Genomic DNA, 185,786 nt, shown 5'->3' with positions numbered 1-185,786 from the left:
ATGATCTGCTCTTCCGTGAATCGTGAGGGGCGCATCGTCCGTCTCCTTGATCGACGGACTCTACTCAAATCTGGAGGAAGATCAGGGTCTCAGGTCAGAGGTATTGAGCCCGTTTTCGGGCAGAGCCGAGGCCTGCATAAAAACTGAGGTATTGAGCCTATTTTTCGGCGCGGCCGGTGACCCACAAATTTTGAGGTATTGAGCAGGTTTTTCCGTCTGGGAACGGCGCGCCGTCATCCGTCCAAGTTGGACGCCGCGACCCACGATCTGAATGACGCCGGCCATTTTCCGGCCATATGAAAACGAGGAGGACGGCTCTGCCCGCTCCCCGTTCTGCTCCCGCATTTTCGAAAGGCGGACCGCTGTCTTCCTCCTTTATTGTCAGCGGGGTGAGCTTGTGTGTTCTACACCCGAGATCACAATAGTGGAGTAACTGGAGATCCTCGCCTTGATCCGAGCCGCTTTCCTCATCGGGATTACGTTGGCAAGCTGCCTCCCCGCGCGCGCTAGTACCAACGAATTAGAATCGGCTGTCTTCCGTTCGATCGTCTTCGGCTCGACCCTCTATTCGGTCGAGCAGCGCCGCACTCTGGGCGCCGCATTGACCGCCTACTGGTCTCACTTTCGGGGCCGCATTCCAAGGCTCAGCCCAAGGGAACAAGATTGGGCGAAGGGCGAGTTGGGCGCACCGGACCTCGATCGGGTCAACAAATTCATGGCAACGCGAGAGGGCGGCCTCTACATGGCATATGACCAAGTGGCTCGATGTCATGGCGCCGCGACTTCTGTCGTGGCCGCTATCGGCACGAACAAAACAGATGAAGCATTGGCATGGCTAAGCATGCTGAGGTGTTACCGCTACGCTGGCGACATCCGAGTCTACCTGCACCGGGGCGGGTTGATCGCTCAGCCCCGCGACGACCTGGAATTTAAGATGGAGGCAGCCGGCGTGATCCAGACAGCGCTTATCGGTATGGTAGAGTCAGTACTGTTAAGCGCATCATGACATATTTGCCGACCTTACAGCTTCGGTCGGACCGGATCGCCGAGATCCCCAGCGCCGTTGGGGTTTCGCCGGCCGCGCCAACCATTGATTTCAATCGAAGCAGTGAACCGCAAGCCATTCATCTTCTGTCATGGGGCGGCGCTGCTCGTGAGGGTCGCGAGGCTCGTCCTCGGGCGGATAGTCGAGCACGAGATATTCGACGCCCTGTCGATTTTTGACGCGCTCCAGCGCCGCGATGCGCCGATCCAGTTCACGGCTCATGCGGCAAGCGCCTGCTCGCCAGGACGAACGATGACGCGGACGATATGGAATGCGTCGGGGTCGGATGCCTCAATCGCTGCCAGTCGTTCCGGCCGCTCGGCAGGAGCGCAGTTCAGTACGTGATGCAGAATGCGCCGTTGGTACAGTTTGCCACCCGCCGCACGCTCCAACTTCGCCAATCGCTCGTTCAGCCGCATTTACGCCGCTCCCTGAATTGCTGGCCTATAGCCGGCGGGCCAATTGACCCGGATGATGGGTTCACGCGCTGAGATGCGCCCTTCAGCAAACGCCCGCGCGCACTCGGCTTCATTCTCCTCCACCGTCCCGCAGAGGATCAGGCAGCGCAGAGGGACGCGCGACCGCAGCGCTGCCTCCAGCCGATCGAGTCGGCGGGCGAGAGCGTTGGTCATGTGTCCGCCCTCAAGGCTGCTGTAATCGCGGCCTGCCCGGAACGCCATGCGTCCTCGTTCCATCGGAGCCGAGCGCGAACTGCCGCCATGGCCTCGGGGGATGCCCTGAGCCGGGCGAGGTCGGCGGCCACTACTGCGTCTCGGGCCTCTTTGGCAACATGCTCGACGACCGGCCGGCGCCGTTCCTCAAGCTTGATGATCCGAGCCATTAGGTTGCTCATAGGCCCTCCATGAAGAACGCGCGCACAGCAGCAGGCTCGGGCGGCACGAAGTAGGGGGACGGTTCATTGCCCTCGCCAAGGAGATGAGCGCTCACTTCCGATATGAGCGCGCTCGTCTCCTCGGGATTCGCGGCCGCCCAATCCGCCACCTCCCGGCGCTCTAACTCGTGGTCGAAAGCGGGCCGGCACCGCCCCTCCAATTTGACGATGCGTGCAAGGATGGCGCTGCTCATTGCGACGCCTCGGGTTCGTCGAGGAGATCCAGACATTCCTCATGCGAAAGGCCGCATAACTCGACACGCTCCAGCGGCGCATGCGGGTCGTCGGAATCCGACCACATGATGAAGGTGCTGGCTCGCGCGTCCCGCGCCTGCTCCAATCGATCGATGCGCGCCGATATCTGTCTGGTCATGGCCGGCCGCCCTCCAGAGCCTCAAGGCGCTGATGCAGGTTTGTCACCTCGATCGCCTTGGCATGCGCATCGACCAGCTTGCCCAGCTCGGCCGCTTCCGATGGCGTCAGTTCTCCGCCGGCAACCGCCTCCATGATGGCTTGCGTCGCCTTCGGGAGGTCGCTGACAGTCTCGATCTTCGGAAGGTCGAAAGTCACCGCCCGGTCACGGCGCACAGGGGCGATGCGATCCATGCAAAGGCGCAGCGCCGTGATGTCGCCCGCCATCGCCAGACTGATGGCTTTCTTCGTCAGCTTTTCGGCCTCGCCCTCCAGCAGCTCCTCGATGGCGAGCGTCGTCTTGTGGCGTGTTCCTTTCGCCTTGCCGGCCGGATTGCCGGACTGCCCTGGCTTGAACCGATTTCCCTGCTTTGCGCCTGCATTTTCAGGCTCGCTCATGTCAGCCCCCTAAGCATCACCCACGCGATCAGCGCGAAGCTCGCCAATATGGCGGCGGCCTGTCCCCTTGCGAGCGTCGTCTGGAAGAGGCACCTTGAGATCACGAATCCTTTGAGCGCGGGTCGATGCAAGGCGAGCGTCCCGAGTATCCCGAAACCAAGCGAGCGCGGTGGAAGGCGATAGCGTGCTTCGTCCTTGCGATTTTCAGCCCTTACCTTGCTTCCGCCTTTGGTGATCCAGGCGCTGGCCCATACGCCTTTGCCGTCTTCGCCATCGCAGCGGCCTTTTACGCTCTCACGATCGAGACCGACCGGCTTCATCGGCGCATCGATGCCTTGCGTGACAACGACTGAATGTCGCGCCATCTCCTGTCGCTGATGCTCGGCGTCTGTCTGGCGTTCGGTCCGCAAGTCCTGGTCCTAACGCTGATCTTGCTCGGCGGCGGCTGGCAGATAGTTCGAAGCTCCCCGCGCCCCACCCGATATATTCAGTGGCCCCGTATTTGAGGCGAGGCCGCTGATCTGCCCGACCTCGTCCGAGACGCTTTCGAGGAAGCGCATCACGGCTGGGCTCTTGGTCGCCAGCTTCGTCAGGTTCTGGAGCTGGGTGACATCGCCGCTGGCCAGCATCTCCCCGATCTTCTTCGACAGGGCCTCGTTGATCTTGGCATTGCCTTTGATGAGGGCTTGCCGGGCCGCGACGCCAGCGAGAGCGCCCATTCCCATGCTGGTGAGCGTCCCGTGCTGTGATGCGCCGTAATAGGCGCCGGCCGTGCCCGTCAGTCCAAGCTCCATCATTTGCCGGACGGTCGTGGAATTGCCGAGCGCATTCTGGAGCCGCAGCATCGCGGTCTCGACATTGAGCGCGGCCTGGAGCTGTGTGGCCTGCACCTTGCCCAGCGCAATCTCGACACGCTCCCGCGCGGCCGATGAGCCGAAGATGGCTTTCACGATGTCGCGCCCGTCGCCGGTCTCCCGAATCTTGGCGATGAGGTCCGACCGAAACCCCTCTGCGAAGAGCGCCCGTTCCTCCGGCTTCATCTTCCCCACCGCCTTGCGAGCCTCGTCATTCGCCATTCGGCTGGTGACGAATTTCTGTCCCGCCTCCAGCGCGTCCTCGGCCTGGAACGCTCGGAAGGCGCCGGATCGGGCCTCACGGAACAGAGGAGCTGATGCGTCGAGCTGATCGAGGAGCTGACGGCGCAGGTTAGTGTAATCGCCGGCTAGATCCTTGTTCCCGGCGCGGGCGGCCTCGCCAGCCTTGCCTCGCAGCTCGCGGGAGACGTAATCCCAGAACTGGAGGTTCGGCCTCGCGGTCGATCCGTCAGCCCGGCGCGCCAGCGTGAGGTTGCCGGCGGCGTCGGTCGTGAAGGGATTGCGGATCGGGGGCATGCCGTCCGCGACCGTCTTGTTCGCGCCCGTCTTGATGACGGAGCGGATGGCGTCCTGCACCGCCGGGGCTTGCGCCAGTGCCGCGAGGTTGTCGTCCCAAAGGCCGGCGCCTCCCTGCATGTAGGCACGGGCATACGCTGGGCGATTTGCAGCCCGAGCCGCCGCTTGTAGCTCCTCAAGCGACTTCCCAGCCGAGGAAGGGCCGAAGCTCCGGAGCAGGTCCACGATGCGGTCACCCTGTCCCGCGAAACGATCTGCAGTAGCTTCCGCCAGGGCTGCGCGACCTTCCGGCGATGTATTCGCGGCCGATCGAGCGAGAGCCCGCGTCGTCTCGCCACCCACATCCCCGAGGACGGCAGGGGCGCCCGTGCGCTGCATCGCCGCCAGCGCCGCCGCCGGGTCCGTCACGCCATCGCGCTCCATCGCGGCCATGATGCGGCGCCCGGCTTCCGTGTCGGGGGTTGCGGCTGCCCGGAACGGAGCTGCTACCTTTCCAGCGAGCTTGCCCGCGGCGCTGGCAAAAGCCTCGGCGCCACGAATGAAGGCCGGGGCAACCGCACCGACACCGGCACCGATCGCACCTTGAACGCCGGCCGAGGTCGCCTTGTCCTGCAAGCCCCCATCATTCTCAACTGCGCCGCTGATCGCCCCATAGAGGCCACCCGTTGCTGCCGAATTGACAGCCGCAGCTCCTCGGGCTCCCTCGCGCATTAGAGAGACGCCGGGCATCAGAGCGGCGGTTGCTCCGAACCCGGCAACCTGACCGGAAAGGCGAGAGCCGGGGTTAAGTGCTTCATCCGCCGCATCCATGGCGCGCTCGCGGGCAAGGTTGTCCGAATATCGCTCGCTGAAGGAATCCCCCTTGCCCGAGCCGAGTGCGGCATCACCTGCCGCAGCCAGTTTGTTCATGCCGGGCAGCCATCCCGCTACGCCACGAGCATAAGCATCGAGCCGGCCCATCGGGCTCGTCTGGTCCTGCTGGAGGCGCGTGCGCACGGCATCCGCCAGATACTCGCTGTCCCTAGCGTGGAGATCGTCTCCCTCGCGCTGCGCACGAGTCGCGAACCCTGACGGCGAGGTCGGGGCCTGCTGGCGGTTCGGAGCCACCGTGACGACGAGCGGCCCGCTGCCGGTGTCTTGGGGTAGCTGTGGCCTCGGGCTATCGAACTGGTCGAAGACATTTCCCCAGGCCGGAGGCGGAGCGCGGCCGGCGGCGGGAGCCGGGGCGTCAAACTGATCGAAGACGTTGCCAGCCATGTCTCACTGCCCCAGCACGCTTGCGGCAGCACCACGACCATATTTCGCATCGAACTGGTCGCGGGCGCCGGGATTGGCTTTCAGGAACTCAATCGCGGCCGGCGGCGCCGACGACGGTTGGTCGGGCTGCCTCGGGGAAGCTGCGCCCTGTGAGCGCTTCTCGGGGCTCTTGTAATAATCGCCGCCACGAAGCTCTGCCGCCCGCTGCTCATTGAAGGCTAGCCGCCTCTCTGCCATCGCGATGCCGCGATCGAGAATCTTCACGCGGACATCGTGGGGCAGGTTGGCCGAGCCTTGGATGTCCAGCAGGATTTTGCGCTCGCCTTCGGTCGGCGCTGATCCGAAAATGGCCTTGAGCTGCCCGAGGGCGTTGGCCGTGACGAGGTTGTTATACTCCATCGTCGCCTTGCCGGCTTCGTTCCCGAGATTGCCCATGACCGCCCCGCGCATCCCGGCGGTGGGGCCTTCATAGGCCTTGACAGAAAGCTCCTTAGCCTGCCGCAGATTGTCGATAGCGGTCCGATTGGTGAGGACCATCTCGTCCGCCTCCAAGATCGCCTTCTTATCCGTGGCAGTGAGCGGCCCCATGTCTTCGCGCGGCATTTTGCCGGTCAAGATGAAGCCCTGATAACCGGGGTCACCCGGCTTAAGCCCAGCCCGAGCCGCAGCGCGCTCTCGTCCCGCCGTCTCGTCCTCGGCCGTGCTCTTCTTCGCCTTTTCCTTTTCGGCGGCGTACTCGGCCGGGTTCTTGGCCGTGGTCCATCCCATGCCCTTGGCGTACATGAATTCCTTCACGGCGTCGGGCATCTTGCGCTGCTCCAACGTCTCGCGGAGCATCATCTGCCCGACCTCGCGAGCGTTCGCCGGCAGGTTCGGGTCCGCGAGCAACCTGTAGATCTTGCTGAGGTCGCCTTTGCTCTTTTCGGCCACCGCCGTCGCGCGATACTCCAGCGCCTCGGCTTTGTTCGTCGGCTTAGGCATGTCCTTGGTCAGCACCGGCCCCGGCTGGGCGGCTGCACTGGCGGTCACGGCGGAGCCGGCGGAGGCGGGAGCCGAAGACCAATCGCCCCCGGTCGGAGCAGGAACGGCGAACTGCTGTTGAGCCTGGGGCTGCTGCGGCGCGCTGCGAAAGTTGTCGAGCGGATTCATGATGCCCGCGCCAGAGGGGAGCCCGCGCCGGGCCTCCTCGCTGGCAAGCTGACCGATGCGAACCCCTGCATCCGGGCTGTTCGGATCGACCTCAGCATATCGCGCCGTTGCCTGGGGAGGCATATGGCCGATTGCGGGAACAGCACCTCGCGCCGGGAGATCGGCCTCATTGAGGTCATAGGGCCGGCGAGGCGGCATAACCTGCGCGGTTTGAGCCTGGGGCGCTCCGCCGACTGTCCGCTGGAGGCTAGGCGCCAGCGTGCTCCCCATCCAAGACTGCCCCAGGCCCTCCGATTCGAAGACAGGGCGGAGGGGCGCATTGTCCATGCTGCCAGCGATCTGCTGGAAGGTTCGGCCGGACATCGGCGTGCCACCGCCCGGCGGAATGGCGAAACCGTCTTGTCCCGTTTCGGCGGAGGCTACTCCTGCATTTCGATCGGGCAGATCGGCCTCGGCCGTGCGCGTCCCGCCGTGGCGGCTGAAATAATCGAAGAGCGAGGTCCCGTTAGCGTCGGTCGGGTTATAACCGCCCTGCGTCTCGACAAATTTCTTCATGCCGTTGACGCCACCGAGATGGGCAACGGCGATCAAGCCTTTCTCCGTGATCGGGACACCCCGGATGCGCTGGCCGATAAGCTGATCGAAGCCGTTGGCCTTGATGTTCGATCTGATGTCGGCGACGTGCCACTGCTCGGCCCGTTGCTGTAGCTCGGGCGAGTTCATGAACTGCTGGGGCGTGGTCCCTTGCGGGATAGCGCCAGCGTTCGCCGCTTCCTGAATGCGGGCGACACCGAACTGGCCGCGCCCGAAGTGGCCGCGAGCCCCGCCGGCCCCGACCTCGTTGTTCTGGGCCTGCCAGTTGCCGCCACTCTCATTGCCGATGAGCGAAGGCGAGAGCGCGCTGGAGGGCGAGGCCGAGGGCGTGGCGCCGAGCCCTACCTTCGGCTGGCCGCCGAAATACTCTCCGAACGCCGCGCCCAGGTTCTTGGACGCCTCCAGCCCGAGCTTGCGCTGGGCCTGCGCTTCACCCTGCTTCAACAGCTCCATGCCGAAGTCAGCGCGACCCAGCGCAATCGCGCGTCCGGCTGCCTGCTTGAGGTCGATTGTCCCCTCTGCGACGCCCTTGCCGATGCGGGTCATCTCCTCGCGCTCGGCATTCGCCCGCTGCTGCTTCTGGATGTCAGGAATGAGGTTGCCGAGCGTCTGGCCGAGCTGTTCGAACGCGCGGGTCTCGCCGCTGTAGTCCGTCCGCATATTCGGGATTTGAAGGGGCGTAGGACGAAAAGGCATCAGGCTTGCCCCTTGCATTCGAGGACGTGGCGATAATTGGCGTAGTGGTCCGAGATGGCGCCCCAGGCGTCGATCATCTCCCCGATCTTGCGATCAAAGGTTGGCGCGTCGCGGGGCGCGAATTGGAGGAGCATCAGCATCTGCTCCGTCAGAGCGCGGAGGTGCTGCGTCGCCAGTGCCGCCCCAACAATATGCTGCTCGACCGGCAGCACGGGCGCCGGCTGATCCGATGACGAAGCCTCGGCTCGGGGGAAAAGCGGATGGATGTTCTCGCTCATGACGCGGCCTGCATCTGGCCGGAGTTCAATGCAGCGAGCTGGGCGCGGATGAGGGCGCGGATCGTACTGGACATCGAGGTGTCGCGACGCGCGGCCTCGGCTTCAACCGCAGCACGCAGTTCCGGTTCAACACCGCAAATCAGGGTGGCGGTTCTTTTCGCTGTGCTCCTACGCATGGCGATACCTCCAAATCTGGGGGAAGCATACACAAACAGAAAATATTTCTCAATTAAAACAGATAGTTACTTGATTTTACCCGGCTCAACGTGACGCCCTTGGGCTTGACTCTCGCGTTCCTTGAGTTCTTTGTTTGTTCTCATCACGGGGCGCGGAATGATGTCGGCACAGCCAGCGGACCAGGGGCAGGTTGATTCATCACTGGATGCGGAAATCAGCGCGCTGATTGAGGATCTAGTGGAGGAGCATGAGGGCTTTGAGCGCGCTGCGTTCCGGGCTCTGGCGCGTAGCTACCTGATGTTGCTCTCCGAGAGTGAGAGGTTGCTGGCCGATGCCGACCGGTCATGCTCACGCGGCTTCCTGCGAGGTCTGTTCTCAGAGGGGGCTCGGCCGGTCACGGAGCAAGAGTCATGATGCTCGCCGGCATGGAAATGCGGCCCGTCGCTATCGGAGCGCCGGTTCTGCTCTCGGTGTTCCGCAAGGCTGTGCGTGCCGGTTTTCCCTCTCCGGCTGATGATTATCTGGACGCTCCCATCGATCTGTCCCGAGCGCTGATTCAGAACGCTCCGGCCACGTTCATCATGACCGTCGCCGGGGACAGTGCGATTGATGCCGGGATCTTCGACGGCAGCCTGATCACGGTTGATCGCAGCCTGCGGCCGCGCGATGGCGATCCGGTCGTGGTCGATGTGAACGGCGAGCGTTCGGTCAAGATTTTCCGCCTCATCGGGGGCCGATCAAGTCTCGCGTTCGGCAACCGCCGTTATCCCGACTACGACCCCGGCCCCGACGCCGATATCGAGATTTTCGGCGTCATCACTAATAGCGTGAGGCGCTTTCGGCGATGACTGCGAGCTTCGCTCTGATCGACGGCAACAGCTTCTATTGCTCCTGCGAGCGCGTGTTCGACCCCAAGCTGAAGCGCCGGCCGGTCATTGTGCTTTCGAACAATGACGGCTGCGCGGTGGCCCGCACCAGCGAGGCGAAGGCGCTCGGCATCCGAATGGGCGCGCCGATGTTCACGATCAGAGACTTGGTGAAGCGCGAGGGCGTGGTCGTGTTCTCGTCGAACTACACTCTCTATGGCGACATGAGCCGACGCATGAACACCGTCTACCAGCGGTTCGCCTCAAACATAGAGATCTACTCCATCGATGAGAGCTTTCTCGACGCGTCGCCGATCGAGCCTCAACGACGCATCGACTGGGGGAAGGATCTCCGCTCGACGGTCTCGACCTGGACCGGCGTTCCGACCTGCGTCGGCATCGGGCCAACCAAGACCCTCGCGAAGCTCGCCAACAAAATTGCCAAAGGTACCCCGCAGCTCGGCGGCGTCTGCGACCTGACGGACGCGGAGGCGCGCCGGGAGTGGCTCGGCCTGATGCCGCTCAACGACGTGTGGGGCATTGGCGCAGCCAGCCAGACCAAGCTGAAGGCCTTCGGCTGCACGACCGCAGCCGACGTCGCCGCGCTCGACCCGAAGCTAGCCCGCCAATCGCTGACGGTTGTCGGCGAGCGGATCATCCAGGAGCTGCGAGGGCATCCGTGCATCGACCTTGAGGCAGTCGCGCCGACGCGAAAGGGCTGCGCTGTGACGCGCTCCTTCGCCGGCCGCGTCGATAACCTGGAGATGATGCAAGAGGCGGTCGCGTCTCACGCCACAAGGCTCGGCGAGAAGCTTCGTCATCATGGTCTCGCGACTGACCATCTCACGGTCTTCTACCACACCTCGCCATTCGACGGCGGGCCGGCTCGCTCCGTTTCGACCACCGTGGATTTCCCCGAGGCCAGCAATGACACGCTGGTCCTGGTCCGTGCCGCGAAATGGGGGGCACGGCGGATATGGAAGCCGGGCTATCGGTACGCGAAGGCCGGGCTGATGACCACAGACCTGGTTCCGCTGGAGCTCTCGCAGCGTGCGCTGATCGGTTCGTTGGATCGGGAGAAGTCTGGCCGGCTCATGGCGGCGCTGGACGCCTGCAACGCCCAGCATGGCCGTGGCGCCGTTTTCCCCGCGGCGGCCGGCGTCGAGCGCCAGCGCAAGGCCTGGGTCACGAAGTTCGACCAGCGCTCGCCGCGCTATACCACGCGGCTGGAGGAAGTTCCCGTAATCGGCATAGGGGCAACCGCTCACTGAAGGAGGCGAGCATGGCTTTTGATCCAAACGCCTACATCAGCCCCGAATTCGTCAACCCGCGTGCGATCGACGAGGTAATCCAGTCGCTGAAGGAAACTCGCGCGCTCGGCCGGGTTGGCGGTTGCTCGGCCGATGATTTCAGCCCGGTGACGGGCCGCGCCTGGCTGATCGATATGGCTGAGCACTACGATTGCGAGGTCAGCGGCCCCTATGACCGCGACACTGACGATGGCGGCGACTACTTCCTTTTCCACCACCGCCCGAAGCCACCGATCCCGCAGGGCGATTTGTTCGAATGGGCAATCTCTACAGCCACACCCGGAACGTCGAGGCGATCAGGAAGCTGTTCGCGAAGTTCAACGACGCGGGCGTGAACGCGCCGCCTCTGCCCGGCACTATCGCCAAGCCCCAGTCACCCACCCGGCGACCAGTACGAAGACCAGAGCCATAAAGGCTGCTGCAAGCTGGATCGACTGGTGGCGGATCATGGGTAAGGTCCGGCGCAAAGCAATCTATGTCGAGCTGCCCCCTGCTACGGAGCTGGAGCACGCAGGGTGTTACTGATCGACGGCCCTTCGAAGACCTTTGCTGCCCCCGCCTTGCGAATATCGTGGTCGTACATGCATCGAAGGAGCCAGAGCCGATTCCATAGGTCGTCATCTACGCCGAGTTTCAGGACGTGCAGCCCGAGGCGCGTAGCTTCGTCAGCATCGATGACAGAGCCGTGCGACTTATAGGTATTCCGCGACGAAAGAGCCTCAACCGTTGCAGAAATCTCAGCAGGCGTCTTTCCAGCCATCATCCCGGTCGAAAGGAGATCCGTCGCGAGCTTGGTGGTCTGAGCGACAGCATGGGCCGCAGCCTGAACAAAGATAGGATCAATCGTCCCCGGCGGAGAACTCAGGATGAAGTGGGCCGGAATCGAGTTGTTCTGAGCGACCGTTATCAGGGGGTCAGCTGGGCCAAGCTCCGAGCCAGGTCCCATGACAACGCACGATCCAACTACCGCCAACATCGTGCCGTTGCTCTTAGCTCGACAGGGAACAATTACCCGTAGGTCCGGCGCGAGCTGACGTAGCACCGATGCTAGTTTCTCGGCCGCGTCGGTATATCCACCAGGGGTCTCGATAAGGAGATCAACGGGGCCGCCCTTCGCATCGCGTAGGAGCTCAATCAGGTAGGCGTCATCTCCGGGGCTGATTTGCCCTTGGACGAGGTCCGGCAAGCCGAAATATACGAGCAGTGTCCGCCCGGTCTCGATCTGAATGTCACGGATCAGAAGCTGGCGAAGATAACGGTCTTTTTCTGTGACCCAGAACAGCGGCGATTGCCGAGGTAGCGCCTTGCCGCGCGGAAACTGCTCTTCCGCAACGGCCGGCGCGGTCGGGTCACTTTTTGTCGTCATCCTTGCTCGCCTCAACCACTGGAGCGGAAGGGCGAACACGCACGAGTTCAACGACCTTTGCAAGGTCAATGTGGGTCGTTTTCGGAGCGACGTGCATATGCGGGTCAACCCGAACGGATTGGTTCGAATATCCCGAGAGATGCGAGTAGTCAGAGCGCTGGGCGCTTCCAACTCCAAGCGGTCGCCAAAATGCGCCGACAGTCATGGCATTCTCCCCGAGTTCAGGAGCGTCTGCTTGCACAATCCACGCCACGGCACAAACGCCGATTCATGGAATGTGGTGGCTCCTTTCTAAATAGTTAACGACCTTCAGGCCGTTGGCAGTAGCGAGTCAAATTGTCGCACGAGAATCCTGGCGTCTGCGCTGTCTCTCATTCGGCCTTCTTCGCCAGCCTCACCCCCGGCTGTCCGTGGTTCAGGAACTCGACGCCAGCAGCCTCTAGCGCGACCTGGACCTTGCGGATCACGTCCAACCCGCTGGCGAGCGTATTAGCCCCCCGCTTCTCCATACTGCTGATCGTGTTGATGTTCACGCCTGCCGCCTCTGCCAGGGCGCTTTGCCCCATATCGACAAGCGACCGCGCGGCGCGCAACTGATTACCCGTTGTGAGCATAGCCATCCTCAGTGCCAGTACGGTAGGATTTTTTCATAGTAGGCTATTGACAACAAGTCCCGTTGCTGCTCCTAGTCAACTAGGATTTAAACCTAGTTGAGCGGGAACAGAAATGGCCCTCGCGAGCATGAACCCCACCAACCGCATCGCGTTCAACAAGGCCGCTGTGATGGCCTGGGTCTATCGCGAGGGCCGGTTCGCTTTCCGCATGTGCCGGAACATCAGCGAGCGTCGCGCACAGCTCTCCCTCTGGCTTCGCAAGGCATGGGCTGCCGCCAAGCTCGAGGCGATGATGCTGGCGGATGCCGCCCGCCGCGAGGTCGAGGCCCGCGCCGCTCTTGCCCTGCGCGCTCGTGAGGCCGTCGCTCTCGCCGCTCAGTTCCGCAACGACCCCGAGGCCATCCGCTTCGAGATCGAGCGCGAGCACTACAGGCAGCACTTCAATGGCGCCCGCATCGACGCTCTGCGCGGCGCGCTCGCCAGCATCGGAGCGCCCCATGCCTGAGATTGATCTGAAATCCATGCGTGACCGGATCGTTCTCGCTGGCCGAGATGGCGCACCGCTGGTCTGGTCTCGGGTGACGTGGTTCGACCCCAAGCCTCAGCACTATCAGGAGCCTATCCTTGAGGCTCAAGCGCACGATGGCGAGGACGTGCTGGCGGATGTCTTCCACCACGCATTGCGCCGCAAGTCCCAGCGCTACGAGGTCCGAGTGTTTCGCGGAGGGCCAGCCTTCAACTTTTCCGACCCGGTGAAGGCCTTCGCGAAGATGGAGCGCGAAGCCTCAAGGGAATGGAAGCGCCGCAATTCACCCCTCATCGCCGGAGCCTGACATGGAGATCGACAAGAAAGCCGAAGAGGCCGCCGAGACGGCCGAGTTTCTGACCCTCGTTCGCCAGCTTAGCGAAGATGGCCGAACCAAGTTCCTCGCGTGGTGCGAGCAACTGATTTCCGATGCCGAAGCCGCCAAGTTGGCGAGCGAGGCCAACCGCACCCACCGCACCGCATAGGAGGCCGCGATGCCCGCTCGAACCCTTTCCCAGGAGACAGTGCAGGACGACGCGTACCACCTGCACCAGCTCCTCACTGTGGCGCACGATCTTATCCAGTCCCAGCCCGCCGGCGGACTGGCAGCCGACACGGTGGCGAAGACCGCCGCCTTGATCCGCATCGGCCGCGACATGGCGGAGAAAGCCTCTCTGGAACTGCTGGAGGATTTCGCTGCGCATGCTCGCGCTGCGGACAACGCGGAGGCCGGCCGGTGATTGCCGCGCAACGCATCCAAGCCGCCCCCCTCGCGCCTGCTGCGTTAGTGGCGGAGGCCCCCAGGCAAGCCGCCATGACGGCCTCGGAACTGGTCCAGCTCGGCCGCGCCATGCAGACCCTCGCCGGAGTTGCGGACTCTCTGACGAACCGGGGAGCTTTCACGACCGACGAAGGCCGCAGGACTGCCGCCGGCCGCCGCTTCGAGAAAATCGCTGATGCGATCTGCAACGAATATCTGGAGGTCATGTCCGAGCTTCGCGACGCCGTACCGCGCACCGAGCGCGAGATGGAAGACCGGAGCTGCGAACTGCTCGCCTATGACCTGAACTGCGACCAAGACCCGACCGACGTGGCCTTGTCCGCCGTCCGCCGCGCTTTCCCCGGCCGCTACTAGCCCGACCCGCCGCCTTCACATCGCTGGAGATACCAATGCTCAACGCAACCGTTCGGGCAGCCGCCACCGGCTTGTCCTCTGCCCTCTTCGACCGCCGCCGCATGCTCCTCGGGCTCGCTGCCGCGTCCACCGCCGCCGCCGCCCCGGTCGCTCTGGCCAGCGGGGAGACGCCATCGGAAAGCCCTGCGCTGATCCAGCTCGGGGATTCGACCGAAGCAATGGCTACCGCGCACCGAACCCTGCGTGACGAGGTCGCGAGGATCTATGCCGAGTGGGACCCCAAGCTGCCGGCCGTGCCGGAAGAGATCAAGTTCAGGCGCCAGACCTTCGACCATCGCGGGCAGTGGGAAAGGCGGCTTGACGGCGCCGCCCGGCATTGGGGCGAGGACAACCGCGAGGGCGTTCTGAGCGTCGAGAGTGCCGAGAGTGAGGTTAAGTGGACGACCGACTACCTCGCCCGCCCGCCGCGCACCAAATCCGCCTCCGGGCTGGCTCGCCATGAACGTTTCCTCGCCAAGCAGCGCTTGCAGCTCGCGAAGGACAAGACCGCGCTCAAGATGGCCAAGCGATATCACGCCGAGTTCGCCCGCGTGCTCAAGGCATCAGGATACGAGGCCGCCCGGAAGCGTCTGACGGCTGCCGAGGACGCGCTGAACCAGCACGTCACCGCCATCATGAAGCACGAGCCCAAGACGATGGCCGGCGTGATGATTCAGGCCCAGGCGATCGAGGTCACGAGCCAGATGCCGGCCTACGTGATGGCTCTGGAGGGTAGCCGCGAACGCTGGGCCGCACGCCTAGCCGCCGCAATCCTCCGCATCGCCGGCTCCGCCGCCTGACGACAGCGCCGCACCTCATCCCTCATTCCTAGAGGAGTGCTCTCCCATGACGATGAATCGACGTGCAATTCTTAGCGGGGCCATCATTTCCCCGGCGGCCATATCGATCTGCAAGGCGGCGCCTTACGTGCCACAGCCGGCCGAGGCCGCCAGCGCCGAGGAACATCTGGTCGCGCTTGGACGCGCCCACGCAGCGGCGGTGCCTGTGTGGATCGACCTACGCCGCGAAGTCACCCGCCTTGGCGATCTGCGCGAAGACATCGCGGAGCAGCGGGGCTTCACGCCATTCGATCATGACGCGCTTTTCAAGATCGGGAATGAAATTGGCCACACCCCGATCTGGGAGAGTTGGAACGCGCTGAGCGAAAAGCTTGAGCAACTTGGGGACGAAATTCGAGCCATCCCGCCTCGTTCGCTTGCCGGGCTTAGGGCCTGGGCGAGTGCCGCTCGCTTCGCCGGCCTCTTCGATGGAATGCCGAGCGAGCGCGAGTTTGACCATAGCGAGCAATGGCTGCTCGACGCGCTCGACCATGTCGAACGACTTGCGGAAGGAGCTGTGTCGTGAGCCCGATCCGCGTCAACCACTCCCGAGGCAAGGGCAAGCCCGCCCGCCGCTACTATGGCGTCAAGCCGGTCACCCTCCCGACCTATTCGTTCTATGGCCATCTGCCGGTCGTGTACGTGGACGGCGAACTGGTCATCGGCCGCCGCGTCATCCCTCTGGAGCCGCGCCGATGAGCTTGGTGGACCTGCGGCCAGCCGCCGACCTGTTCGGCCTGCTAGGCGTCCTAGACCACGATGACGGTCCATTCGGAGACGGCATAGCGCTGTCCGAGATCGAGCGTCACGGGGTCCGCGACATCCTCCTGAACGTGGCACAGCGTCTCACCGACCAAGCCTTGTCGATCGACAGCATGCGCCGCCGGCTGGGCGCCATCGTGGAATCCCTCATAGGCGTTGCTGATGCGCTCGACGGTGACCCCGAACTCGAAGACGGTGCCGATCAAGAAGCCGTATGCGAGGACGAAGGAGCGCAGTGCGAAGACGAAGGCTGCCCCGACGACAACGGCATTGCTGACGCTGACGGTCTAGCCGAGCAGCGAGGAGCGATGCATCTTTGTGGAGGGTTCGTCACATGAAGCTGCGTGACATCACCGACGCCCTTACCGATGGCGACACAGGCACCATGCGACGGAGCTTCCGGGCCCTCGTCGATCAGCACGCCACCGTTGAGGTTTCATCACCGGGGATGCTCGTCGTCGCGCTGAACCGCCTTTGCGTAGCCCTTAAGGACGACCGAGCCGAGATGCCGGCGGCTACCTGCGGGGCGCTCGATCTGCCTCCCGGTTCGACCTATGCGGAAGGGACGGCAGCGGCCAAGCGGGAGGCGCCAAGGCTGGCCCGACATCTGATGGCGGGCGGTTGACCCTGCGGGGTTGGCCTGTCCATCTTCGACGTTATGAGCACGCGGTTTACCGACTACGATTTGATGATGTCGCTGCTGGAGATTTACGCCAGCGCACCGCGCCATCAGCACATCGGAAACATTCTTGGCGCCCCTGGCAGGCCATCCGTACTTGAGCATCACTTGTCCGCGCAGGAGTTCAATCTGGAGGAACGGGCGCAGGCGATGCGCTGTGCGCGAGAACTTCAGGATTGGGGACTTATCGTCCCGACCTATGCCGATCTTGCCGCGCCGGAAGAGTGGCGGCAGATCACAACGGCCGGCAAGGACGCCCTTGCGCGAGGCGCGCTTGATGAACTTGACCGGGCTCTTGCAGAGCTATCAGCCGATTTCGTCACCATGAGGCGCGGAGCTTGGCGCGCAGCGCGCTCGGCCTCGGATGACACGGCCCGTCAAGCTGCTCATTCCGGCCGCGAACTGATCACGCAAGTGTTGCATGTCCTGAGCCCTGATGCGGAGGTGCGAGGTCAGAGCTGGTTTCGCGTTGATCCGTCTAAGCCCGAACTGGTGCCGCGCAAGGCACGATATCGAAATGCTATCCAGAAGCGCGGGCGAGGCTGGTCGGAAAGCGATTTGGACGTGGCGGCCAAGGCCAGCGATTTGCTGGAGGCGCAGTATCAGAAGCTCAGCAAGAGCGCCCACCAGCGAGGCGATGCGGATAGGCAAACCGTGGTCGACGCTCTAAACACGGCTGAAATTGTCCTCCGCATATTGCTCGTCTGATGCTCCTGCCGTTGCTCGCCAGCGCCAAGGGCGACATGTTCTCTTCCAACGAGGGCGGCGCCGTTGAGGAGTAGCGTTCATGTGCGGGCGATTCAGTCAGGCCTATAGCTGGAACGAGATTGTAGCCTTCAGCCAGCCGCTGACGGTTCCGACAGCCACGCCGAACCTGCGCGCCCGCTACAACATCGCGCCAACAACCGAAGTCGATATCATCGTGAAAGCCGAGGCCGGCCGCGAGCTGAAGAAAGCCCGATGGGGCCTCATTCCCGGCTGGCACAAGGGCGGACTCAAGGATTTCAAACTCGCGACCTTCAACGCCCGCGTCGAGACGGTCGACACAAGCGGAACGTTCAAGCACGCCTATCGAAGCCGCCGCTGCATCATTCCGGCCAGCGGGTTCTTCGAATGGACGGGCGAAAAGAAAGACCGCGTGCCGCACTTCTTCTCTGCCACTGATGGCGACCTGCTAGCCTTCGCGGGGCTTTGGGAGAACTGGCGCAATCCTGAGACGGGCGAGGACATCACCACCTGCACGATGATAGTGCGCGAGGCCAACGCTTGGACAGCGCAGTATCACGACCGCATGCCCTGCATGCTCTTGCGCCAGGATTTCGAGGCTTGGCTGGATGGCTCGGGCGGCATGGAGATGCTGAAGCAGCCGCCGCGCGAGCTGCGCGAATGGATCGTGTCGAAGCGCGCCAACAAGGCCGGCGAAGGTGACGACGATCCGTCGATGATCGAGCCTTTCAAGGATAATCTGTTCTAGGGCGCACTAGGAGCAGCGGCCCAGAAGCCGCATCAAAAGACACCGAGAACTTGACCCAACCGTAAGTTTGATCCGACCAATTCATCGAGCGATCTGTTGTGTCTCATGGCATTCTGCCGTCGTTGTTCAGATATCGCTTTGGCTATGTCACCGGCTGTAAAATCTAAGGGAATAATTCCATCCATCAAAGCTAAGTAGGCGATGCTGACTATCTCAAGTCGGTCATCCGCTCTAATCGATTTAGGAATTATCATCAGTAGTTTTTCATAAATCTCATTTTTTCGGAAATCACTAAGCGGGTCCCGAACTAGTCTTAATTTCCGTTCTTCGACCAGGTCCCTGTCGATTTTTGCTCGCTCAGCTCTCAATGAGAGCAGTTTGGCTCGCTTCTTTAAATAGCTCCTCGTCTCGATCTCTTTTATAAGTTCAGGGTTCTTTTTCCGCCAAAGTCTCATGTATTCGGCGTGCTTCGCAGAGCGCCTCTTTCGGATAATGCGCCGATATTCACGAACTTTTTCTGGGTTTTCTCTCTGCCACGTCGCCCGCATTTCCTTGAAGCGCACTGAGTTCGCTAGAGCCCACGCTCTGCGATAGGCCGTCAGTCGCTCTCGGTTCTTGGCGTAATAGCGCTGCTTCTGTGCCCTAACTTTTTCGGGGTTAAGGCGCCGCCATTCACGAGCGCGTATCCGCTCCATCGCCTTACGGTCATTGTGTCGAACGCGGTTTTCCATAACCTGTTCTCCGACAAAACTTCGAGAGGCGTAGTTCGCTTTGGGCCAGCAAGGGCCAGTTGCGACGAGATCCTAAAAATCACCGAGGCATTGGAACCCGCCGTCTGTCGGGAACTTGGTGCGAAGCATTCATCCGCTTCGGCAATCGCGCAGATATCGAAATGCCGTAGCCTGCTTACCTCCTGCTTACCCAAACCTCAGAAACAGATCACTTTATAACCGTAATATATTGATTTTTTTCAATAATATTCGCGATCGGCAGATCGTAATGGCTGCCCTCCTTGGGCAGGTCGGCCGGGGCGAGATTGACGGTGACGCGCTTGGCGGGCAGCGCGAGCCCAGAAGCGAGAAGTGCGGCGCGAACCCGCTCGCGGCTTTCGGCCAAGGCCTTGTCGGGGAGGCCGACCAGCACGAAGGCGACGCCGCCCGGCGCGATCTGGACCTGAACGTCGACGGCGCGCGCCTCGATGCCCTCGAACGCCACCGTCGCGACCCGCGCCACCATGTCGGTCCCGCTCCCCTACCCCATGGGAAGGCTAGCGAAGCTTTGACGGCAACGCAAGAACATACAGGGAACTCAGCAGACCGAAAGAAGGGGAGGCCATGCCTCCCCTTTGCATCAGGCCTCGACGCCGAGGCCGATCTGGCAGGCGACGCCGGTGCCGCCCAGGCCGCAATAGCCGCCCGGGTTCTTCGCCAGATACTGCTGGTGATAGTCCTCGGCGAAGTAGAAGGTCGGCGCCTCGCGGATCTCGGTCGTGATCGGACCGTAGCCGCCGGCGGCCAGCGCCTTGCCGTATTCGGCGCGCGAGCGTTCGGCCGCTGCCTGCTGCCCGGCGTCGTAGGTGTAGATCGCCGAGCGATACTGCGTGCCGATATCGCCGCCCTGGCGCATGCCCTGGGTCGGGTCGTGATTCTCCCAGAAGATCCTCAGCAGGTCCTCATAGGCGATCTTCCCGGGATCGAAGACCACGAGGACGACCTCGGTATGGCCGGTCAGGCCGCTGCAGACCTCCTCATAGGTCGGATTGGGCGTCGAGCCGCCGGCGTAGCCGACGGCGGTCACCCAGATGCCCTCGCCGCTCTGCCAGAACTTGCGCTCGGCACCCCAGAAGCAGCCGAGGCCGAAGACGGCCTTGCGGGCTCCCTCGGGATAAGGGCCAGCCAGCGGGCGGCCGTTGACGAAATGGGTTTCGGCGGTGGGGATCGCCGTGGCACGGCCGGGCAGCGCCTCGACGGCGGTCGGAATCTCGGTCTTCTTGCGCAGGGAGAACATCATTGGCTCCGTTTCGTTCGAGCTCGACGCCTATGTAAGTGTCCAGGGCCGGTTCGGACAGGGGCGGGATCGCAGGCGGGCCATCACCGACGCGTGACGATGCCGATCACCTCGTCCGGGCGCCGCCCCAGCCAGAGCAGCGCGAAACCGAGCAGGAGCGCAGCCGCGGCCACCGGAGCGCGCATCACATTCAGCACCAGAGGATCCCAGAGCCAGGGATGGAGATTGCGCTCGATCGCCGGCTGGATCGCCTGATAGCGCTCATGGATGACGGCGGTCAGCACCTCACCGAGCGGCGTGAAGCGCAATCCGGCATTGGCGATCGATCGGGCGCCGTCGATCACAAGCGCGACGAAGCCGGCCGCGACGGACAGATAACCGATCAACCGGAGAAGAAACCGCACCACCTGCTCCCGCCGCGATCCACCGGGCTGCGCCGCGAACCTCCCGGCCGGCGCAACCGTTCCGGCGACCAGATGTGGCCTTGCCAGCCGCAGATCGCAACCGATTTACCGGGATTGTGCAAAACACTGCATCTCGGCCCTTGAAAGATCGTGGGCCGGCAGTCATAAGCAGCGCGCCGGACAGGTGGCCGAGTGGTTGAAGGCGCACGCCTGGAAAGTGTGTATACGGGAAACCGTATCGCGGGTTCGAATCCCGCCCTGTCCGCCACGAAACTCCATTAAATATCTGAAGAAAATAGATATTTTCGCGAGCTTCGACTCCTGCCCCATTGTTTGCCCCATCACCGCTCTTTGCGTGTCGAATTTGCGATGCGCAGCGAGATTGTCGTCCGGATGGGCTCGAATCGGATTTTTGCGACGCACCCCCGCCTTTCCCAGAGGGGCGATGTCACGGAGCAACAAAAACGGGGCGATTTCCAGCTCTGTGTCGCCGCTGGCTCGGCGCCTTTTGAAAAGGAGGAGTTCGATTTCGCCGCAGGCCTGGACGTTCGAGACCGACATTCCGGCGGAAAACGGACGTGCCAGGCGGTCTTCAAGTCATCCAAGAACCTAGAGCCCGAGGCGAGATCTAGCCCATTGCGGACGGCCCGAATGTCCGCTCCCCGGCGGCTCGACACAGGATGGCTCAGGCGGGATCAACGTCGGACGCGATATTGAGTCGGCGTCTCTTCCGTTGCCAGTGGGAGAGCGATTTCGGCATCGATGCGCACGCCGAATGCCGCGATCGCAATGGCCCCCGCGGCCAGATTGTCGCCGCCCAGATGGCCGCCGGCGCCGCTTTTTTGGCGTGACGACCTCTTTGCCTTTCACAGCGTTTAGCGGCGTTCCGTGCGCGTTTCACGTTTGGCCGCTCTCATCCGAGGCACCTTGTCGTCAGGGAAAGGCGCCCGGGGGCAGCGGCGGCTCCGCATTGAGCAGCGTGATCGTCACCCGTCGGTTCGGCGGGATGTAGGGATTGTCGAGGAAGAGCGGCTCGGTGTCGGCGCGTCCCACCACGGACGTGAAGCGGTCGTTGGGGAGCCCGGCACCCGACAGGATCTCGCGCACGGCGAGCGCGCGCCCGGCGGTGAGGCCCCAGGAATCGACGGCCTGCACCGTGCCCGGGCGTGCGGCGGCCGTGTGGCCGCTGACAGACAGTTGGTTGGGCAGCCGACGTATGGTGGGCGCGATCGCCTCCAGCACGAGACGGGTGCGCTCATAGGGCTGGACCGAGCCCTCGGGGAACATGGAGCGGCCGTTATCGTCCACGAGGGACACGTTCAACCCCTCCTTGGTCTGCTCGATCACGATGTTGCGCGACAGATCGGCAATTTCAGGCATGTTCTGGAGCGCCTGCCGGAGGCTGGCTATGGCGCTGTAGTTGACCTGCACGCTGGCAGCCCGACGGCTGCCCTCGCGGTCGCCGCCGCCGCCCGCGCTGGTCGGCCGCGCTTTGTCATCCTGCCCGGTCGTGTCCCTCGCCACGTCGCGGGGCGCCGACGTCTTGTTGCCCGCCTTGTCCAGGGCGGTGCCCATCAGAACGCCGCCAGCGCCACTGGTGCCGGGGCTCAGAGCAGACGTCGGCGCGAAGTATTCCGCCAGGCCGTCCTTCTGCTCCTGCGTCGTCATGCTGATCAGCCACATCAGCAGAAAGAACGCCATCATGGCGGTCACGAAGTCCGCATAGGCGATCTTCCAGGCGCCGCCGTGGTGGGCATGAGCGGCCTTCTTGACCTTCTTGATGATAATCGGCTGGGTCGACTTGGCCATCGCGTTCCTGCTGGAAATCGGGTCAGACGCTGGCGGGCAGAGCGGCGGTTGCCGCTTCCACTTCGGCGAAGGTCGGGCGGACGTCGCTCATCAGAGCCTTGCGGGCAAATTCGACCGCCATCACCGGCGGCTGGCCGCTGATATGGGCGAGGAGGCCCGCCTTGAGTGACAGGAAGTACTTGGCTTCCGCCTCGAAGGTGCTCTTGAGCGACGCCGCCATGGGCGCGAAGAAGCCGTAGGCGACGAAGACGCCGAAGAAGGTGCCGACGAGCGCGCCACCGATCAGATGTCCCAGCACCTCCGGCGGCTCCTTGATCGCCCCCATCGTCTTGATCACGCCGAGCACGGCGGCAACGATGCCGAGCGCCGGTGTTCCGTCGGCGATCGACTGCATGGCCGAAACGATACGCTCCTGCTCCTGGTGGTGCGTCTCCAGCTCCTCGTCCATGAGATCGCTGATCTCGTGGACGTTGTTGGCGCCGAGCGTCAGCATGCGCATGTAGTCGCAGACGAACTCGACCGCGTGATGGTTCGCTGCGAAAGTCGGGAACGCGTTGAACAGCGTCGACTCGCTCGGATTCTCAATGTGCTGCTCGACCGCGAGCATGCCCTTCTGCTTCACGAGCTTATAAAGCGAAAACTGCATCCCCAGCAGTTCGACATAAGCTTCCTGCTTGTACTTGGGGCCCTTCACGATGGTGCCGAGCATCGAGGGCACGGCCTTGAGCACCGGCCCGGGGTTGCCGATGATGAAGGCACCGATCGCTGCACCGAGGATGATGACAAACTCGAACGGCTGCCAGAGGACCTCGAGATGGCCACCCATAGCCGCATAGCTGCCGAAGACGCAGACGAAGACGATGATTGAGCCGACGATCAGCCGCATGGTTTGCCACCCTCGCGCCGCAGCAGGTACCGCCCGCGCGAAGCCACTACTACTAGTCAGACGAAATGACCGATCGAGGTTAAGGGCGAGTTTATGGCCTTGACCCGCAGGCTTGTAAGCACCGTCCTCCAGCCACGGCTTCGGGCCTTGGGACGTAGGCCCAGGGGAGTAAATCGGGGTGCAACATGTCTCCGCCCCCCGGTGATCGGCGTCCGACAGGGCGGCGTCCCCCCGGGTCATCTGCGCTGCGCCACTTCGCTGTAGCGCGGCGAGGCTGAGGATGACGCGGGTGAGAACCAGGTGGACAACATGTGCGAGCGTTTCGTCGCGCCGACGCAGCGCTTCGCAAGCGACAAGCAGCTGAACGCCTGGCTGGCCGCCCGCGTGAGGCATACGGGTGGTCCACGATAGCTCTCGCGATTCCCCTGGAGCGCTGACGAGTTTGATCGGCAGCCCGGTCTTCGTCAGGCTGTTGATCCGGGTTCAGCCGGGCCGAGAACGGGCAGGCAGATCCACACGCGCCGGCACCGTCAGAAACGACCTCACCAGCGCAGGAAGCGCGGCAGGATCAGCGCTCCCAGCACCGCGACGATCGCAGTCGCGAGCGTGTACCAGGTCGCCAGAAAGGGAGCCGTGTCGTCCGGGCAATGCAGGCTGTAGGCGACGGTAGCCAGCCCTGCCGAGGCGAGGCCGGCACAGGCCCCCGTCAGGGCGCCGTCGACCGGCGCGCCACGGCGCGCCAGCAAGAACAGCACGACGAGCGGCAGCAAGGCATAGAGGGTCACCGCGATCAGGCAGGCTTGCCAATGGCGGCCGAAGATCAGCGTGTCCCATTGTTCGGCCGGCGCCTGCGCCAGCGTCAGGAGCGCCCAGCCGGCCACCACCAGGAGCGGGATCGCGACGACCGGCAGGCGCCGCGCCGGCTTCAACCCCGGCCGCAGGCTGCTCTGGAACAGCGTGAGCGCGATGGCCGCGATGCTGGCGCCGAACAGAGCCTTGGCGATGACCGGGAGCGTCGTCCAGGCGCCGGCAAGATCGGGACGGGTCCCGAGCGTCAGCAGGACGAGCCCGGCCGTGGCCGCAAACGCCGCAAAGGCGCCGAGCCAGGTCGCACGGCGCAGCCAGCCGGTATCGACCGACCGGCTGCTCGCACTCATCAGGGTGATCAGATCGTCGGTCTGCATGTCCCGACCCTCAAGGATGTTCCGGCCTTCTTAAAGTTCGCGAGGAGCCGGCGAAAGGTTACGGACCTTGGAATGCGCATCGGCTGCATCATGGCCCCGCCCGGCGTTTCGAGAGGAATTTCGCCATCGCCTGCAGGCCGCGATGGATCGCGACCTTCGCCGCCGTCTCCGTCATTCCGGCACGGCCGGCTGCTTCGGCGACGCTGGCGCCCTGGAGCTTGACCTGATCGATCAGCCGGCGCGTACGCTCCGGCAGCATGGCCATCGCACGCTCCAGATCGAGCCTTGCCTCGGCCGCGACGGTCTCCGACGGACCTGCGAGCTGATATGCTTCGTCCTCGAGCGGCAGGGCGCCGGCATGGCGGCCGGAACGGCGCAGATGATCGACCAGCTTGTAGCGCGCGATGGCATGGGCCCAGGCCGTCACCGGGCTCGCGGCATCGTAGGTGTGGCGCGCGAGGTGCAGCGCCAGCAAGGTCTCCTGCAGCACATCCTCCGCCTCGCTCGCCTCGGTCCGGCCGGCGCGCGCCAGCATCTGGCGCAGATAGCCGCGCAGCCGCACGCTGATCGTGTCGAGGAAGAGGCGATAGGCCGCGGCATCGCCGGCAAGGGCCGCGAGGAAGATCGGTCGGAGCAGGGTTTCGAGCTCTTGCAGCGACACGTCTTGCGCTTTTTCCAGGAGGATTCGCAGCTCAACTCCGTCGCATGGCGGGCGCAGGCTCACAAGCCCGCGATGGCGAGGTGAAGCGAACCCGGCGCCCCGCTACGCTCGCGCGGGAGCCACGAAGCTTCACCTGCAGCGGAGACATCAGGCATGGCAACAAGGCTGAGGCTCGCCGGCGCGATGGCCGGGTTTTGCATGGTTGCTTCGGCGCTTGCGCAGGAGCCGGGCCATGCTCAGCCCGGCAGCGCCTGCCCCGCCGATCGGGGTTGCAGCGTGGCGAGCGGCAGCTATCGCATCATGCTGCCGCCGCAGACTGCGGTAGGACGGCCGGTCGGCGCCATCCTGTATTTTCACGGCTATCAGGGCTCGGCCGAGGAGGTGATCGCCGATCCCGTCTTCGCCGCCGTCGCCCGTCGCCTCGGGGTCGCACTGGTCGCGCCCGACGGCGCCGGCCACTCCTGGTCCTTCCCCGGCTCTCCCGCGAAGCAGCGCGACGAATTCGCCTTCGTCGGGCAGGTGCTGGACGATGTCGTCGCACGTTTCCCCATCGATCCCCGCCGCATCCTCGCGAGCGGCTTCTCTCAGGGCGGTTCGATGGTCTGGTCCCTCGCCTGCCGCATGCCACGGCGCTTCGCCGCCTTCGCCCCGATCGCCGGCGCGTTTTGGGAGCCACTGCCCGCAAGCTGCGAAAGCCCGCGTCCACCGCTGATCCATGTTCACGGCACGAGCGACATGACGGTTCCGCTCGCCGGCCGCACGCTGCGCTCCGGCGCCCGGCAGGGCGATGTCTTCAGGAGTTTCGCGATCATCGCACCTGGCGGCTGCACGGCCGGCTGGCCCGGAAGCACGCGCGCCGCCAGCGGCGCGGGCGAACTCGCCTGCCGCGTCGCCAGCGGCTGCGGCAACCCCTCACGGCTGGAACTCTGCCTGCATCCTGGCGGTCACGACGTCGTTGCGGCCTGGGTCGAGCGCGCCTGGCGTTTGACGATGCCGGCCGGATCGCCCGTTGCCGCAGGGCGCAGCAGCCTCACGTCTCCGTGATCGTGTAACCAAACGGGCGCCCCGCGCGATCTCTCCGGCATGGCCGCTGCGGCTGCGAACGGAGAGAGAGACGATGCGCCACGAACGGATAGCGGCCGCGGGGCCGGACGGAACCCGTCCGGAAGAGTTCGTGACCGGCGCCGATCTCCTGGCCGCCACGCTCGCAGCAGCAGGCGCGACCCATGCCTTCGGCATTCCCGGCGGCGAGGTGCTGGCGCTGGTCGATGCGCTCGAACGTGCCGGCATCCGTTTCGAACTCGCGCGGCACGAGAACGCCGCGGGCTTCATGGCGGAAGGGCTCTGGCACGCGACCGGTGCGCTGCCCGTGCTGGTCGCGACGCTCGGTCCCGGCGTCGCCAATGCCGTCAATGTCGTCGCCAACGCGCAGCAGGATCGCGTGCCGCTGGTCTTCGTGACCGGCTGCGTCGACCAGGCCCTGGCCGAGAGCTACACCCATCAGGTCTTCGACCATCAGGCCGTATTGCGCCCGCTGGTCAAGGCCAGCTTTCGCGTTGCGCCGGGCACCGAGGCTCTCGTCGTCGCCAAGGCCGTCGCACTCGCCCGGAGCGGCCGGCCGGGACCGGTCCATATCGACCTGCCGATCTCGATCGCCGAAGCCCGCGCGGCCTCGCATGCGACCTACGTCATTCCGCCTGCCGCTCCCGCGATTCCGGCCGATATTTGGCCTGCGCAAGCCCTGATCGCCGCCGCGCAGAGGCCGCTCGTGATCGCCGGGCTCGACCTCGTCAATCAGGACGGAGGCGGAGCAGCGCTCGATCGCTTCCTGGCCGCGACCGGCGCGGCGCTCCTCACCACCTACAAGGCCAAGGGGCTGGTGCCGGACAGCGATCCGCGCGTGATCGGCGCCGTCGGCCTCTCGCCCAAAGCCGATGCGCTCGCCCGGCCGCTGATCGAGACCGCCGACCTGATCGTGCTGGCCGGCTACGATCCGATCGAGATGCGCCAGGGCTGGCGAAACCCCTGGCCGGCCGGCAAGCCGGTCATCGACATCGTCGCCGAGCCCGTTCAGCACGGCATGCATCATTCCAGCCTGCTGCTGGCAGGCGATGTCGGCTCGATCCTGACCCGCCTGTCGGACGGGCTGACAGGCGGCCGGACCTGGCCTGGCTGCGAACCGACGACAGCGCGCGAGGCCTTCCTTGCCGCTTTCGCCGATCCCAAGGAATGGGGGCCGCACGCCGTCTTCGAGACCCTACGCTGGATCGCACCGGCAGGTACGGTCGCAACGGCCGATTCCGGCGCGCATCGCATCCTGCTCAGCCAATTGTGGAGCTGCGACGGGCCGCGCCGCCTGCTGCAATCGAGCGGGCTCTGCACCATGGGCTGCGCCCTGCCGCTGGCAACCGGCGCCGCCCTCGGCGCGGGCCGCCCGACGCTGTGCTTCGTCGGCGATGCCGGGCTTGAGATGGTGCTGGGCGAGCTGGCGACGCTACGGGATCTCGGCCTCCCGGTGATCGTCGTCGTACTGGTCGACCGGGCGCTCGGGCTGATCGCGCTGAAGCAGCGTCAGCTCGGCCTGGCCCGCGCCGGCGTCGATATCGGCGAAACCGATTTCGCCGCGGTCGCGCGCGCGATGGGCGGGCATGGCGCGACGATCGAGGATCGCGAGACGCTGGCGCGCGAAGCCGAAGCGGCGTTCTGGCGCAGCGGCTTCACGCTGCTCGCCTGCCGTATCGACGCCGCGAGCTACGAGGGAGCCTTCTGATGGCGGGGCTCCCCACGACGCCGGCAAAGCGGCCACGCGACGAGCGGCTCGACCTGTTTCGCGGCCTGACCATGCTGATCATCTTCGTCGCGCATCTGCCGGATAACAGCTGGAACGCCTGGATTCCCGCGCGCTTCGGGTTCTCGTCCGGCGCCGAGCTCTTCGTCTTCTGCTCCGGCATCGCCAGCGCGCTGGCCTTCGGCGGCGTCTTCACGCGTCGCGGGTTGTGGCTGGGCACGGCGCGCATCGCCTACCGGATCTGGCAGGTCTACTGGGCGCAGATCGGCCTCGTCCTCGCACTGATCGCGCTCGCCGCCACGCTCGATCGCATCTTCGGCCTGGCGGAGATCGCGCGGCAGTTCGCGCCGCTGCTGTCCGATCCCGAGCAGGCGCTGTTCGGCCTGGTCACGCTCACCTGGCAGCCGGACTATCTCGACATCCTGCCGATGTATCTCGTCATCCTGGCGCTGGTGCCGGTGATGATGCTGGCGCGGCACCTCCATGCCGCCTTGCCCTTGCTGACCGCGGCGGCGCTCTATGCGATGGTCTGGGCCGCCGGCTTCAATCTCTCCGGCAATCCCTGGAACGGCACGGGCTGGTTCCTCAATCCCTTCGCCTGGCAGCTGATCTTCTTCATCGGCTTCTTCATCGGCATGAGATGGCTGCCAGTGCCCCGACTCGGCGACCGCCGGCTGATGCTCGCTGCCGCAATCTTCCTGCTGCTGTCGCTGCCGCTCTCCTTCTGGGGCATCCTGGAGCATTGGCCCTTCGCGCAGGCCGTGCGCGACCTGCTGATCCCGGCCAGCGAGAAGACCGATCTGCATATCCTGCGCGTGCTGCATTTCCTGGCGCTCGCCTATCTCGTGCTCAGCCTGATCGAGCCCTGGCGGGACCGGCTCGACCGCGGCGCGGGCCATCTGCTCATCCTGATCGGACGGCAGTCGCTCGCGACCTTCCTGGCGAGTGTCGTCCTGTCGCGCCTGCTCGGCACGATCGCCGACATGGCCGGGCGCGGCGAGCTTCTGGTCGCGCTGCTCAACCTTGCCGGATTCGCGCTGATCCTCGCCACCGCGCTCGTGGTCGGCTGGTTCAAGAGCGCTCCCTGGGCCGGTCCGGCTCCGAAGCCTGCCCCGGAGCGGCAGGGCGCAGCCGGCGCCGGTCCGGCGCTGGCTACACGGGTCCGTGAAGCGAGTTGAATGCCGGTTGATCGCGCCGTTGCGAACTCCCTCACAAGCGCCCTTCGCGGCGCGACAATGGAGCAGCCCATGTCTGACGCCGTCCATCACGATCTCTCCGGCGATCGCATCACCGTCTCCGGCGATGCCGCGCGCCTCGCCTGGAACGCTACGCTCGAAGCGCTGATGGCCCATGCCGCGGCGACGCCCGAGCATCTCGCCCGGACGCTCGGCGCCGATCCCGACTTCGCGCTCGCCCATGCCGCCAAGGGACTGATGCTGCTCACACTGGCGCGCGCCGAACTCGTCGCACCCGCCCGCGACTGCCTCGGCAAGGCGCGGGCAGCCGCTGTCCGACGGCCGGTCACGCGACGCGAGACGATGGTGATCGAGGCCTTGGCGCTGTGGCTCGACGACGCCCCGCGCCGGGCGGCCGAGCGGCTGGAGGCGATCCTGCTCGCCCATCCCTTCGACGTGCTCGCACTCAAGCTCTCGCACGGCCTGCGCTTCATGCTCGGCGATCAGGCGCAGATGCTGGCGACGCTGAACCGCTACGCACCGGGCTTCGGCGAGACCCATCCGCTCGCTGGCTTCGTCCATGGCTGCCATGCCTTCGCACTCGAAGAGCGGGGCTTCTATGCGCAGGCCGAGCGCACCGGCCGCCGCGCCGTGGCCCTGAGCCCGCGCGACGCCTGGGGCCGCCATGCCGTCGCCCATGTGCTGGAGATGACCGGCCGTGTCGACGAGGGCATCGCCTGGCTCGGCGACGGACGGCCTGTCGCCCATGCCAACAACCTGCGCTTCCACATCGTCTGGCATCTCGCCCTGTTCCGGCTGGAGCGCGGCGAGACCCCCGAGGTGCTGCGGCTCTATGACGAGGAGATCCGGGCCGAACCGACCGACGATTATCGCGACATCGCCAATGGCGCCTCGCTGCTCGCCCGGCTCGACTATGCCGGCGTCGATGTCGGCGATCGCTGGGAGGAGCTCGCGGCCAAGGCCGAAGGACGCATCCATGACGGCCGCCTCGTCTTCGCCGACCTGCACTATGCCTTGTCGCTGCTCGGTGCCGGCCATGCCGACGGGGCCGAGGCCATCGCCCGCAGCCTGATCGAGGATGCCGAGGCTCATCCCAGCGGCGAGCGGCGCGCTGCCGCCCGCAACGGTGCGTTCGCAGCCTTCGGGCTCATCGCCTTCCATGAGGGCGGCTATGACGAAGCCGCGCGGCTGCTCGGCTCAGCCCGCGACGGCTTGCTCGCGATCGGCGGCAGCCATGCCCAGCGCGACCTGTTCGAGCAGGCCCATGCCGAAAGCCTGATCCGGGCAGGCCAGCATGACCGCGCCGCCCAGCTCCTCGGCGAACGTCTGACGCGGCGCGGCGGCAACAACCTCTTCGCCGCCCGCCGGCTGGCGCAGTTGCGCAGCCGCGGCGCGGGGCGGCTCGCCGCGCTCGCCATCGCCTCGACACCGCTCGCCATCGCTCACTGAGATCCGGAAAGGACTCTCGCCATGACCACCGCGACCCTGACCCGCGGCTTCGCGCTGCCCTCGACCCGCACCGTGATCAACCTCGCCCTCGGCGGCTTTGCCGGCTTGGGTTTCTGGGAATTGTTCTCGGCCGTTCCGACCGCCTGGTTCGCCGAATATCCGCTGGAGCCGCCGGAGCTGGTGAAGTCGCTCTTCTTCCATCAGCTCGGCCTGATGATTTCGACGCCGACCGCCAAGCTGCTGCATTTCGTCACCGGCTTCCTGTTCTACCCGCTCGGCTACTGGGTCCTGACGCGCTGGGTGAAGAGCATGGGCATGCCGGCCGATGGCTGGATCTGGGGCGTGATCACCTACTTCATCGCGCTCGCCTTCTTCGCGCCGCTGGCCGGGCAGCATTTCCTGCTGAACGACGTGCCGCGCCTCTCCTTCATGAGCCTCGTCGGCCACGCGATCTACGGCTACCTCGCGGCCTATGTCTTCGAGGCGCTCGAAGCGCGCCGGGCCTGAGCGCAGGGGCAACGCCATGCTCCACAGACGCGCTTGCATCGGTCTCGCCACAGCGGCGCTGGTCGCCGCGGCAGCGGCAAAGGCCGAAGCGCCACGCCCGATCAACACGCTCGGCTCCGTGGAGGGTATCGCGATCCGCGGCTACGACCCCGTCGCCTATTTTCGCGATGGGGGGCCGCGGCCGGGCAAGCCGGAATTCGCACTCCGGTATGCCGGCGCCGTCTGGCATTTCGCCAGCGCCGAGCACAAGGCCCTGTTCGAGGCGGACCCGGAACGCTATGTGCCGGCCTATGGCGGGTACTGCGCCTATGGCACCTCGCGCGGCTATCTCGTGAAGATCGAGCCGGAGGCCTGGTCGATCGTCGATGGACGGCTCTACCTGAATTACGATCTCGGCGTGCGGGCGACCTGGCTCGGGCGGACGAAGACCTACATCGCCCGTGCCAATGCCGGTTGGCCACGGTTGACGGCGAGGGACATTCGCTGACGCCTTGCACGGCACCAGCCGACCGCCACGCAAGGCACCTGTTCGTCCGGGTACGCTTCTCAAGCCGGGAGCTTGCTCCTACGGTCACCGTCAGACACCGACGCGAACCCGGCTCAGGAAGGCTTCCATGGCGCGCCACAACTTCGTTCCGACCCGCTATTCGAACGTGCTCGCCACCCTGCCGCCAGTTTTGGAGATCGCCAGCGGCGACAGCGTCGTCACGACCACGCTGGATGCCGCCGGCTTCGGTGGCGATGGTGCGCAGCATGCCCCGCGCGGCAACCCGATGACCGGACCGTTCTTCGTCACCGGCGCCGAACCCGGCGACGCGCTGCTGGTCACGATCGAGAGAATGACGCCGAACCGGAAGACCGGCTGGACCTATTCGCCGCTGGCGCCCGGCGTGCTCGACCCTTCGGTCCTGGCTGAGCTGCCGAAGCGCGAGCGCCATGAATGGGCGATCGACGCCGAGGCCGGCACGGTGAAGCTGCTGGAGCCTTCCGCTCGCATCAAGGACTGGAGCTTCCCGCTCGCGCCGATGATGGGCTGCTTCGGCGTCGCGCCCGAGCGCGGCCAGGCGATCTCGACCGCGACCAGCGGCGCCAATGGCGGCAATATGGATTACCGGCTGTTCGGGCCGGGCGCGACGATCGCCTTCCCGGTCTTCGTCGATGGCGCGCTGTTCTTCCTCGGCGACGGCCATGCCTGCCAGGGCGATGGCGAGATCGCCGGCACCGGCGTCGAGACCTCGTTCGAGGTCGAATTCACCGTGAAGCTCCTCAAGAAGCAGAACCTGCGCTGGCCGCGCTGCGAGACCGAGACCGACCTGCTGGTGATCGCCAGCGGGCGCCCGCTCGACCAGCCACTGCAATTCGCCACGACGGAATTGCTGCGCTGGGTCGGCGAGGATCTCGGCGTCGATCCGATCGAGGCGAGCCATCTGCTCGGGCAGGCGGTGCGCTACGACATCGCCAATGTCTTCAACCCCGCCTATTGCGTCGCCGCCCGGTTGGAGAAGACCGAGCTGACGCGCGCCATGTCGTTCCGCAATCGGGGCTGAGCGCTCCATCCCTTTCGAAACGCCGACCTAGAAGACCGACCATGCCCACCGACAAAGCCGCCCTGAAAGCCGAGCTGCTTCAGGCGATCGATGCGCGCCGCGACGAGATCGTCGAATTGCTGCGCCGCTTCCTGCGCATCAAGAGCGTCAACCCGCCGGGCGATACGCGCGAGGCGGCGGCCTTCGTGCGCGAACTGCTCGATGCCGCTGGCGTGGCGCATCGCACCGAAGCCTTCGTGCCGGAGATGCCGAATATCATCAGCCGCTGGGAGGCCGGAAAGCCCGGCCGCCATCTCATGCTCAACGGCCATATGGATATCTTCCCGGTCACCAACGAGAAGCTCTGGGAAGCGGAGGTCATCGACGGCAAGATCATGGGCCGCGGCGCTTCCGACATGAAGACCGGGACGCTGGCCTCGATCCTCGCCTTCTGCCAGCTCTATCCCCACCGCGAGAAGCTCAACGGCGCGCTGTCGCTGACCGTAGTCTCGGACGAGCAGTCGGGTGGCCGCTACGGCACGAAGTTCCTGTTCGACGAGTTCGGCGACGAGATGGAAGCCGATTGCTGCCTTAATGGCGAGCCGAGCGGGCTTGCCAATCTGCGCTTCACTGAGAAAGGCACGCTGCGCTTCTCGCTCTCGGCCAGGAGCATCGGCGGCCATGGCGGCTACGCTCACCGGGCGCGCAACCCGATCGCGGATGTGAGCCGGCTCGTGACCGCAATCTATGACCGCTACCATCTCAAGCTCGCCGCGCTGCCGCCCGAGATCGATGCGGTGCTGACCTCGGCCGAGACGATCGCGGCAGCCGATCTCAATCTCGGCAAGGGTGCGGGCGATGTCGCAAGGCGCATCACCGTCAATGTCGGCATCCTGCAGGGCGGACAGAAGGCGACGCAGATCCCGACGCATTGCATCGCCCATCTCGACATGCGCATCCCGATCGGCTCCGACCGCGACGCGATCCGCGCCGATCTCGAAGTGCTCGCCCGCGAAGCCGGTTGCGAGATGGTGGTCAACGAGGATCACAGCTACCCGGCGAGCCTGACCGATCCGTTCGGCGAGATGGCCAATATCCTGCGCGGCAACATCCGCGATCTGCTCGGCCATGACGCGCCGCCGGTGTCGAGCCTGGGCGGCACCGATACACGCTACTGGCGCTGGCGCGGCGTGCCGGCCCTCATCTGCGGGCCATCGCCGATCAGCATGGGCACCGACGAGGAGCATGTCACCATCGACGAGGCGATCGCGGTGATGAAGCTGCATGTCGCCTGCGCGGTGGATTATCTCGGCTCGGCCGGCTCGGCGGCCGAGTAGCGCTCAGGCTGCGGGGACAGGCGCCGCTTCGGCGAGCAGTCCCTCGGCCTTGAGCTCACGCCAGAGCGCGGCCGGGACCGGCCGCGCGACGAGGTCCAGATTGCGCGCGACCTCCTGCGGCGTCACCGCGCCGAGCACGATCGTCGCCACAGCCGGATGGGCGGCGCAGAAGGCGAGCGCGGCTTGCGGCAGGGCGACGCCATGGCTGGCGCAGACGGCCTCGATCCGGGCGACGCGCGCCAGCACCTCGGGCGGCGCCGGCTTGTAATTGTAGAAGGCGCCGGGCTTGGCCCCGGTGGCGAGGATGCCGGAATTGAAGACGCCGGCGAGCATCACCGCGATCTTCTTTTCCAGCGCCAGCGGCAGGAATTCCGGCAGGGCGCCCTGCTCCAGCAGCGAGTAGCGGCCGGCCAGCATCATCACGTCGAAATCACCCGCGCGGGCGAAGCGCACGCACATCTCGGCTTCGTTGACGCCGACGCCGATCGCCTTGACCGCGCCGGATGAGCGCAGCTTCTCAAGGGCGCGATAGGCGCCGTCCATCGCTTCGGTGAAACGCTGCTCCATCCGGTCGCCATGGGTCCAGATATCGACGTCGTGGATCAGCAGGATGTCGATATGGTCGGTGCCGAGCCGGAGCAGCGACTGCTCGAAGGAGCGCATCGCGCCATCATAGGAATAGTCGATCACCGCCGGATGCGGCAGGCCGCCGGCATAGCCGGAGCCGTCGCCTTTCGGCTGGCCGGCCTGCATCCAGCGGCCGACCTTGGTCGAGATGATGACACTGTCGCGCGGCACGCTGCGCAGGGCCGCGCCGATGCGGTGCTCGGAGAGGCCGTGGCCGTAGAGCGGCGCGGTGTCGACGAGGTTGATGCCGGCCGCGAGCGCGGCTCGGACCGTGTCCTGCGCCGTGACCTCGTCGAGATGCCCGTAGAGATCGCCGAGCGGGGCGCCGCCGAAGCCGATCAGGCTGGGGGCAAGCCCCGCGAAGGGACGGCCACGCGGAACGGAGCCCAGAATCGTCCCGGATCGGGGGAGTTCAGCAGGGTTCGTCATAGCTGGTCCACAAGGCAGAAGGGAGCGGCAGAGTTGCGGATCACCCGTAGGCGCGCAAGTCCGCCCTCGCATCAGGCCCCGACCTTGGCGAGCACGTCGGCGCGCAGGAAGCGCTCGATGAACAGCATGAACAGCACCGAGGGCACGAGCAGGATCAGCGCCGTGATCGAGGCGACCTGATAGTTGCCACCCATCGCCGCGTTATAGAGCAGCAGCGGCAGTGTCGTGACCTGCGGCACGCCGACGAAGAAGGTGCCGGTGAACTCGTCGAGCGATTCCAGGAAGACGAAGATGCCGCTGGCGATGATGCCGGGAGCGGCGAGCGGCAGCGTCACCGAGAAGAAGGTCTTGAGCGGCGAGGCGCCAATATTGCGCGCTGCGAGTTCGAGATCCTTGTCGACGGCGGCGAAGGCCGCAGCCGCGATCCAGACCGAATAGACCAGGCCATGCGCGGCATGGACGAGCACTACGGCGAAGACCGTGCCGTTGATGCCGATATTGTAGAAGACGCGGGCGACGTTGATGTAGATCGCGACCGACGGAAAAGCCTGCGGCAGCAGAAACAGCACCATGAAGAAGGCGCGCGCCGGCAACTTCAACCGCGCCAGCGCATAGCCGGCCGGGATCGAGAGCGCGAGCGCGACGAGTACCGTCAGCACCGCGATCCAGACGGAGGTCGCGAGCGAGGCCATGGCATCGCCGGTCGGGCGGAAGACCTGCTCCCAGTAGCGCGTGCCGTAGACGACCGGCAGCTTGTAGGGTGTGTACCAGCGCTCGGCGACGGACCAGAGCGCCAGATTGACCAGCGGCCCGATCAGGAAGAAGGCGAAGGCCGCGAGCGCGAAGGCCGCCAGGACCATGCGCAGGCCGGAGACGGCCCGGATCATGGCGTGCCCTCCTTGGCCATGCCGCGCTTGAGGTAGATGATCGCAGCACCGGCCGAGATCAGGTAGGTGATAACGCCGAGCGCGTTCGCCGTGGCGTAGTCGCCATAGGCGTTGATGCGGAAGGCCATGTCGACGGTCAGCATGGTCGGCTGCGAGCCGGCCACCATCATCGGCACCGAGAGCACCGAGAGCATCGTCACGAAGGAGAGGACGAGCGCGACGAGGAGCTGCGGCATGACCTGCGGCAGGGCAAGTTCCACGAGGACGCGCATGCGCGAGGCGCCGAGGTTGCGGCCGGCCTCCAGCGTGGCGCGGTCGAGCGAGGCGAGCGCGCCGGCGAGCAGCAGCGCAACGAAGGGCGTCTGCTTCCAGACGAAGGTTGCGATGATGCCGCGCCAGTCGAGGAAGCTCACCGCCTGCAGCGGCTCCATCAGCCCGAGCGAAACGAAGGTGTTGTTCATCAGGCCGTTCTTGGCGAGGAAGGTGCGCATGCACTGCGCCGCGACGATGAAGGGAATGAAGAGCGGCCAGCGATAGAGCGCCTTCAGCGTGCCGACGATGTAGCGGTTCTCGCCGAGCGTCAGCGTGCCGGCGATGATGATGGCGGCGAGCCCGGTGAAGAAACAGGAGGCGAGCACGATGACGACGGTGAAGACGACGTCGCCGGAGTAGAGCTCCCAGGCCTTGCCGAAGGCCTGCAGCGAGAAGCCGCCCTGCGGCCCGGTGAAGGCCGAGATCAGCGAGAAGCAGAGCGGATAAAGGAACAGCGCCGCGACGAGCGCGAGGCCGGGCGCGATCAGCAGCAAGGCGAGGTTGCGTTGGGACAGGCTCATGATGAGCGGCGCTCTCCGCGACGGATGGTCAAATGGATATCCGGAACCGCGAGGTCATCCCGGACAAGCGGCGAAGCCGCGCCGATCCGGGATCCATGCCTGAACCGTTCCGGAATGGATCCCGGGTCTGCGCTTCGCTGCGCCCGGGATGACACGGTGTTTCTCCGCGTCATCCCGTCAGGCGAACCTCAGTTCGCGACCTTCTTCTCGTAGCCCTCGAGGATGTCGTTGAAGTAGGGCGCGATCGGGAAGGGCTTGCCGTTCTTGGCGAGCTCGGCCGGGGTGACGTCGGTGAAGAGCTTGTCCCAGGCGGCCTTGTCGAGCTTGCCCTCGAGGTTCTTGGCGTCGATGCCCGGATACCAGTTGAACTTCTTGACGATGCCGTCGGCCTGGACTTGGGGGCTGGTCGCGAGCGCGATGAAGGCCTCGGCCAGCTTCTTCTGGGCCGATTTCTCCGGCACGGCGTAATACATCGGCTGGCCGGGCATGCCGGGCGAGACGAGCTTGAGCTTCATGTTCGGGGGCAGCTTGCCGTCGGCCTGCCAGGAATAGAACATGTCGACCCAGACCGGGCCGATCGCGATCTCGCCGCGGTTCAGCATGTCGAGCGTGCCGGCATTGCCGGGGGTGATCACGGCGTTCTTGTTGAACTCCTTGAGATCGGCGAAGGCCTTGTCCCAACTGGCCTTGGTGGCCGCGTCATAGGGGCCCTTCATCAGCTTCTCGGCGTCGCCGCCGAAGGCATAGACCCAGCCGGCGACGAAGGAGACGCCGGACATACCGCCCTTGATGCCGTTATAGCCAAACTGCTTGGGGTTCTTCTTGGCCCAGTCGGCGAGCTCGGCGAAGGTCGCCGGCGGCGTCTTGACCATGTCGGCATTGTAGGCGAGCGCGGTCTGCGACTGGAACATCGGGATGACGAAGCCGCCGACATCGGTGCCGAGCGCGTTCTTGGCGGCGTCGCCGGTGGCGAGCTTCGCCGTCTCGACATTGCCCGTGTACTTGTTCAGCAGGCCTTCCTTGACCATCTGGCCGGCGGCCTTCTGGTGGATGACGACCACGTCGAAATCGGTGGTGGCGGCGCCCTTCTGGGCGTCGAGCTTCTCGTAGATCTTCTGCGAGCCGGAATCGCCCGGGCCGGTGCCGACCGAGACGACCTTCACGCCCGGATTGGCCTTCTCGAACATCGGCCCGAGATAGTCCTTGACGTAGTCGACCATGTTCTGGTCGCCGGCGGAGGCGACGTTGAGGGTCTGCGCGGATAGCGGCGATGCCACGATCAGCGCGGCGAGCGAGCAGGCAAGCGTGATGATGCGCATGTGTCTGACTCCCTGTCAGGCGGCAATCCCGGCCTCGGCCGCCGGGAAGATGTGAAGGCGCTGCAGCGGAATGCGCAGCCCGACCTTCGTTCCGAGTTCGTGACGGGCGACATCGTCGACCGTGATCTGGCGGCCGGCGGCTTCGACCTTGTAGCGGTAGATGCCACCGGGATAGGCGCGCGCGGCGATGGTGCCGGGCACGACGAGATCGCCACCGGCAGCCGCTGCATCATGCGCGTCGAGACTCGCGACGTCGTCGCGGAAATAGGCGAGCGCCTCGCCGGCCGGCAGAGTGGCCGCGGCGGCGCCCGTCAGCGTCGCGCGGGCATCGCCAGCGGAGACGGAAGCCTGGGCCTCGCCGCTGGTGATGCTGAGCGGGAGAACGTTCTCCGCGCCCATGAAATTGGCGACGAAGGCGCTGGCCGGGCGGTCATAGACCTCCTCGGGCGTGCCGACCTGCGCGACGCGACCGGCCTGCATGATGACCAGCCTGTCGGCCATCGTCATCGCCTCCTCGCGGTCATGGGTGACGTGGACGGCGGTGAGGCCGAGCCGCTGCTGGATGGCGCGGATCTCGTGGCGCATCACCATGCGGATCTTGGCGTCGAGATTGGAGAGAGGCTCGTCGAGCAGCAGGATGCCGGGATCGATGGCGAGCGCACGGCCGAGCGCGACGCGCTGGCGCTGGCCGCCGGAGAGCGCCGTGACCTTGCGGTCCTCGTAACCGGCAAGGCCGAGGAAATTCAGCATCTCGCCGACCTTGGCGGCGATCTCGGCCTTCGACTTGCCGCGCAGCTTCAGGCCATAGCCGATGTTCTGGAGCACGGTCATATGCGGCCAGAGCGCATAGGACTGGAAGACCATGGCCATGCCGCGCTTTTCCGGCGGCAGGCCGGCGACATCGCGGCCGCCGACGACGATCGAGCCATCCTCGACCGGGACGAAACCGGAGAGCGAGCGCAGCAGCGTGGTCTTGCCGCAGCCGGAGGAGCCGAGGAGCGCGGTGAAGCTGCCGGGGGTAAAGTCCAGATCGATCCCGTGCAGCACGCGCGTGCCGCCATAGGCGACCTTGAGGCCGCGCACGCCGATGGCCGCGCCGCTACCCGCTCTGGCTTGCGTTTCCGGCTGCAAGGCGCCTACTCCCCCGGTTCTGCTCTTATCGCCTGACAATGGAATATTTCTTCCATCGTTGGCTCAGTTGAAATAAACGTTACGCACGGGGCGCAGTCTATGCAAGAGCTTTGTGAAACTCGGATGACAGCGCGGATTCATTCTCTCTGGCTGATGCCGGCGCCTTCCGATGAAGCGCTGCTGGCCGGCATCGTCAGCGAGTTGTCCGGCCGCTTCGGCACCCCGCTCTTCGCCCCGCACCTGACATTGCAGGGCGACACGGAGACGACGCCAGCCGTGCTGGAGCGCGCCGTCACGACCGTCGCGGACACCGTCGAGGCCTTCTCGGAGCCGGTCACGGCCGTCGAGGGTATCGAGAGCTATTTCCGCTCGTTCTACGCGCGCTTCGCCGCCTCAGCCCCGCTCACGACGCTGAAACGTACGCTCGACCCGGAGGATTCCACGCCTTTCATGCCGCATGTCTCGCTGCTCTATGGGGCGGTCGAGCCATCCGCGAAGGCGGCGGCGATCACTGAGATCGGCGCCCGCCTCGCGGGACGCACCATCCGCTTCGACCGGATCGGCATCGTGACCTCCGGCCAGGATGTGCCCATCGCCGACTGGCGGGTTGTCACGAGCATCGCACTGCGGTCGTAGTTCGCGCTGCGTTACAAAACGGCGTGTCATCCCGGACGCAGCGAAGCGGAGATCCGGGATCCATGCCGGAACCTATTTTGGAAGCGCTCTGGCATGGATCCCGGGTCAAGCCCGGGATGACCAGGTGTTTCCGAGGGAACCCATAAACCCCGCACACAAAGCGACTACTCCCCCGTCAGCTCCCGATTGCGGCGGCTGACCTCGTCGCTGTAGCGCTTGATCGCATGCGCCTCGCTGAGAATGCCGACGAGGCGGCGGCTGTCGCGATCGGCGACGACGGGCAGCGCCTCGCTCTCGGCCGCCTCGAACAATTTCAGCGTGTCGCGCACCGACATGTCGGCGAGCAGCATCCGATCGGGATTGCGCAGGAGATGACGCACGGTACGCGGCGCGGGCTCCGCCGCCGCCTCCTCGTCCAGAGCCGGGTCCGGCTCGTAAAGCGCGCCCGGCGGCACCATGCCGGCATAGGCGCCGCCTGGACCGACAGCGACGAGGTAATTGGTCGAGCCCGGCGGATATTTCAGCCGCGCCTCGGCGATGGTGGCGTCAGCCGCGATCTTCGGCACCTCCAGGCGCATCATGCTGCCGGCGGTGAGATCGCGCATCCAGCCGACATCATGGGCGCCGCGGATGCTCTCGCCGCGCAGATGGAAGCGCCAGGTCGCGAAGGAGAAGCCGAACAGGCGGCGCGTCACCAGCGAAGCCGCACCGGCGGCGCCGACCACGGCCAGCGTCAATTTGAGATCGCCGGTCATTTCGAGCGCGAGCAGCGTCATCGTCATCGGCCCGCCGACGATCGAGACCGCGAGCGAGCTCATGCCGACCAGCGCGAACAGCGTCTCGTGCCCGGCGAGGTTCGGAAAGGCGAGCGTCAGCAGGCCGATGAAGAGGCGCCCGGTCAGCACCCCGAGCAGGAGCGAAGCGAAGAACAGGCCGCCACGGAAGCCGGAGCCGATCGAGACCGATGAGGCCAGCGCCTTGGCGACAAGCACCAGCGCGAACAACCCCAGGCTGGCATCGATGCCGAGATAGAGATTGATCGCGCCATGGCCGGCCGAGAAGACCGAGGGGTTCCAAATCGCCAGCACGCCGACGAGGAGGCCGCCGAAGGCCGGCCTGAGCCAGGTCGGAATCCGCGAGCGGCGGAAGCCAGCCTCGACGAAGGCGGCGGCGCGCAGCACGACGATGCCGACGAGACCGCAGGTGGCGCCGAGCAGGACGACCAGAGGCAGGTTCGCCATCGTGATCAGGCCGATCGGGGGGACCTCGACGGCGAGCAGTGCCGGCGCGAGCACGCTGTGGGTGACGGTCGCCATGAAGGTCGCGGCCATCACCGGCACGAAGGCGGCGATCGAGTAGCTGCCGAGGATCAGTTCGAAGGCATAGAAGGCGCCGGTCAGCGGCGCATCGAAAGCCGCGCCGATGGCGCCGCCGGCCGCGCAGCCGACCATCAGGCGCATGTCCGCCCGGCGCAGCCGCAGGCGCCGGCCGATATGCGAGGCGAGCCCGCTCGCGGCCTGCGTATAGCCGGCTTCAAGGCCGACCGACGCCCCCGCGCCGCTGGAGCCCATCGTCTGGAGCGCGACGAAGACGCTGTCGCGCAAGGACATACGCCCGCCATGCAGCGCATTGGCCTCGATCGGGTCGATCGGCTGCTTGCGGCGGCGAAAGAACAGCCAGGAGGCGCAGCCGATGGCGAGGCCGCCGAGAACCGGCCCGACAATGGCCCGCCAGGGCGGGATCGTCGTGGCGATCGAGAGCCGCTGACCAAGCGGCAGCCCGAAGATCACTTCATGCAGGAGCTGCGTCGTGAAGGACATCGCTAGTACGACAAGCCCGGCGAGCACGCCGACCACGCAGGCCAGCACCACGATGCCGATTTCGCTGGAGCGGACGAGCGCGCGCCAGCCCTGCGGCGCATCGCCTGTCCCGGCCGGCGTTTCGGTGGCTTTCACGGTGATCACGGCAAGGCCCATCAGGCTCGTTCGTCACGTCCGCCCGCGGTCGCATATCGAAGCGGCGGGAACAAGACGAACTGGCGATGGCAGCCTTGCCCCGGCCGCAGGGCAGTTAGGAAATGGGCACCGCAAGCCCCGTCTTGACCCGGTCCATGGCGACGAAGGAGCGGAACTTGCGGATGTTCGGGTTGGCGAAGAACAGTCGCCGCGTCAGCGCCTCATAGGCCGCCATGCTCGGCACCAGCACGACCAGCATGAAATCGACCTCACCGGTGACGTAATAGCATTGCTGCACTTCCGGCGCGGCGAGGAAGGCGCTCTTGGCCGCATCGATGTCGGGCGCGGTCTCGCTGACCAGCTCGATTTCGACGAAGAGCGTGATCGGATGGCCGAGCGCCGCTGGGTCCACCACCGCGACATTGGCGCGGATGACGCCGTTCGCCTCCATCCGGCGGATGCGGCGCTGCACGGCCGGCGCCGACAGGTTGACGCGCTCGCCGATCACCCGCTGCGGCGTGGTGTTGTCCTGCTGGAGGATGGCGAGGATCGCCCGGTCGAAAGCATCGAGATCATGAGCAGTCGGCTCGGCCATACCCCATCCCGCGAAAGAAACTTGCAAGGCTTGCAGCCAAATCCAGCGCCTTTTTCACTCGCGATGCAATATCCATTCGGGCATTCAGCCAGACGAGGCCACCATGTTCCTGCTCAACCATCATCCGGACTACCGCTCCGCCCTGCATCCGGAGGATGTCGAGACGCTGGGGCCGGCCGGGGCTGACGCGATCGCGGCCCATCTCGCCGAGCGGCCGAACCATGTGCCGACGCCGCTCCACAGCCTGCCGGGGCTCGCAGCGGCGCTCGGCATCGGCGCGCTCTTCATAAAGGACGAGGGCCAGCGCCTCGGGCTCGGCAGCTTCAAGGCGCTCGGCGGCGCTTATGCGGTGATCCGGCTCGCGCTGGAAGCGGCCTCCGAAAAGCTCGGCCGCCGGCTCGGCGACGCCGACATGAACGACCCCGCCGTGCGCGACGCCGCGGCCGGCATGACCTTCGCCTGCGCGACCGACGGCAACCATGGCCGGTCGGTGGCCCAGGGCGCGCAACTGCTCGGCGCCAAGGCCGTGATCTTCGTGCATGGCGGCGTCAGCGACGAGCGCGTCGCGGCCATCGCCCGCTTCGGCGCCGAAATGGTGCGCGTCGACGGCACCTATGACGATTCCGTGGTCGAGGCGGCCCGCGTCGCGACCGAACGCGGCTGGACCATCGTCTCCGACACCTCCTGGGAAGGCTATGAGCGCATCCCCGGCCTGGTCATGCAGGGCTACACCGCCATCGCCCGCGAGGGGCTGGCCCAGATGCAGGAGCGGCCGAGCCACGTCTTCGTGCAGGCTGGCGTCGGCGGTATCGCCGCCGCCCTCGCCGCGCAGATGCAGACCAGCTTCGGAGAAGAGCGGCCGTTTTTCACCGTGGTCGAGCCCTCCCGCGCGGCTTGCATCTTCGAGGCGGCCAAGAACGGCAAGCCCGGCAAGATCCCGCATGGCGCGCCGACCGTGATGGCGATGCTCGAATGCTACGATCCCTCGCCGCTGGCGCTGCGCGTGCTCTACCGCTCTGCGGATGCCTTCCTGACGGCCGAGGATGCCGATGCGGTGGAAGCGATGAACCGCTTGGCACGACCGACCGCTGGGGACCCGGCCATCGTTGCCGGCGAAAGCGGCGGAGCCGGGCTAGCCGGGCTTCTGGCGGTCCTGCGCGATCCGCAGGCGCGCGCGGCGTTGAAGCTCGACGGCAGTTCCCGTGTCTTCCTCGTCAACACCGAGGGGGCAACCGACCCGGCGCGCTATGCCGAGCTCGTCGGCCTCAAGCCGGAGGAGGTCGCATGAGCGCGCCGTCCGGCGCGCGTCTGACGCTGCATTCGCAGAGCCATTCGCCCTATGCGCGCAAGACCATCGTCTTCGCACATGAAGCGGGCATCGCCGACCGGCTCGCGATCGTCGATCAGGAGACCAGCCCGACCAACCGCAACCCCGAGGTTTTCGCCGTCAACCCACTCGGCAAGGTGCCGGTCCTGGTCACGCCGGAAGCAGGCGCGATCTTCGACTCGCTGGTGATCTGCGACTATCTCGACGGACTGCATGACGGCCGCCGATTGATCCCCGCCGAGGGCAGCGCGCGCTGGCAGGCGCTGCGCCTCCATGCGATCGCGCAAGGGCTTTGCGATGCCGGCATCGCATTGCGCTGGGAGACCCTGCGTCGGCCGGAGCATCTGCGCTATCCCCCCTTGAGCGAGGGGCAGACGGCGAAGCTCGTCGAATCCTTCGACGTGCTGGAGCGCAACGAGAGCTTCGAGGAGCCCGTGCATATCGGCCATATCGGACTGGCCACGGCGCTCGCTTGGCTGGAATTCCGCAACCTCCCGGATTTCCGGACCGGGCGGCCAAGGCTGACACACTGGTACGAGGCCTTCTCGCGACGCCCCTCGATGCAGGCGACCGCCTATCACGGCGAGACGCAGGACCGGCCGGCGGCGCGGGCCATTGCCGGATGACCCACTGACGTCGTAGCACAACCCGGAGCGCGGCCCCCTCTGCGGCCGCGCCGGAGGCCGTGCATGAAGCTTCGTCCCGACACGCTGGCGATGACCGCCGTCCTCGCCATGCTGACGGCGCTTGGGCCGCTCTCGACTGATTTCTACCTGCCCTCCCTGCCCGAGATCGCGCGGGTGATGCAGACGGATGTCGCCGGCGCGCAGGCGACGCTGTCCTCCTTCCTGTTCGGCTTCGCGGCCGGGCAGATTTTCTGGGGGCCGCTCTCGGACCGGCTTGGACGCCGGCCGGTGCTGCTGGCGGGCCTTGCCCTGTTCGGGGTCGCGACATTGGCCTGCGCCTTCGCGCCCTCGATCGGGGCGCTGACGCTGGCACGCGCCTTCCAGGCACTCGGAGCGTCGGGCCCGATCGTGCTCGGCCGCGCCATGGTGCGCGATCTCTATGACGGGCCGCGCGCCGGGCGCGAGCTCGCGCGCATGGGCATGATCATGGGGCTGGTGCCGGCGATCGCGCCAGTGATCGGCGGCGTGCTGCAGGTCGCCTTTGGCTGGCGCTCGACCTTCTTAGCCTCGCTCGCCTTCGGGCTGGCGCTCGCGGCCGTCATCGTCACGGTGATGCCGGAGACGCTGCGGGCGCGCTCGCCGCAGCCGCTCTCCCTCTTCGGCATCTTCCGGGGCTTCGGCACGCTGCTGCAAAACCGCGCCTTCCGCGTCTATGTCGCGCTGACGGCGCTCGCCTATGCCGGGCTCTTCGCCTTCATCTCGGGCTCGTCCTTCGTACTGATCGGCGTCTACGGGCTCTCGCCCATCGAATACGGCTTCTCCTTCGGCTTCGGCGTGCTCGGCTACATCACCGGCACGATCATCGCGCAGCGACTGGTCGGACGGCGCGGCATGGACGGCGTCATCGCCATCGGCGTCAGCTGTCTGGCCGGCGGCGGGCTGGCGATGCTGGTCGGCGTGCTCACCGGGTTCGGCGGCGCGGCCAGCGTCGTCGTGCCGATGGCGCTCTATGCCTGCGGCGTCGGGCTGACCATGCCGCAGGCCCAGGCCTCGGCGATGATGCCCTTCCCGGATCGAGCCGGCGCGGCCTCCTCCTTCAACGGGCTCTGCCAGATGCTGCTCTCGGCCTGCGTCGGGCTGCTGGTCGGCCACCTCTTGAAGAACGCCGCATTGCCCTTGCCGCTGGTGATGTCGGCGCTGGGTGTGGCGGCGCTCGTCCTGTTCCGCGCGTCGCGCGGCATCCGGGCGGCGAAGGCCTAGACCTCAGCCACCGAAGAGGCGCTCGAAGAAGTTCTTCTCCTGCGGCGCCGGGCGGACCCAGCCGCTGTCGCCCTGAGGCTGGGCCTGCGCGGGAACCCGTGCGTCGGCGACCGGCGCGCCATCGCCGATCGCCTTCGGCGCGCCCTGCCAGAGGCCGCCGGGCAGCGGGACGGGCTGGGCGCCGGCATGGGCCGCCTTCATGTACTTGCCCCAGATCTCGCCGGGGAGGCCGGCGCCGGTGACGCGTTTCATCTTCGAATTGTCGTCGTTGCCGACCCAGACGGCGGTGACGAGCTTGGCGGTGAAGCCGACAAACCAGGCATCGCCATAGTCCTGCGTCGTGCCCGATTTACCGCCGACCTGCCAGCCTGGAATGTTGAACTTGCTGCCGGTGCCGCCATTCATCACGCCGTTGAACATGGTGTTGATCATGGCGAGGTTCTGCGGCTGGATGACCGGGCCGAGGTTCGCGGCCTTGCGGGCGTAGACGACCTTGCCATTGGTCTGGCGCACCTCGCGGATGACATAGGGCAGGACCGACTGGCCGCCATTGGCGAAGGTCGCGTAGGCGGCCGTCAACTCCAGCGGCGTCACCTCCGACGTGCCGAGCGCCAGCGACAGATTCGGCTGCAGGGCCGAGTTGATGCCGAGGCGCTGCGCCGTGCGGATGACCTCCCGGGGCGTCACCTCCTGGATCAGCCGGGCGGCCACCGTGTTGAGCGAATGCTGCATCGCCGTCGCGAGCGTCACCGGGCCGCGATAATTGCGCGAATAGTTTTCCGGCTCCCACCCCTTGATCGAGACGGGAGCGTCGTCGCGGATGGTATCGGGCGTCATGCCCTTCTCGATCGCGGTGAGATAGACGAAGGGCTTGAAGGAAGAGCCCGGCTGGCGGCGAGCCGCCGTGGCGCGGTTGAACTGGCTCTTGGTGTAGTCGCGGCCACCGATCAGCGCGCGGATAGCGCCGTCAGGCGCGAGCGAAACGACCGCGCCCTGAGACGCATTGAGTTTGGAGCCTTGCGTCGACAGCGCATCGACGAGCGTCGTCTCGGCTGAGGATTGCAGCTTCGAATCGATCGTGGTGAGGACGGTGACGTCGCCCTCAACCGCGCCGATGAAATCGTCGAGCACGTCCATGACGTAGTCGGCGGCGTAGTTCACCGAGCCGGCGCCGACGCGCTCGGGCACCTCGGCTGGTGCGGTCAGCGCGGTCTTGGCCGCGGCCGGCGTGATGAAGCCCTGATCGGCCATCGCGGCGATGACGAGCTGGGCGCGCTTCTCGGCCAGATCAGGATTGCGGTTGGGCGCGAGCCGGGACGGGGCCTGGACGAGCCCGGCGAGCATCGCAGCCTCCGCGATCGTCACCGAACGCGCCGACTTGTTGAAATAGCGCTGCGCAGCCGCCTCGACGCCATAGGCGCCGGAGCCGAAATAGACGCGGTTCAGGTAGAGCTCGAGAATCTGATCCTTGGTGTAGGTGCGCTCCAGCCAGAGCGCCAGGATCGCCTCCTGGATCTTGCGGGCGGCCGTGCGGTCCTGCGTCAGGAAGAGGTTCTTGGCGAGCTGCTGGGTCAGGGTCGACCCGCCTTGGGCGACGCCGCGCCCGCGAAGGTTGGTGACGAGCGCGCGGGTGATGCCGATCGGGTCGATGCCGAAATGCTCATAGAAGCGCCGGTCCTCGATCGCGACGAAGGCGCGCGGGAGGTAAGGCGGAATCTCGCCGATGGTGACTGTGCGCCCGCCGGTCTCGCCGCGATTGGCGAGCAGCGAGCCGTCGGCGGCGAGGATCGCGATGTTCGGCGGCCGCTTCGGCACGGTGAGCTGGTCGATCGGCGGCAGTTGCGAGGCGTGATAGGCGACGAGCCCGCCGACGCCGATGGCGCACCAGAGGCCGAGCACCATCGACCAGTAGAACAGGCCGCCCAGGAACGAGCGGCGGCCGCGCCGGCCACGGCGCTTGCCGCCACCTCCGCCACCGCCACTCTTGCCACGCTTGGGCGGGTTGCGGAGCTGCCGGCTCGGCTCGGGCTGCGCCGGAGCGTTGCGGAAACGGGTGGGGCGATCGTCAGGAGAAAGGCGCATGTCACCGTCCACGTGGCGCTCGCCACGCTCATAACCAAAGGAGGGCTCGCGCCGCTCGCCTCGTGCAATCCGGTCGTTCATCCTGCCCCGTTTTCGGCCGCCATGCCGCCTCGCAAATGCGGTCAGGTCACACAGGATTCAAACATGGCGCTTTTAAGGGTTCGTAAAGCGTGCAATGCGGCAGGAGCTGCATCGCTGTCGCGAGAACGTGATTAAACTTGCAAACGCGCAAACGGAATCGTCATCAACCGGGCTGTTGCGCAAATTCAGGCAGCTCGCCTAGAACCCTGCCGACAAGATCCGATCCCGATCGCAGAATCTGAACGAAGGACCCCTGCATGCAGTCTCTGTCCCGCTACGCGCCCTACACGCTTGGCCTGCTCCGCATCTTCACCGCGCTGACCTTCATCTCGCACGGCACGCAGAAGCTGTTCGCCTTCCCGGTCGCTCCGTCCTGGGGCATGCCGGCTGCGATGAGCCTGCCCTGGACTGCCGGCGTGCTGGAGATCGTCGGCGGCGCCCTCGTCCTCGTCGGCTTCCTGACCCGCCCGGCCGCCTTCGTCCTGTCGGGCCTGATGGCCGTCGCCTACTGGATGGCTCACGGTTCGAAGGGCTTCTACCCGCTGCTGAACGGCGGCGAGGCCGCGATGCTGTTCAGCTTCATCTTCCTCTACATCGCCACGGCCGGCCCTGGCGCCTTCGCCATCGAATCGCGCAAGGGCTGAGGCCCAGACCGCTCGGAAACAGGAAAGGCCCGCTTCCTCGTCGGAAGCGGGCCTTTTTCATATCTGAAGCAGGCGGATCAGACCGCCGCGGAGATCCAGCGCGAGAGATCGCTCTTGGGAGCGGCGCCGACCTTCTGCGAAGCGAGCTTGCCGTCCTTGAACAGCATCAGCGTCGGGATCGAGCGGATGCCGAACTGGGCCGGAATCTGCTGATTCTCGTCGACGTTCATCTTGACGATCTTGACCTTGCCGTTGAGCTCGGTCGCGATTTCCTCGAGCGCCGGGCCGATCATGCGGCAGGGACCGCACCATTCCGCCCAGAAATCCACCACGACCGGCTCGGAGGACTTCAGGACGTCGGCCTCGAAGCTCGCGTCGGTTACCTTGCTCGTTGCCATGACTGGCCGCCTTTCGGTTTCAATGGGGGGCAATGCCACCCTTCGCCAGCGAAGCTATGAACGCCGGCCCCCCGGGTCAAGGCGCGTGCACCGCAGAGCAGAAGTGAAGCCGGCGCGTCACGAGCCGCCCGAGACCAGGCCCGCCCCGACATTGATTGCCATCGCCAGGATCGAGGTGTTGAAGATGAAGGTGAGGATCGAATGCACCAGCACGATGCCACGCGCATGGCGCGTGCTCACGCCGACATCGGAGGTCTGGGAGGTGCAGCCGATCGTGTAGGAGAAATACAGGAAATCGACATAGTCCGGGTCGCCCTTGCCCGGAAAGTCGAGGCAAGGCTCGGCCTTGCCGCCGCGGTAATAGATGCCGGCATAGTGCAGCGTGAAGAAGGCGTGCAGCAGCGTCCAGGAACACAGGATCGTGACGCCGCCGAGCGCGAGATGAATGCCGCGCTCGCCCGCCGGAATGGTCCCGATGCCGGCGAGCTGAACCGCGATCGCGGCCAGGCTCGCACTCGCCGCGAGACAGGAGATCACGAGGATGGCGACGGCTCCTTCGTCCTGCTGCTCCGCCCGCGCCCGAATCTCGTCGACCGTCTCGGTGAACATCGTCGTCGCCAGCAGACCGAGATAGAGGATCGCGCCCGCATCCCAGGCCACCAGCAACCGCGTCGTCCAGCGCCATTCGCCGGGCAGCAACAGGGTCAGCACCGCCCCTGCGGCAAGCGCGATCAGCAGGCGCGGGCGCAGGGACAGGGAATGCGGCACGAATCTCATGGCGTGAACGCTCCCTCGGCGGAACCGGCGCCCTCACCGGCCGCCAGCGCAACGAGCGCGGCATCGAGCCGGCCGGCATCGAGTTCGAAACAGGTGAGGCTCGCCGTGTAGATCGCCAGCGCCCGCACGGCCCGGCCCGGATAGATCTCCCGCATCAGCGCGGCATAAGCCGCGAGCTGGGCGATGGTCGTGACGGGAATGGCATCGACGTCGCGCGGAGGACGGGCCGTGGTCTTGAAATCGGCGACGACGACGCTGTCCGCCGTGACGGCCAACCGGTCGATCCGACCGGACACGACGCGCGATTCGCCATCCGGCAGGCGGATCGAGCCGGCCACGGGAACCTCGGCGAGGCCGTCCGCAGCAAAGAGCCCGGCCAATGCCGGGGCCGCCAGCAATTGCAGGGCATCGGCAACGATGCTGGCGCGCCTTTCAGGCCGCAAGGCTCTGCCGCGCGCTTCCGCCAGAGCTTCCGCCGTCGTGAGGCGACGTGCCTCGGGAACGCTCGGCAGGATTTGCAGAAGAAGATGCGCCAGCCGGCCTGCCGCCGCCGCTTCGGCGAGGAAGGGACCGTCGCCCGGCCGCTCCTCGCCGTCGGCGGCGGTGAGCGCGCTCGACGGCTTCAGCGGCGGCAAAGGCTCGGCCTCTCGTGCGGCAGGCTTCGTCAGCCAGGGCGGGACGACAAAAGACGTCGGCTCGCGCTCTGGCTGGGTCTCCTCCGCCACCGCCGACGGCGGCGAAACCATGAAGCGCAGCATCGCCTCGTCGCCCTCGCCGGTCCGCTTCAGGCCGACATCCGACTGCATCAGCCCCTGCTCGATCATCGCATACCAGCTTCCGGGCGGCGCCTCCCCTTTTGGCTGCGCGCCACAGACGATCAGGCGGTCCTCGGCGCGGGTCATCGCGACATAGAGCAGCCGGTGATGCTCCTCGACCATCTGCGCGACCACCGCGGCCTTGGCCGCCTCGGTCGCCTGGACATCCTCCGCCGAGGCCGGCGGCCAGAGCGGTACGAGTTCGCCTGACGGTGTCGGCACGGCCAGAATCTTCGGCAGGCGCCGCGCCCCCGGTTCGACGCCGAGATCGGCGAGGATGACGATCTTCGCCTCCAGTCCCTTCGAGCCGTGTACGGTCATGACGCGGACATCGCCGGCGCTGGCCGAGAGATCGCGTTTCACATCGGCGGCGCTGCCGGCGACATGCTGGAGGAAGCCGGCGAGCGAGGGGCCATAGCGGCGCTCATGATCGAGCGCGGCGTTGAGGAAAGCGTCGAGCGCGTCGCCCGCCTCGGCGCCAAGCCGGGCGAGCGCGAGATTGCGCCCGCCACCGGGGCCGAGCAGATTGGCGAAGAAGCGGAACGGTCCCTGCCGCCCGGCCTGCTGCGTCCAGCGGACGAGCTTCGCCTCGGCGGCGCCATAGCGCGGCTCGGTTGCGGCGGCATCCTGCAAGGCGGCGCGCAGCGCGCCCTTGCGGGTGGGCGCGAGCCGCAGAAGATCGTCGTCGTCGAGATCGATCAACGGCGTCTTGAGGGCGGTGGCGAGCGTCAGATCGTCGTCGGGCAGGAGCAGGGCGCGGCCGAGCACAACGAGGTCCTCGACCGCCGGATGTTCTGCCAGCGTCAGGCGATCGCGCCCGGCGACAGGAACCTCGGCATCCTTCAGCGCCTTGACGATCGCCTCGAACAGCGCCCCGCGCTGGCGCAGCAGGATCATGACGTCACCGGCCGCGAACGGATGGCCGAGATCGTCGCGTCGGTCACGGTGCCAGCGCTGCAAGGTCCGCGCGATGCGCTCGGCGAGCTTCACCGTGCCGCTGCGCCGCTCCGGCGCGTCGACCGGCGTCGTCCAGGCGTCGGGCGGCTCGCCGGTGTCATTGGCGGCGAGCGGCCAGATATCGACGGTGCCTGGTGCGTTACGGCGGACCGTGTCGTGGATTTCCGGCCGCGCCGCCCCGTCGAAGACGAGGCCGCGCGCATGCTCCGGCAAGGCGAAGACGGCATCGACCGCCTGCATGATGTCCGGCGCCGAGCGGAAGGAGGTATTGAGGCTGATCGCCTCGAAATCCCGCTCCGCCGACCGGATGCGATTGCCCAGCGCGCGACGCTCCTCGCCGAAAGCCGCGGGTGCCGCGCCCTGGAAGCCATAGATCGACTGCTTCTCGTCGCCGACGACGAAGATGGTGCGCGGCTTGGCCCGGAGGTCGCCGCCGCTGGTGAACTCTTCCGCCAGCTTGCGCAGGATCGCCCATTGCGCCTCGCCGGTGTCCTGCGCCTCGTCGAGCAGGATGTGGTCGATGCCGGCATCGAGCTTGTAGAGCACCCAGGCGGCCTCGACCCGCTCCAGAAGCGAGCGCGTGCGCGCGATCAGGTCGTCATAGTCGAGCAGCGAGCGCAGGCTCTTCTGGCGCTGGTAGGAGGCGAGCATGCGCGTGACCAGCAGGGCAAGCGCCGCGCTGCGATCGCGGATGGCGACGGCGTTCAACTGCTCGGCGGCGCCGAGCAGGCAGGCGGCGAGTGCCTCCAGCGTCGCCAGCAAGGCGCCGTCGAACTCGGATTTGCCCTTGCCGCGGATATTGGCGTTGATCGTGCCGGCCTCGGTGATGAAGCCGCGCCGGCAGAAGGCGACGGGGTCGCCATCGTCCTGCCCGGCGAGCAAGGTCCGCAGATTCGCCGCAACGTTCTGCCGCGTGGCGCTGCCGGCCTGAAGGGCCTCGATCAGGGCATGAAGCCCCGGCAGCGCCGCGAGATCGTTGCGGAAGCGCGTTCTGATCGCATCGGGCGACAGATCGGGCGCAATGCCGAGAAAGGCGGCGATGCCGGCCGTCACCGCTTCAGGATTGCGGGCGCGGCCATCCGCCCCGCTGAACAGGGCGCGCTGGCGCAGCGCCTCCTGGAACATCGTCTCGAAACTGTCCTGCGCCGCGAGCCGGGCAAGGAGATCGAGCGCGCGGGCTTCCGGCCCGTTCGGCTCGGCCGCGACGAGGGCGAGCAATTCCCGGCGCGCCGCGCGCAGCATCTCGGCCTGGGCCAGATCGTCGGCGACCTCGAAGCGCGGCGGCACATTAGCCTCGAAGGGCGCCGCCTGCAGCACGCGGGTACAGAAGGCGTGGATCGTCTCGATGCGCAGCCCGCCCGGCGTCTCCAGCGCCTGCGCGAAGAGGCGGCGCGCCTTGGCTCGCTCGGCCATCGCCGGCACCCGGCCGGTGAGCTTCGTGAGTTCGCGACCCAGCGCCTCGTCGGAGAGCGTCGCCCAGGCGCTCAGCGCCTTGAAGATGCGGTTCGCCATATTGGCGGCCGCGGCCTTGGTATAGGTGATACAGAGCATCCGGCCGGGCGCGACGTCGTCGAGCAGCAGCCTGAGCACGCGGTTGACCAGCACATGGGTCTTGCCCGAGCCGGCATTGGCCGAGACCCAGGCGGAGAGGCCGGGATCGGCAGCCTGTGCCTGACGCTGATTGGTCAGCGGCGGGACGATCCAGCCCGGCTTCATGCCTCGCCCCCCTCGTCACCACCCGGCGCGGCCGACCATTCCTTGACGCGGGCGAGATGGTCAAAGGGACTGGCATAGCGGATATAGTCGGGCGCGCGGCGCGAAACGAAAGGTTCGCGGCCTGACCGCAAGGCGTCCAGATATTCGAGCAGGCGTTCGAGATGGCGCGCGGCGACATCGGCCAGCGGCTCGCCGTCGAAATCGAGCGGCTTGTCCTTGGCCCAGCCCCTGGGATCGTGATGGAGCTTCATGTAGAGCACCGCCGCGACCGGCGTTGGCCCCGCCAATCCCTCGAAGCCGGCGCGGGCCGCAAGCTCCGCTTCCAGCGTCAATTGCGGGGCAAAGCCCTTCTCGACCTGCGCCTTGCTCGGCGGCGCACCGGTCTTGAAATCGACGATGCGCAAAGCCGGCTCGCGCGTCAGTTCGATGCGGTCGGCCCGGCCGCTCAGGCGGAAGCTGCTGCCATCGGCGAGCGGGAAGCTCGCGCCGGTGAAGAGTTCGACGCCGATCTGGGCGATGTCATCGCGGCGACGCTCCTCCCAGCGGATGAAATGCCCGGCCGTGAGCAGGAAGCGTGGCCACCAGAACGCCTTGACCTCCGGCACGTCGTCATAGGCGCGGAAGAGCCGGGCGCCGATGCCGACCAGTTGGCCGAGCGCATCGGCCGGCAGCCCCTCGGGATAGGTCGTGGTGAATTCCTCGACGATGCCGTGCAGCAGCTTGCCGCGGTCCTGCGCGGTCGGGTCCGCCACGAGGTCGTCGAGCGCATCGAGCTTCAGGATCTTGCGGGCGTGGATCTGGTAGGGGTCGCGATAGAGCGTCTCGACCTCGGTGACGCTGAGCGACAGCGGCTGAAGATCGCGCGGCGGGCGCGGCGCCGGGCGGCCGATCGGTTTCGCATCCGCAGGCGCACTGAGGACGCCGGCCAAGGTCCGCAGCTTGGCGCCCTCGTCCACGGCCTTCGTCCAGACTGCCTGCGGCGTGACCGCCTGCAGGCGCTGCCAGAAGCGCGAGGCGATGGTCTCGGCCTCACCGGCCTTGCGCGGGCGCGTCAGCGTGACCTCAGGCGCCAGCGCGGCCAGGACGAAATCATGCGCGGTCTGGCCGACGCGCCGCTCGGGCGGCGACAGGCCGAGTTCGGCGCGCATCGGCCGGTTGATGAAGGAATCGGTTGTGGTCTGCGGCGGCCAGACGGTCTCGTTCAGGCCGCCGAGCACGACATGGTCGGCCTCCAGCAGGCGCGCTTCGAGCAGGCCCCAGATCGCGACGCGCGGATAGCCCGGCGCCGCACGCTTGACCACGGTCTCCGCCAGCAGACCATCGAGGATGGCGACGCAGTCGCGCGCCGTACCGCCCGGCGGCATCACGGCCTCGGCGCCGGCAAGCTCGTCGAACAGCCCGGCCAGCGCCTCGCCATCCGGCCCCACGAAGGCGAGCGGCGCGCCGGCCCTGCTCAGGCTGAGGGCAGTGACGGCTTCGCGGGCCGCCGTGACAAGCGCGGCCAAGGCCGGCTTCTCAGCCGCGAACGCCTCGCGCAAGGCGGCGCTTGCTGCGCCGAGCGCATGCAACACTTCGACGGCGGCGGCACGGTCCTCCGCTGTCAATCGCCTGCGCGGGCGCGGGACATGCCCGCCCTCGCGGATCGCCTCCCAGTTACCGAGAGCAGCCTCCAGACCCGGCATTCCGCGGCCCACGGCCTGGCCTCGCCAGGTCCCGATCTCGAGCGCAGCAGCGCCCCGCACCAACGCATCCCGGCCGAGCCCCAACCGGCAGAGCGGGTGGGCGAGCAACGGCACGAGGGTGACCGGCGCCATCTCGGCCAGCACCGCCTCGAGGATCAGCCGCAGTAGCGAACCCGCCGGCCAACGTCCGAGCGGCAGGCCAGCGGAATCGTCGACCTCGACGCCCCAGCGCTTCAGCTCCACGGCGACGCGCTCGGCGAGGCCGCGATCCGGTGTCACCAAAGCCGCATGGGCACCCGGCTGTTCCAGCGTCTCGCGCAAGGCGATGGCGACGATCAGCGCCTCTTCGCGCTCGTCGGCCGCCTCGACCACGCGCAGACCCGCGAAGCCTTCCGCCGCCATGGTTTCCGGGATGCGGGCGCCGACATCGGACCAGAGTTCCGTGACCGAAGCGGGCAGCATTGCCTCGCGCAGCAGCGCGGCGCGAGCCCCGCGCACGGCATCGGGCTGCGAGAGTTCGCGGACATCGTCGCGCTCAGCTCCGAGCGTGTCCATCAGGTGATGCAGGGCCGCCTGCGGATGCGACGACGCGGGCTCCCTGGCGATCGCGTCCCAAGCGCGCTGCTCCAGCCCGAGATCGATGCCCGGCAGGACCACGGCGCCATTCGGCAGGCGGGCGATGGCAGCGAGCAAGCGGGCCGTGGCCGGGACTGTACCGGTCGAGCCGGCGGCGATGATCGGCCCCGTCGCGCCGCCGCAGATGAGCCTGTCGCGCTCGGCGGCGAGCATGCGGTTGCGGAAGGCGGCCGGATCGCAAGCGCCGCGCTCGGCGAGGATTTCCGGCCAGGCCTCGCCGAGAATGGCGAGGAAGCCAGCATTGAGCTGCCAGACCCGGTCGAAGCGGGCGGCATCGAGCGTGGCCAGCCGCTCGACCGATATGCCTTCCGTCTGCATCTGGTCGAGCAGCGCGGCGAGGTCGCCGGCAAGCCCATAGGCTTCGGCCAGCGTCGCCGGCACCAGTGCGGGCTCGCTCGGATCGAGCCGGAGATGGTTGCGGTTGGCGGTGCGGCCCCAGGCATCGACCAGCCGCGTCAGCAGCATGCGGCGTTCAAGCGGCGCGATCGGGGCGAGGCGTTCCTGCGCCCAGGCGCCCGCGCCGATCAGCGCGGTCTCGGCCTCGTCGACATCGCCGAGCGGGACGATACGCGGGAGCAGCAACGGCCTGCCACCGAGCTTTCCCGCGAGGATCGCGGCGAAGGCGCGGGCGGCGCGGCGCGTCGGCAGGTAGAGCGTCGCGCGCGCCATCGCGGCGGGATCGGCGGGGTCATGGACCGGCCCGAGCCGGCCATCCAGCATCGCCTGCGCCAGCACCTCCAGGAAGGGCGCGCCGGCCGGGATGCTGAGCAGGTTGAGCTCAGGCATCGACCGGCTGGTCGGCGGCAAAGGCGGCCTCGGCCGGCGCGATCGCCTCCGGCCGGTCGACATGCAGCCAGCGGCCTTCGAGGACATGGCCGGAAAGCCGCCCGCGCGCGATGGCCCGGTCATAGAGCAGGTTGAACGAGAACGAGGCCGGCGTATCCACGAAGAACTCCGGCGTCACGATCCCGATGCCGGCATAGACGTAAGGCGCGGTCGCCGCCGCGCCGCGTCGCGTCAGACGGCCTTCGTCGTCACGGAAGAAATCGCCGGGGCCGTTGAAACCGACACTGCTCTCGCGCTCCGCCAGCAGCAGCAGCATATCCATCGTCTCGCCGTTCCAGGCCGCGGCCATCGCGCCGAAATTGGAGATGCCGCGCTCGCTCCAGAGCGAATCCGAATTGACGCTGAAGAACGGGCCGTCGCCGAGCAGCGGCAAGGCCTTCTTGGCGCCGCCGCCGGTTTCGAGCAATTCACCGCGCTCGTCCGAGATTGTGATACGCGGGCGCACCCGGCCGGCGAGATGCGCCTCGACCTGCCCGGCGAGGTGATGGACGTTGACGATCGCGTCCTCGACGCCGGCATCGGCCAGCCGGTCGAGCGCATGGTCGAGCATCGCCTTGCCGCCGATCTTCACCAGCGGCTTGGGCAGCGTGTCGGTGATCGGGCGCATGCGCTGCCCGAGGCCGGCCGCCAGCACGATCGCCCGGTGGATCGGCGGCGAAGCGGTTGTGGTCACGCGAATCTCCTGAAACGGGCGAATGGCCTTCCATAGCGCGTCATGGTCGGGCTTGTCCCGACCATCCACGTCTTCATGGCGGCGGAGCGGTGATCGAGACGTGGATGCTCGCCACAAGGGCGAGCATGACGGAGCCTTCTCACGACGTCTCGAACAGCTTCGGCATATGCGCCTGATACCAGGCCTTCAGCTCTGCGAGAGCGGGGTGATCGAGATTGCGGCGCAGATAGCCCTCGATGCGTGGCAGGTGCTTCAGGTAATCCGGCTTGCCGTCGCGCCTGTCGAGACGGGCGAAGATGCCGGCGATCTTGGTATTGCGCTGCGCACCGAGGATCGCATAGGCGCGGGCGAAATCGGCGAGGTCGAAATCCGGCGTATCGGCCCGGCGCGCCGCGCCATAAGCCGCAAGCAGCCGCAGTTCCAGCGAAGCCGGGACATCGACGCGCGCATCCTGCCCGAGCGAGGCGAGGTCATAGGCAGGGTGGCCGAGCACCGCGTCCTGAAAGTCGATCAGGCCGAGCTTGGCATGGCCCTCGCGGCCTTCCAGCCAGATCAGGTTGGGCGAATGGTAATCGCGCAGCGTCCAGGTCGCGGGCTGGGCGAGGATCTCGTCGAAGAGCTTGCCCCAGATCCGCGCGAACTCGGCCTGCGTCACCGCCGGCAGGGTCACTCCGGCGATATGTGGCGCATACCATTCCAGGATCAATTCGGCCTCGATCGCCATGGCCTGACGGTCGTATTCGGGGATGGCGTGATCGCGCCCCTCCGCGACCGGCAGGATCGCGGGCAGGGTGTGGCGGTGGAGATCGGCGAGCAGCCTGGCAGCGGCCTCGTAGCGCTCGGCGATCGGCCGGCGCTCGGCATCGATCACGCCCTCGTTGCCGAGATTCTCGATGACGAGCAGGCCGGCGGTCAGGTCCTCGGCCAGGATGTCCGGCGCGGAATAGCCGAGCGAGCGCAGGCCGCGATCCATCGCGACGAAGGCCTCGACATTCTCGGCGAGATGGGCGAGCGCGCTATAGGGCTTGCCGAGGCGGATCGGCGGGCCGTCCGGACGCGGTGGCGAGATCATCAACACGGATGTCTCGCCATTCGGCCGGGTCAGGCGCTCATAGGCGCGCGTCGAGGCATCGCCGAGCATGAAGTCGCGACGGGCCTCGCCCCAGCCGGCAGCGTCGAGGAGCCGACGCGAGGCAACGGCAATCGCCACGCGCTGCTTCCAGAGGACGCCGCCCGAGAGATCGGCGATGCGGCCGGTCTCGGGATTGTCGGGGTCGACGTCGAGCACGATGTCGAGGCGACGTCCGGCAGGCAGGCGAGAGCCGGCCCGGTCCGGCCACTCGACCAGCATGATCAGGCGATCGATATCCTCGACCAGCCCGATATCGTCGAGTTCGTCGGGCGAGCGCACGCGGTAGAGATCGGCATGCAGCACCGTGCCGTGTCCCGTCTCGTAGCTCTGAACCAGCGTGAAGGTCGGGCTCGGTGCCTCCAGTGTGGGATCGCGGGCAAGCTCGCGCAGGATGGCGCGGGCCAGCAGCGACTTGCCGGAGCCGAGATGGCCGGAGAGCGCGACGATGTCGCCGGGCTTGAGGATGGCGGCGATATCGGCGGCGAGGCGCAGCGTCGCCGCCTCGTCCGCCAGCAGAAGCCGGTGCGTGCCGGCCTTGCGGGCTTCTTCCGTCATTCGGCGGCATCCGAGAGCGGTACGCCCTGCGCCGGGAAGACAGCAGTCACCCGGGTGCCGCGGCCCGGCGCGGAATCAAGCTCGACATGGCCGCCATGGAGCTCGACGATCGAGCGGACGATCGACAGACCCAGGCCGACGCCGCGATGGCTGGAGCCGAACGAATGGCTCTCGAAGCGCTCGAACACCTTCTCCATCACCTCGGCCGGGATGCCGCGGCCCTGGTCGGCGACGGTGATGCGGATGTCCCCGCCCGTGCGCGTCGCGTTCACCGTGATGGTCTGGCCGGCGGAGGAGAAGCCGATGGCGTTGGAGAGGAGGTTGAACAGTACCTGGCGCAGGCGCTTGCCATCGGCCCGCAGCGGGCCGGTGCGCGCATCGATCTCTACCTTCAGCTCGACCTTGCTGTCGGTCAGCCGGTCCTGCAGTCCCGAGGTGGCCTGCGCGATGGCCTCGGCGACGTCGACATCCTGGATCTCGAGCGTCAGTGCGCCGTTGTCGATCGTAGCGAGATCGAGGATGTCGTTGATGATGGCGAGCAGCGCGCCCGACGAGCGGACGATATGGGAGGTGTAGTCGCGCTGCTTCTCGTTGAGCGCGCCGACCGTCTCGGTGCCCAGCAATTGCGCGAAGCCGATGATGTTGGTGAGCGGCGAGCGCAATTCGTAGGAGACATGGTGGACGAAATCCTCGCGCAGCCGCGAAATCGTCTCCAGCGCCTCGTTCTTCTCGGTCAGCGCCCGCTCGACATTCACGCTGGCGGTGACGTCGGCGAAGGAGATCAGCGTCGCGCCGTCCGGCAACGGCGCCGCGGCCATGTCGAGCACGGTGCCGTCGCGCCGCTCGATGCGGCTGCTGTAGTCCTCGCGGGCATCGCGCACGCCGGTGACGACGCTGTGCAACTCGCTCCAGACCTCGTCCTGCGGGAAGAGCGGCCGACAGAGCCGGATGACCTCGTCGATATGCGGAGCGCTCGCCGCGAGATCGCCGCCCTGGATGCGCCAGGACTGGGCGAAGGCCGGGTTGGAGAGCTTGAGCCGCCCGTCCGAGCCGAACACCGCAACGCCTTCGCGCAGCGAGTCCAGCGTCTCGCGCTGGGTGCGCGAGAGGGCGTTGAAGCGCGATTCCAGCGTGAAGCGCTCGGTCACGTCGTCATAGAGATAGGTGACGCCACCCTGCGGATTGGGGCTGGCGACGACATGGATGGTGCGCCCGTCGGGCAGATACCACCAGTCCTCGCTGGCGCGGGTCGCGGTGTAGGCCGCCTGCGCCGCGGCCTTCCAGCTGCGGTAGTCGCCAAGCTCGGGCAGGCGCCGCTCGGCGCGCAGCCGGTCGAGGATCTCGCCATCGGTCGGCTGGCCGTCGAGGAAACCGGCTTCCAGAGACCAGAGCGCATCGAAGCCGGAATTGCGATAGACGAGGCGCTGGGCGCCGTCGAAGACGGCAACCGCCGTCTTGAGCCGGTCGAGCGTACGGACATGGGCGTCCATCTGGCGCTGAAGATCGGCCCGGATCGCCTCGAGTTCGCTCATGTCGATGGCGAAGCCGGCATAGCCGGTCGCGGTCGGCAATTCCATGATGTCGAGCGTGCGCCGCTGCCCGGAGACCACGGCCGGCGCCCGCAGGGCGAAGGTCGCGCCTTCGCGCCGCGCCCGTGCGGCGGCGTCGCGCTCGGTACGGTCGAGCAATTCGAGCCCGCTCTTGACGACGGCAGCCGTGTCGGCAGCCTCGACGGCGCGGCCATAGGCGGCGTTGACCCAGGTCAGGCGGCCATCGGCGTTGCGCATCCAGGCCGGGTGCGGCAGCCCGGCGAGCAGGCTGGACAAGGCCGCATGACCGGCCGTCACGCGTTCGAGCTCGCCGCGGAGCGTCATGACCTCCGCCCGCTCGCCCGTCACCTCGCGGAAGCGGATCACCGCGCGGCCGGCGACGGGGCGCCCCTCGACATCGATGAAGGGCCCCGCCTTGCTGCGCAGCGTGACGTTGAAGGCCTCACCGCGCTGCTTCAGCGCGTCTGTCGCCAGTTCCAGGCGCTTGGCATCGGCCGGCGGCGCCCAGCTGCCATAGGCGAGAGCGAGCGTCGCACCGGGAGCCCCGAGGAAGCCGCTGTCACCCTCGAAGACGGGCTCGGCATTACGACCCTTCCAGCTCACCACCACCTGCGGATCGGCCGCAAGCAGGATGGAAAGCCGTTCCTGGTGGCTGCGCGCCGCCTCGAGGTCGGCCGCAAGCTTGGCCTCGCGCTTCTGCCAGCGCGTGCGCTCGCGCACATAGATCAGCGATGTCGTCGTGGCGAAGGCGGTCAAGCCCACCAGGACCAGCGACAAACCACCGGAACTCATGGCGTCGACGGGAACCGGAGCCAGCCATTCGCTGTGGGCCATGGTCGGAACGGTGACTGACGCCGCCGCCAGCGCGGGCAGCAATGCGCGCGGCCGCCAGCCGCCATCTCGCCCCTGTCGCCTCGCCCGTGCCATTCTTACGTCCGTCGTCTCTCCGGCGACCTCAGGCCGCCCTGTCCATCGGGCCCGTCGGAATCGGCCGGGGGAGCTGGCAGGGCTGCCATCTCCGGAGGGGCCGATCCACGCTCGCCACCACGCCAATCACATCAGAGCTGTGTTCCGGCCCGCGCATCGCGGCAACCGAATCAGCCCCACTCTAATCATCGCCGGACTCCGTCAGGAAGTGCTTAATGCCAGGTAAATCGTCCGTTTTTCCGGACGAGCGGAGCTTAAGCCCGCGATCGTCAACCAGTAGATGCTTCCGGCCACAGCAACACAATTTGTAGTGCCACCGGCAGTGATTCCTGGAAGGCACAACCATGAAAAAAGGCCCGGCTGACGCCGGGCCTTGCGATGGTCAGCGCTTGAGCGCGTGTCAGTAGCGGTAGAGTTCCGGCTTGAACGGACCGGTCACGGGCAGGCCGAGATACTTGGCCTGCGCATCGTTGAGCACGGTCAGCTTGGCGCCGACCTTGGCCAGATGCAGCGCCGCGACCTTCTCGTCGAGATGCTTCGGCAGCGTGTAGACCTTGTTCTCGTAATTGGCGTGGTGGTTCCACAGCTCGATCTGGGCGAGCGTCTGGTTCGAGAACGAGCAGGACATCACGAAGGACGGATGGCCGGTCGCGTTGCCGAGGTTCACCAGGCGGCCTTCCGAGAGCAGGATGATGCGCTTGCCGTCGGGGAACTCGATTTCGTCGACCTGCGGCTTGACGTTATCCCACTTGAAATTCTTCAGGCCGGCGACCTGAATCTCCGAGTCGAAATGGCCGATGTTGCAGACGATGGCGCGGTGCTTCATCGCGCGCATGTGCTCGACGGTGATGACGTCGAGGTTGCCGGTGGCGGTCACGAAGATGTCGGCGCGCGGAGCGGCGTCCTCCATGGTGACGACCTCATAGCCCTCCATCGCCGCCTGCAGGGCGCAGATCGGGTCGATCTCGGTGACGAGCACGCGGCAGCCGGCCTGACGCAGCGAGGCGGCCGAGCCCTTGCCGACGTCGCCATAGCCGGCGACGGCCGCGACCTTGCCCGACATCATGACGTCGGTGCCGCGGCGGATGGCGTCCACGAGCGACTCGCGGCAGCCATAGAGGTTGTCGAACTTCGACTTGGTGACGCTGTCGTTCACGTTGATCGCCGGGAAGGGCATGCGGCCGGCCTTGGCCAGCTCGTACAGGCGGTGCACGCCCGTCGTGGTCTCTTCCGAAACGCCCTTGATGGCGGCGCGGGTCTTGGTGAACCAGCCCGGATTGGCCTTGAGCTCGCGCTTGATCAGCTTGAAGAAGATCGTCTCTTCCTCATTGCCCGGCTTGTCCAGGAACTCGGCCTTGCCGGCCTCGGCCTCTGCGCCGAGGATGATCAGCATGGTCAGGTCGCCGCCATCGTCGAGGATCATGTTCGGCGTGCCGCCGTCGCCCCAGGTCGCGGTCTTCAGCACGTACTCCCAGTATTCCTCCAGCGTCTCGCCCTTGATGGCGAAGACCGGGGTGCCGGACGCTGCGATCGCGGCGGCGGCATGGTCCTGGGTCGAGAAGATGTTGCAGGAGGACCAGCGCACGTCGGCGCCGAGTTCCTTCAGGGTCTCGATCAGCACGGCGGTCTGGATGGTCATGTGCAGGCAGCCGGCGATGCGGGCGCCCTTGAGCGGGGCCTTGCCCTTGTGCTCGGCGCGGATCGCCATCAGGCCCGGCATCTCGTCCTGGGCCATGTTGATTTCCTTGCGGCCGAAATCCGCAAGCGAGATGTCCTTGACGATGTAATCCGACACGGGGGGCTCCAATCGCTCAGCCTGAATGATGGCGCGCTCTCTAGCAGCGCACGGAGCGGATGGCAATCAAAGATATAAAGATGTCTTTATATGATTGACGCAAGTCAGATTGGATACGTCAAAGCCACCCGCTGCCGCGCAAGCGCCGTAACGATATCCGGCTGCGCAGAAGCTCGATAAAGAAGCAGCCAACAAGCAGAAGCGAAACAATTCCGGCGACGATCTCGATCCAGCCGAAGATCGTCGGCATGGGCCTATTCCCCCTCGCCGAACTTGTCGGCGATCAGGGCCGCGAGCGCATCGAGCGCGGGCTTCGCCTCGGCGCCCTTGGCGACGATGGTGATGGTCGAACCGATGCCGGCGCCGAGCGTCAGGACGCCCATGATCGAGGTCGCACCCACCGTCTCGCCACAGCGGCTGACCGTGATGTCGGCCTCGTAGCGCGCGGCGCATTGCACGAATTTCGCCGTGGCGCGGGCGTGCAGCCCCTTCTTGTTGACGATCTCGAACTCGCCGTAGAGCGCGCCGTTGGGGATTTCGACTTCGGGGCAGTCGCAGTCTTCGTCCATCCGCCCCTCTCGGCGTCGTTACTTGCCGGCCAGCACGCGGCTGGCGACCGTGATGTATTTCCGTCCCGCATCCTGCGCGCTGGTGACGGCTTCGTCGAGGGTCTTCTCCTCGCGCACGCTGGCGAGCTTGATCAGCATCGGCAGGTTGACGCCGGCCACGACGTCGATACGGCCCGGCTCCATCACCGAGATCGCCAGGTTCGAGGGCGTGCCGCCGAACATGTCGGTGAGAATGATGACGCCGCGGTCGGTCTCGACCTGCTCGACGGCCGCGATGATGTCGCGGCGGCGGCTCTCCATGTCGTCATCGGGAGCGATGGCGATGGTGGCGAGGTTATTCTGGGGGCCGACGACGTGTTCGAGCGCAGCGCGGAACTCCGTCGCCAAATGCCCATGCGTCACGAGGACCAGTCCGATCATTCAATCCAGCACCGGAGAGCGCCACAAGCGCCCGGACAAGGTCGCGGTTTATGCGTCAGGAGCGCGGTATACGCAAGCCGTCGACCGTCAAACTTGTCGAAATCGTGGTTAGCGCTCGGCCTCTGTGAATAAGTCCAGCGCGTTCAACGCAAGTCTCTCGTCGCCGGCGCGCCCCGTCATGCGCAGGCGCGGGAGGTCGATGCCGGCGAGGTTGTCGACGAGATCCTCCGGCTCCGGCATCCGCGCCGGCTCCTCGGCAGCCAGATCGACGATGAGCCGGACCACGATCGCGCCCGTATGCGGCTCGGGCGTGAGGCCGAGCCCACGCCGCTCGACGATCCCCTCCAGCGGCGCGACGGGCCGTGCCAGCAGCCGCCCGCCCTTTGCTACAAGCTCCACGCGATCGTCGGCGACGAGCCTAGCGAAGCGGCCCGCCTGCGAGGCCAAAGCGATCAGCGCAAGCGCGAGCGTGGACTTGCCGGTGCCCGAAGCGCCGCGGATCAGAATGCCGGCTTCGCCGACAGCGATGACGGTCGCGTGGATACGGGTTCGCTCTCGCATGGGCATCGCGGCCATCCCGGCCTCAGGCCGCATGGGTATAGGCTGCCGGCAGGCAGACGATGAAGCGGGCGCCGAGGCGCTGTGCCTCGCCATCCGGGCCGATCGGCCCCAGGCGGTTCTCGGCCCGGATCGTGCCGCGATGCGCCTCGACGATCTGGCGCGAAATCGAAAGGCCCAGGCCGGAATTCTGGCCGAAGCCCTCGTTCGGGCGGTCGGTATAGAAGCGCTCGAAGATGCGCTCCAGCGCGTGCGGCTCGATGCCCGGCCCCTCGTCCTCGACGGTGACCAGCACGTCGTTGGCGACGCGCGAGAGCATGACCTTCACCGGCTTGTCGGCCGGCGAGAAGGAGCGGGCATTGTCGATCAGATTGACCAGGACCTGGCCGATCCGGGAATCGTGGCCGAGCACGAGGAAGGCGTCGTCGCCGAGGCGCTGGCTCCGCCGGTCGCTGCTGAGTTCGATCTTGGGCTGCCCCTCGCGCCGCGTCTCGTTCTGGATCGTCACGACGGCACCGAGCACCTGCGCGACGTCGACCGGGGCGGAATCGTTGCGGGCCAACTCGGCATCGAGCCGCGAGGCGTCGGAGATGTCCGAGATCAGCCGGTCAAGCCGGCGGACATCGTGCTGGATCACCGCCATCAGCCGGCCACGGGCATCGTCCGTCTTGGCGCGCGGCAAGGTTTCAACGGCGCTGCGCAGCGAGGTCAACGGGTTCTTCAGTTCATGCGCGACATCGGCCGCGAAGCTCTCGATCGCTTCGATGCGGCTGTAGAGCGCCTTGGTCATGTCGCGCAGCGTGCCGGACAAATGGCCGATCTCGTCATGCCGGCTGCTGAAATCCGGGATCTGCTCGCGCGACTTGACGCCGCGGCGCACGCGCTGGGCGGCGTCCGCGAGTTTGCGGATCGGCTCGGCGATGGTGCCGGCGAGCAGGATCGAGAGCACGATCATCACGCCGGCCGCGACGGCGAAGACCTGGAAGATCGCGAAGCGCTCGGCGGCGATCACCGCATCGATGTCGCCGCCTTGCGTCGAGAGCAGCAATGCGCCCTTCACCGTGCGGAAGCGCTGCACGGGCACGGCGACCGAGACGATGGTCTGGCCGCGGGTGTTGACGCGCACGACGCTCGCGGGCGCACCGTTCAGAGCGCGAGCGACCTCCGGATAGGACTTGCCGTTGGCATTCTCGAAATCGTCATAGGCCGGGACATCCGCCTTGCCGAGGCGGTTGCGCAGCATGTTCCAGGTGCGCTCCAGCAGCGGCGGCTCGTCAGGCTCGCCGACGCGCGGCAGATCCAGGCGCAGCACGTCGCCGCGCGAATAGAGGCTGCGCGAGTCGATAGTGAGCATGCCGTCCTTGTCATAGACCCGCGCACGGGTCTTGGTCGGCGTCACCAGGCGGCGCAGCAGCGGCGCGACCTTCTCGGGATTGATCGAGAAATCGAGCGGGTCCTCGGCGATGCCGGCGCTCTCGCCGGCCTGGAGCTGCAGCAGCTTGTCGGGATCGATGGTGATCGTGTCGATCTCGACCGTCGCGGAGGACGCGATCGCGCCGGCGATGATCTCGCCCTGGGTGAGCAGGCTCTGGACGCGCGCCTCGATCAGCCCCTCGCGGAACTGGTTGAGGTAGAGGAAGCCGATCAGCAGCGCGACGAGCCCGCCGAGATTGAGGACGAGGATGCGTCGCGTCAGGCTGGAGGCGGCGCGCAGCGAGATCGCGCGCGCCAGGCGCCGCCAGGCGATGCCGATGCGGCGACGCAGCACGGCGCGCCAGCCGGCGGGCGGCGCGGACGCTCTAGCCTCGTTATCGACGGTTGCCATAGCTGCGGCTTGCTTTCCGCTCGGGATGACGGCGGCGGCTAATCCGGCACGCGCGCCTTCGAAGTCTTCGGCCTTATCGCATATTCGCTGACGCGGACCTGCGGTTCTTCACGCGAACCGGCACCCGCTTCGCTCGAAAATGTTCCAGCCTCAGACTTCCTTGAAGCGATAGCCCACGCCGTAGAGGGTCTCGATCATGTCGAAATCGGCATCGACCTGATTGAACTTCTTGCGCAGGCGTTTGATGTGGCTGTCGATGGTGCGGTCGTCGACATAGACCTCGTCGTCATAAGCCGCATCCATCAGGGCGTTGCGGCTCTTCACCACGCCCGGACGCTGCGCCAGCGACTGCAGGATCAGGAACTCAGTGACGGTGAGCGTCACCGGCTCGCCGCGCCAGGTGCAGGTATGACGCTCCGGATCCATGCGCAGCAGACCGCGCTCCAGCGCCTTGGCATCCTCGGTGCGGGGAGCGGCAGTCGCGTCCTTAGCGCCGGCACGGCGCAGGATCGCCTTGACGCGCTCGACCAGCAGGCGCTGCGAGAACGGCTTCCGGATGAAGTCGTCGGCGCCCATCTTCAGGCCGAAGAGCTCGTCGATCTCCTCGTCCTTCGAGGTCAGGAAGATCACCGGGAGATCGGATTTCTGACGCAGCCGCCGCAGCAGCTCCATGCCGTCCATGCGCGGCATCTTGATGTCGAAGATCGCGAGATCGGGCGGGTTCTGCTTCAGCCCGTCGAGGGCCGAGGCACCGTCCGTATAGGTCATGATGCGATAGCCCTCGGCCTCGAGGGCGATCGAAACCGATGTCAGGATGTTGCGGTCGTCATCGACCAGCGCAATCGTTGGCATAAGGCTTTCGTCTCTTGTTCTCGTTGCAATACAGGGTTCCCCTCCCGCGTGAGAGGGGCCAAAGCATGGCGGCAATCTAGCCGGGGCGTGGCGATTTGCCTATGACCCCGTATCACAGGCCGGAAATCGGAGTGAGGTTCCATGGCCAAGGCCGCCAAAGACGTAATTCAGCCGATGGACGAGGCGGTCCGTGCGGAGGCCAAGGCCCTGCTGCGCGAGGCGCGCTCCGCCGCTCTGGCCACGCTCGGCCCCGATGGCCACCCCTCCGCGAGCCTCGTCGGGCTCGCCACCGACATCGACGGCACCCCGGTCATCCTGATCTCGGGCCTCGCCGCCCACACCGCCAACATCGCAGGCGATCCGCGCGCTTCGCTCTTGATCTCGCCCGGCGGCAAGGGCGATCCGCTCGCCCATGCGCGGATCACGTTGAAGGTCCGCGCGCGCAAGATCGAGCGCGAGAGCGAGGACGGCGCCCGCATCCGCCGCCGCTATCTCGCGCGCCAGCCGAAATCGGCGCTCTATGCCGATTTCCCGGATTTCGCCTTCTTCGCCCTCGACATCGAAGGGGCCAGCCTCAATGGCGGCTTCGCCCGCGCCTTTGCGCCGACGCCGGCCGACCTGATGAGCGACCCTGCCCATGCCGCGGCGCTTGCGGAGGTCGAGGCCGGCGCCGTCGCGCATATGAACGAGGACCATGCCGACGCGGTCGGCCTCTATGCGACGGGGCTGCTCGGCGCCAAGGCCGGAGACTGGCGTGCCATCGGGCTCGACCCAGACGGACTCGATATGGCACTGGGCAGCGCGACGCTGCGCCTGCCGTTCCCGGCCTCGGTGGACGGCCCCGGCGGCCTCAGGCGCGTCCTGGCGGAACTTGCCACGAAAGCGCGCACCCAGGCCGCGTGACACCCCGAAAATCGCCTTGGAAACAGAACGGCCGCGGGACCGCGCGGCCATTTACCACAGGTTGAAATTCAATCGATTTAGGAGCCGACGCAAGGTCATCAGGTCTTTTCAATGACTTGAGCGAAAGGCCGCATCGCCGTAAAGACCCATCGTGGCCTCACGGCCTCGCCTTCGACGCCCGGGCCCTGCCACCGGCCCATGCGCATTCGTGAAGACAACGGGCCGCCGAGAGCATGGCGGCCTCCGGAGGAATTCAGTGGACAATATCGGTCAGTTCAACGCCGCCCAAGGCGCCGAGGGCTTCGGCTTCCGCAAGCTGAAGGCCGTGCACTGGAACCTGGATGCGCCGCAGCTCTACGAGGAATCGCTGGACCGCGGCGAATCCCGGCTCGCCCGCGGCGGCGCGCTCTGCGCCGATACCGGCACCCATACCGGCCGCTCGCCGAAGGACAAGTTCACGGTGCGCGACGCGCTGACCGAGAACACCGTCTGGTGGGAGAACAACCAGGCGATGTCGCCTGAGCATTTCGAGACGCTGCTCGGCGACTTCCTCGCCCATGCCGAGGGCAAGGAGCTCTTCGCGCAGGATCTTTATGGCGGCGCCGACCCCGTCCATCGCGTCAAGGCCCGCGTCTTCACCGAGATGGCCTGGCACTCGCTGTTCATCCGCAACCTGCTGATCCGCCCGCCGCGCGACGAGATCAACGCCTATGTGCCGGAGATGACGATCGTCGATCTGCCGAGCTTCAAGGCCGATCCGAAGCGCCATGGCTGCCGCAGCGAGACCGTCGTCGCCATCGACTTCACCCGCAAGATCGTGCTGATCGGCGGCTCGGCCTATGCCGGCGAGATGAAGAAGTCGGTCTTCACCTATCTGAACTACGTCCTGCCGACCAAGGGCGTGGTGCCGATGCACTGCTCGGCCAATGTCGGCTCCAAGGACGATTCCGCGATCTTCTTCGGCCTGTCCGGCACCGGCAAGACCACGCTTTCGGCCGATCCCGAGCGCACGCTGATCGGCGACGACGAGCATGGCTGGTCGAAGGACGGCATCTTCAATTTCGAGGGCGGCTGCTACGCCAAGACGATCCGTCTCTCGGCCGAGGCCGAGCCGATGATCCACGCGGCCTCGCTGCGCTTCGGCACGGTGCTCGAGAACATCGTCATGGACCCGCTGACGCGCGAGGTCGATTTCGACGACCAGACCAAGACCGAGAACACCCGCTCGGCCTATCCGCTCGACTTCATTCCCAACGCTTCGCGCACCGGCCGCGCCGGCATCCCGAAGAACATCGTGATGCTGACCGCCGACGCCTTCGGCGTGATGCCGCCGATCGCCAAGCTGACCCCGGCCGAGGCGATGTACCACTTCCTCTCCGGCTACACCGCCAAGGTCGCCGGAACGGAGCGCGGGCTGACCGGCGTCGAACCCGAGTTCTCGACCTGCTTCGGCTCGCCCTTCCTGCCGCGGCATCCGTCGGAATACGCCAACCTGCTGCGTGACTTCATCGCCAAGCATCATGTCGATTGCTGGCTGGTGAACACCGGCTGGACCGGCGGCAAATACGGCACCGGCCGGCGCATGCCGATCCGCGTGACGCGCCGCCTGCTCTCCTCGGCGCTCGACGGCTCGCTCAACCGCGCCGACTTCCGCCGCGATCCCTATTTCGGTTTCGCGGTGCCGACCTCGGTGCCCGGCGTCGAGCCGCATATCCTGTACCCGGTCAAGACCTGGGCCGATAAGGCCGCCTTCGCCGAGACAGCCAAGAACCTCGTCGAGATGTTCGCCAAGAACTTCGCCAAGTTCGAGGACCATGTCGATGACGCCGTGAAGGCCGCCGCACCGACGAGCTCGCTCGCCGCCTGAGGTCAAACTCTCCAGACTATGCTACGAGAGGCGGCCATGAGCCGCCTCTTTTTCATTGTGCTGAAACTTCTCCTCACCCTCGTTATTCTCGGCGCCGCCGCCTGGAGCGTGGGCTTCCTGCTGTTCCGCCTGACGGGCACGACGGGAATCGTCGCGGCGATCGGCTTTGGCATCGCCGCGCTCGCTGGGCTGGTCGGCATCTGGACCAGCGATGCGCGCCTGTCGTTCGGCTTCGCCATGGTCTTCGTCGGCCTGCTCGGTTGGTGGAGCAGCCTCCAGCCCTCGCATGACCGCGACTGGATTCCCGAACTCGCGCGGCTGCCCATCATCGCGCGCGAAGGCGAGGCGATCACCGTCTCCAATCTTCGCGATTTCCGCTGGCGCTCGGAGACGGATTACGACCAGCGCTGGGAGACCCGGCGCTATGACCTGTCGAAGCTCAGCGGCGCCGACATCTTCCTGAGCTACTGGTCGGGCGAGGCGATCGCACATCTGCTGGTGAGCTTCACCTTCACGGATGCCGTGCCACTGACCTTCTCGATCGAGGTCCGGCGCGAGAAGGGCGAGGAGTGGTCGGCGCTGGCCGGCTTCTTCCGCAGGTACGAGATGGCCTATGTCGCCGCCGACGAGCGCGACATCGTGGCGCTGCGGACCCATGCGAGGCGGGAGGACGTCCGCCTCTACCGGCTCAGCGCCGGAGCGGCGCAGGCGCGCGGCCTGTTCCTCGCCTATGTCGACGACATCAACGCGCTGGCCGCCAAGCCGCGCTGGTACAACACGCTGACGACCAATTGCACGACGGTGGTCTATCATCTCGCGGGGACGGTGACGCCGGGCTGGCGGTTTCCGCTGCCGACCGATCCGCGCGTGCTGCTCTCCGGCTATCTGCCGAGCTATCTCCGGGATACCGGCGCGATCCGGCAGGACATTCCGCTCGCGGAACTCACCCGCCTCGGCAGCATCAGCGAACACGCGCGGAGCATCTCGCCGGACGATCCGCATTTCTCCGAGAAGATCCGGGAGGGCGTGCCGACCGGGCGGCAGTGACCACCGCTGTCATCCCGTGCGCGCTGCGGCGCGAAGTGCCGCTGCGCAGACACGGGACCGGCGGCAGGATAGGGCACCTTTTCCGAGCGCGCAGAGGAAGCGCCTCTTTCGTCGGACGGTCCCGTGTCTGCGCAGCAGCATTGCATGCTGCGGCGCGCACGGGATGACGCCCTTCCTTTACCGGAAGAACAGGACCGTCTGCACCACGAAGAGCGGGATCAGGATCGCGCCGGACCAGAGCATATAGCCGAAGAAGCTCGGCATCTTCACCTTCCGGTCCTTGGCGATGGCGTAGACCATGAAGTTCGGGGCGTTGCCGATATAGCTGTTGGCGCCCATGAAGACCGCGCCGGCCGAGATCGCCGCCAGCGTCAGCGCCCCCGTCGTCATCAGCGCCCTGGGATCGCCGCCCGCCAGCTCGAAGAAGACGAGATAGGTCGGCGCGTTGTCGAGGAAGGACGAGAGCATGCCGGTCAGCCAGAAATAGGCGATCGTATTGGCGCTGCCATCGGCATTGCTGACCAGCGCAACCAGCGAAGCGAAGGCGCCGTTCTTGCCCGCCTGCAGCATCGCCAGCACCGGGATGATGCAGATGAAGATGCCGGCGAAGAGCTTGGCGACCTCCTTGATCGGCCCCCAGGAGAATTCGTTGCCGGCGCGGACCGGGCCGGGCGTGAGCTTGAGCGAGAGGCCGGCGAGAACGAGCAGGGCGACGTCGCGCAACAGGTTCTGGCCCTCGACGGGAACGCCATGGACGGTGAAGGCCACGCCCGGCTTCCAGTTCGCCGACATCAGGATCGCGGCGATGACGCCGGCCAGCAGCAGGATATTGACCTTGCCCCAGAGCTTGATGGCACGATCCGGCGTCGGGTCCTTGAGCTTCGGAAAGCCCTCCTCCTTGCGGAAGAACCAACTGTCGAGCGCGTAGAACAGGGCGAGCAGTACGGCGACCGCAAAAGCCGTCTCGGGCAGCAGATGCGTCGTGGTCCAGAAGAAGTCGACGCCGCGCAGGAAGCCGAGGAAGAGCGGGGGGTCGCCGAGCGGCGTCAGCGAGCCGCCGATATTCGAGACCAGGAAGATGAAGAAGACGACGACATGGACGTTGAAGCGCCGGTCGTCATTGGCGCGCAGCACGGGCCGGATCATGATGATCGAGGCGCCGGTCGTGCCGACGAAGCTCGCCAGTGCCGTACCGATCGCCAGCAGCACCGTGTTGGTCGCCGGCGTTCCGTGCAGGTTGCCCGAGATCAGGATGCCGCCCGCGATGGTGAAGAGCGCGAAGAGCAGGATGATGAAGGGGATGTAGTCGAGCAGCGCCGTGTGCAGCAGCGCGCCCAGCGCCGGATCGACGCCGCGCAGCAGGACGAGCGGCACCAGCGTCAGCGCGGCCCAGAAGGCTGCGAACTTGCCGTAATGATGCTCCCAGAGATGCGGGAACAGCACGGGCCCCAGCGCGATCGAGAGCAGCATGCCGGCGAAGGGCAAGGCCCAGCCGCCCCCCATGCCGGCACCGCCGATATCGCCCGCCGCGAAGGCTGAACCCGGCGTCGCCATGAACGCGAGTGACGCCATTGCAATGAGCCTGCCGGCCGCTCTCGTCACGACACGACCCGCCTTATGGCTTGGGCGGCGTGCCGATGACCGGCGGCGCGTTCAGGTCGAAGCCGCCCGGCAGGCCCGTGCTGCCGAGGCCGGGGATCTGGATCGAGTCGAACTGCTTGTCGATCGCCTTCTGGTCGAGCTGCACGGCCGAGGCCTTGTAGTGCATCACCATGCTCGGGAAGATCACGACGAGCGCGACCATGATGCACTGGATCACCACGAAGGGCACCGCGCCCCAGTAGATCTGGCCGGTGGTGACCGGCTCCATCATCCGGCCGGTGACACGATCCTTGTAGGCGTTCTTCGGCGCGACCGAGCGCAGGAAGAACAGGGCGAAGCCGAAGGGCGGGTGCATGAACGAGGTCTGCATGTTCACGCCGAGGATGACGCCGAACCAGATCAGGTCGATGCCGAGCTTCTCCGCGGCCGGTCCGAGCAGCGGCACGACGATGAAGGCCAGCTCGAAGAAGTCGAGGAAGAAGGCGAGCAGGAAGACCATCACGTTGACGACGATCAGGAAGCCCGTCGCGCCGCCGGGCAGGCCGACCAGCAGATGCTCGACCCAGAGATGGCCGTTGACGCCGTAGAAGGTCAGCGAGAACACGCGCGCGCCGACCAGGATGAAGAGCACGAAGGCCGAGAGCTTGGCCGTCGATTCCGTCGCCTGCCGCAGCAGGTCGAAGGTCATGCGCTTCTTGCCATAGGCGAGCAGGATCGCGCCGGCGGCGCCCATCGCGCCGCCTTCGGTCGGCGTGGCGACACCGATGAAGATCGTGCCGAGCACCAGGAAGATCAGCGCCAGCGGCGGCACCATCACGAAGACGACCTGCTCGGTCATGCGCGAGAGCAGGCCAAGACCCAGGAGCTTGTTGACCAGCGCGATGACGAAGGAGATCGCCACCATCAGTGACATCGTCAGGATGACGAAATCGGCGCCCGCCGTCAGCTTGGTGAAGAGCTTCATGTAGCCATAGGCCAGCGCCAGCGAGAGCACCGCGACGACGAGCAGCGACAGGCGTCGCGTCTTGCCGTCGGCATCGCGCAGGGTCTGCGCTTCCGGCGGCAGGCCGGGCGCGCGATTGGGATAGACCATGGTGACGAGGAAGACGTAGCCGGCATACATCGCCGAGAGCACGAGGCCGGGGATGAAGGCGCCCTCGTACATGTCGCCGACCGAGCGGCCGAGCTGGTCGGCGAGCACGATCAGGACGAGCGAGGGCGGGATGATCTGCGCGAGCGTGCCAGAGGCCGCGATGACACCCGAGGCGAGGCGCCGATCATAGCCGTAGCGCAGCATGATCGGCAGCGAGATCAGGCCCATCGAGATCACCGAGGCCGCGACGACGCCGGTGGTCGCGGCAAGAAGCGCGCCGACGAAGATCACGGCATAGGCGAGGCCGCCGCGGATCGGCCCGAAGAGCTGGCCGATGGTGTCGAGCAGATCCTCGGCCATGCCGGAACGCTCGAGGATCAGGCCCATGAATGTGAAGAACGGCACGGCCAGCAGCACGTCGTTGTTCATCGTGCCGTAGATGCGTTCGGGCAGGGCCTGGAGGAAGTTCTCCTGGAACATGCCGAGCTCGATGCCGATCAGCGCGAAGAGCAGGCCGTTGGCGGCGAGCGCGAAGGCGACGGGATAGCCGAGCAGCAGGAAGACGACGAGGGCGGCAAACATCACCGGCGCCATGTTGACGCGCAGGAAGTCTCCGATGCCGCCGCCCGCCGCGAAGGCGTCGCCGGTATGGAGGCCGAAGAAGGCGAGGAGCGTGAGCGCGAGCAGCAGGCCGGCGACGCGCGGAAGGCGATGAGCGTGCATGGGACGGTTCCGGACTTCTTGCGGGCCGCTCACGAGGCGAGGCCCTGTTCCTTGGCTTGGTCGAGCAGGCGCTGGGCTTCCGCCTCGGCTGCCGCGGCATGGCCGAGCGCCGCCTCATCGTCCTCGAGATCGCCGCGCATGATCGCGATCGTCTTGATGATCTCGGAGATGCCCTGGAAGGTCAGCATCACGAAGCCGATGACGACGAGGCCCTTGGCCGGCCATTGCGGCAGGCCGCCAGCCGAGAGCGACTGCTCGTTGATGGCGTAGGAGCGCATGAAGAACGGCCAGGAATGGTAGACGATCAGCAGGCAGAACGGCATCAGGAAGAGCGTATGACCCAGCAGTTCGATCCATTGGCGGACGCGCTTCGGCAGCGTGGCATTCACGATGTCGATGCGGATGTGCTCCTTCACCTGCATCGTCCATGACGCGCACATCAGGAAGACCGCGCCGAACAGCATCCATTGCAGCTCGAGCAGAGAATTGGATGACCAGTTGAAGGTCTTGCGGATGATCGCGTTGCCGGCCGCGACGATAACCGCAATCAGGATCAGCCAGGCGACTTTCCTGCCGATGAAGCCGTTGACCACGTCGATGACCCGGCTGATGCCAAGGAGACCCTTCACATTCCCGCTCCCGTCGAGAGGCGCCATGGACCGGATATGTCAGGCCGGTTCGTGTTTATGCGCAGTTTATGCGCTGGATCGGTATAGGAGGGATGCGCTGCACGCAAGACTGTGCGGGCCTTATCCATTGGACCAAAGGCGAAGTGCGCGACTGCCTGTTTTCGCAGCAGCAGATTGCGTGCAGGGACCGACCTCGCCGCCTCGGCGAAGAAACGTTATGTTCGCGTTCATCTTCGGAGAACATTATTCTCCGGCTCGCTTCCAACCGTCGATTCGAGGCGCCGATGTGCCGTTTCCTCGCCTATTCCGGCGTTCCTGTCTTCCTCGAGGATTTCGTCGCCTCGCCCTGCCACTCGCTGATCCATCAGTCGCTCCATGCCGAAGAGGCCAAGACCGGCACCAATGGCGACGGGTTCGGCGTCGGCTGGTATGGCGAGCGGCCGGAGCCGGGCCATTATCGCGAGGTCAGGCCCGCCTGGTCCGACGAGAATCTGCTTTCGATCGCGCGGCAGGTGCGCTCGCATCTGTTCTTCGCCCATGTCCGCGCCGCCACCGGCACGGCGACGACGCGGGCGAACTGCCACCCCTTCGTCCATGGCCGCTATCTCTTCATGCATAACGGCCAGATCGGCGGCTACGGCACGATCCGCCGCCGGCTCGAGGCGCTGATTCCGGATTCGCTCTACGGCGCCCGCGCCGGCACGACCGACTCCGAAGCCATCTTCCTGCTCGCGCTATCCCATCTCGCGGAAGGCATGGCCCCGGGGCAGGCGCTCGCCGCCGCCCTGTCGGACGCGCTCGCGCTGATGCAGCAGGCCGGCATCCGCGAACCCTTGCGCTGCGCCGCCGCCCTCGCCGATGGCGACAGCATCCATGCGATCCGCTGGTCCTCCGATACGAAGCCGCCGAGCCTCTATGTCTGCGAGCGGCCCGACAGCGTCGTCGTCGCCTCGGAGCCGGTCGATGCCGCCCGCGAATGCTGGCAGGCCCTGCCCTGCAACACGCTGGTCGCGGTGCAGGGCGGCGCGGTGACCTTCTTGCCCTTCGAGATCGCGCTGAAGCAGGCGGCCTGAGCCGGTATCGGAACATGCGCTTCAAGTCGCGGCCGGGCAGGACTGCCATGTGCTGCGCGCCCTGACACGCCCCCGGTTGCCTTCCTACGTCGAAGGCCTAGCCTTGCCGTTCGACGAGGCTGTCTCCGCGAAAGGCACGGGCGATGAAGAAGGGTTCCGATCTTCTGGTCGAGGCGCTTGAGAACGAGGGCGTCGACCGCGTCTTCGGCGTTCCCGGCGAGGAAAATCTCGACGTCGTCGAATCCCTGCGCAAGTCGAAGATCGAGCTGGTGTTGACGCGGCACGAGCAGGCCGCCGCCTTCATGGCCGCGACGCATGGCCGCCTGACCGGCCGTCCCGGCGTCTGCATCGCGACGCTCGGACCGGGCGCGCTGAATTTCTCGACCGGCGCAGCCTATGCCCATCTCGGGGCGATGCCGATGATCCTGCTCACCGGGCAGAAGGCGATCATGACCGCCAAGCAGGCGCGCTTCCAGATCGTCGATGTCGTCGCCTCGATGCGCCCGCTGACCAAGATGACGCGCCAGATCGTCAGCCCCGCCAGCATTCCCTCCGTGGTGCGCGATGCCTTCCGCGTCGCGATGGAGGAGCGGCCGGGCCCGGTCCATCTCGAATTGCCAGAGGATGTCGCAGCCGAGGAGATCGAGGATGTCCCGCTGATCCCGGTCCACCCGCTCGACCGGCCGGTCGCGCCGGCGGCTCCGCTCGATCGCGCGGCTGCGATGATCCTCGCCGCCAAGCGGCCGCTGGTGATGATCGGCGCCGCCGGCAACCGGCCGCGGCTGGTCGAGCCGCTCTCGGCCGCGGTACGCCGCATCGGCCTGCCCTTCTTCAACACCCAGATGGGCAAGGGCGCCGTCACCGGCGGCTCCAACCTCTATCTCGGCACGGCCGCGCTCTCCGAGGGCGACTATGTCCATGAGGCCATCGCCGCGGCCGACCTCATCATCGCGGTCGGGCACGACACGATCGAGAAGCCGCCCTTCCTGATGCGCAATGCCGGCGGGCCGAAGGTGATCCATCTCGGCTTCCAGTCGGCCAATGTCGAGCAGGTCTATCACCCCGATGCCGAGGTGATCGGCGATATCGGCGTCACGATGACGGGGCTCGCCGACCGGCTGGAAGGCAAGCTGCCCGAACAGACGCAGATGCTGGAACGGCGCCAGAAAATCCTGGCCAAGATCAACGCCCGCGCCGAGGAGGACCGCTTCCCGGTGACGCCGCAGCGGCTCGTCCATGACGTGCGCGCGGTGATGCCGGAGGACGGCATGGTCTGCCTCGACAACGGCATGTACAAGATCTGGTTCGCGCGGAATTACCGCACCCACGTCGCCAACACGCTCTTGCTCGACAATGCGCTGGCGACGATGGGCGCCGGCCTGCCCTCGGCGATGATGGCGGCGATGCTGCATCCCGAGCGGCGCGTCATGGCCGTCTGCGGCGATGGCGGCTTCATGATGAACTCGCAGGAGATGGAGACGGCGGTCCGGCTCGGGCTCAACCTCGTCGTGCTCGTTCTCAATGACGGCGCCTATGGCATGATCCGCTGGAAGCAGGCCGTCGATCAGTTCCCCGATTACGGCATGACCTTCGGCAACCCGGACTTCGTGCGCTATGCCGAGGCCTATGGCGCCAAGGGCTCGCGCGTGACTTCGGCCGAGGCGCTGGTGCCGACGCTGGAAGCCGCCTTCAAGGGCGGTGGCGTCCACCTCGTCGATTGCCCGATCGATTACTCCGAGAACACCCGCGTCCTCGTCGAGGAACTCCGGAACAAGGTGCCGGACGTCGATCTGGCTTAAGCCGCGCTTCATCGCTCACCGCGGGTCATCCCGGGCGACCGAAGGGAGACCCGGGATCCATGCCGGAGCGCTTCCAAAAACGGTTCAGGAATGGATCCCGGATCTTCGCTTCGCTCCGTCCGGGATGACCCGCGACACTCTTTGGAGAAAAACCATGCTCCAGGTTGTTCAGGCCTATGACCGCGCCCCGATCACCGAGATCGAGACCGACGACGAGGCCGCGCTCGAACGCAAGCTGCAGGCGGCGCAGGCCGTCTTCAAGGATCGCGACAATTGGCTGAAGCCGCATCAGCGCATCGCGATCCTGCGCAAGCTCGCCGGCCTCCTCGAAGCAAGGCGCGACCATTTCGCCATGCAGATCGCGCGCGAGGGCGGCAAGCCGCTGCCGGACGCGATCGTCGAGGCGAACCGCGCCGTCGACGGCGTCTACAACGCAGCCGAGGAACTCAGGAACTTCGCCGGGCGCGAGATCCCGATGGGGCTCTCGGCGGCGGCCGCCGATCGCTGGGCCTTCACCACCAAGGAGCCGATCGGCATCGTCGCGGCGATCTCGGCCTTCAACCACCCGCTCAACCTGATCGTGCATCAGGTCGCGCCGGCGATCGCGGTCGGCTGCCCGGTCATCGTCAAGCCCGCCGGCACGACGCCGCTCTCCTGCATCGACTTCGTCAAGCTGGTGCATGAGGCCGGCCTGCCGGAAGCCTGGTGCCAGACATTCGTGCCCGAGGAGACGGCGCTGGCGGAAAAGTTCGCGACCGATCCGCGCATCGCCTTCCTGAGCTTCATCGGCTCCGCCAAGGTCGGCTGGTACCTGCATTCGAAGCTCGCGCACGGCGCCCGCTCGGCGCTGGAGCATGGCGGCGTCGCGCCGGCGATCGTCGACAGGAGCGCCGATCTCGACGGGATCATCGAGCCGATCGTGAAGGGCGGCTACTACCATGCCGGACAGGTCTGCGTGTCGACGCAGCGGATCTATGTCCATGACGCTGTTATCAACGACTTCACCGAGCGGCTCGTCGCCCGCGTGAAGAAGCTGCGCACCGGCGATCCCACTTTGGCCGATACCGAAGTCGGGCCGCTGATCATCCCGAAGGAAGCCGACCGCGTCGCCTCCTGGATCGACGAAGCCGTGAAGGGCGGCGCGCGGCTCGCCACCGGCGGCAAGCGCCTGTCGGAGACGACGCTGGAGCCGACCGTACTGATCGATCCCGATCCGGAAGCGCGCATCTCCAGCGAGGAGGTCTTCGGCCCGGTCGTCGCGATCTACCGCTACAGCAAGCTCGACGACGCGATCGCGCGCGCCAACGCCCTGCCCGTCGCCTTCCAGGCCAGTATCTTCGCCGGGGATATCGACGTGGCCCTGCGCGCCGCGAACCGGCTCGATGCCTCCGCCGTGATGGTCAACGACCCCACGACCTTCCGCACCGACTGGATGCCCTTCGCCGGCCGACGGGTGTCCGGCTATGGCACCGGCGGCATCCCCTACACGATGCGCGACATGACGCAGGAGAAGATGATCCTGCTCAAGCGCCGCTGACCACAACACTCGACAGGGGCATGCCGATGGGCCATGGACGGCGCGTCGGCGCATGACGCCTACCGAAATCGCATAGACGGACTACTGGAATGACCGCCTCTTCAGCCAACGCTCCCGCTTCCCAGGGCCGCATCGCCCTGCTCGGCGCGCCCATCGAGGTCGGCGCCTCGCGCCGCGGCGCGCTGATGGGCCCAGCCGGCCTGCGCACCGCCGGCCTCGTCAGCGTGCTGGAAAGCCTCGGCTATACGGTCAGCGACCATGGCGACATCCTGCCGCGCGACCTCGCCCCGGTCGACGGCCCGGCCCCCGCCAATGCCCGTTTCTACAACGAGATCGCCGCCTGGATGCGCGCACTCAGCGCTCGCGCCTACGAACTCGCCCGCTCCGGCGACACACCGATCTTCCTCGGCGGCGACCACAGCCTGTCGATGGGCTCGGTCAACGGCGTTGCCCGCCACTGGCAGGAGCAGGGCCGCAAGCTCTTCGTGCTCTGGCTCGACGCCCATGCCGATTTCAACATGCCGGCGATCTCGCCCTCCGGGAACATGCACGGCATGTCCTCGGCCTTCCTCTGCGGCGAAGCCGGGCTCGACGACCTGCTCGGCACCGAGCCGCGTGCCTCGATCGCCTATGAGCAGCTCAGCCTGTTCGGCATCCGCTCGATCGATCCGCTGGAGAAGGCTGCCGTGAAGGCACGCGGCGTCGATATCGCCGACATGCGCGCCATCGACGAGCACGGCGTCGGCGTCCTGATCCGCCAGGTCATCGAGAAGGTGCGCGCCGCGAACGGCGTGCTGCATGTCTCCTTCGACGTCGATTTCCTCGACCCGCCGCTGGCGCCCGGCGTCGGCACCACCGTGCCGGGCGGCGCGACCTATCGCGAGGCCCATCTGGTGATGGAGCTCTTGCACGATTCCGGGCTGGTCCGCTCGATGGATATCGTCGAGCTCAACCCCTTCCTCGACGATCGCGGCCAGACCGCCCGTCTCGCGGTCGAGCTCGCCGGCAGCCTCTTCGGCCAGCAGATCACCGACCGGCAGACGCCGTCCAACGCGATCGGGGCGGCGTAAATCGTACGTCCGCGAAAGCCGATCTTCATTCTTGCCTGATAGAGGCCGTTCCATCGGCTTGTGGGTCGATGGAACGGGTTCAGGCATGAAGATCGCGATCGTCGGCACGGGTTTCGTCGCCGACTACTATATGACGACGCTGGCGAACCATCCGGCACTCACGCTCGCCGGCGTGTGGGATCGCGATGCGGCGCGGCTCGAAGCCTTCCGGGCCTTCCACAATGTCCCCGCCTATCCCGATCTCGATGCCTTGCTGGCCGACCCGGCCGTGCAGATCGTCGTCAACCTGACGACGCCGGAAAGCCATTACGAGATCACCAGCCGCGCGCTCGCCGCCGGCAAACACGTCTATTGCGAGAAGCCGCTGGCGATGGAGCTGGCGCAGGCCGAGGCTCTCATCGCACAGGCCGAGGCCGCCGGTTTGACGCTGGCGACCGCCCCCGCCAACGGGCTCAGCGACACGCATCGCCTTGTTGAAGATGTGCTCCGCTCCGACCGGATCGGTGCGCCGCGTCTGGTCTATGCCGCGATGGAGGACGGCCCGGTCTTCCGCGACAAATGGGCCAGCTGGCGCTCGCGCTCGGGCGCGCCCTGGCCGGGGCTGCACGAGTTCGAGATCGGCTGCACGCTGGAGCATGCCGGCTACGCGCTGTCCTGGCTGGTGACGCTGTTCGGGCCGGTCGAGAGCCTGACCGCTTTCTCCGCCGTGACCTTCCCCGACAAGGGGCCGGGCACCGGGCATATCGCTATGGCGCCGGATTTCTCGGTGGGCTGCCTGACTTTCCGCTCCGGGGTCGTCGCGCGATTGACCAACGGGCTCGCCGCGCCGCGCGACCGTTCGCTGCAAATCTTCGCCGAGAAGGGCTCGCTGACGGTGCGCGATCTCTGGGACAATCGCTCCGCGGTGCATGTCGAGGAGACCGATGCCCCCCGGCCACTGCTCGGGCGGCTTCTGACGCGGGCGGAAGCCAAGCTCGGGCGCGTGCTGCCGTGGAAGCCTACGCCGGGACGCAAGCTGCCTTACCCCGCCCCGCCGACGAGCAAGGCCCTGCCCGGCTATCCCTCGCAGATCGACTTCATGCGCGGCGTGGCGGATCAGGCCGAGGCGATCAGGCGCGGCGAGGCGCCGCGCTTCTCGGGCGCGCTTGCCCTGCATATCACCGAGCTTGCGCTCGCGCTCAACAATGCCCGCGACCTGGCCCAACCCTATCGGCCGCGCTCGCGCTTCTGATCGCAGCCGAAGCCAGCGCTTTCAGCTCACGGTGCGGAACTGCTCGCGCTGGGCAAACAGCGAGGCCGTCCCGCCGGTATGAAGGATGCAGGCCGGCTCGCTCTGCGGAATGGCGTTGCTTGCGACGAAATCGAGGAAACCGGCGCAGGTCTTCGCCGTATAGACATGCTCGACCAGGATGCCCTCGGTGCGGGCGAAGGCGAGGATGGCCGCTTCCGATTCCGGCGTGGGAACGCCCCAGCCGCCGCCGAGATGGGCCATGTGGTAGTGCAGCGGCGCCTCGTCGAGCCCGCCGACCGCCAAACCCGTCCGCTCGGCAATGCCATCGTAGATACGGCGGATGCGCGCCTCCAGTTCGGCCTGCTCGTACTCGACGCTGACGAGATGGACCTGGAAAGGGTGGCCGAGCATGGCGTTGCCGAAGATGAAGCCGGCCTCGGTCGGCCCCATCGAGCCCGCGAGGAAGACGTGGCGCAGAGGTGCCGCTTCGCGCTGCGACTGCTCGTGCAGTTCGAAAGCAGCCAGCACATAACCGAGCGCGCCGAGCACGGCGTCGCCGACGATGTAGGGCGTGCGCCCCTGCCGATTCAGCTCTTCGGCCGCCACCGTCATCGCCGCTCCGCGCTCGTCCTCGCCGACCGGACCGATGAAGCGGGTTTCCGCGCCGAACAGCCGGTTCAGGAAGGAGCGCTCGCGATTTGCCGGGCTGTCCTCGGCGTTGTGGATGATCACGCAGTCCAATCCGGCCATCGTCGCTGCCGCTGCGGTGAGGCGGCAGAGATTGGACGTCGCCCCGCCGGCGACGAGGACGATGTCGGCACGCTCCCGGAGCGCGGCGCCCAACCAGAATTCGAGGCTGCGCAGCTTGTTGCCGCCGAGCCCGATCTCCATCAGGTCGTCGCGCTTCATGTAGAGGCAGGGACGGCCGAGCTTCCGTTCGAAACCTGAGAGACACTGGAGCGGCGTCGGCGTCTTGACGAGATCGTAGCGCGGCTCGCGCAGGATGGTCTGCAGGTCCGACATCAGGCCAAACGCCCTCCAGATCGCGCCTGCAAGCGGCGCGGCATGGCCGCGTGCTCGCTCATCGCCTCAGGAAAGACAAGCCCCGTCGTTGCAGGCTTTCACGCCGACCGCTTCTTCCGGCCATCCTTGCGCTCATCCGGCGCGACCGCCGATTTGGACGACCGCACGAGCGTGGCAATCGCCAGGGGGGGCTTGCCCGACTTCTCCGAGATGGCCTGGTCCTGCTCCTCGATCGCGGTCCGGGCGGGCTCATCGCCATCCAGGCCGCCGAGCAACGACGTCAGAACGCGTCGGTTCGACGTCCTCGAGCCGTCCTCGTAGACGACATCGAACATGGTGAACTCGGTATCCAGGGCTTTGGATTTGGTGCGTTTGGCCATTCCTGCCTCCTTCTATGGAGCGTGCGACGCGGCGGCTTTCACACCGATCTTCGCGATTGCTTGCGCGGCAAGCCGCTGGGTGATTCGCGGCCTCCGGCGGAGCAGAACGGACGTGTCGGCAGGAATGACGCGGGAGCGAAGAAGTGCCTACCCGTTTCCGCCATCCAGGCGCGGCCGACCTGCGATACGTGACGAGCCTTGAGCGAATCAGGTGACGCGCGACAAAGGATCATGCCATCAGGTTCCAGATCGGCCGGAAGCGTTCGACATGTCAGGGCAGCGCCGAAGCGTGATCCGAAACACCAGCCTGTCAGGGTCTCGGAAGAGATTTGGTGGAGCCAGGCGGAATCGAACCGCCGACCTCTTGAATGCCATTCAAGCGCTCTCCCAACTGAGCTATGGCCCCACTCGCGATGATCGGCTTGGGGACCGATCACCAACCGGATTTTGGTACCGCCTCGGCGGTTCCGTCCGGGCCGCCCTGCCGGCGACGAAGCGCTCTATAGGCGGCCCGGGCTGAAGACACAAGCGCTTAATGTCGCCGTGTCGTCATCTTTTTTCGAGGCTGTGGATCAGTTGTCCTCGTCGCCTTCGATGTCGCCATCGATCAGGTCGGAGACGTCGTCGTCGCCTTCCTCATCCTCTTCGAGGAAGGTGTCGTCCTCGTCATCGCCGCCGACATCCTCGACCTCGATATCGTCCTCGCTGGTGACGACGGCCTCCTTCTCCGAAGCCTCGGCATCGGCCTCGTCGAGCGAAACGAGCTCGACGGCGCCATCGGCGGCCTCGGTCTCATCTTCCTCATCGGCTTCGGGCTTCGCCACTGCAGCGGCAGCAGCTTTAGCCTGCGGCTCGAACACGGCCCGCGGATAAGCCTGCCCCGTATAGGGCGAGACGATCGGGTCCTTGTTCAGGTCATAGAATTTGCGGCCCGTGACCGGGCAAACGCGCTTCGTTCCGAGTTCCGGTTTCGCCACTGCGTCGGACCTTCAACTATCATGTTTTGAAAAGCAGGCGCGTCCGTTAGTCGGGGTAGGCGGCGCTGTCAAATGTTGATTTTCAAGGCGCGCCCCGCGAGCGCCCGAAAGCGACCTTTCGCCAAGCCGCCGTGGCCGCGCCTTGGCGCGCCGCGCGCGGGCATGCTACGGCCCTTTCTGCATTCCTTTCGGCCAGCCCGCAGAGACCGCCCACCGTGTCCCACGACCATGACCCCGTTCCCGTCACCGCCCGCGCCGGGGGGCCGCTGAAGGGCCGCGTCCGCGTGCCCGGCGACAAGTCGATCTCGCACCGGGCGATGATCTTCGGCCTCCTGGCGATCGGCGAGACCAAGGTCACCGGCCTGCTCGAAGGCGAGGACGTGATGCGCACGGCCGCAGCGGCCCGCGCACTCGGCGCCATCGTCCATCATGACGGGCCCGGCGCCTGGCGCGTGCAGGGCGTCGGCGTCGGCGGCCTGCGCGAACCATCCGAGGTTCTCGATTTCGGCAATGCCGGCACCGGCTCGCGCCTGATGATGGGCGTCTGCGGCTCGCATCCGATCACCACGACCTTCGATGGCGACGCCTCGCTGCGCAAGCGGCCGATGCGGCGCATCCTCGACCCGCTCGAGCAGATGGGCACGGTCGTCGTCTCGCAGCAGGAGGGCGGCCGCGTGCCGCTGACCCTGCGCGGCCCGAAGGAGGCGATCCCGATCACCTATCGTCCGCCGGTCGCCTCGGCGCAGATCAAATCGGCCGTGCTGCTGGCCGCGCTCGCCGCGCCCGGCGAGACCACCGTGATCGAGACCGAAGCCACCCGCGACCACACCGAGAAGATGCTCGCGCATTTCGGCGCCGAGATCACGGTGACGCAAGAGGGCGAACATGGCCGGCGCATCGTGCTGAAGGGCCAGCCGGAGCTGAAGGCAGCGCCGATCGTCGTGCCGGCGGATCCGTCCTCGGCCGCCTTCCCGCTGGTGGCGGGGCTGATCGTGCCAGGCTCGGACATCCTGATCGAGAGCGTGATGACCAATCCGCTGCGCTCGGGGCTGCTGACCACGCTGCGCGAGATGGGCGCCGACATCACGATCGAGCGCGAGGCCAACGAAGGCGGCGAGACGGTCTGCGACCTGCGCGTGCGCGCCTCCAGCCTCAAGGGCGTGACGGTGCCGCCGGAGCGGGCGCCGGCGATGATCGACGAATATCCGGTTCTCGCGGTGGCCGCCTCCTTCGCCACGGGCACGACACGGATGCGCGGCCTGCAGGAGCTGCGCGTCAAGGAATCCGACCGTCTCGCCGCGGTCGAGGCCGGGCTGAAGGCTGCCGGCGTGACCTGCCGGATCGAGGGCGACGACCTCGTCGTCGAGGGTTCGGGCGGCGGACCGGTGCGTGGCGGCGGGCCGATCGCGACCCATCTCGACCATCGTATTGCGATGAGCTTCCTCGTCATGGGGCTGGCCACCCAGAATCCTGTCGTGGTCGATGACGGGCTGATGATCGCGACGAGCTTCCCGAGCTTCGTTTCGCTGATGAACGGGCTCGGAGGCCAGATCGGATGAGCCCGGCCCGGTCCGGCCGGCTCGTCATCGCCGTGGACGGCCCTGCCGCCTCCGGCAAGGGCACGCTCGCGCGCCGGCTCGCCGCGCATTACGGCCTGCCCTATCTCGATACCGGCCTGCTCTACCGGATGGTGGCGCGCGCGATGCTCGATGCCGGCCACGACATCCATGATGCCGTCGCGGCCGAGGCCATCGTCGGCAGCTTCGACGAGACTGCCTTCCCCGAGGAACGATTGCGCGGCCGCGAGATCGGCGAGGCGGCTTCCGTGGTCGCGGCCATGCCGGCCGTGCGTGCGGGCCTGCTGACCCGGCAGCGGCGCTTCGCGGCGCAAGCCGGCGGGGCCGTGCTCGACGGGCGCGATATCGGCACGGTGATCTGCCCTGAGGCCCCGGCCAAGCTCTTCGTCACCGCGACGCCGGAGGTGCGCGCCGCACGGCGCCACAAGGAGCTGGTCGGACGCGGCGAGACTGTGACCTTCGACGGCATCCTCGCCGATATCCGCCGGCGCGATGCCCGCGATTCCGGCCGCAGCGACGCGCCGCTCAAGGCGGCCGAGGATGCGGTCGTGCTCGACACCTCGGCGCTCACCGTCGAGGAGGCCGCTGCCGCCGCGATCAGCATCGTCGAAGGCCGCCGCGCTGCCTGAGCTGTTCTGCTCGCGAATTTGCTATCGAAACAGGCGCCGTCAGCCGGCTTTTCCGGCTTGGCGCGCGTCTCCCCCAAGCGCACACTTCCCCTCGCAAATCGGCGACGGAGGTGGCGATGCGGCGTTGGCTGTACGGTCTCTCATGTCTGGCAGCGGCGGCGCTGTGGCAGCCCGCCCTGCCTTGGGCTCAGACGGCGGCAGCCCCGCCCGAGGAGGTCGATGTCGCGCTCGTGCTCGCGGTCGATGTCTCCTATTCGATGGATCTCGACGAGCTCGCCTTGCAGCGCAACGGCTATATCGAGGCCTTCCGCTCGAAGCAGCTCCACGACGCCATCAACAAGGGCGCGATCGGCAAGATCGCCGTGACCTATTTCGAATGGGCCGGCGGCAGCTTCCAGTACGTCGTCCGGCCGTGGAAGGTGATCGACGGCCCCGCCGCGGCCATCGCTTTCGCCGAGGAGCTGGGCGAGGCGCCGACGCGGCGCGGCCGGCGCACCTCGATCTCGGGCGCGATCGACCTCGGCGTGCAATTGCTGGAACAGTCGAACGTGACGGCGATGCGGCGCGTGATCGACATCTCCGGCGACGGCGCCAACAATGACGGACGCCCGGTCACCGTGGCGCGCGACGAGGCCGGCGCCAAGGGCATCGCCATCAATGGCCTGCCGGTGATGCTGAAGCAGGCCGGCTATTTCGACATCGACAATCTCGACACCTATTACACAGACTGCGTCATCACCGGCATCGGCGCCTTCGTCATCCCGATCCGCGAGAAGAGCCAGTTCGTCGAGGCGACGAAGACGAAACTGCTGCGCGAGATCGCCGAAGCGCCGGCCGACGCGACCTTCCACAAGGCGCAGTCCGGCAACATCGCGACCTGCCTCGCCGGCGAACGGCAATGGCGCGACCGGATGGGGAATTAGCCTCAAGTCCCCCTTGGCTTCGCCCGTGTCGTCGGCAGCGCTGCCGCCGGATCGTCCGGCCAGAGATGGCGGGGATAGCGGCCCTTCATCTCGGATTTCACCGCAGCCCAGGAGCCGCGCCAGAAGCCGGGCAGATCACGCGTGACCTGGATCGGCCGATGGGCCGGAGAAAGCAGCTCCAGCACGAGTGGCACGCGCCCACCTGCCAGCGCCGGATGCGCCGCAAGACCGTACAATTCCTGCACACGCACCGAAATGGTCGGGCCAGCCTCGGCGGCGTAGTCGACCGCAAGCGAGGAGCCGGTCGGGGCAGTGAAATGGGTCGGCGCCTCCTGGTCGAGCCGGCGCTTCATCTCCCAGGGCAGAAGGCCCGCCAGCGCTGAATCGAGATCGCTGGGCTGGATCGCAGCGAGCGACGCGCGGCCGAGGAGATGCGGCGCCAGCCAGAGTTCCGGCTCCAGCGACAAGCCTTCATCGGAAAGGTCGGGCCAACCGGCCTCCGGCTCGGCCTTGCGCAGGAAGGCGGCGCGCTCACGCAACTGGTTCTGCCCCTTGCTCCAGGGCAGGAGATTGATGCCGAGCGCCGCGATGCCTTTGGCCAAGGCCTCGGCATTCTCGGGCGTATTCGCAACCGAGAGCGGTCGTTCCGACAACGAAAGCGCCCCGTAGCGACGTACCGCCCGGACGCGCAGGGCGCGTGCCGTGCGGTCGAAGCTCGCCTCCTCGCGCTCCGCGATGGCGAAGGGGGCGAGGCCGTGGGAGGCGAGCGTCGCGATCTCGGCTTCGCTGATCGCGGCGGCGGCCATGATACGGGCCTGCTGGGCTGCGCCGGTCATCTCCGCAACGACGATATAGGGCTCGCGCGCGAGGCGCTGCGACGGCTCCAGCGCGCCGCCGCGGCCATTGGCGAGAAGATACTGGCCGGAGCCCGGTGCGCGGGCCTTGGCAACGCGATCCGGGTAGGCGAAGGCGAGCAGGAGGCCGGGTGAAAGCGGATCGGTGGCCGAAGCCTGCCCCTTGCCGATGCTGCGCTCGGCGGTGCGGGCCCAGCCCTCGGCGAGGCGGCGCATGTCACCGGCCCGGCCGCCGCGCTCGCGATTGAAGCGCTCCAGCCGTTCGGCCAGATCGATGGCATCGCCGCCAAGACCGCGCTCGACCAGCACGGCAGCGAGATCGGCAGCGGCTTCCGCCTGCCCGAAGCGCGCGGCCGCCACGACCATGCGGGCGAGGCGCGGCGGCAGCGGCAGCGCCTGCAAGGCGCGGCCATCAGACGTGATGCGGCCATCGGCATCGAGCGCGCCGATATTGCCGAGGAGCGTACGGGCTTCCTTGAGGGCGGGTGTCGGCGGTGGATCGAGGAAGGCCAGGCTCAATGGATCACCGACGCCCCAGGCGGCGCAATCGAGCAGCAGCGGGCTCAGATCGGCCGAGAGGATTTCCGGTCGGGCGAAGGCTTCGAACGCGCCGGTCGCGGCCTCCTCCCAGAGCCGGTAGCAGACGCCCGGCTCGGTGCGCCCGGCACGACCCCGGCGCTGGTCGGCGGCGGCGCGGCTGACGCGGCGGGTCTCCAGCCGGGTCACGCCGATATCGGGCTCATACACCGGCACGCGGGCAAGGCCGGAATCGATGACGACGCGCACGCCCTCGATGGTCAGCGAGGTCTCGGCGATGGCCGTGGCCAGCACGATCTTGCGCCTGCCAGCCGGGGCCGGGAGCACCGCGCGGTCCTGTTCGCGCTGGTCGAGCGCGCCATAGAGCGGAGCGATCTCGACGGCCGGATCGTGCAATCTTTCGCGCAGACGCTCCTCAACGCGACGGATTTCGCCCTGGCCGGGCAGGAAGACGAGCTGCGAGCCCGGCTGCTCGTTGAGCGCCAGCAGGATCGCCTCCGTGACCTGATCCTCGATGCGCTTCAACGGATCGCGGCTGCGATAGCGTGTCTCGATCGGATAGGCACGGCCCTCGCTCTCGATCACCGGAGCATCGCCGAGCAGCCTTGCGACGCGGGCACCATCCAGCGTCGCGGACATCACGAGGATGCGCAGATCCTCGCGCAGGCCGCCCTGCGCGTCGAGCGCCAGCGCCAGGCCGAAATCGGCATCGAGCGAGCGCTCGTGGAATTCATCGAAGAGCACAGCGGCGACGCCATCCAGCGCGGGATCGTCGAGGATCATCCGGGCGAAGACGCCCTCGGTGACGACCTCGATGCGCGTCCTCGGGCCGATCTTCGAGCCCAGCCGCACGCGCAGGCCCACGGTGTCGCCGACGCGCTCGCCCAGCGTCTGCGCCATCCGGTTCGCCGCGCCGCGCGCTGCCAGACGGCGCGGCTCCAGCACGATCAGCTTGCCGCCCTTGGCCCAGGACTCGTCGAGCAGGGCAAGCGGCACGCGCGTGGTCTTGCCGGCGCCGGGCGGGGCGACCAGCACGGCATTCGGCCGCGCCTGCAGGGCGGCGGCGAGATCACCGAGGACGGCGTCGATCGGAAGGGCGGTGTCGAAGGCGCGCATGCCCGGCCGATGTGGCGCAGGCGTAGCCTTCGCGCAAGCCACTCGCCAGCCGGCGCTCGTCATGCTAACCGCTGCGGCATGACTGAGACCGGCCAGACCCGCATCCAGAACCGTTTCCAGGCCTGCGCCCGCGAGGGCCGGGCGGCGCTCGTGACCTTCGTCACCGCCGGCGACCCGGATTTCGAGACCTCGAGCGCGATCCTCGCGGCCCTGCCCGGTGCCGGCGCCGACGTGATCGAGCTCGGCGTACCCTTCACCGATCCGATGGCGGACGGCGTGCCGGTGCAGCTCGCCGGACAGCGCGCGCTCAAGGCAGGCCAGACGCTGCGCAAGACCCTCGCCATGGTCGAAAGCTTCCGCAAGGCCGGCCATGACACGCCGATCGTGCTGATGGGCTATTACAACCCGATCTGGGCCTATGGCGTCGAAGCCTTCCTGGCGGATGCCCGCCGCGTCGGCATCGATGGGCTGATCGTCGTCGACCTGCCGCCGGAAGAGGACGAGGAGCTCTGCCTGCCGGCGCTGAAGGCCGGCGTGTCGTTCATTCGTCTGGCGACGCCGACGACCGACGACAAGCGCCTGCCCAAGGTGCTGCAGAACACCTCCGGCTTCGTCTATTACGTCTCGGTCACCGGCGTGACCGGCGGCGCCATCGCCGATTACGGCGCGGTCGGCGACGCCGTCGCGCGGATCAAGCGCCATACCGATCTGCCCGTCGCGGTCGGCTTCGGCGTCAAGACCGCCGAGGACGCCGCCACCATCGCCAAGCGGGCGGACGGCGTCGTCGTCGGCTCGGCCCTCGTCGAGCGCGTCCGCCTTTCGCTCGATGACCAGGGCAAGGCCACGGAAAAGACGGTTTCGGCTGTCACCTCGCTGGTCAGCGAACTCGCCCAGGGCATCCGCTCCGTCGCCAAGGCGGCCTGAGCCCAGTTTCGTTCAACGGTCGCGTTGCTTGCCCGCCGGCAGGCGCGACCCCATTTTCGGCGTGACGGCGCGCAAGCGCTGACAAGCCCATCAGGGATTCATCCGATGAACTGGATTTCCGAAGTCGTCCGGCCGCGCATCAAGACGCTATTCAAGCGCGAGAGCCCCGAGAACCTCTGGATCAAGTGCCCCGATTCCGGGCAGATGGTGTTCCACAAGGATGTCGAGGCCAATGGCTACGTCATCCCCGGCTCCGAGCACCATATGCGCGTCACCGCGCCGGAGCGCCTGCGGCTGACCTTCGACGACGGCAAATGGCTCGATGTCGCGCTGCCCGAAGTCGCGACCGACCCGCTGAAATTCCGCGACGAGAAGCGCTATGTCGACCGGCTGAAGGACGCCCGCGCCAAGACCGGCATGCAGGACGCCTTCAAGATCGGCTATGGCCGGGTCAAGGGCCTGCCGATGACGCTGGCCGTGCAGGATTTCCACTTCATGGGCGGCTCGCTCGGCATGGCCGCGGGCGAAGCCTTCGTGAAGGGCGCAGAAACCGCGCTCGACAAGAAGACGCCCTATGTCGTCTTCGCCGCGTCGGGCGGCGCGCGCATGCAGGAAGGCATCCTCTCGCTGATGCAGTTGCCGCGCACGACGGTCGCGGTGCGGCGCCTGCGCGCGGCGGGCCTGCCCTATTTCGTGGTTCTGACCAATCCGACGACCGGTGGCGTCACCGCCTCCTATGCCATGTTGGGTGACATCCATATCGCCGAGCCCGGCGCGCTGATCGGCTTCGCCGGCCCGCGCGTGATCGAGCAGACGATCCGCGAGAAACTGCCGGACGGCTTCCAGCGCTCGGAGTATCTCAAGGATCACGGCATGGTCGACATGGTCGTGCATCGCCGCGACCTGCCGGAGACGCTGGCCCGGCTCGGCCGCCTGCTGACGAAGCAGCCGGCCGTGAAGGAAGAGGTTGCTGCGCCCGCGCGTCCGGTGGCCGAGGCCGTCTAAGGAATTCTGCGGCTGGGGGCCGTCACGTCATGGGGTCTTCCGACGCCTTGCTCGCGCGCTTCATGGCGCTGCATCCCAAGCTGATCGATCTCTCGCTCGGCCGCATCCTGACCCTGCTCGAGCGGCTCGGCGATCCCCAGAAGAAGCTGCCGCCGGTGATCCATGTCGCCGGCACCAACGGCAAGGGCTCGACCATCGCCTTCATGCGGGCGATCCTCGAGGCGGCCGGCCTCTCCGTCCATGTCTATATCTCGCCGCATCTGGTGCGCTTCCATGAACGCATCCGGCTGGGCGCGCCCGGCGGCGGGCGCTTCGTTGCCGAGGACAAGCTGGTCGAGGCGCTGGAGCGCTGCGAGGCGATCAATGCCGGCGATCCCATCACCTTCTTCGAGATGACGACAGCCGCCGGGATCCTGCTCTTCGCCGAGCATCCCGCTGATGTGCTCTTGCTGGAGGTCGGGCTCGGCGGGCGCTTCGACGCGACCAATGTCATCGCGCACCCGGCCTGCACGGTGGTGACGCCGGTCTCGCTCGACCATTCCGAATATCTCGGCGACACCGTTACCAAGATAGCGGGCGAGAAGGCCGGCATCTTCAAGCGCGGTGCCCCGGCCGTGATCGCGCCGCAGGAGCCCGAACCGACCGCCGTTCTTGAAGCCGCGGCCGAACGCGCGGGCGCCTCGAAAATCCTGATCGGCGCGCAGGATTTCAACGTCCACGAAGCCGGCGGGCGGCTGGTCTACGAGGATCAGGACGGGCTGCTCGACCTGCCGCTGCCGCGCTTGTCCGGCCGGCACCAGCATATCAATGCCGGCACGGCGATCGCCGCGCTGCGGGCAGCCGGCTACGGCGCCCTGCCGACCCGCGCCTTCGAGGACGGGATGCGCCAAGCCGACTGGCCGGCGCGATTGCAGCGCCTGTCGCGCGGCGCCCTCGCAGAAATCGTGCCGGAGCGCGCCGAGCTCTGGCTCGACGGCGGACACAACCCCGATGGCGGGCGGGTGCTCGCCCAGGCCATGGCCGATCTCGCCGACCGCAACCCGGCGCCGCTGGTGATGATCGCCGGGCTGCTCTCGACCAAGGATGCGGCCGCGACGCTGCGCCACTTCAAGGGGCTGGCGCAGGTGCTCTACGCCGTGCCGATCCATAATTCGCTGGCCGCGCGCCCGGCCGAGGAGGTCGCGGAGGCTGCCCGCAGCGCCGGGCTCGTCGCCGAAGTCGCCAGCTCGGTCGAGCAGGCGCTGCGGACGATCGCTGCGCGCGACTGGCCGGTGCCGCCGCGCATCCTGATCTGCGGCTCGCTCTATCTCGCGGGCGAGGTACTCTCGGATAACGGCACGCCGCCGACCTAATTGTCGGATGTGTGCAGCGCCGTGTTTAGGAAGCGCGGGTCATCCCGGACGGAGCGAAGCGGAGATCCGGGATCCATTCCGGAGCCTCTCCGGTTGGCGTTCCGGCATGGATCCCGGGTCTCCCTACGGTCGCCCGGGATGACGAGGTATTTTTCAGAGGAACGGCAGGTTCCGAATCTCCTGCCGAACCGTAGAGAGGGAAGCCATGCCCGTTCCCGGATTGATCGTCGTCGGCGCCACCCTGCTCTGCGGCATGCTCGGCGGATGCGTCACGACCGAGGGAACAGCGCCGGGGCAAGCCGACAGCACGGAGCGGGTCGCATCCGGCAAGCGGACCTTCCTGCAGAAGACCTTCATGACGATGGACGAGCGCTGCCGGCCGGTTCCGCGCCCCAAGGGCGTGCTGACCGAGCCGCCCCGGCACGGCAAGGTCCGGCTGGCGACCCGCAAGGCCGCGGCCGAATACGGTCCGGGGCCGATGCGGCATTGCGACGGCAAGGTCGGGCCGTCGCTCGCCTTCGAATATGCCTCGAAGCGCGGCTATCGCGGCCCCGACAGCTTCCTCGTGCGCATCCGCTACAATGATGGCGAGATCCGCCACGAGCGTTTCGAGATCGCGGTCGACTGAGGCTGGACACCAGAGGACAGCGTCATGCAGCGCAGCTTCGGAGCCTCGGGCCCGCTCGTCCCGGCCATCGGCCAGGGTAGCTGGTACAGCGAGCAAGGTGACCGGCGCGAGGCCATCGCGGCCTTCCGGCGCGGGCTCGATCTTGGCCTGACCCATATCGACACGGCCGAGATGTATGGCGACGGCCGCGCCGAGGCGCTGATCGGTGAAGCCATCGCAGGCCGGCGCGACGCGGTTTTCCTCGTATCGAAGGTGCTGCCGCACAACGCCTCGCGACGCGGCGTTCAGGCCGCCTGCGAGCGCTCGCTCAAGCAGCTGAAGACCGACCGGCTCGACTGCTACCTGCTGCACTGGCGCGGCCCGCATCCCCTTGAAGAGACCTTCGCCGCCTTCGAGGCGCTGCAGCAGGAGGGCAAGATCCTGTCCTGGGGTGTAAGCAATTTCGACGAGGACGATCTCGACGAGGCGCTCGCCGCCGCCGGCAAGGGCAGGATCGCCTGCAACCAGGTGCTCTACCATCTGCGCGAGCGCGCGATCGAGCATGCGGTGGTCCCGTGGTGCGAGCGGAACGGCGTCGCCGTCGTCGCCTACAGCCCCTTCGGCCATGACGATTTTCCGGCTGCCGGCACCCCTCAAGGCAAGGTCCTGGCCGAGATCGCGGCGGGCCATGGTGCGACGCCCCGGCAGGTCGCGCTCACCTTCCTGACCCGGCGCGACAGCGTGTTTGCTATCCCCAAGGCCGGCCGGGTCGCCCATCTCGAGGACAATGCCGGCGCGTTGAACCTCACGCTCTCCGAGGTTGAGATCGCCCGGATCGACGCAGCCTTCCCGCGCGGCCGCAAGCCCGCCTCGCTGCCGATGATCTGAGCCGCCGGAAACCACGTTCCGCCTTCCGGCTTTACAAGCCGGGGGCGTCGGCGCTTTCCTAGAGTCAAGGGCGGCAGCCGTCAGAGCTCGACAACGCCTCATCCAGCAGTAGCGTCTTTCGGAGTGAGTGTGATGCGTCGCGTTCTCGGCATCCTGGCCGCCCTGATCCTGTCGGCTTTCGCCGGCGCCGCCCATGCCGGCGTCGATGTCAGGGTCGATATCGTCGCCCAGCGCATGTCGGTGACCACCACCGACGGCGAGGTCTACGATTGGAAGATCTCGTCGGGCCGCAAGGGCTTCCGCTCGCCTAACGGCGTCTATCGACCGACCCGGCTCGAGAAGAACTGGTATTCGCGCAAATATGGCGGGGCGATGCCCCATTCCGTGTTCTTCCGCGGCGGCTACGCGATCCATGGCACGACGGCTGTCGGCGCGCTCGGCCGCCCGGCCTCGCATGGCTGCATCCGCCTGCACCCCGCCAACGCCGCCAAGCTCTTTGCACTGGTGAAGAAGCATGGCTCCGGCCAGACCAAGATCGCGTTGCACGGCGCCGCGCCCGACAATCTCTCGCGCTTCGCCAAGGCCTCATCGCCGTCGAAGGCCAAGCTCGCGAAGGCTCAGTCGTCCAAGCAGACAATCGCCAAGGCGAAGCAGCGCCATCAGGCGACGAGCGTCGCCCAGCAGCGCCGCGGCGGCGACTGGGAAACAGCGCGCGGCCAGATCCTGCTGCGGCCCACGCTGCCGGCCGGCGCTTATGGCTATCAGCCCTATTACCCGCGCGGCTACGGCTGGCGCTGACGGGCGAAAGCGCCCCGCTTGACGGAAAAATGCGTCGTCATTCCGGACACGCTGCGAAGCAGCGCCGATCCGGAATCCATCGGAGGGCTCGGCACTCTACGATGGATCCCGGGTCAAGCCCGGGATGACCGGCGGGTTTCCGCACAAGCTTTCAAGCGCTAGATCGCCTCGGGCACGATCCTGAGCCAGCCTTCCAGCGTCTCGCCCGGCGCCAGACGCTGGAGCGGTGCGGCGGCACGCGCCGGCGGTTCGCTCGGCGCGCCGATGGCGTGGCTCTGCGGCTCGACGCAGAGGAAATCAGCGCTGGCCGGTGCCCAGACCACCGGGCAGTCGAGATTATCGCTCGCGGTCAAGGTAATCGCGAGGCCGGTCGAGGGCGTCTCGATCCTCGCCGTGCCGTCCCAGCCGAGGAAGCTCCAGGCGGTGACGGTCTCGGCGCGGAAAGGCTGCGCCTCGGCATAGGGGCCGCCATCGGCGAAGGCCTGCTGGCCGGTCGCGCGGAAGGCCTCGCCGAAGACCAGCGCGCCGTCGCTGCGCATGACGAGGCGCGTGTCGGTGGCACAGGGAAACCAGGGATGGTGCCCCATGCCGAACGGTAGTGCCGTCTGCGCCTCGTTGGTGATCGCCATCCGGATGGTCATACCGGTGTCATCGAGGATGACTTCCTGCCGCGCCCGGTAGCGATAGGGATCAATTCCCTCGGTTCGCAGATGTTCAAGGACGGTATGACCGCGGTCATACTCCAGAACGTCCCATGCGGCCTGCCAGCCGAAACCGTGGATCGCCCCGCCCGGATCGTTCTGCGGGACGAGAAAGCGCTGCTCGCCATCGTCGACGACGCAGCCGAAGGCGCGGTTGGCGAAAGGCAGCAGCGCCCATGTCCCGAAGAAATTCGGCGAGGTCGTGCCCGGCTGCCGTCCGGCAGGCGGGTAGAGCACGTCATGGCGCCGCCCGTCCGGCCCGCGCCAGCTCAGGGAGGAGACGATGCCGCCCATCTCGGGATGAATGACGGCGTCGAGGCCGCCCGCTTGCAGTTCGAGCATCCGGCTTGTCCGATTCGTCCTCGTGATCCCGAATCTCAGGGTTGCCGGGAAGTCATACCTTGCACAAGGCTTCTCGGTCCCGGCTCTTGACCGGGCCGGGCACGGCAGAGACAGTCGCGCGCCTTGGATCGCCGCGCGTCCTATCGGACGCGATAGCGGCGATCCATACATGTATTGTCGCATCGGCTTCTTCCGGAAAGTGGATTCCACTTTTCGGTCCGATGCTGCTGCCGGAGCCTGCCATGCCCAAACCTCTGATCGCGCTCGACTGGGGCACGACCCGCGCACGCGCCTTCCTGATCTCGGAGACGGGCGCAGTGCTGGAGCGACGCATCGCCGATCGCGGCATCCAGTCGGTCCCGGCCGGCGGCTATCCGGAAGCTTTCGCCGAGCTTGCCGGCGATTTCCTGAAGGCTGCGCCCGATGCAGCGATCGTGCTCGCCGGCATGGTCGGCAGCCGCAACGGCTGGATCGAGGCACGCTATGTCCCCTGCCCGGCTTCGCCCGCCGAGATCGCGGCTGCCGCGATCAAGGCCGAGCTCGATGCCGCGACGACGGCCACCATCTTGCCCGGCCTGAGCTGCGACGACGGCGCCTTCGACGTGATGCGCGGCGAGGAGACCCTGATCGTCGGGCTCGGCCTGACCGACGGCATCGCCTGCCTGCCCGGCACGCATTCGAAATGGGCCGAGATCAAGCAGGGTCGCATCACCCGTTTCGCCAGCTTCATGACCGGCGAGATCTACGGGCTGCTGCGCAACGACTCGATCCTCGCCAGGCTGGCCGAAGCTCCCTCGGAGGCGGACACCGTCGAAGGCGCCGCCCGCGGCCGCGCTGCTGCCGGCCGGCCCGGCGGATTGCTCAACACCGCCTTCGCGGCCCGCACCGAGGTCCTTGCCGGCCGGATGCCGGGCGGCGCGGTCGGCCCTTATCTCTCGGCGCTGCTTGTCGGTCAGGAGATCGCCGGGGCCGAGGCCTTGTTCGGCAAGGGCCAGACGATCCATCTCGTCGCTGACGGAGCGCTGGCCGAGAGCTATGGCGCCGGCCTGCAGGCAAGGGGGCACGCCATCCAGCTCATTTCGCCTGAAGCGGCCTTCGTCGCCGGCGTCAGGCGGCTCGCGGCCGATCTCCCGGCATGATCGTCGTCTTCGGCTCGATCAATATCGATCTCGTGACCCCGGTCGAGCGCCTGCCGGGGCCGGGCGAGACCGTGCTCGGCCCGGGCTATGCCCTGCACCCCGGCGGCAAGGGCGCGAACCAGGCGCTTGCGGCCCGTCGTGCCGGCGCGGATGTCGTCCTTGTCGGCGCGACCGGGCGGGACCGATTCAGCGATGCCGCGCTGGCGCTGCTCACCGCCGAGGGCGTCGACCTCGATCATGTCGCACTGGTCGACGAGCCGACCGGCGCCGCCTTCATCGCGACGGATCGCGAGGGCGCCAACCAGATCATCGTCGCAGCCGGCGCCAATGCCGTCGTGCGGCCGGATGCCTTGCGGCAGCTCGAGCTTGCGGCGGAGGATATCCTGTTGCTGCAACGCGAGGTCCCCGAGGAAGCCTGCCTCGCAGCGGCGCTCGCGATGAAGCAAGCCGGCGGGCGCGTGATCCTCAACCTCGCCCCGGCCGAGGCGCCTTCGCCCGCCCTCCTCGAACAGCTCGATATCCTGATCGTCAACGAGCACGAGGCCGCGGTCCTGGCGCAAGCGCTCGGCTGGCCGGAACGGGACCCCGATGCGATCGCCCGCCGGCTCGACAATGAGCGGCACATCGTCACGATCGCGACGCTGGGAGCAGCCGGAGTCGTGGCCTGGATCGACGGCACCCGCCATCGGCTCGACGCGCCGCAGGTCGCGGTCGTCGACACCGTCGCGGCGGGCGACAGTTTCACCGGGGCCTTCGCTGCAGCGCTCGCCGCCGGGAAGGCGATGGGCGCTGCGCTGCGCGACGGGCTCGCCGCCGGTTCGCTCGCCTGCACCAAGCGGGGAGCCCAGCCGAGCATCCCCTCTGCTGTCGAGATCGCAGCCCTGGCCGCCACGCTTGCCGGCGAACCCCGCCGGTAAGTCCGGATTAAGCCTTTCGGCACTCCGCCAGGTCTCCTCCTCCGGTTGCACGCAAATGCATGCAGCCCGTTCACGCTTCGTCAGGGCTCGCTTCCGCATCGTGCGAGCACCGGCGGAGGGACCGGAGGGACCGTGACGACATCACCATTGATCTGGGCGTTGAGCGTGGCCGGTGCCGCTGTCGTCGGGGCCTTGTCCTATACGCATTGGCTCGCCCCGCGCATGGCGAACGAAGCGCCCGCCGCCGCGGTCGCCGCGACAGCGCAGAGAGCGCCCGGACCACGCATGCCCACGACGCTTGCGGTCGCGGCCGATTATCGCGGGCACTACATCGTGCACCCCTCGGTCGACAATTACCGCATCAAGATGATGGTCGACACCGGCGCCAGCTTCGTGGCGCTGACATCCGCCGACGCGCAAGCGCTCGGGATCAGGAACGACGCCTCGTCGCGCAAGGTCATGCTCAGCACGGCCAACGGCACGATCGTCGGCTTCCGCACCGTGCTGCGGGAGATCCGGCTCGGCGAGATCGTCGTCCGCAATGTCGATGCCGTCGTCCTGCCCGAGCGCGCGCTCTCGATGAGCCTGCTGGGCAACTCCTTCCTCAGCAAACTCCTGGGCTACGAGGTCCAGACCGGGCGCATGGTGCTGCGCGGCTAGAGCCATTCCGCAATTCTCCGAATCGCTGAATGGCTCCAGGTCCTTGTTTTGTTGCATTTTCTTTACGCGAACCGGCGTCCACTTCGCTCGAAAAGGCTCTCGAGCCATTCCGGCAACCGCGCATAGCGGCTTCTGCGCTCGGGACTGCAAAGAGCGCGAAACCAGGGGGCGTTGGAGGCGAGCCTGTGTTCGCGGGAACGCGGACCGTCCGACCGGTCGCCGCGTCGCGAAGCGTTTCAGCTGAAGTTCGGGCAGGCGTTGGTGCCGGTCCGCACCACCTGTTCGACGCTCGGGGAGCCGCCGGCCAGGCCATTGCGCGGACGCGCAAAGATCGCGTGGTCGCCGAGCGTAAGCGTCCCGGTGATAACATAGCCGAGGTTTGGCGTGTACTTGTAGCTCGCGTGCGCCATGATCACCGAGGTATTCGGAACCCGAACGCTATCGGGAACGATGACCGTGGTTCCCCGGCCCGGCGCGACGCCATTGCGCTCGTTGCTCCAGCAGACCTTCGCAACGCCGGTCGCGTCGATGACGACATTGGCGATCACCATGGAGGCATTGTTGTAGTCGTACGGCATCAGGATCGTCTGCGCGGCATTGAAGATATTCTCGACTTCCGCGGGCGAAACCGACTGGACGCGCGCCGTGAGATCGCTGAGAGCCGAGGTCAGCTGCGTGACCTTGCGGTTGACCATCACGAGCTGCACCACCTCCACCATGCCGACATAGGCGACGAGCATCACCGGCATCAGCATGGCGAACTCGACCAGCGCCACGCCTTCCCGATCGCGGCAGAACCGGCGCCAGAGGCGCGGACCCGTCTTTTTGCGCATGCCCATCATCCCGATCAAGACCCTGCAGGAGGAGTGGCGCCCGACGCGACGAAGGGCTCGGCCCGGAAGGCCATGCTCACGACGATACCGCGGCGGCCTGACCCGGGGGACCCGATATTGGCCAGCCCCGTCGAGGCCCAGCCCGTCAGGAAGAGCTTGTAGTCGAGCACGGCGCGCACGACGACGATGTCGTTGCCCTGCGGCTGGGTGTAGCCGAAGCCGGTCGTATTGAGGCCCCCGCCGGCAATCGGATTGCTCCCCGCCGTCCCGGACGACGCGGCGGAGAAACTGTTGTAGACGCGGACGTCGACATACAGTTTCGAGCAATCGATGAGCCCTATCGGCGCACGGGCGCAGATGGCGTCGCGGAACTTCACAGCGTTCGCCGCGCCGGTGGGCGCATTGTAGAGCGTCCGCGATTGCCCCGTGACCAACGAGCGCGAAACTTGCGACAGCGACTCTTCGAGAATCTGGTTGGACCAGAACATCAGAGCCGTCTCGAAGATCGCGAAGAGAAGCGCGAAGAACGGTACCGCGACGAAGCCGAACTCTACGGCGGCCACGCCATCCTGGGAGCGACGGAAGCGCCGAAGCAGCGGGAAGCGAACGCCGCGGCGCTGCGGCACTCTACTCGGCAACGGCCCATTTTTCGTTCGGTCGAACATCCATTTGCCTCATCGAGCTTCGGCCCAGGCCAGAAATCTCTACGACAAAAGAATTTCCGATCGGTTAGGAGCGCCGCCGGCCAGCGCGAAACGGCATGAAGCTTTCGCTAACCATCGCCGCACGCACGAGCGCGTGCCGCGCGCGCGTTCCTGCAACAGGCTTCAAGGGGTTTCGACTGCCAGGGCCTGCCCTAGTTCCGCGCGCCGCCCGCCGCGAGCGCGTTGCGCGCGCTCGCCTGCCCTGCGGTGCGGCCGAAGAAGCTCTGCGCATCGCCCATCTGGATCGAAGGCTCGCAGTTCGGATTGCAGGCATAGCTTTCGCGGTCCATGCCCCGCTGAACCGTCAGAACCTCGTCGGACGCCGCACCGACCCGCACCATCGATTCGGCCAGCAGCGTTCCGTTGGCGTCCAGCGCGATCAGGTTGGTGACGCCGAAGCTCTTGCCGGTGACGATCATGACGCCGTTGCGCTGCACCGCCACATCAGCGATGGCCGGATTGCCGACGACAACCGTCTGAGCCTTCTCGGGCAAGCGCACGACCTTGGCGTGATCGACGAGAACGACCACGCTTTCGGATTTTTCACGCTGCGGCGCGGCGGCAGCGGTCCCGCAGATGGTGATCGCGAGGGCTGTCGCGGCCACCCAGCGCGTCAGCCGACGGCGCCCTTCAGGAGCACGAATGATCAACATGGCGGCGCCTCAAGCTTTGCGACCTCCTCAATGAAGCCCAAAATGATGAATCAAACCCTAAGCACGCCGCGGACAGCGATCTCATACGGCTGAACCGATCGTGCCGCAGCGAAATAACGGAGAGATCGAGCGCTTATATCGAGGCAAACTCGAAATAAATTGACGCTATTCGATCGATTAAACGCCTTGTTTACCGATCAAAACTCGTCAATCTGGCTTTACTCATAAGCTGCCATTTGATTTATGCCTGCTAAATCGAGCGTTAACCACAGAAAAAACACGACCGAAAACAAGCCAATTCTTCGATCCTCTTAACCGATCGGCAAGACGAGCGGGCTAGTGTCGTTCCTGTCGCTGACCGAAGCCACCTCAGAGCACAGGCAGCCGTCAAACCGTGGTGTAAAGGAGTTTCAGCATGACCAATCTTTTCGCTCGCTTCGTCAAGGACGAGTCCGGCGCCACCGCCATCGAATACGGCCTGATCGCCGCCCTGATCGCCGTCGCCGCCATCACCGCGATGACCACCGTCGGCACCGAGCTGATCGCCAAGTTCACGACCATCTCGGACACGCTGAAGAACGCCGGCACCGGCGGCTAAGCCATAGTTGCCCGCAAGGGTGACGCCAGGGCGCTCCGGGCAACCGGAGCGCCTTTCTTTCTTCAGGTGAGCTTTCCGCATCCGCGTAAAGCTTTCGGTGACAAACCAACGTCAGGATGACACGCATCCGGAGCCCGCTTCCATGTCGCTGTCCCTTGTCCTCGTCCTTGGTCTTTTTCCGCTCGCCATGGCCTATGCGGCCGCGAGCGATCTTGTTTCGATGACGATCTCGAACCGGCTCTGCCTGATCCTGATTGCGGGCTTCGCGGTCTGCGCGGCCGTGCTGGGCTTCGATCTCAGCAAACTCGGCTCTCACCTGGCTGCCGGGGCGCTCGTTCTCGCCATCTCCTTCGGGTTGTTCGCCGCCGGCTGGATCGGCGGGGGCGACGCCAAGCTCGCCGCCGCGACCGCCCTGTGGTTCGGTTTCGACCAGCTCATGCCCTACCTGTCGATCGCCGGCCTATTCGGCGGCCTCCTGACCTTCGCCCTTCTCATGCTGCGCGCCCGCCCCTTGCCGGCGCTGATGGAGACATGGCCATGGCTGCGCAGGCTGCACGCCGCCAACGAGGGCGTACCTTACGGCATCGCGCTGGCTTTTGCCGCGCTGCTCGTCCTGCCGGAAACGAGGATCTGGCACGCCGCGATCGGCCTCTGACCCGCCGCGCGGCCGTAACGTCAGCGGCGCTCAAAAAATATACGACCGATTAACCATAAGTTGACGTTTCCCGACGACGATCCGGGACGAGAGCCAATCACACTTGGCCGAGGGTCGTTCGTCCATGAGTCCCGCACGCATCATCATTCTCGCGGTCGCGCTCGTAGCAGGGCTGGGCGCGGCAGTGCTCGTCCAGAGCCCGAAAGCCCCCGCGCCCGTCGCAAAGATCGAACAGGCGCCGACCGTGCCGGTCCTGGTCGCGGCGACCGACATCCCGGTCGGCAACACCGTGACGGCCACCGACCTGCGCTGGCTCGACTGGCCGCTGGCCAGCGTGCCGGCCGGCATCATCCGCAAGGACGAAACGCCCGAAGCCGAAACAGAGATCATCGGGCAGGTGGCGCGCTATGCCACCCTCGGCGCCGAGCCGATCCGCCGCGAGAAGCTGATCAAGACCGACGGAACCGGCTTCCTCTCGGCGGTCCTGCCCGCGGGCATGCGCGCCGTCGCGATCTCGACCGACAGCCGCGGCGCCAACACCGCCGGCGGCTTCATCCTTCCCAACGACCGTGTCGACGTGATCTCCACCTCGCGCGGCGAATCGGATGGCCACGTCAGCGAAGTCATCCTGCGCAATATCCGCGTCCTGGCGATCGGCCAGAACGTGCAGGAACGCAACGGCGAAAAGGTCGTGGTCGGCGAGACCGCGACGCTCGAGATCGAGCCGGGACAGGTCGAAGGGCTGGTCCAGGCCCAGAAGTCGGGCTCGCTCTCGCTGGCCCTGCGCAGCCTCAAGGATGCCGGCGAAAAGAACCCGCCCGCCCAAGCCGACAACTCCATGACGCTCGTGCGCTACGGTGTCACCTCGAAGAGCGTGAAGCCATGATCAGATCTTCTCTCCGCCTCGCGACGGCCCTCGCGCTCGCTCTGGCCGCAGGCAGCGCCGCCGCCCAGTCCACAGGAAGCGGACCCGCTCCCGTCCTGAACGTCGGCTCGAGCGAGAACGCGATCTCCCGCAAGCTCGACCTCTCGATCGGGCGCTCGCTGATCGTCGAGTTGCCGCGCGACGCCAAGGAGGTCTTCGTCGCCAATCCGAAGGTCGCCAACGCGGTGGTCCGGACGGCGCGCAAGCTCTTCGTCATCGGCATCGCCGACGGCAACACCTCGATGTTCGTAATGGATGGCGACGGCCAGCAGATCACCGCGCTCGACATCAATGTCGGGCGCGATCTCAACGTGCTCAGACAGACGCTGCGCACGGCGCTCCCGAATTCACAGATCGAGATCAAGCCGGCGGGCGATTCGATCCTGCTCATCGGCACGGTGCCGAACGCCTCGGACGCGACCCAGGCGGTCGACATCGCCAAGGCCTTCGTCGGCGGCGCCTCCTCCTTCAGGGCCGGCGCGGTGATCAACTCGCTGACCATCCGCGACCGCGACCAGGTGATGGTGAAGGTCACGGTGTCCGAGGTCGCGCGCAAGGCGATCAAGCAGCTCGGCATCAATTCCAGCGGCGAATGGAAGCTCGGCAACTTCTCGATCACACCCACGATCGACAACCCCCTCTCGCTTTCGCCGCAGGCCCTGTCCGCCTCGGCGATCAGTGCCGGCATCGGCAATTCCAAGAACTTCACGCTGCGGGCGCTGGAACGGGCCGGCATGGCGCGCGTCCTGGCCGAGCCGACGGTGACCGCGATCTCGGGCGAGAGCGCGAAATTCACCGCCGGCGGCGAGGTTCCGATCCCGACCGGCTACACCTGCGACCCGGCCAAGGCCGTCTGCACGCTCGGCGTCACCTACAAGCCGATCGGCGTCGCCCTGAACTTCACCCCGATCGTGCTCTCGGCGAACAAGATCAGCATGCGCATCGCGACCGAGGTCACCGAACTCGACTTCGAGAACCAGATCGTGCTCCAGGGCGGATCCGGCCAGCCCACCGTCACCGTCCCCGCCTTCCGCGTACGCAAGTCGGACACGACGGTCGAGCTGCCGTCCGGCGGCACGCTGGCCACCGCCGGCCTGATCCAGCGCGTCTCCAAGACCTCGATCAACGGCCTGCCCGGCCTGATGAACCTGCCGGTCATCGGCGTGCTGTTCCGGTCGCGCGACTACCAGCGCGAGGAGACCGAGCTGATGATCGCCGTCACGCCCTACATCGCCAAGCCGATGCAGCCGAGCGAGGTCCAGCGGCCCGATGACGGCTTCGTCGAGACCCACGACGCCCAGGCGATTCTGCTCGGCCGCCTGAACAAGATCTACGGCAGCGGCGGCGGCCCGGTTCCGCAGGCTTACAAGGGCCGCGTCGGCTTCATCGCCGACTGAGCGCACCCCGCGACAACGATGATGGATGGCCCGACCATGACGGTTTCCTCCCGGATCGACTCGACAGGACCACGCCTGATCGTCGCCGTGCTGGCGCTCAGTGCCCTCCTCGGCGGCTGCGCCAAGCGCGCGCCCGAGGGCGACACGCTCGCCTACGGACCGGAAGACGTGCGCGAGCGGCACCCGATCGTGCTGCGCGACGCTCCACGCTCGCTCGACGTCTTCGTCGGGCGCAGCGGCAGCACGCTCGATGCCCGGCAGGCCGAGGATGTCGCCAGCTTCGCCCGCGAATTTCGCCGCTCCGGCAAAGGCGGCCTGGTGGCCGAGGTCCCGACCGGCGATCGCCGCGACCGAGCGGCCCATGACACGCTGAACGGCATCCGGGCAGCGCTGTCGCGCGGCGGCGTCTCACCCGCCGTCCTCAGCGTCCGCAGCTATCCCGTCCGGGATCCCGGCCTGACCTCGCCAATCCGCCTGACCTTCGCTTCGCTGCAGGCAAGCGTGGCGCATTCTTGCGGACAATGGCCGACAGACCTGGGCGCCTCCGATTTCAGGTTCTCGGCCTCGAACGCACCCTATTGGAATTTCGGCTGCACATCGCAGGCGACGCTGGCGGCGCAGATTGCCGATCCGATCGATCTCGTCCGCTCCCGCGACGAGGGCCGCCCCGACATCGTCAAGCGCATGGGCGCCATCACCAAGCTTCGCGAGGGCCGGGATCCCTCGACCCAGTACCGCCAGCAGACGCCGCAGATCAACTCGGCGGTCGGAGGCAACTGATGCACGCCGAAACCCGCGACGTCCCCGCGCTCGACCTGCCGAACGACGAGATCATCGCGCCGCTGCCGCGCATCACGCTGCAGGCTTTCTGCGAAACGCCGGCCGTCGCCGCGACCATGCAGGCCGCGGTCGCCGACCGGCGCATGGACAAGGCCCATGCCCGCGTCCAGATGGGCGGGCCGGCGGCCGCCGTCGAGGCCTTCCGCGCCGCGCCCACGCCCAACGTCATCGTGCTCGAAGCCGTGGCCGACCCCGCAACGCTGGTCTCGCATCTCGAATCCCTGTCCGAAAGCTGTGACCCCGGCACCAAGGTCGTCGTGATCGGCCATGTCAACGACGTCCAGCTCTATCGCGACCTGATCCGCCGCGGCGTCAGCGAATATCTGATCGCGCCGCTGGAGCCACTCGACATCCTGCGCACGCTGTCGGAGCTCTACATCGCCCCGGAGGCCCGCAATCTCGGCCGCGTCATCGCGGTTATGGGGGCCAAGGGCGGCGTCGGCGCCTCGACCGTCGCGCACAACATCTCCTGGGCGATCGCGCGCAATCTCGATGCCTCGACCGTCGTGGTCGACCTCGACATCGCCTTCGGCACGGCCGGGCTCAACTTCAACCAGGACCCGCCGCAAGGCATCGCGGAAGCGGTATTCGCGCCCGAGCGCCTCGATTCCAACATGCTGGACAGGCTCCTGTCGCGCTGCAGCGACAATCTCGCGCTGCTGGCCGCTCCGGCGATCCTGGACCGGACGGTCGATCTCGACGAGGACGCGCTCGAACAGCTCCTCGACCTGCTGCGCGCCAGCGTGCCCTGCATCATCCTCGACGTGCCGCATCAGTGGAACGCCTGGGTGAAGCGGACGGTGCTCGGCGCCGACGAAATCCTCATCGTCGCCGAACCCGAGCTCGCCTCCCTGCGCAACGCCAAGAACCTGGTCGACCTGTCGCGGGCGACGCGGCCCAACGATGCCGTCGCCCGGCTCGTCCTCAACCGCGTCGGCGTCCCCAAGCGGCCGGAGATCAACGCCGGAGAGTTCTCCAAGGCACTCGGCATCGACGTGCTCAGCACGGTTCCGTTCGACGCGCAATTGTTCGGCACGGCCGCCAATAACGGCCAGATGATCGCCGAGGTGCAGGCGGGCAGCAAGGCGACCGAGGCCTTCACCCAGATCGCCAGCGCGCTGACCGGACGCGGCGAAGCCAAGCGGGGCCGGCGCAGCCTGCTCGAGCCATTCGTCGCGAAGCTGAAGCGCCGCAAGGCCTCGTGAGGGACAGGGACTGACGATGACGGGGAGACGCCCGCACGCCAGGCAAGAGACCGGCCCGGATCGGGCGGGAGAGTGTTGAGATGTTCGGCAAGCGATCCGCAGGCGCCGGTACCGCGCCCAACCTGAACGCAAGAGCGCCCGTGGCCGCCCAGGCCGCGTCGCGCAAACCCGAGCTCGCTCCGGCCGCCATGGAGGAACGCAGGGTCGCGCCGGTGGTCGAGGCGACCCCGCGCTCCGAAGACTACTACCAGATGAAGAGCATGATCTTCGGGGCGCTGATCGAGGCCATCGATCTGTCGCAGCTCGCGAAGCTCGATGCCGAATCGGCGCGCGAGGAAATCCGCGACATCATCAACGAGATCATCTCGCTGAAGAACGTCGTGCTCTCGATCGCGGAGCAGGAAGAGCTGCTCGACGACATCTGCAACGACGTGCTCGGCTACGGACCGCTCGAGCCCCTGCTGGCCCGCGACGACATCGCCGACATCATGGTCAACGGCGCCAACCGGACCTTCATCGAAACCGCCGGCAAGATCCAGCTCACCAATATCCGCTTCCGCGACAACGCGCAGTTGATGAACATCTGCCAGCGCATCGTCAGCCAGGTCGGCCGGCGCGTCGACGAAAGCTCGCCGATCTGCGACGCGCGCCTCGCCGACGGGTCGCGCGTCAACGTCATCGCGCCGCCGCTGGCCATCGACGGCCCGGCGCTCACCATCCGCAAGTTCAAGAAGGACAAGCTGACGCTCGACCAGCTCGTCAAGTTCGGCGCGATCTCGCCGCCGGGCGCCGAGATCCTGAAGATCATCGGACGGGTCCGCTGCAACATCGTCATTTCGGGCGGCACGGGTTCCGGCAAGACGACGCTGCTCAACTGCCTGACCAACTATATCGACGAAGACGAGCGCGTCATCACCTGCGAAGACGCGGCCGAGCTGCAGCTCCAGCAGCCGCATGTGGTGCGCCTCGAAACACGCCCGCCCAACCTCGAAGGCACGGGCGCGGTGACGATGCGCGACCTCGTCAAGAACTGCCTGCGCATGCGTCCGGAACGTATCATCGTCGGCGAGGTGCGCGGACCCGAGGCTTTCGACCTGCTCCAGGCGATGAACACGGGCCATGACGGCTCGATGGGCACGCTGCACGCCAACTCGCCCCGCGAGTGCCTGAGCCGTATCGAATCGATGATCACCATGGGCGGCTTCTCCCTGCCCTCGAAGACGCTGCGCGAGATGATCTGCTCGTCGGTCGACGTCATCATCCAGGCCCAGCGCCTGCGCGACGGATCGCGCCGGATCACCCACATCACCGAAGTGATGGGCATGGAAGGCGAAGTGATCACGACGCAGGACCTGATGCTCTACGACATCGTCGGCGAGGATGCCGCCGGCAAGCTCATCGGCCGGCACCGCGCCACCGGCGTCGGGCGGCCGCGCTTCTGGGAGCGCGCGCGCTATTTCAACGAGGACCAGCGCCTCGCCGCCGCTCTCGACCAGCTCGAAGAAGCGGGCACCAGCCATGCCCTCTGAACGGAAGCTCTCGCGCGGAGGCCGGGCATGAACACGAGCATGCTCGCCGTCGCGCTGTTGGCCATGATCGCCGTCGGCGGCGTGGTCTACGCCCTGCTCTATCCGACGCTCAGCGGCGAGAAGCGCGCCGAGAAGCGGCGCAAGGAGTTCGCCGGGCCGAGCGCGGTGCGCGGCATCGACCGGGAGGCGCAGGCCCGCAACAAACGCGGCCAGATCGCGCAGAGCCTGAAGGATATCGAGAACCGCGAGAACGCGCGCAACAAGATCTCGCTCGAGCAGCGCATCGGCCAGGCCGGCTTAACCTGGACCCCCAAGAAATATTACGGGATCAGCGCGGGAATCGCGGCCGCGGTCGGGCTCCTGCTGTGGCTCGCGAGCGGAAACTGGATCCTCGGTCTCGTCGGCCTCTTCATCGGCGGCTTCGGCATGCCTGCCTGGTTCCTGAAACGTTGCAAGAGCACGCGCCTGAAGAATTTCGGCGTCGAGTTCCCCAACGCGCTCGACGTCATCGTGCGCGGCATCAAGGCAGGCCTGCCCGTGAACGACTGCCTGCGCATCATCGCGAACGAAGCCACGGAGCCGGTGAAGAGCGAATTCAGGATGATCATCGAGTCGCAGGCGCTGGGCCTGCCGCTGTCGGAAGCCGTCGTCAAACTGAACGAGCGCATGCCCTGCGCCGAGGCCAATTTCTTCGGGATCGTCATCGCCATCCAGCAGAAGACCGGCGGCAACCTCTCCGAGACGCTCGGGAACCTGTCACGCGTGCTGCGCGAGCGCCGCAAGATGCGCGACAAGATCGCGGCGGTATCGATGGAAGCCAAGGCCTCGGCGGCCATCATCGGGTCGCTGCCCCCGGTGGTGGCCATCCTCGTCTGGCTCACCACCCCGAAATACATCGAGCTTCTCTGGATTACCCAGGCCGGCAAGGTTGCGCTGGTCGCGAGCGGCCTGTGGATGCTCATCGGCATCTTCATCATGAAAAAGATGATCAATTTCGACATCTGAGACGGACAATGATTGCCCAGATCGCCAACAGCGTCACCAATCCGCAGTTCATGCTGGCGCTGCTGGCCGCCATCGCGGCGGCAGCGACCGTGCTGACGATCGCGATTCCGCTGACCGAGGGCAACAATCTCCAGAAGCGCATGAAGAATGTCGCGACGGAGCGCGAAAAAATCCGCGCCCGCGAACGCGAGAGACTCAACCGGCAGAACGAGAAGGTTTCGCTGCGGCAGGAGCCGAAAGCCTATATGCGGCGCATCGTGGAGCGCTTCAAACTGGGCGACTGGCTCGGCACGGAAAACGCCAAGAAGCAGCTCGCCATGGCCGGCTATCGCGGCCCCCAGGCGGAAGTCACCTTCCTGTTCTTCCGCCTCGCCGCTCCTGTCGGGCTGTTCCTGTTCACGCTGTTCTACGTCTTCGCCATCAATGGTTTCGGCCAGCCCTTCACGATCAAGATCGCCATGGCGATCGCCGGCGCCTATCTCGGCATCAAGGCTCCGGAAATCTTCCTGTCGAACCAGGCCAGCAAACGGCAGATGTCGATGCGCCAGGCCTTTCCGGACGCGCTCGACCTGCTGCTGATCTGCGTGGAATCCGGCATGTCGATCGAGCACGCGTTCCGGAAGGTCGCGGGCGAGATCGGCAACCAGTCGGTGCCGCTGGCGGAGGAATTCGCGCTGTGCACGGCCGAGCTGTCCTATCTGAGCGACCGGCGCATCGCCTACGAGAACCTCGCGATCCGCACCGGCCTCGAGAGCGTGAAATCGGTCTCGACAGCCCTGATCCAGGCCGAGCGCTACGGCACGCCGCTCGGCACCGCCTTGCGCGTCCTGGCCCAGGAAAGCCGCGACCAGCGCATGTCGGCGGCCGAGAAGAAGGCGGCTGCGCTGCCGCCGAAACTCACGGTGCCGATGATCCTGTTCTTCCTGCCGGTGCTGTTCGTCATCATCATGACGCCCGCCCTGGTGCAGGTCTTCCACTGGAAGTGAAGGCTGCGCGATCGCCGGGTTTCGACCCCGCGCAAAGATGGCAGCACCGTTGCACGCTTCGGCATTAGGCCCGCTGATGAAGAAGGCCGGAGCCCCAGGGCTCCGGCCTTCTTCGGTTCTGCACGAGTCTTCCGAGGCGCGCCAGGTTCGTCGGAGATGCCGTCTTTAGGCCGGCGGGGCGGCGGCAGGCATGGCACCCGCTCCCTGGACCGCCGGCTGCCGCGCCGGCGCCTGAGCCCGACCTTTGCCGCCCTTGAGCAACTCCCAGCTGTTCTGCTGGCTGACGCTGCGCTTGAGATAGGCGATCGCCGCCGCGGCCTCGGCCGGACTCTGGTCGCGGCGGGCGAGGGTCTCGGCCTCGCCGAAGCGTCCCTGCAGGCCGAGGACCAGCACGAGATTCTGGCGGACGCGAGCATCCGCCCGCTCGGAGGCCACGGCCTCGGACAGAATGCGCTCGGCCTCCGGCAGGTTGCGCGACAGGGCGAGCGACAGCCCGTAGTTCGACATGATCGTCGGCTCGTTGGGAGCAAGCTTCAGCGCCGACTGGTAGATCTGCTGGGCGCGCGCGTGCTCGCCGAGCTGGTCGGCGACCGTGCCCTGCGCCGACAGGATTCGCCAATCCGGACGCTCGGGCGAATGCGCCCGCGACAGCACGTCGTCCGCCTCCCGGAAACGTCCGTTGTCCGCGAGCGTGCGGCCATAGGCGCCGAGCAGCTCGCGATCGTCCTGATGGATGAGGATGGCGCTCTGCAGCACGGCCAGGGCCTGTGCGTTCTGATCGAGGCTCCGCAGCGCCCGCGCATAGTAGAAGGCGGCGTCGCGGTCCTTGGGATTGGCATCGTAGCGCTTGGCCCAGGTCTCGCGATCAGCCTGCCAGTCCGACGCGGTGCGCGGCTGGCTAGCCTGGCTGCGGCCGATCGAGCCGGTGATGTCACCCAGACCGCCACGGCCCTGGCAACCGGCAAGAGCGAGCGCCGCAAGACAGACGGCGAGGCCGAGACCTGTACGGGAGCCCCGCGCGGGCTCGCGGGCTGAAGAATGGGGCCGGGCAGAAGACATGGGCCGGATCGCCTCCCGAAAACGGGTCGTCTGGATGGGTTCACTGGTCGATCCGGTGATAAAGCGTTAACCCTAATGCATTCTTAATTGCCTCCCCGACGCCCCTGCCCGAAACCGAAACAGCGCTCCGTGCATAGTCTTCTGATCTCCGCTCCCGCCGCCGCCATTCCCGTTCACGTCGCCTCGGCCAGCACCTGGCCCGCGCTTCAGGACAAGCTCTCTCCGGCCCAGCGCAGCTTCGCCCTCGCGCAGGGTTTTGCCGCCCGCGCCGGCCAGCATTGCCTGCTGCCCGACGCACAAGGGGCGCTGGCGGCTGTCCTGCTCGGCATCGATGCTACCGCGCGCCGGCCCGATCCGTTCGCGGCCGGGCGGCTCGCCGCGCTGCTGCCCGCCGGCGATTACATCTTGTCGGGAGAGATCGGCGATCCCGCGCTGGCCACGCTGAGCTGGCTGCTGCAGGGCTACCGTTTCGATCGCTACCGCAAGCCGAACCCGGCACGCGCCCGGCTGGTCATCCCCGATGGCGTCGATGGCGAGGAGATCAGCCAGATCGCCGAATCCGCGATGCTGGCGCGCGACCTCGTCAATACGCCAGCCAATGAGCTTGGACCGGGCGAGATCGAAGCGGCGATCCGCGGACTCGCCACCGAATGCGGTGCGACGGTCACCAGCATCATCGGCGACGACTTGATCGCCCGCAATTTCCCGATGATCCACGCGGTCGGCCGTGCCTCGACGCGGGCGCCGCGGCTCGTCGACCTCACTTGGGGCGATCCCGCCCATCCCAAGGTCACACTCGTCGGCAAGGGCGTCGCCTTCGACACTGGCGGGCTCAATCTCAAGCCCGATGCCTCGATGCTGCTGATGAAGAAGGACATGGGCGGCGCAGCGGCAGCGATCGCGGCGGCGCGGATGATCATGCTGGCGAAGCTGCCGGTACGCTTGCGCCTGCTCGTTCCGGCCGTCGAGAACGCCGTGTCGGGCAATGCCTTCCGGCCCGGCGACGTGCTGGCCAGCCGCAAGGGCCTTTCGGTCGAGATCGGCAATACCGATGCCGAGGGTCGGCTGATCCTGGCCGATGCGCTGGCTCTCGCCGACGAAGAGGCGCCGGCGCTGCTGGTGGATTTCGCGACGCTGACCGGCGCCGCGCGGACCGCGCTCGGGCCTGAACTGCCGCCCTTCTACACGCATGACGAAAGCCTCGCCGCCGAGATCGCCCGGCTCGGCATGGCCATGAACGACCCAGTCTGGCGGCTGCCGCTCTGGCCGCCCTATGACGGCCTGCTCGAGTCCAAGATCGCCGACGTCAATCACATCTCCAGCGGCGGTATGGCGGGCTCGGTCACGGCGGCGCTGTTCCTCAACCGCTTCGTCGAGAAGGCGCAATCCTATGTCCATTTCGACATCTATGCCTGGAATCCGGCGGCCAGGCCGGGACGGCCGGAAGGCGGCGAATGCCAGGGTGCAAGGCTGATCCACGCGCTGGTGAAGCAGCTTTATCCGCGCAGTTAAGGCTGATCGGCGAAGGCGATTGCGCGACAGCGCCACCGCGCTAATGATACGGGTCCGTAACGATCTGGACCCGTGTCTTTATGCCCCTGGAGATCAGACCTTCGCAGGCGCTCAAGCTGTGGCGGCAGGTCCATCTCGATCTGGTGCGGGACCACGATGCCGATCTCTCGGCGCGCCAGACCGCGATCCTGCTGACGGTCTATCTCGAATTGCCGCCGCATACCGTACGCGGCCTCGCCAAGCAGCTCGGCGTGACCAAGCCGGTGATCACGCGCGCGCTCGACACACTCGGCAAGCTCGGCCTGCTGACGCGCAAGCGCGACGAGGCGGACCGCCGCAATGTCGTGATCCAGCGCACCGTCGCCGGGGCGCTCGCCGTCGAGCGGCTGGCCGATCTCGTGACCGAGCATGCCAAGGAGATCGGCGGAAGCTGACGCCTCTCCCCGACCGCCTCCCGCCACGCTAGATTGCCGCCATGACCGCGATTCTCGACCGCCGCATCCACGCCTTCCGCCCCGATCTCGCCGCCCGCGCGCTGACGGGGCAAGTCGAGGCCTCGCGCTTCGCCGACCCGCAGGCGATGCGCGTCGTCGCGGCCTCCGCTCCGGTGCGGCGTGAACCGCGCCCCGACGCCCCGCTCGACACCGAGGCGCTCGCCGGCGAGCTGGTGCAGGTCTATGAGCGCGAGGAAGGCTGGGCCTGGGCGCAGCTCGCGGGCGACGGCTATGTCGGCTACATCCCCGACGATGCCCTGCGGCCGGACCAGCCCGCGCCGACGCATCGCGTCGCGGATTTGCGGACCTTCGTCTATCCCGGCCCTTCGATCAAACTGCCGCCGCTGACCTGGCTTTCGCTCGGCGCCTCTGTCGCCGTCGTCGAGAGCAAGGGCGATTTCGCGGTTCTGGCCGATGGCGGCCATGTCTTCGCCGCCCATCTCGCGCCGCTCGACGAGCATGAGACGGATTTCGTCGCTGTCGCCGAGCGCTTCGTCGGCGTGCCCTATCTCTGGGGCGGCAAGACCAGCCTCGGGCTCGACTGCTCGGGCCTGACCCAGCTTTGCCTGGCGGCGGCCGGCATCGCCGCGCCGCGCGATTCCGACATGATGGAAGCGACGCTCGGCCGGCCGGTCGAACTGCGCGAGGACCTGTCAGGGCTCCAGCGCGGCGACCTCGTCTTCTGGAAGGGCCATGTCGGCATCCTGACAGACCCTGACACGCTGCTCCATGCGAGCGGGCACGTCATGAGCGTCTATCGCGAACCCTTGCGAGAGGCACGCGACCGCATCCGCGCCAAGAGCTTTGGCGCGATCACCGCCATCAAGCGGCTGGGCTGACGCCCCGATCCATTAAAGCGCGCCGTCATCCCGGGCGGAACGAAGCGCAGACCCGGGATCCATGCCTGAACCTCTATGGGCCGCGCTCCGGCATGGATCCCGGATCGGCGCCGCTGACGCGGCTTGTCCGGGATGACAGCGTGGAGACGTCCTCCAGAACCGCTCAGCCCAAACCCTTCAGCCGGTAGAGCGCTTCCAGCGCCTCGCGCGGGGTCATCTCGTCCGGGTCGATCCCGGCGAGCGCCTCGCGCAATCCGTCCGGCTCCCCCTCGACGACGACCGGCGCGGCCCGGCGCGGCGGCACGGCGAAGAGCGGGAGATCGTCGACCAGCGAGGCGACCGGCTTCTCGCGCTCGGTCTTCTCCAATTCGCCGAGAATGGCGCGGGCCCGCTCGACCACGGCCGGCGGCAGGCCGGCGAGCTTGGCGACCTGGATGCCGTAGGAGCGGTCGGCCGCGCCCGGCACGACCTCGTGCAGGAAGACGACCTCGCCCTTCCATTCGGTGACGCGGACGGTCGCGTTGGCGACGCGGTCGAGCCGGTCTCCGAGCGCCGTCAGCTCGTGGTAGTGCGTCGCGAACAGGCTGCGGCAGCGGTTGATCTCGTGGAGATGCTCGATCGCGGCCCAGGCGATGGACAGACCGTCGAAGGTCGCGGTGCCGCGCCCGATCTCGTCGAGGATGACGAGCGCGCGCGGCCCGGCCTGGTTCAGGATCGCGGCGGTCTCGACCATCTCGACCATGAAGGTCGAGCGGCCGCGCGCCAGGTCGTCGGCGGCGCCGACACGCGAGAACAGCCGGTCGACGATGCCGATATGCGCCGCCGTAGCCGGCACGAAGGAGCCCATCTGGGCGAGCACCGCGATCAGGGCGTTCTGACGCAGGAAGGTCGATTTACCGGCCATGTTCGGACCGGTGATCAGGCAGATGCGTCCGCCCTTCGCCTCAGTGCCCGGCGGCGACAATTCGGTATCGTTGGCGACGAAGGGTTTGCCGTCGCGCTTCAGCGCCGCCTCGACCACGGGATGGCGGCCGCGCTCGATGGTGAAGGCTGCGCCGTCATCGACCTGCGGGCGGCTCCAGCCCTCGCGGGTCGCGAGATCGGCCAGGGCCGCGGCGACATCGAGTTCCGCCAGTGCCAGCGCGGCAGCCTTGATCGGCTCGGCCTGGGCGAGCACCGCCTCGCTGAGCGCGGCGAAGATCGCGAGCTCGAGCTTCAGCGCCCGGTCGGCGGCGGAGGCGATCTTGGCCTCGAGCTCGCCGAGTTCGACCGAGGAGAAGCGCATCGCGTCGGACATGGTCTGGCGGTGCACGAAGGTCGCGCGCCAGGGATCGCGCAGGAATTCCTCGCCGGTCGCCTGGGGCACTTCGACGAAATAGCCGAGCATGGCGTTGTGCTTGATACGCAGCGTCCGGCAATTGGTCTCGGCCGCGTAGCGCGCCTGCAACTGGGCAATGACCTTGCGCGAGTCGATCTGGAGCAGGCGCAATTCGTCGAGCGCCGGATCGAAGCCTTCGCGCACGAAGCGGCCGTCGCGGCGATTCAACGGCAATTCGTCGGCCAGCGTCGCGTTGAGGCGAAGCGGCAGATCGGGATCGCTCTCGCCGAGCGCGCGCATGGCGCGGGCAAGCTCGACGGGGAGCTCGCCGCGCCGGACGAGCAAGGCGGCAATCGCGCGGGCAGCATCCAACCCGGCGCCGAGCGCGGCGAGATCGCGCGGGCCACCACGGTCGAGCGAGAGCCGCGCCAGCGCGCGGGCAACGTCCGGGACCTTCTCCAGAGCGGAGCGCAGATCCTCGCGCAGGCCGGCGTCAGTGACCAGAAGCTCCACCGCATCGTGACGCGCGGCGATGGCGGCGGGATCGGTCAACGGCCCGGCGAGGCGCTCGGCCAGCAGGCGCGCCCCGCCCGGCGTCACCGTGCGGTCGATCGTGGCGAGAAGGCTGCCCTGGCGCTCGCCTCCGAGCGTGCGCGTCAGTTCGAGATTGGCGCGGGTCGCCGCGTCGATCAGCATCGTCGCCGAGCCGGCATCGCGCACCGGGGCCGAAAGCGGCGGGCGGGCGCCGAGCTGGGTGCGCTCGACATAAGCCAATGCCGCACCGGCCGCCGCGATCTCGGCGCGCGTGAAGGCGCCGAAGGCATCGAGCGTGGCGACGCCGAAGAACTCTTTCAGACGCCGCTCGGCGGAGGCCGCGTCGAGGCCATCACGGGCGAGCGGTGTCACGGGAATCGTGATCTCGCGCCAGAACTCCCTGAGCTCGGGATCGTCGTGAATGGCATCGGGGCAGACGATCTCGCGCGGCTCCAGGCGCGAGAACTCGATGGCGAGCCGCTCCTGCGGCGTCTCCATCACGGTGAAACGGCCGGTCGAGATGTCGATCGCCGCGAGGCCGTAGAGCGAGGCTGCCTCGCCGGTCTTGCGGCGCGCGACGGCGACGAGGAGGCTCGCGCGGCCGGGTTCGAGCAGCCGCTCCTCGGTGATCGTACCGGGCGTAACGAGGCGCACGACGTCGCGCTTCACCACCGATTTGTTGCCGCGCTTCTTGGCCTCGGCCGGGTCCTCGGTCTGCTCGCAGACGGCGACGCGATGGCCGGCCGCGATCAGGCGCTGGAGGTAGTCGTCAGCGCGCTCGACCGGCACGCCGCACATCGGAATGTCGTCGCCCTGATGCTTGCCGCGCTTGGTCAGGACGATGCCGAGGGTACGCGAGGCGATCTCGGCGTCCCGGAAGAACAATTCGTAGAAATCGCCCATCCGGTAGAACAGCAGGCAATCCGGATTGGCGGCCTTGATCTCGACGTACTGCGCCATCATCGGCGTGACGCGCTCGGCCGCGGCGGCAGCCGGGGACGCGGGGCGGGCGGATTCGGGGGGAGAGCTCTGGCGCATTGCGCCGGCACGCTAGCAAAATGTCCGGCCAAGGCCATCCGTTAGGATGGCTTTCAACAATTCAAAGCACTGTTCGGCAGCCGAATCGGGCCAGGATCTCCACATTGCTGCTGATCAACCTCGCCGAAAGCCTGTTCTTCCTGCTGCTTGCGGGATTGCTGCTGACCGTCGCCACACCCCGGCTGGGCGACCGGGCCTGGTTGCGCCAAGTGATCGTCGGCATCCTGTTCGCCGCCGGCGCGCTCGTCAGCATGGGCAACCCGTTCGTGCTCCAGCCCGGGCTCGTCGTCGATTCCCGCAACAGTTTCGCGATCCTCGCCGGCCCGGTCGGTGGCCCGATCGCCTCCGTCCTGACAGCCGCGCCGCTGGTCGCGATGCGCTATCTCAGCGGCGGCGTCGGCATGGTCACCGGCGTCACCGGCATCGTCGCGCGTGCCGTCATCGGCATCGCCTATGCGCTGTGGCTGGCGCGGCGCCGGCGTCCGCTCGGCCTCGGCGATCTCGCGGCGCTCAGCGCCATCGACGCCATCGTCCTGATCGCCTCGGTGGGCTTCATCCCCGGCGCGGCCGGCGAGCGCTTCCTGCGCGAGGCGGTCCCGGTCATGATCCTGGTCGGAACGATCGGCATCTTCCTGACCGGCATCATCGTGATCAACGACAGCGAAAGGCGGGAGACGGCCTATCGGCTGCGTACCTTGATCGACCGGGCGCCGGGCACGCTCTACCAGCGCATCGTGCGGCCGGACGGCACGATGACCTACCAGTTCGCCTCCTTCGCCATCGACAAGCTGCTGGGGATCACCAAGCAAGAGGTCGAACGGGATCCCGGGGTCTGGCTCGACAAGCTCCTGCCAGAGGATCGCGCCCGCTTCGAGCAGATGCGGCGCGACCAGCAGGAAACCGAAACGCTCTGGCGCTTCGAGGGACGCTACCATGGCGCGGATGGCGACATCGTCTGGCTGCGCAGCGAATCGACCAAGCGGCGCCTCCGCGACGGAACGCTGGTGTGGGACGGAATCCTGCTCGACATCACCGCCGAGAAGACGCTGGAGACGCGCCGGAACGAAGTCGAGACGCTGCGCAAGACGACGCTCGACGCACTCGCTGGTGATCTCGAGCGGACTGTCGGCAAGGCGCTCGGCGATGTCAGCGCCTCGCTGCGCGGCATGCACGATGCCGCGGGCCAGATGGTCGAGAACGCCAACAAGACCACCCTGCGCGCCGAGAGCGTGACGCAGGAGGCCGACAGCGCCTCGCGCCGCGTCGGCAGCGTCGCGGTCGCGGCCGAGGAGATCGAGGCCTCGATCCGCGAGCTGACCCGCCAGACCAGCCATGCCGACGACACCGTCCGCGCCGCCGCATCTTACGTCCGCAGCACGCGCAGCGACGTCGCCGGGCTGACCGAGGCCGCCGACAAGGTCCGTGCCGTGCTCGACTTCATCGAGGAGATCGCGGCCCGCACCAACCTGCTCGCCCTCAACGCGACGATCGAGGCCGCGCGCGCCGGAACAGCCGGCCGCGGCTTCGCCGTGGTCGCCGGCGAGGTCAAGACTCTCGCCGAGCAGACCCAGAAGGCGACCCGCGATATCGCCGAGACGCTGGCCGACATCCGCGGCGCCGCCGCGACCGCCTTCGAGGCCGTCGCCCATATCGAAGGCACGATGACGACGATCGAGCAGACCTCGGGCGCGATCGCCGACGTCGTCAGCCGCCAGGCCGGCATCGCCTCGACCATCGCCGCCGACGCGCAGGCCGTCGCACTGAGCGCCGATGCCGTCACCGTCAATGTCGGGGCCGTCGGCGCCGAAGCGCGGGTCACCGGCGATGCCGCGATCCAGGTCGCGGACGCCGCCCGCAAGGTCGACGAGCAGGCCGAGGCGCTCGACCGCTATGTCGCGGATTTCGTGCGCAGCGTGCGGACCGCCTCGCGGGCCTGAGCGCCCGCGACACCTCTCCGCGCCAACGAGAGTTCTGTGAAGCACTCGCCGCTTGTGATCTCAGGCGCCACCGACTTATGCTCGGTTCCCCTCGAGGAAACGCACAAGAAAAGACGCTTCGATGAACGACCGTCCGACGACCAAGCGCGCCCGCCCGACCTTCACCGACCAGGAGGCCCTGCTGTTCCACTCGCAGGGACGGCCCGGCAAGCTGGAGGTGGTGCCGACCAAGCCGATGGCGACGCAGCGCGATCTCTCGCTGGCCTATTCGCCCGGCGTCGCCGTGCCCGTCCTGGCGATCGCGGAAGACCCGTCGCGCGCCTATGACTACACGACGCGCTCGAACCTCGTCGCGGTGATCACCAACGGCACCGCCATCCTCGGCCTCGGCAATCTCGGCGCGCTCGCCTCGAAGCCGGTGATGGAGGGCAAGTCGGTCCTGTTCAAGCGCTTCGCCGATGTCGACTCGATCGACCTCGAAGTCGACACCGAGGACCCGGACAAGTTCATCGAGGCCGTGCGCTATCTCGGCCCGTCCTTCGGCGGCATCAATCTCGAGGACATCAAGGCGCCGGAATGCTTCATCATCGAGCAGCGCCTGCGCGAATTGATGGACATCCCGGTCTTCCATGACGACCAGCACGGCACCGCGATCATCGCCGCCGCCGGCCTGATCAACGCGCTCGACATCACCGGACGCGATATCAAGGCGACCAGGCTCGTCATCAACGGCGCGGGTGCGGCGGCCATCGCCTGCATCGAACTGCTCAAGGCGATGGGCTTCAAGCCCGACAACGTCATCCTCTGCGACACCAAGGGCGTGATCTACCAGGGCCGCACCGAGGGCATGAACCAGTGGAAATCGGCCCATGCCGCGGTCACCGACCGGCGCACGCTGGCCCAGGCGCTCGATGGGGCCGATGCCTTCTTCGGCCTGTCGCAGAAGGGCGCGGTGACGCCGGAGATGGTCGCCTCGATGGCGCCGAACCCGATCATCTTCGCCATGGCCAATCCCGATCCGGAGATCACGCCGGAAGAGGTCCATGCCATCCGCGACGACGCGATCATGGCGACCGGCCGTTCGGACTATCCGAACCAGGTCAACAACGTGCTGGGCTTCCCCTTCATCTTCCGCGGCGCGCTCGACGTGCGCGCCACCACGATCAACATGGAGATGAAGATCGCCGCGGCGGAGTCGCTGGCGATGCTGGCGCGCGAGGACGTGCCTGACGAGGTCGCCGCCGCCTATCAGGGCTCTCGCCCGCGCTACGGCAAGGACTACATCATCCCGGTGCCGTTCGATCCGCGCCTGATCCATGTCGTGCCGATGGCGGTCGCCAAGGCCGCGATGGATACCGGCGTCGCCGGCAAGCCGATCGTCGATACCGCCGCCTACAAGGCGCAGCTCTCGGCACGGCGCGACCCGATCGCCGGCACGCTGAACCGCATCTTCGAGCGCGTCCGGCGCTATCCCAAGCGCGTCGTCTTCGCCGAGGGCGAGGAGGAGCAGGTCATCCGCGCCGCCGCCTCCTTCGTGGCGCAGGGGCTCGGCCAGGCCATCCTGGTCGGCCGCGAGGACCGCATCACCGAAGCCGCGACCTTCCTCGGCGTCGATCTCGAAGCCAAGGGCATCTCGGTCCAGAACGCCCGGCTCTCCCACCGCAACAGCGCCTATGCGCAATATCTCTACGAGCGGCTGCAGCGGCAGGGCTATCTGTTCCGCGACTGCCAGCGCCTGATCAACCAGGACCGCAACCATTTCGCCGCGGCGATGGTGGCGCTGGGCGATGCCGACGCAATGGTCACCGGCGTGACCCGCAACTACTCGATCGCGCTGGAGGAGGTCCGCCGCGTCATCGACGAGAAGCCGGGCCATCGCGTGATCGGCGTTTCGATCGTGATCTCGCGCGACCGGACCGTGCTGGTGGCGGACACCGCGATCACCGAGATGCCGACGGCGCGGCAGCTTTCGGAAATCGCCATCGAGGCGGCCGGCGTCGGCCGCAGGCTCGGCTACGAGCCGCGCGTCGCGATGCTCGCCTTCTCGAGCTTCGGCCATCCGGCCGGCGAGCGCTCGGAGAAGGTGCGCGAGGCGGTGGCGCTGCTCGACGGCCAGCGCGTCGATTTCGAGTATGACGGCGAGATGGCCGCGGACGTCGCGCTCAATCGCGAGGTGATGAGCCAGTACCCGTTCTGCCGTCTCTCGGGGCCGGCGAACGTGCTGGTGATGCCGGCCTTCCACTCGGCCTCGATCTCGACCAAGCTGCTGCAGGAACTCGGCGGCGCGACCGTGATCGGCCCGCTGATCGTCGGCCTCGACAAGCCGATCCAGATCGTGCCGCTCGGCGCGAAGGATTCCGACATCGTCAATATGGCCGCGCTCGCCGCCTTCAACATCGGCGGCTGACGCCTATCATACTGCCTGAGCCGGACGGATTGTCCGGCTCAGGCACCCATCTGAACGAAGGGTGCACGCGCGCGGTCGCCCTTGGCAAAACCGCTGTTCAGATCCGTTCATGTCGAGTTCATTTTCGTCCGATCAGGTTCGAGCCAGAGGAGACCGGAAAACCGGCCCTGGGGGACCATTCGCAACCGTGCTGACGCCCGACGAGACGACAGGCGCGAGATCGGCCGTGCCTGGAGATCGCCAGGTCGCGCTGCGATTCGCGCGTTTGACCCGTGATTTCTGGCGCGGCGAGACGGCGCGCTGCGCCTGGCTCTGGACGCTGCTGCTGGCGGCCGGCGTCATCCTCACCGTTTTCGCCAATGTCACCGTCAACCGCTGGAACGGCTGGTTCTTCGACGCGCTGGAACGCAAGGACGGCCACAGCGCGCTCGTCGCCATGGCGGTATTCCCGGTGATCGTGCTGGTGGTCGCAGGGCTCGGCGTCCTCATCCTGAAATCGCGCGAAACCTTCCAGGTTCACTGGCGGCGCTGGCTGACAGCCAAGCTGGTCGATGGCTGGGTCGGCGACCGGCGCTTCTTCCGGCTGAGCCTCTCCGGCAAGGAGCCGGCCAACCCCGAATACCGGATCGCGGACGATGTCCGCTGGGCGACCGAGCCGATCGTCGATTTCGCGATGGGCCTGCTCTCCTCCGTCATCACCATCGTGATGTTCATCGAGATTCTCTGGGAAATCGGCGGCAGCCTGAGCCTGAGCTGGGGCGAGAGCGAGATCACCATTCCCGCCTATCTCGTGCTCGCCGCGATCCTCTATGCCGTCATCGTCACCCTGCTGGTGACGGCCGTGGGACGGCACCTCGCCGGCCTCATCGCCCAGCGCACGGAGAGCGAGGCGGGCCTGCGCTTCGCGCTGATGCGCATCCGCGACCATGGCGAGGCGATCGCGCTCGCCCGCACCGAGACCGGCGAGCGCCAGGCCGTGGCGCAGAGCCATGGCGTGCTGGTGCTGCGCTGGCTCTCCGTGATCAAGCAGCGGGCGCGCCTGACCTGGATCACCAATGGCAGCAGCGCGCTGGTGCCGATCGTGCCGCTCTTGCTGGCCGCTCCCAAATATCTCGCCGGCGAGATGACGCTGGGCGGCGTCGTGCAGGTCGCCGCCGCCTTCGTCGCCGTGCAGAACGCCTGCAACTGGCTCTTCGACAATTTCATGCGCATCGCCGAATGGCTGGCCGCCGCAAGGCGCGTCAACGAATTGGCCGATGCGCTGGAAGAGGTCGAGCAGGAGCCGCCGGCGCAGGGCCTCACCGTCGAGGATGGCCCGCATGACAGCCTGCGGCTGGAGGCGGTGACGCTGCATGACGTCGCCGGGCATGCGCTCGCGGCCGATATCGGCTTCGTGCTGCCGGCCGGAGCGGTGCTTCATGTCGCCGGCGATGCCGGTTTCGCCAAGAACGCACTGATGCAGGCCATCGCGGGGCTCTGGCAGCAGGGCGAAGGCCGGATCGTGCTGCCGCACGGCGCGCGGGTCGCCACCGTGCCCCAGCATCTGCAATTGCCGGGGATCGGCCTGCGGCATCTCCTGCAGGGCGACCGGCCGCGTCCCGCGCCGGAAATCGCCGCGACCTTGCGCCGCTACGGGCTCTCGACCCTGACCGCGCGGCTCGACGGCGAGGAGGACTGGAACAGGAGCCTGACCCGGGCCGAGCGGCAGCGGCTCGCGCTTGCCCGGACCGAGCTGGCCGACCCCGCGATCGTCCTGCTCGACGAGGCGACGAGCGCGCTGGAAAGCGATGCGGCGCTGGAGATCCTGACCGAACTGCGCGCCGCCCTGCCGCGCGCGATCATCATCGCCTTCGGCCAGAGTCCCGGCCTGGCGGAAAGCGCCAGCCACCGGATCATGCTGCGCCGGATCAGGGGCGTGGCCGAAATCGTCGAGCGCGAGGGCTTCACGGAGCCTCGCATCGCCGCGACCAGCGAAGCCCTCTGAGCGGCCTCGCCATCGGAAAACAAACTTCAGAGAGGAGAAACACCGTGAAGATGAATATCTGGGATGCGTTCTGGGGCCTCGAGATCGAGCAGTGCCCCTGCGACGTGCATTTCGTCGAATGGCTGGAGCAGGAGAAGCTCAGCGGCAAGCGCATCTATCATTTCGGCACCGGCGGGCATCACTATGTCGGGCTGCGTTGCGCCGAGCCGCATCTCGACAACACGGTGCTGGGCATCACCGCCTCGCCGCAGGAATACGAGTCCTTCATCAAGCTCGCGACCGACAACCCGAACGTCACCAAGACCTACAGCGCCTATTTCGGCGACATCTACACCAGCAATGCCCGCCTGCTGCCGCGCTTCGACGTCGTGACGCTGTTCCATAGCGGCGAGTTCCGCGGCGAGGCCAACGATGCCTATGGCGCGCTGACCGACCGCGAGGTGATGGATCTCTTCACGCAGCAGACCGACAAGGGCGGCTATATCCTGTTCTACAGGGGCTCCTACGCCTATGACGTGGCGGAGCGGCTGATCCCGGACTGGATGAAGGCGATGCCGGTCGAGGAGGTCGAGGGCTTCAAGACGCTGCGCATCTTCCGCAAGACGGCCTGAGGCGCCGCGCCGGTAGCCGGGTTCCCTCATGCGGCCTATTCGCCGCGGCGGCTTGTGCATTGCCGCCGAGGCGTTATCTGTCGGGCGGAGTTCATCCGAGCTCTGCCCGCCACCGCGCCGCCGCGTTTCCGCAGCGGTGCGCAACCCTGAGAGCCCATGTCGTTCGGCCCGCATGAGCCAGGTTTGCCCCTGCGCAAGCGCAGCCGCTGGTGGTGGCTCGGCCCGCTGGCCAGCATCGTCATCTTCAGCGCCTCGCTGGTCGTGCTCTGGCACATCATCAGCGGAATGGAGCCCGGACAGCTCGCCGGCGCCTTCGAGAAGGCCAGCCTGCGCCAGCTCGGCCTCGCCGTCGCCTTCACCGCGCTGAGCTACCTGCTGCTCACCGGCTACGATGCGCTGGCATTACGCCGGCTCGGCCTCTCGATCCCATACCGCACCACGGCGCTCGGTTCCTTCACCAGCTATTCGGTCTCGTTCACGCTGGGCTTCCCGATCGTGACCGGCGGCACGGTACGTTACTGGATCTATTCGCCGAAGGGCGTCAGAGCGTCCGAGGTCGCGAGCCTGACCGTGATCGCCGGCATCACCTTCTGGCTCGGGCTCGGCGCCATTCTCTGCGCCAGCCTGATCTACGCCTCCGATCAGGTCGCGATGCTGGCACGGACCTCCCCGCTCGTCGTCCAGATCGTCGGCGGGCTCGTGGGCCTCGGCATCCTCGGCTATCTCACCTGGATCGCAACCGACGAGCGCACGATCCGCGTGCGCGGCTGGAACCTGCATCTGCCCGGCCTCGGCACGACGCTTGGCCAGATGGCGCTCGGCGCCTGCGAGGTCTGCGCCGCTGCCGCCGTGCTCTTCGTGCTGCTGCCCGGCGGCTACGGCCTGGAATACCCGACCTTCCTCGCCGCCTATATCTTCGCCTGCCTGATCGGTATCGCCAGCCATGCGCCCGGCGGGCTCGGCGTGTTCGAGGCGACGATGCTGGTCGCGCTCAACCGCTTTCCCTATGAGCAGGTGCTGGGTGCGCTGCTGATCTTCCGCGTGGTCTACTACGTCCTGCCCTTCATCCTGGCGCTGGTCCTGCTGGCGCTGAACGAGATGATCCGCCGCATCCGCCGCCACGAGACTTAGGCGGTTACCAGCCTGGTCCTGGCCAGCCCCTTTGTCATTCCGGGGCTTCGCGCAGCGAAGAGCCCGGAACCCACGACCGGGCGCACCGTCTTGAAAACGGATATCTGGCGTCTCGCCCAGTCGTGGGTTCCGGGTTCGCGCCTGCGGCGCGCCCCGGAATGACAAAGGGTGCTGTTCATGGCAATTGCGAGCGAGCGTCAGATCGGAGCCCGACCCTATTTCATCGCGACGATGATCAGCATGAAGGCCAGCATCAGCAGGAGCAGACGGAAGCTCCAGTTGAGCTTGCCCAGCTGTTCGGCGGTGGTTTCCGGCCAGTCTTCCTCGGTCTCATGGATGGCCTCAGGTGCCGGCGCAGCCTCGACCGCCACCGGAAGCGGGCGTGGCCGCCATTCGATGGTCTCGATGAAGCCGCGCGCGGGCTGGGGCGAGCGGCCATCGGCATCGAGGCCGAGATACCAGTCGAGCGGCCCACCATTCGGGCGCCCGCGATCCTCCTCGCGGATCCAGAGGCTCGTCGTGGCGCTGAGCGAAAGCTCCTGTGCCAGCCCGGAGAGCAGGTCGGCCTTGAGCGCCTCGAACACGGCCGGCGCCAGGAAAGCCTCGGCGAAAGGCAGCGGCCCGTCGTCCCCATCACGATAACCGAGCATCAGCAGCAGGCGCGGCTGCTCGCCGGCCTGCGACAGCGGGCGCAGGGTCAGGCCGATCGGGCCGGCCTCGCCCTCGAAACCCGCGCGCCGCAAGCCGCCATCGACGACCACCGCCTCGGCGAGGAAGCGTCGGCTTTCCTCCAGCCGGCCATCGCGCCTCTCGAAGCCGCCGACGAAGCGCAGCCCCGAGGCCGACAGCCGGAAGCGCCGCGCCGCATCCTGCACATAACGGGTCGACGACCCCTCGATCGCCATCCGCCCGTCGCTGACGGATACGCTGCGCGCCACGCGTGATTCGTCCATATCGCCGTCCTGTTTCGCGGTGACGATAGCAGCTTGGGCCAGCTGCGTCAGGCGGCGGCTCCTGACAGGATCACGCTGATGCCCCAGGATGAGGGCCTCCCCGACCCATCACGGAGGCGCAAGACGATGGCAGACGAACTCGTGCTCTACACAAACCCGATGTCGCGCGGGCGCATCGCGCGCTGGATGATGGAAGAGATCGGCCAACCCTACCGGGCCGAGATCGTCGGCTTCGGCGAGCCGATGAAAGGCGCCGCCTACAAGGCGATCAATCCGATGGGCAAGGTGCCGGCGCTGGTTCATGGCGACACCGTCGTCACCGAATGCGCCGCGATCTGCGCCTATATGGCCGATGCGTTCCCCCAGGCTGGGCTCGTACCGGAGCCGGGTAGCCGTTTGCGCGGCCCGTATTATCGCTGGATGTTCTTCGCCGCCGGCCCGGTCGAGGCCGCCGTCAGCCACAAGGCCTTCGGCCTGGAAGTGCCGCCGGACCGGGCGCGCTCCATCGGCTACGGCACCTATGCCGATGCGATGAACACGCTCGAATACGCGGTGACCCGCAGCGACTACCTGACCGGCGACCGCTTCAGCGCCGCCGACGTCTATGTTGGTTCGCAGGTCCTGTGGGGGATGCAGTTCGGGACGATCGAGAAGCGGCCGGCCTTCGAGGCCTATGGCGCCCGCATCTCCGCGCGCCCCGCGGCCCGCCGCGCCGCCGAGATCGACGATGCGCTGATGGCTGCGATGCAGAAGCAGGCGTGAATCTGCCGTCCTGCGCCGGAAACGCGCCCGGCGCATGGCGCATGGCCGGCTGGACCGGTTGCCGCGCGCCGCGGGCAGGGCTAATGCTGCGGGCAGAATTTGGCCCGCCGCTGCCGGATGACCGCAGCCGCCGGGTCTCGCAGCAAACTTCGCGATCGCCATGAACGACATGTCCGCCATTGCCCGGCCGCGCCACGGCATGGGCTTCTACCCCTTCGTCGGCCTGACCGCCGCGCTGATGGCGACGAACGCGCTCGCCATCGATTCGATGCTGCCGGCCCTGCCGCAGATGGCCGAGGCGCTCGGCATCGTCGAGGCCAACCAGCGGCAATGGATCATCACCGCCTATCTGCTCGGCTTCGGCGTCTCGCAGATCTTCTACGGCACGATCTCGGATCGCTACGGCCGGCGCCCCGTCCTGCTCGTCGGCCTCTCCATCTACGTCCTGGCCAGCATCGTCGCCGCCTTCTCGGGCTCCTTCGAGGCGATGATGGCAGCGCGCGTGGTGCAAGGCATCGGCGCGGCCGCCACCCGCGTGCTGGTCGTCTCGATCGTGCGCGACTGCTATTCCGGCCGCGAGATGGCGCGCGTCATGTCGCTCGCCATGATCGTCTTCCTGGCCGTGCCGATCCTGGCGCCCTCGATCGGCCAGGCGATCCTCTGGGTCGCGCCCTGGCGCTGGATCTTCGGCGTGCTGACCAGCTTCGGCGCCGTCGTGATGCTCTGGGTGCTCCTGAAGCTGCCTGAAACCCAGCATCCGGAAGACCGCAAGCCGATCGAGCCGGCGAGCGTGCTCGCCTCCTTCCGCACGACGCTGACCAGCCGCATTGGCGTCGGCTACATGCTGGCCATGGCCTTCGTGCTCGGCGGCTTGTTCGGCTTCATCAACTCGGCGCAGCAGGTCTTCGTCGACGTCTTCCATGCGCCGGAGCTGTTCACCACGATCTTCGCGCTGATCGCGATGTTCATGGCGGCGTCCTCGCTGCTGAACTCGCGCATCGTCGGCAGGCTCGGCATGCGCCGCGTCTCGCATGGCGCCTTGCTGGGCTATATCGCGCTGACCAGCCTCCATGCGCTGGTGGCGCTCGCCGGCCATGAATCGCTCTGGACCTTCGCGATCCTGCAGGGCGCCGCGATGTTCTGCTTCGGGCTGATCGGCCCGAATTTCGGGGCGATGGCGATGGAACCGCTCGGCCATGTCGCCGGCACGGCCTCCTCGGTGCAGGGCTTCGTCACCACGGTGATCGGTGCGCTGCTCGGCTTCTATATCGGCCAGCATTTCAACGGCACGGTGGTGCCCCTGACGCTGGGCTTCGCGCTCTGCGGCATCGCGGCGCTCGTCGTCGTGCTGATCGTGGAGAGAGGCCGGCTGTTCCATCCGGCGCCGGGCCGGCCCTGAGAGGGCGCACCCTCCCTCACCGCCGCCTGCGGCGACGGGTATGCCTTGAACCCGCGCCGATCCGACCAGGACCGAACGCGATCCGCCCTAGGCTCGGGACAGGCGCCGCCATCGCCTTCCCGTAGAACGCCTGAAAACGCTCAGGTCGTCTGCAGGTTCACAGCCGAGTTCTTCCCGGTCTTCCGGTCCGGCTCGAGATCATAGCTGACCTTCTGCCCCTCGTTCAGGCCGCGCAGACCGGCGCGGGTCACCGCGCTGATGTGAACGAAGACATCATTGCCGCCGCCATCCGGGGTGATGAAGCCATAGCCCTTGGTCTCGTTGAACCATTTCACGGTTCCCGTACTCACATGCCATTCCTTCCATAGGCTCGCCGGTTCCCCCGGCAGGGCAGTGTAAGGAGCAAATCGTCCCGCTTGCAACGACGCGCCGCACAACCCGTTCCGCGCCTGCGAAAAGCATGCCGCAATGCCTCCCGCGCAGGCCCGCCGCCGACGCAAGTCGCTTGCGGTCCGGGCGCCTCTCGCCCATGAACGGCGCAGTAAACGATCGAGGGAGCAGCAGGATGAGCAACTATGTGATCGACCCGCCGGCCGTGACGGCCGTTCCGGTCGCAGGCGGCGGCTCCTTCCCGGTGCGGCGCATCTTCTGCGTCGGCCGCAACTACGCCGAACATGCCCGCGAGATGGGCCATGATCCCGACCGAGAGGATCCGTTCTTCTTCACCAAGCCGGCCGACGCACTGGTGATCAACGGCGCCGACATGCCCTATCCGACCAAGACCAGCGACCTCCATCACGAGATGGAGCTCGTCGTCGCGATCGGCACCGGCGGCAAGGACATTCCCGAAGCCGCGGCGCTGGCCCATGTCTATGGCTACGCCGCCGGGCTCGACATGACCCGCCGCGACCTGCAGGCCGCCGCCAAGAAGGCCGGTCGCCCCTGGGACATGGCCAAGGGCTTCGATCTCTCCGGGCCGATCGGCGAGATCGTGCCGGCGAGCCATGCCGGCCATCCCAGCGCCGGCAAGATCGAGCTCACCGTCAACGGCGTCGTGCGCCAGACCTCCGACCTCGCCAAGCAGATCTGGAATGTCGAGGAGACGATCGCCTATCTCTCCGGCCTCGTCGAACTGAAGCCGGGCGACCTGATTTTCACGGGTACGCCGGAAGGCGTCGCCGCCGTGAACAAGGGCGACGTGCTCGAAGGCGTGATCGCCGGCGTCGGCACCGTCCGCACCCGCATCGCCTGACCAGATCGCAGGACAAGGACAGCATCATGCGCCTCACCCCCGACGCTTCCGGCGTCTTCCCGATCGCGCCGACCCCGTTCAATCCTGACGGCAGCATCGACTGGGCCTCGGCCGACCGGCTGTTTCAGTTTTACCACGACATCGGCTCGGACGGCGTCACCGTGCTCGGCATCATGGGCGAGGCGCCCAAGCTGGAGCCCGAGGAATCGGTCGAGCTGGTCAAGCGCTGCGTCGCCCGGATGGGCGGCAAGCCGATCATCGTCGGCGTCTCGGCGCCCGGCTTCGCCGCGATGCGCTCGCTCGCCCGGCAGGTAATGGATCTCGGCGCCGGCGGCGTGATGATCGCCCCGCCGCCGTCATTGCGCACCGACGACCAGATCACCGGCTATTATGCGCAGGCGGTCGAGGCGATCGGCGCCGACATCCCCTTCGTCATCCAGGACTATCCGCTGACGCTCTCGGTGGTGATGACGCCTGCGGTGATCCGCAAGATCGTCATGGACAACCCGTCCTGCGTGATGCTGAAGCACGAGGACTGGCCGGGCCTTGAGAAGATCTCGACGCTGCGCAAGTTCCAGAAGGAAGGCTCGCTGCGCCCGATCTCGATCGTGACCGGCAATGGCGGGCTCTTCCTCGATTTCGAGATGGAGCGCGGCGCCGACGGCGCGAACACCGGTTATGCCTTCCCGGAACTGCTGATCGACGTGGTCCGCCTGCAGAAGGCCGGCAAGCGCGACGAGGCCCATGACATCTTCGATGCGCATCTGCCGCTGATGCGCTACGAGCAGCAGCAGGGCGTCGGCCTCGCCGTGCGCAAGTACACGATGATGAAGCGCGGCATCCTCAGCCACGACGCGCAGCGCAAGCCCGGCTCGGTCCTCAGCGCCGCCGCGAAGGCCGAGGTGGACTACCTGCTGGCGCGCATCGCGAAGCACGACCCGCGCGCGAAGCTGTGAGGGCGCCACTTACCCCCTCTCCCCTTGCGGGAGAGGGTTGGGGTGAGGGGTCTCGCGACATTCGCCGCTAGAGCAGTTCCGCAATTCTCCGAATCGCGGAATTGCTCCAGGTCGTTGTTTTGTCGCATTTTCTTCACGCGAACCGGCGTCCACTTCGCTCGAAACTGCTTTAGCCGTTCACCGCCGCCGTTTCCGGCCTGTGCGACCCCTCATCCGGCCCTTCGGGCCACCTTCTCCCGCAAGGGGAGAAGGGAAGGTCGCCGCTTGGGACTCAGTGCCCCTTGTGCTCGCCTTCGCTGCCCTTGGCGGCGATCGAGTCGACCTTGAACTCGACATCGACGGCCCCGGCCTTCTCGAAGGTCAGCGTGCCCTTCATCATCTCGCCCTGCTTGAGCTGCTGCTTCAGCTCCATGAACATGATGTGGTAGCCGCCAGGCTTGAACTCGACCTTCTTGCCAGCCGGCAGTTCGATGCCCTGATCCAGCGGCCGCATCGTCATGACGCCGTCCTTCACCGCCATCTCGTGGATTTCAGAACGGGCCGCGAAGGGAACGGAGACCGAAACCAGCCGGTCGGCCGTCGTGCCGGTATTCTCGATCGAGAGATAGCCGCCGCCGACCTTGGCGCCGGCCGGCGTGGCGCGCGACCAGGGATGGCCGATCTTGAGCGGCCCGGCCTTGAATTCATGGGCGGTGGCGAAGCCGGCCGAGAGCAGGAGAGCCGCGGCGGCGAGCGAGTAGGAAAGCTTCATGATGGATATCCCGAACGGATGAGGCCGCTGGCGCAGCCTCGTGAGCGATTGCCCCCGCTCATGACAGAGCGGACAGGCTGGAATTGGATGCGGATGGGCAGGCGGAGGTTTCAGCCGGCAGGCGGCGCGCGCGACTGCGCGAGCCCGGCTGCGAAACGATGCGGCAAGCCCTCGGCCAGGGGCGCAGGCGACACCAGACGTGCGGCAAACCGCCCCGGCGCGGGCACGGCCTCGACTGGCGGACCGGCGAGGACCGGATTGAGCGGGCAGCCCTTGCAATGGGTGAGATCGCCGATCGGAACCGACTGGCCATCGTCAGGAACCGGCTCGCCGGAGCAGAGCACGACGCCGTCCGAACCGCCGAACGCGGCCATGGCCGGGGCTGGTGCAAGCGCCAAGGCCATGACGCACAGCGCATAGGCCATCGCCAGCCAGGCCCCGAGCCCGGAGCGGCGAAGACGGTCGAGAAGGGCGGCGCGAGCCTGCATAGGCGCAAATGGCGCCGCTTGCCCGGCTTCGTCAAGCTGCGCATTGCCGCATCCTTGGCGAGGCGCAAACAGCGCACGGAGAAAATTATTCTCTGCCGTTTAGTTTCTTTAAAAGAACGATCCGGTTGACAAAGAGGACGATCCCGATCAAATTGCAGGTGTTCCCGGAGCAATCGGGGAGCCGCGGAGATTTGAGCAGCAGCTTGCGCCGCGTCACCAAACGCTAAAGCGCCACGACTGGGTCGTGGGCTCCAGATCGAGGAGACTGACATGACCATTGCGAAAACGAGCCGAAGCCAGACCCGCTTCCGCCTGATGTCCTGCCGCTGTCGACGCTGAGATCGCAAGGCCGAGAGGTCCTTCCCATCCGTTCGTTCCGACGCATGCCGCATGGGCGGCAGAAGGCAGTTCCATGTCCCAGATTCAGTCTCTTCCCGCCCGGGCCCGCCCGGCGCAGCAAGCCTATGTCATCGAGCTCGGCGAGGCCCAGATCGGGCTGGTGAGCCGCCGCGCCGACGAGCGCGACTTCACCTTCGTCTCGGCCTCCGCCGCCTTCCGGACGCTGGATGGCCAGCGTTTCGCGACGCCCGGCGCCGCCGAGACCGCCGCGCGCCGGCTCTCCCGCTCGCAGCGGCGCGCGCCGCTGCTGCTGGCTTCGTGAGGCGGCGATGCAGCTTCTCTCCACCCTCTGGAACGGTCTCGCGAACTGGTTCGCCCAGGCCGTTCCCGCCAGCTTCGACCCGCTCGACGCCGCAGCCGCGGACGACCAGCGCCGCTCGGTCCATGACGTGACCATCGAGCAGCTCGGCATCGCCCACTGGTCCTGCCACACGCATTTCTGAGGACATGATGAACGCCCCCGTCAGACCCGGCACGCTCAGTGCCGGCGCGACTTCCGTTGCCTTGCCCCTATCATTGCCTGATCCAGCCATCCGCTTCGAGCGGGTCGGCAAGACCTATCCGGGCCGCCGCGGCCAACAGCCGGTCAGCGCGCTCGCCGGGATCGATCTCGACGTGCCCGCCGGCACCATCCTCGGCGTGATCGGCCGCTCGGGCGCCGGCAAGTCGACGCTGATCCGCCTCGTCAACGGGCTGGAGCGCGCCACCGAAGGGCGCATCCTGATCGAAGGCCAGGATGTCACCGGCCTCACCGAATCCGGCTGGCGCCAGCAGCGCCGCCGGATCGGCATGATCTTCCAGCATTTCAACCTGCTCTCGTCGCGCACGGTCTTCGACAATGTCGCGCTGCCGCTGGAGATCGCCGGCGCAAGCAAGGCCGAGATCGCCGCCAAGGTCGAGCGGCTGCTCGCGCTGGTTGGCCTATCCGACAAGAGCGCGCGCTATCCGGCCGAGCTCTCGGGCGGGCAGAAGCAGCGCGTCGGCATAGCGCGCGCGCTCGCCACCGATCCGAAGGTGCTGCTCTGCGACGAGGCGACCTCGGCTCTCGACCCCGAGACGACGCGCTCGATCCTCGCCCTCCTCAAGCAGGTCAATCGCGAGCTCGGCATCACCATCCTGCTGATCACCCACGAGATTCCGGTGATCAAGGAGATCTGCGACCGCGTCGCGGTGATCGAGGGCGGGCGCATCGTCGAGCAGGGCGAGACCTTCGAAGTCTTCACCAACCCGCAGCACCCGACGACGGCGAGCTTCGTCGAGACGGTGACCGGCGTCGAATTGCCCGAACATCTCGCCCATCGCATCCGCAAGGAGGCGCGCGCCGGCGACAATATCGTGCTGCGCATCACCTTCCTCGGCGAGAACGCAACGGCGCCGGTGATCAGCCGGCTCAGCGCCATCGTCGGTGTCGACGTCAACATCCTGGCCGGGCGGATCGACGCCATCGCCGGCCAGCCCTTCGGCAGCCTGCTGGTCTCGGTGCCCTCGCGTGCGCCGGAGAGCGACGCCGTGCTCGGCGCCCTGAAGAGCCTCGGGCTCAAGGCGGAGGTAATCGGCCATGTCTCCTGAAATTATTCGCCTCATCGCTCAGTCGACGCTGGACACGCTCGCCATGGTCGCGGTCGCGGCCGGGCTCGGCACGCTCTTCGGCCTGCCGCTCGGCGTCTTCCTCGCCACCAGCAAGCGCGGCGAATTGTTCGCGGCGCCGGCCGCCAACCTTCTGCTCGGCACGCTGGTCAACGCCACGCGCTCGACGCCCTTCATCATCCTGGTCGTCGCAATCATTCCGTTCACCCGCCTGATCGCCGGCACCTCGATCGGCACCGTCGCTGCGATCGTCCCGCTGACCGTCGCGGCGACGCCGTTCATCGCCAGGTTGATCGAAGGCGCCGTGCGCGAGGTCGATCAGGGGCTGGTCGAGGCCGCACGCGCCATGGGTGCCACGCCCGTCCAGATCATCAGAAAGGTGCTGGTGCCCGAGGCCCTGCCGGCGATCGTGCTCGGCCTGACGCTGGCTCTGGTCAGCCTCATCGGCTTCTCGGCCATGGTCGGCGCGGTCGGCGGCGGCGGGCTCGGCGATCTCGGCATCCGCTACGGCTACCAGCGCTTCATGCCGGACGTGATGGCAGCGGTCGTCGCCGTGCTCATCGTCCTCGTCCAGCTCGTCCAGAGCATCGGCGACCGGCTCGCCCGTCATCTCAACAAGCGCCTGCGCCACGCCTGACGCTTCCAGTTTATCCCTATCAGACTGAAGGAAACGACATCATGACGACCCTCCTCAACCGCCGCGCCGCGCTCCTCGCCGGCTTCGCTCTCACCCTCGCCGCCGTCCCGGCGCTTGCCCAGCAGAACCAGGTGGTGCGCATCGGCGTCTCGCCCGGCCCGCATGCCGAGATCCTGGAGAAGGTGAAGCCCGTCCTCGCCAAGAAAGGCATCGACCTCAAGATCATCGAGTTCTCCGACTATGTCGTGCCGAACCAGGCGCTCGACGCCGGCGAGCTGGAGGCTAACTCCTTCCAGAACCAGCCCTATCTCGACAATCAGGTGAAGGATCGCGGCTTCAAGATCGAGAGCGTCGGCCTGACCGTGAACTTCCCGCTCGGCATCTACTCGGCCAAGTACAAGGACTGGTCGCAGGTGCCTGACGGCTCGACCGTCGCGATCCAGAACGACCCGACCAATGGCGGCCGCTCGCTCTTGCTGCTGCAGGACAAGGGCGTGATCAAGCTGAAGGACGGCGTCGGCTTCAAGCCGAGCCCGGCCGATATCGTCGGCAACCCGAAGAAGCTCAAGATCATCGAGATCGAGGCCGCGCAGACCCCGCGTTCCCTCGCCGATGTCGCGGCCGCCGCGATCAACACCAACTATGCCGTCGATGCCAAGATCGATCCGGCCTCGGCGATCCTGCGCGAGGACGCCAAGGGCCCCTATGTCAACCTGATCGCCGTGCGCAGCGCCGACAAGGACAAGCCCTGGGTCAAGACGCTGGTCGAAAGCTACCACTCGCCCGAGATCAAGGCCTTTGTCGCCGAGCGCTTCAAGGGCGCCGTCCTCGCCGGCTGGTAACCGCTCCTCCCACCTGGCTCTCCAGTCAACATAGCCAGGCGCCTTGCCCCGGATGCGACCCGCATCCGGGGCTTTTCTTTTGCCGCTCTCAGCGCGGCAGCGGACCGAAGGCGAAGAACTGGGTCTCGCCGGAGGAATCGTCGACGCCATCATTGTCGGTGACGACGAAGAGATTGCCGGCCTTGTCCACCGTCATGCCTTCGACCTTGTCGAGGCCGTAGCCGCCGGCCTTCATCAGGTCGGGCGTCAGATCGCGCAGCAGGGTCTTGGTCACCGTCGGGATCTCCGCCGCACCGATCGCTGCCGGCTTCAGGCCCTTGACCGAGAAGGTCTGGAGCGTCTTCACCGCCTTGGCGCCGAAGCCGTTATCGCGCTCGATCACGGCGAAGCGGTCGTCGCCGAGGGAGACCAGCTCGGAGAGGCCCATCCAGAAGCCCGCGGCCGGCTGCGACAGCGGATAGTGCAGCACGCCCCATTCCTTGCTCGCCGGCTTGTAGGAGAGGATCTTGGCCTTGCCCTTGGGATCGTCCTTCCATTCGCGCTGGACGGCGAGCCAGACGGTCTCGTCCGCACCCGTACCCGTCACAGCCACGCCCTCGAAGCCGAAGCGGACCGCGTGCTTGGCGAGCGCCTCCGGCAGGCGAATCTCCTCCTCGACCTCGCCCTTGGCCGAGACGCGCAGCAGGATATCGTCGAGCACCGCGTCCTTCTTCTCGGGATTGCCCTCGGAGGCCAGCCAGAAGCCGCCGCCCTCGCGGGTCGCAATGCCCTCGAGATCGTAGGAGGCCGGCTTGCCGTCCTTGGTCACGGTGAGCGCGCCCGTGATCTTCGCGGGTTTCTGCGTCGCGTCGATCTGAAGGAGGCGCGAGGGCGTATAGGCGCTGTCGGTGATCGCGAAGAGCTTGCCCGGAGCAGTACGATCGGCCGCGAGACCAGACAAGGCGCCCCAGCCGATCGGCAGGCCGTTCTCGTCGCCGGACTGGATCGTCGGATAGGCGGCGGCCTGCTCGGCGCGGCGATAGATCATCACCGACGAACGCGCGCCGCCCTTCTCGCCGATATCGGTCTCGGAAGCCGAGACGAAGAGATCGCGCTGCGGGATGGCGAGCAGGCCTTCCGGGCCGATGCCGGTCGGGAGCGCCTGCAGGAAGCGCGGCGCCTTGCCGGCACCCTCGTCCTTGTAGACCAGCACCAGTGAGGCGCGCTCCAGCCCGACGAAGATCAGGCGATCTTGGCCATAGGTCGCGACCTCGATGCCCTCGGGCTCGCTGCCCTTCGCGGCCGAGCGCTTCTCGGGATAATGGCCCAGGCGCATGGCGATGTGATCGACATCGGAGCCGGAATCGAACTCGACCGTGCCGTCCTTGCGGAAGATGGTAAAGCCGCGCGAGCCGCCCTTCCAGTCACCCTCGTTGGCGGTAACGAAGCGGTCATTGTCGAGCCAGCGCACGGCGTCGGGCTCGCGGGCGACGCCCTTCAGCTCCTCGGTCGGGCTGATCTTGCCGTCGCGGGTCTTGTCGATGTTCTTGAGATCGACCGAGCCGGCTGAGAAATGCGTCACGACCTTGCCGGTCTTCGAATCGACGATGACGAGGTGGTTGTTCTCCTGCAGCGTCACCACGACGAGCCCGTCCTGGTTGACGTCGACGAATTCCGGCTCGGGATCGGTCGGCTCGACGGCGGCGATGCCGGTCATGTCGACGACCTGGCGGGTGGCGCAGTCGATGGTGCCATCCTTGATGCCGATCAGGGTGAGGTTGCCGGCCGGGAGCTGCGGCAGGGCGCCCTTGTTGAGCTTCTCGTCACGCTCGTTCTCGATGGCGATGACGATCTTGCCCTTGTCCTTGGTCAGCGTGACCGAGTCCGGCTGGCCGCCGAGATCGCATTTGGCGACGACCTGCTTCGTCTTGAGGTCGACGGTGGCGAGATGGCCGGCCGGCTCCTTGAAATTGTCGCCGGAGGTGACGACCGCGACGAAAGCCTTGTCGCCGAGGATGGTGACCGAGGTGGTCTCGCCTTCGAGCGGCACGAAACCGGCAGGCCTGGGATTGGCGGGGTCGGCGATGTCGATGATGCCCAGCGCCTTCTGCTCCGCGTCGGTGTAGGCCAGCAGCGTGCCGTCGCCATTGGCGGCGATGATCTCGGAGACGGTCTTCTTCTTGGGATCGCGATCGGCCGGCAGGTTCTGCGGCACGGAGAAAGTGGCGATCCGGTTGAAGAGCGGCTCGGCCATGGCCGTGCCGCTGAGCAGGACAGCGGCAAGAGCCGCGAGGACGAGAGGCTGGCGCATGGGATCTCACCGCTGACGGAAACAGAGACCCGTCGGCTAATCAGCCCATGCGACAGTCACATGACGGTTTTCACCGAAGGGTCACCGCGTCGCCGGAAGGGAGCGCCGCGCCCGAGCGCTTGAAGCCGATGACTTCCAGTTCGGTCACGATCGCCACGGCAGCGGCCTGCGCCAGGACGAAGGCGATGCCGAGCCCGGTCGGCGCGAACCAGCCCATCAGGAGGATCGCGATGCTGTCGGCGATCCAGAGCAGGTTGACGCCGATCACGGCGTAGACCGCCAGACGCGGCAGGACCTTACGGCTGGCGAACCAGGCGATCAGCGCCGCGCAAGGCAGCAGCACGAGGCCGGCGCCGCGCAGGAAATCGACGGGCAGGCCGAGCGGGGCGGCGAGCGGCCCGGCGGCAGCGGCGAGAATGAGGCCCATGCCGGCACAGGCCGCGGCATCGAGGGCGAGAGCGTTGCGCAGCAGGGGCGAGGACTGGATGAGCGACATGGCATTCTCCTTGGCGGTTCTGGGCCTCAAGCCCGTTTCGATGAGGGGAATGCTGACGGAACCGCGTCGGCCCGTCGATTAAGCGGGAGGTAATTGGAACCGACCGCCGGGATCGCTAGCTTCTCCGCCATGAACACACATCAGCCTCCCCCGATCGGCGCGCTCCTCCGGGACTGGCGCCAACTCCGCCGCTTCAGCCAGCTCGATCTCGCGCTCGAGGCCGAGATCTCGCAGAAGCATCTCAGCTTCATCGAAAGCGGCCGCTCGCGCCCGAGCCGCGAGATGGTGCTGCTATTGGCCGAGCATCTCGGCGTGCCGCTGCGTGAGCGCAACGCGTTGCTGCTGGCGGCCGGCTACGCGCCGATCTATCCGGAGCGCTCGCTGGAAGACCCCTCGCTCGACGCGGCACGCAGCGCGATCGACCTGATCCTCAGGGGGCACGAGCCCTATCCGGCGGTCGCCGTCGACCGGCACTGGACGCTGCTGGCCTATAACAATGCGGTGACGCGCTTGCTCGGGCTCGTCGCGGATGCGGACCTGCTGAAGCCGCCCGTCAATGTGCTGCGCCTGTCGCTGCATCCGCAGGGGCTCGCGCCTTTCATCCTCAATCTCGCGGAATGGCGCGCCCATCTCCTGGCCAGACTGCGCCAGCAGGTCCGCGCGACGGCCGATGCCAGGCTCGGCGAATTGCTGGGCGAGCTGATGAGCTATTCCCATCCGGGCGCGGGCACGCGCCACGAAGCCGAGGCGGAAGCGGCCATCGTCGTGCCCATGCAGTTGAAGCTCGGCGAGACCATATTGTCGCTGATCTCGACGACCACCGTGTTCGGCACGCCGGTCGATGTCACCCTCTCGGAACTTGCACTGGAGACCTTCTTCCCGGCCGATGCCGCTACGGCGGGAGCCTTGCGAGCGCTCGCCGCGCAGGCAGAAGAGGCGCCCTGAGCGCCGGAACCTTTCCGCGCAGCGCCCGTTCCTTCAGCGGAAAACGGCTGGGGGCCGATCTTTCAGGAGCCAAGCGCGATGAGCAGCACGACCGACAAGATCAAGGGCCTGGCCAACGAGGCCGCCGGCAACGTCAAGCAGGCCGCCGGAAAGGCGTTCAACAAGCCGGGGCTCGAGGCCGAGGGCAAGGCCCAGGAACTGAAGGGCGAAGCCCAGCAGGCGCTCGGCAAGGGCAAGGACGCGGTCAAGAAGGCCGTCGACAAGGTCTGACGATCGACCTTCCACCTCAACGGAAAGAGCCGCCCATCGGGCGGCTCTTTTATGATTCAAGATGCGAAACCACGCTGTCATCCCGGACGCAGCGAAGCGGAGATCCGGGATCCATTCCGGAGCGCTTCCGAGAGAGGTTCAGGCATGGATCCCGGGTCTCCCTCCTGTCGCCCGGGATGACCCGCACTTGTTGGAAGGCTTGCACCGATGACTCAGGCCGTGCCGCCGAAGCCGCCGAGGAAATCCTTGACCCGGCCGAAGAAGCCCGCGGTCTCCGGGTGGTTGTTGTGCGAGCTCTCGCGCTCGAACTCCTCCAGCAATTCGCGCTGGCGCGTCGTCAGCTTCTGCGGCGTCTCGACCACGACCTGGATGTAGAGGTCGCCGACATCGCGCGAGCGCAGCACGCTCATGCCCTTGGCCTTCAGACGGAACTGCTTGCCGGTCTGCGTACCCTCGGGGATCTTCACCCGCGCCTGTTCGCCCGACAGCGTCGGCACCTCGATCTCGCCGCCGAGCGCGGCCGAGACCAGCCCGATCGGCACGCGGCAGAACAGGTCGGCGCCATCGCGCTGGAAGATCGCGTGCGGCTTGATGGAGAGGAAGATGTAGAGATCGCCGGCAGGCCCGCCGCGCAGGCCGGCCTCGCCCTCGCCGGCGAGGCGGATGCGCGTGCCGTCCTCGACGCCGGCCGGAATGTTCACGGAGAGCGTGCGCTCGCGGGTGACGCGGCCGGCGCCCTGGCAGTTCTTGCAGGGGTCGTCGATGACCTCGCCGCGGCCCGAGCAGGTCGGGCAGGTCCGCTCGACCGAGAAGAAGCCCTGGTTGGCGCGGACGCGGCCATGGCCGCCGCAGGTCGGGCACTGGCGCGATTTCGAACCGGGCTTGGCCCCGGTGCCGGAGCAGGATTCGCAGGAAACCGAGGTCGGCACCCGGATCGACTCGTTCTTGCCGGTAAAGGCGTCTTCCAGACCGATCTCGAGATTGTAGCGCAGGTCGGCCCCGCGCTCGCGCCCGTTGGCGCCGCGCGCGCCGCCGCGACGGGCATCGCCGAAGAAGGAATCGAAGATATCCGACATGAAGTCGGAGAAATCGGCATTGCCGGCGGGGCCACCGCCGCCGCCATTCTCGAAAGCCTGATGGCCGAAGCGGTCATAGGCCGAGCGCTTCTGGCCGTCCGACAAGACCTGATAGGCCTCGTTGATTTCCTTGAACTTGATCTCGGCGTCCTTGTTGCCGGGATTCTTGTCCGGATGATGCTGCATTGCGAGCTTGCGGAACGAGGTCTTGAGCTCGACCTCCGTCACGGTCCGGCTGACGCCGAGGATCTCGTAGTAATCGCGCTTCGACATCGAAATGTCTGTCCCCGCAGCTTTGACGCGGCATGGCCGGGCAGCGAGCCCGGCCATCCGTATAGCCTGCAATTCCCGGACGAGATGGCCGGGTCGAGCCCGGCCACAACGTCGCTTGCGTTACGAGCGCGCGATCACGCGCTCTTCTTCTTGTCGTCCGAGACGTCCTTGAAGTCGGCGTCGATGACGTCGTCCTTCTTGGCTTCCTCAGGCTGCTCGCCGCCCTCGGCCGCAGCGCCTTCGGCCTGGCTCGCCGCATACATCGCCTCGCCCAGCTTCATCGAAGCCTGCATCAGCTCGTTGGTGCGGGCCTGGATGGCCTCGGCATCGTCGCCGGTCAGCGCGGTCTTGAGCGCCTCGACGGCGGTCTCGATCGCACCCTTGTCGGCCTCGGAGACCTTGTCGCCATAATCCTTCAGCGACTTCTCGGTCGAGTGCACGAGGCTCTCGCCCTGGTTCTTGGCCTCGACCACCTCGCGGCGCTTCTTGTCCTCGGCGGCATTCGCCTCGGCATCCTTCACCATCTTCTGGATGTCGGCATCGCTGAGACCGCCGGAAGCCTGGATCTTGATCTGCTGCTCCTTGTTGGTGGCCTTGTCCTTCGCCGTCACGGAGACGATGCCGTTGGCGTCGATGTCGAAGGTCACCTCGATCTGCGGCATACCGCGCGGGGACGGCGGAATACCCATCAGATCGAACTGGCCGAGCAGCTTGTTGTCGGCCGCCATCTCGCGCTCGCCCTGGAAGACCCGGATCGTCACCGCGTTCTGGTTGTCCTCGGCGGTGGAGAAGACCTGGCTCTTCTTGGTCGGAATCGTGGTGTTGCGGTCGATCAGGCGCGTGAACACGCCGCCCAGCGTCTCGATGCCGAGCGACAGCGGGGTCACGTCGAGCAGCAGCACGTCCTTGACGTCGCCCTGAAGGACGCCGGCCTGGATCGCGGCGCCGATGGCAACCACTTCATCCGGGTTCACGCCCTTATGCGGCTCCTTGCCGAAGAACTGCTTCACGACCTCCTGCACCTTCGGCATGCGGGTCATGCCGCCGACGAGGACGACCTCGTCGATCTGGCCCGCCGACAGGCCGGCATCCTTGAGCGCCTTCTTGCAGGGCTCGATGGTGCGCTGGATCAGATCGTCGACCAGGCTCTCGAACTTGGCGCGCGAAAGCTTGATGGCGAGGTGCTTCGGACCGGAGGCATCCGCCGTGATGTAGGGCAGGTTGATCTCGGTCTGGGCCGTGGTCGAGAGCTCGATCTTGGCCTTCTCGGCCGCTTCCTTCAGGCGCTGAAGCGCGAGCTTGTCCTTCTTCAGGTCGATGCCCTGCTCGCGCTTGAACTCATCGGCGAGATACTCGACGAGGCGCATGTCGAAGTCTTCGCCACCGAGGAAGGTGTCGCCATTGGTCGACTTCACCTCGAAGACGCCGTCGCCGATCTCGAGGATCGAGACGTCGAAGGTGCCGCCGCCGAGGTCATAGACCGCGATGGTGCCGGCCGACTTCTTCTCGAGGCCATAGGCAAGCGCAGCCGCCGTCGGCTCGTTGATGATTCTGAGCACTTCGAGGCCGGCGATCTTGCCGGCGTCCTTGGTGGCCTGACGCTGGGCGTCGTTGAAATAGGCGGGAACCGTGATGACGGCCTGGGTGACGGGCTGGCCGAGATAGGCCTCCGCCGTCTCCTTCATCTTGGTCAGCGTGAAAGCCGAGATCTGCGACGGCGAATAGTCCTTGCCGTCGGCGGACACCCAGGCGTCGCCGTTCGAGGCCTTGGTGATCTTGTAGGGGACCAGTTTCAGGTCCTTCTGCGTCATCGGGTCCTCGAAGGTCCGGCCGATGAGGCGCTTGATCGCGAAGAAGGTGCGCTCCGGGTTGGTGACGGCCTGGCGCTTCGCAGGCTGGCCGACCAGACGCTCGCCGTCATCCGTGATGGCGACGATGGAGGGCGTGGTGCGCGCGCCTTCCGAATTCTCGATGACCTTGGGCGTCGAGCCTTCCATCACTGCAACGCAGCTGTTGGTCGTGCCGAGGTCGATACCAATGACTTTACCCATGGATGGGATCCCTTTCGATTGAGCAGATCGCCGACCTGCGACGTTGATGCGTCGCCTGCCGGCCCATGGACCGGATCGCCCCCGCTTCAGCGGCGAACGAAACCGGCATTCCACGTTTGACGGTGGTTAAACCGCCCCTTGGCGGCGTATATAGTGAGGGTGTTCCACCCCTTGCAAGACAGGCGAGCCGATTAAGAATCGGGAGTTTCGGTGAGACAGCCGCCACGACACGCTTTCTGCCCGGGTGTGGCCTTCCCGTCCTTGCATCAGGTTGCCCGTGCCTGCATGCAGAAAGGCCGTTCCGGTTTCACTGGGCCGCCATGACACGATCGACGCGCCTGATCCTCGCCTCGCTGGCCCTCGCTGCGGCTTCGACGGCAGCGCTCGCCCAGCCCCTGCAGCTGCCCGGCGCCCAGCCGTTCAACGCGCCGGGGACCCAGCAGGCCGCCCCCTCGCAGCCCGGCGCGCCGGCGGCACCGAAGCCGCCCAGCATGCCCGCCATCAAGGTCGCGGGCGAGGACGCCATCCTCGGCAAGGCCCTGCATCGCCACGGCCACCACGGCGAGGCCGTCTTCTCGAAGACAGCGACAGGCTACGGCCTCAAGCTCAATCTCGACGGTTTCCAGAGCGCCAATCTGGTCGAGCCCTGCGCCGTTTCCTTCGGCGATGCGCCCTTGCCCGTCACCGCTCTGGGCCGCCCGGCCGGCGTCCCGCGCTACAAGCTGGAGGCGTCGATCTGCCCGATCGTCTTCGACGTGCTCGACGGCGCCTTCCTCGTGGTCGAGCCGACGGAGCCCTGCGTCGTGCAGGCTGCGCAATGCCGGATCGACCCGCGTGGACTGTGGGGGCCCGATGCCCGCACCGTCGCCGGGCAGGCCAAGGAGATCGAGAAGGCGCGCGGCAGCGCCGAACGCGCCGTGCGCGAGGGTTATCGCACGCTGACCGCCAAGTCGGACGCGGTCGAGCAGCGCGTGGTCGCCCGCGAGCAGGCCGGGTTCTCGGCCGAGCGCGAGATGATCTGCCGGGATTTCCAGCGCGAGGGCCAGTTCGGCTTCTGCGGCGCCCGGATCACCGAGGCGCGGGCCGCCTCGCTGCGCGCCCGGCTCGGGCTCAATACCGAGCCGAAGCCCGCCGCCGCCAAGCCGAAGCCGCGCCCCACGCCGAAGCCGGCCCCACTCTCGCTCACGCCGACGCAGTAGAGCCGGGCTCGTCCGGGCGCGCCGCGCGCGAACCGGTCCGGCGATTAGAGCTTCATTCACCACCTTTTCCGGCTCCCTCCCCGGCCCGCGCAAGGCCGCGCGCTTCTTTACGATTGCGCGGTGATTGGCCCCTTACCAAGCCCTGGCACACTGCTTTGGGGGGACAGGACACAATGCGCATTTTTGATTGGAAGTTTGCGAGGAAGGGCGTTGCGGCCCTGCTCGCCGGCATGCTCGCCAGCGTTGCACCGGCCCAGGCCTGCACGAATATCCTGATGATTGCCGCCGATGGCACGCCGGTCTACGGCCGCACCCTCGAATATGCGCTCCAGACACAATCCGACGTCGTCGTGGTCCCGCGGAACTACGCCTTCGTCGGCACCCGCCCGGGCAACATGGCCGCGCCGAAATGGAACACCCGCTACGCCTTCGTCGGCGTGATGAGCTTCGGCCAGCCCTTCGTCTCGGACGGCATGAACGAGAAGGGCCTTGCCGGCGGCGCCCTGTATTTCCCGGACTTCGCGGGCTACACGCCGGTCGCCCAGGCCGACCCGAATACCGCGCTTGCGCCCTGGGAATTCCTGAGCTGGGTGCTGTCGAATTTCTCGACCGTCGCGGAAGTGAAGGCGGCGCTCGACAAGACCGTGATCGTCGATCTGCCGGCACCGATGGTGAACTTCACCTTGCCGTTCCACTTCCCGATCCACGATGCGACGGGCGCCTCCATCGTGATCGAGCCGGTGGACGGCAAGCTGAAGGTCTATGACAACCCGATGGGTGTCCTGACCAACTCGCCAACCTTCGACTGGCACCTCAACAACATCCGCAACTACGTCAAGCTTTCGCCGGTCGCGGCCGACCCGCTGAAGATCGGCGGCAAGACCTTCGCCCCCTTCGGCCAGGGCTCGGGACTGCTCGGCATTCCGGGGGACCCGACCCCGCCTTCGCGCTTCATCCGCGCGCTCGGCTATGTCGCTTCGGCGAAGCAGGCTCCGGATGGCCCGCAGACGGTCCGTCTCGTCGAGCACATCATGAACAATTTCGACATCCCCGTCGGCTTCATCGACTCCGCCGCGAAGGGCGGGGAACTCGAATACACACAGTGGACCTCGGTCGCGGATCTGCGCGCCAGGAAGTACTACATCAAGAGCTATCAGGATCAGGTCCTGCGCATGGTCGACCTGACCAGCTTCGACCTCGACGCCAAGACGCTTCAGGTCGCGCCGTTCAAGCCGAACCCTGTGCCCCCGGCCCTCCAGTTCGGCAAGCCGTAACGGACGATAGCCGCCCCCTTTCGCTCCGCGAGATCGGGGGCGGCGTTCCCTGGATCATGGACCGGCGAACCGCCCCTGGCGGTCTTGCCGTCAGGGCGAAGCCGTCAAGGGCAGCGAGACGGTGAGCAGGCCCACGGTTCCGCGCGCCCGGTTCTCCGCGGCGAACTCGCGCAGAACCTTGATGCGGGTCGAGATCGGCGTCTTTCCGACCGTGAAATTATAGGCGAGCGTGCCGCCAAGCGCGGTCACGCGTCCCTTATAGGCGCCGAGCTGCGCGCCGGCCCCGCTGTCGCCGGTGAGCTGCTGATAATGATAGCCGATGACGCCGGCCGACAGGGCGCTGGTCAGCGCCTTCGAGGCCGCCCATTCAAGATGGAACTCGGTGCCCGTCCGGTAGTCCGTCGCCGGATTGGTGCCGTTGAAGGTCACGCCGGCAACGCCCGAGAGATCGATGCCGGTTTCCGGATCGAACCAGGTGAGGGCGCCGGACAGATCCGTCGCCCAGCGATGGAAGGCGAGATTGGCGAGTTCGCCGTTGCGGTAGTCGCCTGCAGGTGCGTTGACCATGACGGTCGCGTTCCAGTGGAACTTGCCGGCATGCCAGCCGAGCATCGCCGAGAACACGGGATCGCCGACGACCACCGCGCTGTCGCGCAGGCTGGTGCCGATGATGCGGTTCGTGCGCGGCGAATCGTACTCAGTGCCGACCCCGACCCGGACACGGCCGACGGGCAGGGTGGCACCGAGCGCGACATTGCCGCCGGCGATCTCCCAGGGCGTCACCCATGTGCGCTCAGGAAATCCGCCCTGGCCTGGCTGCGCACATCCGCGACGAAACGTCCGCCCGCCGGCAGCGACTTCCGGGCGTCGAGCTTCGCATCGTAGCTGTAGGTGTCGCTCTCGAAATAGACCCCGGGAGGCGGCAGGTAGCCCGCCATCGCGCCGCGCCCGCCGAGCAGATAGAAGCCCGTGCCGTTTTCGGCGGCGGCGGCTTTCTCACAGGTTCCGAAAACGCCGGCGGCAAGGCCGAGCGCCAGCAGCACGCCGAGCCGGACCAGCCGGGACGATTGCCCGCAGACTTCGTTATACGTCATGTTGTCGATCGCCCCCCGGCGCAGCCGCCGCCAGCCGGGCGAATCAGCCATGCAACCCTAACGCGCCTGCGGCCGGCGCTGAATCCCCCCTAGGTCCTGTCCCCGTGGTTTCGCGCGCCCGCCATGCGGGCTTGCAGCGTCTGCGGGTCCAGCGTCGCGAGCGCGTCGATCAGCGCGACCGCGAAGCTGCCGGGGCCGGCAGCGCGCTCGGCCGCGATCTCGCCGGCAATACCATAGGCGGTCAGCGCCGCCGCGGCCGCGATCACCGAGTCGGGCTCCACCGCCCGGCAGGCCGCGACCAGCGCGCTCGAAGCACAGCCGAGCCCGGTCACCTTGCTCATCAACTCATGACCATGCGCGACCGACAGAGCCCGATCCTCCGTCTCGATGCGGTCGACCGCGCCGGTGGTGACGCGCACGATATCCCGTCGCAGCGCGAAAAGCGGCTCCAGCACCGCCATTTCCGTGGCATTGCCACGCACCAGCACATCGAACAGCGCCAGCACGTCGCCGACCAGCCGCAGCCGCAAGGGCGAGAGCTCGACGAAGACCGGGTCGAGCACCAGCGGAATGCGGCGCTCCCGCGCGACGCCGACCAGCTTGGGAATGGCGCGCTCGCCTTCGAGGCTGAGCGTGCCGAGATTGATCAGGATCGCGCCCGCGCCGGCTGCGACCGCCTCGACCTCGTCGGGATGGCTCGCCATCGAGGGCACGGCCCCGACGGCCAGCAGCATGTTGGCGGTAACGTTCTGCGCCACTGTATTGGTCAGGCAGTGGACGCGCGGGCGGCGCCTGGCCACCCGCGCGAGGATCGATGCGACGCTGGCTGCGTCGAGCTTTTCGCTGAAACCGCTCATTCAGCAGCAGGTAGATAGATACTCCCGCCCTTGTCGAGGAATTCCTTCGACTTCGCCGCCATACCTTCCGCGGCCATGGCTTCAAGGCTTGCCCGCTCGTTGTCGCTCATCGCCAGCACCTCGGCGCGCAGATCCTGCGTGATCTTCATCGAGCAGAATTTCGGCCCGCACATCGAGCAGAAATGCGCGACCTTGTGGGCGTCCTTCGGCAAGGTCTCGTCGTGGAACTCCCGCGCCGTGTCGGGGTCGAGCGCCAGGTTGAACTGATCCTCCCAGCGGAAGTCGAAACGGGCGCGCGAGAGCGCATCGTCGCGAATCTTCGCGGCCGGATGGCCCTTGGCAAGATCGGCGGCGTGCGCCGCGATGCGGTAGGTGATGACGCCGGTCTTGACGTCGTCGCGGTTGGGCAGACCCAGATGCTCCTTTGGCGTGACGTAGCAGAGCATGGCGCAGCCATACCAGCCGATCATCGCCGCACCGATGCCCGAGGTGATATGGTCGTAGCCCGGCGCGATGTCGGTCGTCAGCGGTCCGAGCGTGTAGAACGGCGCTTCGCCACACTCGCGCAATTGCTTGTCCATGTTCTCCTTGATCTTGTGCATCGGCACATGGCCGGGGCCCTCGATCATCACCTGACAGCCTTTTCCCCAGGCGATGTTGGTGAGCTCTCCCAGCGTCTCGAGTTCGGCGAACTGGGCGCGGTCATTGGCGTCGGCGATCGAGCCCGGACGCAGGCCGTCGCCCAGCGAGAACGAAACGTCGTAGCGGCGCATGATCTCGCAGATCTCGTCGAAACGCTCGTAGAGGAAGCTCTCGCGATGATGCGCGAGGCACCAGCGCGCCATGATCGAGCCACCGCGCGAGACGATGCCGGTGACGCGCGATGCAGTGAGGGGGACGTAAGGCAGCCGGACGCCGGCATGGATGGTGAAATAGTCGACGCCCTGCTCGGCCTGCTCGATCAGCGTGTCCTTAAACACCTCCCAGTCGAGCTTGATCGGATCGCCACCGACCTTCTCCAGCGCCTGGTAGATCGGCACCGTGCCGATCGGCACGGGTGAATTCCGCAGGATCCAGGAGCGGATGTTGTGGATGTTACGGCCAGTGGAGAGGTCCATCACCGTGTCGGCGCCCCAGCGGATCGCCCAGACCAGCTTCTCGACCTCCTCGGCCGCGCCGGAGGTGACGGCCGAATTGCCGATATTGGCGTTGATCTTGACCAGGAAATTGCGGCCGATCGCCATCGGCTCCAGCTCGGGATGGTTGATGTTCGCGGGGATGATGGCGCGGCCGCGCGCGATCTCCTCGCGGACGAATTCCGGCGTGACGAATTCCGGCACGTTGGCGCCGAAGCTCTCGCCATCGGCATGGCGCTCCCGCGCGCCCTCCAGCATGGCGGCGCGGCCGAGATTCTCGCGATGGGCGACATAGATCATCTCGGGGGTGACGATGCCGGCCTTGGCGAATTCGTACTGCGTCGTCATCTGGCCAGGCTTCGCCTGCAGGATCGGGCGCTCAGCCGGACAGGCGGGCACGAGCTGCTCGGCGGAGATGTGGCCGTTATCGGCGGCGGTGACAGCACGGCCGGGGACTTGCTCGAAGCCGCGTGCGTCGAGCCAGGCGCGACGCGGCTGGACGAGGCCGGCATTGAGATCGATCTTCGCGTCGGTCTCGGTGAAGGGGCCGGAGGGGTCGTAGAGGCGCACCGGCGGCTCGGCATCGGTCGTCAGCACGACCTCGCGGAAGGGCACGCGCATCTCGGGATGCTCGGGCGCCGCGACATAGATCTTGCGCGAGCCGATGATCGGCCCGGTCGTGACGCTCTGGGGAGCGGTCTTGACGCTGTTCTTCTGGGGTTTGGTGTGGGCATTCATAGGGGGGATCTCCTCCTTGGTACAGGTCAGGAGATCCGGCGTCGAAGCGGTTCAAGCGCTGTGATGCGGGTGCAGGCCAAGGCTGCACCGCGTTCCAGTCCCTCCGCCGGTATGACCCGGATCAGGTTCGATGGGTTCAGCTTCGAAAGCCGTCTCAGCCCTTGCGGGCACCCCTCGGAACACTGGCGAGGTTAGGCGTAGCGCCGCCGCTTGGCAACGGGCTGCAAGCATACCTCCCAGACCAACTGGTGGAGTATCCCGCAGCCCTCATCCTGAGGAGCGCCGCAGGCGCGTCCCGAAGGATGGTCCAGATCGTTCGGGAGCCTCCTGAAGCATCCTTCGAGACGCCGCTGACGCGGCTCCTCAGGATGAGGGCTGCCCATTTTCAAACAGGTTGTAGAGGAGAAGGAATGGCTCAGGCGGTCCGGTCGACCAGCGTGCCCTGCCCGGCTGGCAGCATCGCCTGCGTCTGCTCGACGCTCTGCTGCAGCATGGCGACGAGGCTCTGCTCGGCCTGCGCATTCTGCTTGAGCATTTCGGCCGACAGCGCCTGCTGCGTCGAGGCGGCCTGCATCGTGACGATGCTGGTGGCGAGGGAAACGGCGTCGCTCATGGCCGCACCCTAGTCGGGCAACCCTACCAAATCCTCAACCCGGCCCCTCAAGGTGCGATGATCGAGGGCACGGGCTTCGGCATCGGCGGATCGCGCTCGGACCGAATCTGCGCCTTGTCCGCGCCAGCTCCACGCGTCTCGTCCCGTGGCGCCACGCTGTTGGGCATCGGCGGGCGCGCCACCTCGCCCGAGCGCGGCACCAGCGGCACGCCGGGAGCGCGCTGCCTTGCCGGAGCAGGCGCGGTCTGAGCCTGCGCCAAGACTGCAATGGGCATGCCGGCAACAAGCGCCACGGCGATGACCTGGACAAGCTTTCTCATGGCGGCATCTCCCCTCGGCTATCCTCCGGAAACAAAACAGGCGCAGGGAACGGGAGTTCCCTGCGCCTGATAAAGAACGGGGCTGCTTCGAGAGCACCCCCGCCCGGTCGTTACTGGTTCTGGCCGCTGAGCAGCGGCGTGATGCGCCGGAGCGTGACGCGCCGGTTCTCGCGCGAAGCATCCTGCGTGTTCACCTTCAGATATTGCTCGCCATAGCCCTGGGTCGTCAGGTTTTCCGGCGGGATCTGGAAGTCGCGCGTCAGGATCTCCGCGACCGATTGCGCCCGGCGATCGGAGAGCGAGAGATTGTCGACATCGGCGCCCACGGCGTCGGTGTGGCCCTCGACGAGGAAGACCTCGTTAGGCGAGCGCTGCAGGGCGCGCTTCACCGAATCCGCGATCACCGACAAGCGCCGCGCCTGATCCTGCCCGACCTGCCAGGAACCGGTATCGAAGTTGATCGTGTCGATATCGACGCTGCGCATGCGGGCACGCAGGTCCGGCGAATAACGGACCTCGTCCAGCGTGTAGCGGCGCGGGATCGCGGCGATCGGCGGGGCGATGATCGTCTCGTAGATCAGATCCTCGTCGGCCCGGTCCGCATCGACGATATAGCGCTCGCGCGGCATCGGCAGCGGCGGCGGCGGCAGCACCACGACATCGTCGGCAAAGCGGCCCGGACGGTCGCGCAGCGTGTTGTCGATGATGATCACCTCGCGGTTGTCGCGGTCGATGCGGGTGCGGCGGATCAGCCGGCCCTCCTCGTCGGTGACGGTGACGATGCGCGTGCCGTCCGGCCGCTCGAAGATCGTGCGGTTCTCGTCGCCGCGGCGTTCGGAGCGGCCCTGCCAGCCGAGATCGCGGAAGCGCTGATCCTCGTCGCGGCGGATGATGGCGCGGCCGTCATCGTCGCGGATGATGGTGCGGCCGGGCTCGCGGATGATGGTGACGTCACCCTCGCGCCGTTCCTCGCGGCGGCTGCGGATATCCTCGAAGCGCTGCGCACCCTGCGCGGCCATGATGCCGCCGATGACGCCGGCACCGAGACCGATCGCTCCGGCCACGCCCGGCGAGATGCCGCCACGGCGGCCTTCACGCTGAGGCGGCTGGCCGGGAGCGACGCCGGGCTGACCGGGAACAGGGGCGACACCGGGTTGTGCCGGCGCAGCCGTCCCCGGTGCTCCGCCGGACGGCATGCCGGGAGCGGGCCGCCCGACCTGGCCGGGCGCCGCGCCCGCAGGCGGGGTCGGAGCCGTGGCGCCGGGCTGAGCCGGGGCGAGAGCTGGAGCGCCGGGAGCGCCAACCGCAGGCGTGCCCGGCGCCGGGCGCGAGGGCTGGACCGGAGCAGCGCCGGCGGGCGGGGGTGGTGTCGGAGCGGCCGTTCCCGGCTGTGCTGGAGCGGCGGGAGCGGCAGGTTGAGGCGCCAGAGTCGAAGGCTGCTGAGAGGGTGCAGCCGAAGGCGGAACGGTCGGGCCACCGCGCGGAACGGCCGAGGGCGGCGCGCCGGCTCCGGGCTGTGACGGAGCAGCGGGCGCCGTCGCAGGAGGCGCTCCGGTTGGGCGAGGCTGGGTCGGCGCAGCCGAGGGCGGAACGGCCGGGCCGCCGCGCGGAACCGCCGAGGGCTGCGTGCCGGCTCCGGGCTGTGACGGAGCCGTGGGCGCTGTGGCAGGCGGCGCTCCGGTCGGACGGAGCTGGGTCGGCGCAGCCGAGGGCGGAACCGCAGGACCACCACGCGGAGCGACCGACGGCGGCGCGCCGGCGCCGGGCTGTGACGGAGCGGCGGGCGCCGTCGCAGGAGGCGCTCCGGTCGGACGAGGCTGGGTCGGCGCCGCCGATGGCGGAATCGCAGGACCACCACGCGGAGCGACCGACGGCGGCGCGCCGGCGCCCGGCTGAGGCACGACACGCGGGACGGTCGGCTCGACCGGCGGGCGCGGCGGTGTCGGGCGGGCTGCCGGGGCTTCGCTGGGCGAGGGCGCGGCACGAGGCACGGCAGGCGCCTCACGCGGCATGGCCGGGCGCTCAGGCTGCGGACGCATGGCCGGCGGCTCGGCGCGCGGCTGGGGCGCGGGCATGGCGGGAGGCTGCACCCGGGGGGCTGCCGGCGCAGGCTGCATCTGCGGCGGGCGCGGAGCCTGCGGCTGGGCGGGCGCGGTCGGGGCTGCGGGCCGTTCCGGGCCGCGCTGCTGGCCGGGCTGGCCGCCCTGTGGCTGCTGCGGGCGCCGTGGCCCGCGTGGGTCCTCATCTCCGGCGGCGGGGGCCTGTGCGACCCGGTATCCGGCCTCAGTGAAGGCCTGCCCGGCTTGCGAAAGGACGAGGGCCGGCAGGACGGTCCCGACCAGCAACCAGCGTTTCGTGCGCATCTCTATTCCCGTCGTTTTGTTTCAACGTGCGGGTATCAGGCCCCTCATGGCCTGAACCCCCGATGAAGCGAAAACGGCGGGAATCGGGCAACGGTTCCCTTGGATCGACGATCAGATGCCGGCCTGCGCCTTCACATAGGCCGCGATCTCGGCATGGGTCGCGAACCAGCAATCGCCCTTCGCCTTGGCGAGGCGGACCAGTTCCTCGAGGATCCAGAAGCGCGAGCGATAGGTGATGACATGCGGGTGCATGGTCAGCAGGAAGAGCCCGCCCTCGGCATAGGCACCCTCGAATTCGCGGCGGAAGATGTCGAAGACCGCCTCCGGCGACGTATAGGGCCTCAAGCCCTGGAAGCGGTTCATGCTGAGATAGGGCGCGTCGTCGCGGATCCATTCGACCGGCAGTTCGACGATGCCGGTCGGCTCGCCTTTCTCGACGATCTCATAGGGGTCGTCATCGGCGAAGAGCGAGGAATCGTAGAGCAAGCCGAGCTCGCGCTCGATCGAGAGCGTCACGTCGGAGAAATCCCAGGACGGGGTGCGCATCCCGACGGGGCGAACACCGGTGACCTTCTCCAGCGTATCGGCCGAGCGTAGGTGCAATTCGCGCTCGTTGGCGGGCGGCACGGCCGTGTTGACCTCATGGATCCAGCCATGGAGGCCGATCTCGTGGCCGGCGCCGATGATGCGGCGCTGTTCTTCCGGGTAGAGCAAGGCGGTGACGGCCGGCACGAAGAAGCTCGCCGGAATGTCCTGCCGCTTCAGCAGGTCGAGGATCTTGGGCACACCGACACGATTGCCGTACTGGCCCCAGGACAGTCGCCCGACCGACTTGCCGCCGTCGCGCAATTCGTTGGTCTCGTGGTCGACGTCGAAGGAGAGCGCGACCGCGCAGCGCGCGCCGTTCTTCCATGTCGCGGGCTTGAGATTACGGCCGGCGCGGACCTGCTCGACCTTGCCGCGCCAGACCTCTTCCGGCCATTGCCAGGGCAGGAGTTCATCGGGCTGGCTCGTCATGGCGGCTCTCCTCAGGTCGTCGCAGCGCCGGGCAATACCGGCACGGCGGCGAGCAGGCGCTTGGTGTAGTCGTGCTGCGGATGGTCATAGACCTCACCGGCCGGGCCGCTCTCGACGATCTTGCCGCGATACATGATGGCGACGCGGTCGCAGAGATGGCGGACGACCGAGAGGTCGTGCGAGATGAAGATCAGCGTGAGATCCAGTTCCTGCCGCAGGCGGATCAGCAGGTTGATGATCTGCGCCTGGATCGAGACGTCGAGCGACGCGACCGGCTCGTCGCAGACGACGACATCGGGCTGCATCGCCAGTGCGCGGGCAATGGCGACGCGCTGGCGCTGCCCGCCCGAGAACTGGTGCGGGTAGCGATCCGCGAAATCGGGATTGAGCCCGACCGCCGCCAGCCATTGCCGGACATAGGTCTTCGCCTGCGCGCGCTCGACGAGCCCATGCGCCAACGGCCCTTCGGCGATGCTGTCACCGACCGTCATGCGTGGATTGAGCGAGGCGAAGGGGTCCTGGAAGATGGTCTGGACCCGCGTCGTGACCTTGTGCGGCGGCTCGCCCGCGCTCATCACAGGCGCACCGTCGATGCGGACAGAGCCGGTGTCGGGCGCATAGATGCCGGCCGCGACGCGCCCGAGCGTCGACTTGCCGGAGCCGGATTCGCCGACGAGGCCGAGCGCCTCGCCGCGCTTCAGCACCAGCGTGACGTCGTCGACCGCCTGCACCACGGACGGCGGCCTGGACAGGCCGACCTTCTGGGCGAGCTTCCGGAACAGGCCGGGCGTCCCGGCGAAGCGCTTGGCAACATGCTCGATGCGGACATAGTGCACGGCATCCGCGACCGTGGCGGGCGCCTGCTTTGCGGCGCGCGGCGGCGGCGCGACATCGGAGCCGACGCCGCCGGCCAGAAGCTTGCCGGGCTCGGAGCGCGAGGGCAGGGCGTCGAGCAGCGAGCGCGTATAGGGGTGCTGCGGATGCGTCAGCACCGAAAGCGTCGGCCCGGCCTCGACGATCTTGCCGTGACGCATGACGCAGACATGGTCGGCAAGCGAGGCGACGACGGCGAGGTCATGGCTGATCCAGATCAGCGCCGTGCCGAGTTCGGCGACCAGCTCCTTCATCTCCGCGAGGATCTCGGCCTGCACGGAAACGTCGAGCGCGGTGGTCGGCTCGTCGCAGATGATCAGCTTCGGCCGGTGCAGCAGGGCGATCGCGATGGCGACGCGCTGGCGCATGCCACCGGAGAACTGGTGCGGGTAGAAATCGACCTTGCTCTCGGCATCGGGAATGCGGACCTGCGCCAGCGCCGCGACGGCGCGGCGGCGCGCCTCGGCGCCGGAGACCGTCTCATGCGCCTCGAGCGCGAGCCTGATCTGCGTGCCGATGGTCAGCATCGGGTTCAGCGTCATCATCGGGTCCTGAAAGACCATCGAAATCTGCTTGCCGCGGACCTTGCGCAGTTCGGCCGGCGCCAGGCCGGTGAGCTCCCGCCCCTCCAGCTTCACCGAAGAGCCGGATTCGACACGGCCGGGCGGATCGATCAGGCCGATGATCGAGAAACCGGTGATGCTCTTGCCCGAGCCGGATTCGCCGACGAGGCCCATGACCTCGCCGCGCTTCAGCGCGAAGGAGACGCCGTCGACCGCCTTCACCACGCCGGCACGGGCGTGGAAATGGGTGGCGAGGTCGGTGACCTCAAGGAGAGGAGCTTCGGTCATCATTTGCTCCCTTCTCCCCCTGCGGGAGAAGGCGCCGGCAGGCGGATGAGGGGTCGCGCGGCGCTGTAAGACACGGCCTGGCACCGCCGATCATAGAGCGTCGCGCGACCCCTCACCCCAACCCTCTCCCGCAAGGGGAGAGGGGGCTGCGCGGCGCCCGGTCCCGGCAAGAGCGCGCTCATCGCTTCAGCCTCGGATTGACCTGGTCACGGATGCGGTCGCCGACGAGGTTGATCGCGACGATCAGCACGATCAGCGCGATGCCGGGATAGATCGAGATCCAGTAGCGGCCCGACAGCATGTACTGGAAGCCGTTGGCGATGAGCATGCCGAGCGAGGGCTCTGTGACCGGCAGGCCGACGCCGAGGAAGGAGAGCGTCGCCTCCAGCGCGATGGCATTGGCGACCTGCACGGTCGCAACCACGATCAGGGGCGGCAGGCAGTTCGGGAAGATATGGCGCAGGACGACGCGCCAGCCCGGCAATGGCGTCGAGAGCACCGCCTCGACATAGTCCTTGCCGCGCTCGGCCGAGGCCGCGCCATGGGCCGTGCGCGCGAAGTAGGCGTATTGGGCGGCAGCAAGCGCGGCGATGAGCTGCATCTTGCCCTGTCCGAGAAGGGCGGAGAGCACCAACGCCAGCAGGATCGCCGGGAAGGCGAGCTGCAGATCGATCACGCGCATGATGAAGGCCTCGCGGCGCCCGCCAGCATAGGCCGCGCCGATGCCGAGCGAAACGCCCAGCGTGAAGGCGATGGCACCTGCCACCAGCCCCATCTGCAGGGAGATGCGCAGGCCGTAGAGAATGGCCGAGAGCAGGTCGCGCCCCTGCGCATCGGTGCCGAGCCAATGTGTGTAGCCGCCCTCGCCGACATAGCCCGGCGGGCGGCGCGCATCGGAGAGCGAGAGCTTGGCGAGGTCGTAAGGGTCCTGCGGGGCGACGAGCGGCGCGAGCAGGGCGATGCCGATCGTCAGGACGACGACGGCGAGCGCGATGACGGCCGTCCTGCTCTCGCGGAACTCGGCCCAGAAGCGGGCTACGGGAGAGGCGTCCTTCATCGCGCGCCTCCTTTCCGCAGCCTAGGATCGAGCCCGACATAGGCGAGGTCGACGAGGAAATTGATGGTGATGAAGACGAAGGCGACAAGCATCAGATAGGCGACCATCACCGGCCGGTCGAGCGACTGGATGGAGTCGATGATCAGCTTGCCGATGCCGGGCCAGGAGAAGATCGTCTCGGTCACGACCGCGAAGGCGAGCGTCGAGGCGAATTCGAGCCCGAAGACGGTGACGAGCGGGATCGCGATCAGGCGCAGCACATGGCGGCGCAGCACGGTCCATTCGGAGAGGCCGGCAGCACGGGCGAATTTCACGGTGTCGGAGAGCATGGTCTCGCGCGTGCCGGCCCTCGCGAGGCGTGTCATCAAAGCGAGCTTGAAGAAGGCGAGGTTGAGCGCCGGCAACAGCAGATGGCTCAGGCCGTTCAACGTCAGGAAGCTCCACTCGACGCCGAAGATGGAGACCGTCTCGCCGCGCCCGCCGGCCGGCAGCCATTGCAATTCGACGGCGAAGGCCATGATCAGCACGAGGCCGATCCAGAAGGTCGGCACGGAGAAGCCGAGGATCGAGACTGTCATGATCAGCTTGGAGGCGAAGCTGTCAGGCCTGTAGCCGGCATAGATTCCGGCGGGAATGCCGATCAGCGCGGCGCCGCAGACTGCGGCCAGCGTCAGTTCCAGCGTCGCCGGCAGGCGCGACAGGATCAGGTCCATCACCGGCATGCCGAAGACGAAGGAACGGCCGAAATCGCCGTGCAGCACGCGGCCGAGGAAGGTCAGGTACTGTTCCCAGAGCGGCCGGTCGAGCCCGTATTGCGCGATGGTCTGGAGGCGCAGTTCCTGGCTGACATCGGGGCCGATCAGCACGTCGATCGGGTTGCCGATCGCGTAGACGCCGACGAAGACCAGCACCGACATGACGAGCATGACGACAAGGGCCTGCGCCAGCCGGACGGCGACATGGCCTAGCATGTGACATGCTCTGGCGGAGCGCAGGGCTCAGCCCTCATCCTGAGGAGCGCCGCAGGCGCGTCTCGAAGGATGCCCCAGGAAACGCCATCAATGCGAACTGGAGCATCCTTCGAGACGCCGCTTCGCGGCTCCTCAGGATGAGGGCTGCGAAAGAACCGCATCACGGCCAGTTCTCCACCATCACGGCCCGCGTCTCCTCGACGCCGACCTGCCAGAGCCTGAGCATCTCCTCGTCCGGCCGCTGGTAGAGGCCGTGGAAATTGCCGTCGCCGAGGATTTCGCGGCGCTTCGCCGGGCTCGCGGCCTGGTATTCGGCGGTGTTGAAGGGCGGCTTCAGCGTCTCGGGCATGGCGACGCCGGCGAGCCGTGTCCAGGGGAAATTCTCCATCCAGGAGGCGTGCGAGGCCGCCGGATCGACCGCCTGGACCGCCGCCTGGAATTGCGGCGCCGCCCACCAGTTGTGCAGGCGGATGCTCGCGTCGGGATGGCCGTCCAGCCATTCGGTCGCGAAGTTCAGCGCCGGCGAATTGCCGCCATGGCCGTTGACGAGGACGATGCGGCGGAAGCCCGAGCGATAGAAGCCGTCGAAGATGTCGCCGAGGAGCGCGGCGTAAGTGCTCAAGCGCAGCGAGATGCTGCCGGGGAAATTCAGGAAGCCCGGCGTCAGGCCATAGGCCAAGACCGGAAAGACGGGGATGCCGAGCGGCTCGGCCGCCTCCTGCGCCACCCGCTCCGACAGGATCACATCGGTCGCGAGGCTCAGGTAGGCGTGCTGTTCGACGCTGCCGAGTGGCAGCACGCAGCGGTCGTCCCGCTTCGCCTGAGCCTCGATCTGCATCCAGTTCAAATCGGCGACACGCACGGCGCGATCCTTGCTTCGCTTTCATAAGCGGTAGACAATCCCGGCAGGCAGTGCGGGACCGCCGCCGGAACCAACCTTGACTCTGGCCTCCGGTAGCGTCAAGTTCCATTTGGAACTAAATCGGCCGAGAGACATTCCCGATGCGACGCGCACCGACCTCTCCTTCCCGCGCCGACCCGGAGCGCGAGGCGGCACTTGCCGAGCTCGACCCGCTGACCGTGACCAAGCTCTGGGACAATCCCTGCTGGCTGTCCTTCCGGCTGAACTTCGTCGCCTTCCGCTTCAACGACCCGGTCTATCGCTGGATCGAGACGCGCTACGGGCTCGTCCGGCCCGAATTCGTCGCGCTCTATTCGGTTGGCTTGAAGGAGGGCGTCGCCGCCAAGAACATCGTCGCCTCCTCCGGCCTGCCGAAGAACACGCTCTCGCGCGCCGTGCAGAAGCTGCTGCAGCGGCGGCTGCTGAAGCGCGAGAGCGATCCCACCGACCTGCGCAGCTATGTGCTCCATCTCACGCCGGCCGGCCGCAAGATCTTCGACGAGACGATGGTGCCGATGGTCGAGCACCAGACGACGATGCTCGCCGGCCTCAGCGAGGACGAGCAGCGGCAGCTCTGCGTGCTGATGGACAAGCTCGTCATCGCCTCGCCCGCCTGGCCACAGGAACTTCAATCATAGCCATACAAAAACAGGGGATACCGTCATGACAATCGTGAAGAGCTTCCGCCTCGCCGCCTTCGCCGCCCTGCTGGGCGCCACCGTCTCGACCGGCGCGCTGGCGCAGACGCTGACCATCGGCGTCCGCGCCGGGCCGGAATCGATCGATCCGCATTTCACCGCGACCGGCACCCATGCCGAGGCGTTGAAGCATGTCTTCGACACGCTGACCTGGTCCGGCGACAAACTCCAGATCGAGCCGCGCCTCGCCCTGAGCTGGAAGACGCTGGAGCCGACGGTCTGGGAGTTCAAGCTGCGCCCCGGCGTCAAGTTCCATGACGGCTCGGACTTCACGGCGGAGGACGTCAAGTTCTCGATCGAGCGCATCCCGGTCGTCGCCGGCCCGAACCCGACCACGATCTATGTCCGCCGCGTCAAGGAGGTGAAGATCGTCGATCCGCTGACGGTGCATATCGTCACCGACGGGCCGGCGCCGAACCTGCCGAACGATTTCATCCGGCTGTTCATCGTCTCGCACAAGGCCGCCGCCGGCCTGACCAAGGACAGCGCCAACGAGGCCTTCAACTCGGGCAAGGCGGCTGTCGGCACCGGCCCCTACAAATTCGTTTCCTGGACGCCGAAGGACCAGATGGTTCTCGACCGGTTCGACGGCTACTGGGGCGCGAAGGAGCACTGGGCCAAGGTCGTCCGCAAGGAACTGCCGAACGACGCCGCCCGCGTCGCCCAGCTCAAGGCCGGCCAGGTCGACATCATCGTGCGCGCGCCGGCTTCCGACGTGCCGACGCTGAAGCGCGACGCCAAGCTCTCCGTCGCGACGATCGAGAGCGTCTACCTCTTCAACATGGAACTCGACATGCGGGACAAGAGCCCGCAGATCAGCGCCAAGGACGGCTCGGCCCTGCCGAAGAATCCGCTGCAGGACGCGAAGGTGCGCGAGGCGATCGATCTCGCCATCGACCGTCCGGCGCTCGCGGAGATCGCGATGGAGGGACTCGGCACGCCCGCGAACCAGCTGGTGACGCCGACCATCGCCGGCTTCAACAAGAGCCTGCCGGCGCTCAAGCCGGACCTCGCCAAGGCGAAGAAGCTGATGGAGGAGGCCGGCTATCCCAACGGCTTCAAGGTCTCCTTCTCCTTCACCAATGACCGCCTGCCCGGCGACCGGCAGGTCGGCACCTCGATCGCGCAGATGCTGGCGCGCATCGGCATCGAGGTGAACGCCAATGCGCAGCCCGGCGCGGTGTTCTTCCCGGCCCGCACGCGCGGCGAGTTCTCGATGAGCATGTCAGGCTGGGGCACGCTGACGGGCGAGGCGAACTATACGCTGTCCTCCGTGGTCCATTCCAACGACCCGGCCAAGAAGCTCGGGGCCTTCAACGTGCTCGGCTACAAGAATGCCGAGGTCGACAAGCTGATCGAGGACGCGGCCGTCGAGATGGACGAAGCCAAGCGCAACAAGATGCTGTCCGACGCCGCCGCGATCATCGCCAAGGACAGGCCGCGCCTGCCGATCGCCGCCGTCGGCTCCGCCTGGGCGATGCAGAAGGACAAGGTGACGATCAGCCCGCGCGTCGACGAGGACACGCTGGCGATGGACATCAAGCCCGCCAAGAAGTAACGGGGCCGCCTTCGACGCCATGGCCGGTTCCAGCCGGCCATGGCGGACCACATTCAAAGACCCGACAGGATACCGACATGACCCTCGCGCTTGCCATCCATGGCGGCTGCGGCACGCTGCCGAAGGCCGAAATGACGGAGGCCGAATGGGCCCAGGCCCGGTCCGACCTCGCCAGCGCGCTGCGCGCCGGCTGGGCGATCCTGACCAGGGGCGGCGCGGCGGTCGACGCCGTCGAGGCGGCCGTCCGCTTGATGGAGGATTCCCCCCATTTCAACGCCGGTCATGGCGCCGCCTTCAACACCGAGGGCGAGCATGAGCTCGACGCCTCGATCATGGACGGGGCGACGCTGGCCGCCGGCGCCATCTGCGGGGCCAAGCGCATCCGCAATCCCGTCAGCGCCGCCAAGGCCCTGATGCTGCGCGGCGACCCGCTGCTGCTCACCGGCCCCGCCGCCGACGATTTCGCCGAGCATGAAGGCGTCGATACCGTCGCCAACGCGCATTTCTCGACCGAGCGCCGCCGCAAGAACCTCGCCTCGATGAAGCTGCGCGAGATCGTCGGCACCGCCGCCGAGGCGAGCGAGGCCGAGAAGCACGGCACCGTCGGCGCCGTCGCCTGCGATGCACAGGGCCATCTTGCCGCGGCGACCTCGACCGGCGGCTATACCAACAAGCCGGTCGGCCGCGTCGGCGATTCCCCGATCATCGGCGCCGGCACCTATGCCCGCGATGGACGCTGCGCCGTCTCCGGCACCGGCAAGGGCGAATATTTCATGCGCTACTGCGTCGGCCACGAGATCGCGTCGCTGATCGCCTATAAGGGCCTCTCGCTGGAAGCGGCGACGGACGCCGTCCTCGCCGAACTCTCCGAGCACAAGATCGGCGCCGGGCTCGTCGCCGTCGATGCCGATGGCGGGATCGTCGCCCCCTACAACACCGAGGGCATGTATCGGGGATGGGTGACGGAGGATGGGCTCATCCATGTCGCCACGCATGACCATGTCGAGCTAGCGGGGCAGGCGTGAGCGAACCCATCCTGATCTGGGGCGCCGGCGCCATCGGCGGCACGCTCGGCGCCTATTGGGCGCGGGCTGGCATTCCGGTCCTGCTGGTCGACATCGTGCCCGAGCATGTCGAGGCCTGCCGCACCCGTGGTCTCGCCATTTCCGGGCCGGTCGAGGCATTCACGCAGGTCGTCCCGGCCGCGACGCCGGCCGAGCTGAGCGGGCGCTACAGCCGCATCGTGCTGGCCGTAAAGGCCGGCGCGACCGAAGCGGCGCTCGCCGCGCTGAAGCCGCATCTCGCCGAGGACGGTTTCGTGCTCTCCGCCCAGAACGGGCTGAACGAACTCGCCATCGCCAGGGCCGTCGGCGAGCAGCGTACGATGGGCTGCTTCGTCAATTTCGGCGCCGACTGGCTAGGTCCCGGCGAGATCCTCTACGGCAATCGCGGTGCGACCGTCGTCGGCGAGCTCGACGGCTCGAAGAGCGAGCGGGTCGTCGAGATGCACCGGCTGATGGAGATGTTCGAGCCCGACGCGATCCTGACCGACAACATTTTCGGCTATCTCTGGGGCAAGCTCGCCTATGGCGCGATGCTGTTCGCGACGGCACTGACCGACGATTCGATGTCGGCGAACTTTTCGGACCCGGAACGGCTGCCGGTCTGGCTCGCGCTCGGCCGCGAAGTCGGCGCCGTTGCAGCCAAGCGCGGCGTGACCTCGCTCGGCTTCGGCAATTTCGATCCGATGGTGTTCGCGCCCGGCCGGCCGGAAGGCCCGCAGATCGAGACGATCCGCTGGCTCGCCGATTACACTTCGCAAACCGCCAAGACCCATTCCGGCATCTGGCGCGATCTCGCCGTCCGCAAGCGCAAGACCGAGGTCGACCCGCAGATCGGTGTCATCGCCACGCTCGGCCGCGAGGTCGGCATCGCGGCGCCCGCGATCGAGACGCTGGTTGCGCTGATCCACGACATCGAGGACGGCCGCCGCCCGATGGCCTTCGAGACGCTCAAGGTACTGATCGACCAATGCAGATCCGCTTCGACGACCGCGTAGCCCTCGTCACCGGCGCAGCCCAGGGCATCGGGCGCGCGATCGCACTCGCGTTGGCCGAGGCCGGCGCACGCGTCCACCTCGCCGATATCGACGAAGCCGGGGTGCAGGCCACGGCCAAGGAGATCGGCGCGACCGGGCATGCCGCCGATCTCGGCTCGCCCGAAGCCGCCCAGGCGCTGGTGCGCGAGATCGTGGCGACGGATGGCCGGCTCGACCTTCTGGTCCACGCCGCCGGCGGCGTACGCGGACAGGTCGGCCGGGCGATCGAGGAGATTTCCGAGGGAGACTGGCGGGTGATCTTCGCCGCCAATGTCGATGCCGCCTTCTTCCTGGCGCAGGCGGCGGCGCCTGCGATGAAACAGGCAGGCTATGGCCGGATCGTGACGATCTCGTCGGGTGCGGGCCTGAGGCCGAGCCTCACCGGCATCCAGGCCTATGCCAGCGCCAAGCACGCGCTGGTCGGATTGACCAAGCAGCTCGCCTGGGAATTCGGCCCGCATGGCATCACCGTGAATTCGGTGGCGCCGGGCTTCGTGCGCTCCAATCCCGCGAGCGAGCGGCAATGGCAGAGCTATGGGCCGGAGGGGCAGAAGCGTCTCGTCGAAAGCATCCATACCCGCCGCCTCGGCACGCCCGATGATATCGCCAACGCCACGCTGTTCTTCCTGAGCGAACAGGCCGGCTGGATTTCCGGGCAAGTACTCTCGGTGGATGGCGGGCGGTCGTAGCGGCCGCGCCATTCGCGGAAAGGCCGCGACGACGGCGAGAAAAGCACGTCATCCCGTGCGCGCTGCAGCATGCCAATGCTGCTGCGCAGACACGGGACCGCCCTCGGAAAAAGGCGTCTTTTCTGCGCGCGCTCCAGAGAGGCGCCTTTTCCTGCACGCGATCCCGTGTCTGCGCAGCGGCACTACGCGCCGCAGCGCGCACGGGAAGACAGCGGTGGTACTGCCGCCCGGTCGGCACTGGTCGAAGGACCTACACCTCAACCCTGCCCCCTCCCTCTGATCTCGGCTGTTGCCAAGATCAGCACTCAAAGTGTCGAAGTCGGCAACAGCCGACTTCGATGCAGGAGAGGGGTTCCCCGCGCGTGCCGTGGCTGGCTGGAGGCTCGAATTACCTCAGCCGCAATTCGCATGCTCGGCCGGCATGTCGGCGCCGACCATCCAGTTGGTGCCGAAGCGGTCGACCAGCATGCCGAAGCGCGGCGACCAGAAGGTCTCGCCGATCGGCATGGTGATCTTGGCGCCGCCCTCGGACAGGCCGGCGAAGATGCGATCAGCCTCCTCCGGCGTCGCCACGCTGACGCTGACCGAGACCGAGCGCATCGGCCCGTCGCTGTTATTCGGCGGGGCATCGGAAGCCATCAGCAATTGGCCCTCGATCTCCAGGCAGGCATGCAGGATCTTGTCGTGCCATTCCGCCGGGACATGCTCCTCGGCCGGCGTGCCCTTGTGATCCATCATGGCTTGGATCTTGCCACCCAGAACCTTGTGATAATGGGTGAAAGCCTCGCGGCAATTGCCCTCGAACATCAGATAGGTCGACAGTTTCATCTCGTGTCCTCCTGCGTGAAACGGAAAGCGCTCAGCGCTTGCGGTGGTACTGGGCGGCCATGAACTCGCTCCACTGGCCGTCCGGCCCAAGTGCGCGCGAGGTCAGGGTGCGATGGTCCGGCGACAGGAAGGTGATGATGTCCTGATACTTCGCCATGGCGCCGTCGCCGGTCATGCTCGGCCCCTCGGTGTCGAGCACCAGCGACTTGCCGTCGGCGGAGAGCGTCCCGTCATAGGTCCACATCATCGTCATCATCGAGGCGACGAAGCTGCCGACGAAACGGCCCTTGGCCGGGTCGAAGCCGAGCGTCATCAGGCTGGTGACGGGCTTGCCCTCAGGCCCTTCACCCTGCCCCTCGCCGAGGGTCCAGAGCCCGCCGAGCGAGCGCACACTCTCGGTGCCCTTCGATGCCGACGGTGGCTGGTCCGGCCCCATCGAGCAGTGCATCTCGGCGGTCCAGTCGCCGACCAGCTGGTGGAGCCACTCATGCTCCTTCTGCGGTTCGCCCATCATGGTTTCGCTCCTCCGGTTTTCGTTTTCTGGATGATCGGGGTTGCGCGCCGTCTCAGGCAGCGCGTTCGGCCGCAGCCTTCATGGCCTTGAGTCCGGCCTCGAAATCGCCGCCGACCATGCGGTCCATGTCCATGAAGACATGCATGATCTTGGCCGCGAACGGCGTCGGGCCGGTCATGATCCAGGTCACATTGGTGTTCTGGCCCTGCGGCGTCAGCGCGAAGACGACGTCGTTATGCGCCTCGAAAGGCTTGATGAAATCGAGCTTGAGCCCGAGCTTGCCCGGCACTTGCGCCTCGGTGATGCGCATGCTGCCCTCGCCGACATTCTTGTCGCCGGCCCAGGCATAGGTCGCGCCGACGCCGGTCTCCGGCCCGCCGAAGCTGCGCTTCATCGCCGGGTCCTTCTTCTCCCAGGGCGACCAGGCGCCCCAGGCCCTGAAATCGGCGATCAGCGGATAGATGCGCTCCGGCGCGGCGTTGATCGCAATGGAGCGGGTGACCTGGAAGGTATCGGGCTTGCGGGCGGCCAGGATCAGCACGACGACGGCACCGGTGGCGACGAGGCCGAGCACGGTCAGAAGAATGGTCTTGAGCATGACGAGCACCTGAAAATGAGCTGAAAGGAACGACTTTGGCGTCAAATGCCTGACTTATCGGGTGGTTTCGCCTTGATCTCGCGGAGCATCTCGTCCAGCCGCCCCAGGCTCTGGTCCCAGAAACGGCTGTAATGCTCCAGCCATTCCGAGACGTCCTGCAGCGGGCCGGGATCGAGCCGGCAAGGTCGCCACTGGGCTTCCTTCCCCCGCGTGATCAGCCCGGCGCGCTCCAGCACCTTCAGGTGCTTCGAGACTGCCGGCAGGCTCATCGCGAAGGGCTCGGCCAGTTCCTTCACCGAACTCTCGCCTTGCGACAGCCGGGCCAGGATGGCGCGGCGCGTCGGGTCGGCGAGGGCTGCGAAGGTCAGGCTGAGCGGGTCCGTTGACATCGTATGAAACCGATCAGTTAATTAACTGATCGGTTTACTAATGCCGTTTCCTTCCTCCGTCAACCGGCTTCGGCGGGAGAATGTCGCGCGCCACCGCCGGTTGTTGTCAGGAGCGCGGACACGCGGCTAGAACCGAGGACAAGACAAGGAGGGTTCATGAGTTTCGAGACCGCAGCGACACCGGAAGCCGCCGTGGACCGGCTCGAACGACTTTATGGCGAGGCGCGTTCGGCCCTGCGCGGCGACCTGCAGCGCTTCTTCGACACCGGCGAGGCGCCGACAGTGGAAGACCGGGAGCGCTATCGCTACCCGATGCTGCGCGTGACCTACGAGCCCTCGAAGCTGCCGGCGGCGACGCGGCGCGGCCACGCGAAATTCGCGGTGCCCGGCATCTATTCGACCACCGTGACGCAGCCGGCCGAGTTCCGGGCCTATCTGCTCGACCAGCTCCGGCCGCTCGTTGCCGACTATGGCGCGACGATCGAGACCGGCGTCAGCACGCAGGAAATCCCCTACCCTTATGCGCTCGAAGGCGGCGACGAACTGGGGCGCGGCAAGATCACCGCCGCGGAACTCGCGCGCCATTTCCCGACGCCGCTGCTCGCGCTGGTCGGCGACGAGATCGCGGACGGCACCTACGAGCTGATCGAGGGCGAGCCGCGCCCGCTTTCACTCTTTGACGCGGTCCGGGTCGATTACTCGCTGCGCCGGCTGGTGCACTATACCGGCACCGACTGGCGGGCTGTGCAGCCCTGGGTGCTGCTCACCAACTACCACCGCTATGTCGACCAGTTCGTCCGGCTCGGCCTCGCCGAGATCGAGGCGGGCACGGCCGAGGCCTTGATCGCACCGGGCGGCATCCGCATCGACAAGGACGGGCTCGACGTTTCGGCCGCCGAGCGCGTGATGTCGGCGCCCTGGCACCGTTTCCAGATGCCGGCCTATCACCTGATCCGGAAGGGCGGCGAGGGCGTGACGCTGGTCAATATCGGCGTCGGCCCCTCCAATGCGAAGAACATCACCGACCATCTCGCGGTGCTCCGGCCGAATTGCTGGCTGATGGTCGGCCATTGCGGCGGCCTGCGACAGACGCAGATCATCGGCGACTATGTGCTGGCCCATGCCTATCTCCGGCAGGACCGCATCCTCGACGATCTCGTGCCGCCGGATATTCCGATCCCCGCGCTGGCGGAGGTGCAGGTCGCGCTTCAGCAGGCGGCGGCCGACATCACCGGCGAGAAGGGCGACAGGCTGAAGCAGCGCCTGCGCACCGGCACGGTCGTGACCCAGGACGACCGCAACTGGGAGCTGCAATGGACCAAGGAGCGGCGGCGCATCAACCTGTCGCGCGCCATCGCGGTCGACATGGAATCCGGCACGATCGCGGCGCAGGGCTATCGCCTGCGCGTGCCCTACGGCACCTTGCTCTGCGTCTCCGACAAGCCGCTCCATGGCGAGATCAAACTGCCCGGCGCGGCGAACGCCTTCTACGAGCGCGCGGTCGGCGAGCATCTGCGCATCGGGCTCGACGCGCTGGAGAAGCTGAAGGAGGCGGGCTCGACGATCCATTCGCGCAAGCTCCGCAGCTTCGACGAGCCGCCGTTCCGGTAGGGCACGGCGACGGCCGCTTCTTCCTTCTCCCCTTGCGGGAGAAGGTGCCGGCAGGCGGATGAGGGGTCGCGCAGGTCTCGGGAGGTTTGTGTTCGGCTCACGATCGGCGTCGCGAGACCCCTCACCCTAACCCTCTCCCGCAGGGGGAGAGGGGACCGCGTTGAGCTTGCCCTGCCCTCAGCCGAACACCCCGTAGGCGAGCAGCGCCGCGATCACCCAGAGCGCGATATTGCCCCAGCGGTTGCGCCGGGCCTCGGCCCGGCCGATCGCCTCGACGCTGCGCTCGTCGAGCGAGAAGCCGTGGCGCGAGGCATCCTCGAGCTGGCCGAGAACACGCTCGGCGCGGATGACCGTGTCGGGCAAGGTCGCGAGCGAGCCGAGCAGGGAGCGGGCGCCGCGGCCGGCTTCCTCCAAACGCCCGATCGGCCCGAGATTATGGGTGATCCAGGAGCGCACCACCGGATCGGCCGTGCCCCACATGTCGAGATGGGGATCGAGCGAGCGGGCGACGCCCTCGACCACCACCATGGTCTTCTGGAGCATGACGAGTTCGGTGCGCGTCGCCATGTCGAACATGCCGGTGATCTCGAAGAGCAGGGTCAGCACCTTGGCCATCGAGATCTGGTCGGCGCGCCTGTCATGGATCGGCTCGCCGACGGCGCGGATCGCCTGGGCGAAATCCTCAACATCGTGATGGGCGGGCACATAGCCGGCCTCGAAATGCACCTCCGCCACACGACGGTAATCGCGGGTGATGAAGCCGAGCAGGATCTCGGCCAGGAAGCGCCGCTCCTTCAGGCCGAGCCGGCCCATGATGCCGCCATCGACCGCGACGAGGCGCCCCTCCGCATCGACGAAGAGGTTTCCGGGATGCATGTCGGCATGGAAGAAGCCGTCGCGGATCGCATGCTTCAGGAAGGACTGGATGATCTTGCGCGCCAGTTCCGGCAGGTCGTGGCCAGCGGCGCGCAGCCCCTCGACATCGGAAAGCCGGACGCCGTCGATCCATTCGTCGACCAGCATCTCGCGGGCGGTGAGCTGCCAATCCGGCTCCGGCACGCGGAAATCGGCGTCGTCCTTGGTATTCTCCGCGAATTCGGAGAGGGCGGCGGCTTCGAGCCGCAGATCCATCTCCATCGCGACCGAGCGGGCCAGCGTCTCGACCACGCCGGTGAAGCGCAGGCGGCGCGCCTCGGCCGAGCGCTGCTCGGCCATCTCCGCGCCGAAGCGCATCGCGGCGAGATCGCGATTGAAGCGGTCGCGGATGCCCGGCCGCAGGATCTTCACCGCGACCTCGCGGCCATCCTTCAACCGGGCGCGGTGGACCTGGGCGATCGAGGCGGCGGCGACCGGCTCGCTGAACTCCGGGAACAGCGTCTCCAGCTTCACGCCATGCGCAGCCTCGACGATGGCGCGGGCCTCGGCCATCGGGAAGGCCGGCATCCGGTCCTGCAGAGCCGAAAGGTCCTGCGCGATCTTCATGCCGACGACATCGGGCCGCGTCGCCAGGAACTGGCCGAACTTCACATAGGACGGGCCGAGCCGGGTCATCGCCGCCGCGAGCCTTGTCGCGGAGGAGCCGGCGCCGCGCCGTTCGATCAGGCGGCCGACGCGGATCAGGCCGCGTGCCAGCGGCGGCAGCACGGAGGGGTCGACCAGCGCCAGCGCTCCCTCACGCGCCAGCACGAAGCCGACGCGCGCGCCGCGCAGCATGTGGAAGAAGGAGGAGATCATGCGGCTTTAGCCGTCACGGTCGCGGCGCTCTCCCCCTCAGCCCTCATCCTGAGGAGCGCCGCAGGCGCGTCTCGAAGGATGCTCCAGGAGGTGCCGGAGTCAGCTGGACCATCCTTCGAGACGCGCTCCTGCGGAGCGCTCCTCAGGATGAGGGCTGTGGATGGGGAGAAACGACCCATCACAGCTTCCAGCCGGAATGCAGCGCCACGACGCCGCCGGTCATGGCTGTGAACTTCGCGCGGCGGAAGCCGGCATCCTCGATCATCCCCGCGAAAGCCTGCGGCTTCGGGAACTTGCGGATCGACTCGACGAGATACTGGTAGGGCTCGGCCTCGCCGGTGACCATGCGGCCCATCGGCGGGATGACCTTGAAGGAGTAGGTCTCGTAGATCTTGTCGAGCAGGGGCACGTCGACATGGCTGAATTCGAGGCAGAGGAAGCGCCCGCCGCGCTTCAGCACGCGATAGGCCTCGGCCAGCGCCTTGTCGATCTGCGGCACGTTCCGGATGCCGAAGGCGATGGTGTAGCAGTCGAAATGATTGTCGGGCAGGCCGAGTTGCTCGGCATTGCCCTGGACGAAGCGGATGCGATCATCGTCCGGGAAACGCTTGTCGGCACGCTCGCGCCCGACGCGCAGCATGTCGGCATTGATGTCGAGCACGGTGACGTCGGTCTGGGGTCCGCCGGCCTCCAGCACCGAGAAGGCGACGTCGCCCGTGCCGCCGGCGACATCGAGATGGTGGAAGGGCCGATCCTTCGCCGGGTTGATCGCGGTGAGCAGCGCGCTCTTCCAGGCCCGGTGCAGGCCGCCCGACATCAGGTCGTTCATCAGGTCGTAGCGGTTGGCGACCTTGTGGAAGACGTCGTCGACCTTGGCCTGCTTCTCGGCGAGCTTCACCGTCTCGAAGCCGAAATGGGTGGTGTCGGAAGCTGCTGTCACGGTCGGGCCGGCCTTGTGCAAATCTGTCTTGTATTCGCCTGAGCCGATCAATAGCCAAAGGCGGCGGGCTTGTCGCGGGCCCTCTCGACGCAGGCTTTATTTGAGGTCGCTGACATGCCGGAGCTACCCGAGGTCGAAACCGTCCGGCGCGGGCTGGAACCGGCCATGCTGGGCGAGCGCTTCCAGCGCGTCGAGCTGCGCCGGCCAAACTTGCGCTTTCCCCTGCCGGAGCGCTTCACCGAGCGCCTGACCGGGCGACGGATCGAGGCCCTGTCGCGGCGGGCGAAATACCTGATCGCCGATCTCGACGACGGCGCGGCGCTCGTGATGCATCTGGGCATGAGCGGGCGCTTCATCGTCGAGGCGCCCGGCACGAAGCCGACCGAGCCCGGCTCCTATTATCAAGAGATCGGTCGGCACCTGATCCACGACCATGTCGTGTTCGAGATGGGGACCGGCGCGCGCGTCACCTATAACGACGTGCGCCGCTTCGGCTTCATGGACCTCGTGCCACGCGCCGAACTGGCGACGTCCAGGCATTTCGCGGGCATGGGCATCGAGCCGCTGGGCAACGAACTCTCCGGCGAGACGTTGGCAAAACTCTTCGCGGGCAAGTTCGCGCCCCTGAAGGCCGCATTGCTCGACCAGCGGCTCGTGGCGGGCTTGGGCAATATCTATGTCTGCGAGGCCCTGTTCCGGGCCGGTCTCCATCCGGAGGCGGAAGCCGGGACGATCGCGACGCCGACGGGCCGGCCGCGCGAAAAGGCGTATGAGCTTGCCCGGATCATTCGCGAGGTGCTGGAGGAGGCGGTCGCAGCCGGTGGCTCGACGCTCCGCGACTTCGCCCATGCCGACGGCTCGCTCGGCTATTTCCAGCACCGCTTCAAAGTCTATGACCGCGAGGGGCAGCCTTGCGTCACGCCGGGCTGCGGTCAGCTGGTGAAGCGGCTGGTGCAGTCGGGGCGCTCGACGTTTTATTGCGAGAGTTGTCAGAAGCGGGGCGTTCGCTAGCAGACGGCGGTCCGCTTGGGGCCGAATCCGGACCTTTACGGACTACCAGTAGGCAGTAGAATGCTGCGTTCTCCAACAGCGGCTACTTGCCTTTGGCTCCGAAAACCCTCCCTCGCAGGCCGCTGGCCGTCGTGTTCGACATGGACGGCCTGCTGTTCGACACCGAGCCTCTCTACATCCGCTCGCTCATGACCGCGGCGGCCGAGCATGGCTATGAGATGACCGAAGATCTTTACCGTCCGATGCTCGGGTGCCCCTGGCATGTCATCCACACCCTGCTGCTTGACCTCTACGGGCCAGGTTTTCCAGTCGAGGATGTGCGAGCGTGCTGGCTACGGCATTTCGGGCATCTCGTGGAGACGGACCTCACGGTGAAGCCGGGGGTAGTAGAACTGCTCGATCTCATTGACGCACTCGGGCTGCCGTATGCGATAGCCACGTCTTCCTTCCGACACAGCGTAGATCACCACCTTACTCTGCATGGCTTGGCTGAGCGCTTCGAGCATATCGTTGCTCACGGCGACTACGCCCGAAGCAAGCCCGCGCCCGACCCCTATCTGATTGCCGCAGGCAAGCTCGGGGTCGAACCAGCTGATTGCCTTGCCTTGGAAGACTCCCACAACGGCGTGCGCTCCGCAGCCGCCGCAGGGATGATGGCGGTGATGGTACCGGACCTTCTGGAGCCTACGGACGAGATCAGGGCCTTGTGCGCTGCCATCGTTCCAAACCTCCTCGCCGTCCGCGACATTCTAGCGTCGAAACCCTCCGCGATCTGAAAGCCCCCAATGGGTCGAGAGCAGGCACTGCCCGAAACTAATCCCCGTCTCTCAAACCGCCCCTATCCTCGACCCACCTCATCCCGAGGGGCGGCCATCCGGAGGCATGCTGCATGGCGGGATGAGGGCGGCGCCCTGCGGCCGGGTTTGCACCCCGGACTCGGGAGGCTGCGGGAACCGCCCTGGGGATAATACGGTCCCTGCGCGAGGAGCCTCGCTAGGAGAGGCGGCGCGGCGGTGGCGAGGCGGCAGGCGCGCGACGACCCGTTGAGGGAAGCTGGCACGCCCCGTCCGTCCGCGATCGACGCTCCGCCCAACGGAAGCGCGGCCCGCAGTTTTCAAGAACGCCGACAAGCGGAGCGCCACGGGGCGTGCGGATGGTGGCTCAATCCATCCGCGCCGCATCCTGGCTCAACGGAAGCGGCTCTCTATACACCGCGCCTCGCGGCGCTCCGCTGCCCCTCATTTGAAACGAACGCGGCGACGCGGGCGGCGAAGATGTATGCGCGAACCGCAACGCAAAACCCCTCTCCTGTAAGGAGAGGGGCAGGGGTGAGGTGTAGGCCCTTGGACCAGCGAGGCGCAAAGCTAACGGCGGCAGCGGCCGAGGCACGGCTAAAGCGCTTTCCGTCCTGCCCTCACCCCTGCCCCTCTCCCACACGGGAGAGGGGTTCCCCGCGGTTCCCGCGCGCCCTTCGTCACGAGGCGGTGGGGATAGGCCGACCCTGGCGGTAGGCGGCAACGGGGAGGCGGCGCGAATGCGCGGATGCGTGCGACGCGCATGGACCGCTCCTCCACCGCCCGCTAAAGCTGCCATCACAGGAGCATCCGGGAGGCCGCCATGGCTTATGAGACCATTCTCGTCGAGACGAAGGGCAAGGTCGGGCTGATCACGCTCAACCGCCCGCAGGCGCTGAACGCGCTGAACGGCCAGCTCATCGGCGAGATCAACCAGGCACTCGACGGCTTCGAGACCGGTGACGGCATCGGCTGCGTCGTGCTCACAGGCTCGGAGAAGGCCTTCGCCGCCGGCGCCGACATCAAGGAGATGCAGAGCCGCACCTTCCCCGGCACCTATCTCGACGACAAGTTCGCGGACTGGGACCGGATCGGCCGGCGCCGCAAGCCGATCGTCGCGGCGGTCGCGGGCTTCGCGCTCGGCGGTGGCTGCGAGCTCGCCATGATGTGCGATTTCATCATCGCTGCCGACAACGCCAAATTCGGCCAGCCCGAGATCAATCTCGGCGTCATCCCCGGTGCCGGCGGCACCCAGCGCCTGACCAAGGCGGTCGGCAAGGCCAAGGCGATGGACCTGATCCTCACCGGCCGGATGATGAATGCCGAAGAGGCCGAGCGCTCCGGCCTCGTCGCCCGCGTCGTGCCGCTCGAGGGCCTGCTCACCGAGACGCTGAAGGCGGCCGAGCAGATCGCCGCGAAGTCGCTGCCTTCCGTGCTGATGGCGAAGGAATCGGTCGAGCGCGCCTTCGAGGTGACGCTGCAGGAAGGCCTGCGCTTCGAGCGCCGCGTCTTCTCCTCGCTCTTCGCGACGCTCGACCAGAAGGAGGGCATGTCCGCCTTCGCCGAGAAGCGGAAGCCCGATTTCAAGAACGCCTGAGCCGCCGGCCATCGCCTGCCGCATGGCGGCGTCGAGTGGCGCCGCCTTGATGAAACGACCCTCCTGCTGGCAGATAGCCCTCGTCTTTCGCCAGCAGGATCTCCCGCGATGAACGCCCAAGCCGGACAGTCCCTCCCGACCTATGCCGATGTCGAGGCTGCGGCCGGCAGGCTCAAGGGCATCGCCCATCACACGCCGGCGATGAGCTCGGCCACCGCCAACCGGCGGACGCAAGCCAGCCTCGTCTTCAAGCCCGAGAACCTGCAGCGCATGGGCGCCTTCAAGTTCCGCGGCGGCTACAACGCGATCGCCTCGCTCAGCCCCGAGCAGAAGAAGGCCGGCGTCGTCACCTATTCCTCCGGCAACCATGCCCAGGCCATCGCCTATGCCGGCCAGCTTCTGGGCGTGCCGACCACGATCATCATGCCGAACGATGCGCCGGCCGCGAAGGTCGCCGCGACCGAAGGCTATGGCGGGCAGGTCGTGCGCTATGACCGCTACACCGAGAACCGGCTCGATATCGGCAACCGCCTCTCGGCCGAGCGCGGGCTGACGATCATCCCGCCTTACGACCATCCGCATGTCATCGCCGGTCAGGGCACCGCGACCAAGGAGCTGATCGAGGATGCCGGCCCGCTCGACATCCTGCTCGTCCCGCTCGGCGGCGGCGGGTTGCTCGCCGGCGCGGCGCTCACCGCCAAGGCGCTGAATCCGGGCTGCCGCGTCTTCGGCGTCGAGCCGGAGGCCGGCAACGATGGCCAGCAATCCCTGCGCAAGGGCGAGATCGTCGCGATCGGCGTGCCCAAGACCATCGCCGACGGGGCGCAGACCGCCTTCCTCGGCGACCTCACCTTCCCGATCATCCAGCGCGAGGTCGAGGATATCGTCACCGTCAGCGACGCCGCGCTCGTCGACGCCATGCGCTTCTTCGCCGAGCGGATGAAGCTCGTGGTCGAGCCGACCGGCTGTCTCGCCGCCGCCGCCGCCTTCACCGGCGCCGTGCCGGTCGCCGGCAAGCGCGTCGGCATCATCCTCTCCGGCGGCAATGTCGATCTGGCGAGCTTCGCCGCCTTCATCGCGCCCTCCGCGTGAGTTCGGCGGGCTTGCGGCGATTCCGGCGTTGACGTAGCGCCGGCAAGCGACTATAGCCCCACCACTCGCGGCGGCCCGCGCAAGCTCGGCCGCCGCGCACGTTTTTCCAGCAAGGATGCGGCCAGCCCCGCCGGCAATGACGCCAGGCGACCGGACGCGATGAAGAGACGAGGACGTTTCGATGGCCAATACGACGTCGGCCAAGAAGGCTACGCGCAAGATCGCTCGCCGCACCGAGGTCAACAAGGCGCGCCGCTCGCGGATGCGCACCTTCCTGCGCAAGGTCGAAGAGGCGATCGCCTCCGGTGACAAGGCGGTTGCCGCCGAGGCCCTGAAGGCCGCCCAGCCGGAAATCATGCGCGCCGCGCAGAAGGGCGTGGTTCACAAGAACACCGCCTCGCGCAAGGTCTCGCGCCTGGCTCATCGCATCGGCGCCCTGGCTTCCTGAGCCTGAAACTACATCGTTTCGACGATCAAAAAGCCCGGCCGCAAGGCCGGGCTTTTTCGTTGGCTTCATGGCCTCTGTGGCGCACTCGCCACAGGCTCCGACAGAACAAAACAAAGCTGCTTTCAAGCTATTTTCGTAAGCTTTCCACGGCCTTGCGGACTTGACTCTCGGACGCCGCTCAGGGCGCAAAATCGCCCTCCGGGCAGGACTCTGCCGCTCATAAAAAGACGTGACTTTTCATCATCTTAGTGGGCAAAGGATTTTGGAAGACGGAATCGCGGCGACTCTGCGGCAGGCTTTTCGAGGTGCGGCAAAAAAAGATTCGGGCCTCCCCGAAAGGGCCGACATGAAGAAAATCTTAAGTTCCCCAACCAATTGCGGCAGGCATCCCCAGCCAGCGCGACGCCCAACAGACGGCGAGTCTCGGAAGCCGGCTGAAAGGGGTGTTGCAGCCCGTCGAGAGCGCCTTGTAAGGTCCCCCTCATCGCCGGGCGGACAGCAATGACCGCCGCGGGATTTCCAGAGATGATCAGCGTTTTGGCTCGCGACCATGGAGGTTGGAGGATGTGACCCTTTGTCTTTCTTGATCAAGATGAAGGGTGGCGTCGTCCCTCGGCGAGCCTTCCAAGCGTAATCAAAAGAACCGGAACCGGAGCCTGAAGCGGCGCGTCGCGCCCGTCGGGACCGGGACCATTTTGACCAGAACAGCAGCACCAGGACGACGGTCAGGAAGCGGCCGCCGAACCCAAGCTGCGCACATTTTCAAAGAACGGGGCCATTGATGTTCGAGCGGCAGAATTTCGGGGACATTGTCGAGACGACGCCGGTGGTGGTGACGATCGCTGCGGAAGAGACCGCCGTCATCCGGGTAGAGGAGGTTTCGATTCAGGACGCTTGGGAGCGCGTGCGCCGGCGCCTGCGGGCGGAGCTCGGCGAGGATGTCTTCTCGAGCTGGTTCGGCCGGCTGGAGATCGCCGGGATCGTCGAGGGCGTGGCCTATCTCACCGTTCCCACCCGCTTCCTGAAGAGCTGGCTCGAGGCGCATTATACCGAGCGCCTGCGGGTGAACTGCATGGCCGAGCTGCCGGCGCCGAACGGCGTGATGCTGTCGGTGCGCACCGTGTCGCGCGACCCCGCCCAGCCGCAGATCGAGGCGCTGCGCAACCGCCCCGCGACCGTGGCGAGCCCGGCCCCGGCCGAGAGCGGCCGCCCTGCCACTGTCAGCCTGCCCCAGGCTGGCGAAAGCGATCTCGTCGATGCCTGCGGTACCGCGCTCGACCGGCGCATGAACTTCCAGAGCTTCGTCGTCGGCAAGTCGAACCAGCTCGCCTTCGCGGCGGCCGAACGCATCGCGGCGGCGCCTGCGGGCCAGAGCCCCTATAACCCGCTCTATCTCCATGCCGGCGTCGGCCTCGGCAAGACGCATCTCCTGCAGGCGATCGCCCAGGAAGCACGCCGCCAGGGCAAGCGCGTCGCCTATTTCACCGCCGACCGCTTCATGTACGGCTTCGTCGCCGCGCTGAAGTCGCAGACCGCGCTCGCCTTCAAGGAGAAGCTGCGCGGCATCGACCTGCTCGTCGTCGACGACGTGCAGTTCATCCAGGGCAAGTCGATCCAGCAGGAATTCGGCCACACGATCAACGCGCTGCTCGATGCCGGCAAGCAGATCGTCGTCGCCGGCGACCGCCTCGCCGGTGAGCTCGAGGCGCTCGACGAGCGCATCCGCTCGCGCCTCGGTGGCGGCCTGGTGGTCGAAGTGGGAGAACTCGACGAGACGTTGCGCGCCACGATCCTCTCCAGCCGGCTTGAGGCGCTGCAGACCGCCCATCCGAATTTCCAGGTCAGCCCCGATGTCGTCGCCTATGTCTCGCGCGTCGTCGCGACCAATGGCCGCGACCTCGACGGCGCCGCCAACCGCCTGCTCGCCCATGCGACGCTGTCGGGCCAGCTCGTGACGCTGGAGACGGCGGAAGCGGCGATCCGCGACCTCGTCCGGACGCGCGAGCCGCGCCGGGTCAAGATCGAGGACATCCAGAAGCTGGTCGCGACGCGCTACAATGTCAGCCGCGCCGACATCCTCTCGGAGCGCCGCACCGCGGCCGTGGTGAAGCCGCGCCAGATCGCGATGTATCTGTCGAAGGCGCTGACGCCGCGTTCGCTGCCCGAGATCGGCCGCCGCTTCGGCGGGCGCGATCACACCACGGTGCTGCACGCCGTGCGCAAGATCGAGAAGGCGATCAGCGAGGACCGCTCGCTGCATGACGAGGTCGATCTGCTGAAGCGCATGCTGCAGGAGTGATCGGCCTGGGGTGCGCTGACTGCTGATCTGAAAGGCGGGCCATCCCGGCCGGAGCGCAGCGAAGAGCCGGGATGACCCGCGGTTTGTGCGGCCGGTAAACCGAAAGCCCGTCAAATGGTTGTGGTTGCCGGAGCGGGCAGGTCTTGCGCCCCCGCCCGGCGTCCGGCAATGTCGCTGGCCATTCATTTCGGCTCGCGCGTTCGCGCGCGGGCGGCCAGCGCCAGAAGACTAGACAATCATGAAGGTCACGGTCGAACGTTCCACGCTGCTCAAGTCGCTCGGCCACGTCCATCGCGTGGTGGAGCGCCGCAACACGATCCCGATCCTGTCGAACCTGCTGCTCTCGGCCTCCGAGAACGGCCTGCGGCTGAAGGCGACCGATCTCGATATCGAGGTGGTGGAGACGATCCCCGCGGATGCGGCCGAGCCCGGCGCCACGACCGTTCCGGCCCATACCCTCTACGACATCGTCCGCAAGCTGCCGGATGGTGCGCAGGTCTCGCTGGAGACCACTGGGGATAGCGGCCTCGTGCTGCGCTCGGGCCGCTCGCGCTTCCAGCTCCAGACCCTGCCCGAGAGCGACTTCCCGGATATCACCGCCGGCGAGATGGCCCATCGCTTCGTGCTGCCGGCCGGCGAATTGAAGCGCCTGATCGACAAGACCCAGTTCGCGATCTCCACCGAGGAGACGCGCTACTATCTCAACGGCATCTATCTCCACACGATCGATGTCGATGGCCGCCCGGTGCTGCGCGCCGTCGCGACCGATGGTCATCGCCTCGCCCGCGTCGACACCGCCGCGCCGCAGGGCTCGGTCGGCATGCCCGGCGTGATCGTGCCGCGCAAGGCCGTCTCCGAAATCCAGAAGCTGCTGGAAGACGGCGAGAGCGAGGTCGCGGTCGAGTTGTCCGGCTCGAAGATCCGCGTCGCCACGGCCAGCGTCGTGCTGACATCGAAGCTGATCGACGGCACCTTCCCCGACTATCAGCGCGTCATCCCGAGCGGTAACGACAAGCGCCTGACCGTCGACAAGGGCGACTTCGCGGCTAGCGTCGACCGCGTCTCGACGATCTCGTCCGAGCGCGGCCGCGCCGTGAAGCTCTCCATGGCCGAAGGGCGCATGACGCTCTCCGTGACCAACCCGGATTCCGGCTCGGCGACCGAGGAGATCGAGGTCGATTACGAAGCGAGCCCGCTCGATATCGGCTTCAACGCCCGCTACCTCATGGATATCGCCGCCCAGCTCGACGGCGACACGGCGCTGCTCAAGCTCGCCGATCCCGGTTCGCCGACCGTGATCCAGGATCGCGAAGGCGCCTCCGCGCTCTATGTGCTGATGCCGATGCGCGTCTGATCCAGCGATCATGGCCGCCGTCGCGCGCCTGATCCTGCAGGATTTCCGTTCCTACGAGGCCCTCGATCTCCCGATCGAGGGCCAAATCGTTGCGCTCGCGGGCGAGAACGGAGCCGGCAAGACCAATATCCTCGAAGCGCTCTCGCTGTTCACGCCGGGACGCGGCCTGCGCCGTGCCGAGATCACGGCGATGGCGCGGCAGGGGGGTGACGGCTCGTTCGCTGCCTCGATAACTCTGGATGACGAGGCGGGCCGGCTCGGCATCGGGCTGGGCGCACTCGATGCGGAAGGGCGCCGGCCAAGGCTCGCCCGGATCGACGGCGCCAATGTCGGCTCGGCACTCGCCTTCAGCGATTATCTGCGCGTGGTCTGGCTGACGCCCGATCTCGACGGGCTGTTCCGGGGCGCGGCCGGCGACCGGCGACGCTTCCTCGACCGGCTGGTGCTGGCGATCGACCCGAGCCATGCCACGCGCTCGAACGCGTTGGAACGGGCGCTGCGCTCGCGCAACCGCATCCTCGAGGAGAGCCCCCATCAGGGGCAATGGCTCGACGCGGTCGAACGCGAGGTCGCGGAACTCGGCGTCGCGGTCGCCGCCGCGCGGGCCGAGACCGTGGCACGGCTCTCCGCCATCATCGCCGAGACGCGCGACGAGGCCTCGCCCTTCCCCTTCGCTGACATCGCGCTCTCCGGCGAGATCGACGCGCTCGTCGCAAGCCTGCCGGCCGTCGATGCCGAGGACGCCTATCGCGACCTGCTGCGCCAGAGCCGCCATCGCGACCGCGCGGCCGGGCGCACGCTCACAGGGCCGCAAGCTTCCGATCTCGAAGTCCGGCACGGACCGAAGGACATACCAGCGGGCCAGGGCTCGACCGGCGAGCAGAAGGCGCTGCTGATCGGGCTCGTGCTCGCCCATGCCAGGTTGGTCGCGGCGATGAGCGGAATTGCGCCGCTCGTCCTGCTCGACGAGATCGCCGCCCATCTCGATCCGCGCCGGCGCGGGGCGCTCTACGAGGGGCTGACCGGGCTCGGCTGCCAGGTCTGGATGACCGGCGCGGATGCTGCCCTGTTCGGCGACCTGCCGGCCGGGGCACAGCGTTTCGCGGTGACGCCGGGGCGGATCGATCCGCTCGATTGATCGGTCAGGCCACGGCTTGCGATGGGACGAAACCAGCTCGTTGCTGCTAAACTGAGTCGATTTTGCGCGGGAACCACGTCGTCATCCCGGACGGAGCGAAGCGGAGATCCGGGATCCATGCCTGACCCTTCGTTGGGAGCGCTCCGGCATGGATCCCGGGTCAAGCCCGGGATGACGATGTGGTTCCGCGTAGAATCAGCACGCTCCAGACATTGGGAATCCCGCATGGACATCTCCAGCCTTGCCCTGTTCGCCGGCGTGTATTTCCTCGCCGTCGCCTCGCCCGGCCCGGCCATCGCGGCCCTGGTCGCGCGTTCTCTATCCTCGGGCTTCCGGCGCTCGCTGCCCTTCCTCGCCGGCATCGTCGCGGGCGATCTCGTCTGGTTCACGCTTACGGCGCTGGGCCTCAGCGTGCTCATGCAGAGCTTCCACGGCGTCTTCGTCGCGATCAAATATGCCGGCTGCGCCTATCTGCTCTACCTCGCCTACAAGGCCTGGACGGCGCCGGCCGAGGCGCCGAAGCCTTCCGCCGCCGCGCGCGGCGAAGGCGTGCGCCTGTTCCTCGGCGGCATCGCGCTGACGCTCGGCAATCCCAAGGTCATGGTCTTCTTCCTGTCGATCCTGCCGCTGGTGATCGATCTCAACGCGATGACGACACTCGCCTTCGTCGAGGTCGCTGCCTTGATCGCGCCGATCATCACGGGGACGCTGATGGCCTATGCCTATGCGGCCGACCGGGCCCGGCGCCTCGTCGCGAGCCCGCGCGCGATGCGCTGGATCAACCGCACGACCGGCGGCGTGATGGCCGGCGCGGCCGCCGCGATCGCGACGCGGAGCTGACCGAACTTGGCTCTGGCGGCGGGGCTCCTCGATTTAGGCTTCGCGCTGTTCCATGCCGCGTTCCGGCGGCTGTTCGGCTGGCCGGAGCGGCTCGCGCCCTCCGGCAGCCTGAACACGGCGATCACGCAGACGCTCAACGCGATGCTGATCTTCGTCTTCCTCGCCTATGGTACGACCCTGATCTGGCTGGCCGGACAGGGCAACGTACACCCCGTGCTGCCGCTCGTGGGGGCCGCCTTCTGGGGCCTGCGGCTCGCGCTGCAATTCATCTGGTTCGACCTCAAGCCTTGGCCCTCGAAGCTGATCGCGGTGGTTTTCGCGGTCACCGCAGTGGTCCATCTGCTGGCCATCAAAATCTGAAGTCCACCAAACCTTCACGCGGTCATCCCGGACGGAGCGAAGCGGAGATCCGGGATCCATTCCTGAGCGTCTCCGATGAAGGTTCCGGAATGGATCCCGGGTCAAGCCCAGGATGACGGCAGAGGTTCCGAGGGATATCGACACAGGCTTTCGGCTCGAAAAGCTGGCCAAGCGCGCGCGCCTGCGGCACATCCCTTCCTCATGTCGCCATCCCGCGAATCAGACGCCCGCGCGATCCTCAAATCCGTCTGGGGCTATGACGATTTCCGCCCCGGCCAGTGGGAGGTGATCGCAGCCGCCCTTGCCGGCGAGGACGTCTTCGCGGTGATGCCGACCGGCTCCGGCAAGTCGATGTGCTACCAGCTTCCGGCGCTGGTCTCAGGGGGGCTGACGCTGGTCGTCTCGCCGCTGATCGCCCTGATGCGCGACCAGGTCGGGCAGCTTGTGCGGGCCGGCGTCTCGGCCGCCTCGCTCAACTCGATGAACACGGAGGACGAGGCGGCGCAGGCCTGGGACAGGCTGAATTCCGGCGATCTCAGGCTGCTCTTCGTCTCGCCCGAGCGCCTGGCCGGCGAGGGATTGGTGGGCCGGCTCAAGCGCCTCGGCGTGAACCGGCTCGCCATCGACGAGGCGCATTGCGTCTCGCAATGGGGCCATGACTTCCGCCCGGAATATCGCCTGCTCGCCAAGACGCGCGAGGATTTGGGCGGCGTGCCGGTGACAGCGTTGACCGCCACGGCCGACCGGCAGACCCAGGCCGATATCGCCCAGCAACTGTTCCCGCAGCCGCCGCGGATGGTGGTGCATTCCTTCGACCGGCCGAACCTGAAGCTTGCCTTCGCGCCGAAGGAGCAGCCGCGCCGGCAGATCGACGATTTCCTGCGCCGGCACCGCAACGGCTCCGGCATCGTCTACTGCTCCTCGCGCAGCAAGACCGAGCGTCTGGCCACCGCGCTCAGCGAAAAGGGCTGGAACGCCCTGCCCTACCATGCCGGCCTCGAGCAGACGCAGCGCAACCGCAACCAGGACATCTTCCTGCAGGAGGACGGCGTCGTCGTCTGCGCCACCATCGCCTTCGGCATGGGCATCAACAAGCCCGACGTGCGCTTCGTCGTCCATGCCGATATGCCGGGCTCGATCGAGGGCTACTACCAGGAGATCGGCCGCGCCGGCCGCGACGGCCTGCCGGCGGATACGCTGACCCTCTACGGCGTCGACGACATGTCGCTCCGGCGCCGCCAGATCGACGAGAAACAGATCGACGACGAGCGCCGGCGCATCGAGCACAAGCGCCTCAACGCGATGATCGATCTCTGCGAGAACGCGCTCTGCCGGCGCAGCGCGCTTCTCGCCTATTTCGGCGAGGAGACGCTGCCCTGCCGGCATGGCAACGCGCCGTTCCGCTGCGATCTCTGCGGCGCCGAGGCGCCTGCGCTGCAAGACGCGACGCTCGATGCGCGAAAGCTGCTCTCGGCGGTGATCCGCTCGGGCGAGCGCTTCGGCGCCGGTCATCTCGCCGATATCCTCACCGGCACCACGACCGAGGTCATCCGCCGCCAGAACCATGACGGGCTGAAGACCTTCGGCGTCGGCGCCGACAAGCCCAAGGCGGCCTGGATGGGGCTGACGCGCAAGCTCTTCGCGGCCGGCGCGCTCGCCGAGGCCAGCGTCGAGCATGGCGGCTTCTGCCTGACGCCGAAGGGCGAGGACATCCTGTTCGGTCGCGAGAGCATCGCGCTCCGGGCCGATCCCTTCGCCGAGCGACGCACCCGCCGGACCGAACGCGATGCGGCGCGCGCCGACGGGCTAGACGAAGGCACGGCCGGGCTGTTCGAGCACCTGCGCAAGCTCAGGCTTCAGATCGCCCGCGAGGAGGGCGTCGCGGCCTATATCATCTTCACCGACCGGACGCTGATCGCCATGGCGCGCGAGCGGCCGCTGGGCTTGGACGAGATGCGGATGATCGAAGGCGTCGGCGAACGCAAGCTCGCGCAGTACGGCGAGGCCTTCGTCGAGGCGATCACGGAGTTCCGGGGGTAGGAGCGCATTCTTTTCCGCCTCGACGTCATCCCGGCCGGAGCGCAGCGAAGAGCCGGGATCCATGCCTGAACCTCTACCGGCAGCGCTCCGGAATGGATCCCGGGTCTCCCTTCGGTCGCCCGGGATGACCGCGTGTTTCCATTGTACAACTTCGGAGGCGAAACCGCCGCTCCACGCGCACGCACGCGTAGGCGCGTGAAAAAGCCATCGTCTCACCCTATATTGTCGTTTCGAATCAGGATCATCGCGGGCGCCGGCTCGCCCGTTCAGGAACCACTTCATGACCGATGCCGCGCCCAGCGCCCAGCCCGACGACTACGGCGCCGATTCCATCAAGGTTCTCAAGGGCCTGGACGCGGTGCGCAAGCGGCCCGGCATGTATATCGGCGATACCGATGACGGCTCGGGCCTGCATCACATGGTCTACGAGGTCGTCGACAACGCCATCGACGAGGCGCTGGCGGGACACGCCGACCTCGTCACGGTGACGCTGAATGCCGACGGATCGGTCACGGTGAGCGATAACGGGCGCGGTATCCCCACCGATATCCACAGCGAGGAAGGCATCTCGGCGGCCGAGGTCATCATGACCCAGCTCCATGCCGGCGGTAAGTTCGACCAGAACTCCTACAAGGTCTCGGGCGGCCTGCACGGCGTCGGCGTCTCCGTCGTCAACGCGCTCTCGGTCTCGCTGAAGCTGCGCATCTGGCGCGGCGGCAGCGAACACTACATGGAATTCCGTCATGGCGACGCCGTCGCGCCGCTCGCCGTCGTCGGCCCGCAGGGCGACAAGCGCGGCACCGAGGTGACCTTCCTGCCCTCGCAGGAGACCTTCACCATGGTGGAGTTCGACTACAAGACGCTGGAGCATCGGCTGCGCGAACTCGCCTTCCTGAACTCGGGCGTGCGCATCGTGCTGACCGATGCGCGCCATGCCGAGGTCGTCCGCGAAGAGCTGATGTACGACGGCGGCGTCGAGGCCTTCGTGCGCTATCTCGACCGTGCCAAGACATCGGTGATCGAGAAGCCGATCATGCTGACCTCGGAGAAGGACGGCATCACCGTCGATGTCGCGCTGTGGTGGAACGACAGCTACCACGAGAACGTGCTCTGCTTCACCAACAACATCCCGCAGCGCGACGGCGGCACCCATCTCGCCGGCTTCCGCGCCGCGCTGACGCGCCAGATCACCGGCTATGCCGAAAGCTCCGGCATCTCCAAGAAGGAGAAGGTCTCGCTCACCGGCGACGACTGCCGCGAAGGCCTGACCGCGATCGTCTCGGTCAAGGTGCCCGATCCGAAATTCTCCTCGCAGACCAAGGACAAGCTGGTCTCGTCCGAAGTTCGCCCGGTCGTCGAGAACGTCGTCAACCAGGCGCTCTCCGAATGGCTGGAGGAGCATCCGGGCGAGGCCAAGACCATCGTCGGCAAGGTGGCGGAAGCAGCCGCCGCGCGCGAGGCCGCCCGCAAGGCGCGCGACCTCACCCGCCGCAAGGGTGCGCTCGATATCGCGTCGCTTCCCGGCAAGCTCGCGGATTGCCAGGAGCGCGACCCCGCCAAGTCCGAACTCTTCATCGTCGAGGGTGACTCGGCCGGTGGCTCCGCCAAGCAGGGCCGCGCCCGCGAGTACCAGGCCGTGCTGCCGCTGCGCGGCAAGATCCTCAACGTCGAGCGGGCGCGCTTCGACAAGATGCTGTCGTCGGACCAGGTGGGAACGCTGATCACGGCGCTCGGCGCCGGCATCGGCCGCGCCGAGGCCGACCAGGGCGGCTTCAACCTGGCGAAGCTGCGCTATCACAAGATCATCATCATGACCGACGCCGACGTCGACGGCGCCCATATCCGGACCTTGCTGCTGACCTTCTTCTACCGGCAGATGCCGGAGCTGATCGATGCCGGCCATCTCTTCATCGCGCAGCCGCCGCTCTACAAGGCGGCGCGCGGCAAGAGCCATGTCTATCTCAAGGACGAGCGGGCGCTGGAAGAGTACCTGATCGACTCGACGCTGGACGGCGCGACCTTCCGCACCAGCGAGGGTGTCGAGCGCGCCGGCGCGGATCTGCGCGCCTTGATCGAAGAAGCCCGCAACGTCCGCAACGCGCTGTCGCAATTGCATTCGCGCTATGACCGCCGCGTCGTCGAGCAGATGGCGATCGCCGGCGTGCTGCACCCGATCAACGAGGACGACGAGGCCAAGGCGAACGAGGCCGCGGCCACGATTGCCCGCCGGCTCGACGCGATCTCGGACGATCTGGAGCGCGGCTGGGAGGGCAAGGTCAGCGAGGGCGGCTTCGTCTTCTCGCGGATGATCCGCGGCGTGAAGCAGGCGGCGACGGTCGATGCCGGCCTGCTCGTCAGCGCCGAGGCCCGCAAGCTCCACGCGGCCGCCGCCTCCTTGCAGGAAGCCTATGCCAAGCCCGGCGTGCTCGCGCGCAAGGGCGACGACTTCACCGTCAACGGCCCGAGCGACCTGTTCGAGGCGGTCTCGACCATCGGCAAGAAGGGCGTCTCGCTGCAGCGCTATAAAGGCCTCGGCGAGATGAACCCCGACCAGCTCTGGGAGACGACGCTCGATCGCGACGTGCGCTCGCTGCTGCGCGTCAAGAACGACCAGAACGACGAGGCCGACGATCTCTTCGTCAAGCTGATGGGCGATGTCGTCGAGCCGCGGCGCGAGTTCATCCAGACCAACGCGCTGAACGCGACGGTCGACATCTGATCGTCGCGACGTGTAGGGGCACCCTAAAGTCTGACTCCTACGCCGGGTAGTCAGACTCGATTGTCATGGAAACTCGACTCACCCGCGCGGCAGGTGGACTGTGCGCAGGGCGGAGGGCTCGCTAACGTCGCCCTCGGGCTCACCTTGCAAAACTGGAATCTCACTCCACGATTGCAGGGATGAATGTGCGACCATGCAGGAGTGCATAGCGTCGCGGGCTTGCATCGAGGCTTAGGGAGCGCTCGTCGCAATTCTCCCACATGGTTCTGCCAGCGCTACCGGTGGCTACCACGGCCAAACGGCCCCGGTAGTGCTCCTTGAAGGACCATTATGGCTGAACGAGCGCTCGTAGCTTTTCTCGCCGGCTCGCTCTAAAGCACTACCGGGAACACCTCGGTAGTGCCTTCTCGAAGCACTGGATTGTTGGATCTAGAATTGACTGACCGGTCGCCGCAATCGACGGAAGAGACGAAACCAAGCTTGAAAGGATCGATTTCGGTCGCGCTCACGCAGGAGGGTGAACGCAGTCAGACTGAACTGGCCGACGCTAGCAAACTGAGAGTGCGCGAACTACGAGCGCTGATGCGCAAGCAGAAGCGCGTCAAGAAGGCACCGTGAACGGCTCGGTATAGTCAGCCTTGCTGCGACCAGGAAGTTTCAGGGGAGGTCCCAACTACCGCGCTCATGATCGGGCAGCGGGTCCTGGAAGCGCTCGTCGATGGCGATCTTGCCCTTGAGCGCTCCAAAGCGTCGTTTGCCCCGTGGCGCAATGGGCGCCAGACGCACCACCGGCACGCTGCGGCGAGTGATTGTGTTTCGGCGTGCAAGTTTGACCCCATGAGGCGGGGGATCGGCGTCCAA

General features: G+C 67.1%; 179 protein-coding genes, 2 tRNA genes, 1 pseudogene and 1 riboswitch. Of the genes and pseudogenes, 99 read left to right on the top strand and 83 right to left on the bottom strand.

The window, feature by feature from the left end; translation table 11 throughout:
• Positions 1–448: 448 nt before the first annotated feature.
• Complete coding sequence (locus ACODTJ_RS13580) at positions 449–1,006, top strand: hypothetical protein (RefSeq protein ID WP_488849106.1); 558 nt, start codon at positions 449–451, stop codon at positions 1,004–1,006.
• A gap of 90 nt (positions 1,007–1,096) precedes the next feature.
• Here ACODTJ_RS13580 and ACODTJ_RS13575 read toward each other — a convergent pair whose 3' ends face one another.
• The 10 genes from ACODTJ_RS13575 to ACODTJ_RS13530 form a co-directional block, all read right to left on the bottom strand.
• Positions 1,097–1,267: a hypothetical protein gene (locus ACODTJ_RS13575; RefSeq protein ID WP_488849105.1), complete on the bottom strand. Its 171-nt coding sequence runs from the start codon at positions 1,265–1,267 to the stop codon at positions 1,097–1,099.
• Complete coding sequence (locus tag ACODTJ_RS13570; protein ID WP_488849103.1) at positions 1,264–1,464, bottom strand: hypothetical protein; 201 nt, start codon at positions 1,462–1,464, stop codon at positions 1,264–1,266. The genes ACODTJ_RS13575 and ACODTJ_RS13570 overlap by 4 nt, the downstream gene beginning before the upstream one ends.
• A 430-nt stretch (positions 1,465–1,894) precedes the next feature.
• Positions 1,895–2,131 (bottom strand): hypothetical protein, encoded by a 237-nt coding sequence (locus ACODTJ_RS13565; RefSeq protein ID WP_488849101.1) that lies wholly within the window; start codon positions 2,129–2,131, stop codon positions 1,895–1,897.
• The gene (locus tag ACODTJ_RS13560) at positions 2,128–2,310 is read right to left on the bottom strand and encodes a hypothetical protein (protein ID WP_488849100.1); all 183 of its coding nucleotides are present in this window, start codon (positions 2,308–2,310) and stop codon (positions 2,128–2,130) included. Before ACODTJ_RS13560 ends, ACODTJ_RS13565 begins: the two co-directional genes overlap by 4 nt.
• A complete protein-coding gene (locus ACODTJ_RS13555) occupies positions 2,307–2,747 on the bottom strand; it encodes a DUF5681 domain-containing protein (protein ID WP_488849098.1) in 441 nt (146 codons plus the stop codon). The genes ACODTJ_RS13560 and ACODTJ_RS13555 overlap by 4 nt, the downstream gene beginning before the upstream one ends.
• A complete protein-coding gene (locus tag ACODTJ_RS13550) occupies positions 2,744–3,157 on the bottom strand; it encodes a hypothetical protein (RefSeq protein ID WP_488849096.1) in 414 nt (137 codons plus the stop codon). Before ACODTJ_RS13550 ends, ACODTJ_RS13555 begins: the two co-directional genes overlap by 4 nt.
• Before the next feature lie 9 nt (positions 3,158–3,166).
• Positions 3,167–5,395 (bottom strand): hypothetical protein, encoded by a 2,229-nt coding sequence (locus tag ACODTJ_RS13545; protein ID WP_488849094.1) that lies wholly within the window; start codon positions 5,393–5,395, stop codon positions 3,167–3,169.
• Positions 5,396–5,398: 3 nt separating this feature from the next.
• Positions 5,399–7,684 carry a hypothetical protein gene (locus ACODTJ_RS13540; protein ID WP_488849092.1) on the bottom strand — a complete coding sequence of 762 codons (2,286 nt, stop codon included), beginning with the start codon at positions 7,682–7,684 and terminating at the stop codon, positions 5,399–5,401.
• 149 nt (positions 7,685–7,833) lie between these two features.
• A complete protein-coding gene (locus ACODTJ_RS13535) occupies positions 7,834–8,112 on the bottom strand; it encodes a hypothetical protein (RefSeq protein WP_488849090.1) in 279 nt (92 codons plus the stop codon).
• On the bottom strand, positions 8,109–8,288 hold the full coding sequence (locus tag ACODTJ_RS13530) for a hypothetical protein (protein ID WP_488849088.1): 180 nt from the start codon (positions 8,286–8,288) through the stop codon (positions 8,109–8,111). Before ACODTJ_RS13530 ends, ACODTJ_RS13535 begins: the two co-directional genes overlap by 4 nt.
• Positions 8,289–8,445: 157 nt before the next feature.
• Here ACODTJ_RS13530 and ACODTJ_RS13525 point away from each other — a divergent pair, with 157 nt between their 5' ends.
• From ACODTJ_RS13525 to ACODTJ_RS13510, 4 genes are read left to right on the top strand one after another with little or no spacing between them, the layout of a single operon-like run.
• Entirely contained in the window at positions 8,446–8,703 is a 258-nt protein-coding gene (locus ACODTJ_RS13525) for a hypothetical protein (protein WP_488849086.1), read from the top strand.
• The gene (locus ACODTJ_RS13520; RefSeq protein WP_488849084.1) at positions 8,700–9,137 is read left to right on the top strand and encodes a LexA family protein; all 438 of its coding nucleotides are present in this window, start codon (positions 8,700–8,702) and stop codon (positions 9,135–9,137) included. The genes ACODTJ_RS13525 and ACODTJ_RS13520 overlap by 4 nt, the downstream gene beginning before the upstream one ends.
• A complete protein-coding gene (locus ACODTJ_RS13515) occupies positions 9,134–10,426 on the top strand; it encodes a Y-family DNA polymerase (protein WP_488849082.1) in 1,293 nt (430 codons plus the stop codon). Before ACODTJ_RS13520 ends, ACODTJ_RS13515 begins: the two co-directional genes overlap by 4 nt.
• 11 nt (positions 10,427–10,437) lie before the next feature.
• Complete coding sequence (locus ACODTJ_RS13510; RefSeq protein ID WP_488849080.1) at positions 10,438–10,800, top strand: hypothetical protein; 363 nt, start codon at positions 10,438–10,440, stop codon at positions 10,798–10,800.
• Positions 10,801–10,958: 158 nt separating this feature from the next.
• On the opposite strand, the gene ACODTJ_RS13505 is transcribed toward ACODTJ_RS13510, so the two are convergent.
• Both ACODTJ_RS13505 and ACODTJ_RS13500 read right to left on the bottom strand, forming a co-directional pair.
• The gene (locus ACODTJ_RS13505; protein WP_488849078.1) at positions 10,959–11,831 is read right to left on the bottom strand and encodes an SDH family Clp fold serine proteinase; all 873 of its coding nucleotides are present in this window, start codon (positions 11,829–11,831) and stop codon (positions 10,959–10,961) included.
• A 371-nt stretch (positions 11,832–12,202) separates the two neighbouring features.
• Positions 12,203–12,445 carry a hypothetical protein gene (locus ACODTJ_RS13500; RefSeq protein WP_488849076.1) on the bottom strand — a complete coding sequence of 81 codons (243 nt, stop codon included), beginning with the start codon at positions 12,443–12,445 and terminating at the stop codon, positions 12,203–12,205.
• A gap of 112 nt (positions 12,446–12,557) precedes the next feature.
• Between ACODTJ_RS13500 and ACODTJ_RS13495 the strand changes: the two genes are divergently transcribed.
• From ACODTJ_RS13495 to ACODTJ_RS13440, 12 genes are all read left to right on the top strand, one after another.
• Complete coding sequence (locus ACODTJ_RS13495; RefSeq protein WP_488849074.1) at positions 12,558–12,950, top strand: hypothetical protein; 393 nt, start codon at positions 12,558–12,560, stop codon at positions 12,948–12,950.
• 16 nt (positions 12,951–12,966) lie between these two features.
• Entirely contained in the window at positions 12,967–13,278 is a 312-nt protein-coding gene (locus ACODTJ_RS13490; RefSeq protein ID WP_488849072.1) for a hypothetical protein, read from the top strand.
• Position 13,279: 1 nt separating this feature from the next.
• Positions 13,280–13,456 (top strand): hypothetical protein, encoded by a 177-nt coding sequence (locus tag ACODTJ_RS13485; protein ID WP_488849070.1) that lies wholly within the window; start codon positions 13,280–13,282, stop codon positions 13,454–13,456.
• Positions 13,457–13,465: 9 nt separating this feature from the next.
• On the top strand, positions 13,466–13,711 hold the full coding sequence (locus tag ACODTJ_RS13480; RefSeq protein WP_488849069.1) for a hypothetical protein: 246 nt from the start codon (positions 13,466–13,468) through the stop codon (positions 13,709–13,711).
• Complete coding sequence (locus ACODTJ_RS13475; protein WP_488849067.1) at positions 13,708–14,106, top strand: hypothetical protein; 399 nt, start codon at positions 13,708–13,710, stop codon at positions 14,104–14,106. The genes ACODTJ_RS13480 and ACODTJ_RS13475 overlap by 4 nt, the downstream gene beginning before the upstream one ends.
• 35 nt (positions 14,107–14,141) lie before the next feature.
• Positions 14,142–14,945 (top strand): hypothetical protein, encoded by an 804-nt coding sequence (locus tag ACODTJ_RS13470; protein ID WP_488849065.1) that lies wholly within the window; start codon positions 14,142–14,144, stop codon positions 14,943–14,945.
• A 46-nt stretch (positions 14,946–14,991) separates the two neighbouring features.
• Entirely contained in the window at positions 14,992–15,510 is a 519-nt protein-coding gene (locus ACODTJ_RS13465) for a hypothetical protein (RefSeq protein ID WP_488849063.1), read from the top strand.
• On the top strand, positions 15,507–15,683 hold the full coding sequence (locus tag ACODTJ_RS13460) for a hypothetical protein (RefSeq protein WP_488849061.1): 177 nt from the start codon (positions 15,507–15,509) through the stop codon (positions 15,681–15,683). The genes ACODTJ_RS13465 and ACODTJ_RS13460 overlap by 4 nt, the downstream gene beginning before the upstream one ends.
• Positions 15,680–16,084, top strand: a complete 405-nt coding sequence (locus ACODTJ_RS13455) for a hypothetical protein (RefSeq protein WP_488849059.1) — start codon at positions 15,680–15,682, stop codon at positions 16,082–16,084. The genes ACODTJ_RS13460 and ACODTJ_RS13455 overlap by 4 nt, the downstream gene beginning before the upstream one ends.
• Complete coding sequence (locus ACODTJ_RS13450; RefSeq protein ID WP_488849057.1) at positions 16,081–16,371, top strand: hypothetical protein; 291 nt, start codon at positions 16,081–16,083, stop codon at positions 16,369–16,371. The genes ACODTJ_RS13455 and ACODTJ_RS13450 overlap by 4 nt, the downstream gene beginning before the upstream one ends.
• 63 nt (positions 16,372–16,434) lie before the next feature.
• Positions 16,435–17,133, top strand: coding sequence for a pPIWI-associating nuclease domain-containing protein (locus tag ACODTJ_RS13445; protein ID WP_488849055.1), 699 nt, complete (start codon positions 16,435–16,437; stop codon positions 17,131–17,133).
• Between the two features lie 79 nt (positions 17,134–17,212).
• Positions 17,213–17,899 (top strand): SOS response-associated peptidase, encoded by a 687-nt coding sequence (locus ACODTJ_RS13440; protein ID WP_488849053.1) that lies wholly within the window; start codon positions 17,213–17,215, stop codon positions 17,897–17,899.
• A 32-nt stretch (positions 17,900–17,931) separates the two neighbouring features.
• Here the strand turns inward: ACODTJ_RS13440 and ACODTJ_RS13435 are convergent, their stop codons facing one another.
• The 4 genes and pseudogenes from ACODTJ_RS13435 to ACODTJ_RS13420 form a co-directional block, all read right to left on the bottom strand.
• Entirely contained in the window at positions 17,932–18,630 is a 699-nt protein-coding gene (locus ACODTJ_RS13435; protein ID WP_488849051.1) for a hypothetical protein, read from the bottom strand.
• A gap of 250 nt (positions 18,631–18,880) precedes the next feature.
• A pseudogene (locus tag ACODTJ_RS13430) lies at positions 18,881–19,135 on the bottom strand (magnesium chelatase domain-containing protein); the annotation flags it as partial.
• A 114-nt stretch (positions 19,136–19,249) separates the two neighbouring features.
• On the bottom strand, positions 19,250–19,906 hold the full coding sequence (gene msrA / locus ACODTJ_RS13425; protein WP_454659066.1) for a peptide-methionine (S)-S-oxide reductase MsrA: 657 nt from the start codon (positions 19,904–19,906) through the stop codon (positions 19,250–19,252).
• An 83-nt stretch (positions 19,907–19,989) separates the two neighbouring features.
• Positions 19,990–20,310: a hypothetical protein gene (locus ACODTJ_RS13420; protein WP_454658764.1), complete on the bottom strand. Its 321-nt coding sequence runs from the start codon at positions 20,308–20,310 to the stop codon at positions 19,990–19,992.
• 178 nt (positions 20,311–20,488) lie between these two features.
• Between ACODTJ_RS13420 and ACODTJ_RS13415 the strand changes: the two genes are divergently transcribed.
• Positions 20,489–20,578 (top strand) — tRNA-Ser (locus tag ACODTJ_RS13415).
• A 665-nt stretch (positions 20,579–21,243) separates the two neighbouring features.
• On the opposite strand, the gene ACODTJ_RS13410 is transcribed toward ACODTJ_RS13415, so the two are convergent.
• From ACODTJ_RS13410 to ACODTJ_RS13395, 4 genes are all read right to left on the bottom strand, one after another.
• On the bottom strand, positions 21,244–22,119 hold the full coding sequence (locus tag ACODTJ_RS13410; protein WP_454658765.1) for a flagellar motor protein MotB: 876 nt from the start codon (positions 22,117–22,119) through the stop codon (positions 21,244–21,246).
• Between the two features lie 22 nt (positions 22,120–22,141).
• On the bottom strand, positions 22,142–23,005 hold the full coding sequence (gene motA, locus ACODTJ_RS13405; RefSeq protein ID WP_488849048.1) for a flagellar motor stator protein MotA: 864 nt from the start codon (positions 23,003–23,005) through the stop codon (positions 22,142–22,144).
• Positions 23,006–23,547: 542 nt separating this feature from the next.
• On the bottom strand, positions 23,548–24,189 hold the full coding sequence (locus tag ACODTJ_RS13400; RefSeq protein ID WP_454658767.1) for an NrsF family protein: 642 nt from the start codon (positions 24,187–24,189) through the stop codon (positions 23,548–23,550).
• A gap of 88 nt (positions 24,190–24,277) precedes the next feature.
• Positions 24,278–24,850 (bottom strand): sigma-70 family RNA polymerase sigma factor, encoded by a 573-nt coding sequence (locus ACODTJ_RS13395; protein WP_454658768.1) that lies wholly within the window; start codon positions 24,848–24,850, stop codon positions 24,278–24,280.
• A 153-nt stretch (positions 24,851–25,003) separates the two neighbouring features.
• On the opposite strand from ACODTJ_RS13395, the gene ACODTJ_RS13390 reads away from it, so the two are divergent.
• The 8 genes from ACODTJ_RS13390 (at position 25,004) to ACODTJ_RS13355 (ending at position 33,653) form a co-directional block, all read left to right on the top strand.
• Entirely contained in the window at positions 25,004–25,894 is an 891-nt protein-coding gene (locus ACODTJ_RS13390; protein ID WP_454658769.1) for a CE1 family esterase, read from the top strand.
• Between the two features lie 73 nt (positions 25,895–25,967).
• Positions 25,968–27,620: a thiamine pyrophosphate-binding protein gene (locus tag ACODTJ_RS13385; protein WP_454658770.1), complete on the top strand. Its 1,653-nt coding sequence runs from the start codon at positions 25,968–25,970 to the stop codon at positions 27,618–27,620.
• On the top strand, positions 27,620–28,816 hold the full coding sequence (locus ACODTJ_RS13380; protein WP_454658771.1) for an OpgC family protein: 1,197 nt from the start codon (positions 27,620–27,622) through the stop codon (positions 28,814–28,816). Before ACODTJ_RS13385 ends, ACODTJ_RS13380 begins: the two co-directional genes overlap by 1 nt.
• Positions 28,817–28,885: 69 nt before the next feature.
• A complete protein-coding gene (locus ACODTJ_RS13375; protein WP_454658772.1) occupies positions 28,886–30,283 on the top strand; it encodes a tetratricopeptide repeat protein in 1,398 nt (465 codons plus the stop codon).
• Between the two features lie 21 nt (positions 30,284–30,304).
• Positions 30,305–30,790, top strand: a complete 486-nt coding sequence (locus ACODTJ_RS13370) for a hypothetical protein (RefSeq protein ID WP_454658773.1) — start codon at positions 30,305–30,307, stop codon at positions 30,788–30,790.
• Between the two features lie 16 nt (positions 30,791–30,806).
• Complete coding sequence (locus tag ACODTJ_RS13365; protein ID WP_454658774.1) at positions 30,807–31,277, top strand: YHS domain-containing (seleno)protein; 471 nt, start codon at positions 30,807–30,809, stop codon at positions 31,275–31,277.
• Positions 31,278–31,404: 127 nt separating this feature from the next.
• Positions 31,405–32,337, top strand: coding sequence for an acetamidase/formamidase family protein (locus ACODTJ_RS13360; protein WP_454658775.1), 933 nt, complete (start codon positions 31,405–31,407; stop codon positions 32,335–32,337).
• Positions 32,338–32,378: 41 nt separating this feature from the next.
• Positions 32,379–33,653, top strand: a complete 1,275-nt coding sequence (locus ACODTJ_RS13355; RefSeq protein ID WP_454658776.1) for a M20/M25/M40 family metallo-hydrolase — start codon at positions 32,379–32,381, stop codon at positions 33,651–33,653.
• Between the two features lie 3 nt (positions 33,654–33,656).
• Here the strand turns inward: ACODTJ_RS13355 and ACODTJ_RS13350 are convergent, their stop codons facing one another.
• From ACODTJ_RS13350 to ACODTJ_RS13330, 5 genes are all read right to left on the bottom strand, one after another.
• Entirely contained in the window at positions 33,657–34,709 is a 1,053-nt protein-coding gene (locus ACODTJ_RS13350; RefSeq protein ID WP_454658777.1) for an aldo/keto reductase, read from the bottom strand.
• A gap of 71 nt (positions 34,710–34,780) precedes the next feature.
• Positions 34,781–35,596: an ABC transporter permease gene (locus tag ACODTJ_RS13345; RefSeq protein ID WP_293808591.1), complete on the bottom strand. Its 816-nt coding sequence runs from the start codon at positions 35,594–35,596 to the stop codon at positions 34,781–34,783.
• Entirely contained in the window at positions 35,593–36,429 is an 837-nt protein-coding gene (locus ACODTJ_RS13340; RefSeq protein WP_488849042.1) for an ABC transporter permease, read from the bottom strand. Before ACODTJ_RS13340 ends, ACODTJ_RS13345 begins: the two co-directional genes overlap by 4 nt.
• Before the next feature lie 188 nt (positions 36,430–36,617).
• Entirely contained in the window at positions 36,618–37,748 is a 1,131-nt protein-coding gene (locus ACODTJ_RS13335; protein WP_454658778.1) for an ABC transporter substrate-binding protein, read from the bottom strand.
• A gap of 15 nt (positions 37,749–37,763) precedes the next feature.
• The gene (locus ACODTJ_RS13330; protein WP_454658779.1) at positions 37,764–38,879 is read right to left on the bottom strand and encodes an ABC transporter ATP-binding protein; all 1,116 of its coding nucleotides are present in this window, start codon (positions 38,877–38,879) and stop codon (positions 37,764–37,766) included.
• 123 nt (positions 38,880–39,002) lie between these two features.
• Between ACODTJ_RS13330 and ACODTJ_RS13325 the strand changes: the two genes are divergently transcribed.
• Entirely contained in the window at positions 39,003–39,515 is a 513-nt protein-coding gene (locus tag ACODTJ_RS13325; RefSeq protein WP_454658780.1) for a hypothetical protein, read from the top strand.
• A 164-nt stretch (positions 39,516–39,679) separates the two neighbouring features.
• On the opposite strand, the gene ACODTJ_RS13320 is transcribed toward ACODTJ_RS13325, so the two are convergent.
• Both ACODTJ_RS13320 and ACODTJ_RS13315 read right to left on the bottom strand, forming a co-directional pair.
• On the bottom strand, positions 39,680–41,491 hold the full coding sequence (locus ACODTJ_RS13320) for a chloride channel protein (RefSeq protein WP_488849039.1): 1,812 nt from the start codon (positions 41,489–41,491) through the stop codon (positions 39,680–39,682).
• A 94-nt stretch (positions 41,492–41,585) separates the two neighbouring features.
• On the bottom strand, positions 41,586–42,065 hold the full coding sequence (locus tag ACODTJ_RS13315) for an Lrp/AsnC family transcriptional regulator (protein ID WP_454658782.1): 480 nt from the start codon (positions 42,063–42,065) through the stop codon (positions 41,586–41,588).
• Between the two features lie 103 nt (positions 42,066–42,168).
• Here ACODTJ_RS13315 and ACODTJ_RS13310 point away from each other — a divergent pair, with 103 nt between their 5' ends.
• From ACODTJ_RS13310 to ACODTJ_RS13300, 3 genes are all read left to right on the top strand, one after another.
• Complete coding sequence (locus tag ACODTJ_RS13310; protein WP_454658783.1) at positions 42,169–43,353, top strand: diaminopropionate ammonia-lyase; 1,185 nt, start codon at positions 42,169–42,171, stop codon at positions 43,351–43,353.
• The gene (locus tag ACODTJ_RS13305) at positions 43,350–44,018 is read left to right on the top strand and encodes a glutathione S-transferase family protein (RefSeq protein WP_454658784.1); all 669 of its coding nucleotides are present in this window, start codon (positions 43,350–43,352) and stop codon (positions 44,016–44,018) included. Before ACODTJ_RS13310 ends, ACODTJ_RS13305 begins: the two co-directional genes overlap by 4 nt.
• Before the next feature lie 63 nt (positions 44,019–44,081).
• Complete coding sequence (locus ACODTJ_RS13300) at positions 44,082–45,278, top strand: multidrug effflux MFS transporter (protein WP_454658785.1); 1,197 nt, start codon at positions 44,082–44,084, stop codon at positions 45,276–45,278.
• A gap of 3 nt (positions 45,279–45,281) precedes the next feature.
• Here ACODTJ_RS13300 and ACODTJ_RS13295 read toward each other — a convergent pair whose 3' ends face one another.
• Positions 45,282–47,441, bottom strand: a complete 2,160-nt coding sequence (locus tag ACODTJ_RS13295; protein ID WP_454658786.1) for a transglycosylase domain-containing protein — start codon at positions 47,439–47,441, stop codon at positions 45,282–45,284.
• Positions 47,442–47,698: 257 nt separating this feature from the next.
• Between ACODTJ_RS13295 and ACODTJ_RS13290 the strand changes: the two genes are divergently transcribed.
• The gene (locus ACODTJ_RS13290) at positions 47,699–48,085 is read left to right on the top strand and encodes a DoxX family protein (protein ID WP_454658787.1); all 387 of its coding nucleotides are present in this window, start codon (positions 47,699–47,701) and stop codon (positions 48,083–48,085) included.
• A gap of 77 nt (positions 48,086–48,162) precedes the next feature.
• Here the strand turns inward: ACODTJ_RS13290 and trxA are convergent, their stop codons facing one another.
• The 14 genes from trxA to ACODTJ_RS13220 form a co-directional block, all read right to left on the bottom strand.
• The gene (gene trxA, locus ACODTJ_RS13285; RefSeq protein ID WP_291656956.1) at positions 48,163–48,483 is read right to left on the bottom strand and encodes a thioredoxin; all 321 of its coding nucleotides are present in this window, start codon (positions 48,481–48,483) and stop codon (positions 48,163–48,165) included.
• Positions 48,484–48,600: 117 nt separating this feature from the next.
• Positions 48,601–49,260, bottom strand: a complete 660-nt coding sequence (locus ACODTJ_RS13280) for a DUF1345 domain-containing protein (RefSeq protein ID WP_454658788.1) — start codon at positions 49,258–49,260, stop codon at positions 48,601–48,603.
• Positions 49,257–52,748, bottom strand: a complete 3,492-nt coding sequence (gene addA / locus ACODTJ_RS13275) for a double-strand break repair helicase AddA (RefSeq protein ID WP_488849034.1) — start codon at positions 52,746–52,748, stop codon at positions 49,257–49,259. Before addA ends, ACODTJ_RS13280 begins: the two co-directional genes overlap by 4 nt.
• Entirely contained in the window at positions 52,745–55,852 is a 3,108-nt protein-coding gene (gene addB / locus ACODTJ_RS13270) for a double-strand break repair protein AddB (RefSeq protein ID WP_454658790.1), read from the bottom strand. Before addB ends, addA begins: the two co-directional genes overlap by 4 nt.
• Positions 55,845–56,585: a nucleotidyltransferase family protein gene (locus ACODTJ_RS13265; protein WP_454658791.1), complete on the bottom strand. Its 741-nt coding sequence runs from the start codon at positions 56,583–56,585 to the stop codon at positions 55,845–55,847. Before ACODTJ_RS13265 ends, addB begins: the two co-directional genes overlap by 8 nt.
• 139 nt (positions 56,586–56,724) lie before the next feature.
• Positions 56,725–58,272, bottom strand: coding sequence for a tRNA (adenosine(37)-N6)-threonylcarbamoyltransferase complex ATPase subunit type 1 TsaE (gene tsaE / locus ACODTJ_RS13260; RefSeq protein WP_454658792.1), 1,548 nt, complete (start codon positions 58,270–58,272; stop codon positions 56,725–56,727).
• Positions 58,269–60,749 carry a sensor histidine kinase gene (locus ACODTJ_RS13255; RefSeq protein WP_454658793.1) on the bottom strand — a complete coding sequence of 827 codons (2,481 nt, stop codon included), beginning with the start codon at positions 60,747–60,749 and terminating at the stop codon, positions 58,269–58,271. Before ACODTJ_RS13255 ends, tsaE begins: the two co-directional genes overlap by 4 nt.
• 400 nt (positions 60,750–61,149) lie before the next feature.
• Complete coding sequence (gene ahcY / locus ACODTJ_RS13250; RefSeq protein ID WP_454658794.1) at positions 61,150–62,556, bottom strand: adenosylhomocysteinase; 1,407 nt, start codon at positions 62,554–62,556, stop codon at positions 61,150–61,152.
• 106 nt (positions 62,557–62,662) lie between these two features.
• Positions 62,663–62,794 (bottom strand): hypothetical protein, encoded by a 132-nt coding sequence (locus ACODTJ_RS13245; RefSeq protein WP_454658795.1) that lies wholly within the window; start codon positions 62,792–62,794, stop codon positions 62,663–62,665.
• A gap of 4 nt (positions 62,795–62,798) precedes the next feature.
• The gene (locus ACODTJ_RS13240) at positions 62,799–63,113 is read right to left on the bottom strand and encodes an HPr family phosphocarrier protein (RefSeq protein WP_454658796.1); all 315 of its coding nucleotides are present in this window, start codon (positions 63,111–63,113) and stop codon (positions 62,799–62,801) included.
• 18 nt (positions 63,114–63,131) lie between these two features.
• Positions 63,132–63,533 carry a PTS sugar transporter subunit IIA gene (locus ACODTJ_RS13235; RefSeq protein WP_454658797.1) on the bottom strand — a complete coding sequence of 134 codons (402 nt, stop codon included), beginning with the start codon at positions 63,531–63,533 and terminating at the stop codon, positions 63,132–63,134.
• 108 nt (positions 63,534–63,641) lie between these two features.
• Positions 63,642–64,100, bottom strand: a complete 459-nt coding sequence (locus tag ACODTJ_RS13230; protein ID WP_454658798.1) for an HPr kinase/phosphorylase — start codon at positions 64,098–64,100, stop codon at positions 63,642–63,644.
• Positions 64,101–64,116: 16 nt separating this feature from the next.
• Positions 64,117–65,916 carry a stimulus-sensing domain-containing protein gene (locus tag ACODTJ_RS13225; RefSeq protein WP_454658799.1) on the bottom strand — a complete coding sequence of 600 codons (1,800 nt, stop codon included), beginning with the start codon at positions 65,914–65,916 and terminating at the stop codon, positions 64,117–64,119.
• Positions 65,917–66,066: 150 nt separating this feature from the next.
• Positions 66,067–66,768, bottom strand: coding sequence for a response regulator (locus ACODTJ_RS13220; RefSeq protein WP_454658800.1), 702 nt, complete (start codon positions 66,766–66,768; stop codon positions 66,067–66,069).
• A 141-nt stretch (positions 66,769–66,909) separates the two neighbouring features.
• Between ACODTJ_RS13220 and ACODTJ_RS13215 the strand changes: the two genes are divergently transcribed.
• The 3 genes from ACODTJ_RS13215 to ACODTJ_RS13205 all read left to right on the top strand — a co-directional run bounded on the left by ACODTJ_RS13215 (position 66,910) and on the right by ACODTJ_RS13205 (position 70,585).
• Positions 66,910–67,671, top strand: a complete 762-nt coding sequence (locus tag ACODTJ_RS13215) for a HugZ family pyridoxamine 5'-phosphate oxidase (RefSeq protein WP_454658801.1) — start codon at positions 66,910–66,912, stop codon at positions 67,669–67,671.
• 256 nt (positions 67,672–67,927) lie between these two features.
• On the top strand, positions 67,928–69,538 hold the full coding sequence (locus tag ACODTJ_RS13210) for a phosphoenolpyruvate carboxykinase (protein WP_454658802.1): 1,611 nt from the start codon (positions 67,928–67,930) through the stop codon (positions 69,536–69,538).
• A 36-nt stretch (positions 69,539–69,574) separates the two neighbouring features.
• Positions 69,575–70,585: an Lnb N-terminal periplasmic domain-containing protein gene (locus tag ACODTJ_RS13205; RefSeq protein ID WP_488849028.1), complete on the top strand. Its 1,011-nt coding sequence runs from the start codon at positions 69,575–69,577 to the stop codon at positions 70,583–70,585.
• A 177-nt stretch (positions 70,586–70,762) separates the two neighbouring features.
• Here the strand turns inward: ACODTJ_RS13205 and ACODTJ_RS13200 are convergent, their stop codons facing one another.
• The 3 genes from ACODTJ_RS13200 to ACODTJ_RS13190 form a co-directional block, all read right to left on the bottom strand.
• Entirely contained in the window at positions 70,763–72,157 is a 1,395-nt protein-coding gene (locus ACODTJ_RS13200; RefSeq protein WP_454658804.1) for a sodium:proton antiporter, read from the bottom strand.
• Positions 72,158–72,200: 43 nt separating this feature from the next.
• Positions 72,201–73,874: a TRAP transporter large permease gene (locus ACODTJ_RS13195; protein WP_488849108.1), complete on the bottom strand. Its 1,674-nt coding sequence runs from the start codon at positions 73,872–73,874 to the stop codon at positions 72,201–72,203.
• Positions 73,875–74,032: 158 nt separating this feature from the next.
• Positions 74,033–74,632 carry a TRAP transporter small permease subunit gene (locus ACODTJ_RS13190; protein ID WP_454658805.1) on the bottom strand — a complete coding sequence of 200 codons (600 nt, stop codon included), beginning with the start codon at positions 74,630–74,632 and terminating at the stop codon, positions 74,033–74,035.
• Between the two features lie 284 nt (positions 74,633–74,916).
• Between ACODTJ_RS13190 and ACODTJ_RS13185 the strand changes: the two genes are divergently transcribed.
• The 5 genes from ACODTJ_RS13185 (at position 74,917) to ACODTJ_RS13165 (ending at position 81,342) form a co-directional block, all read left to right on the top strand.
• Positions 74,917–75,705: a class II glutamine amidotransferase gene (locus ACODTJ_RS13185; RefSeq protein ID WP_454658806.1), complete on the top strand. Its 789-nt coding sequence runs from the start codon at positions 74,917–74,919 to the stop codon at positions 75,703–75,705.
• 143 nt (positions 75,706–75,848) lie between these two features.
• Positions 75,849–77,504 (top strand): acetolactate synthase large subunit, encoded by a 1,656-nt coding sequence (locus tag ACODTJ_RS13180; RefSeq protein ID WP_454658807.1) that lies wholly within the window; start codon positions 75,849–75,851, stop codon positions 77,502–77,504.
• Positions 77,505–77,658: 154 nt separating this feature from the next.
• Entirely contained in the window at positions 77,659–79,041 is a 1,383-nt protein-coding gene (locus ACODTJ_RS13175) for an aldehyde dehydrogenase family protein (protein ID WP_454658808.1), read from the top strand.
• An 89-nt stretch (positions 79,042–79,130) separates the two neighbouring features.
• Complete coding sequence (gene rocF, locus ACODTJ_RS13170) at positions 79,131–80,111, top strand: arginase (protein WP_454658809.1); 981 nt, start codon at positions 79,131–79,133, stop codon at positions 80,109–80,111.
• 85 nt (positions 80,112–80,196) lie between these two features.
• Positions 80,197–81,342, top strand: coding sequence for a Gfo/Idh/MocA family protein (locus ACODTJ_RS13165; protein WP_454658810.1), 1,146 nt, complete (start codon positions 80,197–80,199; stop codon positions 81,340–81,342).
• Positions 81,343–81,363: 21 nt separating this feature from the next.
• On the opposite strand, the gene ACODTJ_RS13160 is transcribed toward ACODTJ_RS13165, so the two are convergent.
• The 4 genes from ACODTJ_RS13160 to ACODTJ_RS13145 all read right to left on the bottom strand — a co-directional run bounded on the left by ACODTJ_RS13160 (position 81,364) and on the right by ACODTJ_RS13145 (position 83,722).
• Positions 81,364–82,365, bottom strand: coding sequence for a pyridoxal-phosphate dependent enzyme (locus ACODTJ_RS13160; RefSeq protein ID WP_454658811.1), 1,002 nt, complete (start codon positions 82,363–82,365; stop codon positions 81,364–81,366).
• 98 nt (positions 82,366–82,463) lie between these two features.
• A complete protein-coding gene (locus tag ACODTJ_RS13155; protein ID WP_454658812.1) occupies positions 82,464–82,745 on the bottom strand; it encodes a hypothetical protein in 282 nt (93 codons plus the stop codon).
• A 330-nt stretch (positions 82,746–83,075) separates the two neighbouring features.
• A tRNA-Ala gene (locus ACODTJ_RS13150) sits at positions 83,076–83,151 on the bottom strand.
• A 166-nt stretch (positions 83,152–83,317) separates the two neighbouring features.
• Positions 83,318–83,722, bottom strand: coding sequence for a TIGR02300 family protein (locus ACODTJ_RS13145; RefSeq protein ID WP_454658813.1), 405 nt, complete (start codon positions 83,720–83,722; stop codon positions 83,318–83,320).
• 215 nt (positions 83,723–83,937) lie between these two features.
• Between ACODTJ_RS13145 and aroA the strand changes: the two genes are divergently transcribed.
• From aroA to ACODTJ_RS13130, 3 genes are all read left to right on the top strand, one after another.
• Positions 83,938–85,281 (top strand): 3-phosphoshikimate 1-carboxyvinyltransferase, encoded by a 1,344-nt coding sequence (gene aroA / locus ACODTJ_RS13140; RefSeq protein ID WP_454658814.1) that lies wholly within the window; start codon positions 83,938–83,940, stop codon positions 85,279–85,281.
• Positions 85,278–85,928 carry a (d)CMP kinase gene (cmk, locus tag ACODTJ_RS13135; RefSeq protein WP_454658815.1) on the top strand — a complete coding sequence of 217 codons (651 nt, stop codon included), beginning with the start codon at positions 85,278–85,280 and terminating at the stop codon, positions 85,926–85,928. The genes aroA and cmk overlap by 4 nt, the downstream gene beginning before the upstream one ends.
• Positions 85,929–86,044: 116 nt before the next feature.
• Entirely contained in the window at positions 86,045–86,851 is an 807-nt protein-coding gene (locus ACODTJ_RS13130) for a DUF1194 domain-containing protein (RefSeq protein WP_454658816.1), read from the top strand.
• A 2-nt stretch (positions 86,852–86,853) separates the two neighbouring features.
• Here the strand turns inward: ACODTJ_RS13130 and hrpB are convergent, their stop codons facing one another.
• The gene (gene hrpB, locus ACODTJ_RS13125) at positions 86,854–89,358 is read right to left on the bottom strand and encodes an ATP-dependent helicase HrpB (RefSeq protein WP_454658817.1); all 2,505 of its coding nucleotides are present in this window, start codon (positions 89,356–89,358) and stop codon (positions 86,854–86,856) included.
• Positions 89,359–89,436: 78 nt separating this feature from the next.
• Between hrpB and trpA the strand changes: the two genes are divergently transcribed.
• From trpA to ACODTJ_RS13095, 6 genes are all read left to right on the top strand, one after another.
• Positions 89,437–90,282, top strand: a complete 846-nt coding sequence (gene trpA / locus ACODTJ_RS13120) for a tryptophan synthase subunit alpha (protein ID WP_257734351.1) — start codon at positions 89,437–89,439, stop codon at positions 90,280–90,282.
• 105 nt (positions 90,283–90,387) lie between these two features.
• Entirely contained in the window at positions 90,388–91,287 is a 900-nt protein-coding gene (gene accD, locus ACODTJ_RS13115; RefSeq protein WP_454658818.1) for an acetyl-CoA carboxylase, carboxyltransferase subunit beta, read from the top strand.
• A 29-nt stretch (positions 91,288–91,316) separates the two neighbouring features.
• Positions 91,317–92,639, top strand: a complete 1,323-nt coding sequence (locus tag ACODTJ_RS13110; protein ID WP_454658819.1) for a bifunctional folylpolyglutamate synthase/dihydrofolate synthase — start codon at positions 91,317–91,319, stop codon at positions 92,637–92,639.
• A gap of 205 nt (positions 92,640–92,844) precedes the next feature.
• Entirely contained in the window at positions 92,845–93,267 is a 423-nt protein-coding gene (locus ACODTJ_RS13105) for a hypothetical protein (RefSeq protein ID WP_454658820.1), read from the top strand.
• A gap of 24 nt (positions 93,268–93,291) precedes the next feature.
• Entirely contained in the window at positions 93,292–94,134 is an 843-nt protein-coding gene (locus ACODTJ_RS13100) for an aldo/keto reductase (protein ID WP_488849023.1), read from the top strand.
• A gap of 132 nt (positions 94,135–94,266) precedes the next feature.
• Entirely contained in the window at positions 94,267–94,932 is a 666-nt protein-coding gene (locus tag ACODTJ_RS13095) for a L,D-transpeptidase (RefSeq protein WP_454658822.1), read from the top strand.
• 158 nt (positions 94,933–95,090) lie between these two features.
• Here ACODTJ_RS13095 and ACODTJ_RS13090 read toward each other — a convergent pair whose 3' ends face one another.
• Positions 95,091–95,975 carry an aldose epimerase family protein gene (locus tag ACODTJ_RS13090; protein ID WP_454658823.1) on the bottom strand — a complete coding sequence of 295 codons (885 nt, stop codon included), beginning with the start codon at positions 95,973–95,975 and terminating at the stop codon, positions 95,091–95,093.
• Between the two features lie 242 nt (positions 95,976–96,217).
• Here ACODTJ_RS13090 and ACODTJ_RS13085 point away from each other — a divergent pair, with 242 nt between their 5' ends.
• The 3 genes from ACODTJ_RS13085 (at position 96,218) to ACODTJ_RS13075 (ending at position 98,691) form a co-directional block, all read left to right on the top strand.
• Positions 96,218–97,114: a 2-dehydro-3-deoxygalactonokinase gene (locus tag ACODTJ_RS13085; RefSeq protein ID WP_454658824.1), complete on the top strand. Its 897-nt coding sequence runs from the start codon at positions 96,218–96,220 to the stop codon at positions 97,112–97,114.
• A complete protein-coding gene (locus tag ACODTJ_RS13080; protein WP_454658825.1) occupies positions 97,111–98,031 on the top strand; it encodes a ribokinase in 921 nt (306 codons plus the stop codon). The genes ACODTJ_RS13085 and ACODTJ_RS13080 overlap by 4 nt, the downstream gene beginning before the upstream one ends.
• A gap of 132 nt (positions 98,032–98,163) precedes the next feature.
• Positions 98,164–98,691 (top strand): retropepsin-like aspartic protease family protein, encoded by a 528-nt coding sequence (locus ACODTJ_RS13075; RefSeq protein WP_454658826.1) that lies wholly within the window; start codon positions 98,164–98,166, stop codon positions 98,689–98,691.
• A 236-nt stretch (positions 98,692–98,927) separates the two neighbouring features.
• Here the strand turns inward: ACODTJ_RS13075 and ACODTJ_RS13070 are convergent, their stop codons facing one another.
• From ACODTJ_RS13070 to ACODTJ_RS13060, 3 genes are all read right to left on the bottom strand, one after another.
• The gene (locus ACODTJ_RS13070) at positions 98,928–99,524 is read right to left on the bottom strand and encodes a TadE/TadG family type IV pilus assembly protein (protein WP_454658827.1); all 597 of its coding nucleotides are present in this window, start codon (positions 99,522–99,524) and stop codon (positions 98,928–98,930) included.
• Positions 99,525–99,538: 14 nt separating this feature from the next.
• A complete protein-coding gene (locus ACODTJ_RS13065) occupies positions 99,539–100,087 on the bottom strand; it encodes a TadE/TadG family type IV pilus assembly protein (RefSeq protein WP_488849020.1) in 549 nt (182 codons plus the stop codon).
• A gap of 293 nt (positions 100,088–100,380) precedes the next feature.
• Complete coding sequence (locus ACODTJ_RS13060) at positions 100,381–100,881, bottom strand: pilus assembly protein N-terminal domain-containing protein (protein ID WP_454658829.1); 501 nt, start codon at positions 100,879–100,881, stop codon at positions 100,381–100,383.
• 415 nt (positions 100,882–101,296) lie between these two features.
• Here ACODTJ_RS13060 and ACODTJ_RS13055 point away from each other — a divergent pair, with 415 nt between their 5' ends.
• The 9 genes from ACODTJ_RS13055 to ACODTJ_RS13015 all read left to right on the top strand — a co-directional run bounded on the left by ACODTJ_RS13055 (position 101,297) and on the right by ACODTJ_RS13015 (position 110,021).
• Positions 101,297–101,479, top strand: a complete 183-nt coding sequence (locus tag ACODTJ_RS13055; protein WP_454658830.1) for a Flp family type IVb pilin — start codon at positions 101,297–101,299, stop codon at positions 101,477–101,479.
• A gap of 142 nt (positions 101,480–101,621) precedes the next feature.
• The gene (locus tag ACODTJ_RS13050) at positions 101,622–102,134 is read left to right on the top strand and encodes an A24 family peptidase (RefSeq protein ID WP_454658831.1); all 513 of its coding nucleotides are present in this window, start codon (positions 101,622–101,624) and stop codon (positions 102,132–102,134) included.
• A 124-nt stretch (positions 102,135–102,258) separates the two neighbouring features.
• A complete protein-coding gene (gene cpaB, locus ACODTJ_RS13045; RefSeq protein ID WP_454658832.1) occupies positions 102,259–103,020 on the top strand; it encodes a Flp pilus assembly protein CpaB in 762 nt (253 codons plus the stop codon).
• Positions 103,017–104,456: a type II and III secretion system protein family protein gene (locus tag ACODTJ_RS13040; RefSeq protein WP_454658833.1), complete on the top strand. Its 1,440-nt coding sequence runs from the start codon at positions 103,017–103,019 to the stop codon at positions 104,454–104,456. Before cpaB ends, ACODTJ_RS13040 begins: the two co-directional genes overlap by 4 nt.
• Before the next feature lie 36 nt (positions 104,457–104,492).
• Positions 104,493–105,236 carry a CpaD family pilus assembly protein gene (locus ACODTJ_RS13035; RefSeq protein WP_454658834.1) on the top strand — a complete coding sequence of 248 codons (744 nt, stop codon included), beginning with the start codon at positions 104,493–104,495 and terminating at the stop codon, positions 105,234–105,236.
• Positions 105,236–106,501 (top strand): CpaE/TadZ family protein, encoded by a 1,266-nt coding sequence (locus tag ACODTJ_RS13030; RefSeq protein WP_454658835.1) that lies wholly within the window; start codon positions 105,236–105,238, stop codon positions 106,499–106,501. Before ACODTJ_RS13035 ends, ACODTJ_RS13030 begins: the two co-directional genes overlap by 1 nt.
• Before the next feature lie 80 nt (positions 106,502–106,581).
• Entirely contained in the window at positions 106,582–108,030 is a 1,449-nt protein-coding gene (locus ACODTJ_RS13025; RefSeq protein WP_454658836.1) for a TadA family conjugal transfer-associated ATPase, read from the top strand.
• 27 nt (positions 108,031–108,057) lie between these two features.
• Positions 108,058–109,035 carry a type II secretion system F family protein gene (locus ACODTJ_RS13020; protein ID WP_454658837.1) on the top strand — a complete coding sequence of 326 codons (978 nt, stop codon included), beginning with the start codon at positions 108,058–108,060 and terminating at the stop codon, positions 109,033–109,035.
• 8 nt (positions 109,036–109,043) lie between these two features.
• A complete protein-coding gene (locus ACODTJ_RS13015; protein WP_454658838.1) occupies positions 109,044–110,021 on the top strand; it encodes a type II secretion system F family protein in 978 nt (325 codons plus the stop codon).
• Positions 110,022–110,186: 165 nt separating this feature from the next.
• Here the strand turns inward: ACODTJ_RS13015 and ACODTJ_RS13010 are convergent, their stop codons facing one another.
• Positions 110,187–111,080 (bottom strand): tetratricopeptide repeat protein, encoded by an 894-nt coding sequence (locus tag ACODTJ_RS13010; protein ID WP_454658839.1) that lies wholly within the window; start codon positions 111,078–111,080, stop codon positions 110,187–110,189.
• A 129-nt stretch (positions 111,081–111,209) separates the two neighbouring features.
• Between ACODTJ_RS13010 and ACODTJ_RS13005 the strand changes: the two genes are divergently transcribed.
• The 3 genes from ACODTJ_RS13005 to ACODTJ_RS12995 all read left to right on the top strand — a co-directional run bounded on the left by ACODTJ_RS13005 (position 111,210) and on the right by ACODTJ_RS12995 (position 113,925).
• Positions 111,210–112,592: a leucyl aminopeptidase family protein gene (locus ACODTJ_RS13005; RefSeq protein ID WP_454658840.1), complete on the top strand. Its 1,383-nt coding sequence runs from the start codon at positions 111,210–111,212 to the stop codon at positions 112,590–112,592.
• An 80-nt stretch (positions 112,593–112,672) separates the two neighbouring features.
• The gene (locus ACODTJ_RS13000; RefSeq protein ID WP_265057266.1) at positions 112,673–113,026 is read left to right on the top strand and encodes a MarR family winged helix-turn-helix transcriptional regulator; all 354 of its coding nucleotides are present in this window, start codon (positions 112,673–112,675) and stop codon (positions 113,024–113,026) included.
• Positions 113,027–113,067: 41 nt separating this feature from the next.
• Complete coding sequence (locus ACODTJ_RS12995; RefSeq protein WP_454658841.1) at positions 113,068–113,925, top strand: C40 family peptidase; 858 nt, start codon at positions 113,068–113,070, stop codon at positions 113,923–113,925.
• Between the two features lie 163 nt (positions 113,926–114,088).
• Here ACODTJ_RS12995 and mutS read toward each other — a convergent pair whose 3' ends face one another.
• Positions 114,089–116,815, bottom strand: a complete 2,727-nt coding sequence (mutS, locus tag ACODTJ_RS12990; RefSeq protein WP_454658842.1) for a DNA mismatch repair protein MutS — start codon at positions 116,813–116,815, stop codon at positions 114,089–114,091.
• Positions 116,816–116,919: 104 nt separating this feature from the next.
• On the opposite strand from mutS, the gene ACODTJ_RS12985 reads away from it, so the two are divergent.
• The 5 genes from ACODTJ_RS12985 to ACODTJ_RS12965 all read left to right on the top strand — a co-directional run bounded on the left by ACODTJ_RS12985 (position 116,920) and on the right by ACODTJ_RS12965 (position 124,885).
• Positions 116,920–118,752, top strand: a complete 1,833-nt coding sequence (locus ACODTJ_RS12985; RefSeq protein WP_454658843.1) for a methyl-accepting chemotaxis protein — start codon at positions 116,920–116,922, stop codon at positions 118,750–118,752.
• A 121-nt stretch (positions 118,753–118,873) separates the two neighbouring features.
• Entirely contained in the window at positions 118,874–121,159 is a 2,286-nt protein-coding gene (locus ACODTJ_RS12980; RefSeq protein WP_454658844.1) for an NADP-dependent malic enzyme, read from the top strand.
• 187 nt (positions 121,160–121,346) lie between these two features.
• Positions 121,347–123,143, top strand: coding sequence for an ABC transporter ATP-binding protein/permease (locus ACODTJ_RS12975; RefSeq protein ID WP_488849013.1), 1,797 nt, complete (start codon positions 121,347–121,349; stop codon positions 123,141–123,143).
• A 44-nt stretch (positions 123,144–123,187) separates the two neighbouring features.
• Positions 123,188–123,754 (top strand): hypothetical protein, encoded by a 567-nt coding sequence (locus ACODTJ_RS12970; RefSeq protein WP_454658846.1) that lies wholly within the window; start codon positions 123,188–123,190, stop codon positions 123,752–123,754.
• Between the two features lie 156 nt (positions 123,755–123,910).
• A complete protein-coding gene (locus tag ACODTJ_RS12965; protein WP_454658847.1) occupies positions 123,911–124,885 on the top strand; it encodes a lysylphosphatidylglycerol synthase domain-containing protein in 975 nt (324 codons plus the stop codon).
• A gap of 215 nt (positions 124,886–125,100) precedes the next feature.
• Here the strand turns inward: ACODTJ_RS12965 and ACODTJ_RS12960 are convergent, their stop codons facing one another.
• A complete protein-coding gene (locus tag ACODTJ_RS12960) occupies positions 125,101–125,838 on the bottom strand; it encodes a hypothetical protein (RefSeq protein WP_454658848.1) in 738 nt (245 codons plus the stop codon).
• A gap of 126 nt (positions 125,839–125,964) precedes the next feature.
• On the opposite strand from ACODTJ_RS12960, the gene ACODTJ_RS12955 reads away from it, so the two are divergent.
• On the top strand, positions 125,965–126,600 hold the full coding sequence (locus ACODTJ_RS12955) for a glutathione S-transferase family protein (protein WP_454658849.1): 636 nt from the start codon (positions 125,965–125,967) through the stop codon (positions 126,598–126,600).
• A gap of 160 nt (positions 126,601–126,760) precedes the next feature.
• A complete protein-coding gene (locus tag ACODTJ_RS12950) occupies positions 126,761–127,999 on the top strand; it encodes a multidrug effflux MFS transporter (RefSeq protein WP_454658850.1) in 1,239 nt (412 codons plus the stop codon).
• Between the two features lie 140 nt (positions 128,000–128,139).
• On the opposite strand, the gene ACODTJ_RS12945 is transcribed toward ACODTJ_RS12950, so the two are convergent.
• Entirely contained in the window at positions 128,140–128,349 is a 210-nt protein-coding gene (locus ACODTJ_RS12945) for a cold-shock protein (protein WP_454658851.1), read from the bottom strand.
• 215 nt (positions 128,350–128,564) lie between these two features.
• Here ACODTJ_RS12945 and ACODTJ_RS12940 point away from each other — a divergent pair, with 215 nt between their 5' ends.
• On the top strand, positions 128,565–129,251 hold the full coding sequence (locus ACODTJ_RS12940) for a fumarylacetoacetate hydrolase family protein (RefSeq protein ID WP_454658852.1): 687 nt from the start codon (positions 128,565–128,567) through the stop codon (positions 129,249–129,251).
• A gap of 26 nt (positions 129,252–129,277) precedes the next feature.
• Positions 129,278–130,207, top strand: coding sequence for a dihydrodipicolinate synthase family protein (locus tag ACODTJ_RS12935; RefSeq protein ID WP_454658853.1), 930 nt, complete (start codon positions 129,278–129,280; stop codon positions 130,205–130,207).
• A 271-nt stretch (positions 130,208–130,478) separates the two neighbouring features.
• On the opposite strand, the gene ACODTJ_RS12930 is transcribed toward ACODTJ_RS12935, so the two are convergent.
• Together ACODTJ_RS12930 and ACODTJ_RS12925 are read right to left on the bottom strand one after the other, a co-directional pair.
• Positions 130,479–130,958 (bottom strand): copper chaperone PCu(A)C, encoded by a 480-nt coding sequence (locus ACODTJ_RS12930; protein WP_454658854.1) that lies wholly within the window; start codon positions 130,956–130,958, stop codon positions 130,479–130,481.
• A 110-nt stretch (positions 130,959–131,068) separates the two neighbouring features.
• Positions 131,069–131,446, bottom strand: a complete 378-nt coding sequence (locus ACODTJ_RS12925) for a hypothetical protein (RefSeq protein ID WP_454658855.1) — start codon at positions 131,444–131,446, stop codon at positions 131,069–131,071.
• 412 nt (positions 131,447–131,858) lie between these two features.
• Here ACODTJ_RS12925 and ACODTJ_RS12920 point away from each other — a divergent pair, with 412 nt between their 5' ends.
• From ACODTJ_RS12920 to ACODTJ_RS12900, 5 genes are read left to right on the top strand one after another with little or no spacing between them, the layout of a single operon-like run.
• Positions 131,859–132,107 (top strand): hypothetical protein, encoded by a 249-nt coding sequence (locus ACODTJ_RS12920; RefSeq protein WP_454658856.1) that lies wholly within the window; start codon positions 131,859–131,861, stop codon positions 132,105–132,107.
• A gap of 7 nt (positions 132,108–132,114) precedes the next feature.
• Positions 132,115–132,288, top strand: coding sequence for a hypothetical protein (locus ACODTJ_RS12915; RefSeq protein WP_454658857.1), 174 nt, complete (start codon positions 132,115–132,117; stop codon positions 132,286–132,288).
• A gap of 7 nt (positions 132,289–132,295) precedes the next feature.
• A complete protein-coding gene (locus ACODTJ_RS12910) occupies positions 132,296–133,414 on the top strand; it encodes a methionine ABC transporter ATP-binding protein (protein WP_454658858.1) in 1,119 nt (372 codons plus the stop codon).
• On the top strand, positions 133,404–134,069 hold the full coding sequence (locus ACODTJ_RS12905; protein ID WP_454658859.1) for a methionine ABC transporter permease: 666 nt from the start codon (positions 133,404–133,406) through the stop codon (positions 134,067–134,069). The genes ACODTJ_RS12910 and ACODTJ_RS12905 overlap by 11 nt, the downstream gene beginning before the upstream one ends.
• 41 nt (positions 134,070–134,110) lie before the next feature.
• On the top strand, positions 134,111–134,911 hold the full coding sequence (locus tag ACODTJ_RS12900; RefSeq protein ID WP_454658860.1) for a MetQ/NlpA family ABC transporter substrate-binding protein: 801 nt from the start codon (positions 134,111–134,113) through the stop codon (positions 134,909–134,911).
• Between the two features lie 88 nt (positions 134,912–134,999).
• Here the strand turns inward: ACODTJ_RS12900 and ACODTJ_RS12895 are convergent, their stop codons facing one another.
• Together ACODTJ_RS12895 and ACODTJ_RS12890 are read right to left on the bottom strand one after the other, a co-directional pair.
• Positions 135,000–137,201 (bottom strand): esterase-like activity of phytase family protein, encoded by a 2,202-nt coding sequence (locus ACODTJ_RS12895; RefSeq protein WP_454658861.1) that lies wholly within the window; start codon positions 137,199–137,201, stop codon positions 135,000–135,002.
• A gap of 70 nt (positions 137,202–137,271) precedes the next feature.
• The gene (locus tag ACODTJ_RS12890) at positions 137,272–137,697 is read right to left on the bottom strand and encodes a hypothetical protein (protein WP_454658862.1); all 426 of its coding nucleotides are present in this window, start codon (positions 137,695–137,697) and stop codon (positions 137,272–137,274) included.
• A gap of 129 nt (positions 137,698–137,826) precedes the next feature.
• On the opposite strand from ACODTJ_RS12890, the gene ACODTJ_RS12885 reads away from it, so the two are divergent.
• A complete protein-coding gene (locus tag ACODTJ_RS12885; protein WP_454658863.1) occupies positions 137,827–138,642 on the top strand; it encodes a helix-turn-helix domain-containing protein in 816 nt (271 codons plus the stop codon).
• Positions 138,643–138,720: 78 nt separating this feature from the next.
• Positions 138,721–138,912: a CsbD family protein gene (locus ACODTJ_RS12880; protein ID WP_454658864.1), complete on the top strand. Its 192-nt coding sequence runs from the start codon at positions 138,721–138,723 to the stop codon at positions 138,910–138,912.
• Between the two features lie 212 nt (positions 138,913–139,124).
• Here ACODTJ_RS12880 and dnaJ read toward each other — a convergent pair whose 3' ends face one another.
• Entirely contained in the window at positions 139,125–140,261 is a 1,137-nt protein-coding gene (gene dnaJ, locus ACODTJ_RS12875) for a molecular chaperone DnaJ (protein WP_488849004.1), read from the bottom strand.
• A 134-nt stretch (positions 140,262–140,395) separates the two neighbouring features.
• A complete protein-coding gene (dnaK, locus tag ACODTJ_RS12870) occupies positions 140,396–142,312 on the bottom strand; it encodes a molecular chaperone DnaK (RefSeq protein ID WP_454658866.1) in 1,917 nt (638 codons plus the stop codon).
• Between the two features lie 320 nt (positions 142,313–142,632).
• Here dnaK and ACODTJ_RS12865 point away from each other — a divergent pair, with 320 nt between their 5' ends.
• Both ACODTJ_RS12865 and ACODTJ_RS12860 read left to right on the top strand, forming a co-directional pair.
• Positions 142,633–143,511, top strand: coding sequence for a hypothetical protein (locus tag ACODTJ_RS12865; protein ID WP_454658867.1), 879 nt, complete (start codon positions 142,633–142,635; stop codon positions 143,509–143,511).
• 173 nt (positions 143,512–143,684) lie between these two features.
• Complete coding sequence (locus ACODTJ_RS12860) at positions 143,685–144,785, top strand: linear amide C-N hydrolase (protein WP_454658868.1); 1,101 nt, start codon at positions 143,685–143,687, stop codon at positions 144,783–144,785.
• A gap of 90 nt (positions 144,786–144,875) precedes the next feature.
• Here ACODTJ_RS12860 and ACODTJ_RS12855 read toward each other — a convergent pair whose 3' ends face one another.
• The 12 genes from ACODTJ_RS12855 to ACODTJ_RS12800 all read right to left on the bottom strand — a co-directional run bounded on the left by ACODTJ_RS12855 (position 144,876) and on the right by ACODTJ_RS12800 (position 157,537).
• Positions 144,876–145,568, bottom strand: coding sequence for a SphA family protein (locus tag ACODTJ_RS12855; protein ID WP_488849001.1), 693 nt, complete (start codon positions 145,566–145,568; stop codon positions 144,876–144,878).
• On the bottom strand, positions 145,565–145,930 hold the full coding sequence (locus tag ACODTJ_RS12850) for a hypothetical protein (RefSeq protein WP_488848999.1): 366 nt from the start codon (positions 145,928–145,930) through the stop codon (positions 145,565–145,567). Before ACODTJ_RS12850 ends, ACODTJ_RS12855 begins: the two co-directional genes overlap by 4 nt.
• A gap of 38 nt (positions 145,931–145,968) precedes the next feature.
• Positions 145,969–146,736, bottom strand: coding sequence for a hydroxyethylthiazole kinase (locus ACODTJ_RS12845; protein WP_454658870.1), 768 nt, complete (start codon positions 146,734–146,736; stop codon positions 145,969–145,971).
• Positions 146,733–148,610, bottom strand: coding sequence for a phosphomethylpyrimidine synthase ThiC (thiC, locus tag ACODTJ_RS12840; RefSeq protein WP_454658871.1), 1,878 nt, complete (start codon positions 148,608–148,610; stop codon positions 146,733–146,735). The genes ACODTJ_RS12845 and thiC overlap by 4 nt, the downstream gene beginning before the upstream one ends.
• An 80-nt stretch (positions 148,611–148,690) precedes the next feature.
• A riboswitch (TPP riboswitch) is annotated at positions 148,691–148,795 on the bottom strand.
• Between the two features lie 230 nt (positions 148,796–149,025).
• Positions 149,026–149,223: a hypothetical protein gene (locus ACODTJ_RS12835; protein WP_454658872.1), complete on the bottom strand. Its 198-nt coding sequence runs from the start codon at positions 149,221–149,223 to the stop codon at positions 149,026–149,028.
• 47 nt (positions 149,224–149,270) lie between these two features.
• Positions 149,271–149,543, bottom strand: coding sequence for a hypothetical protein (locus ACODTJ_RS12830; RefSeq protein ID WP_454658873.1), 273 nt, complete (start codon positions 149,541–149,543; stop codon positions 149,271–149,273).
• A gap of 110 nt (positions 149,544–149,653) precedes the next feature.
• Positions 149,654–150,739 carry an OmpA family protein gene (locus ACODTJ_RS12825; RefSeq protein ID WP_454658874.1) on the bottom strand — a complete coding sequence of 362 codons (1,086 nt, stop codon included), beginning with the start codon at positions 150,737–150,739 and terminating at the stop codon, positions 149,654–149,656.
• 1,278 nt (positions 150,740–152,017) lie between these two features.
• Positions 152,018–152,923, bottom strand: a complete 906-nt coding sequence (locus ACODTJ_RS12820) for a polysaccharide deacetylase family protein (protein WP_454658875.1) — start codon at positions 152,921–152,923, stop codon at positions 152,018–152,020.
• Positions 152,924–152,934: 11 nt separating this feature from the next.
• The gene (locus ACODTJ_RS12815) at positions 152,935–154,647 is read right to left on the bottom strand and encodes a dipeptide ABC transporter ATP-binding protein (protein WP_454658876.1); all 1,713 of its coding nucleotides are present in this window, start codon (positions 154,645–154,647) and stop codon (positions 152,935–152,937) included.
• A 178-nt stretch (positions 154,648–154,825) separates the two neighbouring features.
• Complete coding sequence (locus tag ACODTJ_RS12810; RefSeq protein ID WP_454658877.1) at positions 154,826–155,704, bottom strand: ABC transporter permease; 879 nt, start codon at positions 155,702–155,704, stop codon at positions 154,826–154,828.
• Positions 155,701–156,675 carry an ABC transporter permease gene (locus ACODTJ_RS12805; protein WP_454658878.1) on the bottom strand — a complete coding sequence of 325 codons (975 nt, stop codon included), beginning with the start codon at positions 156,673–156,675 and terminating at the stop codon, positions 155,701–155,703. Before ACODTJ_RS12805 ends, ACODTJ_RS12810 begins: the two co-directional genes overlap by 4 nt.
• Positions 156,676–156,835: 160 nt before the next feature.
• Positions 156,836–157,537 carry a creatininase family protein gene (locus ACODTJ_RS12800; RefSeq protein ID WP_454658879.1) on the bottom strand — a complete coding sequence of 234 codons (702 nt, stop codon included), beginning with the start codon at positions 157,535–157,537 and terminating at the stop codon, positions 156,836–156,838.
• A 140-nt stretch (positions 157,538–157,677) separates the two neighbouring features.
• On the opposite strand from ACODTJ_RS12800, the gene ACODTJ_RS12795 reads away from it, so the two are divergent.
• From ACODTJ_RS12795 to ACODTJ_RS12775, 5 genes are all read left to right on the top strand, one after another.
• Positions 157,678–158,214: a MarR family winged helix-turn-helix transcriptional regulator gene (locus ACODTJ_RS12795; protein ID WP_454658880.1), complete on the top strand. Its 537-nt coding sequence runs from the start codon at positions 157,678–157,680 to the stop codon at positions 158,212–158,214.
• 25 nt (positions 158,215–158,239) lie between these two features.
• On the top strand, positions 158,240–159,832 hold the full coding sequence (locus tag ACODTJ_RS12790; protein WP_454658881.1) for an ABC transporter substrate-binding protein: 1,593 nt from the start codon (positions 158,240–158,242) through the stop codon (positions 159,830–159,832).
• Between the two features lie 77 nt (positions 159,833–159,909).
• The gene (locus tag ACODTJ_RS12785) at positions 159,910–160,857 is read left to right on the top strand and encodes an isoaspartyl peptidase/L-asparaginase family protein (RefSeq protein ID WP_488848994.1); all 948 of its coding nucleotides are present in this window, start codon (positions 159,910–159,912) and stop codon (positions 160,855–160,857) included.
• The gene (locus ACODTJ_RS12780) at positions 160,854–161,891 is read left to right on the top strand and encodes a ketopantoate reductase family protein (protein WP_454658883.1); all 1,038 of its coding nucleotides are present in this window, start codon (positions 160,854–160,856) and stop codon (positions 161,889–161,891) included. The genes ACODTJ_RS12785 and ACODTJ_RS12780 overlap by 4 nt, the downstream gene beginning before the upstream one ends.
• Positions 161,864–162,619, top strand: a complete 756-nt coding sequence (locus tag ACODTJ_RS12775; RefSeq protein ID WP_454658884.1) for an SDR family NAD(P)-dependent oxidoreductase — start codon at positions 161,864–161,866, stop codon at positions 162,617–162,619. The genes ACODTJ_RS12780 and ACODTJ_RS12775 overlap by 28 nt, the downstream gene beginning before the upstream one ends.
• Positions 162,620–163,012: 393 nt before the next feature.
• Here ACODTJ_RS12775 and ACODTJ_RS12770 read toward each other — a convergent pair whose 3' ends face one another.
• The 4 genes from ACODTJ_RS12770 to ACODTJ_RS12755 are packed head-to-tail and all read right to left on the bottom strand — an operon-like array spanning position 163,013 to position 164,948.
• Positions 163,013–163,447, bottom strand: coding sequence for a VOC family protein (locus tag ACODTJ_RS12770; RefSeq protein WP_454658885.1), 435 nt, complete (start codon positions 163,445–163,447; stop codon positions 163,013–163,015).
• 31 nt (positions 163,448–163,478) lie between these two features.
• Positions 163,479–163,961, bottom strand: a complete 483-nt coding sequence (locus ACODTJ_RS12765; protein WP_454658886.1) for a DUF1579 domain-containing protein — start codon at positions 163,959–163,961, stop codon at positions 163,479–163,481.
• Between the two features lie 52 nt (positions 163,962–164,013).
• Positions 164,014–164,559 (bottom strand): SRPBCC family protein, encoded by a 546-nt coding sequence (locus ACODTJ_RS12760; protein ID WP_454658887.1) that lies wholly within the window; start codon positions 164,557–164,559, stop codon positions 164,014–164,016.
• Between the two features lie 41 nt (positions 164,560–164,600).
• Positions 164,601–164,948 (bottom strand): ArsR/SmtB family transcription factor, encoded by a 348-nt coding sequence (locus ACODTJ_RS12755; protein ID WP_454658888.1) that lies wholly within the window; start codon positions 164,946–164,948, stop codon positions 164,601–164,603.
• Between the two features lie 156 nt (positions 164,949–165,104).
• Between ACODTJ_RS12755 and ACODTJ_RS12750 the strand changes: the two genes are divergently transcribed.
• Complete coding sequence (locus tag ACODTJ_RS12750; RefSeq protein ID WP_454658889.1) at positions 165,105–166,559, top strand: AMP nucleosidase; 1,455 nt, start codon at positions 165,105–165,107, stop codon at positions 166,557–166,559.
• A gap of 177 nt (positions 166,560–166,736) precedes the next feature.
• Here the strand turns inward: ACODTJ_RS12750 and ubiB are convergent, their stop codons facing one another.
• Both ubiB and ubiE read right to left on the bottom strand, forming a co-directional pair.
• Positions 166,737–168,293 carry a 2-polyprenylphenol 6-hydroxylase gene (gene ubiB, locus ACODTJ_RS12745; RefSeq protein ID WP_454658890.1) on the bottom strand — a complete coding sequence of 519 codons (1,557 nt, stop codon included), beginning with the start codon at positions 168,291–168,293 and terminating at the stop codon, positions 166,737–166,739.
• A gap of 178 nt (positions 168,294–168,471) precedes the next feature.
• Positions 168,472–169,233: a bifunctional demethylmenaquinone methyltransferase/2-methoxy-6-polyprenyl-1,4-benzoquinol methylase UbiE gene (gene ubiE, locus ACODTJ_RS12740; protein ID WP_454658891.1), complete on the bottom strand. Its 762-nt coding sequence runs from the start codon at positions 169,231–169,233 to the stop codon at positions 168,472–168,474.
• Between the two features lie 114 nt (positions 169,234–169,347).
• On the opposite strand from ubiE, the gene mutM reads away from it, so the two are divergent.
• The 12 genes from mutM (at position 169,348) to gyrB (ending at position 184,925) form a co-directional block, all read left to right on the top strand.
• A complete protein-coding gene (gene mutM / locus ACODTJ_RS12735) occupies positions 169,348–170,244 on the top strand; it encodes a bifunctional DNA-formamidopyrimidine glycosylase/DNA-(apurinic or apyrimidinic site) lyase (RefSeq protein WP_488848989.1) in 897 nt (298 codons plus the stop codon).
• Between the two features lie 131 nt (positions 170,245–170,375).
• Complete coding sequence (locus ACODTJ_RS12730) at positions 170,376–171,020, top strand: HAD family hydrolase (RefSeq protein WP_454658893.1); 645 nt, start codon at positions 170,376–170,378, stop codon at positions 171,018–171,020.
• Positions 171,021–171,861: 841 nt separating this feature from the next.
• On the top strand, positions 171,862–172,635 hold the full coding sequence (locus ACODTJ_RS12725; protein WP_454658894.1) for an enoyl-CoA hydratase: 774 nt from the start codon (positions 171,862–171,864) through the stop codon (positions 172,633–172,635).
• A gap of 108 nt (positions 172,636–172,743) precedes the next feature.
• Entirely contained in the window at positions 172,744–173,727 is a 984-nt protein-coding gene (locus tag ACODTJ_RS12720) for a threo-3-hydroxy-L-aspartate ammonia-lyase (RefSeq protein ID WP_454658895.1), read from the top strand.
• A 181-nt stretch (positions 173,728–173,908) separates the two neighbouring features.
• Positions 173,909–174,175 carry a 30S ribosomal protein S20 gene (rpsT, locus tag ACODTJ_RS12715; RefSeq protein ID WP_047581773.1) on the top strand — a complete coding sequence of 89 codons (267 nt, stop codon included), beginning with the start codon at positions 173,909–173,911 and terminating at the stop codon, positions 174,173–174,175.
• A gap of 781 nt (positions 174,176–174,956) precedes the next feature.
• Positions 174,957–176,474: a chromosomal replication initiator protein DnaA gene (gene dnaA / locus ACODTJ_RS12710; protein WP_454654028.1), complete on the top strand. Its 1,518-nt coding sequence runs from the start codon at positions 174,957–174,959 to the stop codon at positions 176,472–176,474.
• A 238-nt stretch (positions 176,475–176,712) separates the two neighbouring features.
• On the top strand, positions 176,713–177,828 hold the full coding sequence (gene dnaN / locus ACODTJ_RS12705) for a DNA polymerase III subunit beta (RefSeq protein WP_454654030.1): 1,116 nt from the start codon (positions 176,713–176,715) through the stop codon (positions 177,826–177,828).
• Between the two features lie 10 nt (positions 177,829–177,838).
• A complete protein-coding gene (recF, locus tag ACODTJ_RS12700; RefSeq protein WP_454654032.1) occupies positions 177,839–178,966 on the top strand; it encodes a DNA replication/repair protein RecF in 1,128 nt (375 codons plus the stop codon).
• A gap of 225 nt (positions 178,967–179,191) precedes the next feature.
• Positions 179,192–179,806, top strand: a complete 615-nt coding sequence (locus ACODTJ_RS12695) for a LysE family translocator (RefSeq protein ID WP_454654034.1) — start codon at positions 179,192–179,194, stop codon at positions 179,804–179,806.
• A 6-nt stretch (positions 179,807–179,812) separates the two neighbouring features.
• Positions 179,813–180,166 carry a hypothetical protein gene (locus ACODTJ_RS12690; RefSeq protein WP_454654035.1) on the top strand — a complete coding sequence of 118 codons (354 nt, stop codon included), beginning with the start codon at positions 179,813–179,815 and terminating at the stop codon, positions 180,164–180,166.
• A 201-nt stretch (positions 180,167–180,367) separates the two neighbouring features.
• Entirely contained in the window at positions 180,368–182,206 is a 1,839-nt protein-coding gene (recQ, locus tag ACODTJ_RS12685; RefSeq protein WP_488848984.1) for a DNA helicase RecQ, read from the top strand.
• Positions 182,207–182,486: 280 nt separating this feature from the next.
• Complete coding sequence (gyrB, locus tag ACODTJ_RS12680; protein ID WP_454654039.1) at positions 182,487–184,925, top strand: DNA topoisomerase (ATP-hydrolyzing) subunit B; 2,439 nt, start codon at positions 182,487–182,489, stop codon at positions 184,923–184,925.
• A 657-nt stretch (positions 184,926–185,582) separates the two neighbouring features.
• Here the strand turns inward: gyrB and ACODTJ_RS12675 are convergent.
• The coding region (locus ACODTJ_RS12675; protein WP_488848981.1) for a type II toxin-antitoxin system Phd/YefM family antitoxin at positions 185,583–185,786 on the bottom strand (204 nt) is incomplete at its 5' end.

The sequence above is a fragment of the Allobosea sp. FG18 genome (assembly GCF_057809495.1).
The sequence above is the reverse complement of the archived record's forward strand: the minus strand, read 5'-3'. Positions and strand labels throughout refer to the sequence as shown.

What these genes read in the sequence shown, in the direction of transcription:
- ACODTJ_RS13575 (WP_488849105.1), bottom strand. Translation starts at nt 1,267, where the DNA reads ATGAGCCGTGAACTGGATCGGCGCATCGCGGCGCTGGAGCGCGTCAAA.
- ACODTJ_RS13570 (WP_488849103.1), bottom strand. Translation starts at nt 1,464, where the DNA reads ATGCGGCTGAACGAGCGATTGGCGAAGTTGGAGCGTGCGGCGGGTGGC.
- ACODTJ_RS13565 (WP_488849101.1), bottom strand. Translation starts at nt 2,131, where the DNA reads ATGAGCAGCGCCATCCTTGCACGCATCGTCAAATTGGAGGGGCGGTGC.
- ACODTJ_RS13560 (WP_488849100.1), bottom strand. Translation starts at nt 2,310, where the DNA reads ATGACCAGACAGATATCGGCGCGCATCGATCGATTGGAGCAGGCGCGG.
- ACODTJ_RS13555 (WP_488849098.1), bottom strand. Translation starts at nt 2,747, where the DNA reads ATGAGCGAGCCTGAAAATGCAGGCGCAAAGCAGGGAAATCGGTTCAAG.
- ACODTJ_RS13545 (WP_488849094.1), bottom strand. Translation starts at nt 5,395, where the DNA reads ATGGCTGGCAACGTCTTCGATCAGTTTGACGCCCCGGCTCCCGCCGCC.
- ACODTJ_RS13540 (WP_488849092.1), bottom strand. Translation starts at nt 7,684, where the DNA reads ATGACCCGCATCGGCAAGGGCGTCGCAGAGGGGACAATCGACCTCAAG.
- ACODTJ_RS13535 (WP_488849090.1), bottom strand. Translation starts at nt 8,112, where the DNA reads ATGAGCGAGAACATCCATCCGCTTTTCCCCCGAGCCGAGGCTTCGTCA.
- ACODTJ_RS13530 (WP_488849088.1), bottom strand. Translation starts at nt 8,288, where the DNA reads ATGCGTAGGAGCACAGCGAAAAGAACCGCCACCCTGATTTGCGGTGTT.
- ACODTJ_RS13525 (WP_488849086.1), top strand. Translation starts at nt 8,446, where the DNA reads ATGATGTCGGCACAGCCAGCGGACCAGGGGCAGGTTGATTCATCACTG.
- ACODTJ_RS13520 (WP_488849084.1), top strand. Translation starts at nt 8,700, where the DNA reads ATGATGCTCGCCGGCATGGAAATGCGGCCCGTCGCTATCGGAGCGCCG.
- ACODTJ_RS13515 (WP_488849082.1), top strand. Translation starts at nt 9,134, where the DNA reads ATGACTGCGAGCTTCGCTCTGATCGACGGCAACAGCTTCTATTGCTCC.
- ACODTJ_RS13510 (WP_488849080.1), top strand. Translation starts at nt 10,438, where the DNA reads ATGGCTTTTGATCCAAACGCCTACATCAGCCCCGAATTCGTCAACCCG.
- ACODTJ_RS13505 (WP_488849078.1), bottom strand. Translation starts at nt 11,831, where the DNA reads ATGACGACAAAAAGTGACCCGACCGCGCCGGCCGTTGCGGAAGAGCAG.
- ACODTJ_RS13500 (WP_488849076.1), bottom strand. Translation starts at nt 12,445, where the DNA reads ATGCTCACAACGGGTAATCAGTTGCGCGCCGCGCGGTCGCTTGTCGAT.
- ACODTJ_RS13495 (WP_488849074.1), top strand. Translation starts at nt 12,558, where the DNA reads ATGGCCCTCGCGAGCATGAACCCCACCAACCGCATCGCGTTCAACAAG.
- ACODTJ_RS13490 (WP_488849072.1), top strand. Translation starts at nt 12,967, where the DNA reads ATGCGTGACCGGATCGTTCTCGCTGGCCGAGATGGCGCACCGCTGGTC.
- ACODTJ_RS13485 (WP_488849070.1), top strand. Translation starts at nt 13,280, where the DNA reads ATGGAGATCGACAAGAAAGCCGAAGAGGCCGCCGAGACGGCCGAGTTT.
- ACODTJ_RS13480 (WP_488849069.1), top strand. Translation starts at nt 13,466, where the DNA reads ATGCCCGCTCGAACCCTTTCCCAGGAGACAGTGCAGGACGACGCGTAC.
- ACODTJ_RS13470 (WP_488849065.1), top strand. Translation starts at nt 14,142, where the DNA reads ATGCTCAACGCAACCGTTCGGGCAGCCGCCACCGGCTTGTCCTCTGCC.
- ACODTJ_RS13465 (WP_488849063.1), top strand. Translation starts at nt 14,992, where the DNA reads ATGACGATGAATCGACGTGCAATTCTTAGCGGGGCCATCATTTCCCCG.
- ACODTJ_RS13455 (WP_488849059.1), top strand. Translation starts at nt 15,680, where the DNA reads ATGAGCTTGGTGGACCTGCGGCCAGCCGCCGACCTGTTCGGCCTGCTA.
- ACODTJ_RS13450 (WP_488849057.1), top strand. Translation starts at nt 16,081, where the DNA reads ATGAAGCTGCGTGACATCACCGACGCCCTTACCGATGGCGACACAGGC.
- ACODTJ_RS13445 (WP_488849055.1), top strand. Translation starts at nt 16,435, where the DNA reads ATGATGTCGCTGCTGGAGATTTACGCCAGCGCACCGCGCCATCAGCAC.
- ACODTJ_RS13440 (WP_488849053.1), top strand. Translation starts at nt 17,213, where the DNA reads ATGTGCGGGCGATTCAGTCAGGCCTATAGCTGGAACGAGATTGTAGCC.
- ACODTJ_RS13435 (WP_488849051.1), bottom strand. Translation starts at nt 18,630, where the DNA reads ATGGAAAACCGCGTTCGACACAATGACCGTAAGGCGATGGAGCGGATA.
- msrA (WP_454659066.1), bottom strand. Translation starts at nt 19,906, where the DNA reads ATGTTCTCCCTGCGCAAGAAGACCGAGATTCCGACCGCCGTCGAGGCG.
- ACODTJ_RS13410 (WP_454658765.1), bottom strand. Translation starts at nt 22,119, where the DNA reads ATGGCCAAGTCGACCCAGCCGATTATCATCAAGAAGGTCAAGAAGGCC.
- motA (WP_488849048.1), bottom strand. Translation starts at nt 23,005, where the DNA reads ATGCGGCTGATCGTCGGCTCAATCATCGTCTTCGTCTGCGTCTTCGGC.
- ACODTJ_RS13400 (WP_454658767.1), bottom strand. Translation starts at nt 24,189, where the DNA reads ATGCAGACCGACGATCTGATCACCCTGATGAGTGCGAGCAGCCGGTCG.
- ACODTJ_RS13390 (WP_454658769.1), top strand. Translation starts at nt 25,004, where the DNA reads ATGGCAACAAGGCTGAGGCTCGCCGGCGCGATGGCCGGGTTTTGCATG.
- ACODTJ_RS13385 (WP_454658770.1), top strand. Translation starts at nt 25,968, where the DNA reads ATGCGCCACGAACGGATAGCGGCCGCGGGGCCGGACGGAACCCGTCCG.
- ACODTJ_RS13380 (WP_454658771.1), top strand. Translation starts at nt 27,620, where the DNA reads ATGGCGGGGCTCCCCACGACGCCGGCAAAGCGGCCACGCGACGAGCGG.
- ACODTJ_RS13375 (WP_454658772.1), top strand. Translation starts at nt 28,886, where the DNA reads ATGTCTGACGCCGTCCATCACGATCTCTCCGGCGATCGCATCACCGTC.
- ACODTJ_RS13370 (WP_454658773.1), top strand. Translation starts at nt 30,305, where the DNA reads ATGACCACCGCGACCCTGACCCGCGGCTTCGCGCTGCCCTCGACCCGC.
- ACODTJ_RS13365 (WP_454658774.1), top strand. Translation starts at nt 30,807, where the DNA reads ATGCTCCACAGACGCGCTTGCATCGGTCTCGCCACAGCGGCGCTGGTC.
- ACODTJ_RS13360 (WP_454658775.1), top strand. Translation starts at nt 31,405, where the DNA reads ATGGCGCGCCACAACTTCGTTCCGACCCGCTATTCGAACGTGCTCGCC.
- ACODTJ_RS13355 (WP_454658776.1), top strand. Translation starts at nt 32,379, where the DNA reads ATGCCCACCGACAAAGCCGCCCTGAAAGCCGAGCTGCTTCAGGCGATC.
- ACODTJ_RS13350 (WP_454658777.1), bottom strand. Translation starts at nt 34,709, where the DNA reads ATGACGAACCCTGCTGAACTCCCCCGATCCGGGACGATTCTGGGCTCC.
- ACODTJ_RS13345 (WP_293808591.1), bottom strand. Translation starts at nt 35,596, where the DNA reads ATGATCCGGGCCGTCTCCGGCCTGCGCATGGTCCTGGCGGCCTTCGCG.
- ACODTJ_RS13340 (WP_488849042.1), bottom strand. Translation starts at nt 36,429, where the DNA reads ATGAGCCTGTCCCAACGCAACCTCGCCTTGCTGCTGATCGCGCCCGGC.
- ACODTJ_RS13335 (WP_454658778.1), bottom strand. Translation starts at nt 37,748, where the DNA reads ATGCGCATCATCACGCTTGCCTGCTCGCTCGCCGCGCTGATCGTGGCA.
- ACODTJ_RS13325 (WP_454658780.1), top strand. Translation starts at nt 39,003, where the DNA reads ATGACAGCGCGGATTCATTCTCTCTGGCTGATGCCGGCGCCTTCCGAT.
- ACODTJ_RS13320 (WP_488849039.1), bottom strand. Translation starts at nt 41,491, where the DNA reads ATGGGCCTTGCCGTGATCACCGTGAAAGCCACCGAAACGCCGGCCGGG.
- ACODTJ_RS13315 (WP_454658782.1), bottom strand. Translation starts at nt 42,065, where the DNA reads ATGGCCGAGCCGACTGCTCATGATCTCGATGCTTTCGACCGGGCGATC.
- ACODTJ_RS13310 (WP_454658783.1), top strand. Translation starts at nt 42,169, where the DNA reads ATGTTCCTGCTCAACCATCATCCGGACTACCGCTCCGCCCTGCATCCG.
- ACODTJ_RS13305 (WP_454658784.1), top strand. Translation starts at nt 43,350, where the DNA reads ATGAGCGCGCCGTCCGGCGCGCGTCTGACGCTGCATTCGCAGAGCCAT.
- ACODTJ_RS13300 (WP_454658785.1), top strand. Translation starts at nt 44,082, where the DNA reads ATGAAGCTTCGTCCCGACACGCTGGCGATGACCGCCGTCCTCGCCATG.
- ACODTJ_RS13295 (WP_454658786.1), bottom strand. Translation starts at nt 47,441, where the DNA reads ATGAACGACCGGATTGCACGAGGCGAGCGGCGCGAGCCCTCCTTTGGT.
- ACODTJ_RS13290 (WP_454658787.1), top strand. Translation starts at nt 47,699, where the DNA reads ATGCAGTCTCTGTCCCGCTACGCGCCCTACACGCTTGGCCTGCTCCGC.
- trxA (WP_291656956.1), bottom strand. Translation starts at nt 48,483, where the DNA reads ATGGCAACGAGCAAGGTAACCGACGCGAGCTTCGAGGCCGACGTCCTG.
- ACODTJ_RS13280 (WP_454658788.1), bottom strand. Translation starts at nt 49,260, where the DNA reads ATGAGATTCGTGCCGCATTCCCTGTCCCTGCGCCCGCGCCTGCTGATC.
- addA (WP_488849034.1), bottom strand. Translation starts at nt 52,748, where the DNA reads ATGAAGCCGGGCTGGATCGTCCCGCCGCTGACCAATCAGCGTCAGGCA.
- addB (WP_454658790.1), bottom strand. Translation starts at nt 55,852, where the DNA reads ATGCCTGAGCTCAACCTGCTCAGCATCCCGGCCGGCGCGCCCTTCCTG.
- tsaE (WP_454658792.1), bottom strand. Translation starts at nt 58,272, where the DNA reads ATGACGGAAGAAGCCCGCAAGGCCGGCACGCACCGGCTTCTGCTGGCG.
- ACODTJ_RS13255 (WP_454658793.1), bottom strand. Translation starts at nt 60,749, where the DNA reads ATGGCACGGGCGAGGCGACAGGGGCGAGATGGCGGCTGGCGGCCGCGC.
- ACODTJ_RS13245 (WP_454658795.1), bottom strand. Translation starts at nt 62,794, where the DNA reads ATGCCGACGATCTTCGGCTGGATCGAGATCGTCGCCGGAATTGTTTCG.
- ACODTJ_RS13240 (WP_454658796.1), bottom strand. Translation starts at nt 63,113, where the DNA reads ATGGACGAAGACTGCGACTGCCCCGAAGTCGAAATCCCCAACGGCGCG.
- ACODTJ_RS13235 (WP_454658797.1), bottom strand. Translation starts at nt 63,533, where the DNA reads ATGATCGGACTGGTCCTCGTGACGCATGGGCATTTGGCGACGGAGTTC.
- ACODTJ_RS13230 (WP_454658798.1), bottom strand. Translation starts at nt 64,100, where the DNA reads ATGCCCATGCGAGAGCGAACCCGTATCCACGCGACCGTCATCGCTGTC.
- ACODTJ_RS13225 (WP_454658799.1), bottom strand. Translation starts at nt 65,916, where the DNA reads ATGGCAACCGTCGATAACGAGGCTAGAGCGTCCGCGCCGCCCGCCGGC.
- ACODTJ_RS13220 (WP_454658800.1), bottom strand. Translation starts at nt 66,768, where the DNA reads ATGCCAACGATTGCGCTGGTCGATGACGACCGCAACATCCTGACATCG.
- ACODTJ_RS13215 (WP_454658801.1), top strand. Translation starts at nt 66,910, where the DNA reads ATGGCCAAGGCCGCCAAAGACGTAATTCAGCCGATGGACGAGGCGGTC.
- ACODTJ_RS13205 (WP_488849028.1), top strand. Translation starts at nt 69,575, where the DNA reads ATGAGCCGCCTCTTTTTCATTGTGCTGAAACTTCTCCTCACCCTCGTT.
- ACODTJ_RS13200 (WP_454658804.1), bottom strand. Translation starts at nt 72,157, where the DNA reads ATGGCGTCACTCGCGTTCATGGCGACGCCGGGTTCAGCCTTCGCGGCG.
- ACODTJ_RS13195 (WP_488849108.1), bottom strand. Translation starts at nt 73,874, where the DNA reads ATGGCGCCGGTGATGTTTGCCGCCCTCGTCGTCTTCCTGCTGCTCGGC.
- ACODTJ_RS13185 (WP_454658806.1), top strand. Translation starts at nt 74,917, where the DNA reads ATGTGCCGTTTCCTCGCCTATTCCGGCGTTCCTGTCTTCCTCGAGGAT.
- ACODTJ_RS13180 (WP_454658807.1), top strand. Translation starts at nt 75,849, where the DNA reads ATGAAGAAGGGTTCCGATCTTCTGGTCGAGGCGCTTGAGAACGAGGGC.
- ACODTJ_RS13175 (WP_454658808.1), top strand. Translation starts at nt 77,659, where the DNA reads ATGCTCCAGGTTGTTCAGGCCTATGACCGCGCCCCGATCACCGAGATC.
- rocF (WP_454658809.1), top strand. Translation starts at nt 79,131, where the DNA reads ATGACCGCCTCTTCAGCCAACGCTCCCGCTTCCCAGGGCCGCATCGCC.
- ACODTJ_RS13165 (WP_454658810.1), top strand. Translation starts at nt 80,197, where the DNA reads ATGAAGATCGCGATCGTCGGCACGGGTTTCGTCGCCGACTACTATATG.
- ACODTJ_RS13160 (WP_454658811.1), bottom strand. Translation starts at nt 82,365, where the DNA reads ATGTCGGACCTGCAGACCATCCTGCGCGAGCCGCGCTACGATCTCGTC.
- ACODTJ_RS13155 (WP_454658812.1), bottom strand. Translation starts at nt 82,745, where the DNA reads ATGGCCAAACGCACCAAATCCAAAGCCCTGGATACCGAGTTCACCATG.
- cmk (WP_454658815.1), top strand. Translation starts at nt 85,278, where the DNA reads ATGAGCCCGGCCCGGTCCGGCCGGCTCGTCATCGCCGTGGACGGCCCT.
- ACODTJ_RS13130 (WP_454658816.1), top strand. Translation starts at nt 86,045, where the DNA reads ATGCGGCGTTGGCTGTACGGTCTCTCATGTCTGGCAGCGGCGGCGCTG.
- hrpB (WP_454658817.1), bottom strand. Translation starts at nt 89,358, where the DNA reads ATGCGCGCCTTCGACACCGCCCTTCCGATCGACGCCGTCCTCGGTGAT.
- trpA (WP_257734351.1), top strand. Translation starts at nt 89,437, where the DNA reads ATGACTGAGACCGGCCAGACCCGCATCCAGAACCGTTTCCAGGCCTGC.
- accD (WP_454658818.1), top strand. Translation starts at nt 90,388, where the DNA reads ATGAACTGGATTTCCGAAGTCGTCCGGCCGCGCATCAAGACGCTATTC.
- ACODTJ_RS13110 (WP_454658819.1), top strand. Translation starts at nt 91,317, where the DNA reads ATGGGGTCTTCCGACGCCTTGCTCGCGCGCTTCATGGCGCTGCATCCC.
- ACODTJ_RS13105 (WP_454658820.1), top strand. Translation starts at nt 92,845, where the DNA reads ATGCCCGTTCCCGGATTGATCGTCGTCGGCGCCACCCTGCTCTGCGGC.
- ACODTJ_RS13100 (WP_488849023.1), top strand. Translation starts at nt 93,292, where the DNA reads ATGCAGCGCAGCTTCGGAGCCTCGGGCCCGCTCGTCCCGGCCATCGGC.
- ACODTJ_RS13095 (WP_454658822.1), top strand. Translation starts at nt 94,267, where the DNA reads ATGCGTCGCGTTCTCGGCATCCTGGCCGCCCTGATCCTGTCGGCTTTC.
- ACODTJ_RS13090 (WP_454658823.1), bottom strand. Translation starts at nt 95,975, where the DNA reads ATGCTCGAACTGCAAGCGGGCGGCCTCGACGCCGTCATTCATCCCGAG.
- ACODTJ_RS13085 (WP_454658824.1), top strand. Translation starts at nt 96,218, where the DNA reads ATGCCCAAACCTCTGATCGCGCTCGACTGGGGCACGACCCGCGCACGC.
- ACODTJ_RS13080 (WP_454658825.1), top strand. Translation starts at nt 97,111, where the DNA reads ATGATCGTCGTCTTCGGCTCGATCAATATCGATCTCGTGACCCCGGTC.
- ACODTJ_RS13070 (WP_454658827.1), bottom strand. Translation starts at nt 99,524, where the DNA reads ATGCGCAAAAAGACGGGTCCGCGCCTCTGGCGCCGGTTCTGCCGCGAT.
- ACODTJ_RS13060 (WP_454658829.1), bottom strand. Translation starts at nt 100,881, where the DNA reads ATGTTGATCATTCGTGCTCCTGAAGGGCGCCGTCGGCTGACGCGCTGG.
- ACODTJ_RS13055 (WP_454658830.1), top strand. Translation starts at nt 101,297, where the DNA reads ATGACCAATCTTTTCGCTCGCTTCGTCAAGGACGAGTCCGGCGCCACC.
- ACODTJ_RS13050 (WP_454658831.1), top strand. Translation starts at nt 101,622, where the DNA reads ATGTCGCTGTCCCTTGTCCTCGTCCTTGGTCTTTTTCCGCTCGCCATG.
- cpaB (WP_454658832.1), top strand. Translation starts at nt 102,259, where the DNA reads ATGAGTCCCGCACGCATCATCATTCTCGCGGTCGCGCTCGTAGCAGGG.
- ACODTJ_RS13040 (WP_454658833.1), top strand. Translation starts at nt 103,017, where the DNA reads ATGATCAGATCTTCTCTCCGCCTCGCGACGGCCCTCGCGCTCGCTCTG.
- ACODTJ_RS13035 (WP_454658834.1), top strand. Translation starts at nt 104,493, where the DNA reads ATGACGGTTTCCTCCCGGATCGACTCGACAGGACCACGCCTGATCGTC.
- ACODTJ_RS13030 (WP_454658835.1), top strand. Translation starts at nt 105,236, where the DNA reads ATGCACGCCGAAACCCGCGACGTCCCCGCGCTCGACCTGCCGAACGAC.
- ACODTJ_RS13025 (WP_454658836.1), top strand. Translation starts at nt 106,582, where the DNA reads ATGTTCGGCAAGCGATCCGCAGGCGCCGGTACCGCGCCCAACCTGAAC.
- ACODTJ_RS13020 (WP_454658837.1), top strand. Translation starts at nt 108,058, where the DNA reads ATGAACACGAGCATGCTCGCCGTCGCGCTGTTGGCCATGATCGCCGTC.
- ACODTJ_RS13015 (WP_454658838.1), top strand. Translation starts at nt 109,044, where the DNA reads ATGATTGCCCAGATCGCCAACAGCGTCACCAATCCGCAGTTCATGCTG.
- ACODTJ_RS13010 (WP_454658839.1), bottom strand. Translation starts at nt 111,080, where the DNA reads ATGTCTTCTGCCCGGCCCCATTCTTCAGCCCGCGAGCCCGCGCGGGGC.
- ACODTJ_RS13000 (WP_265057266.1), top strand. Translation starts at nt 112,673, where the DNA reads ATGCCCCTGGAGATCAGACCTTCGCAGGCGCTCAAGCTGTGGCGGCAG.
- ACODTJ_RS12995 (WP_454658841.1), top strand. Translation starts at nt 113,068, where the DNA reads ATGACCGCGATTCTCGACCGCCGCATCCACGCCTTCCGCCCCGATCTC.
- mutS (WP_454658842.1), bottom strand. Translation starts at nt 116,815, where the DNA reads ATGCGCCAGAGCTCTCCCCCCGAATCCGCCCGCCCCGCGTCCCCGGCT.
- ACODTJ_RS12980 (WP_454658844.1), top strand. Translation starts at nt 118,874, where the DNA reads ATGAACGACCGTCCGACGACCAAGCGCGCCCGCCCGACCTTCACCGAC.
- ACODTJ_RS12965 (WP_454658847.1), top strand. Translation starts at nt 123,911, where the DNA reads ATGTCGTTCGGCCCGCATGAGCCAGGTTTGCCCCTGCGCAAGCGCAGC.
- ACODTJ_RS12960 (WP_454658848.1), bottom strand. Translation starts at nt 125,838, where the DNA reads ATGGACGAATCACGCGTGGCGCGCAGCGTATCCGTCAGCGACGGGCGG.
- ACODTJ_RS12955 (WP_454658849.1), top strand. Translation starts at nt 125,965, where the DNA reads ATGGCAGACGAACTCGTGCTCTACACAAACCCGATGTCGCGCGGGCGC.
- ACODTJ_RS12950 (WP_454658850.1), top strand. Translation starts at nt 126,761, where the DNA reads ATGAACGACATGTCCGCCATTGCCCGGCCGCGCCACGGCATGGGCTTC.
- ACODTJ_RS12940 (WP_454658852.1), top strand. Translation starts at nt 128,565, where the DNA reads ATGAGCAACTATGTGATCGACCCGCCGGCCGTGACGGCCGTTCCGGTC.
- ACODTJ_RS12935 (WP_454658853.1), top strand. Translation starts at nt 129,278, where the DNA reads ATGCGCCTCACCCCCGACGCTTCCGGCGTCTTCCCGATCGCGCCGACC.
- ACODTJ_RS12930 (WP_454658854.1), bottom strand. Translation starts at nt 130,958, where the DNA reads ATGAAGCTTTCCTACTCGCTCGCCGCCGCGGCTCTCCTGCTCTCGGCC.
- ACODTJ_RS12925 (WP_454658855.1), bottom strand. Translation starts at nt 131,446, where the DNA reads ATGCAGGCTCGCGCCGCCCTTCTCGACCGTCTTCGCCGCTCCGGGCTC.
- ACODTJ_RS12920 (WP_454658856.1), top strand. Translation starts at nt 131,859, where the DNA reads ATGTCCCAGATTCAGTCTCTTCCCGCCCGGGCCCGCCCGGCGCAGCAA.
- ACODTJ_RS12915 (WP_454658857.1), top strand. Translation starts at nt 132,115, where the DNA reads ATGCAGCTTCTCTCCACCCTCTGGAACGGTCTCGCGAACTGGTTCGCC.
- ACODTJ_RS12910 (WP_454658858.1), top strand. Translation starts at nt 132,296, where the DNA reads ATGAACGCCCCCGTCAGACCCGGCACGCTCAGTGCCGGCGCGACTTCC.
- ACODTJ_RS12905 (WP_454658859.1), top strand. Translation starts at nt 133,404, where the DNA reads ATGTCTCCTGAAATTATTCGCCTCATCGCTCAGTCGACGCTGGACACG.
- ACODTJ_RS12900 (WP_454658860.1), top strand. Translation starts at nt 134,111, where the DNA reads ATGACGACCCTCCTCAACCGCCGCGCCGCGCTCCTCGCCGGCTTCGCT.
- ACODTJ_RS12895 (WP_454658861.1), bottom strand. Translation starts at nt 137,201, where the DNA reads ATGCGCCAGCCTCTCGTCCTCGCGGCTCTTGCCGCTGTCCTGCTCAGC.
- ACODTJ_RS12890 (WP_454658862.1), bottom strand. Translation starts at nt 137,697, where the DNA reads ATGTCGCTCATCCAGTCCTCGCCCCTGCTGCGCAACGCTCTCGCCCTC.
- ACODTJ_RS12885 (WP_454658863.1), top strand. Translation starts at nt 137,827, where the DNA reads ATGAACACACATCAGCCTCCCCCGATCGGCGCGCTCCTCCGGGACTGG.
- ACODTJ_RS12880 (WP_454658864.1), top strand. Translation starts at nt 138,721, where the DNA reads ATGAGCAGCACGACCGACAAGATCAAGGGCCTGGCCAACGAGGCCGCC.
- dnaJ (WP_488849004.1), bottom strand. Translation starts at nt 140,261, where the DNA reads ATGTCGAAGCGCGATTACTACGAGATCCTCGGCGTCAGCCGGACCGTG.
- dnaK (WP_454658866.1), bottom strand. Translation starts at nt 142,312, where the DNA reads ATGGGTAAAGTCATTGGTATCGACCTCGGCACGACCAACAGCTGCGTT.
- ACODTJ_RS12865 (WP_454658867.1), top strand. Translation starts at nt 142,633, where the DNA reads ATGACACGATCGACGCGCCTGATCCTCGCCTCGCTGGCCCTCGCTGCG.
- ACODTJ_RS12860 (WP_454658868.1), top strand. Translation starts at nt 143,685, where the DNA reads ATGCGCATTTTTGATTGGAAGTTTGCGAGGAAGGGCGTTGCGGCCCTG.
- ACODTJ_RS12850 (WP_488848999.1), bottom strand. Translation starts at nt 145,930, where the DNA reads ATGGCTGATTCGCCCGGCTGGCGGCGGCTGCGCCGGGGGGCGATCGAC.
- ACODTJ_RS12845 (WP_454658870.1), bottom strand. Translation starts at nt 146,736, where the DNA reads ATGAGCGGTTTCAGCGAAAAGCTCGACGCAGCCAGCGTCGCATCGATC.
- thiC (WP_454658871.1), bottom strand. Translation starts at nt 148,610, where the DNA reads ATGAATGCCCACACCAAACCCCAGAAGAACAGCGTCAAGACCGCTCCC.
- ACODTJ_RS12835 (WP_454658872.1), bottom strand. Translation starts at nt 149,223, where the DNA reads ATGAGCGACGCCGTTTCCCTCGCCACCAGCATCGTCACGATGCAGGCC.
- ACODTJ_RS12830 (WP_454658873.1), bottom strand. Translation starts at nt 149,543, where the DNA reads ATGAGAAAGCTTGTCCAGGTCATCGCCGTGGCGCTTGTTGCCGGCATG.
- ACODTJ_RS12825 (WP_454658874.1), bottom strand. Translation starts at nt 150,739, where the DNA reads ATGCCGTCCGGCGGAGCACCGGGGACGGCTGCGCCGGCACAACCCGGT.
- ACODTJ_RS12820 (WP_454658875.1), bottom strand. Translation starts at nt 152,923, where the DNA reads ATGACGAGCCAGCCCGATGAACTCCTGCCCTGGCAATGGCCGGAAGAG.
- ACODTJ_RS12815 (WP_454658876.1), bottom strand. Translation starts at nt 154,647, where the DNA reads ATGACCGAAGCTCCTCTCCTTGAGGTCACCGACCTCGCCACCCATTTC.
- ACODTJ_RS12810 (WP_454658877.1), bottom strand. Translation starts at nt 155,704, where the DNA reads ATGAAGGACGCCTCTCCCGTAGCCCGCTTCTGGGCCGAGTTCCGCGAG.
- ACODTJ_RS12805 (WP_454658878.1), bottom strand. Translation starts at nt 156,675, where the DNA reads ATGCTAGGCCATGTCGCCGTCCGGCTGGCGCAGGCCCTTGTCGTCATG.
- ACODTJ_RS12795 (WP_454658880.1), top strand. Translation starts at nt 157,678, where the DNA reads ATGCGACGCGCACCGACCTCTCCTTCCCGCGCCGACCCGGAGCGCGAG.
- ACODTJ_RS12790 (WP_454658881.1), top strand. Translation starts at nt 158,240, where the DNA reads ATGACAATCGTGAAGAGCTTCCGCCTCGCCGCCTTCGCCGCCCTGCTG.
- ACODTJ_RS12785 (WP_488848994.1), top strand. Translation starts at nt 159,910, where the DNA reads ATGACCCTCGCGCTTGCCATCCATGGCGGCTGCGGCACGCTGCCGAAG.
- ACODTJ_RS12775 (WP_454658884.1), top strand. Translation starts at nt 161,864, where the DNA reads ATGCAGATCCGCTTCGACGACCGCGTAGCCCTCGTCACCGGCGCAGCC.
- ACODTJ_RS12770 (WP_454658885.1), bottom strand. Translation starts at nt 163,447, where the DNA reads ATGAAACTGTCGACCTATCTGATGTTCGAGGGCAATTGCCGCGAGGCT.
- ACODTJ_RS12765 (WP_454658886.1), bottom strand. Translation starts at nt 163,961, where the DNA reads ATGATGGGCGAACCGCAGAAGGAGCATGAGTGGCTCCACCAGCTGGTC.
- ACODTJ_RS12760 (WP_454658887.1), bottom strand. Translation starts at nt 164,559, where the DNA reads ATGCTCAAGACCATTCTTCTGACCGTGCTCGGCCTCGTCGCCACCGGT.
- ACODTJ_RS12755 (WP_454658888.1), bottom strand. Translation starts at nt 164,948, where the DNA reads ATGTCAACGGACCCGCTCAGCCTGACCTTCGCAGCCCTCGCCGACCCG.
- ACODTJ_RS12750 (WP_454658889.1), top strand. Translation starts at nt 165,105, where the DNA reads ATGAGTTTCGAGACCGCAGCGACACCGGAAGCCGCCGTGGACCGGCTC.
- ubiB (WP_454658890.1), bottom strand. Translation starts at nt 168,293, where the DNA reads ATGATCTCCTCCTTCTTCCACATGCTGCGCGGCGCGCGCGTCGGCTTC.
- mutM (WP_488848989.1), top strand. Translation starts at nt 169,348, where the DNA reads ATGCCGGAGCTACCCGAGGTCGAAACCGTCCGGCGCGGGCTGGAACCG.
- ACODTJ_RS12725 (WP_454658894.1), top strand. Translation starts at nt 171,862, where the DNA reads ATGGCTTATGAGACCATTCTCGTCGAGACGAAGGGCAAGGTCGGGCTG.
- ACODTJ_RS12720 (WP_454658895.1), top strand. Translation starts at nt 172,744, where the DNA reads ATGAACGCCCAAGCCGGACAGTCCCTCCCGACCTATGCCGATGTCGAG.
- rpsT (WP_047581773.1), top strand. Translation starts at nt 173,909, where the DNA reads ATGGCCAATACGACGTCGGCCAAGAAGGCTACGCGCAAGATCGCTCGC.
- dnaA (WP_454654028.1), top strand. Translation starts at nt 174,957, where the DNA reads ATGTTCGAGCGGCAGAATTTCGGGGACATTGTCGAGACGACGCCGGTG.
- dnaN (WP_454654030.1), top strand. Translation starts at nt 176,713, where the DNA reads ATGAAGGTCACGGTCGAACGTTCCACGCTGCTCAAGTCGCTCGGCCAC.
- recF (WP_454654032.1), top strand. Translation starts at nt 177,839, where the DNA reads ATGGCCGCCGTCGCGCGCCTGATCCTGCAGGATTTCCGTTCCTACGAG.
- ACODTJ_RS12695 (WP_454654034.1), top strand. Translation starts at nt 179,192, where the DNA reads ATGGACATCTCCAGCCTTGCCCTGTTCGCCGGCGTGTATTTCCTCGCC.
- recQ (WP_488848984.1), top strand. Translation starts at nt 180,368, where the DNA reads ATGTCGCCATCCCGCGAATCAGACGCCCGCGCGATCCTCAAATCCGTC.
- gyrB (WP_454654039.1), top strand. Translation starts at nt 182,487, where the DNA reads ATGACCGATGCCGCGCCCAGCGCCCAGCCCGACGACTACGGCGCCGAT.